Origin of the sequence: Cognatiyoonia sp. IB215446 (assembly GCF_033963825.1) — a bacterium.
Taxonomy (GTDB): domain Bacteria; phylum Pseudomonadota; class Alphaproteobacteria; order Rhodobacterales; family Rhodobacteraceae; genus Yoonia.
In genome coordinates this window covers 1,016,135-1,244,846 of sequence record NZ_JAXBMD010000002.1, presented here as the reverse complement: position 1 = coordinate 1,244,846, position 228,712 = coordinate 1,016,135, and the positions used below count along the sequence as shown (strand labels likewise).

Below are 228,712 nucleotides of genomic sequence, written 5' to 3'. Positions count from 1 at the left end.
GCTTTTCCTTCAGGATCGGGAACAAGTCATAGACCTGTGCCATCGTGTCGCTGAAATCGTCGCGTCGGATGAAGGCACCCATTTCGAGGTTTTCCTCGACCGTCATCGAGGTGAAGATATTGGCCATCTGCGGCACGAACCCCATACCCTTCACAACCCGTTCCTGCGGAGAGAGGTGGGTGATATCCTCGCCATCCAGCCGCACCGCACCCTGATTGACGTTCAGCATGCCAAAAACGGCCTTCATCGCGGTGGATTTGCCTGCCCCGTTAGGGCCCACGATCACGGCAATCTCGCCCTTTTCGGCGGCAATCGTGCAGGCATGCAGGATATCAGGACCCTTGCCATAACCGCCGGTCATGGCCTCCCCGATCAGGAACGGCTCACTCACTGATTGATGTACTCCGCGAGGAACGGCGCATAGGTGGTCAGCGTGTCGCGCATCAGCGCCTGTTCGGTCGGGTCCGCGTGGTTGATATAGATGTAATACAGCGTTCCGGCGGCCCCCAGCAGGGCCCCAAATAAGACGGTGAGAAGGAATTTCATAGCGCGCTTACCTTGTCCTTGTTCTTTAATCCGGTGCCGAGATAGGCTTCGATCACCTGTTCATTGGCCTTGATCTCTTCCAAGGTCCCTTCGGCCAGCACATGCCCCTCGGCCATGACGATGACCGGGTCGCAGAGCTTGCCGATAAAGTCCATGTCATGCTCAATAACCACAAATGTATAGTTGCGTTCTTGGTTCAGGCGGATAATTGCGTCCCCGATTGTGTTCAGAAGGGTACGGTTTACGCCTGCGCCGACCTCATCAAGGAACACAATCTGGGCATCGACCATCATGGTGCGGCCCAGTTCCAGCAGCTTTTTCTGCCCACCAGAGAGGTTGCCCGCCTTTTCATCTTTGAGATGTTCGATAGTGAGGAACTCTATCACCTCGTCGGCTTTCGCTCTCAGCGCGCGTTCTTCCTGCGCGATGCGGCGGCGCCCGAACCAGGCGTTCCAGAGGCGCTCACCCGATTGGTCGCCCGGGACCATCATCAGGTTTTCGCGCACGGTCATCGACGAAAATTCGTGCGCGATCTGGAAAGTGCGGAGGAGGCCCTTGTGGAAAAGCTCATGCGGCGGCAGACCGGTGATGTCCTCGCCGCGCAGGGTTACGCGACCAGAAGTTGGCTCAAGAGCGCCTGCTATCACGTTAAAAAGCGTGGTTTTTCCTGCGCCATTTGGGCCGATCAACCCGGTGATTGTGCCTTCATTGATCGTCAGAGACGCGCCATCGACGGCACGAAAGCCGCCAAAGGTTTTAACCAGGTCTTCGACAACGATCATTGATGTTTCCTGCATGCCACGCCCCGTGGCCGCTTTTGCAAAACGGCGCGAGGGCGATACCCCCGCGCCGCTTGAAGATCAAGTGCCCGGTTTAGCGGAATTTGATCGTGGAGTAGACACCATCGGAAAACTCGATTTCCTGATAGTTGCCTGCTGACTCGCCGGGGCCGATCAGTTCGACGGCAGAGGCACCGACATAGTCGATGTCTTCACCAGCCGCGATCAGTTCAAGCCCACGAGCCAGTTCGCCGGGCATGATCTCGATACCGGGGGCGTTGGCCACGTCAAAGACGTGATCCTTGAATTCTGCCGGATCGGTGGAGCCCGCCTTTTGCATGGCCAGCATGATCAGTGCTGCGGCGTCGTAGGATTCGGGTGCGAAGGCGCTGGTGCCGTCAAAGCCCGCACCTTCAGCCATTTCGACGAATTTGCCCGCACCGGCGTTATCTGTGCCGGGATAGGCACCGAAAGAGCCGTTGAGTTCTTCACCGAAATTGTCGTTCAGTACAGAACCCACCATGCCGTCGGGCAGATAGAAGGTGTCGAAGGCCCCGGTATCAAGAGCGGAGCGGATGATGCCGGAACCGCCCTGATCGACATAGCCCGCAACCACGAGCACTTCACCACCAGCAGAGGCGAGGGCGCCAACTTCAGCAGAATAGTCGGCCTTGCCGTCTTCATGCGCGGCAGAGATGGTGACGGAGCCACCAGCAGCCTCAAACGCAGCCTGGAACGCATCTGCTAGACCTTTGCCGTAGTCGTTGTTGGTGTAGGTCAGGGCAACTTCGCTCACGCCGCGATCTTGCAGGATCTCGGTGATGATCACGCCCTGGCGCGCGTCGGACGGGGCGGTGCGGAAGAAGAGGCCGTCATCTTCGGCAGTGGAGAGGCCAGGGGATGTGGCCGATGGTGAAATCATTACAACGCCGTTGGGGCGTGCCACGTTCTGCAGGATCGCCCCGGTAACGCCGGAACAATCCGCGCCCATAATGGCATCGACCTCGTCAGATGTGATCAGGCGTTCAGCGGCAGCTGTCGCGGCACCCGCATCGATGCAGGTACTGTCACCGCGCACCGACGTGACGGTGGCACCGTCAAGAAGCGCACCGGACTCAGTGACCTCCTGCATCGCCAGTTCCGCGCCGGCACCCATGGCAGGGGTGATCGATTCAAGTGGTCCGGTAAAACCGAGGATCACGCCAATCTTGACATCTTCGGCATGCACAGCGCCCGCCATCATTGCGACCGCGCTGGTCGCCATGAGCAGTTTCTTCATATTTATTCTCCCTATCGGATTTCTTTATCCTGCGGCGCAGATTAGCAGGCCGTTTCCAAAAGGAAAGCGTGAACCAGAAGGGAAACCGCCCGAAATTTGAAGGTTTTGCGGGCCAATGATCCAGCGATACCCCAAGGGGCGCAGGCATTGTGCTCAGTGTCAGACGGACAGGCGCGCGCTATGGCTGCCGCGCTCACGATAGGGGGTCGTGTCGTAGTGCGAGCGGTAGCATTTGGAAAAATGCGACGGGGATGCAAAGCCGCAGGCGAGCGCCACATTGATCACGGTCATATCGGTTTGCATCAATAGGTTGCGCGCCTTTTGCAGTCGCAACTCCATGTAGTAGCGCTTGGGGCTGCGGGACAGATAACGCCGAAAGAGCCGTTCCAGCTGCCGCGTCGACATGCCCACATCGCGGGCAAGGATCGCGGGACTGATCGGCTCTTCGATATTCTGTTCCATCATCTGAATCACGCGGCTGAGTTTGGGGTGCCGGACGCCGATCCGGGTCGGGATCGACAGGCGCTGCGTGTCCTGATCGGTGCGAATGGAAGAATAGATCAGAATGTCGGCGACGGCATTCGCAAGCTCTTCCCCATGCTCATCGGCGATCAGCTTGATCATCAGATCGATCGAGGCTGTTCCGCCCGCCGTTGTAATGCGCTGACCGTCGATCACAAAGACCGATTTTGTCAGCTCAACCTCTTCGAATTCTTCGGCGAAACTATCCTGATTTTCCCAATGGATGGTGGCCTTTTTGCCGTCAAGCAGACCGGCCTTGGCCATCGTGTACCCGGCTGTGCATAGCCCGGCGATGCGCGCGCCGCGCCGGGCCTCGCGCCGCAGCCAGTTTAGCACCCGCTTCGTGGTCGCGACTTGCACGTTGATCCCACCGCAAAGCATGATCGTATCGTCACGCTCCAGCTCAATCAGATCGTCAGCAACCCGGAAAGAACAACCGTTCGAGCAAGTCGCTTCCTCACCGCCTTCGGCGATGATCTTCCATGTGTAAAGCTCTTTGCCCGCCGTCCGATTGGCGATGCGCAGGCTTTCGAGGGCGGCTGCAAAGCACAGCATCGTGAAATCATCCATCAGGACAAAGACGAAACGGCGCGGTTTGCCGCTGTGGTCAACGTCGATGATCTGGGGTTCGATCGTCATTCTGGCTTTCCGGCGAGCGCTTTTTGATGACAGACCACATCAGTTTTGGCTGTTCCCTTCAAGAGGGAAAGTCACTTGCCGGGCTGGCTTTTTGATCACATGGTGCCCGCGCATTTTGCCATTGGCGCGACTGTGTGGGCAGGCTATACGGACACCCTGATAACGCTAACCTCTCTTGGATATGGAGCAAGACAATGACCGACTGGCAAAAATCTGACTGGCGCAGCAAGCCCCGGATTCAGATGCCTGACTATACCGATGCAGCCGCCCTTCGCGCTGTTGAGGCGCGTCTTGCCGGTTATCCCCCCTTGGTCTTTGCCGGTGAGGCGCGACGTCTGAAGGCAGAGCTTGCCGCAGTCAGCCGGGGCGAGGCGTTTTTGCTGCAAGGCGGTGATTGCGCGGAAAGCTTTGCAGAGTTCTCAGCCGACGGTATTCGCGACACATTCAAAGTGATGCTGCAGATGGCCGTGGTGCTGACCTACGGCGCCAAAGTGCCTGTGGTCAAAGTGGGCCGCATGGCCGGGCAGATGGCGAAGCCCCGTTCAGCACCGACTGAGACCGTGGATGGTGTGGAACTGCCCAGCTACCGCGGTGACATCATTAACGGCTTTGACTTCACTGAAGATAGCCGTGTGCCTGATCCTGAGCGTATGTTGCAGGCCTATCTGCAAGCAGCGGCAACGCTGAACCTATTGCGCGCTTTTTCGACTGGTGGTTTTGCAAATGTGCATGAGGTCCATAAGTGGACGCTCGGCTTTACCGATGCAAACGAGGTCAAGAAATACAGCGATATGGCCGAACGGATCAGCGATACGCTTGACTTCATGGAAGCAGCCGGTCTGACGACCGAAACGAACCATGAGCTGCAGACGGTTGATTTCTACACAAGTCATGAAGCGCTGCTTCTGGAATATGAAGAGGCTTTGTGCCGGCTCGATTCCACATCCGGCAAGTGGCTCGCCGGTTCTGGCCACATGATCTGGATCGGCGACCGTACGCGCCAGCCTGACGGCGCGCATGTGGAGTTCTGCAAAGGCGTGCAGAACCCGATTGGCCTGAAATGCGGGCCCAGCATGACCAGCGGGCATCTGAAATCGCTGATGGCTTCACTGAACCCCGACAACGAGGCGGGGCGTCTGACACTGATCGCGCGCTTCGGTGCGGGATCTGTTGGTGAGCACCTGCCGCGCCTGATCAAGGCGGTTCAGGAAGAAGGCGCAAATGTTGTCTGGACCTGTGATGCGATGCACGGCAACACGATCAAGTCGTCGACTGGTTACAAGACACGGCCCTTTGAAAGCGTGCTGCGCGAGGTGAAGGAATTCTTTGCCGTCCATAATGCTGAAGGCACGGTGCCTGGCGGCGTGCATTTCGAAATGACCGGCAAGGACGTGACCGAATGCACTGGCGGCGTGCGTGCTGTGACGGATGAGGATTTGTCGGACCGGTATCACACCGCCTGCGATCCGCGCCTGAACGCCTCGCAGTCGTTGGAGCTTGCTTTCCTCGTTGCCGAGGAGCTGTCTGCCCGCCGCAATAACCTGCAGCAGGCGAAGGCGGGTTAACTACCCGTTATTGACGACCAAACGCAGGGCCGGGCGCGCAGCGCTCGGCTCTTTTTTCGTCTGGCGTGGCGCCGTTTGGACGCTGGCGAGCTGTGGGCGCAGCGGATCGTTCCGGATCGCCTTACCGGGCTGAATCTGAAAACGCCGGGGGCGGTTGCCCGGTGCATCATCGGTCACAAGCGCGCCAAGAATCCGTGTTGTTTCACCCTTTGCGTCGAGCAGCGGCAGAAGCAGCATCGTCCCCGTCAGTTCCTGGCGCAGGATCGTGCCCGGCGACAAAAGAGGGATGGCGACAATTGCAGGTGTGGTAAACGCCGTCTCGATCAGTTCGGCGATCTCCTCGCGGGCCTCTGGCAGGATCAGCGTGCTGATCGGCATACCGCGCGCATCCATTTTTAGCAGTTCGTGCAGGTTCTGCCCTGCAACCCGCATCCGGGCGACGCCGGGCGCCACGCGCTGCAGAATAAAGGCATGTGGCAGCGCATCGTCGATCTGGCGCGGTTCGATATCGTTGCGCGACGGGATCTTCTGCGCATGGCGCAAGTTCTGCCAGTACGCCTCAAGGCTATTAAGCGTTGCATTATTCGCACCCGCCTTGTCAGAGCGTCGCCGTGTCGGAATATCACTCACACTTGTCATCTTGACCTCAATTGAACCTTGGCTGCCCCTGGGGTGGAGCGATACCAGCTTTACGTTAAGAGGAATTTAACAAACCTTACCGCCTCGTTCACTTAATAAAGTGTAAAACGGTTAATGCTTGCTGAAGAGGAGCCGATGCATTGCACCTGCTCTTGCCCATCGTTGCGGTTTTCACGTAGGTGCTTGCGAAGGTTTTCAAGCACCGGGGCCGCCGATGATCAGATCTATGACCGCTTTTGCCAGCCGTGCCGGCACATCCGGGGCGACATCATGGCGTTGGGAAATGCGGGGCGTGAACGCGCGTGGTCTCGATTTGCGGCTGCGTTTGCCCGACGGGCTGACAGCGCTTGAAGCACCTTTGCGCTCCGCTTTGCAGGCGGGGTTGGCACGGGGAAATGTGACACTGAATTTACGGCTGAACCGTGAAGAGGCGTCCGAGACGCTCAGCGTGGACGAGACCCAGCTTGAGGCCGTGCTCAGCGCCCTTGACCTTGTGCAAGAACGTGCGTTTGCCATGGGTGTGACCCTGGCGCAGCCTCATGCGGCGGATGTCCTGTCACAGAAGGGCGTGCTGACTAATGCCACCGCTGAAGAGGATGACGAGGCGCTGGCTGCGGCCCTGCAAGAAGACTTTTCGCAGCTTCTGGCCGAATTCATCCACATGCGCGAAACCGAAGGGGCCGCGCTCAAGGCGCTGATCACAGGGCAACTTGATCAGATCGCGGATTTGACCGCGGCGGCAGCCAAGGCCGCGGCTGAGCGGGTGCCGCAGACGCGCGAGAACCTGAGCGCCGCTTTACGCCGCGTGGTTGACGATGTGGCTGAGATTGATCCACAGCGCATCGCGCAGGAACTGGCGCTTTTGGCGGTCAAGGCCGACGTAACCGAGGAGATCGACCGTTTGGGTGCCCATATCGCTGCAGCGCGCGATTTGCTGAACAATGACGGTCCCGCCGGGCGCAAGCTTGATTTCCTTGCACAGGAATTTAACCGCGAGGCCAATACATTGTGCTCAAAAGCGCAGTCGAAGGACCTGACGGCGATTGGCCTTGATCTGAAGGCGGTCATCGATCAGATGCGCGAACAAATTCAGAATGTGGAGTAGCGTGATGCCCCGACGCGGCCTTTTGATTATCTTGTCTTCGCCATCGGGGGCGGGCAAATCCACCCTCGCGCGGCGGCTACGTGCCTGGGACGACACATTGCGTTTCTCCGTTTCGGCCACCTCGCGGCCACCCCGTGAAGGCGAGGTGGACGGGCAAGACTACGTCTTTGTCTCGGTGTCCGGATTTCAGCAACTGGTGGCGGAGGGGCAAATGCTGGAACATGCGCAGGTGTTCGGCAATTACTACGGCTCGCCCAAGGCACCGATCCAGACCGCGATCGAGAAGGGCTGCGATGTGCTTTTCGACATCGACTGGCAGGGCGCACAGCAGATCAGCAATTCGGCCTTGCAGGAACATGTGCTGTCGATCTTCATCTTGCCGCCCTCAATCACCGAATTGCACCGCCGTCTGGTCAGCCGAGGCAAAGATGCGGATGATGTGATCGAAAAGCGGATGCAGAAAAGCTGGGACGAGATCAGCCATTGGGATGGCTATGATTACGTGCTGGTGAATGATGACCTCGACCAGACCGAGGCGGATCTGAAAACGATCATCAGTGCGGAACGGCTGCGTCGGTCACAACAACCGCAATTGGTGGACCATGTGCGCAGCTTGCAAGCGGAATTCGGAGAACGGGTATGAGCCTTTATGGATTGGGTGAGGTGCAGCCGGATGTGGCCGCGGATGCTTGGGTCGCGCCGGGCTGTTATGTGATTGGGCGCGTCACGCTGGCGGCGAAATCCTCCATCTGGTTCGGGTCCATCCTGCGGGGTGACAACGAACTGATCAGTGTTGAGGCGGGCAGTAATATTCAGGAAAACTGCGTATTGCACACAGATATGGGCTTTCCCCTTACCATTGGTGAAGGCTGCACGATTGGCCACAAGGCGATGCTGCATGGTTGCACGATTGGCCAGAACAACCTGATCGGCATGGGGGCCACGGTGCTGAACGGGGCCGTGATCGGTGAGAATTGCCTGATCGGTGCCGGGGCGTTGATCACCGAAGGAAAGACGATCCCAGATGGCTCTTTAGTGATGGGTGTACCGGGGAAAGTTGTTCGCGCGCTGGATGATGCCCAGATCAACGGGCTCCGCGCGTCGGCCCTCCATTATCAGGAAAACGCTGCCCGCTTCATGCGGGATCTGCATCAGTAAACGATGACCGGTATTGCCCTAGCCGTCATTCGCGGCGGGCGGAGGCGCGCGCAATACCAGTAATCCAAAATCAAGTTCATCCGACAAAGATTTTATTTCCCGCGTGATAAGAGGTGCGTCGACCTCCTGGTCAGTGATCGCGCGATACTTGCCGCGGTAGCTGCAGGTGATCAGCTTCAGCGCGACATCAACGGCATCGAAAGTGTCCGCGACCAGGGCAGACAAGACGATGTCCGGATTGACCCTCTTCAGAAGGTCTGCGTCGAGCGCGTCAATCTGGGCAAAGTCCACATCGCCCGCATCAGCCATGCGCCGCCCTTCAGCCGCCCAGCGTTCCAGATCACCGATCACCAGCGTGCCGCGTCCGGCAGCGTTGAGGATTTCAGAGTGCCAGTGGACGGATTCTGGCGCGTTTTGTCCCGACATTTGGTCCTCAATATTCATTTGTCGCTGACAATTCGTTATCGAAATCAGGGCGTTAGAAGCATTGCCTTCCGTGCCGTCAAAAATAATATGCGTACATCGTGTCAGCGATGTAAGAGTGAGTGGGAGCATCACTATAACGTGAGGTCGAGCCGTGACATTAGAGCAAATTGCCGCAGTCATTGATGCACTGCCGTTGCCTGTACTGATTGTTGGCCCCGACGAGCGGGTGCGCGTTGCCAACGAACCGCTTGAGGCGATTTTGGGCCCGGACTTGGTGGGCAAGCACTACATCACCGCGTTACGTCAACCTGCGATTATCGATGCGATTGCGAAGGTGCGCAGTACTGGTGGCGGCGCGGTGACACGATTCGTTGGGCGCGACGGTGATAAGGACACCACTTACCGCGTGTCCTTAGCCGAAGCGGGCGGGGATACCGTTCTGACATTTGAGGACCAGACCGCCGCCGAGGATGCCGGCAAAATGCGCCGGGAATTTGTCGCCAATGTCAGCCACGAATTGCGCACACCACTCACGGCCTTGCTAGGCTTTATCGAGACGCTCAGCGGTGCTGCGCGCGAGGATGCTGCTGCGCGCGACCGGTTTCTGGGCATCATGGCGCATGAGGCCAATCGGATGACGCGGTTGGTCGATGACCTGCTGTCGCTCAGCCGCGTAGAAGAGGATGAGCGGGTGCGCCCGCGCGAACATGTCGATCTTGGTGCGCTTTTGTCGTCGGTGATCAAGGGGCTAGAGCCGCAGGCGGAAAGCGCTGCGGTTGAAGTGAAACTTGACCTGCAAAGCAGTGACGAGATGGTGCCAGGTGATGCGGGGCAATTGGTGCAGGTTTTCACTAATCTCGTGGAAAACGGGATTAAATATGGGGCCGCCGGGAAGGAAATCCTCGTGACTCTCTATCCCAAATCCATACACAAACGTCTTCGGGGCGAGGGGGTGGAAATCCGGGTCGCTGATAAGGGCGAGGGGATCGCGTCACATCACCTTGCGCGCCTGACGGAGCGATTCTATCGCGTCGACAACCACAGGTCGCGTGAAGTGGGTGGCACGGGGCTGGGTCTGGCCATCGTCAAGCACATTGTGAATCGCCATCGGGGGCGTCTCTTGATCGAAAGCGAAGAGGGGCAGGGCACGCAAATCTCTGTTTTTCTTCCAACAAATTAGAAGCAAATTCACTGTCATAAAACTTTTACAAGACTGTCACAAAAGCATCGCGTGAGGTTCGTTAGGACCGCGCATGAAGGTTGGGCGGCGCGCGCGCGACCTTATTGTTTGACTGACAGGAGTGATTTGATGTCGATCATGAAACTGACCGCGACAACCGCGGCCATTGCCCTTACTGCTACGACAGCACTTGCACGTGACAACGTTCAGGTTGCTGGTTCTTCTACCGTGCTGCCTTACGCTTCGATCGTTGCAGAGGCATTCGGTGAGAACTTTGACTTCCCCGCACCTGTTGTTGAGTCAGGCGGTTCTTCGGCTGGTCTGAAGCGTTTCTGCGAAGGTGTTGGCGAAAACACCATCGATATCGCAAACGCATCCCGCGCGATCCGCGAGCGTGAGATCGCTGAATGCGCCGAAAACGGCGTGACAGACATCATCGAAGTGCGCATCGGCTATGACGGCATCGTCTTTGCATCGCAGACGGGTGGCCCCGCTTTCACGGCGTTTGAGCCTTCCGACATCTTCAATGCACTGGCCCCACAAGTGATGGTGGACGGAGAGTTGGTCGATAACCCTCATACAAGCTGGTCTGACTTCAACCCAGATCTGCCTGATGCAGAAATCCTGGCCTTCATCCCGGGCACCAAGCATGGCACACGCGAAGTGTTCGAAGAAAAAGTGATCGCTGCTGGTTGTGAAGCCACTGGCGCATTTGACGCCATGATGGCTGCTGGCATGTCTGAAGACGATGCAGAAGATGCATGTCTGGCTGTGCGCACCGACGGTAAATCTGTCGACATCGACGGTGACTACACAGAAACGCTGGCACGTATCGATGCAAACACAAACGGCATCGGCGTGTTTGGTCTGGCTTTCTATGAAAACAACACAGACAAGCTGAAAGTGGCGACAATGTCGGGTGTTGAGCCAACAACGGAAACCATCGCTGAAGGTGTGTACCCTGTGTCGCGCCCATTGTTCTTCTACATCAAGGCGGCTCACCTGGGTGTGATCCCAGGCCTGCAGGAATATGCTGACTTCTTCGTTTCTGACGAAGTGGCTGGCCCATCCGGCCCACTGGCTGCTTACGGTCTGGTGTCTGACCCAGAGCTGGCTGGGACGCAGGAAGCAGTCGCAAGCAACGTGACCATGAACTAATCGCCAAATGGTGATTGGTCGGCCTCGCTTTGTGTGAGGCCGACCAGATTTCTCTTAAGTCATACTGCAGCGATTTGAACTGCTTGCCCCATAAGGGCGAAAACGAAAAAGGGCCGCAGGGGGACAAGACATGTCGAATACGCTGATTTTGCTGATCATTCTTGGTCTGGGCGTTATTGGATTTTTCCTAGGCCGTACCCGCGCAATTGCTGTCGCAGATGGTGACGCGCGCAATCTGCACTCACTCCCGTCCTATTACGGCGCAAATGTGGGGCTGAACGCGATTGTTCCTGCGGCATTGGCACTGTTCGTCTGGCTGATTGTCCAGCCCTTCATCATCAACAACTCCGTTTCAGGCATGATCAGCGATCGCAGCATCGAGCGTGGCGGTTCGCTGAGCCTCGTGATGTCGGACGTGCGGCGCGTTGCTGAGGGCCTGGACACTGCCGTTGCCGAAGGTGCGATGACCGAAGAGATGGCATCAGACATTCGCGTCGAATTCACCAATGTGCGTGAACGGTTGGCGGATGTCGGTGTGGCACTTGGTTCTGACGTGACATCCGACACCTTGCGCGCCGCACAGCGGTACCGCGCAATGGCGGGCACGGGAAACATCCTGAAGACGCTGGCGATCCTGGCGATATCGATTGCTGGTCTGGCGATATCATGGCGCCTTGTGACGCCCCAGTTCCGCGCCAGAAATGTGGTCGAGAATGGCATATTGCTGGTCCTGATCGCGGCCGCGTCCATTGCCATCCTGACGACGGTTGGGATTGTGCTCTCACTGATCTTCAACACCTATGAGTTCTTCAGGCTGTATCCGATCACGGACTTCTTCTTTGGTCTCTCCTGGGCGCCGAGCTTCTCGGGCCGTGGTGGGTCATCGGAATTAGGGATCATCCCACTTCTTTGGGGGACGCTTTACATCTCGGTCATCGCGCTCTTGGTGGCCGTGCCGATTGGCCTTTTCGCGGCGATTTATCTCTCGGAATACGCGTCCAAATCTGTCCGCGCTTTCGCCAAGCCAATGCTGGAGGTGCTGGCTGGTATCCCCACCATTGTTTATGGTCTGTTTGCGCTTTTGACTGTCGGGCCGCTCCTCGTCAGCGTGTTTGGCGATGACGGTGCGTTGGGTGTGGACTGGATGGCAGGCGGCACAGCGGTGATTACCGCGGGGCTTGTGATGGGCATCATGCTGATCCCGTTTGTCAGCTCGCTTTCCGACGACATCATCAACGCGGTTCCTCAGGCGATGCGCGACGGATCGCTTGGCCTGGGCGCGACACATTCCGAAACCGTGCGTCAGGTCATCATTCCCGCTGCCTTGCCGGGGATCGTCGGGGCGGTGCTGCTTGCTGCATCGCGCGCCATTGGCGAGACGATGATCGTGGTGTTGGGGGCAGGGGCCGCGGCACGCCTCTCGCTCAACCCGTTTGACGCCATGACAACCGTGACCGCCAAGATCGTCAGCCAGTTGACCGGCGACAGTGACTTTGCCTCGCCCGAGGCTCTGGTGGCCTTCGCCTTGGGGATCAGCCTGTTCGTCGTCACCCTCGGGCTGAACATCTTCGCGCTATACATCGTGCGCAAGTACAGGGAGCAGTACGAATGACCGACGCGACATCCAGTGCACCTGCCGCGGCACCGTCTCCGGCACAACATGCATCCTTGTTATCCGAATCTCCACGGATGAAAAAGCGGAACGCGGCCGAGACCCGGTTCAAGATGTACGGGGTCATCGCGATCTCAATCGGTTTGGCGTTCCTTGTTTTTCTTGCGTATTCCATCCTGCGCAATGGCATCCCGGCATTTACGCAAACGGTGGTGAACGTCGAATTCACCCTGACGCAAGAGCAGTTCGATGATGCCGAAAGCAAGCTTCTGAAGACCGCCGCTTACACGGATATCTTTGTCGAGGGCGTTACGGCGCAGTTTCAGGAAAAGGGCCTTAACGTTGAATTTGACGGCGACACGATTGAGCGTCTTCTGGGCAAGGTCGGTGGCGATCTGCGCACATTCTACCGTGAGAACCCTGATCAGATCGGCCAGCCCGTGCAGCTGCAATTGCCTGCTGCCAGCCGCGTCGAGCGTTATCTGCAAGGGCGCCTGACCCGCGATATGGTGGTTGATGGTCGTTTCCTTGAAGTGGCCGACCTGGATGTGGTCGACGTGATGGTCGATGCGGGCATTATCGGCAGCGCGTTCGACTGGAACTTCATCACTGGCACCGATACCGGCGTGGACAATCCGGGCGGTGCGGGGATCGGCGCGTCGGTCATCGGATCGTTTTTCATGATGCTGGTGGTGCTGTTGCTGTCGCTCCCCATCGGGGTGGCCGCATCGATCTATCTTGAGGAATTTGCGCCGAAGAACAAGTTCACGGACCTCATTGAGGTCAATATTTCAAACCTCGCTGCGGTCCCGTCGATTGTATTCGGTATCCTGGGCCTTGCCGTCTTCATCCAATTCGCGCACCTGCCGCAATCCGCACCTCTCGTGGGTGGTTTGGTGCTGACGCTGATGACCTTGCCTACAATCGTGATCTCAACCCGCGCATCGTTGAAGTCGGTGCCGCCATCGATCCGCGACGCGGCGCTTGGCGTGGGTGCGTCGAAGATGCAAGCCGTGTTCCACCACGTGCTGCCATTGGCGATGCCGGGCATTCTGACGGGAACGATCATCGGGCTGGCGCAGGCCTTGGGTGAAACCGCACCGCTTTTGCTGATAGGCATGGTGGGTTATGTGGCTCGCGAATATCCGGACGGTCTGACATCCGGACTGCTTGACCCGAACTCGGCCATGCCCGCACAAATCTACACTTGGGCGGCCCGTTCGGACGAAGCATTCTTTGAGAAAGCATGGGGCGGGATTATCATCCTTTTGATCTTCCTGCTGACGATGAACATCATCGCGATCATTCTGCGCCGCCGCTTTGAACGGCGCTGGTAGGAGGGGCTGACAATGGAAGATATGATACATGTGGATCGCGCAATGAGTACGCAACAGGACATCAAAATCTCGGCCCGAAAGGTGCAGGTGTATTACGGCGATACACATGCCATCAAGGATGTCGATGTCGATATTGACGATAAGACGGTCACTGCTTTTATTGGCCCGTCAGGTTGCGGCAAGTCCACTTTTCTGCGCTGCATCAACCGGATGAACGACACAATTGATGTGGCGCGCGTGGAAGGCGATATCCTGATCGACAACGAGGACATCTACGACGCCAAGGTCGATCCGGTGCAGTTACGCGCCAAAGTCGGGATGGTGTTTCAAAAGCCCAACCCGTTCCCGAAGTCGATCTATGACAACGTAGCTTACGGGCCGAAAATCCACGGGCTCGCCCGCAACAAGGCGGAACTTGACGAGATCGTTGAACGCTCGCTGAGCAAGGCCGCTCTCTGGGACGAGGTCAAGGATCGTCTCGACGCACCGGGAACAGGTCTTTCGGGCGGTCAGCAGCAGCGCCTTTGCATTGCGCGGGCTATTGCGACAGCACCAGAGGTGCTGCTGATGGACGAACCTTGCTCTGCACTGGACCCGATTGCCACGGCACAGGTCGAGGATCTGATTGACGAGCTACGCCAAAGCTTTTCGGTGGTGATCGTCACCCACTCGATGCAGCAGGCCGCACGTGTCAGCCAGAAGACCGCATTCTTCCATTTGGGGAACCTTGTGGAGTACGACGCCACCGACAAGATCTTTACCAACCCGCAGGATCCCCGGACCGAAAGCTACATTTCCGGGCGGATCGGGTAAGGAGCAGTTTGATGAACGAACAACATATTTCATCGGCCTATGACCGCGATCTTGAGGGGATCACGACCCTCATCATGAAGATGGGCGGTCTGGTCGAAGAGGCGATATTGAAAGCGGCGAAATCGCTGGCCGAACGTGACGTGGAACTGGCCGAGGAAGTCCGTGCCGGTGACCGCGCCATTGATCAGTTGGAAGAGCAGATCAATGAAGAGGCGGCACGCACCATCGCCTTGCGTGCGCCCGTTTCTAAGGACTTGCGGTCCATTCTTACAGTGCTTCGCCTGGCCGCGTCGCTGGAACGGATCGGCGATTATGCGAAAAACATCGCCAAGCGCACCAGCGTGCTGGTCGAGATGAGCCCGGTCAGCGGGTCCGACGCCGCTTTGCGCCGGATGGCGCGTGAGGTTGAGGCGATGCTGAAAGACACGCTTGACGCTTACTTGCGCGGCGATATCGATCTGGCCGAAGACGTCCGGCAGCGCGACCACGAAGTGGACCAGATGTATAACGCGCTGTTCCGCGAGTTTCTGACTTTCATGATGGAAGATCCGCGCAACATCACCTCATGCATGCATCTGCATTTCATGGCGAAGAATATCGAACGGATGGGCGACCTGACGACCAATATGGCCGAACAGGTAATCTATCTGGTATCCGGCGAACTGCCTGACGAAGCACGCCCAAAAGGTGACAAAACGGCATACGTGACTGACCCGAGCTAAGACCAATGGCACAACAACCTCATGTTTTGATTGTGGAAGACGAAGCCGCACAACGCGAAGTGCTGGCATACAATCTCGAAGCCGAGGGGTTCCGCGTGACCCGCGCGGAAAACGGCGAAGAGGGGATGATTTGTGTTGATGAAGACACGCCGGATGTGATCGTGCTCGACTGGATGATGCCGAACCTGTCGGGGATTGAGGTATGTCGGAGGCTGAAGATCAAGCCAGAGACGCGCGCGATCCCGATCATCATGCTCTCGGCCCGGTCAGAGGAAGTGGACAAGGTACGCGGCCTTGAGACCGGTGCCGACGATTACGTCGTCAAACCGTATTCCGTGTCCGAACTGATGGCCCGTGTGCGCACGCAATTGCGCCGCGTGCGTCCGGCGACAGTGGGGCAGGTGCTGACATTTGACGACATCGTGCTTGATGCAGAAACCCACAGGGTGACGCGCAACGACAACCCACTGAAACTCGGCCCGACAGAGTTTCGCCTGCTCACCACATTCATGGAAAAACCTGGCCGCGTCTGGTCACGCGACATGTTGCTCGACCGGGTCTGGGGGCGTGACATTTATGTGGATACACGCACCGTGGATGTCCATGTGGGACGTTTGCGCAAAGTGCTGACCCAGCATGGCGGCAGCGACCCTGTAAGGACCGTGCGTGGGGCAGGGTACGCCTTAGGATAACTGAAATGGGCTGGTTCCGCGCTTGTGATCGGTCGTAAGTTCGAGGGCACACTCTTGGGCCCGATGGGCTGGTTGCGTCCACGGTGACTTGAACATAGCGTTGGTGGATGGATTTTTCGGTCGAAATCGCGACAGACCAGCAGGCTGAACAGATTTGTGCGATCTGGGAAAGTGGTTGGCACGACGCTCACAATGGAATTGTGCCTCAAAGACTATGCGAGTTGCGCACGACCAAGAGCTTCATCCAACGCACTGCTGACAATCTTGATAACACGCGTGTTGCAATAAATGCGGGTACAGTGCTCGGCTTCAGTATTGTTAAGGAAGACGAACTATATCAGATGTATGTCTCCCAAAAAGCGCGGGGTAGAGGTGTCGCCCAAGCTCTGATGAGCGATGCAGAGAACCGCATTCGGACCAATGGGCACAACAGGGCTTGGCTTGCATGCGCGGTTGGAAACCAGAGGGCAGCGCGTTTCTATGAAAAGTCGGGTTGGGTCAACGCTGGCCCGGAAGTCGTCGATCTCGACACATCGACAGGCACATTCCCGTTGGAGGTTTGGAGATTTGAAAGAAGCCTTAACCAGACCAATGTCGGCTAAGCTTGCTCAGCAAACTGCAGCCACGTTCATCCCTTTGATCCGTTACCCCAAGGCCCATGATGTCCCTCTCCACCGTCGATGCGGGCGAAGCCGTGGGCACCGAAAAAGTCCCGTTGTCCTTGGATCATGTTGGCGGCGCCGCGCGCCGTGCGCATTGCATCGAAATAGGCAAGCCCAGATGAGAGCGCGGGCATCGCGATGCCATGTAGTGCGCCTTGCGCGACGACCTGCCTGAGCGCATTATGTGTTTTCTTGATTTTTTCTGAAAATAGCGGAGCAAAAATGAGGTTCATTTTCGCATCTGCGGCAAGAGCTGTGGCCATATCGTCGAGCATCGCCGACCGGATGATGCAACCCGCGCGCCAGACCTTCGCGATCTCGGGCAGGGGCAGGGCCCAGCCAAACTCCTCGGACGCCTTGCTGATCATCTCAAAACCTTGCGCATAACACATGATCTTGCCCGCGATCAGCGCCTGTTCCAGCGTTTCGGTTGCCATCATGTCATGGGCAAGCCGGTGCGGTGCCGCGCCGAATGTCTCTTCGCCCAGCGCGCGATTGTCGCGCTGTGAAGACAGGTTGCGGGCGACAACAGCGGCCTCGATCGCAGGGATGGGCGCTGCGAGGTGCTGTGCCTCAATCACCGTCCAGCGCCCTGTACCTTTTTGGCCTGCCGCATCAACGATGACATCCAGCATCGGTTTGCCGGTTTCGGGGTCAGTGGTGTGAGCCACTTTGCCCGAAATCTCGATAAGGTAGGATTTGAGCGAACCCTTGTCCCACTTGGCAAATACATCACCCACCTCTGCCGCACTCATGCCAAGACCGTCACGCATCATCCCGTAGATCTCTGCGATCATCTGCATATCGGCATATTCGATACCGTTATGGACGGCCTTGACGAAGTGACCCGCCCCATCCTCACCCATCCAGGTGGCGCAGGGGGTGCCCTGATGCTTGGCCGAGATGGCCGTCAGGATATGTGCGACGCGATCCCAATGGGCGCGTTTCCCGCCGCCCATGATAGACGGGCCAAAGCGCGCCCCTTCCTCGCCGCCTGAAACGCCGATGCCCAGAAACGGCCCTTCGTCCGCCGCAGCGCGCCGGTTCGTGTCGTGAAAGTTCGCATTGCCCGCATCGATGATCACGTCGTCATCGTCAAGGAGCGGGCGGAGAGCCGCGATCTGATCATCAACGGCTTGTCCCGCAGGCACCATCAGAATGATGGCACGCGGTTTCTTGATGGCCTGTACCAGTTCTTCAAGTGTCTCAGTCGCGGTAATCTTTGAGGCAAGCGCACCTGCATCGTCTTTGAACCGCTTGGTTGTGGAGGTGGTCCGGTTCCAGACGGCGATGTCAAAGCCGTTATCCGCGATGTTTAGTGCCAGGGCCGCGCCCATTGTGCCAAGGCCGATCAGGCCAATTTCTGAAGTGCTCATATACGGGCAGGGTCCTTCATGTCAGTTTCGCACTTGGTATAGGCGCTGACAGTCAGGATGCAAACGGGCCGTCAGAGATTTCCGCAGTCCAGTTAGGCGATCATCTTGGGCACAAGATATTGGGCCGCCACAAAGCCGATATATGCGGTCACCATTACATAGCCTACGACCCGTGTGATCTTGCCAACCGCCAGCATCCAGACCACGAAACCCAATGTCACCGTAACCACCGCCCACATCTGAACACCTGCCAGAACCGGATCAACCTCAAGCGGTTTGACGATTGCCGTGAGGCCGATGATGGACAGGATGTTAAAGGTGTTAGAGCCGATGATGTTTCCCAGGATCAGACCGACGGAATGCTTGCGCGCAGCTGCGATGCAGGTGGAAAGCTCGGGCAGGGAGGTGCCGAAGGCCACAACGGTCAGCCCGATAATCGCATCTGGCACCCCAATGATGGTGCCTGTGACAACGGCCCCCTTCACCAGCATTTCAGAGCCAAGCGCAAGGGCGGCCAGACCACCCAAAAGGATCAAAAGCGCCATGCCTATCGTTGCGATGCCGCCCGCTGCATCGTCGTCATCGTCTTCTTCCAGCACGAGCGTGTTTGTCGCGTATTGATAGCCGACAAAAGCTACCAGAATGCCGAACATGATCAGGCCCAGCAGGAACGAGAAGATGCCGGTCATCATGCCGTAGACCAGAATGGCCGTCGCCAAGAGCATCATAACAAGGTCCTTCATGAGGTCCTTTGCCTTGCCTTCGACGTGAAAGACGATACCCGTTGCCCCCAGAACAAGCAGGATATTCGCGATATTCGATCCAAGGACATTACCCAGCGCGATACCCGGATAGCCGGTGAGGTTCGCATTCACCGAGGTGAAAAGCTCTGGCACAGATGTTCCGAACGAGATGATCGTGGCACCAATGAAAAGCGGTGACAGCCCCGTGCGTTCGGCGATAAAGACCGCCGCCTCAATCGTCCAATCCCCGCCTTTGATTAGCAGGAAAAGGCCAAACATGATGGCGCCAGCCGCCAGTACGAACAGGTCGTAGTTGGGAAGTTCCAAGAGCTTGCTTCCTGATCAGAGGGTGGATGCTGTCACGGGGTGAGTGGCCTCACCAAGAACGTGTTTGGCCATGGCGCCGTCTGGCGTCGCACTCTGCAACATGGTGATACCCCTTCCCTGATCCCGGCCGCCTCTGCGATGCGTTCTTGCCGCCTGCCAATGCCCTAACCTTTTGTCCTGCGCGGATGCAACATCCGATCCGCTTTGCCCAAACCGGCGTGCTCTTGCCGCATCAAGTTGATGCTTTTTCGCCTGTTGGCGCGAACATGATCGAGGCCTCGCCGCCATTTCGGCAAATCGTTTCATCACGCCTCTCCATCATGTTGGGTCATGGTTTTTTGAGCTCTCAGCAAGGCTAGATATGGCGCAAGGCGTCGGGAACAAGCTGGTCGGCGGTGCGCCCCACACCCGGCATACCCACCGCCTTGATCTGCCAATCGCCCGCATTGCGCGACAGGATTGCCATGACCACCCCGGTATGGGCTCCCTTGTCGCTGAGCGTATAACGGCAAAACTCCTGTCCGCTATCGGCATCCGTGACCCTGCAATAGGCATTATCGACCTCTTCGAAGGTATGCCCCTGATAGGAATTGACAAAGAAAACAAGTGTTTCTGTGGTGTCATCAAGACGGGTCAGATCCACCGCGATCACCTCATCATCGCCGTCGCCATCCCCGGTGAGGTTGTCACCCATATGCTTGATCGCCCCGTCAGGTGACTCAAGTTTGCCAAAATAGACAATGCCGGTCGGTTCTTTCTTTTGGTCAAAGGTGATGACCGAAGCGTCAAGGTCAATTTCCTTCGGTCCTGTGAGCCGGGCAATCAAACCTTTCGGAATGGCCGGATCCCATCCGACACCAACATGAAGATGATTGAGATTGTCGCTGACCTTGTTCAGGCTGATCGTTTGTCCCTTTGACAATGAAATCGCCATGAGCGGGTCCCTTATTGCCGCATGCCCTTCCGTCACATGTAGGGCGTGGTTGCAAAAGTTGTAGGCATGGCCGTCGAGTGGCGATTTTTCGCGGGTGTGCCGCTCAGAAAAGTGGCAAACGTATCAATTCACGCATGCGTCGTATTTCACGGGCGGGTGTTATGGTTTGTCCGGGCGGATTTTTCGTGCTTGTCTCTGCCCATGGACCAAGTCACCGACACCAAAGAGAAATCGACGGCATTCAGTCGCTTGCTCAAGCCTTATCTGGCGTTTCTCTACCCGGAGATTGATACCGATATTCTGGCCACAAAGGTGATTGAGGCGTTTTGGCCCGAAGGCGCGCGCCGCCGGAAGCGGGGCAGGGTGCCCGGCAATACGATGTGGTCGCAATCGGACGCGCTTTTGATCACCTACGGCAATACGTTGCGCGATGGTGTGCATAAGCCTTTGGATCTGCTCTATGATTTTCTCCTCGGAAACTTGAAGGGGGTGTTGAACGGGGTCCATATCCTGCCGTTCTTTCCCTTTACGTCCGATGACGGCTTTGCCGTGTCGGATTTCCGCGCGGTGAACCCGCAACTGGGCGATTGGACAGACATCAACCGCATTGCGGGCGAGTTTAAACTCATGTCTGATCTGGTGCTCAACCATGTTTCGAGCCAGGGGCGCTGGTTTAATGCGTACCGTCAGGGACAGACGCCTTATGATCGCTTCTTCTTCGAGGCCTCGCCTGATGATGACCTCGATATGGTTGTGCGCCCGCGTACCACGCCACTCCTGCAGGAAGTCGAGACGATCAACGGTCCGCGCCATGTCTGGTGCACGTTCAGCCATGACCAGATTGATCTGGACTTCCGCAACCCGGAGGTTTTGTTGGAATTCCTGCGGATCATCCGGCTGCATATCGACAATGGGGTGCAGATCATCCGGCTGGATGCGGTGGCTTTCCTTTGGAAAGAGGTTGGCTCGCCCTCCATCCACCTGCCACAGACCCATGCCATCGTGAAGCTCATGCGGTTGCTTTGCGATTACGCGATGGAGCCGGTTGTACTGCTGACTGAGACGAATGTGCCGAAGGCTGAAAATCTCAGCTATTTCGGCGAGCGGGACGAGGCGCATGTCATCTACAACTTCCCGCTGCCGCCCTTGATCCTGCATGCGATGATGACGGGAACGGCCAAGCATCTGGCCAAGTGGCAGCGCGCGATGCCGCCGGCCCCTTTGGGCTGCGCCTATCTCAACTTCACGGCCAGCCATGACGGGATCGGCATGCGCCCGGCGGAGGGTCTGCTGTCAGCGGATGATCAGAAGACGGTCATCGATCTGGTGCGCAAGATCGGTGGCCTTGTCTCGATGCGGGCGCTGCCTGACGGAGGCGAGGCGCCTTATGAGCTGAACACGACCTTCTTTGAGGCCATGAGCGAAACGGTTCACGGCCCTGATGACTACCACCTGGCGCGCTTTATCTGTTCACAGACCATTGTGATGTCGCTGGAAGGTATTCCAGCCTTTTACATTCACTCATTGCTGGCGACGTCCAATGATCATGCGAGCGTCGAAAAGCGCGGCATGAACCGCGCGATCAACCGGCATCGCTGGGATTACGACGACCTGCGCCAGCGCCTGGCAAATCCGGGCAGTATGCAAGCGCAAGTCATGTCGCAAATGCGGATGCGCCTGCAATTGCGCAAGGAACAGGCCGCGTTCCACCCCAATGCCACCCAGTTTACATTTCCGATGGAAGATGAGCGTGTCTTTGGCCTTTGGCGGCAAAGTCTGGATCGGCATCAGTCGATCTTTGCGCTGCACAATGTCAGCGCGGAGACGGTCACGATCCCCGACAGCGCCCTGAACCTCATCGCCGATCTGACCTGGATAGACCTATTGTCTGGGGATCATATCGGCACGGGCGATATCACACTTGCCCCCTATCAATGCCGCTGGATCAGCAATACCGGGCACTAAAGCAGCGACGCGCCGCAGGAAAACGGCGCGTCTCCAAATGGATCAGTTCGGGTCAAGGCGATGTATCTCACCTTCATCCACAGCCGCGTAGAGCGCGCCATCCGGCCCTTGGACCAGCGACCGGAAACGCCCCGGCTCCATGGGCAACGTCATCTCGGTCACGTCGAAAACGGATCGCCCATCATCGGACAGTTCGATAACATCGATCCGCTGCCCGATGGGCGTACCGCCAAAGCCAATGCCCATGATGCCAACAACCAAGTTACCGTCCCATGCACCCCAGGCCTCGCCACTCAGGAACTCGGCGGAGGACATGCCCTGTGACAATCCATTGTTGTTCCAAATGGGCGGCATCGCTTCAGGATATGTGCCGGTGTCGGTCATCGGCATGAAGGACGCGCGTTCAAAGGCGTTCATCCCATCCATCTGATTGGGCATGTAGCCGCAGTAATTGTCGGGACAGTCGCCACGATCCGCGATGTTGGGCCGGGGGTCCCAGCCGCCATTTCCCCCGGGATCAAGAACCGTGATCTCGTCGGAGTGCCAGGGCCCGTGTTCGGCCACGATGGGGATGCCCGTTTCGGGATGGAACGTGATGCCCTGAATGTTGCGATGCCCATAGGTGTAGATGCGCGGGTCAAAGCCGTCGGGCGCGTTATTGCCATCCGCCGCATTCCCATCGCTGTCAACGCGCAGCACCTTGCCGCCCAAAAGGCTCGGGCTTTGCGGCACCTCACCATTATGCGTGTCGCCGGTTGTCACATAAAGGAAACCGTCAGACGGATTGAACCGCACGCGCCCGCCATTATGCGCACCTGGACCGCCAAATGGATGATCCGTGGCAACCTCTTTGTAGGGGATGTCATCGATGATGTCGGTCCGGTCTGAGACGGATGCGAAATCTTCGCTTAACGTCAGGCGCATCACACGGTTGCTGGGTGGGGATGACAGGTTGGATGTCGAATAGACATAGATCAGCCGGTTTTCGTCAAATGCAGGATCAAAGGCCACGCCATTCATTCCCGCCTGTCCTTCACAAAAAAGGTCATCAGCGGTCTCGGCGTATCCGGTGCTATTGGTCATGCCCAAAAGGGCGTTCACCGACCCGTCCGGCAGGCGCACGGACAGGCCCTGACATTTTTCAGTAAACAGCATGGTGCCATCCGGCAGAAAGGCCATGTCCCACGGGTCCGACAAACCTTCGAGCACGATAGAGTGCTGCAGGCTGCTGGTATTGGGGCTTGTATCTGCGGTGACGGCTGACGCAAAGGTCGCTGCCGAGGCAATCATCGCAAAAACTGATGCGGATTGTCCTCTGGGTAAACGCATACTCATAATAGCTCCTCCCTTGGATATATGTGACAAACTGCTCGTGATTTCGTGCTGGTATTCTCCTCCTCTGGTGTCCTTTAGGTAGCACAGGGGGCGGCTTTCACCAATTCTGGGAAAAGCGGGCGCCCTTTTGACATGAAGGCGGTGATCTCTAGGACTCAGATGGTACCAGTCGGCGCGAATTCTTTTGCATCCGCAGCGACCGCATCATGCATCTCGCGCAGGAAATCGGGATCAGCCGCATGCACGCGGTTCCAACTTGGGATGAAAGGCGTTTCATGCGGGCGGTCGAGGAAGATCTGGCCAGCACGCATGATGCTTTCGGCGAAAAGCTCAATCGCCGCTTCTTCGGCGTGCCGGTCAAGGCGCAGGCCGTTCATTTTCGCGTCCGTATAGTATGCCTCAAGCAGGTCCAGCGCGATGCGATAATAGGTGGCCTTGAGCGTGCGGAACGTGTTCTGCGTGAAGACTGTGCCGTCTGCCGCGAGTTTACGGAACACCGCCTTGCAGATATCCGCAGACATCCGGTTGAGACCGGCATCCGTATCGTCGGGGCTCACCGTCTGGTGTTTGTGGTCATAGCTGTCGGCGATCTCGACCTGGCAGACGGCTTTGGGGGCAAGGTTGCGCCACGCTTCCGACAGAACACCAATCTCCAACCCCCAATCGGAGGGGATGCGCAAATCCGGCAGGATATTCGTGCGCATCGCAAACTCGCCCGACAGCGGATAACGGAAACTGCGCAAGTAATCGATGTAGTCACGATCACCGATCACCCGTTTGAGCGCGATCAGGAGCGGGCTGACCAAAAGCCGCGTCACCCTCCCGTTCAGCTTGTCATTGCCGATCCGCGCGTAATAACCCTTAGCCACCTGATAGGGAAAGCCGGGATTGGCGACCGGATAAACCAGCCGCGCCAGGAGTTCGTTGGTATATGTCGTGATGTCGCAATCATGGATCGCCATGACGGCGCTGTCCTGACACCCGATCAGATAACCCATGGACGTCCAGACATTCTTGCCCTTGCCACTTTCGGCGGGGGCGAGGCCGATTTTGTCCAACCGCGCCTCCAGCGCTTTCATACGCGGGCTGTCGTTCCAGATGACGGTGTGGTTCTGGTTGAGTGCGGCAAAGAACTGGCGGGCATGCCGAAACTGTGCCTCATCCGCGCGGTCAAGGCCGATGACGATACGGTGCAGGTATTTGACCTCAGCCAGTTCCGATAGGATGCGAGGCATCGCCTCGGTCTCAAGCTCGGAATAGAGACAAGGTAAAACCAGCGAGATTTTCCGCGTGGGAGCGAAAACCTCCAGCTCATGCGTGAGATCGGCGAGCGTCCGGGTCCGCAGATTGTGTAGGGTTGCGATATTCCCGTTCTGGTGAAAATCAACCAATGTGTCAGCCTTTCATCGGTACTGCGTGACGGTCGAGAAACGCGTTGATCGCGGTGTTCCAGCCTGCGGGTCCGGGCTCATCCGTGCGTGTGATCTCGCCGGTTTCTTCGCCAGAGAGAGCGGGCAGGGGGGCGTGATGACGGTTGGCCACGATCACACCGAAATCCGCACTTTCCAGCATCTCGATATCGTTAGCGGCATCGCCCAGTGCGATAGATCGCGGATGACGAAACTGCCGCATGACATCCCGCATGCCGTCCATCTTTGTCTTTCCAAATGACAGCGTCAAAAATCGTCCACCCTCGCGCGCCGTGACCCCATGTTCGGAGAGTTCGGACAAAAACGCATCCTTGTCCGCCGCGCTACCGGACCACAGGCCGGGTTCGGAGAAGTCGCGGCTTTTGGCACGTGACGCGGCCTCAGGCGAGAGGCCGGTGATCTGTGCGACCTCTTCGACAGACATATCTCCAAAACCCACAAATGAAGTGCGCAATTGGGCTGGACTTCCATCAACTATGGCGCATAGCGTTTTGTATTCATGTGCATTCCGCGAGGTAACGCCGTCGAGACCCGCAATACCCGCACCGTTTTCCACAATCGCCGGATAACGGGTTAAGCCCATCTCTTGTTGCAGCAAGGTGGTTTCAGCTGCCGTCTTGCTTGTTGCCAGAATGACCGGGATGTCCAATCGTGCCAGCCGCTCCAGCGCCGATCTTGCGGCGTCCCAACTGTAAGTCGTGTGATCAAGCAGGGTGCCGTCAAGATCAGAGAAGACAAGGAACGAGGGGCGAGGCTGCATACGATCAGTGTGTTTCACCAAGTCGGTGTCTGCAAGGCCAAGTTCGGCTTACAACCACTTATCTGCCTTTCCATTTGGCGGGGATCATAGGGCGCGCCTTGACCCAGAGTCGGGGCACGACACAGTGATGGCAATCACGATGCTTCGCTGGCCGCGGGGTGGTGCTGCAGAAAACTGCGCAAATCGTTGATCTGTTTTGCGCGGAGAGAGACATAGACAAAGCCCATGTTCGTCCGCTCCGTCACCATATCGCCAGGATAGGGTAGATAAGACAGTTCCTGCGACCCAAACGAGGGAGAGGCAGTCCCCACCTGCCATTCGGTGGTCAGTTGGACATCAACCAGCTTCATGGTCGGTCCACCATCAGGCGCGTCAATCTGCAACGGAACCCCGGCGAGACGCAGGTAAGACATCTTATCTTTCGCCGCGACAAAGCCGTCGATGAACTGCGTGGTCAGCACCTGCAATTCCTCGGCCTTATCTGCATCGGGCATGTGGCTGTGCAGGTGGTCGCCATGGCTGTGGTTGTGGCCGATATGGCCGTTCACGATATCATGGGGCATCTTTTTCCTCTTCTTCGGCAAACACCTCAAGCGCGGCGTTCAGCCCGTTGATGGCTGCGGGAAACCCGCCATAAAGCGCCATCTGCCAGATCACCTCACCAATCTCCTGCTGGCTCAGGCCCGCTTTCCGGCCCCCGGCGATGTTCACTTTCAGCTGTGGTGCAGTCTGGCCGCCAAGTGCCGTTAGTGCGGCAATGGTCGCAAGATAGCGGTCGCGCAGCGGCAGGCCGGGGCGGGCGTATTGGCGGCCGTAGGCGAAATCCACCACGCCTTCCGCCATGCCGGGCACCAGATGGCCATAGCGCGCCTCAATTGCTGCTTCCATGCCGGGGTTCAGCTCTTCGGATAGTGTGCGACCCCTAGCGGTCGTATCGTCACTTGGCATTGGACCAGCGTTTTCCTTCAAATTCGCCGTGCGGGATCTCGACCGGTTTGTCGATGTGCTGCTTGTGGGCGCCAAGCTTGCCGGACGCAACAAGAGACCCGAGCACATCCACAATCACACGTGTCCCCATCAGGGCTGTGATTTCGGATTGATCATAAGGCGGGGCGACTTCGACGAGTTCCATGCCGCAGATCCCCTCGGCCGCGACCATGGAGGCAAGTTTCAAAGCCTCGCGTGGCAGGAACCCGCCCGGTTCGGGCCAGCCGGTACCGGGGACAAATCCGCAATCAATGCTGTCGATGTCAAATGACATATAGACCATGTCGACCCCGTCCCAGGCCATTTCCAGCGCCATTTCGGCGGTCTTCTCGACGCCCATCTTCTCCATGTCTGACATGGTGATGATGTTGGTTTCGCGATCCCGCGCGACCTTGACCGCGTCGCGCGGAACCTGCCAGCCGCCGATGCCGACCTGCACGAGGTTTTTGGCAGGGACATTCGGCAAGTTTGTCGAATGGAACCATGGCGTGGTGTGCATCCGTTCATCCAGATCCTTCTCCTGAATATCGGCATGGCGGTCGAAATGCACGATGCCGATCTTCTTCGACGTACATTCCGCGATGCCACGTACACAAGGAAACCCGATAGAATGGTCGCCGCCAATCATGATGGGTAGAGAACCTGATGATGCAACGTGGCTGACCGCGCGGCTGATCTGGTCGAACGTCTTTTCGATGTTGGCGGGGATCGTGAACACATCTCCCGCATCGCAAAGCGTCATCTGCTCGCGCAGATCAATCGCCATTTCGTAGTTGTAGGGCGTATAAAGCGCCGAAATCTTGCGTACGCCCTGAGGTCCAAACCGCGTGCCCGCGCGGTATGTCGTGCCGCCGTCAAATGGGATGCCGAGAACGGTGGCATCGTAATCCTTCACCTCGGTGACATCTTCGGCATAGGGTGCCTTCAGGAAGGTGTTGATGCCTGCGTAATGCGGCAGCTCACCGCGCGCGAATGTGGGGATCGACTTGTCTTCAATCGAATCCGCGCCGGTCAGCCCCATGCGCAACGCCCATTGCCGCTCTTGCGCCCAACCGCTGCCGGGGATCTCTTTCTCGGCCTGCAGCGCCTTCCAGCCCTGCAGCTTGGTCAGGTCCGGGTGGTGATGGCGCCGCTCATCCCGGTGCAAATCGGCGGGGTGATGAGATCGCGTGCGGTGATGGGGCAAGACGGGCATCGGGTGCTCCTTAGATATCTTTTGCGGTTTTGGTGAGGTCGGGCGTCGCGGTTTCGGCTGCGACCCATGCGGCGAAAGCCGGCTGGCAATCGCAGGGGTGAAAGACAAGTCCGGGCAAATCGTATGGGTGACTTTCGATCAGATGATCGGCCACATCCTGGGCGAGAGGCCTCTGCGTTTTTACCGTCAGGCGCCATTCGGGTTCGATCTGGATCGCGTCGTCCCAGCGGAACACGCTCTCAACCGGCCCTGCGATATGGACACAGGCCGCGAGGCGACGTGTGACCAAATCTCTGGCTGCATCTCTGGCAACGTCTGCTTCGTGATAGGTGATGGTGATTTCGATGATCTCTGCCATTCAAAGGCCCTCCGCAATGGTCATGCCTGTTTCTCGCAATCGCTGAAACGGAATACCACCATCACGTGCATCAAAATCATAGGTGATCGTCGCGCCATAGGCGTTCGGATCATGCGGATCCCAGCGAGGCTTGTCGAAGACAAGGACTCGGTCGCCGAGCTTGAACGCTTCTTCCAGATCATGGGTGACCATAAAGACGGTCATGCCGGTTTCCGTCCGGAGGTCCTGCAGAAATTCATGCATCGACAGGCGCGTTCCGGGGTCCAGCGCCCCAAAGGGTTCATCGAGCAGCAGTATGCGGGGCTTAGCGGCAAGTGCCTGCCCGATAGCAAGGCGCTGCTGCATCCCGCCTGACAAGGTGGCGGGGTATTGTTCGGCCACATGATCGAGCCCGCAGCGGTCCAGAGTCTCATCGGCGCGCGCGCGAGCCGCCTTGCGTTCTGCCCCAAAGAACCGCCCCCATGGTTTGCGAAAGCATTCGCCAGCAACAACGTTTTCGCGGACCGTCATGTGCGGGAAGACTGAGTACCTTTGGAACACAATGCCGCGTTCCAAACCCGGTTCCTGAGCGGGAGGCGCGCCGTCAATGCGGATTTCCCCGCGCAAGGGCCGTTCCTGCGCCAGTAGCAGCCGCAGGAATGTGGATTTGCCGCAACCCGACGCCCCGACGATGGAGATGAACTCACCCTCATCGACCGCGACATTGATCCGCTCGATAATCGGACGCTGGCCATAGCTTTGGAAGACATCAGTGACGGCAACAAAGCTCATAGCCCATCCTCCGCCCAAGGGAAGAACCGGCGCGAGGTCCAGCGCAGAAGCCAATCCATCAGGAAGGCGAGGATCGTGATCCAGATCACGTAGGTCAGGATCACATCCATGGCGAGGAAGCGGCGGACGAGGAAGATGCGGTAACCAAGCCCCAAATCGGAGGCGATGGCCTCTGCCGCGATCAGGAAAAGCCATGCGGGACCCAGCGACAGGCGCACCGCTTGGATGAGGCGCGGCATCACTTGCGGCAGCGCGACGCGGATCGCGATGACCCATGTTGAGGCGCCAAGTGTCTGCGCTTTGACCAGCAATTCCTGCGGGACTTCCAGCACACGTTGGCTCAGGTCGCGGATGATGAAGGGCAGGGTGCCCACCACGATCAGCACAACCTTGGACAACTCGCCAAGGCCGAAGATGATGAAGAGGATCGGCAGCAGTGCCAAAGGCGGGATCATCGACAGCACCGCAACGAATTGTGCCATAAAGCTGCGCACAACCGGCAAGAGCCCGATGAGTAACCCCACGACCAGACCGATCAAGGCAGATATTCCGATCCCCAGACCCAGCCGTTTCAGACTGGCCCATGTGTCATGCCAGAACAGCACCCGTCCGCTGCGGCGGTCAGGCTCCGTCATCAGCCGCCATGCGGTCTCGCCAATCGTGGACGGCGCGGGCAAGAGCTTGTCTGACGGGTTGGCCGCAAGCCGGATTTCGGACCCGATCGCATATGCGATGAACACCGCCGCGAAAGGAAGCAGAGCCAAAAAAACGGCCAGCGGACGGCCCGGTTTGATGTTGATCAGGCGCATGGGGCAAGGGCCCCGGATCAGGTCCGGGGCTGCGTTGCTTTGTCAGAGGCTGCCATCGGCGGCCATTTGCATATAGGTCGTGACATAGCGGAACATCACATTGTTCGGATCGCCGGTGATCGTCCCGTCAGGATAGGCAACGCCCACAAAATCCGCCGATGGCGCGCCTTCGCCCAGGATCCCCTTGTCGAAGAGGAACTCCGCCACGCTGACCATAGTCGCAGGCAATTCGGGGCTTGCGGTGAAGGCCACGGCCTCCGCCGGATCATAGAACATTTCGGTCGAGGCAAGCTGTGCCTGATAACCGGCGAGGTCAGTGCCTGACGCTTCGGCCATGGCGCTTAGAACCTCTTCATCGCCTGCCGCCATAAGTCCCATGACCTCGTACCATGCGCCGACCAGTGCCTTGCCGAAATCCGGGTTAGCAGCGAGCGTCTCGGTATTCACCACCATCAGGTCGATGATCTCACCGGGGATATCGGCGCTGTCAAAGAGTTTGGTGGCGGTGGGGTCTTCCAGAATGGTTGACACAAGCGGGTTCCATGTGACCACCGCCTCAACCTCATCCGTTGAAAAGGCCGCGATCATGTCCGCGTCGGAGGTGTTGATTACACCGTCGAGGTCAGCCTCTGACAGGCCCACACTGTCCAGCCCGCGCGCCAGCAAATAGTGCGAGACCGACAACTCCACGAGGTTCACGGGCTTGCCCGCCAAACTGCTCAAGTCCCCGTCGCCTTTGATAATGACTGCATCATTGCCGTTGGAATAGTCGCCGACGATCAGGGCCGTGGTATCAACGCCGCCACCCGCGGGGATCGACAGCGTGTCCATGTTGGTCGCCGACACACCGTCAAACTGGCCCGCCGTGTACTGATTGATCGACTCGACATAATCGTTGATCTGCACGATCTCGACATCGATGCCATAGCGGTCGGCCCACTTATCCATGATCCCGCTGTCTTCCAGATACCCCCATGGCATCCAGCCCACATAGATCGACCATGCGACCCGGAACTCAGTCTTCTCTTGCGCAGAAGCGCCGGTTGCCAGGCAGAATGCGATTGCCGTTGTCGTGATAAACGTCTTCATTTTCGGTCCCCATTCAATTTTCACCAATGGTTGACCGCGAGGAGGGCGTCGTCGGAGCGCGGGTCAAACCAGCGCAGTAGCCTCCCGGGATTTTGCCCCGCCGTGTACTGCCCGGTCTGTTGACGGACAGCGACATCTCTCGGACCAGTCACACGTCAAACCGCGTCGGAACCCTAGATGTCCTGCGTTTTCGAGGGAAACGGACCACTTCGCAGCGATCAAGGTTTGGTTCCGTGAGGTGCGGGGCCAGCCGCGCATTCGCCCAATGTTTTTGCGACCTGCATCAAAAATGATCATTTCAACGCCACTCTCTTATTGAAAGCGCAACCTGTTGGTTCCGAATTACAACAGATTCTGCCTTCCCTTGCGGAAACGCCAAAAGACAAACGTTGACTCACAAGAACTGACACCGCATGCGTATCGCATAACCAGTTGCCGGTTGTAGAATATCCCTTTCCAATGCGCCCTTCGAGTGTTGAAGCATGTCTGCTTCAGCCCCAAATTTCGTTTTGTTGAGGAAACAACCATGACGTTAACGTAAGCGTCGTGTACCTGTTAAGATTGTGTAAACCAATTCACGCGACCATGCCGCCATGGCGCATGCAGGAGATAACTGAATGAGAAGAAGCTCGCTGCTGAAGGTACTTGCTTTGATGAGCATGGGTGTCATGCCGCAAGGCACATTTGCCGATGGCACCACCGTAGGCGCCGAAGAGGCTGTGCTGCGCGTCAACATCGCCGGGCGTCAACGGATGCTGAGCCAGCGGATGGTGAAAGCGGCATGCCTGATGGCATTAGACATCGACACAACCTCCGCCTTTGACCAACTCACGCAATCGTATGATCTGTTTGTCGGATCATCGCGGGCCTTGCGCGATGGCGATGCTGCGCTTGGGCTTTCGCCGGAGACGTACACGCCTGTCTTAGAGGTGCAAAGGCAGGCAGACCGGCCTTGGTCGATCTACCGGCTCGTCATCGAAAACGGCATCGACAATGCTGAAATCACCACTGCAGAGCTTGCCGCGTTGGATGATGCTGCGCTTGATCTGTTGCGGGAGCTGAACCACGCCGTCTTTGTGACAGCACAATCACATGCTGCAGCGGCCCCGAAAGTGTCGCTGGGCCTTGCGGTCACCGTTGACGTCGCTGGTCGGCAACGCATGCTCAGCCAACGTGCCGTGAAAGAGGCATGTCTGATGCAGGTTGCGGCAGCACCTGAACAACAGGCAGAGCGGCTTTACGACACAATCGATCTGTTTGAACGCTCGCTCAATGCCCTGCGTGAAGGGCATCCAACGGCCGGCATCATTGCCCCGCCAAACCCCGAAGTTGCTCGCAAACTGGCAGAGGTTGCCGACCTTTGGCGACCCATCAAGGCAAGACTGACCGATGCCGCGAAAACCGGCACCCTGTCGACGCAGGACCTGGGCCGTCTTGCCATTGATGTCGAGCCTTTGCTGCGCACCATGAACGAGGCGGTCGGGCTTTATGGCGCCTGAACTGCCTTACAGATTTGAACAAACGCACTGTGCCGTCGTCGGTACAGGAACGAAACGGAGAACACCCATGTTAAGAACCCTCATCAGCGCAGGATTGCTGAGCACAGCCTTGTTGACCCCGGCGGTCGCATCTGCGCAGAGCGCGGCGGTCTCCTCTGACGATCCGTCGGTCCGCATTAACGTCGCCGGGCGCCAGCGCATGTTGTCGCAGCGGATGACCAAAGCCGCATGTTTGATGGCTCAGGATATTGATGCGACCGCTGCTTATGATCAGTTGACGCAGGCCTACGAACTGTTCACCCGCACAGATGTAGCTTTGCGTGATGGTGATCCGAGCATGCGGCTCGGGCCAGAGACGCATTCTGACGTAATCAGCGCGCTTCAACGTGTTGACCCACATTGGGCCACCTACATGATCATCGCGGAAAAAGGGATCGATGAGGCGTATGTGGAATACGCTGATCTTGCGGTGATGGACGAAACCGGCCTCGACGTTCTGAAGTTCATGAACATAGCTGTCTACAAGACGGCCCGGGCGTGGGCTGAGGGCTCAGAAAACCTGGACCTTGGTCTTGCAATCACCATCGATATTGCTGGTCGGCAACGCATGCTTACACAGCTGGCTGTGAAAAACGTTTGCTTGATGCGAGAAGCAGAAGACCCAACCGTTTACGCAGATAGTCTGGCCAACGCGGTTGAGCTGTTCGATTCCTCCTTGCTGGCACTCCAGGACGGTTTTGGCGACATTGGTGTGATTGCCCCACCAACAACTGAAATCTCGCAAACCCTGCGCGAAGTGTCAGAGCTTTGGCAACCAATTCGCGTGGTCATGGACCGGGCCGCAGACGGTGACCCGATCTCGGATCGGGAACTCTCAAGCCTCGCGCGCGACACTGAGCTTTTGCTGCAAAAGATGAATGAGGCGGTCGGTCTTTACGCCGCATCAACCTCGGCAAGTTAGTGCTGGGGAAGCATGGCCCGGATGTTCCGGGGCATGCGCCGGCGATGTGACGACGCATGGCCACCAAGAGTACGACGTTGTGAGTAAATCCGGTTCATCTGCCACATATCACCTTACGAGGGACACGCGATGCACTCTTCCGTCAAAAATGCCCATGCGCCGAACCAGGCGCACCCGATCCGTTATGCCGCTGCTTTTTGTCTGGCATCATTCGCTGGCGCTCCGTTGGCGTTTGCGGAAGGCGACAAAAGCGTTGTTTTGACGGCGCGGGATGGAACGGTCGAAATCCATGGCATAATGATGCGGTACGAGGACGAGGTTTATGTGATCTCGACCGCGTTCCAGAGCGAGTTGTTCATCGATGCAAGCCTGGTGGAATGTTCCGGCGCGGGCTGCCCCAGCCTCGAAAAGGACGAAGTTACGGAAGACCGGTCCATTCGCTTGGTCGGGATTGACGAGGACTACACGCTTCAAGGTGAGCTGATCGCGTTCTCCGGCAATCGCTACATCATCGAAACCGATCTTGGGCAATTGCAGATCAACGGCCAGCAATTCCGCTGCGAAGGTACGGCATGCCCCGAGGTGGATATTTACGATCCAACCTTCAGCGTCTTTGCCAACGACAATACAGCCCGCTTCCTGATGCCCGAACTTTTGCGCGGATATGCCCGCGCGCATGATCTCAAGTATCAGTTTGGTCCGGAATCGGATGAGGGTCAGTTGATCAAGTTGATCGACAGCGACACTGGCCTGGTCACCGCAGAGATTTCCCTTTTTGCGACGAATGCAATTCCAGCCTCCGAGATGTGGAGCGGTGGTTTCGGCATCGTCAATCAGCCATTGGGTGAAGATAGCTTTGATGGTTTCGCAGGGCGCATCGATACAGTGCTGCAGATGGCCTATGACGCCAATGTCATGATCGTGGGTGACGACAATCCGATCCGCGATCTCAGCAATGCAGAGATGGCCGAGATTTGGTCTGGCGGCATGACCACTTGGGAGACATTGGGTGGTGGCACCCGGCAAATCGCACGACACCTTGTGTCGGAGACAGGCAATCTGCCCGATACACCCCTGTTCGGGCAAGGGCCGACCCGAATTGCCTCGGGTGGTGGCAGTGACATTGTTCTTCACAAGAGCATTGAGGACATGATCAGCGCAGTCCGCAACGACCCGGCTGCGGTTGGTTTTGTTGACCGGGCTCACGCGATCCGCGGCGGGGCGGAAATGGTTGCATCGCGCAAGGTGTGTGGCTTGATCGCGCAACCAACCGATTTTGATATTCGCATCCAAAACTATCCGTTCGCCAACCCGGTGATTGCGTATGCTGACAGCGACACGCTGCATCCCGTGGCGAACGATATCCTTGCTTGGTCGCAGACAAATGCAGCACAGATCAGCATCTCTGATGCCGGGTTCGCCAGCGCGCAATTGCAACGCATGCGAATCCAGGACCTTGGGGTAGCGCTCATCCACAATGCGGTTGTCGAACCCGATTTCAGGGGCGGCCAGTTCTCACAGATGTTGCGCGAATTGCGCTATGCTGATCGGCTGTCAACAACGTTCCGGTTTGCCTATGGGTCAAGCGTGTTGGATACGGAGTCGGTAGAAAACATCAAGGACATGGTGTTGCGACTGCGCGACAATCAGTTTGAAGGTCTTGAGGTATTGCTCGTCGGATTTGCTGACAACATTGGCGACCCTGCGCAAAACACGGCCCTCGCGCAAAGGCGGGCTGAGACCGTTCAAGCGGTTCTCGAGGCCGAACTTGCAGGCAAAACCTATGATGTCCCACGTATTCGATCCCTGAGCTTCGGTGAACAAATGCCCCTTGATTGCAACGACACCGAAGAGGGACGTGCGAGCAATCGCCGGGTCGAGGTGTGGGTTAGAGTACCTGCTGGAGAGAGCCGACTGTAGTCATTGGTCATGCGGACGGAGGTGTTGCTCCTGCTCTGACCCAAGCCGGGTTCAAACGGAGTCAGTGAACTGCTGGAGGAATTAGCCTGACACACCGCATGCCCAACGCAGGATGTTTCCAGCGGTAGGTCGGTCGGGTCGCTGTCGGCTGTGAAGTTGGAGGATGCTTGGGTAGTGGGTCCTGAGGTTTGCCCGCAAGCTTACGGACTGGTCGATGTAAGCAGCGCAATGAAGATGGACCCGGTTATAGCTGTCTTGACCTGTCAGCATCTGAACGCTCGCATTATCGCGAGATCGGTTACTCTCTCGTGGTGATGCTGAACGACAAAAGTGACAGGTTCGTCGATGAGGCTGAAAACTACCGAGAGTACACTTACGCACATGTCGGTAAGGCAGTTCTTCGTCAGCTCAGCCACTTCGTTTGTAGATCTTTGCACAATGTTAAGATGTCGATCGAAATGCGGCTTGCGAGATGGCCGGCCGCGCTTTCTTCCAAGGCTGTTCTGGCGGGTCTGATCTGGCGTCCGGAGTCGTATTCGGCAGTATGCCAAGATGCAACCAAACACGGCAAGACGGTGATTTGTGGGAGCGCTACGGTGCTGCCAAACGTTGCGCAGTGCATCAGGATACGTTTACGACTGGCGTACTCAAAGAAACCCGTCAAACATGACAAGCGCTCTCAAAAACAGGTAACCGTTGTCAAAGGTTTTTTCAGTCAGCAATCGCCCCTAGGGCCATTGTCGTTGCGAGTTGTGATATCTTAGGCTGAGATGGCACGTAAGAATATGGAGTTTTGATTGCCATGCCTTCAAACACGCCCCTACCATACAAAACCGCCAAAAACTCGTGATGCGAGTTCAGCAACATGAGCGTGCTACCCAACAAGAGGCGGCCAACTCATTTGAGAATCATTCCCGATTGCCCAGACAGCGGGTGCGTTAACGCTTCCTCAGCTTGGCGGGCAAAACGCGCCAAACCTTGCCTGAGGCCAATCTCAATACTGACTTGCTTGCGGCACTGGTTTCTGTGATGTACCGCTGCCACCAATACTCGCCACGCGGTTGGTGTGATAGAGAGTGCTGACAAGCTGAACAGGTCTCTGATCATAGTCGGCCTTCCCTTTGTCGTTGTACGGCGCGATCTGGCGGTGTGAAGCGTTTTTCGAGCCCAAATTTGACTATTTGTGGTAAGCTGGGGTGAAATTAACCGGCACGTTTGACCATACCAAAAAGGTCGCGCGGGTCGTCAGGGTCAGCGATCAGGTCGAAGTCGATGTAGAAGGGTGTGTCCTTGATTTTTTCATGGACGTAACGCAGGGCGCTGAAATCCTCGATGGCGAAACCGACGCCGTCGAAAAGTGTGATTGCGGCGCCGTTGGTACGTCCTTGCGCGGCGCCCGTGATCACTTCCCAAAGTTCGGTGACCGGGTGGTCTGGGGCCATCTGCTGGATCTCGCCTTCGATGCGGGTCTGCGGGGTGTATTCGGTGAAGACCGCCGAACGGGCCACGATGTCGCGGTGGAGCTCCGTTTTGCCGGGGCAGTCGCCGCCGATGGCGTTGATGTGGACCCCGCTGCCCACCATGTTGTCGGTCAGGATCGTCTGCATGTCTTTGTCAGCGGTTGCTGTGGTGATGATGCCGGCGCCTTCGATGGCATCTTCGGGTGTGGCGCAGGGGATCAGGGTCAGTCCCGCCGCATCAAGGTTCTTTGCGCATTTTTCGGTGGCTGCGGGGTCGATGTCGTAAAGGCGGATCGTGTCGACACCATTGACGGCCTTTTGCGCGATGCACTGGAATTCGGACTGCGCACCATTGCCGATCATCGCCATGACCTTGGCGTCTGGATTGGCGAGGTGCCTGGTGGCGACGGCGGACATGGCGGCGGTGCGCAGGGCGGTCAGCACGGTCATTTCCGAGAAGAGGATTGGGTAGCCGGTATCGACCTCAGAGAGCACGCCGAAGGCGGTGACGGTTTGCAGGCCTTCTTTCGTGTTCTTCGGATGGCCGTTCACGTATTTGAACCCGTAGAGCGTGCCATCAGAGGTGGGCATGAGTTCGATGACGCCGACATCGGAATGGCTGCCGACACGGGGGGTTTTGTCGAACAGCTCCCAGCGGGCGAAGTCCACTTCGATCTCGTGGGCGAGGTCGGCCATGAATTGCTCCATCCCGATATGGTGGACGAGCCGCATCATGTTGTCGACGCTGACAAAGGGCACCATGGCCAGTTCAGAGGCTTTGAGGCTCATAGTTTGCTCCGCGTCGGGCGGTCAAAGACACGGCGGCCCATGAGCGATGCGGTGAGGTCCACCATCAGGTTCGCGGTTTTGCCGCGGTCGTCAAGGAATGGGTTGAGTTCGACAAGGTCAAGCGAGGTGACGAGGCCAGAATCCGACAGCATCTCCATCACCAGATGCCCTTCACGGACGGTTGCGCCACCGGGCACGGTCGTGCCAACAGCGGGGGCAATGGACGGGTCGAGGAAATCGACGTCGAGCGAGACATGTAGCATCCCATTCACGTCATCGACCTTTTCGAGGAAAGTCTGCAGCGGCGCGCTGATCCCTTCTTCATCAATGCGGCGCATATCCACGAGCATCACATCGCCGCCTGCAAGAACCTTGCGCTCGGCCTCATCCACGGAGCGCAAGCCGATCATGCAGATATTGGCGGGGTCGACGCGCGCGGGTAGGGGCGGGTAGGCGTCAAAACCGGCGCGGCCGGTGACATAGCCCACAGGTGTGCCGTGCAGGTTGCCGGTATCGGTCGTCTCGGGCGTGTGGATGTCGCTATGGGCATCCAGCCAGAGTGCGAAGAAGGGGCGGTTTTCGCGGGCGGCATGGGCGGCCATGCCTGCAACGCTGCCTGCAGCGAGCGCATGATCGCCGCCCATGAAGATGGGAAGACCCTTTGGGGCAGCATTCAGTGCCGCGTCAATCAGCGTGTGGGCCCAGCCGACATTCTCGGCCAGGGCATGGACCTTGGGGTTCGGCGGCTCAGGTACATCGACCGGTTTTGGGGTGAGATTGCCGATATCTTCAACCGTGTGGCCAAGGGCGGTGAGGGCTTCAGCGATACCGGCTGTGCGATAGGCGTCGGGGCCCATCAGGCAGCCACGGCGGCGCTTGCCGCAATCGACGGGCGCGCCGATGAGGATGCAGTGTTTTTGTGTCATGGCGCGAGTTTTGCGCAGATTTGCGGGTGGGATAAGCGGCCAAATTGTGCAAAATGGGGTTAGATTATGCGTTTTGAGTAGTACAAATGGACGAATTGGATAGTCGCCTGATTGCGGCGTTGAAGCTGAATGCGCGGGCCGCCTTGTCCGATCTGGCGGCGGAGCTTGGGGTGACCCGCAGCACCGTGCGCACCCGTCTTGATCGGCTGATGGCAAGCGGAGAGATTGCCGGGTTCACGGTGTTGACCCGGTCCGATGTGCGGCCCGACGCGGTGCGCGGATTGATGATGCTGGACATTGCCGGGCGCGCGGCGGAGCGTGCGATGAAGCGTCTCACCACGATCCCGCAGGTGCGTGCGGTGCATTCTACCAATGGCACATGGGACCTGATCGCGGAGATTGGTGCGCAGACGCTGGAAGAGTTCGATCAGGTGCTGTTTGCGATCCGCCGCTTGGAGGGTGTCACGCGGTCCGAGACGAGCCTGCTGTTGTCGACCCGACGCTGAGGCGCCCGGCAATGATCCAGAGGATCATCAGCGCGAGCGAGGCAAGTGCGTTCCAGCTGGCCATAGAGAGCGTCAGAAACTCCCACGAGACCTGATCGCACATGACGATTTGCGGGCCTTCAACCGCCAAAAGGTCGGCCCCGCTGAGCCCCTCAAGACCGCCACCGCCAGAGCAACTGGTCGGGCCTTCCCACCAATCACGCTCCACCCCGGTGTGATAGACGCCGAGACCTGCGGTAGTGGCAGCGGCGACCGCACCAAGAGCGGGCATGACTGGTCCCGGTGTTTTCACCGCAAGAATGCCGATGATGATCGCGGCCACATGGGGCCAGCGTTGCCACAGGCACATCGCGCAAGGCGGATAGCCCAGAAGCTGGAACAGGAAAGCCCCGGCCAGCAGTGCCGCTGATCCGCCAGCGGCAAGGGTGATCATCATAGTGCGGGTCATAAAAGTCCGATCAAGGCAAAGCCGCCAATCAGCAGCACGCAAAACAGGATGAACATAAGCCCCAAACGCTTTTCGATGAAATCACGAATAGGTTCCCCGTATTTCCACAAAAGTGCGGCGACGATGAAGAACCGCAGGGCGCGGGCAAAGATCGAAGAGGCGATGAAGACGGGAAGGGACAGTCCGGTGACGCCGGATGCGATGGTGATCACTTTGAAGGGCAGGAAGGTCACGCCCGCCACAACCACAGCCCACGCGCCATATTCGTTAAAAGTCGCGGACATCTCATCAAAGCTGGCATCCTTGCCGTAGAACTCCAGGATTGGACGTCCGAAGCTCTCCATCATTGCAAATCCGATGTAGTACCCGAAAAGCCCGCCTGCGACCGAGGCGATGGTGGCGACGGTCGCGATCAGAAAGGCGCGGGACGGTTGGGCGATGATCATCGGGATCATCAGCACATCGGGTGGAATTGGGAAGAACGAGGATTCAATGAATGAGATAAAAGCCAGCGCCCACAGCGCATGGGGCGTCTGCGCCAGGGAAATCGTCCAATCATACAGCTGACGCAACATCGCAGGCTGCCCTTTCACCGTGTCCGGCGTCTTAGGCCATGCGGGATATGGGCCGTCAAGCATTTGCACGCATAACCTGACAGGAGTGGCAGAGACGTTGCATGTGCGGCGCGTTTTTCAGCCGCGCAAATGCAATTGGCCAATTGACGCGCCCAAAGTGCCGCTTTAGGAGAGGTGCACTGGCCGATGTGGCGGAATGGTAGACGCAGGGGATTCAAAATCCCCCGATGGCAACATCGTGAGAGTTCGAGTCTCTCCATCGGCACCACCTAATATTGTTTCCATTGGGAAAAATTGGATCAGACTCTGTGATCCACCAAGTTTTCTCCAACTGCTCAACAGACTTTGAGACGTTATCAGTCCGGGCCTAGGGGCAAGTAACTTGACTGTCTCGGCCTATTCCGTACCGTGACGACGTGTTCGCACTGCGGTGATCCGGTGCCCCGTTTTCAAAACAACCCAGCAGTGCGCGGATAGCGAAAACCAATGGCTTTACTGACACGACTTGCCGGAGCCCTCGCATTCGTCGCGATGGCTCAATCGGCGGAAGCGCAAACCCCTCAATCGTCTGTGATGGAGATACCACCGCGTTTCATCGCCAGCGCATATGCTGCGGCTCAAGATGGGTTTGACTCCACGGAGTACATGGACGCCATCAGCAGAACCGACATTGGAGCATTGCGTGAGCTCGTGGCGCCGACGGATTGGCCCAACATATATGACTACGCGACGTTCCGAGGCGAACTTGCTGTTCGACAGCGGATCTACAGATTTTCAGCTAGGAATCCGGATTATGTCGGTATTGATCCGAGCAGAATCGACATGCTTACGCTTTTTGGAAGTCCGAACCTTGCCCTTCAAAGTTGGAGCATGGTTGATGAAGGCAGCGCTTTGGCTGTTTTTGAAAACTCGCTTGTCAAACCAGGGCGGTCGTTGCTCGAAGACGACCTCATGGAGGTTGAGAGAGGACCAACGGGCAACCGCCATGATTTCTTCGTTAGACGAGATAGAAACAACGTGATCGCTGCCCAATCGAGATTTTTCCTAGGCGATCGCTGGCGCGAATTTACGAATGATCCGGACTACACGCATTTTTCTAATGCCTATCTCGCGATGATCGATGCTGCAGAAAAAATGGTTCCGGAGGGTGCGACAATCGTAGAATTGTCGATACGCAGTTGGGGAAACCGCACGCCCTACTTGCTTCGGGCGTCATTTCCGCAGAGTGTTACCGATCCTTTGGACGCATATAGCCAGCCGTTAACGCCGCTGTTTGGCTTTGCGGTCGTCGATTGGCGAACCTCTGAGGCCGACTATGGCGCAACGCTCGCAATCAACCATTTTGATGCATGCGATGCAGCCTCCGAATTCGCCATAGATCTCAATGAGAGATGGGATGCGCGTCCGAGCGATAGCAGCAGACGTTATGGCTACGACCTGACTTGGCAAGAACCTTTCCAGACGCTGGAGCTAATGACTACAGGAGCGAGCTACTGCAGCACCGTGGCTTCGACGACGCTGGAGAGCTACCCGCTTACTACGGAAAGTCATTCTAGGTACTTGCCTGAGAATTTTGTCTACCGAGCAGTGAACAAGCTCCTGTTTGATGAGTTCACACCAAGGGCGGGCAAGCATAGCCTATTTTCGCTGCAGTGGTAGACGGCACGTGCGATGATGAGCAAGGTTTGCAGACAAATGGCGCGTGAAATGCTGTCACTCGGGACGAAATGGAAGTAGTACATCGTTTTCAGACCTCCTATCCATCTGGGTTTTTGACATTTGCAGGTTGCCGGGAGGATCAGGTAGAGGAATTTCAGCGACATGAACTGTATCTAGAGTGCGGCCAACTGAACTAGGAACAACCAACGCAAAAGAGACTTGTTATTGGCGTGCAATCGGACGCTATCCAACAAGCCCGACATGGCGGTTGGATGCGCGCTATCGGCACCAGCACCCTCATAAATCGCCTCATTTACGCTACGTTTTGCAGCGTTAACGACGAAATCCTGCCTTCTTGTAACCATGTTGCAGCATTAGGCTTGCAAAAGTTAACGCGCAGCGGAAAAAGCAAGCAATTCAAGTGAATGATGGCTGCGATTAATTGGGCATTCACGTGGATCTTGTAGGGTCGCCGATGGGCGCCAAAAGTGAATGAGTGATAAGGCCGAACAAGACTGGCCAGGCAGAGCAAGTATTCGATGGCAGGAACCAGCCGCAAATGACAATCCTGACGCTTGATTGGTCGACAATCGACATCGACGGCAGCAATACCGTGTCCGGTTCCGGCGCGAGTATTGACATTGATGTCGCGACTCCCACCAACAATGGGACGGCCTGGGCGTTGGGCACCATCGCAGGTGAGCAGGTTCTGGTCGCCTCGCAGGTGGATGAGCCTGTCACGCTGGATGTCGCTTTTGATGACCCGGTCGAGAATGTGCAGTTTGAGCTTCTGGATGTCGATGCAGGCACCTGGGATGATCAGATCACAGTCATCGCGCTTGATGCCAATGGCGATGCGGTGCCCGTCAGTTTTACCGATCTTGCGTTTCACCACAGCGTCGCCGGAAACACGCTCAGTTCCGATGGCAATGTCTCGCCAGGGATCGAAGGGTCCGGTGCGCCGGACAGCGTGACTGTTACTATTCCTGGGCCGATTGTAAGCCTGCAGGTTATCTACGACAACGGTCCAGACGCGGCGCAATCAGGTGTCGTAGGTGTCGGCGATATCACGTTCAGTACCGTGGAACTCGACGGCTATGTCGAAGGCACCTCTGGCGCTGACACGATCAACACCGGTTATCCGGATGACCCGGATGGTGACCGTATCAATGCCAACGACGCAGTCTTGCCCGGCGAGGGCGGCAACGACGATATCGTCATCGCCGGTGGCGGAGCCGATTTCGTTTCGTCGGGCGGTGGCGCGGATACCATCTTTGGCGGTGAGGGTGCGGATGACCTGCGCGGCGGCAATGGCGCCGACATCATCTATGGCGATGCACCGGACTTCGATGGCCCGCTCGACCTCGATCAGTTGAGCGTGGGCGACGTCGTCGATCAGCAGTTCATTACGGACGGCGTGCGCATCTCCAGCGTAAATCCCGACAACCCGGTGATGATCTTTGATTCCGCCAATCCTACTGGCGGTGATTTCGACCTTTCGGTGCCCGGCGTGGGCAACATTCTGATCCTTTCGGAGGATGGTGACACTTCCGACCCTGACGACAACCTGACTGGCGGAACCTTTGTTTTCGAATTTGCGGGTCCCGCCACCGTCAATAGCCTTGATGTCATTGATACGTCGAGCGGCGGTGAAATCCGCCTTTACGATGAAGACGGCACGCTGATCGCTGAGATTGACCTGCCGGTGGGTGACGACAACACACTGCTGTCACAGGCGATTGACACATCCGGTGTCACACGCATGGAAGTGGAGCTTTTTGGCACCGGCGCGCTGACCAATATCGACTATACGATCGTCAATGACGCGACTGGCAATAATGATGATATCCGGGGTGGGGGTGGGTCCGACACTCTATTCGGGCAGGCGGGTGATGACACGATCCGCGGCGGGTCAGGGAATGACACGATCACTGGCGGCGCGGGTGCCGATACGCTGCTTGGGAATGCGGGTTCTGATACGTTTCTTGGCGGTACCGGTGGGGATGTCGTCACGGGCGGTGAAGATGCCGATGGCACTGATGTCGATATCCTTGACCTGACGGGCGCTGACGTCGACTTCATTACCTATGACCCGCTGGACCCGGAAGCGGGGGTGGTCACCTTCATCGATGGGTCCACAATGACGTTTTCGCAGATCGAGAATGTCATTCCTTGTTTCACGCCGGGGACGATGGTTGCCACGCCAAAAGGCGAACAACCTGTCGAAACGCTTAAGGCGGGCGATCGCGTTTTGACCCGCGATAATGGCATCCAGCACATCACATGGGCGGGCAAGAAAGAGCTGAAACTCGATGATCTGAAGCTCAGCCCCAACCTAATGCCCATCATCATCCGGAAGGGCGCTTTGGGGGACGATCTGCCGGAACGTGACATGATCGTCTCACCCAATCATCGTGTGCTGATCGTGTCGGATATGGCCAAGCTTTATTTTGGAGAAAGTGAAGTGCTGATGACGGCCAAACACATGACAAGGATGGAAGGCGTCGAGGTGATGAACGCACCGCAAGCCACCTACATCCATTTCATGTGCCAAAATCACGAGATTGTTCTGTCGGACGGTGCGTGGACGGAAAGCTTTCAACCTGGTGACTACTCGCTGCAGGGCGTCGATGCAGACCAGCGAAAAGAACTTTTCTTGCTGTTCCCGGAACTTGCCACCAAAGAAGGTTTGCGCAACTACCGCGCCGCGCGGCGCACGGTCAAAAAGAAAGAGTCGCGTCTATTTTTCCGCAAGTGACGCGCGCCAGGCGGCCCATTCCTCTGGCGTATCAAGGTCTAACCGGGCGCGGTCATCTTCAAAACGCACGAGAAAGGTCTGTGCTCGGAGCGGGTTGACCAGTGCCTCACCGCCAGTATCACCGGTCAGTTTTGCAAAATTCGCGCGCAGCGATGCATCAAATATGATGGGATGGCCGGGTTTGCCGGTCGCCGTTGCCCCGCGCCAGATCAGCTGATCGGGCTCATCTTCTCGCGCTTTGAAAACGCGTTCCAGATCCTCTGTTTCCAATGCGACCAGATCGCCTAGAAACATCATGAAAGCCCCGGCTTCCGGCAGTTTTGCAACCGCACCCCGCATCGTGCCTGACATGCCTTCGGTTGCTTCGGGGATCGTCAGCAGCATAACATCCAGATCAGCGATTGCAGCCGCACGGGCATCGCTGGCCGGGGCAAGGGCGACGTAGACCGGATGGCCGGTGCGAAGTGCGCGTTGTGCCTGTAACCGCAAAAGCGGTTCGCCCCGGACCTCTTCCAACAATTTGTCCCCGCCGCGCATCCGGCTGGATGTGCCTGCGGCGAGGATCAGGATCGGGATCACCCGCGCATGGCCGTCATGTCAGGGTCAAAGAGGTGGGTCGTGACACGGGTGGCCTTGTGCCGTTTGCCCATGATCTCAATCTCTGCCACCAGATCGTCGCTGGCGTGTTCACGCGGGACAAGCGCCATGGCGATGGATTTGTCCGCATGGTGCGAATAGCCGCCTGAGGTGCAGAAGCCCGCGACCTGATCATTGATGAAGACCGGTTCATAGGCCACGACATCGGCGTCATCCGCATCAACCTCAAAACTGACCAGCGTGCGGGCAGGGGGATTGACCCGCTCTTCCTCTGCCGCCGCGCGCCCGATGAAATCGGTGTTTTTCTTGAAGCTGATAAAGCGGTCCATGCCGGTCTCAGCCGCAGTGTAATCGGGCGAGAATTCCGACAGCCAGGAGCCAAAGAAGCGATCAAGCCGCAGTGACATCATCGCACGCATCCCGAAAGGCGTGATGCCCATGGGTTGGCCGGCCTCCCACAGTGTCTGCCAGAGTTGGCGTTGATCCATCGGGTCGCAGAAGATCTCGAAGCCCAGATCGCCAGTGTAGCTCACGCGCTGGACGATGCAGGCGACCTGACCGACGGTCATGCGGCGGACATCGAGGAATTTCATGGAGGCGACATCATCCCGCGTGCAGGCGGCCAGGAGGTCGCGCGCCTTGGGTCCCGCGATCTGGAAACCGTTGCGTTTGTCCGAGATGTTTTCGACACGCGCATCATCCGCCGCGTTCTGGAGGAACCAGCGGTGGTGGATTTCCTGCGCGCCATAGCTGGCGGTGAGCTGGAACTCGGTTTCTGAGAGGCAAGAGACGGTGAAATCGCCCCAAAGCCGTCCTTTGGGGGATAGCATTGGGGTCAGCGACATGCGGCCCGGTTGTGGGATGCGGCCTGCCATGATCCGGTCAAGCCAGGCGCGGGCGCCGGAACCGGTCACGCTGAATTTGCCGAAATTCTGGACCTCGTTGATGCCGACCCCAGCGCGGACCGCCTGCACCTCACGCCGCGTGGCGTTCCAGGCGTCGGATCTGCGGAAGGTTGGCGTTTCGTAGGTCGGGTCGCCATCTTTGGCGAAGTAGTTGGGCACTTCCAGCCCGAATTGGTGCCCCCATACAGCACCCAACCCGGTGAAGATGTCATACATCGGCGTCGTGCGATGGGGCCTTGCGGCGGGCAGTTCTTCATTGGGATAGCTGACCGAGAAACGGGTTTGATAGTTCTCGATCACCTTGGGCCGTGTATAGCCGGGCGTGATCCACTTGCCGTAGCGGGCGACGTCGAGTGCTGTCACGTCCCGTTCGCATTCGCCTTCGATCATCCATTGCGCCAGCATGAGCCCGACGCCGCCACCCTGGCTGAACCCGGCCATGACACCGCAGGCCGACCAGTAGTTCTGGACGCCGGGTACAGGGCCGACGAGCGGGTTGCCGTCGGGCGCGAAGGTGAAGGGGCCGTGGATCACGGATTTCACGCCAGCGCTTTCCAGCACGGGGAAGCGGTTATAGGCGAAGGCGATTGAGTCCTCGATCTTGTCGTAGTCATCGGGCAAAAGCTCATGCCCGAAATCCCAAGGTGTCCCGTCGACAGCCCAGGGGCGGCAGGGCTTCTCGTAGAAGCCGATGCACAGGCCGCGCCCCTCTTGTCGAAGATAGCTTTCCCCACCGGGGTCGATCACATGGGGGTGTTCGCTATCGCGGTTGTAGATCTCGGGGATGTCATCGGTGACGAGATACTGATGCTCCATCGGGTGCAGCGGCACATAGATGCCTGCCATCGCCGCCACTTCGCGGGCCCAGAGGCCGCCGGCATTCACCACATGCTCGGCATGGATCGTCCCTTTTTCGGTCACAACATCCCAAGTGCCATCGGGGCGCTGATTGGTCTCGGTCACTTTGCAATGGGTCTCAATCGTCGCGCCGCCCATCCGCGCGGCCTTGGCATAGGCATGCGTGGTTCCGGACGGATCAAGATGGCCATCAAGCGGGTCGTAAAGCGCGCCGACGATACCGTCGAGATTGGTGATCGGTGCCAGTTTCGCAATCTCGTCCGGGCCAAGGATTTCGGTATCAAGGCCCATATAGCGATGCTTGGCCCGCTCAGCGACGAGCATGTCAAACCGGTCCTGATTATCCGCAAGCGTCACACCACCTGAATGGTGCAGGCCGCAGGACATGCCTGTGATCTCTTCGAGCTCTTTATAGAGCTTGATGGTGTAGCCCTGCAAAGCGGCCATATTGGTGTCGCCGTTGAGCGTATGAAAGCCGCCCGCGGCGTGCCAGGTTGAGCCAGATGTCAGCTCCGATCGCTCAACCAGCATGACGTCCGACCAGCCGAGCTTGGTCAGATGATAAAGAACTGAGGCGCCGACAACGCCTCCGCCAATGACGGCAACACGGGTGGTGGTCTGCATGAAATCTACTCCGGCTTCTCACGCGCTAGAATGCCGTGCAGAGACCCTGTTGCACCGCCACCGCGCGACATTTGATGTCGCAAATGCACGCGGCAGCAGATGTCCTTAAGGAATAATCCGGGTGTACTTCGTACCTTCCACCGTTGCGCCCAGCCGCAGCCCGGTTTGTCCAAAGACGACGGCGATCACTGGCGACAGAGATGTCGTTGTGTCGGCCCGTAACATCTCACTTTGGTTATTTGCCGCATATTCGATATCGGCCCCCGCTACCCAGCCGGGCGATTGACGGAACTCAAGCAAGGCTTCCGGCGTCATAAAAAACAGAACATGGCTGAACTGTTGCGCCCCGATCTGCAGGCCCGCGCTGCCGGAGGTGGCAGAGTAATAATCGACCGTCGAAGGCCCGACACGCAATGCGCCGCGCCCATAAGAGCCGCCAAGGCCAAGGCCTACCTCGGTCACCAGCGGCATCACGAGCATGCCAGCCGCGCGGTTCGTTAGATCGCGGGTGCCGGGATACTGCTCGTACATCCCATCCAGAGTGCTGTCGACACGCGCGTCAATTGTCGCGGCCCCGCTGCCGCCAATGCCGTTGCCACATGCCGCAAGTGTCGATGCAGCAAGCGCACCAAGCGCGAAACCGCGCCGTGAGAAATTATTCATAATGTACCGCCTTATAGCCTGTCATGAAGACGTTTGCCGTCTTTTATGTGCCTAGTATATGCCAACAAACAAAGGGTGTCACGCGGAAGGTTGGACCAAATCGCGGGTTGCCCCGTGGAATTTGGAAACGATCGGACAGTACCGTGCTACCTCATCCGCGCTGGGAGATCACCGAGGGTTCAAACTGTGGGATTGCGAGACGGCGATCAATCTTCGCTCAGCGTCATCATTATTGTATCAACGATCTTTTGCCCGCCCTGCGACGAAGGCTCGATTGGCGACATTTCGGAAAAGTCTCCCTCCTCGGTACATGCCAAGTCCAATCGGATCACCGGCACGTTTCGAGCCCTTGCTAGTCGCTGGATTAGCGAATTGAAGGCTCCGATAGCTGATGGCGCATAGTCTCGCATTTCCGGCTCAGTGAAGGGTATGCTCGTGTAAATCGTGCAGGCACTTATCGGAAGACCGCGCGCCGAAACTTCATCAAGCATCCAGCCATAAGCAATTTCAAAATCAGCAAGTGGCGCCGCAATGAGGTCTTGCAGTTTTGCCCCTAGTGCGACCTGGGCAATAAGGTGACGGAATTTCATGAGATCATTGCCGCCAATGCTCACGATTATGTCCGTGACGTGCGTTGGCACTCTTTCAAGCTGGTTGGGAATATCCTCAATACAGTCACCATCGACAGCGACCTTGAAGGCAGACCATGTTGCTGGAATGGATCGACGCAGTTGTTCAATAACCCCCGGTTCGCCGGGAACATAAGCGTCATTATCAAAGATTGAATCACCCATCAGGCAAATATGCTTATCAGTCATTGATTGTTCTCTGCTTTGAACTCGCGGTGTCGCCAGTTATTTGATGATCGAAAACACTTCAGTATTTGTCTTGATAGTGGGCCAAAATATCTTCTTTATGAACCAGACCGAGCGTGATCTTTCCCGATTTGCGTGGTCCGCTGCTAGCCATCTAGTAACTTGGCCATTTCAGGTGCGAAATAAGTAAGGATTCCGTCACAACCCGCGCGTTTGAAGGCGAGCAGGCTTTCCATCATGACCTTTTCGCCATCGAGCCAGCCATTGGCGGCCGCCGCCTGTAGCATCGCGTATTCACCACTGACCTGATAGGCGTAGGTTGGCACACCGAAGGTTTCTTTCACGCGCCTGCAGATATCAAGGTAAGGCATGCCTGGTTTGACCATGATCATATCGGCTCCTTCGTTCAGGTCGCGTTCAACAAGACGCAGCGCCTCGTCCGAATTGCCGGGATCCATCTGGTAGGTTTTCTTGTCTCCGGTCAGAGCGGTGGATGCGCCCACCGCGTCGCGGAACGGCCCATAAAAGGCCGAGGCGTATTTGGCCGTGTAGCTGAGGATCGTGACGTTTTGATGCCCTTCGGCCTCAAGAGAATTGCGGATCGCTCCGATCCTGCCGTCCATCATGTCGGAGGGGCCAAGTATGTCCGCGCCCGCCTCGGCCTGCGCCAGGGCCATTTTGACAAGCGCCGCCACGGTACGGTCGTTTACGATCTCGCCGTCTTCGACAAAACCGTCATGGCCGTTGATATTGTAGGGGTCGAGCGCGATGTCGGTCATCACGGCAATATCGGGGGCGGCATCCTTGATCGCGCGGATCGCCTGATTGCTCAGGTTTTCGGGATCCCAGGCCATTGCACAATCCTCAGTCCGTGCGTCCATTCCCGTGTAAGGGAAGATGCAAATGGCCGGGATGCCGAGGTTCTGCGCCTCAACTGCCGCCTTTGCGACTCGATCTACCGTGCGCCGCACCACACCCGGCATTGATGGCACCGGCGTTTCATCGTCGCGACCTTCCATGACGAAGACCGGCCAAATCAAATCATCCACTGTCAAGGTATGCTGGCGAGACAACGCACGCAGAGCAGGGGTCGCGCGCATCCGCCGCAGGCGTGTTGCAGGGAAGGGAGCCAGGGTCGGTTTCATCTTATCGTCACCTTTTTGCGTCGGCTTCTTGCTGGCATGGATTTTGCAGCATCACAAGTCTGGGCAAGGCAGGTGCGGAACGTTAGTGTCCGCCAAATCCCGAGAACGACACGAGAAACACATTGCCCGTGACAGATTCCATCCTTGCGATCCTGGACCTGCATACTTTCTCCAACATCTGGTACTGGCTGGCGGTGGCGGTCACCTGGGCCGTGGTCAGCCATTGGGTTCTGGGCATCCCCTTTGATCTGATCATTCGCGCGCGACGCTCTATGCCGGGGGCGGTTGATGATCTGCAAACACTCTTCGATTTTCACGTACGCCGCTTCATCATGATTGAGGACATGGCTGGTATTCCGATCATAGCGCTTTCGACATTTGTCCTGACCGGATTGGCGATGACCGGTTTTTATTATGAGGTCGAGATGGCGCAGGGCATCTTCCTGATTGGTTTTCCGCTCACTATCGTCGGTGCGATCTGTCAGCATGCCTGTAGGCGTTACGAGCAGCACCCCCCAGCACCTGAAGATCTCGTGAAGGAACTGTTACGCCTACGCATCATTATTCAGGTCGTCGCCATGATCGCGATCTTTTTCACGGCCATCTACGGGATGTATTACAACCTCTCGGTCCCAGATGATTTCCTGAATGGTTGACACCGGCAGCGCGCATTGTAGGTGAGCGCGCATGTCCCCTACCAACCATATCACCGTCAGCGGCGCGCCCGAGGGCTATGACGCGCAACTGATTCTGCGCGAGCTTGCGAAGGGTGCGCCCGTCCTGCATGTCGCGCGCGATGACAAACGTCTTGCCGCGATGCAGGCCGCTTTACGGTTTTTTGCACCCGACGTCCCGGTATTTGTCTTTCCCGCGTGGGATTGTCTGCCTTATGACCGGGTGTCGCCCAATGCGGACATCTCGGCTGCGCGGATGGCGACGCTCGCTGCTTTGGTGCATGGCATGCCAGAGCATTTTATTCTGCTGACGTCCTTATCGGCAGCAACCCAGCGTGTACCAGAACGGGCGCTGCTGCGCGAAGCTGCCTTTCGCGCCAGGGTCGGCAATCGTATCGACGAGGAAGCGCTGCGCAACTTCCTCGTCCGCATGGGCTTCACCCAAAGCCCCACGGTGATGGAGCCTGGGGATTATGCTGTCCGCGGTGGGATCATCGATATCTTCCCACCCGGCGAAAGCGGGCCGGTCCGGCTGGATCTTTTTGGTGACGTGCTCGACGGCGCGCGGCGGTTTGATCCGGCAACGCAGCGGACGACCGAGAAGCTCTCTGACATTGAGCTGGCGCCGGTATCCGAAGTGGTCCTCGATGAGGCTGCGATCACCCGATTTCGACAGAATTACCGGATCGAGTTTGGCGCGGCGGGCACCGACGATCCGCTTTATGAGGCGGTGAGTGCGGGGCGTAAGCATGCGGGCATCGAACACTGGCTGGGCTTCTTTCAGGACGATCTGGAGACGCTTTTTGACTACCTGCCAAATGCGACGGTGACGCTGGACGATCAGACCGGCCCATCGCGCATTGCGCGGTGGGACAGTATCACCGACCAATACGAAACCCGGATGCATGCGCTGGAACAAAAGGGGCGGATGGATACCGTCTATAAGCCCGCGCCGCCGCAGCTTTTGTATCTGGATGATGATGCCTGGAATGCGGCGGTAGCGGGCCACCGGGTTCTGCAATTTGCACCACTCAAACAGGCGACCGGGCCGGGTGTGACGGATGCTGGTGGCCGGATTGGCCGCGATTTTGCGCCGGAGCGCCAGCAGGAACAGATCAGCCTTTTCAAAAGTTTGGTGGATCATGTGAAAGTGCGGCTGGCCGATGGGCCGGTGGTGATCGCGTCCTATTCGGAAGGTGCGCGGGAGCGGCTGGAAGGGCTGATCGCTGATGAGGGGATCGCGGAGGCGATTGCCGTGCCCGATTTTACCCGCGTCGGCAAACGCGGCTTGCATCTTGCCGTCTGGCCCCTGGATCATGGGTTTGAGGCTCCCGGCCTCACGGTGATTTCCGAGCAGGACGTTCTGGGCGACCGGTTGATCCGGCAGACCAAGCGCAAACGCCGCGCCGAGAATTTCCTGAGCGAGGCCAATAGTTTGGCCCCCGGTGATCTGGTTGTGCACGTCGATCACGGCGTCGGCCGGTTCAAGGGGATGGAGGTTGTGACGGCTCTGGGTGCGGCGCATGAATGCCTGCTCTTGGAATATGCGGAGGACGCGAAGCTCTATCTGCCCGTTGAGAATATCGAGCTTTTGTCGAAGTTTGGGCATGAGACGGGGTTGCTGGACCGGTTGGGCGGTGGGGCCTGGCAGGCGAAGAAGGCGAAGCTGAAGGAGCGGATCCGACAGATCGCCGAAAGGTTGATCCGGGTTGCGGCAGAGCGGGAGTTGCGCACGGCGCCTGCACTCGATCCGCCGGACGGGATGTGGGACCAGTTCCTCGCGCGCTTTCCTTATGCTGAGACAGATGACCAGCTTGCGGCGATTGAGGATGTGCTAACGGATATGGCTGCAGGCAAGCCGATGGACCGGTTGATCTGCGGTGATGTGGGCTTTGGCAAGACCGAAGTGGCCATCCGCGCGGCCTTTGTCGCCGCTTTGTCAGGCGTGCAGGTGGCGATTATCGCGCCAACGACTTTGCTGGCGCGGCAACACTACCAGAATTTCGCGGAGCGATTTCGGGGGTTTCCAGTGAATGTGCGGCCCTTGTCGCGGTTTGTGTCTTCCGGTGAGGCCACGAAAACGCGCGAAGGGCTGGCGAAGGGTGACGTTGATATTGTTGTGGGCACCCATGCGCTGCTCGCGAAGGGCGTGCGGTTCAAGAACCTTGGCCTGTTAGTGATTGATGAGGAACAGAAATTCGGCGTTCAGCACAAGGAACGGCTGAAGCAGCTTCGCACCGATGTGCATGTGCTGACACTGACCGCAACGCCGATTCCGCGCACGCTGCAACTCTCGCTCTCCGGTGTCCGGGACCTGTCGATCATCGGCACGCCGCCCATCGACCGGCTCGCGATCCGCACCTATGTGAGCGAGTTCGACACGATCACTGTGCGCGAAGCGCTCCTGCGTGAACATTATCGCGGCGGGCAGTCCTTCCTTGTCGTGCCCCGCATCGCCGATATGCCGGAGATGGAGGCGTTCCTACGCGATCAGGTGCCGGAGGTGACTTACATCACCGCAACGGGCCAGATGGCGGCGGGGGAACTGGATGACCGGATGAATGCCTTCTATGATGGCAAGTACGATGTTTTGCTGGCCACGACGATTGTGGAAAGTGGCCTCGATATCCCCACCGCGAATACGATGATCGTGTGGCGCGCGGATATGTTCGGCCTCAGCCAGCTTTACCAGATCCGGGGCCGGGTCGGGCGGTCGAAGACGCGCGCTTATGCCTATTTGACGACGAAACCACGCCAGAAACTCACTGATACCGCGCAGAAGCGCCTTCGCGTATTGGGCTCGATCGATACGCTGGGGGCTGGCTTCACGCTTGCCTCCCAAGACCTCGACATTCGTGGTGCGGGGAACCTTTTGGGCGAAGAACAATCGGGGCAGATGCGTGAGGTTGGCTATGAGCTTTACCAGCAGATGCTGGAAGAGCAGATTGCCGCGATCAAATCGGGTGCCGCTGAGGGCATTATCGATGATGGGCAATGGGCGCCGCAGATCAATCTGGGTGTGCCAGTCCTGATCCCCGAAGACTACGTGCCCGATCTGGATGTGCGGCTGGGGCTCTACCGGCGGCTCTCGGAACTGACAACCAAAGTCGAGTTGGAGGGTTTTGCCGCCGAGTTGATCGACCGTTTCGGTAAACTGCCGAAAGAGGTCAACACCTTGATGCTCGTCGTGCGCATCAAGGCGATGTGCAAGCGGGCCGGGATCGCGAAACTGGATGCCGGGCCAAAGGGGGCGACGATCCAGTTCCACAACGACAAATTCGCCTCGCCCAAGGGCCTCGTGGAGTTCATCGAGGCGCAAAAGGGCCTGGCCAAGGTCAAGGACAACAAGATCGTTGTGCGCCGCGACTGGGGCAAGGAACGCGACAAGATCCAGGGCGCGTTCAACATCGCGCGGGACCTGGCCCAGAAATTGGCCGAGGAGAAGAAGGCAAAGGTAGGCTAGGGCGCGTCGCCGGGTCGTCTGATCTGGGATGTCAGCCACCAGGCAAGGCTCGCTGAGATGAGTATGCCAATGGCCATCGGCATCGGTGTGCCGTCAAACATGATGGCAATCGGTGCCGCCAGCAGCACACCGCCGATTGTCGCGACCGCTGCGATGATCGAGGCCGCGAGACCCGCGATATGCCCCATCTCTTCCATCGCGAGGGCGTTGAGGTTGCCGATGGTGAGGCCAGCCTGAAAGAAGTTACCGGTCACCCAGATCACGTAGGTCCCAAAAGCAAGCCAATAAGGGCCGTTTGCGGCGGTGATCACAATCATCAACAAGGTCAGCATGACCTGAACAGCAAACATCGCCTTGATGATTGCCCGCATACCGAGGCGCACAACAATCCGCGCATTCAGCACGCTGGCCGATGCTGAGACAATGGCGATACCGCCAAACCAAAGATGAAAGCGCGCGCCTTGATCAAATGTGATGTCAAAAACCTGCTGGGTGGAAGACAGGACCGTGAACAGCATCCCGAATGTCAGCGTCTGTACGAAGATCGACAGTCGCGCAGTGCGGTGGGCAAACATCTCATAGGTGGCGGCCGTCAACGCGCGGATGCTGAGCGGGCGGCGATTTGCGGGGAGCAGCGTCTCCGGTTGACGGATCATCAGCCAGAGCAGGGTCGCAAAGGAAAACAGTATGAAGGCCGCGAAAATCGCGCGCCATCCGAACCCGAGCATGATGTAGTGCCCAATGGTCGGGGCAAGCGCCGGGATCAGCGCGAAGACCATCATCACGAATGACAGGATGCGCGCCATCTGGGGCCCGCCGTAAAGGTCGCGGATCAGGGCCATCGCCACCACTCTTGGTCCTGCCGCACCCAGACCCTGCACGACGCGCGCAGCCAGCATCACTTCAAGTGTCGATGACGCCCAAGCGACCGCGCAGGCTGCGATGTAGACGATGGCACCACCAACCATCACGGGTTTGCGGCCAAATGCATCTGACAGGGGGCCGGTAAAGAATGTGCCCACGCCCATCCCCAGCACGAAGCTGGTGATGATGAGCTGTGCGTTGTTGAGGTTGTCGGGTGACAGCGCCTCTCCAATTTCGGGCAAGGCGGGCAGCATCGCGTCGATGGAGAACGCCACCGTCGCCGCCAGCATCGCCATCAGGGCAATGAATTCGGTCTGGGGCAGGCGTCTGATCTGTGCTGTTTCGGCGGGGATATCCGTCATTCCGCCGCCGCGATCTGGTCCTTGATCTCGTTGATCACGCCGACCCACATCTCTGGCGGTTGCGCGCCGGGGACGGCATGTTTGCCCGCCACGATGAAAGTCGGCACGGACCCCACACCCATTTTGCGGCTATGGGCATCGCGGGCGCGGATGTCGTTGGTGTCGGCGTCAGAGGCGAGGAGTTTGGCGACCATGGCAGCATCCATCTCGGCCGTGTCAGCAATGTCGGCGAGCACCTCGTGCTCGCCGATATCACGGCCATCGACGAAATAGGCTTTGAAGAGCAGATCGACCACCAGCGATTGGCGCTGCTCAATCCCGGCCCAGTGGATCAGGCGGTGGGCATCGATTGTGTTGGGCGTCTTTTTGATGGCGTCGAAATTGATGTGGGCGCCGGATTTCTCGGCATGTTCAACGACCGGGGCGTAGGCGCGCACGGCGCCTTCCTTGCCGCCGAACTTGCCCTCAAGATACGCTTTGCGGTCCATGCCACCGGCGGGCATGTCGGGGTTCAGCTGGAACGGGTGCCATTCGATGGTGAAGGGGTGATCGGGGATCTCGGCCAGCGCCTTGTCCAGATTGGTCTTGCCGATATAGCACCAGGGGCAGATCGGGTCGGAGATGATATCAAGCTTGACCATGTGCAGTCTCCCATTCCTGACGCAGGACGCGCCTGAGCAGTTTGTTGTTGGCCCCGCGTGGCAGGGCCTCTTTGGCGACGTAGATGCGCGGACATTTGTAACCGGCAAGCTGCCCGCGCATGAAGGCGTCCAACCTGTCCTCGTCTATCACGTCTGACGCCACATAAAAGGCCGCGATGAGCGTGGTATCTGCGCGCAATTGCACAGCGCAGGCTGCGGCTTGGGTGATTGCGGGATGGGCGGTCAGTGCGTCTTCGACCTCCACCGGGCTGACACGGTAACCGCCTGCATTCATCATGTCATCCGCGCGGCCCGCATAGGTGATCGCCCCGTCATCGGCCATGATGCCGATATCGCCCGTCATGAACCAATCGCCCTGAAACCGCGCCGCAGTCTCGTCGGGGGCTTTGTGATAGCCCAGCATCAGGCCGGGATCATCGCGGTGGATGGCAATGGTGCCGGGCGTCCCGCGTGGCACGGGGCCGTCTTCGCCGATCAGCGCCACTTTGCGCCCGTCCTGCGGATAGCCTGTGGCGCCCTTTGGTGCGGGGCGGGCAGGGGCGCCGGAGATGAAGGTGGAGCATTCCGACATCCCGAACGCCTCATAAACCGGTGTGCCGGTCTTTTCGGTCCATTCGGCGGCGAGAACAGAGGCCAGTTTCTCGCCCGCTGACAATCCGTGGCGCAGATGCGGGAGCTCTTGGAAGGGGTGCTTGAGGAGTCGCCGGTAAACACCTGGTGCGGCAGCGAAAAGCGTGGCTTTCTCTGTCGCTAGCAGGTCACTTAAGGCTTCGATCTCGGTGCCTTCGGATGGGATCAGAGCGGTGGCGCCAACCGACCACGGGTCCATCAGGCCGGTGCCGAGCGTATAGGTCCAGTTGAACGCCCCTGCATGGAGCAGGCGATCATCTGCGCGCAGGCCGTACCAGCCGTCCCACATCATCTGGCGCGCCGAGATTGCGCGATGAGCATGCATAACTGCTCTCGGCTGGCCGGATGTCCCGGACGTGAAGACGATATAGGCGGGTCGGTTTGGGTCGCCCATCACGTACTCTGCTGGGGGCAGGTGCCAGAACTGTCGCAACGCCTCTGCGTCTAGCGTTCGGCCCGGAGCAGCGGGCATGTCAGCGGCGCGGATGGTTAGGGTTGGTCCGATCATCGCGCTGATCCGGGCGATTTCTGGTGCCGTCAATTGCGCTGAGACGGGCACAGGGATGATGCCAACGGCTATTGCACCGAGATAGGTAATGGGGAATTCGGGGCGGTTTCCTAGTTGCATCAGGAGGAAATCGCCGGGGCGCAGGCCTTGTTGCAACAGCCCTGTTGCCGTGCCCAAGACGGCTGATTTTATCTGCGTATAAGTGAAGTCTTGCGCGTTTTCGCCGATGATCCGCAATGCCGTCTTTGCACCCAAACGATCCGCGTGCTGTAGTACATAGGTCGCCATATTGAAGGCGGGCGGCGGCGGTGGAAAGGGGGTGGGATCGGTGACGGAAAGCATGGCCCTCCGCTATGCTGCCGGGCGCGAAGTTGCAAGATTGCGAAGGGCCGCGTATGAGGTCGCTCATGGCTGAAAGTGACCCCAAGAACCTGATCCGCATCGCCCACGAGAATGGGAGTAGCGGCGTGGCCCAGCCCATTGATCTGGGCGCACGCGTGCGTGAGTTGCGCAAGGCCCGCGACTGGACGCTGGAACAGGCGGCCCAGCAGGCGGGGCTGGCCCGGTCGACCTTGTCCAAGATCGAAAATGGGCAGATGTCGCCGACCTATGACGCGCTGAAAAAGCTTGCCGTGGGGCTGGAGATTTCGGTGCCACAGCTTTTTACGCCACCCTCGAAGGGGCAGGTGAATGGCCGCATGGCGGTGACGAAATCGGGCGAGGCGACCCAGCAGATCACAACAACCTATGAGCATGACCTGCTGGCAAGTGCGCTGACCGCCAAGAAGATGCTCCCTTATCGCACCCGGGTCCGCGCCCGGACACTCGAGGATTTCGACGGCTGGGTGCGCCATGACGGTGAGGAGTTTCTGTTCGTGCTGACGGGCCGTGTGCGGCTTTATACCGAGTTCTATGAGCCGGTCGAACTGGGCCGTGGTGACAGCGCCTATTACGATGCCGCGATGGGCCACAATGTGGTGTCCATCAGTCAGGAAGACGCGACGATCCTGTGGGTGACGTCGCTGGTTTGAGCATGGGCCAGGGTTTCTTCAGACTGCTGAACTGGAATTTGCCGCTGAGCGCTTCGTTTATTTTTGTTGCGACGTCGAGTGATGCAGAGCGCCTGCATCCCTGTCATCTCTTTAAAACTGGGACAGAGTTTGTCACGCAGACGCTGTATATGCCGCTCGAGGATGTGCGGCATACGTTGACCATCCCCGAGGTTTACTTCGAGGATGCTTTTGATCGGGTCGATGGCTCAGAGCATCGCGCGCAACTTTTTCGGGTCATGATCGACGATTTTACGCCTGTGACACGGCGGGATACGGCGAAACTAATAAAGTCACCTCAGCCCAATTATTTTGATTTCGTTCTGCAAGACGTCATTGCTCTGCCTCATTCTCTTCGCGTCGCGGCAGAAAGCATGGCGACAGGCGACGGGCGCGACATGTCGGCGTACAAGGAAGAAAGGACAGACTTCGGGCTTTTAGCACTGCTACCACGTTCCGGACAAGAACGGTTTAGAGAAGTATTCGTCGCCAGAGAAGAAAGCGGTGAACTTATTGCTGTCTTTAATTGCTCTAACAACCCCACTTTCGTGAACCAAGGTTGTAATCAAAGCTTCCGTTCAAACGGAGTTGACGTGCAAATGACCTATCGGCGGATTCATCTGGATAACTGGCGCGAGCTTCAAGACTCAGTTTCAGATTTCCTTTTCTGCGCTCTCACGCAGTAGCTCAAGTGGTGGCCCCAACTCCCTAAGCACCCTTCGGAAAGAGCCGTGGAAGCACCAGCGTTGCCACCCCGACACCGACAATCTGCATCACGATGAACATCGGGATATGCGCCGGGTTGATGCCGGCAAATGTGTCGCTGAACCCGCGCGCGATGGTGACGGCGGGGTTGGCGAAGCTGGTGGAGGATGTGAACCAATAAGCGCCGGTGATGTAGAGCGCGACGAGGGTCGGGACCGCGTCGGGCTTGTTCTTGATCCCGCCGAAAATCACGAAAAGCAGGCCGAATGTGGCGAGGATTTCGGAGAACCATTGCGCCACGCCAGTGCGATCTGTGGTTGAGGCCTGCAGGAATTGGAGGTCGAACATGATATGGCAGGCCCAGACGCCAAGGATGCCGCCGATGATCTGGACGGGGATATAGGCTGCGGCCTCGCCGGGAGTGATATCTTTGCGGATCAGAAAGGCGAGTGTGACGGCAGGGTTGAAATGCGCGCCGGAGATGGGGCCGAGCGTTGTGATGATGAAATAGAGCGTGCAGCCTGTGGCAATCGCGTTGGCGAGGAGAGCAATGGCGACGTTGCCGCCTGCCAGCGCCTCGCCCATGATGCCCGATCCCACGACACCGATCAGCAGGAATGCGGTCCCAATACCCTCTGCCAGCAGCTTTTGCATCAGGATTGTCCGATCTTGTTCAAAGCGGCCTGCAATTCAGCCTGCGCCATATCTTCGAATGGCAGGGCCAAAAGTGCCTGCGCCCGCGCGCCGAGTAACCGATAGGCCTCGGCAAAAGCTTCTGGTTGATCGTCGGGTGCCGCCGCTGCCGGGTCCTCAACACCCCAATGGGCGCGCACGGGCGCGCCGGGCCAGTAGGGGCATTTTTCCGCCGCAGCAGAACCGCAGACGGTGATCACGGCGTCCATGACGGGTGCATCGGGTTTGGCGTAATCATCCCAGCTTTGTGAGGTCAGGCCATCTGTCGGAAAACCTTCCTTGGTGAGCAACTTGATGGATTGGGGATGCACTTGCCCTGCTGGTTTCGACCCTGCCGACCAAGCCTTGATCCGGCCGTCAGAGCGATGTGTCAGGATCGATTCAAGCAGGATAGAGCGGGCCGAATTGCCGGTACACAAAACAAGGATATTCATCGGGGCCTTCCAGACTTTCAGATCCGCCTAGGCCCGCAATGTAACAAAACGATGACAGGCCACATCATTCCGCGTACCACCAGACATCCGGCTGCCAGCCCGGCCAGTCCCCGAAAATCGGAATGTAATCAGGGTATTGCAGCTCCTTGGCATGGGCGACGCGGCTGATATTCCACTGATAAATCGGGATGACATAGCGGCCCGTTGTCAGGATTCTGTCGAGCGCTTTGACAGACGCCACAAAGTCATCCTGGCTTTCGGACGTCAGAAGCTGCCCAATCATCGCGTCCACGGCAGGTGACTTGACGCCCATCAGGTTGCGCCCGCCAATCTGGTCGGCATTTTCCGACCCGTAATACCCGTACTGCTCGTTCCCGGGCGACAGCGACACGCCACGACGGTAGTAGGTCATGTCGAAATCGTAGGCATCGGTGCGTTCCTTGAACTGGGCGCTGTCGGCGACGCTCACCAGTGGAGTCACGCCAATCCGTGCGAGCGATTCCACGAACATGTCGATGATCGCCTGATTTTCGGAGCTTCCTTGCGGCAGCAGGATCTCGAACGTGAAAGCGGTCCCATTGGCGTCGCGCATCACGCCATCCTGCACAGTCCACCCGGCGGCCTCCATCTGTTCAAGTGCTGCAGCGGTGCCGGCGCGGTTTCGCTCGGACCCGTCAGCGACCGGCAGGCTGTAGCCCTCAAGCGCACCGGGCAGCAGATCGGCCGTGAAGGGTTCCAGAAACTCCCGCACGCGGCCCTCTGCCGGGCCGTTGGACATGCCAAGGGGCGAGTTTGACCAGTAGGAGGTGATGCGCGGCTGCGCGCTGCCGGTCATTGCCTCATTGATGAATTCGAAGTTGAAGACATGCATCATCGCGTCACGCACGCGCCAATCGCTGAACTGATCACGGCGGGTGTTCATCACAAACCCGGTCATTCCAGAGGGGCGCTCATGCGGCAGGATCGACAGGACTACATCGCCGTCCTGCACGGCGGGGAAGTTGTACTGGCTTTCCCAGCGGGCCACGTTGAATTCGCGGTTGGAATTCACTTCGCCGACCTTGAAGGCCTCAAACGCGGCCGTTTCATCGCCGAAGAACTCAAGGCGGACTTCGTCGATGTTATGCGTCCCGCGCCGGAACGGCACATCCTCGCCCCAATAGTCGGGGTTGCGGCGCAGGGAGACAAAGCGCCCGGGCTCAAAATCCTCGATCACGTAAGGGGCAGAGGTGATGGGCACGATCTCGGTCGTGCTTTCGGCGAAATCCACGCCGTCCCACTGTGCTTTTTTCAGGATCGGGCGCATTCCCGCGAGCAGTGCTAGTTCGCGGTCTGCGGTGTTGAAGGTAAAGCGCACCGTGCGCTCACCCACCTGTTCCAGGCTTTCGATTTTCGACCAGAAACCAAGGTAGCGTGGATGCCCGACGGTGCCCAAAGTCTCGTATGACCACATCACATCCTCGACCGTCACAGGGCTGCCATCCGAGAAGGCGGCACCCTCGCGTAGTGTGAATTCCACCCATTGGCGGTTAGGGCCGGTTTCGACCGATTCGGCCAAAACACCATAGAGCGAAAAGGGTTCGTCCAGTGACCGGCCCATGAAGCTTTCGCCGAGGAAAAAACGGAGCTGCCATGGCACCGAGCCTTTGCGGATGAAAGGGTTCAGACTGTCAAAGCTGCCAACCTCAGCCGTGACGATCTGCCCGCCTGTTGGCGCATCCGGGTTGGCATAGGGCAGAGACACAAAATCCGGTGGAAGGGCGGGGTCGCCATACATAGCTATGCCATGCTGTGGTTCTGCTACCGTGATCTTACCTGCCATGCCAATCGCAACGGCCAATGCGGCCCTGCGCGCGATTTTGCCGAAATTCATGCCCATTTTTTGGCGCCCCCATTGTTTGTTAATTGGTTAACACCGGATCGTAGTGAGGGATTTCAACCTTTTCAAACTTTTAGCTTGGACGCGCGCAAGTGATTGCTTATAAAGATGTCACTGCTCGATAGGTTTCTTGCCTGTATGAAACCTGCCTCAATAACTTTACGCCCGCCTTGTGCGGGCGTTTTTTTATTGCGCATCGGGCTTCCGGGTGGCGTTCGCATCTGCAGCATATAGACTGAGTCGCGAGTGTGCAGAATCGGAGCCAAATCATGTCGCTTGCAGGAAAAACCGCCGTCATCACCGGATCAAATTCAGGCATTGGCCTTGGTGTAGCCAAAGAAATGGCGAAGGCGGGGGCGGATGTCGTCCTGAACTCGTTTACCGACCGCGAAGAAGACCACGCACTGGCGGCTGAAATCGCGCAGGAGACGGGCGTTAGCGCAAAATATGTGCAGGCGGATATGTCGAAGGCCGAGGATTGTCGGCAGCTGATCGTCGATGCGGGTGGTTGCGATATCCTGATCAACAATGCCGGTGTCCAGCATGTGTCCCCGATCCAGGATTTTCCGACCGAAAAGTGGGACGCGATCATTGCGATCAACCTGACGTCGGCCTTTCACACGATTGCCGCTGCAGTGACGGGCATGCGTGAGAAGGGCTACGGCCGGATCATCAATATCGCCTCGGCCCATGGCCTAACTGCGTCGCCCTACAAATCGGCTTATGTGGCTGCAAAGCATGGGATTGTGGGGCTGACCAAGACAATCGGTCTGGAAACGGCGCAAGAGCCGATCACCTGCAACGCGATCTGCCCGGGTTACGTGCTGACCCCGTTGGTTGAGGCGCAGATCCCTGACACGATGAAAGAATACAACATGTCGCGTGAGGATGTGATCAAGAACGTGATGTTGGAGCGCCAGCCCTCAAAGGAGTTTGCGACTGTCGAGCAATTGGGTGGTACGGCGGTTTATCTTTGTTCTGATGCCGCCGCACAGGTGACCGGGACGACAATCAGCGTTGACGGGGGTTGGACCGCGCTCTGATCGCAAAAGGGGCTGACGATGATGAAAAAGATCAATCTCGCCTTGCAAGGTGGCGGCGCGCACGGGGCGTTTACCTGGGGCGTTCTCTGTCGGCTTCTTCATGAAGAAGACATCGAAATCACAGCTATTTCAGGCACTTCGGCGGGGGCGTTAAACGCTGCAGCGCTGAAATCCGGCTGGGTCGCGAATGGCCGCGAGGGCGCGCTGGAAAACCTCGAATGGCTTTGGGCGCAGGTTGGGGCCATCACAGATGAGCGGTTGTCCGAATGGGTGTCATCACTCGCGCCCACAGCCCATGTTTGGGCGCAGGCGATGAAGTATTCGCCCGCCTATAATGTCTTTGACATGACGTCGCGGATGTTTTCGCCTTATGTCTACGGCCCCACGATGCGTAATCCGCTGGAGCGGATTGTGTCGGAGTTTCATTATGACGCGGTTTGCGCAAACTACGGACCCCGTCTGAATATCTGTGCGACCAATGTGCGCAGCGGCAAGATCCGGGTCTTTAGCGGGGATGAGATTTCGCCAGATGTGATTCTCGCTTCGGCCTGTCTGCCGAGCCTTTTTCAGGCGGTGGAGTTCACGGACCCGAAAACGGGACAGACGGAGGCGTTCTGGGACGGTGGATATACCGGAAACCCGGCACTTTTCCCTTTGTTTCACAATGATTTACCGGACGACATTCTGATTGTAAATATCAACCCGCTGCACCGTGATGAGCTGCCGACGGACAGCCAATCGATCCAGAACCGGATCAATGAGATCAGCTTTAACTCATCGCTGTTCCGCGAATTGCGGGCGATTGAGTTTGTGAAGCGCTTGCTGAGCGACGGATCGATCAAGCGCGGGACGATGAAGGATGTGCTCGTCCATATGATCGCCGATGATGGTCTGATGAATGAATTGAACGTGGCGACCAAGACGATCCCCAATGCGGTTGTGCTCGCCCGGCTGAAAGAGGCGGGAGAGGCGGCAGCGGATGCTTTCCTGAAGTCTCACAAGAAAGACATCGGCAAGCGCAGTTCCGTCAACCTGACAGAGATGTTCAACTAGGTGCTACTCTGCCGCCGTGGGCAGTGCCTCGACCTCTTTGCCATTCCCGTTGGGATAGACGAGCCCGGCAGAGATGACGAGTTTCGCCGCATCCTCGACACTCATATCAAGCGGTTTGATATCGCGTAGCGGTAGGAACAATAGAAAGCCGGATGTTGGGTTGGGTGTTGTTGGCAGAAACACGGTGACCACAGGCTCTCCATCGGACAGCTTTGCATCAATCTCACCCTTGGCATTGGTTGATATGAACGCAATCGCCCAGATCCCCTTGCGCGGATATTCGACAAGGCAAGCCGTATCGAACGACGTATCGCGCTGCGAAAAGACGGTTTCGGCGATCTGTTTGGCTGCGTTATAAACCGACCGGACAACGGGCGTGCGATCCACCAGACGCTCCCCGATACCAAGAAATGACCGCCCAATGATGCCTTTGCCGATCCAGCCCACGATAATGGTGAATAGAAGGAAGATGACAACACCGACGCCGCGCACATTGACGGTGATACGATCTTCGCCCTCTAGCCCCAGGATACGATTGACCAATTCACCGGGTTGATAGGCATCCGGCACAAAGGGCCAGACCCAGCTATCTACCCAGCCTACAACTGTCCAGATCAGCCAGAGTGTCAGGCCAATTGGCGCAACGATGATGACACCTGCAATGAAATTCCCGCGCAGTCGCGCCAGAATACCTGGCCGCGCGCGGCGTTTGATCTCGTCTTGGCTTGGATTACTCATACGTTCTTCGGCCCTGATTGTTAACGCACATCTAGGCGCTGCACCTTGCGGTCACAAGCGTAAGCGTCAGTGCGTCACAGCGATTTGCATAAGGCGATGGCGATTTGTGCAGCAAGCCGCGCATTGTTGCGCACAAGGGCGATATTCGCCTTCAGCGACCGACCTTCGGTGAGGTCAAAGATACGACCCAACAGGAACGGCGTGACTTCCTTCGCTGTTATCTCTTGCGCCTCTGCCTCGCCAAGGGCCTGGTCGATGATCGGAGCAAGCGTTGCCATCGGGATCTCGTCGGCAACGGGAATCGGGTTTGTCACCAACTGTCCACCTTTGAGGCCCATGGCTGCACGCATCTGATGCGCTTTGGCGATGTCCGTTGCGTGATCCATGCGCAGCGGCGCGGCCATGTCTGATTTTGCGGACCAAAATGCCGGGAGAACGTCCTGCCCGTAAGTGATGACGGGCACGCCGAGCGTTTCGAGCACTTCAAAGGTTTTGGGCAGATCGAGAATCGCCTTCGCCCCTGCAGCCACCACCGTCACGGGCGTTTGTGCCAGTTCCCGCAGGTCGGCTGAGATATCAAAGCTTTGTTCCGCCCCGCGATGCACCCCGCCAATGCCCCCGGTGGCAAAAACCGCGATGCCTGCCAGATGCGCTGAAATCATCGTGGCGGCCACAGTTGTTGCCCCGGTGCCGCCGGTTGCAATGCAGGCCGCGAGATCGGCGCGCGAGAGTTTGGCCACATCCTGTGCCTGTCCAAGGGCGTCTAGCTCTGACGCTTCCAACCCCACATGCAATTGGCCCGCGATGACGGCGATAGTGGCCGGTGTTGCACCTGCCGCACGAATATCGGCCTCAACCAGCCGCGCGGTTTCGACATTTTGCGGAAAGGGCATGCCGTGGGTGATGATCGTGCTTTCGAGTGCGACAATCGGTGCGCCCGTGTCTCGCGCCGCGGCGACCTCTGCACTAAAGGTGATGGGGATCATAAAGGGTTCTCTCCGGAGACGTAGGTTGCGGCGGCGTCAAGCGCCCGGGTGAGTGCGGCCGCACGGTCCATCTCTTGGGCTTCCGAGGCGATATGGGCGGCCATGAAGGTGTCGCCCGCGCCAGTCACGCGGGTGACCATGACGGCAGGTGGGGTTTGCGTGATGATGTCGCCTTCGGTGCCTTCGGCGGCAGCATTGCCACCATCGGTGACCAGAACGCGATAGGCCCCGCGCGCGATCAGGCCTGCCGCGCCGCTTGTGGCGTCATTGAAGGTTGTCTGGCATAGCAGCCCCGCCTCTTCGAGATTCACGTAAAGCGTGGCGGAGGGGTGGTTGATCAGTGCAAGCAAGCGTTCCGCCTTGCCCGGAGAGGCTGGAGCGACCCGCAGGTCTGCGGCGGCGAAGAGGGGGGAGGTCGCGATTGTCTGCAAGAGTTCCTCGGTCAGGTTACCGTCAAGCGCCACGGGGCCGGCAAAAGGTTGCTCCACACAGCCAAGCGCGCCGTTTTCGAGTGCGCGGAGGATTTTTGCGCCTGCCGCCTCCAGTGAGTGGGCATCGGCAATCGCGGCGATCAGGCCATTTGCGCCCTCGACCGCCATGTAGACATCCGTCGGCAGGTCTTCGGAGCGGTAGACGTGATCGCAGATCATGCCCATACGCTTGGCTTCGGCAATCAGCTCATTGCCCTCGGCGTCCTTACCAATGGCGCTGAGCAGGGCAGGGGTCATGCCGAAACGGCGCAAGGTCATCGCGATATTCATCGCCACACCGCCCGGCAGCCGCGTGATACGTCCCGGCACGTCCGACCCCACACGCATATGACTCGCCGACCGCCCGATCACATCCCAAAGGACCGAGCCGATGCAGAGTATATCAGGCGTCTTTGTCATGACCGCCTTGTGCTGCAGCCGCAGCCTAGGTGCAAGCTACTCCGGCACGGCAAATGTCAGATTGGCCCAAAGCGTTTGCCAGACTGCGCCCGTCCGTTCAGCCACGTCCGTGCTTGGCGCGCGCAGAACGACCGCGTCCACCATATAAGCGTGGCCCGGCATTACCGGAAAAGTGGCAACGCCATTTGCATCGGTGCGGTAGAGCGTGATGTCGACAGCGCCGCCAGGAGCCCTCGCAAACACCTCAACCTGTTCGTTGGCGCGGACGTCATTGAGATAATGAAGCTGGACCCTAAACCCATCTGACAGATCGTCCGTGTAGGGGTTTGTGAGTGCCACGATCTCGGTCTCAAGCCCAACGCGGCGGTCAGCACCCGCGCCATCTCCGACGCCGATCAGGGATTTGGAGTAGCGCGAGTAGACTTCCGTAAAATCCGTGATCGGTAAGTCGCGCGCATCGTGTTGTTCGCGGACATTGCCCAAATCCTTGTGGTCGACAAACCGTTGAAACTTCCGCCAGTTTTCGTAATCCACCGTTGCGTTGCGGGCCTGGTATGCGACGACATGCAGACCATCCGTCAACGGATCTTGATTAAGCGCAGGAATATCACCGCGCCGACCTTGCACGCGGGCCCCATCCGCGCCAGCGAAGAGGACGAAATTGACGAAATTACCCGGCAGATAAGGAATGGTGACACCCCTAAACTCTTCGCCATTGACAAGATCAGCCTCAAGTTTACCGTCCGCGGGAATCTGGTAGGCCTTGGGCTCAATCCAGAATTCATGGGCCATCAGGGGCTGGCAGATCAGACATAAGATGAATGCAAGAACGCGCATGAGTACTCCCTATTTTGATCGGATCAGAGTGGCCTTCCTTCGCCTGTTGTCAAGCGTGATGGCGATCTGGATCACGACGCTGTCAGCGGCACAGGCGCATGAGGTCCTGCCATCCATCGCGGATATGCGTGTGGTGGGTGACCGTGTGGTTTTCGAGGTGCGCGCGAATGTCGAGAGCTTTGTTGCAGGGGTGGATCTGGCCGAAGCCGCAAACACCAATGACGCTGCCCAGGCCGAAATGTATGATGCCTTGCGCGCTTTGGAGCCGGGTGAGTTGCAAGCCAAGTTTGAGGCGTTTTGGCCGGAAATGGCCGAACGGATCACATTGTCTGCGGATGGGATCACCCTCTTGCCGGTGCTTGACCGCATCATCGTCGAACCGGTCGGGAATGTGGAGCTTGTGCGCAGTTCCGTGCTTCAGTTCAGTGCCGAATTACCGGACGGTGCGATCAGTGTGCAGATGGGCTGGGCTCCGGAATTTGGTGTTCTCGTGTTGCGTCAGATGGATGTGCCTGCGCCTTATGACGGCTATCTGGTGCCCGGTGCTATCTCTGACCCAATCCTCCTGGCGGGCAGTGGTCAGACGAGCGGGTGGGGCACTTTTGTGGACTACATCCCGGTTGGATTTGACCACATCCTGCCCAAAGGCCTTGATCACGTTCTGTTTGTGCTGGGGCTGTTCTTTCTGTCGACGCAACTGCGTCCGCTGGTGATCCAGATCTCGCTCTTCACGCTGGCGCATACGATCACGCTGGCACTTGCCGCATTGGGCTATGTCAATGTCCCGGCCAACATCGTCGAGCCACTGATCGCCGCGTCAATCGTATTTGTCGCGGTCGAGAATATCTGGGCGAAGGGGATCAGCCGCTGGCGGCCTTATATCATCTTTGCATTCGGCCTGCTGCATGGCCTTGGCTTTGCATCCGTCCTGCAGGAATTCGGCCTGCCGGGGCCAACTTTTGTCGCGGCACTCATTGGCTTCAACATTGGTGTCGAGATCGGCCAGCTTGCCGTCATCGCGATCATGTTCCTGTGTGTCTGGCAGGCCTTGCGGATCGATGAAGGTGAGAATGAAGTCAATCAGGGCTTTGCGCTTTACGCGGTGCTTCTGGTGATTGCAATTGCACTGGCCGTTCTGAACCCAACTGGCTTGCAGGCCGCGCTGGAAGGGCCGGTCTGGCTTTTTGCGGTGCCGCTTGCGCTGATCTTCGCGCTTTCCATCATGTCGATCCAATTCCGCGATCAGGTCGATGCCTATCGCCGGTTCGTGGCCATTCCCTGTTCGCTGGCCATCGCCTTTATAGGGGCCTATTGGGTTATTGAGCGGGTTTTCCTTTAACCCCCTTGCCAGCGGACCAAACCCCCGCTATAGCGCGCGCACTTAATCCCGCAGGCGGGGGCGGGCCCAATGGGGAGACATCCCAAAGGGTCCACCGGTTGGCAAAACGCTGATCCCCCGCTGAGGCTTGAAACCGGAAAAGGAAAACGGACATGGCTCTTCCCGAGTTCACCATGCGTCAGTTGTTGGAAGCTGGCGTTCATTTTGGTCACCAGACCGCCCGCTGGAACCCCAAGATGTCGCAATACATCTACGGTTCGCGCAACGGCATCCACATCATGGACCTGACACAGACTGTGCCCCTGCTTGATCAGGCGCTGCAGGTCATTCGCGACACTGTTGCCAAAGGCGGTCGCGTGCTCTTTGTCGGCACCAAGCGTCAGGCGTCAAAGCCGATCATGGAAGCGGCAGAGAAATCCGCGCAGTTCTACATGAACCACCGCTGGCTGGGCGGCACGCTGACCAACTGGCAGACTGTTTCGCAGTCGATCAACCGCCTGAAGGCCATTGACGAAGCGGCTGAGACAGGCTTTGGCGGTCTTACCAAGAAAGAACGTCTTGGCATGGAGCGTGAGCAGGGCAAATTGCAAGCCTCGCTGGGTGGTATCCGCGAGATGGGTGGCGTGCCTGATCTTTTGTTCGTCATCGACGTGAACAAGGAAGACCTCGCCATCGCAGAAGCCAAAAAGCTGGGCATTCCTGTTGTCGCCGTGGTTGACACCAATTGCTCGCCCGAAGGTGTGGATTACATCATCCCCGGCAATGACGACGCGGCCCGCGCGATTGCGCTTTACACAGACCTGGCAGCCCGCGCGGCGCTGGACGGTATGACCGCACAACTGGGTGCGGCTGGCGTCGATATGGGTGCGATGGAAGAACTGGCCGAGGAAGTGATCGCCGAAGAGGCACCTGCCGCGCCAGAAGCCGAAGAAGCGACCGCTTCTTAAGCGCTGTCACAAAACAGTCGGGTGGGCGCGTTACGCCCCACCCGCTACAAGACGAAATTCCGCTTCAAGGAGAAGTAAAATGGCAATCACCGCTGCATTGGTGAAAGAGCTGCGCGACAGCACAGGCGCAGGCATGATGGATGCCAAAAAGGCATTGACCGAAAGCAATGGCGATATGGAAGCGGCCGTGGACTGGTTGCGGACAAAGGGCCTTGCGAAAGCGGCCAAGAAATCGGGCCGCACGGCTGCTGAAGGTCTGGTCGCTGTTGCTGTTGACGGCGGCAAGGGTGTCGCTGTTGAGGTGAACTCTGAAACCGACTTTGTTGCCAAGAATGCTGATTTCCAAAAGATGGTCTCCGGCATTGCGCAGACGGCGCTGGGTGTTGGCGATGTCGATGCGCTCAAAGCGGCTGACATGGGTGGCAAAACGGTTGAGCAGACTGTGACCGATGCCGTTGCCGTGATCGGGGAAAACATGTCGGTCCGCCGGATGGCTGGGATCGAAGGCGACAGCGTGGTGAACTACGTCCACAACGCTGCTGCCGATGGCATGGGCAATATCGGCGTGCTGGTGGCAATGAAGGGCGACAATGCCGGTTTTGGCCGTCAGGTTGCGATGCATATCGCCGCGGCCAACCCTGCGTCGCTGTCCGAAGCGGATCTCGACCCAGCGGTTGTCGAAAAAGAAAAGCAGGTCCAAATGGACATTGCACGTGAAAGCGGCAAGCCCGAAGCGGTCATCGAAAAGATGATCATCGGTCGAATGAAGAAATATATGGCCGAAGTGACGCTCTTGAATCAGCAATTCGTCGTGAACCCTGATCTGACCGTTGCCAAGGCCGCCGAAGAGGCAGGCGTCGAGATCACCGGTTACGTGCGTCTGGCCGTGGGTGAAGGCATCGAAAAGGTCGAAGAAGACTTCGCCGCAGAGGTCGCCAAACTGGGCGGCTGATCGCCCGCCACATGATCAAAAGTCAAAGGCCGCCGTCGGGACAGACAGGCGGCCTTTTTCTTGAGGAGAAGCGACACCATGCCCGGAAGACTGCATGGTGCCGCGATGCCAAATATGCCGCCCCAATTTCGGGACGAGGGCACGGCATATGGACATGGTGCTGACACCTCAAGTCAAACCCAAAGTGCCAGCGTCCGGTTACCCGGTGCGCCATCAGAGCCTTGTAATCGCAAGGATTAATGAGCGCTGTTCCCAGGCCTAAGGCCACCACTCACGGAACATGTGCAAAGTGCCATTTAACCCTACGTTAAGAAAGTCAGGGAAACCTGACCTTCGCGCAACCATGTGATTTTTGCCGTAAGGTCAAAGGTAACAAGATTGCGTCAAAGGTCGGCATCCACCACGAACATCTGGTTGTAAAACGCTGCTTTCAGCACCGCCTGCGCGGTGGTTTCGACATCCAAAGCCTCGCGTGCCAGACGCAGGTGTTTCTCCACCGTTGCGGGGGTCAGCTCCAACAGAACGGCGATGTCCTGTGTCGTCTTGCCGTCACCGACCCATTGCAGGACTTCGCGCTGGCGCTTGGTCAGATGCCGCTCACCGGAATAGGGCAGGGTAAGCAGTTTCAGATGCATCACGTTGTTCATCACGATGATCGCGTCACCGTGCTTGGCCCATGTCTGCTCAACCTGATCCTGGGTCACGCCCGCACGTGCTGTCAGCGCAATCGCGCCCTTCGTCCGCTCTGAGATCGAGCGAAAGCTGATCGTATAGCCCGCGGTGACGTCCATCTCGCGATTGAAATCCATCACCCGCTTTTCGCTTTGTGTCAGATTATCGATGCGGTTCATGTCCATCATCCAGCGCCAGGAACAGGCGCCGTCATTGGCCAGTGCCCAGTTCAACATCGGTGCGTGGAAATAAAGACCTTCGTCAAAAAAGACCTTCATATATTCCTGGCTCTGCGTGGACAGAAGCACCCAATCTTGTGGATCGCCCAGCGAACTTGACGTGCGATAACGCGTGAAGCCATACATCAGGCGATCAAAGCCATACTGGCTCATCTGCTTGGTGTGTACGTCCCACAATTCCTCAACGCTGCGCGCGTTTGTCAGCCGATCAAGCTGTGTAATCAATTCGGTCATCAACCTTCCCCCAGATAGGTCAACAAGGCATCCATGGCCAATGGATAGCCGGCTGCCCCAAAACCGCAAATCTGCCCAATCGCAACAGGGGCGATATATGATTTATGGCGAAAGTCTTCGCGCGCGTGAATGTTGGACAGATGCAACTCAACCACCGGCACCATCGCCGAAGAAATCGCATCCATCAAGGCAATCGATGTGTGTGTGAAGGCGCCTGCGTTCAGGATAATGCCCGCATACTTGCCGCGTGCCGCATGGATGGCGTCGATCAGTGCACCTTCGTGATTGCTTTGTTCAAAGGCAAGCGTCACGCCAAGGGCTTCGGCACGTTTGACACACATCTCCTCAATGTCAGCCAGCGTTGTCGGGCCATAGACTTCCGGTTGGCGCGTGCCTAACAGGTTCAGGTTAGGCCCATTCAGGATCAGTATCGCATGTGTCATGCTGTCCCTCTAACATCTTTGACTATTTGATCAAAATGGAATTGTCGGCTCATTCCTTTGAGCGGGTCACCGCCAGTTCGCGTTCAAAAGGGTGCTGAAAAAGCTGCGCGCTGTTTCAGCGATAGATACTTGCGCGGCCGGTGTAATGATGGCTTCTTCGGCATCGAACCCGAGGTGACGGCAAAGCTCTGATGCGTCTTGTTGCGATCACAACTATGCGGAACGAAGCGCCCTTCATCCTTGAATGGCTGGCCTATCATCAAGAAATCGGCGTCACGGATTTCCTGATCTTCAGCAATGATTGTGATGATGGGACTGACCAGATGCTGGATCGGTTGACGGCTCTGGGCCACGTCCATCACGAGCGCAACCGCGCGGGGGGTAAGAAATCCGTCCAGTGGCGGGCGTTGAACAAGGCCAAGAACCACGCGGTCGTCAAAGCTGCGGAATGGATCTATGTCACGGATGTCGATGAGTTTCTGTGCATTCATGCCGGGGACGGGCGCATCGCTGACCTGATTGCCGCTTGCCCAAAGGCGGACGGCTTTGCCTTGCCCTGGCGGATGTTTGGCAATGCCGGTATCCGCGATTTTATGGATGCACCGATCCTGACGCAGTTTACCCAGGCCGCGCCGGACCGGTTGCTCTGGCCATGGCGCGCGGTGCAGTTTAAATCGCTTTACCGCGCGGATGCGCGTTATGACCGGCTGGGTGTGCATCGGCCCAAACTGACTGAAGATGCGGATTGGGGGCATTGGGTGGACGGCAATGGCCGTCGTCTGCCTGACATACCCGGCACGGTGCAGCTGACGACCGCGCCGCGCTATGGGCTGGCGCAGATTAACCATTATGCGCTGGGATCGATGGAGAGTTTTTTGGTCAAAGTGGCCCGTGGAAAACCCAACCACGAAAGCGATCCGATCGACTTGGCCTATTGGTCAGACCGCAACCTGAATAGTGTGGAAGACAGACGCATCCTGCGCCATCAAAAGGCGGTCGCGGCGCGTGTTGAGGCCCTGAAATCGGACCCCGAAATTGCGGAGTTGCATGAAGAAGGGGTGGCGTGGCGAAAGGCGCGGATCGCCGAACTGATGACCCATTCGGACAGCTTCTATCTTTTTTCGAGGCTTCAACAGATGCCGGACACGCGTGTCCTGCCCATGTCGCAGCAACGGGCACTACTACAGGGGCTGGGTGTCATGCGCACAGCAGAAAAGGCGCGCAGAGAAGAGTGCTAATGCGCCGTCTCGCCGGCCAGTTCGACGGTAAAAAACCAGTCTTCCTCGGGGTTTCGGGCGAGCACTTCATCCGGGATTACGTCTGGGCCGGAGAGAAAGACATTCGCGCCGAAATGGCTGTGCAGGCGCGACAAAGTTCGTAAGCGCTCAGCCGTCAAAGTCTCATAGAGTTGGGCGTAATCGGGCTGCTTCTTGAGTTCTTCGATGCGCCCGCGATGCCAGGCGACCGCCTCATGATGTGCCGCGGTAATGTCGGGGTCCGCCATCAGCCGCGCCAATTCCGCCTGCATCATCGGTAGGCGCTTCTGGATCGACTGATCCTCCTCGGCATTGTTGTTCATCCGAAACCAATAGGCGAGGCCCTGATCGCGATCCACGTGGTTCACGCGGCCACGGTCGCGCTTGACCAGAAAACTCTCGGCTGAGCGGACGGCATAGTGGTTCAGTTGGACGAGATCGTAACCATACGTCTCGGTCGTCGAACGCCAGCCGTTACGATACATGCCACGGGGCAGGGACCGACCCGACCCGTTGACCCAGTTGATCATCTCCCAAAGCTGCGGGTTGAGCCCCTTGGGCCGGTGCACGCCCAGCTTCTTAAAGATGCCGTTATTCTCAAACAGCGTCTTAAAGCCCCAGGCCTGATGCGGTTTTCGAGCAAGCTCTGGCGCGCAACGGGTGAATTGTTCGGTGACGGGTCTGTCTGCGTAGGCGTGCCGATCCGCATTGCCAAAAAGGCGCCACGTCATCGCGATCATGTTGGCATCGGGCACCGCATCAAAAAGCGCCCGCAGCGTGCCGTTGCCGGTCTTGATATTCACAAACTCATCGACATCGATGCAGATGACCCATTTCGCATCGCGGATCAGCGGCTCATCTTCGGCAGCCTGAAGGGCGGCATGCTGTGGTCTAAGGTCCATTTGCCGGTAGGGATTCTCGCGATGCTGCACCAGACCCTTTTGCATCAGCATTCGCAGCATCGTGTCGGTGCCGTCGCTGCAATCATTGGTGTAGACCAGAAAGTCGTCGAACCCGATGGCGCGATGATAAGCCAGCCATTCAAGGATGAACGGCCCTTCATTCTTCATCGTGGTCACAATTGCGCTGCGATCGTTTTGTACTTCCAATGGCGCGACTTCAGGCACGCGGACCGGGTCGTGTTTGAAGTAATCCTTTGCCTGCACCAAAAGGACGTCATCTTCGACTAGTGACGTCTTCGGCACGATCTTTGAGATACTGTCGGTCGGGTGGCGCAGCGCCATATGCCGATAGAAGCCTGTCCGTTGGGCACGATCAGGTACCGCATTGCCGACCCGCACCATGCGCCAGACAGCCGCTTCAGGAGCTTTGGCTGGTGCGATACACCAGCGCATGCGTCCACTGCGTGCATCAAATTGTACGCAGATATGATCGGCAAAGCGCGTAGGCTGGTTTGAACGCACACGCCAAGGGTAGCAATGGCGCCCGGACAGGGTGATCAAGCCGCCGTTGGCGGCAACGGCAAGATCAAAAACCGATGTCTCAGAGGCGGTGATCAGATCATGCACGTCGATATTGGCAACGGCCCGCGCTTGGGCCAGAAACCGCATCCGTGCGATCTCATACCAGGTTAGCGCGCCGAGCGGTGCGCTCCACGGATCGGGGGCAGGGACCTGCATGCGGTCCTTTCCTGGTGCTTCCGGGACGCAGAAAGGATGCGCCTCTGGCGGGAAGCCGGGCTTGCCAAGCGCTAGGTTGCTAGTGAACAGTACGACGGGAAGATCTGGCAGATCCCGTTTCAGATCTGCAGCGAAACTGGGATCGCTGCCGGGTGCCGCACGATCCAATAGGACCGCACCGGCAAGGTCGTGGTGCTCTGCGTGATAATGCAGCCACTCCAAAACGGTTGCCGCATCCTCGCCATTGCGTTCGGCCAAGATGGCGTTGCGGCCTTCAAAAAGCGGGAGTTCGGTTTCAGCGGCGGTTAAGGTAACGCTTTCGCCATCAATAAGAAAACGCGGCGGATCAGAGCCTTCCATTGCGAAAGTGAGAACGGGCGCGCCAACGACTGACCTAACATCCGTAGGTGTTGCGTTGATCGGAGCGATGAGACTGGGGTCCGTACCTGCATCGCAAAATAAAGTGACGTGTCGATCATCACCAACATGCTCAACCACGTCGATGATGCGCACCCGACCAATCTCTCGACCGGCGAGCCTGCGTTGGATCAGCTTGCCTGGCAATAGAGCCCCCTCGGCTTGCAAGTGGCGCTGAGACGCGTCTGCATCGATCCGACGGTCATCTTGCCTCCTTCGTCATTGGCACATACGGTTGCGCGAAGGCGGCCATATGATGCGTGTTTGTGCTTGCACGGGCAGTTTAAGTGGTCAAGACCGCGAATGCACATCGCGAAGGCATGCAGGTCAACGGTTTGCGCGGGCAGGGCGTGGCGACAAGGGAAATCGAATGACGCGGATGCGCGAAGTCGGCACACTTTGGATCGGGGGTCCGCTGAGCTGGATGGAGCAGCTTTGCCTGAAATCCTTTGTCGATCAGGGCCAGAAAACCACACTCTTTTCCTTTGAGGATATCCCAAATGTGCCCGCCGGTGTCATACGTCGGGACGGGCGCGAGATCATCGATACAGATGACTTCATCAAGTATGAGCAAAAGAACAGCTACGCGCTATTTGCGGACCTTTTTCGCCTGCACATGATCCACAAAAATCCGGGGATGATCTGGATCGACACGGATGTCTATTGTCATCGGCCAATGGACTACGAGAGCGACTACGTTTTCGGCTACGAATTGCCCGGATCGCACCGCGTCAATAATGCGGTGCTGGGCCTGCCTGCAGATAGCGTGCTTCTGGCAGAGATGCTGGAATTCACCTCCGACCGCTATGCGATTGCGCCATTCTTGCCGAAGAAACGGCAAGAGAACATGCGCAAGGCCGCTGAGAAGGGCGCGCCGGTTCATGTCACGCAGCAGCCATGGGGTGTGTGGGGCCCCTTGATGGTCACGCATTACGTCCATGAACTCGGCCTTGCCGATCATGTCCAACCGCTCAACGCGTTCTATCCGATTACCTTTCGCGATCGGCTGAAGTTTCTGCGCCGCGCAAGGATCGCCGAAGGGCTGATCACGGATGAGACAACAGCCTTGCATCTTTGGGCCTCGAATAAGCGGCAATTAGGCAATCTTCACAATGGGTTGCCGCCGCATGGGAGTTACCTCGACAAACTGGTGAAAGCCCATGGGATCAACCCGCACCTGGCGCCAATCAAGGGGCGTGGGAACACAACTTTCGATGGCGCGCTTATTGACGAACTCGACATCGACGAAGTGACAGTAGCCGCTGATCTTTCTGGTGGCGCACGTACTTTCATGCTGGCCTTGCATCATAAATTTGACTGCGAGCTGCAGCTCATCAACACCAACAGGCACGGCAAGTTGACTGATGAAGAGCAGCCTTGGATCGCTGATTACAAGGCCTTCCTGATTGATCACGATGTTGATCCCGGCGCCATCAAGGTCATCCGGAGCGCCAAGGATTTGCGGAAAGTCGACGTGTTGTGCAATCTCACAGGCTTTGGAGATCGTTACAAACCGGGCTTTCTTGCGCCATTTCTGGATGCCTGTTTGCATGCCGACAGCCGTCTGTTCATGGATATCCGCAAGGGCTCTGGTGCGTTTCCGTTCCTGCGCGATTACGGCGCAGCCACGCAGCTGTCGACGCGCGAGGAAGACGGCAAAAGCATCACCCGCGTCAGCGTGACGCCCAAGCCGCCGGCTGAGGCCGACAATGCCGACGATTGGGGGCAGATCGCTACCACCCTAGCGGGGTCAGAGGGGTGGTATCGCGAGGGGACGAACGGCCACAGCCTTTTGTTCACCCCACGCAGTCGCGACACGCTTGTGGTCACGTTTGACAATCTCGACATCACTATGACCAAGCGGACCGACAGGCGTCCTTGGGGCTATAACTTCATTAAGGAACAGGGCTGGTCGATGCTGGGCGTCTTGGCGGGCGGCTGGACTTGGTATCGTGAGCCCTGGGTTTATGACCAGTTTGATGAGCTAAAGGAAAGCGGATTTTTCAAAGGGTTTCAGCGTGTTGTGTTTTATGGTGCATCCATGGGCGGCTACGCCGCATGCGCGTTTTCGCCCGCTGCACCGGGCTGCGATGTTGTCGCGATTTCCCCGCAATCAACCGTCGATAAATCCGTGGTACCCTGGGAGACGCGCTACAAAACCGTTTGGGATCGTGATTTTTCCGGCAGATATGGTGATGCGGCTCAGGTCAGCCACGGGGCGCGCAAGGTTTCAATCCTGTATGACCCATATGAGCCGCTTGATGCGCAGCATGCCGCCCGTTTCAAGCATCTCAACGTCGTGCATTTGCGTGCGCCTCTTCTGGGGCATCGGTTGGGCAGTTCGCTGAACCAGATGGGCATCCTGTCGCCGATCATTCTGGGTGCCCTGGATGGTACATTGACGGAACAGGACTATTACCGGCTGCTCCGCGCCCGACGCGCCTCGCCGCGTTATCAGCGTGAGCTTTTTCAGCGCACCTTGGCACGCGGACATCGGACACTCGCACGGTCCCTCGGTCAGTTCATTCTGTCAAAGAACCCTAATCGAGCCGTCAGACGCGGCTTGCAGGGTCTCTGATGCAACGATCAAAGGCACCAATCACGTGACAACGTATGCTCAGCGACTTTGCTCGGAAAACAATGTCCGCTTCTCGCAGACCTTTCGCTATCAATACATTGTCGGCGCCAGCAAAACAGACTTGCCGGGTTTTACGTCCACAGCTGTAGGACGGTATTGGGTTGGGTCGGGTGAGGGGCTTCGGTGCAGGACGCTCACAGACAGTGCTGGGGTCGCATTTGGGCTATGTCTGGGCATTGCAATTGATCATGATGGGAAAACACCTGAAGAGGTCTTTAGTGCAGGTTTCGACAGCGCATCAGCCGATGCCTTGCGAAAACTCGAGCAGTATCTGGAGTGTCTCGCCGGGCGCTACGCCATTATCTCGCATCTCAACGGTAAGACCTATTTTCACTGCGATCCAGTTGGAATGATTGGCGCTGTTTATGCGCCAGAGACGGGTCGCATCGCATCAAGTACCTTTCTCTGCATCGACCGCCCGCCGATTTGGCATCCGCTCTACAACCGCGATGAGATTGAGGCGGGCGAGGGCACTTATGGTCTGAACCACACATCCGACGCCCATGTGTTTCGCCTGAATGCAAGCCATAGAATGGAGCTTGATACGTTTCGGACCGAACGTTTCTGGCCGCCCAAGCAAGCTGCGTTTGTAGCTGATGATGCGCATTACGGCGCAATCTACGATGAAATGATCATTGCGACGCGCAGGATCATGACGCGTATGACTACACTTGGTGAAACCTCGCTACCGCTATCTGGCGGCAATGACAGCCGGCTGCTTATGGCGCAGGCCGATGACGATACCTTGCGCGATATCACTCAGGTTTTTTCCCATATCAACACATATGCTAATCGTCGTGATGCGCATGTGGCAGCGATCTTGTGCAGGGCAAAGAACCGCCCTTTCGAAGTCCATGACCGAAAGAAAGTATCTGTGCCGCGGTATGTTCGGCGCCTGGCCGAACGGCGCTATCGGATCGGATCAGGCACTATGGCCGTTGTTCCCAAAGAGATCGAAAACGGATTGTTCCTAAGTGTCCGCGAGAACGCCATCGTGATGCGTGGACACCAGACCAACATCATGCGTGGTCAGTACCTTGTCACCGCGGACCCGCAGGAATGGCGCAAGCCACGTTGGCAGATCAGGATGATGCAGCTTGTTGGCAAGGGCAAATTCAACGGGGAAGTTGCAGCGAGGTTTATGCCCGATTTTCAACGCTGTTACGATGATCTGCCGGAAAACGCTCTCGTGCGATCAGCTGATTTTATCTTCTTTGAAACGCTCGTTCCGGCTGCGCTTGGCACGCTTTTCCCCGGACAGGACCACGCGTTCTATCTATCGCCATTCAACAGCCGCCGTCTGGTCCAGTTGTCGATGCAACCGGATACGCAATACCGCATGCGCAACGCGCCGACAACAGATGTCCTGCTGCGCGCCGACCCGGTTCTTGCCGCATTGTCATTTGCCTACGAATTGCCGGCGGACCTTAAAGAGACGCAAGAGACGTTCGAAAGACGCCGCAAGCGGGTCCAGGCCGGATTGCGGCGGTATGCTGAGATCTTTGGCGAAAGAGCGCCGGAAGAGGAGGCGATGGTATTGCCGTTATCCGAAAGTGCAGAGGATGAGTAACCTTTGTGGGGGATTGCTGCGGCGTATTATGTCGCGTAGGACGCTCAGAACACTTTAGACAGGACCTACAACGAATGAAGATCGCTGTTGCCGGGTTGGGCTATGTCGGTTTGTCGAACGCCATCTTGCTGGCGCAACACAACGAAGTCATCGCCATTGATATCGATGAAAGCCGCGTGAAGGCCGTCAATGATCGCCAGTTGCCTATCGAAGACGCCCTAATGAGCGAGTTTTTCGCGACACGCACCCTCGATCTGCGGGCCACAACCGACCCTGCGGAGGCTTATGCGGGCGCAGATTTTGTTATTGTGGCCACACCCACGAATTACGACCCGAAGACCAACCTCTTTGACACGCGTAGCGTTGAGGCAGTGATCGCCGAAACACGCAAGCGGGCCCCTGAGGCCTGCATCATCATCAAATCAACAACGCCGGTTGGCTTTACATCCAACCTCAAGGCCGAGCTTGGTTATGATCAGATCATCTTCTCTCCTGAATTTCTACGTGAAGGCAAAGCCTTAGAAGACAACCTTCACCCATCCCGGATCATCGTCGGCGCGCATACCGATAATGGACGTGCGTTTGCTGATTTGCTGGTGCAAGGTGCCGTCAAGAAAGACATGCCGGTCCTTTTCACCAAATCGATCGAGGCTGAAGCGATCAAGCTTTTCTCGAACACGTATCTTGCGATGCGTGTGGCATATTTCAACGAGCTCGACAGCTACGCCATCGCGCATAACCTCGATGCGCGTGAGGTGATCGATGGCGTGAGTCTCGACCCTCGGATCGGGTCGCATTACAACAACCCGTCTTTCGGCTACGGTGGCTACTGCCTGCCCAAGGACACCAAGCAGCTTCTGTCGAATTACGAGCAGGTGCCGCAGAACCTGATCGCGGCAATCGTTCAGTCCAATCGGACTCGTAAGGACTTTATCGCGGATCAGATCATCGCAAAAAACCCAAAAGTTGTAGGCGTTTATCGGCTTGTCATGAAAGCAGGCTCCGACAATTTCCGCGACAGTTCCGTGCAGGGGATCATGAAACGGATCAAAGCCAAGGGGATCACTTGTATCGTCTACGAACCTGTTCTGGAAGACGAACACTTCTTTCACAGCCGCGTGGAGCGCGATCTTGAAGCCTTCAAGGCCGAGGCAGACCTGATCCTCGCTAACCGGTTGACCGATGAGATCAACGATGTCGCCGCAAAGGTCTATACGCGCGATCTCTTCGAGGTGGATTGATGGAAGATAAAGCAATACTTGTGACCGGCGCCGCAGGCTTCATTGGCTTTCACCTGAGCCAGATGTTGCTGGGGCAGGGGGGGCGTGTGATCGGACTTGATAATCACAATGATTACTATGATCCCGCGCTGAAGGCTGCGCGTGAGGCGCAGCTGATCTCGGACGAAAATTATGTCAGCATCAAAGGCGGCGTCGAAGATCCGGGCCTGTTAATGGGCCTTTTCGAGACGTACCGACCCGACTATGTCATCCACCTGGCTGGCCAGGCAGGCGTCCGCTACTCCATCGAAAATCCAAGAAGTTACACGCAAGCCAATCTCGTAGGCTCGTTTGAATTGCTAGAAGCTGCCCGCGCTTTTCCTCCCGCGCATCTGCTGATGGCATCAACCAGTTCTGTCTACGGCGCCAACACACAGATGCCGTATCGTGAGACTGATAAGGTCGATCTGCCGATGTCGTATTACGCAGCCACGAAAAAGGCGACTGAGGCGATGTCGCATAGCTATGCCCATCTTTTCGACATCCCAATCACAATGTTCCGCTTCTTCACCGTTTACGGGCCGTGGGGACGCCCAGACATGGCGCCACATCTGTTCACGCAAGCCATCCTGGATGGCAAACCTATCAAGGTGTTCAACAACGGTGATATGATGCGTGATTTTACGTACGTGACCGACCTTGTCCGCGCCATCGTGATGCTTTGCCACGCGGTCCCTGAAGCTACAGCAAAAGAAAGCAGAGACGCTTCCCAATCGCCGGTTGCGCCATGGCGCGTGGTCAATATCGGAAATGGCGCGCCTGTACAGCTTATGGCCTTCATCAACGCCATTGAGCAAGCCTGTGGCAAGACTGCAGAAAAGACGATGCTTCCTATGCAGCCAGGAGACGTGCCAGCTACATGGGCGGACACGTCGTTACTGCAAGATCTGACAGGCTATGCACCAAAAACTGACGTCAATGAAGGCGTTGAGTCCTATGTCGCTTGGCATCGCGCATATTATGACGGTTACAACGACCTATCCTCTAATTGGCGCGGTATTTGACATAATACTGATTATGCGCCTAATCTAGAGTTTAGTTTCCAAATGTCGGAGTCCGCAAATGATGGGACTGAATTAACGGGATTGGATTTGCCTGTTTTTCAACGACTTAGCTTTGAGGCTAATCACGCTTGAAAACGGTCAACGAAATCGTTCTAAGCCACTGCCTTGGACGGCAACTCATCCCAAGTTCGACCATCAAGCATTCGACCAGTCTTCTTTTTGTTTACGCCGCCCCATTGCTTAAAATGGAAGGCAACACAGCTCTCAACGCATTGATCTCGAATTGAGCGCACCCAAGCCGGGTCCATGTATCTTGCACCCGGCCCGCTCTCTCCACCGGCAATAGCCCAGTCGATACTCGTCAGGTTCATCTCCCCCACATCACCAACAAGAGGCTCCAGAGACAGAAACTTCACTTGGGCACCAGATGAACGCAGGTTATCAATTCTGTAGGTGTAATCGGAGTTGCCGAAAATTGCTGCAACTACAAATCTTGGATTGCATCGAACGCGCTATTGGCGCACAAAGCGAGCCTTCGCTGCAAACGCGCCAATATCCGCTATCGTGGGCCATAGTCGGCTGTAGTTCCGCCGTCTTTCAGCCGTCGGCCTTTGTTCCCCGCCTGAACCATAGAAGTGCCAGTGCCGTAGCCGCAACGATGGGCAGAGAAGCGAGCGTAAGCGTTACCCATCCAAAGCCCGCAACAACAGCGCCCGAGGCGAAGGCCGCTACGGCAGACGCGAGCGCGATGGCGGTATCGTTGATGCCCTGCACGGCGGCGCGTTCCTCAGGTGCGAGTGCATCGGACAGCATACTAGTTGCGCCAATGAAACCAAAGTTCCAACCGACGCCCAGGACAATGAGCGAGACGTAAAAGTGACCGAGCGTCAGACCCGACGCCGCGATTACCGCTGCGACGGCGAGCAAAGCCAGCCCCAGATAGATTATGGCCGATGCGCCGAACCGCTTGATGAGAAAGCCCGTCACGAAGCTCGGCGCGAACATGGCAACGACGTGCCAGCCAACGACCTGCGCACCAGTGGTTGCGTCGAAGCCGCAGCCAACCATGACGATTGGCGTGGGCACCATCAGCAGCACCATGACCCCCTGCGAGATCGCGCCCGCGAAGATGGGGACGGCGACCGTTCGGCGGCGCAGGACTGCAAGCACGTCCAGCCTGTCTGACGAGCCAGACGCAGAGGCGGGCGCTGCACCCAGCCCACGGAGGAACAACAGCGGCAATACCCCAAGGATGGCGAGACCGATGATCGCGCCATAAGCTCCAGCGAAGGGGATCGGCACGAGCGCGTCTTGCGCACGGGCGAAGACCTCCGGTCCGACCAACGCAGCAATCAAACCCGACGTGAGCATCAGCGAGATAGCCACTGATCGCCACCGTTCAGGTACAACCTCGGCGGCGGCGAAGCGGAAGAACTGGAAGCAGGCGAGCGCCGCGCCCAAAAGGAAATGCCCTACCAACAGCAGCACGAAGTTGCCCTGCACCATTGCCCAGAGCCCCGCCGCCCCACCGACGGCGGCGGAGAAGGCGCCGAGGACGAAGCCCGCCTGCCGTCCGTAGCGCCCCATGAAAAGCGAGAACGGTGCGGCGGCGAAGAGTCCGGCGAGCGTCGAGACGGAGGTCGGAAGCGTGGCGAGGCTTTCGGCGGGTGCGAGGATTAACCCCGCCAGCCCACCGAGAACGATCATCATCGGTAGTGCAGTTCCGAGGACCGCGTTGGCCCCCAGCAGCAAACCGAAGTTGACAAAGCCCGGCTCTGTCTCCCGCTCCACAATCGTCATTCGTCGCCCCTCTCATATGTCAGCGTCGGTGCGCTAAGATTCGAGGAACATTTAGCTCACATGACGTCCATTTCTCCTGAGCATACCTTTGTTAGTGTCTAGCGACTTGGAACGTGCGAAGGAAACCAGCCAACCGCTGCAAAGACGTCCTATCTGCGCTGCGGAGCATGCCGATTGCAGTCCTGGTGCCTTAGCGTCCAACCAATCCCGGAAAATGACGTCCTTCGGAAGTCAGGACCTTGATGAAGACACATTCTTTTTCGTCCGCAATCTGCGTAAGGATGAAGCCAAACACTTGTCCTAAGAGTTCCTCTGTTGTTCTTTCGAAGGTTGCGCCATGCGCGCCGATGCTGTCCATGGTCGCCGCAAGGCGACTTTCGGCTGCCTCCAAATACTGTTTCCTTCGAGTCAAAGCAGCAATAAATGGTCCCCTTCGCGATGTCGGCCACGGCAGCAATGTCGTCAAGCGGTGTCGCTGCAAAGCCCTTCTCGATTCAGAGCGATGTAGCTGCGTCCGTAATTTCGCCAGGACGCGCGTCTTTCCGCCGTCGGCGCTTTTTCTTCTGCCGAGGAACACTCTCACCTTGCATCACATCTCTGGTAGCACATATTAATGACCGAATAGTCATTAATCGCGGCTTCTTTCTACCTAAAAGGGGAACGCAACAGATGAGTAAGGACAGCACCTTAGAACGGAAAATCAGCGGCGCCGGGCATGTTGGGCGATTGGCCGGGTGCTTGGCGATTGCATCGCTATGCGCCCCATCCATCGCGGCTCAGGAAGCGAGAATGCTCGCCGATGGCACCGACTGGACAACGACCAGCGAAAAAGAGCCGAGCTGTGAAGTTGTGGTGTTTCCCGATGGCAGCGGTCGGATGAATGCATGCGGCCTGTCGCTTGGAATGTCCTGGACCCCTCAGGGCGGTAAACTTTGCATCACGGCGCGCTTCCGACGCACACAATGCGCTGATCTCGTCAAGACCGCCCAGGGTATTCGCGCCGAGCGAGATGGCGGAACCATCTTTACGCTCTCCCGATGATTGAGGTGATTGATGACGAACTCTCTTGAGAGCACAGACGCACAGGTTGTCGACCTTCCTCTCGAAGATGCAGGTACGAGGCAGAAGAAACCCACTCACGAGACTGCCTCAGCCCCCGACCGTCCGGTGTCCCCCTCGCCGGTGGTCGGGGGTTCAGTTATCGGTGTCTTCCGTCGCATCGTGCCACTTCTCCTCGCGTTTCTGATCGGGGCTATTGTCGGGCTTTACTTCCAACCCCCCGGTCTTCAGGCCTTCTTTCGCCTTACCGGGTTGGAGCCTGGCGGTGGAACGGACACACCAATCGCCCAGGCGATCGACACCGTTCGGGAACAGTCAGAGGTATCCGTTGTGTCAGAGGGCGATGTCGTGGCCCTTGGGCGGATCATTCCGCGCGACGATATTGTCACGCTTGCCTTGCCCTTCGGGGCTGGGGACGCGCGTATTCAGGAATTGCGCGCACGACCCGGCGACACTGTTTCCCAAGGCGAGGTCGTGGCAGTGCTAGACAACCTTTCAACGCTGGAAAGTGCCGTGGCGTCCGCACGAGTTTCTCTCGAAGTTCAGAACGCCGCACTCAACCAGGCCCGTGTGTCCATCGCGGCAAGCCGAGAGGAAGCGCGGGCCGAGTTGGAGCGCGCCGAAGCAACTGCGCGAGAGGCGCAATCCGCGCTGACCAGAACGCGGGGACTGTTTGACCGGGGCGTCACGACAAGCAGCGTCCTTGAAGAAGCCGATACACGCGCTGCTCAAACCGCTCGCGATGTTGAACGTGCGCGCGTGACACTGTCGCGCTTTGCCGGCGATATCGAGGATCAGGTGGATGTCGCGCTTGCGCGGGCGAACGTGCGTGCAGCCGAAGCCGAAGTGACTCGCGCCGAGCGCGACGTTGACCGCGCTTCTGTCCGCGCACCGATTGCGGGCACCGTTCTGGATGTGAACGTGAGCATAGGCGAACGGCCAGGCAGCGACGGCATCCTTGATCTTGGGAATACGGACGTCATGACCGTCGAGGCGGAGGTCTATCAGACACTGATTGGGCGCGTCGCCATCGGTGACCCCGTGACCGTTTTTGCCGATGCCTTCGAGCAGGAACTGACAGGCACAGTGACAGCCATTGGTCTTGAAATCGGACGGCAATCCATCACCTCGGACGACCCGGCGGCCAACACGGATGCGCGCGTGGTGGATGTGCTTGTGACGCTGGATGACGAAAGCACCGCTGCCGCGCGGCGCTATACCAACCTTGAAGTGTTGGTCAGGATTGATGCGGGGCGGCAGGAATGATTGCTGCCCCGACTCGCCTGATTTCGGCCCTGACCGGGCGGTTGCCGATTGGCTGGCTTCAACTGAGCCACAGCCGCGGCAAGATGATTGCAGCCATCTCGGGCGTTGCTTTCGCCGACATCCTCGTTTTCGTGCAGTTGGGCATTCTCGGCGCTCTCAACCAATCGACCATCGCGCCGTACGATCTGTTTCGCGCGGATATCATAATTTCATCGGCGGACGCGAACACGCTGACCGACGGCTCCAACGTGGCACGGTCGCGCATGTTTCAAGCACTTGGCGTGCCCGGAGTTAAGGACGCCACACCGCTCTATCTCGCGAACCTCGAATGGCAGCGTGAGGACGGCGACTCGTCGACACTCCAGACCTTCGGCATATCCCCGGACAAACCGGAGTTTACCGCTCCTGATGTGGCAGACCAGATTGCGGAGTTGCGACTCGAAGATCGTGTGCTACTGGACCGACAAACACGAGGCCTGCCCGCTGGCGCCCTCGACCATGTCTCAAGCCAGACACCATATTCTCTAGAATTGAATGGCACGTCCGTCTGGGCGGTCGGAACGCTTGAAGTCGGCGGTGGTTTCTCGGCGGACGGCACGCTTTATGTTTCAGACCAGACGTTCCTTGAACTCTTCGGCAACCGCGCGTCAGGCGCACCGAACCACATTCTTGTGTCGGTCGACGACGGCATCGACCCGGCGGTTGTGGTTGAACGCCTCCGCGAGGCCCTTCCGACGGAATCCGTCAAGGTAGCGCAGAAGGCAGAAGCGGCCGCCGCCGATCTGGCCTATCAGACCACCGAACGTCCGACCGGCGTGATCTTCGGCTTCGGCGTCGCCATTGGAATCGTGGTGGGGCTGGTCATCGTCTACCAGGTCCTCAGCACCGACGTTGCAGACCACCTGCGCGAGTACGCGACGTTCAAGGCGATCGGCTATCCGCAGCGCTTTTTTCTCGGCATCGTGCTGGAAGAAGCCGTCATTCTAGCGCTGTTCGGTTTCATTCCAGCCGTCGCAATCGCCGTGGGCCTCTACGCAGCCATGTCGGCGGCGACGGGACTTCCGTTGTCGATGGATGTGGCGCGCGCGATGTCGGTCCTCATCGGCACATTGGCCGCATGCGCCTTGTCGGGGGCGCTGGCAACGCGGCGGCTGGCCTCGGCTGATCCGGCAGACCTGTTCTAATGCCATGGGATAACACGGCAACCGTGTCAGAAGCCCCCATCGTCGCTGAGGGCCTCAACCACTGGTTCGGCACCGGCGAAGCGCGCAAGCAGGCGATCTTCGATGTCTCGATGGAAGTAGCGAAAGGCAGCCTAACGATCCTCATGGGGCCATCCGGATCCGGCAAAACGACGGTGCTGACCCTGATGGGATGTTTGCGCAATGTACAGCACGGATCGGTCAGGCTGCTTGGGTCGGAGCTAAACGGCGCATCCGAGGCCCACCAGGTACAACTGCGCCAGAGGCTTGGGTTCATTTTCCAGGCGCACAATTTGCATGAAAGCCTCACGGCAGAGCAGAATGTGCTGATGGGCCTTCAGGTGCATGGCCGGGGCGACCCGACGCGCCAAAGGATGGCCGCACAGCACATGTTGCGCCTGGTGGGGCTGGAGGACCGCGTGAGCTATCTTCCGGGCAACCTCTCCGGTGGGCAGAAACAGCGTGTGGCAGTCGCGCGTGCCCTCGTGTCAAATCCCGCCATCGTCTTCGCCGACGAACCGACGGCTGCACTAGACAAGGAGTCCGGTGCCAATGTCGTGCGAATGCTCAAGGAGCTGGGACACCAGCGTGGCACAACGACCGTCATGGTAACCCACGACAATCGTATCCTCGATATGGCGGACCGGATCGTGACTTTGGAGGAAGGCCGGATCGTGTCAGACCGTAAAGGAAACGGGTGACGCGGGCCGGCCCCATCTTGCTGGCGATACTTGTCTTTATCTCTGCCATCGCACTCTTAGCCGTCGTCATACACTGGTGATGAACCTTGACCCCAGTCTATGCGCATCATTGTCGTCTTGTCGTCCTTAGGCAGTAGTCGAATTCAGTATTCAACGAAGTTGCAAATCAAGGACAGTAAGCTCCCCGGTGATAGATTCGTCTCACAAAAGGAAACAGTAAATCTCTTCGGCGAATTATCGCAAGCCGCTTGGGCATGCTTTCGCCTGATAATGTATACGCCGTTGATTACGTTAGGCCGGTTTTGTAGGCGTGAAGTTAGGACTTCAAATTTCATGTGACTCACACGGCTGAACAACTCCTCAGACCTGTGTGAATCCACGTCGACGATTACGCCCGAGCCCGCCATTGGCGGAAAACGAGGAACGATGGAGAAGCATAATATGTATATGGACAGCGCGAACGGGGGCATGGGCACAGATAGTGTTCTTGCAGGTGGCCAGACCTATGCCGTCGGCTCTATGGAGATAATCACGGGCTTTGATCCGTCAAAGGACGTGTTCGACCTCGGCACGGATTCAATCCACAACCAGATCGGCGTCGATACAGCCGACGGTTTTGCCATGATCCACATGTTCGACAGCAGCAAATCAACGCTGCTTGAGGGCGTGTATCTCAAGGACCTGACGGCAGGCAACTTCGCTCCGATCGCGGACGCGCATCTGCAGCAGGACCTTAGTGCGTCCCTGGCCTTTGAAAACGGCACGGGCCTTGTGCGCGAGAACACGGTCTATGTCCGCTCGCACGAAGCGGGTCTGGTTGAGACCGTTGATTTCAACCCCGCCACTGACAAGATCAGCATGTTCTACCTAAGCGTCCGTGGGGATCAGGGGCTGAACTTTGTGGCCGAAGATACGGCAGAAGGCGCGCGCTTCTACAGCCCGATCACGGGTCAAAGCCTGACCTTGCGCAACGTGTCGATGAGCGAACTGACGAGCGACCATTTCGAATGGCGCGCCAACCAGATCGAGGACAATGTGGCCGGACGGATGGGTCTGACGGACCAGATCGACGGGTTCACCTACGAAAACATCTATAGCGGCAAGAGCGTCCCGATGGCCGGTCTGGTCGATCGGGCACCTTATCACAGCCAGCCGGACTACACAGGCACGCCAATCGGCCAGGGTAACGGTAACGACAGCGGCGGTGGCGATATGGGTGGTGGAGATAACGGCGGCGATACGGGCGATGGGGACGCCGGCGCCCCGATCAACGTCACAGTGACAGGTGGTTCGGTGACCGAGGGTGATCCGGGCATGCCCCATATGCATGGCGATGGAACATCCCATGTGCATGATGATGGCCACAAATACATTGTCTTCAGTGTCTCGCTTGATGCGCCCGCCACATCCGCAATCTCTCTGAACTACACGACCGCTGACGGCCTGGCGGTAGCTGACACTACCAACAGCACCGCCTGGGACTATCATGAAACCAAGGGTACGCTGGTCTTCGCACCCGGCGAGCAGACGAAATCTGTTCCGGTTGCCGTCCATCCCGACACGCTTGTCGAGTTGACTGAAACCTTCACTTTCCAGATATCTGGCGACAATATCACCGGCGATCTGGTCGCAACAGGGATCATCTTCGACAACGACACCGCAGATTCCGGCGGCGGTGACATGGGAGGTGGCGATATGGGCGATGGCGCAAGCGCCGTTGCGTTCGACACCAGCAATCAGTGGGATGGTGGGTTCGTTGCCGCAGGGACATTCACACCGGATGCAGCCACTAATGGGTGGACAATCACCTTCACATCCACGGCAGAGATTACAAATATCTGGAACGCTGAGATCGTGAGCAAGGAAGGCAATGTCTACACGATCCAGAACGTTGATTATAACGCTAGCGTTGCTGCGGGTCAGGAAATCTCATTCGGGTTCCAGGCCGCAGGCAATGACGCCACCATCGCAGATGTGACAGTCAACGGAGAGGCTGTTGACACAGGCGGTGATATGGGCGGTGGCGATATGGGGGGTGATACCGGCGGCGACATGGGCGGCGACACTGGCGGCGGCTATGACGGTGGCGGCGACACTGGGGGTGGCAACACCGGCGGCGGCAATACTGGCGGTGGCAATACCGGTGGTGTTACAGTTGGCGGTGGCCAGACTTATGCCGTCGGCTCAACCGATGTGATCACCGGCTTTGATCCGTCAAAGGACGTGTTCGACCTCGGCACGGATTCAATCCACAACCAGATCGGCGTCGATACAGCCGACGGTTTTGCCATGATCCACATGTTCGACAGCAGCAAATCAACGCTGCTTGAGGGCGTGTATCTCAAGGACCTGACGGCAGGCAACTTCGCTCCGATCGCGGACGCGCATCTGCAGCAGGACCTTAGTGCGTCCCTGGCCTTTGAAAACGGCACGGGCCTTGTGCGCGAGAACACGGTCTATGTCCGCTCGCACGAAGCGGGTCTGGTTGAGACCGTTGATTTCAACCCCGCCACTGACAAGATCAGCATGTTCTACCTAAGCGTCCGTGGGGATCAGGGGCTGAACTTTGTGGCCGAAGATACGGCAGAAGGCGCGCGCTTCTACAGCCCGATCACGGGTCAAAGCCTGACCTTGCGCAACGTGTCGATGAGCGAACTGACGAGCGACCATTTCGAATGGCGCGCCAACCAGATCGAGGACAATGTGGCCGGACGGATGGGTCTGACGGACCAGATCGACGGGTTCACCTACGAAAACATCTATAGCGGCAAGAGCGTCCCGATGGCCGGTCTGGTCGATCGGGCACCTTATCACAGCCAGCCGGACTACACAGGCACGCCAATCGGCCAGGGTAACGGTAACGACAGCGGCGGTGGCGATATGGGTGGTGGAGATAACGGCGGCGATACGGGCGATGGGGACGCCGGCGCCCCGATCAACGTCACAGTGACAGGTGGTTCGGTGACCGAGGGTGATCCGGGCATGCCCCATATGCATGGCGATGGAACATCCCATGTGCATGATGATGGCCACAAATACATTGTCTTCAGTGTCTCGCTTGATGCCCCGGCATCAGAAGAGGTGACGCTGACCTATGCGACAGCCGATGGCACCGCAGTGGCCGATACCACTAACATAACGGCTTGGGATTATCACGAAGCAAGCGGAACACTGGTTTTTGCGCCGGGCGAACAGACCAAGACAGTGACGGTGGCCGTGCATCCGGATACCCTGGTGGAGGGGGATGAAACCTTCACGCTGACTGTGGCGGGTGACAATATCACAGGTAGCCTGACCGCAACTGGTACAATCATCGACAACGATACCGCAGATACCGGCGGTGACGGTGGCATGGATGGCGGCGGCGACATGGGTGGTGGCGATATGGGCGGTTCAAGCGACACCGTCGCCTTTGATACCAGCAACCAATGGAATGGTGGTTTTGTGGCCGAGGCGACCTTTACACCCGACGCGGCCACAAACGGCTGGACCATCACCTTCACCTCAACCGCAGAGATCACCAATATCTGGAATGCAGAGATTGTAAGCAAAGACGGCGATGTCTACACGGTCAAGAACGCGTCCTATAATGCTGATGTTGCCGCTGGTCAGGAAATCTCGTTTGGTTTCCAGGCGGCAGGTAACGACGCGACAATCTCAGGCGTCACCGTCAATGGTCAGCCCGTTGATACCGGTGGTGACACTGGTGGCGATACGGGCAGTGACACTGGCGGAGATACGGGTGGCGACGCAGGTGGTGACACAGGCGGAGACGCTGGGGGTGGGAACACCGGTGGTGACACTGGCGGTGGCAATACTGGTGGCGGCAACACGCCCGGTGGCGGTGACGTCCTAAATGGACCGCTGTCAACCGTTGGCACTGACATCGTGGATGCGGACGGCTTGAAGGTCGACCTCAAAGGTGTCAACTGGTTCGGCTTTGAAACTGATATCAGCATGCTGCACGGCCTCTGGGCTCGCAACATGGAAGAGATGCTGGATGATATTGAGGCCTTTGGCTTTAACATGATCCGGCTGCCTTTCGCGGGTGAACTCGCACTGACCGACGCCACACCAACCGGTATCAACACCGGCGAAAACCCGGCATTGGCCGGCATGTCATCGCTCGATGTGATGGCTGAATTCCTCGATGCCGCAGCAGAGCGTGGTATCGGTGTCTTGCTTGACATGCACCGTCAGACACCCGGCAACGGGCCTGAAGGTGGCGGGCGCCTTGTCGATGTTGATGCCTTTATGGCGCAATGGGCCGCAATGGCCGAAAAATTCGGTGATCATCCAGCCGTCATTGGCTTTGACCTGCTGAACGAACCGCACGGGTATAGCTGGGACGAATGGGCACCTATCGCCGAGCAAGTCGGGAACATGCTGCTGGAAAGCAACCCCGATGAGTTGATCATCGTCGAAGGTGTCGAAACCTATCAAGGTGAAAGCCACTGGTGGGGCGGTAATCTTAAAGGCGTGGCTGATCGTCCGATTGAGCTCAACGCGGACAACAAGCTCGTCTATTCACCGCATGAATATGCGACATCGGTGTTTGAACAGCCTTACTTCACCGAAGCAGGCTATGACGCGGAAACGACTCTCCCGCAAATCTTCAGCGAAAACTGGGGCTTTATCGAAGAACAGGGCATTGCACCGGTGCTTTTGGGTGAATTTGGGTCGAAGTTTGAAAACCAGACAGACAAAGACTGGGGTCCGGTTCTCGCCGAATATCTGTTGGAAAACGATATCGACTGGGCCATGTGGTCATGGAATCCGAATTCCGGTGACACTGGCGGGGTGGTCAAGGACGATTGGGAAACACCGCGGGAAGAGGCATTCACCTACCTTCTGGACATGCTCTTGGGCGAGGGTAACGAAGCGATGCCTGCTCAAAGGGTTGTTTTTGATCCCATGGCTGATCCGGCTGCCGATATCATGAATGACATGCTGATGGTGCCCGAGGACATGATGGGCTTCTAGGGTCAGGGTTCGTCACCAATACATGACGTGGCTGCAGGTGCGATTGCAGAGAGAAAGGCCTTTGGCAGGCTGTCGAGCAACGCCCGCCCGCCGATGTCATCGCTGACCTGCCCGGTGGTGACGAAGAAATAGCAATGTCCGCCTTGGGCGCCCCTGCCCTTCACCACGCTGTCAATGAGTGTCGGCATTCAGGACTTTCGGACTGGAACACGTCGGGCAAGTGAGCCTTAAAAGCGTAATTTACCAAGACACTGAATTCCTGGCCAAGACAGTCCCATTAATCAGACGATCCGACAGATTTTGTTGGCGTTCGCAAATGATGAGACTGAATTGATGGAATACGACGCGCCTCTTGCAAAGGCATAATCAGGTGATCGCTGCAGCGCATGAGGGCGCCTTTGCTTAACGGTACACGCTAGGTACTACGCAGCCGCTCTTAGCCTGTGATCCCTTCGATCTGCGGAAGTGGATTTGGTGACGTCACATTCTCAGGTCGCCGCTTTTCATAGAAAGCATTTCCACCCGTCGTTAGGACGTAGTGAATGTTGTTGAAGTCAGCATCATACCACGCAGCGTGAAAGAACTTTGCGTCCGCGATATTTGGGTGCTTTTCGCCGCCAAGCACAGCAATCGCCGAGGCTTCCGCCAAGGCTTGGCCCGAGCCGTTCATTGCCTTGGTCATCACACCCGGCGCAAACTGGTTTCTCTGGCTGACGACATCACAAACTGTGTTCGGGAAATCATCGGATTGCACCCGGTTCATTACGACACTGCCGACAGCGATCATGCCATCGCGGCTTGAGCGGTTCGACTCGAAATACATGGCGCGGGCCATACAATCGATGTCTGCCGCAGAGGCAAGCCCCCTACCCGACTGCGACTGACGTGTGCAACCGGTAAGGCTACAGGCGAACACCAACATCAAGGTCATGAGCTGCTTTGACGTAAAATACTGCATCTGTAATCAAGTTTCTTGATTGTTCTCTAAGATCAGTCTGTAGCGCGAGGCTGCGGTGAGCAAGGCAAACTATGATCTCATTCGTGCTTTTGCCTATGTTGCCCGGCGTTGCAGGTCTCGCCCACCCTATACCTCAAGGCCGGTTTCGAGCTCGAATCCTGTACAAAACAACGTCCAGTGATTTGAAAATGTTAAGTTGTTGTTTTCGCTACTGTCGGTAATCTCATCAATAGGAAGAACCGCCAAATTGGCTCCACCACTGCCCCCTGCCTTTGGTCATATTTCTGTTCTGGCCCGTGCTGGTAACATTGCGCCAGCTAGGGAGGCCTCAATGACATTCATCAAATCCATCAGCGCCGCAGCAATTGCGGTTTGTGTCGCAACCGTCGGTCTGGCCGATACGCCAACGCTGGGTATTGCAGTCTTGAAGTTCGGAACCGTGAACTGGGAACTCAACACCATCCAACATCATGAACTGGATGCTGCGAATGGGTTCGATCTGGAAGTCCAGGGTGTGGCGGGTGGATCGGCTGCCAAGGTCGCCTTTCAAGGTGGCGAAGCTGATGTCATTGTCTCGGATTGGCTATGGGTCGCGAGGCAGCGCGCGGCGGGCCGGGACTATGTTTTCATCCCCTACTCCAAGGCTGTGGGTGGCATTATGGTGCCTGAAGACAGTCCGGCGCAGCATATCTCAGACCTTGCCGGTACGCAGATCGGTATCGCCGGTGGCCCCTTGGACAAGAGCTGGCTGATCCTGCAGGCTTATGCTGAAAAGAACCACAACATGGACCTGGCTTCAGAAACGGAACAGGTTTTTGGCGCCCCGCCATTGATCTTTGGTTCTGCCATGTCCGGAGAAGTGGGTGCCGCGATCAATTTCTGGCATTTCGGGGCCAAGATGAATGCAGCTGGGATGCGAACGCTGATTGACGTGTCAGAGGCTGCATCTGATTTGGGACTTGATCCCGAAACGCCACTTTTGGGCTATGTCGTGAGGGGCGAGTTGATGCGAGACAATCCTGAACTGGTCAATGGATTTGCCGCAGCTTCCCGCGCGGCCAAGGATTTGCTGGCCGTGGACGATGCCGAATGGGATCGCTTGCGCCCTAACATGAATGCGGACACCGATGCGCAATTTGCAGCTCTCGTCGCGGGCTTCCGCGCGGGCATTCCGGCAGACGGACCTATCGATGAAGCAGCGGCTGGCCGTATGCTGGAGTTGATGTATAGCCTCGGCGGCGCAGAGCTGCTCGGCGACGCGACCGCGTTGCCGGAGGGAACATTCCTGCAAAACGGAAGCTAGCGTGGCGCTAATCGACACGGTTCAGATGACGCATCAGGAAGCCGGTCGACAACCCCCGGTTCTTGATCTGCAGCTTGCGTCATTGGCCTACGAAGATGAGGTTGTTCTGCATGATATCAGCCTGACAGTCCCGCGTGGCCAAACGCTTGCCCTCGTCGGGCCGTCCGGTATCGGAAAGTCTTCGTTATTGCGCATTTTTGCCGGGCTGGAACAATCCTTTGCGGGACACTGCCGGATCGATGGCAAAGTCGCGATGGTCTTTCAGGAACCAACATTGCTGCCCTGGCGCAGCGTACGTGACAACGTCACGATCCCGACTGGTGTTTCTGGCACCGCCGCGGACGCTCTACTGGCGGACGTTGGCTTGGCTGATCGCGCCGACACGTTTCCCAATAGGCTGTCACTGGGCCAGCAGCGGCGGCTGGCATTGGCGAGAGCATTTGCCGTCCATCCGGATCTTTTGTTGCTTGATGAACCCTTCGTATCACTTGACCCTGCCCTCACGAACGACATGATGACGTTGTTCGCGCGACTGCGTGACACCTACCCCGTCACAACCATTCTGGTGACGCATGTCGAAGAAGAGGCGCGCAAGTTGGCGGATCGTATCGTCGCGCTCTCGGGTGCACCGGCACGCATTACCAGCGACTTCATGAACAATGCCTAGAAGACCGGAGCGTATTTCCAGTTGTCCGCATCGGGGGTGACTTCATCCAGATCGTAATCTGCAGCCTCCAGCCGACGGGCGATGGGTAGCCCCTCTTGTGCGGCCTCGGCTACAAGTTGGCGACCGCGCGCTTCGTCCTTTTCGACCCCATGACCGCGCAGCAGATCAAGACCGTAGTTGAACTTGCCGACCGGATCACCCAGCGCTGCTGCACGGCGGTCCCATTCTGCGGCGGCATCAGGGTCGTATTCTGCGCCTAGCCCATTATTGTCGAGCTGGCTCATCCAGGTCATCGCCCCGGTATAGCCGTCCTCGGCACAGTTCAAAAACAGGGTTCGTGCGGCATCGTGGTCGCCGGATTTTGTCAACGCATACCCCATTGAGCACAGCACCATGCCCGTCTCGCCGTCTTCGGCGCGTTCAACGAAGCGTTGCCATGTCATCTCATCGGGGTTTGTCGTCCCATATTGGGACGGATCGTCGGCAAATGCGGGCGTGGCCAAAAGGGCGATTAGTGGTGCAATGTATCTCATGAAGCATGCTTAGCACAGCGTCAGTGCAAAATCAGCCGATCAATGGTCATAGAAAAGGTCAGCCTTTGCGACGTATTCCCGTGCCTTCCGGGCTGTATCCCCAAAGTGCAGCCGTTGTGAACACACATGCGGCCAGAACAGTCCAGCCGAGTGCCGGTCCGTTAAACTGGAGATAGAGCGCGAAACGGATCAACTCCACAGCATGCGTAAACGGATTGAGAGCGCAGATATCGTGAAGCAGCTCTGACGATTCAGCCATTTTCCAGAGTGGGTAAAGCGCGGATGACATGAAGAACATGGGGAAGATCACGAAGTTCATCACACCTGCGAAGTTCTCCAACTGTTTGATAAAGCTGGACAAGAGCAAGCCAAGCGCCCCCAGCATCAGCCCGGCCACTGCCAAAGCGGGCAACGCAGCGACATAGCCGAGGGCGGGCATGGCGATGCCGAACGCGGCAGCAATGGCGAGAAATGCATAAACCTGGAGGATCGAGATGGCAGTGGCCCCAAGGAGCTTGCACATCAAGAGCCACCAGCGGGGCAAGGGACTAGTCAAAAGTAGCTTCATTGAACCCATTTCACGGTCGTAGATGAGGCTGAGTGACGATTGCATGCCGTTAAACAGCAAGATCATCCCGCAGAGACCGGGGACGATGTAGGTCTCGTAGGTGACGTAGGTCTGGTAGGGTGGGATGATTGAGAGGCCAAGTGCCGCGCGGAACCCGGCGGCGAAGACCAAGAGCCAGACAAGCGGGCGAACCAGTGCTGCCACAAACCGTTCGCGTTGATGGATGAACCGCAACGCCTCGCGTGTGACGATGGCGATCAAGGCGGGGAGGTAGCCGTTCATGCGGCCTCGGATGTCATGGCGAGGAATGCCTCTTGCAAGGAGGTGTCTCCGCTCACGTCGTGCGCCAGCCCGTCTGCCAGTACCTTGGCCCGATGCAGGATCACGAGCCGGTCATCGGGCCGCACCTCATCCGCCAGATGCGTGGCCCACAGGATCGTGGTGCCGTCGTCGGCCAGGCCATGCACATGATCTGTGATGGCCGCGCGAGAGGCGGCATCGAGACCCACTGTTGGCTCATCCAGCAACAGCACCGCCGGATCATGCAGCAAAGCGCGCGCAATCTCGGTACGTCGGCGGTGACCGCCATTCAGGGTGCGTGCCTTTTCGCGCGCCCGGTCCGCGATATGCAGCCGCTCCAGCACCTGATCGATCCGCTGCGCGCGGTTGCGTCCCGAAAGTCCGTGCAGGGCGGCAAAGTAGCTCAGGTTCTGGCGCACGGTCAGATCAAGGTCGAGAGTGGGTTGTTGAAAGACGATCCCTAACTTGGCGAGCGCGGCCCTCGGTGCTCTGGCCAGATCATGGCCCGCAATCTCAATCCGCCCGCGCGGAGCGACGAATAATCGTGTCAGCAGGTTAAAGAGCGTTGATTTACCGGCACCATTTGGGCCGAGCAGAGCACAGAACGCGCCCGGTGCCACATCAAAGCTCACCCCATCCAATGCCATTTTCGCGCCGTAGCTGTAAGTCAGATCTGCGACGCGAATGCCGGTCATTCGATAGTGATCTCAAGCCGTTGAGTCTCGCCTGTCGTGCCGGGAATTTTGATGTAGTAGGCTCCGGGTTTGATCGCGATAAACCCGATCTCCATCTCGCCCGCTTCGTCAAATTCGACGCTATCGAGGCCAAGGGGGCGGATTTCGAGGCCTTCGACGACGATCTCATCGATCCAGATCGCACGGAAGAATTCGGGGCCGACAAGGGCAAGTTCTTGACTGCCATCGCCCTGAATTTCGAACTCATAGTAGGTGCCGGATTTCAGCTCCCAAGGCGCGCCGGAAAGCGGTTCCCCGGCAGACAGAATGATGGGCGGCAAGTCTTCCTTGTTTCCGCCCGAGAGAAGGCCAGCCGCGCCAAAGCCGGTATCGTCATCATCCGCCAGAAGTGGTGTCGCCGCGAGGGCGAGCATTGCGGCAATTGCTGTGATTTTCATGTCTTTTCCTTACTCTGTCGGACGATAGGCGGCGCCCCAGGGGAAGCGGCCAACCTTGATTGTTTTAATGGGCGTGCGGGAGGCGACATCGATCACGGTCACATCGCCTGACACACCATTGGTGGTGAAAAGCTGCGTTTTGTCGCCGTTGAAATCCATGTGCCAGACACGACGCCCAACGAGGATGTAGTCTTCGACCTCAAAGGTTTCGGTATTCACAGCGGCGATATGATTGGACGGGCCAAGCGCCACAAAGGCGGTCTTTTCGTCCGCTGTCAGCTCAAACCCCACGGGCTGCACCCGGTCGGGATGCACGCCCTGCACATTAAAGTCGATCTTCGCGATCTCGGACTGATCTGCGACATTGAAGACCGTGATGGTCCCGCCGATCTCGGAACTGACCCAAAGCTGTGTGCCGCCTGCCACGAATTCGGCGTGGCGCGGACGGCTGTCAACGAGTGTATTGGCGAACAGCTCCTGCGTTTCGGTGTCGATCCAATGGGCCATATTGGTCGTCTCGGACGTCGTGATGGCGATCGTGCCATCGGGGGAGACGGCCATGCCTTCCGGCTCAATCCCCACGTCAATCTGCGCGATCACACGGCGGGTTTCGGTGTCGACGACCGTGGTGATCGCGTCATCCTCGTTGGCGATGTAAAGGTGCCGGTCGTTGGGGTGCAGGACGAATTGCTCCGGGTCCTCGCCCGATGGCAGGTCATGCAGGATTTCGCCCGTATCCGGGTCCATCACTTGCACCGCGTTGCTGTCAGACGCGCAGATGTAAAGCACGCTGTAATCCTTGGAAAACGTGATCCCGCGCGGGCGTTCACCGGTCGGATAGGTCTGGATCACCTCCAGCGTTTCGGTCGAGATGACCGAGACGGTGTCGTCCTTTTCATTGGTCACCCAAATCTCACCCGCGAGTGCCGGGGATGCCAATAGTGTCGTTGCAAGCAGAGCGGTGCGGATCATTGAAAAGCCTCACAATTGCTTTCGGGCCGGTCGAGCCCGAGGGTGTCGAGTTCGTTGGTCTGGTGCAGAAACCCCTCAAGCGGGGCTTGCGCGACCAATGCGCGGGGATGGGCGATAGCGATGGGCTGGCGAAGCTGCCCGTTCCAGTCGCGATAGGTCAGCGGACGCCCCTTGAATCCGGCGAGTTCAAATTCACCCGACAGGATGTAATCGCGCAAGGTCGCGAGATCGGCGGCATTGGTGCGCGTCACGGCCTCACCCAACGATCGGACTGCTGCCCAGGCCGCATAATCCTGACTGGTCATGTTGCGGCCATGCGCCTCTTCAAACCGGTTTTGCAGTTGCGCGGCACCCCATTGTTCGATGACTGATGACCAGGTGATGGCCGTCAGCCCTTCGGACCCCGCAACGGGGCGGGCCTGCCACGTATTGTAAAGAATATAGCGTCCGAAATCCTGTAGCTCATCGGCGACGACCAACACATCGTAGTCACCAAAGTCTTGCGTAAAGAGCGGCACCTCTTGCGCGGCGGCCCGGCGCATATCTGCGTCAAAGGCCCAGGTTTTCTCGGCGTCGAGTTCCAGGCCGAACTTCGTAAGGCTTGCCCGCAGTGCATCGGCATAAGCCAGGTCCCTTGGATGCGTGCCTGCGATCATGACCAGATCGCCCCAGCGCTTTTTGACAAACATCTGCGCCAATGCATCGGTGCGCATCGCGTCAGAGGGCAGCGTGTGCAGCACATTCGCGCGGCAAGCCTCATTGCGCAGTGCAGCATCGCCAGCAGCCGCATTAAAAAGCAGCGCATCTTGCGCTTCTGGCAGATCGGCAATCGCCAAAAGCGTGTCGGCAGGCGCATCCAGAATGACAAAGGATGTCTGGGACAACAGATCAGCGGCGGCGGCAAGCGGGTCATCCCCCTCCTCCAGAATCACCTCGCTGATCGCGTAAGTATGACCCAGAAAACGACCGGTTGTGGTATTGTCTTCAAGGCCCGTCAACGCACCGGCGAGCCCGATATCTTCGGGCTCTGGATCAAGGTTGGACAGCGTGGGCGGTTGCTGCTCAAACACCGACAAGTAGCCGATATTCAACGCAACGTCGGCCCGCGCGGTCGTCCCGAAGCACGCCACAAACGCGGTCGTTATTAGAAAATTCCTCCCCATAGATAAGAGGTTAACAAGGGCTTAACCGGGAGTTGAATACGACCTTGGTCTTGGTTTGCGGGCATACACAACCAAGGTCCAATATCACCGGCGCGCGCCGCCTGTCTAAGATATTGTAAACAAGGAATTGACCCGTTTGGAGACTGGACCGATGACCACACCAACCCTGCGACATGGCCTGACGATTGCCGCCCTTCTGGCGACGGCAACCTTTGTAAATGCCCATGGTGATGTGGCCCCGCAAGCCGTGGATACGAGCGGTTTGCCGGAAACGGGTGATGAATGGCTGTTCGAAAACCCCTACCGTGCAGAGACTGCGGGGGAAGAGGTATGGCTGCGCGCGCTTGAAATTGGCGCGTCTGGTTACAACCAGAATTGCGCAAGATGTCATGGGCTAGAGGTCGTCTCAGGCGGGCTCGCCCCTGATCTGCGGCTCTTGCAGGCTGCCGACTATGACGATGAATGGTATCTGGAGCGGTATCGGAACGGCTTTACCCAGAACGGTATCACCAAAATGCCGGCCTTCGGTGATCTGCTTGGCCAGGATGCTGCCTGGGCCATTCGCACTTATATCGAAACCCGCCCCGACGATGAGGTCATGAGCCAGTTCACCGGCGAGCTTGCCAGTTTGCGTGACCAGCTTGAGATGTATGCCAAAGACGCGTCCGGTGCGGACGCCGAGGCGCTGAAAGCCCGGCTGAGCGAAATTGCTTCGGAAATTCCCACGATCTCTGGCGCGCCGGTGGCTGACAGTGTGGCTTTCCGCGCGGCAAATCTGATCGATGGCACGCCGGCGGCCTATGCGGCTGCGGCGGAGACGCTGACGATTGGCCTTTCCGCAGCGCAATAGGGGGCAGCATTGATCCTACGGTCGTTGTGTTTGACGCTGGCCCTTTTCTCAGCCGGTAAGGCCCATGCCGATGATCCCTGCGCGGACTATACCCCACAACAGCGACCGCAGAATGTGGGCCGCGATATTGTTGGGCAGGAGTTGGACAAGATCCAGGATCAGGGCCACATGCTCTTTGCTGTTTACGAAGACTTCCCGCCTTATTCGTGGGAGGAAGGTGGCCAGCCTCGCGGCGTGGATATTGAGATTGCCCGGATCATTGCCGAGGATCTGGGTGTTGAAGCGCGTTTCAACTTCGTCGATGCGGGCGAAAACCTGGAAGCCGACCTGCGGAATAACATCTGGAAAGGGCCGCTGATTAGCGGGCGCGTCGCAAATGTGATGATGCGCGTGCCTTACGATTCCAGTTTTAAGTGCAGAGTCGAACAGGTGGTCTTTACCGGTCAATACGCCGCCGAGTCCATCGCCATCGCTTATGACAAGGCCAGCTATCCCGAGGAAAAGCCCGTCCCGGCCTATTTCCGCTTTGACACTGTCGCAGTGGAAAACGATTCCATCGCCGACTTCTATTTGTCGTCGTTCGCGGGTGGGCAGATGGCGGGCAATATCCAGCACTATACGACAATGGCGGATGCCATGACGGCGCTGAACAGCGGCGAGGTGATGGCCGCCATGGGCCCACTGAGCCAGATTGAATATGGCCTCTCGGATAGCAGCGACGTGCATCAGCCACCGCTCGCGGGCTTCGCGGTCAGCAAATGGACGCTGGGTGTTGCGGTGAACTTTCGTTACCGCCCCCTGTCCTACGCAGTCGACGACGCGATCAATTATGCCCTACAGGACGGACGCATTGCTGCAATCTACGCCGATTATGGGCTGAGTTTTCAAGAGCCTGAAAGATAGCAAAGACTAAGCCCTTGGTCGCATATCGCGATCCATCGCAGACACCTAGTCTGCTTAAGGAAATGAAACGGACAAAGCCATGAACCTGACTGGAAGCCGCACCATAAACGCCGATATCGCCACCGTTTGGGACGGTCTTTTGGACCCCGAAGTGCTCAAGGAATGTGTGCCTGGATGTACCGAAATGACGGGGTCATCCAAGGACGGGTTTGAAGCGGTCGTGACGCAAAAGGTTGGACCGGTGAAGGCGACCTTCAAAGGTGCCGTGCAGCTGAGCGATCAGGTGGAACATCAAAGCCTGACCATTACCGGCGAGGGCAAAGGTGGTCCGGCAGGTTTTGCCAAAGGAGGGGCCGATGTGCGGCTGACAGCACAAGGCGACACGACAGTGCTTGAATATGATGTCGAGGCAAAGGTGGGCGGCAAACTTGCTCAGCTTGGTTCGCGCATCATCGACGGCTTTGCCAAGAAGATGGCCGATCAGTTCTTCGCCAACTTTCAGGAGGCCGTTGAGCCACCCGGTGAGGATGATGAAGCAGACACTGAAGAGACCAAGAAAAAAGGGTGGTTCAGCAAGCTGAGACGCGCCTGAACCGCCAATCAGTTTATCCAAAGGGAGGAAGGGATGACGAAAGTAACAATGACCGTAAACGGCAAGGCTGTTTCCGGTGAGGTTGAGGGGCGCACGCTGTTGTCGACCTTCCTGCGGGAAGACCTGCGTCTGACCGGCACACATATCGGCTGCGACACCTCGCAATGCGGCGCCTGCGTGGTGCATGTAAATGGTCAGGCCGTGAAGGCCTGCGCGATGTTCGCGATTGAGGCCGATGGCACCGATGTGGGGACTATTGAGGGACAGGCGAATGCCGATGGCTCGCTCAATGTGATCCAGCAGGCCTTTCAGGATCATCATGGTCTGCAATGCGGATTTTGCACGCCCGGCATGGTCATGTCGGCGGCCGCCCTGCTGAAGGACAATCCCAAGCCGAGTGAGGGCGAAATTCGCGAATACCTCGAAGGCAATATCTGTCGCTGCACGGGCTACCACAACATCGTGAAGGCCATCATGGCGGCATCCGGTCAGGATGTTTCCGCCATTGCCGCCGAGTAACCAAATTTTTCAAAAAATTTGGGGCCAATTTTTCGATGAAAAATTGCCGTCCCAAGAGGGAGAAGCATAAATGCCCAAAGACACCGGAATTGGCGCGGCCACCACGCGCCGCGAAGATGTCCGCTTTCTGACCGGCCGCGGCCAGTATACGGACGACATTCAGACGCAAGGCGAATGCGCTGCGGTCTTCGCCAGATCAACCATTGCCAATGGTCGGATTAAATCTGTTGATACGTCCGTCGCCGCCGCAATGCCGGGCGTGCTCGCTATTTTCACCGGCGAAGACTTCGCCGAGGTGGGAGGTAACCCTGCCGGCTGGCTCATCAACAGCCGCGACGGCACGCCAATGCATGAGCCCAAGCGCCCAGTGCTGGCGCATGGCAAGGTCCGCCATGTGGGCGACGCTTATGCCGCAGTCATCGCTGAAACCGTTGCACAAGCGCGTGACGCGGTTGAGGCGATTGAGGCTGATATCGAGGAACTACCCGCTATCGTGGATATGAAAGACGCGCTGGTTAGCGATAACTATGTGCATGATGAAATCGGCACAAACCAATGCTTCGATTGGGGGTGGATCGAAGACAACCGCGCCGCCACCGATGAGGCGATCAAGAACGCGCATCACGTCACCACGCTGGAATTGGTGAATAACCGTCTGGTTCCTAACGCGATGGAGCCGCGCTGCTCGATTGGCCATTACAACCCCGGCACGGATGAATACACGCTGCACACAACCAGTCAGAACCCGCACCTCACGCGGCTTTTGATTAGTGCCTTTGTGATGGGGATCCCGGAGAACAAACTGACGGTGATTGCGCCCGATGTGGGTGGTGGTTTCGGTTCCAAAATCTACCATTACGGGGAAGAGGCGCTGGTGCTGGCTGCGGCCAAGAAACTAGGCCGCACCGTCAAATGGACCGCCGACCGAACCGAGGCCTTCCTAACCGACGCCCATGGCCGCGACCACGTGACCAAGATCGAATTGGCGCTGGATGCCGAAGGTAATTTCCTCGCCTTCCGGACCGAGACCATGGCGAATGTGGGGGCCTATCTGTCGAACTTCTCGACTGCCACACCCACCTTCCTGCATGGCACGCTGATGGCCGGGAACTACACCGTGCCGCTGGTCTACGTGAATGTGAAGGCGGTCTTCACCAACACCGCCCCCGTCGACGCCTATCGCGGCGCGGGTCGGCCGGAGGCCACATTCTCGCTCGAACGGGTCATCGACAAGGCCGCGCGTGAAATCGGGATGGATCCGATCGAACTGCGTCGGAAGAACTTTGTGAAGCCGGACCAGTATCCTTTCGCCTCTGCTGCGGGTCTTGAATATGACAGCGGCAACTATGACGCCCTGATGGACCAGATGGAGAAGGTGGCCGACAAGGCGGGCTTTGAAGCGCGGCGCAAGGAATCCGAGGCCAAGGGCCTGCTGCGCGGCTTTGGTGTGAATGCGTATATCGAGGCTTGCGGCATTGCCCCGTCGAACCTTGTGGGTGTGCTCGGCTCACGCGTGGGCCTTTACGATGCAGCGACGGTACGTGTGAACGCCACCGGCAACCTGTCAGTGATGGTCGGCGCACACAGCCATGGGCAGGGCCACGAGACGGTCTTCCCACAGGTCGTGGCAGAGATGCTGGGGATTGATGCCGAAAGCGTCGATATTGTGCACGGCGACACGTCCAAGATCCCCTTCGGCATGGGCACCTACGGCTCCCGCTCGCTGGCAGTCTGCGGCTCTGCCGTGGTGCGAGCGACTGAGAAGATCATCAACAAGGCCAAGAAGATCGCCGCCCATATGCTGGAAGCGTCCGACGAGGATATCACCCTCAACGATGGTGTCTTTAGCGTTGCGGGTACGGACAAGTCGGTCAGCTTCGGTGAGGTCGCTTTGAAAGCCTACATCCCCCACGAATTCCCGCTTGAAGATATCGAGCCGGGGCTGGAAGAGACGGCATTCTACGATCCGGCGAACTTCACTTACCCGTCGGGGGCCTATTGCTGCGAAGTTGAAGTAGATCCCGAAACCGGCAAGGTCCGCGTGGACCGGATGACCGCCGTTGATGATTTCGGCAATGTGATCAACCCGATGGTGGTGACCGGTCAGGTCCATGGCGGGCTTGGTCAGGGGATCGGCCAGGCGCTGGTCGAGAACACGACTTACGACGAAAACGGACAGCTCCTGTCGGCCAGCTACATGGATTACACCATGCCACGCGCAGACGATCTGCCTTTCTACATCGTTGATCACAGCAAGGGAAATCCCTGCACGCACAATCCCTTGGGTGTGAAAGGCTGTGGCGAGGCGGGGGCCATCGGCTCACCACCTACCGTGGTCAACGCCGTAATCGACGCCCTGCAATCGGGCGGCAAAAACGTCACCCATATCGACATGCCGATGACCTCGCACCGCGTGTGGTCGGCCATGAACAACGCTTAAGAAAGGAGAGCGGACATGTATGCATTTGACATTGAACGCCCGGCCTCTGTGGCCGATGCCGTTGCCGCTTTGGGAGCCGAGGACGCGCAGGCATTGGGAGGTGGGCAAACGCTGATCCCCACTTTGAAACAACGGTTGGCGGCACCTTCGAAACTCGTTTCGCTCGGCGCAGTGAGCGAGATGCACGGCGTCACCTCTGAAGGGGGCAACATTCGCATCGGCGGGGCGACGACCCATGCCACAGTGGCCGCACAGGTTGGAGGCACATACCCTGCCCTCGCCGACCTCGCAGCCAATATCGGCGATCCTGCGGTGCGCAATCGCGGGACCATCGGAGGCTCACTGGCCAATAACGACCCAGCTGCTTGCTATCCGGCGGCAGCGCTAGGATCGGGTGCGACGGTCATCACCAACACGCGGCAAATCGCGGCGGATGACTATTTCCAGGGCATGTTTACCACGGCGCTGGACGAAGGTGAGATCATCACCGCCGTCTCCTTCCCCGTACCCGAAAAGGCGAATTATCAGAAATTCGTTCAGCCTGCTTCGCGCTTTGCGCTCGTCGGCGTCTTTGTTGCGAAGTACAGCGATGGCGTCCGAGTCGCGGTCACGGGTGCTTCGAATGACGGCGTATTTCGCTGGACGGCCGCGGAAGAGGCGCTTTCAAGCGACTTCACCGCAAATGCAATCGCGGGGCTGAGCGTGCCAGCCGATAACCTGATCAGCGATCTGCATGGCAGCGCCGAATACCGGGCGCATCTGGGCAAGGTGATGACAGGTCGCGCAGTGACGGCAGCATCATAACAAGACGGGGCGTCGCGATCCGCGGCGCCCCTTGATTGACCACCAGTACTTCGCGATTAGAGGCTGGTCAGATTTCCCTCAAAATCCACAAGTGTAATCCGCTTCACACGTGGTGTTGTGCGGACCTGTTCGATCATTTGACGCGGCGCGAGACACAAGGCCGTTGAGAGGCAGTCGGCGAGCGTCGCGTTATCGGCTTCGACCGAGACGGTTGACCAGTGCGGATGTGCTTTAGGATGTAGGATATGCCCCTCGTCACCGAGCGCCATTGCGGACGGGCTGGACGTCGCAATCGCGCCACGGCGCAGTGTACGCATACCCAACTGGCCATGTTGCGGATCGCTGATCCCCAGCCGCCACGTCCCGCCAATGGCACGATATTCGCCGATATTGACGAGCACGTCAGTGAGACCCGAGGCCGACAGATGCTCTGTCACCAAATCCGTCGCAAAACCCTGGGCAATGCCGTTGAAGGTCAGCGCCTGACCTGCACCAAGCTGGATGCGGCTCGCATCCCATTGCACCCTATTCCAACCGACTAGAGAACGTGCCGGTGCGACGTCTCCGTCACCGGCCAATGCACGCCATAACGGCTGCACGCTAGGATCAAACAGCCCGTCTGTCAGGTCATGGGCGCGGTCTGCGTCAGCTAGAAGCGCTGTAAACCGCTCTGGGGGATTGTCCAGAACTCCCTCGTTGTTCAGCCGAACCACTGCCGAAGAGGGGTCGTAGAGGCTGAACAATTGCTCAACTTCACTCAGCAGTGCGCGCATCTGTGCAAGGACCGCCACCGAAGCACCGCGCGCGCCTCTGATCTTCAGGCTCACATCTGCCCCCAGGGCGCGGCCTTGCCAAGAATGCACCCCTGCCCAGGCCGGCGTGGCCAGCATAGCAGCACTGATTGAGAGAAAACGTCGACGATTCATGCGCATCACGCGACCGCTTTCTGCAAGGTGCGTCCATTCTTGCTGGCAAGGATCAGTGGCACGCATTGCTTAGCGCTATCGTGGATCGTCACGCAATCAAGACACTGGAAGCATTCGGAATACTGGATTTCGCCCGTTTTCTTGATCGCGCCATAGCTGCATTTGACATTGCATAGTTGGCAAGGTGATCCGCATTCCGCGCGCCGCGCGATCCAGTCGCGCCCACGGAGAAGCCCCCCAATCGCCATCACGGCGCCCAATGGGCAGACATAGCGACAGAAGCCTTTGAAGAGGACCATCGACAATAAGAGCAGGCCCACGGCATAGGCCAAATAATACCACTCGCGAATAAAGAAGGTGGTAATGGCGGTCTTGAACGGTTCCACCTCGATTGCTTTGTCGAGACGTGCCGGCGCGGTGAAAACCAGTATGACCAGCGCAGCAAGCACAACATATTTCAGCAATTTCAAGCGATTGTCCCAGGCCGCAGACGGTTCAATCTGCGGCAAACGCAGGAAACGACCAATATGATGTGTGAATTCCTGTAAGGCACCAAACGGACAGAGCCAGCCGCAAAAGAGGCCCCTGCCCCACAGCACGAAACCGACGATTGTGACAGCCCAAAGGAGGAGCGAGAATGGATCGTATAGAAGAAACGCAAAACTGCCCCCTTCAAACGCGGTGCGGATCACCGCCAATGGCGTCGCAATCGACAGCTGCCCTTGTCCCCACCAACCAATAAAGCCGGTCACAAAAGCAAGGACCAAAAGCCGGATCGGCGTAAAGTGTTTATGTCCGGCAAGTCGGTTCAATCGCAGGCCGAGCAGTGCAATCAGACCAATAAGAAAGGCACCCAGGATCGCCAGATCCGTCAAACGGTTCAATAACGCATCCAGCCATGCGGGCCTTGGTGCGACCAATTCTGGGCGCATGAAGAACCGTGGGTCCGTTGCAAGCGTGGTGCCAATGGTCACCGATCCGATCTGCGGCTGAAACATCCCATGCTCGCGGAGCGCGGCGACATTCAACGACCACTCCGCTGTCGGATCAAACCCCAACCGGCGATCCGTCCGCAGGATCATCGCTGAGCCATAATGAAGCGTATCCGGCAAGTCAGGATGCAGCTGGATAAAGATATCCGCATCCCGCAGCGCAATCGGAAATCCCCCCTGTTCTGCACTGATAAGATCGGGTGACGTGTTGCGGACAAAGTCATCTGTCACGAGCCCATGCCGCGCAGTTTCAATGACCAGCACAGGTTCGTCCGTCGTCGCAATCGCCATGAAATCCTGCAGCTCTGCGAATGTCGACGGGGACAAGACCGCCTGCGCAATCGCAGGTGGGCCGATATCAACAACCCAGAGGTCAAGATATGTCCCATCGGGATCGGCTTGCGCTTCCGGGTCGTCAAATTCCCAGAGCGTTCCGGCAAACTCTGCATCGATCTCGGCATTTGTTACGGCACGGTGCGCAACCAACCCCTGTTCGACCAGATCAGCCCAGGACAAATCCTCGCGATAATCCATATCAGGAAAGGCTGGCGGGCCTGTGGCAACACCGCTCATCTTCTCACGGGCGACTTTCAGCGTTGCGGCCAGAATGCTTTCGTGAGCGATGCGGACCGAGGCCGTGGCCTTGGTCACGCCATCCAGATAGACCAAAGATGATCCGTCGCTCCCGCTGCCATAGGGCGTGCCGACCACCAGATTGTCAGAAATCGAGTGTCCGCGATACTGCTCAAAGAACTTGTGAAACGGCGCCTCGCCCAGGCCGGAGACAAATATCGGTTCATTGTGGGAAATCAGCTTCACATCCAGAAAGCGACCATCAAGATCGAGCACAACAAGCATGTTGATCGCAGCACCCGAAAACCCCGGTAACGGGGCCATCGGTTCAGTTTCGAAGACAAAGCCAGCCTCTGCGCCACCTGAATTCAAAAGCTGCCAGACACCTTCATCGTTGAGCCGTTCACCCAACGACATTGGCGGCACGATGAAGGGTGCCAATGCGTCACGATCCAACGGCGCAGCAAGGCTTGCCGCGGCGTGAACGACCAGCAGAACAAAACCCAAGCAAACTTTGAGTACGCGCATGGTGTAACTCTATGCGGGGGTCGCACCTTGTCCTATGCGACTTAGGTATGAGACGGGTGATTTGGCGTTGGGGTCGCAAAAGATTTCATGACAGGATGTCGTCATGACGTCCACCACGCCCCAATTGAACGGTGTTATCACCACGATCTCCCTGATCGGATTGATCGTTTTCTGGACCGTCCTAGCTTGGCTCAAGGCCGATCCAACCGTATTACCAACGCCTTTGGAGGTCTGGCACATCGCCCGGGCAGAAGCCGCATCTGGTGAATTGGCGCGCCACATGATCGCAACGATCTGGCGTGTGGCGGCGGCATTTGGGTTGGCGATGACACTGGGCCTGATCATCGGTTTTGCGATGGGACGCAACAAGACACTGGATCGCTGGTTCGGGGCGTGGCTGGTCGTGTTTCTGAACATCCCGGCGCTTGTTGTGATTGTCTTGTGCTATCTTTGGATCGGGTTGAACGAGACGGCTGCTATCGTAGCTGTAGCACTCAACAAGACGGCGATGGTTGCAGTTACGATCCGGGAAGGCACCCGCGCCCTAGATCCACAGCTTGAAGATATGGCCCATTCATTTGGAATGAAACGCGGCACGCATTTTCGGCACGTGGTTTTGCCGCAGCTTTGGCCCTTCATCGCATCAAGCACTCGAAACGGGCTGGCAATTATCTGGAAAATCGTTCTGGTGGTCGAGTTTCTGGGGCGCAGTGACGGGATTGGCTTTCAGATCCATCTTTACTTTCAGCTCTTCGAGATTGGCTATGTCATGGCCTATGCGTTCAGCTTTGTCCTGTTCATCCTCGCCCTGGAATGGACAGTCATCAATCTGTTTGAAAAACGCGCCACGAAATGGCGCCTCGCCCCTGGACAGATCTGAGCAGCGGTTATTGCCCAGCCAAAACGGTGTAGGGCCCTTCCAAACACCGCACGCTGGACAGAAAGCGAAGCAGTTTTTCCTTGTCGACGGGCTTGGTCAACAAACGCAAGGACATATCTCCGCACGCTTGCTGTAACTCCCTGCTGCGGTCAGCTGAAATCACAGCCGCAGGGACTTCCCCGTAACGCATGAACAGCTCTCGATAAAGGTCTATGCCCGACGGCCCCGGTCCCAGCTGATAATCCAAGAGCAAAACATCGGGGACCAATTGTATCTCACCCAGCAAATCCAGCGCGTCGCTTGCACTCTGCGCCATAAGCACTTCGGCACCATGGCTTTCGATCATCATGCTTATCGCGTTCGCAAGCGGCATATCGTTTTCGACCAGCAGAACGATCATGCCGTCCAATGCGTTACCCCAGTCCGCGCTGACTTTAGGCAATGGTCGGCCATCAGGTTGTTTTGCCGAGGCCAGCGGCATATTCAGCGAAAAGCAACTGCCATGACCAACGCGGGACCAGAGGCTCAGGTCATGCCCCAGCCCTTTTGCAGCACGTTCCACGATTGCCAGCCCGAGCCCAAGGCCGTCATTGCTTTTGTGCTGATCCAGTCGTGCGAATTCCTGAAAAATCGTGGCACGGTCATTGTCTGCAATGCCGGGTCCGGTATCCCAAACCTCAACCCGTGCAGAGCCACCATTGCGACGGACGCCGACGATCACGCGACCTGTGGGCGTATACTTTACAGCGTTCCCAATCAGATTCTGCAAAATCCGGCGCAGGTAGCCGGGGTCGCTGACCACATGCAGGCTGCTATCCACGATTGTCAGATCCAAACCTTTGGCCCGGGCCACCGGCGTCAACTCATCCCGCAAAGGTGACAGCACCGCGGCAAGCGGGACGGCACGCATATCGAAAACGGCCTTGCCAGCATCAAGTTTCGAGATATCGAGTAGCGCTTCGATAATGTTCTCCACACCCAAAAGGGCATTTTGGGCCTTGCCGAGAACGGCCAATGCTCCGTCATCCTGCAACTGATCCGACAGCGACGACATAAAGAGTTTTGCTGCCGATAGCGGCTGCAACAAATCATGGCTGGCTGCTGCAACAAAACGGGATTTGGACGCATTGGCGCGTTCCGCCTCGGCCAGAGCCTCGCCAAGCTCTTCGGTGCGTTCGATCACGCCACGCTCAAGCGTCTCGTTCATCTTTGAGAGCGCCCGTGCCGCTTCCCGTTCTGACGTCACATCTGTGAAGCTGATAACAAAGCCACGATCCGGCATCTCTTGTCCGAAGATACTGAGTGTCTGGAAATCACCACGGGTGACTTCGAAAGCGATCCGGCCCCGGCGTGTACGCCGATTTGCCCATTTCAAAAGACGATCAGGATCAAAATCACCATGAAAGGTCAGATCGCTCTCAATCCTCTGAAGCAAATCGGAAAACGGAAGCCCGTGGATCGACGGTTTCGGAGACAATGACAGGATCTTGTTCATTGTCTTGTTCCAGCCGACCAAACGGTTGTTGTGATCGAAGATACAGACCCCCTGATTGAGGTGATCCAGTGTTGCCTGCAGGATCCTCGCCTGCTGATCGAGCATCTTGTCGCGTTCTTCGCGCTCGGAACGCATCATCTCGGTTACATCGGTCTGCAGGATGACGGTTCCACCGCGAGCGGTACGATGCTCACTGATTTGCAACCAGCGGTTCCACATCAATCTGACATTAAAGACAACGTGATCCAGACTGTGGCGCGACAACCGTCGTTTGGCCCAGTCCGCTTGGGTTTCGCCTTCGGGGATCGCCAGATGATCGCTCTGCGACACAAGCTCCACATAGTTGGCAAAGGTGAGGCCTTCGACCAGGTGGTCCTTGATGTCAGAGATGTCGCGACAGAAACGGCTATTGAAAAGCACCAGCTTTTCATCCGGGTCAAAGAGCGCAAAGCCTTCGTCAATCGTTTCGATGGCTTCAGTCAGATTAGACCTTGTACGTTCCGTTTCGGCATTGGCCTGTTCCAGCTGCGCGTTGGATTCCTGCAAGAGATCCAATGTGCGTTCCAGCTCTTTGGTGCGTTCCCTGACTTGGGTCTCGAGCAAAGCGGCTCGTTCGAATTGCTGGTAGGCCAGGCCGGATTGATCGTTCTTTTGTTCGACGCGCCGCATCAGAGATTGTGTGATCTGCAGCAGTTTTTCATTCTGCCGCTCGATCGTGTCATTCTCGTTGATGATCGACATAAGCCTAGCCTGCATCCTTCCGATAGAACGCGACGCCCGTCATTGTCTGGTTCACATGTAACGGACCTATCTGTTCACCATAAGTCGAAAACCCGGTCACGTTGTAGCGTGACATAACGTCCGACAATTCGCGCGTCATTTGCATCTGCTCGGCCTCGATCCGCCGCAGAATGCAGTCGCAGGCAATGATGTCGCTGAAGCTGGCCCTTTGCGCCAATCGTTCCATCTGATCGCGCAAATGGGTGGCCATATTGGCAGGCTCCGCAATGGTCAGCACCATGCCTTCATCAATGGCCGAAAAGAATACGAGCTCGCCTGCTTCGTTGACTTGCTGGATCGCGCGCACGTGGTGGTCGCCGCCAATCCGCACGACAACGGGATGCGAGGCAAATATGAATCTGTCGAGCTGATCGGGATCCTTGCCAACAAGCCGCGCGTATTCGCGTGCAGCTGGTTCGGCATTGATCGATTTGACGATCCGCCGTTCAGGATCGGCATCCGTGACAACCATCTGCGTTTCTGTCGGCACCAGATGATCAAGGCTAAAGACCTCGGTCTCATGAACGCTGCGGATCAGGTTCAGAACAGCCCCGTTCGTCATGATCCGGCCATTCAGTGAGACCATTGTCGTCCGAAAATCTGTGCCATCGCCCGCTGATGCCCCAAAAAGCGGCATATTGCGCAGCGCAGGTGAAATCGTTGTCGTCAGCGTGTCTTCGCGCAGGGAAAGCCCGTCGACGATCAGGAATGCAAAACCATTCTCCATCTCCGGGCTGCGTTCTTGTAATGCGACACGCTCTTGCGCGACCCGATCCATTTCCAATTCTGGCTGAAACTGATCGAGGTCACTGATTGCCAGCGAGGTTGATGCGAATTCGGAGCGGAGAAATCCAACCGCGACGATCAAACCTTCATCATAGCCTAAAGCACCGATTTCACCGGCGGTCGTACAAGCTACCACATCCGTATCAGGATAGAGTTTTTCGGCCTCTGCAACCACGGCCCTGAAGTCTGCTTGTGGTGTAACAAACAGAAAAAGCAGCACCAGCGCGTCTGTCCCGAGCTGTGCACGCAAAGCCGAAATGGGCGCAGTTGTCCCGCACCGCACCTGCCCCTTACAAAGCAGGCCAATCGGCGACGTTACCGTCGTCCTCATCCCGATATTTCCTCCCACCGCGAGAGGATAGGATGGCTAGTTTGAATTTGGCAAGGTGTTAAAATAGCGCGCCTCTTGCGCGACTAAAACCGCCTGCGTGCGACGCTGGACACCCAGCTTGCGCATGATAGCGGTGACATGCGCCTTGACCGTTCCTTCGGCAATCGAAAGGTCATAGGCGATCTGCTTGTTCAGCTTGCCTTCGCAGATCAATTCCAGAATGCGCCCCTGCTGATTTGTGAGCGAAGAAAGCCGTGCCATGATCTGTGCATGGTCGTCATCATTCTCTGCCTCCACGAAACCAGAAGGTTTGTAGACGCCTTCATTTGCAATCTCGGCCAGCGCTTCTTTGAACACGGCCCTTCCGGAATGCTTGGGGACAAAACCCGATGCGCCAGCAGCAATAGCACCGTTGATAATTGCATTATCCGTTACGGAAGAGACGATCAGAACGGGTGACTTGTCGGCACAGCGTTTGATACGGATCAGACCGTCAAGGCCGCTCACATCTGGCAGGTTCAGGTCCAACAAGATCAAGGCTGGCGCCGACGCGCCGTCAAGGATGCGCAGCCCGGCTTCCATGCAATCCGCCGTCTTAACATCACTGAATTCGCCCAAGGCTCGCAGTGTCAATTCAAGCGCATCGCAAAAGAGCGGGTGATCGTCGATGATCAGGGCCCAGCCCATTGATTGCTTGGCTAGTTGTACTTCTGCTGGCCGGTGTTCAACGGTGTCCATGCTCTGACCATAGCCATCGCGTGCCCATGCGCCAATTCGCCAAAAGTCTTATATGCGAAAAAGACGCATCCCCTTTCGGAGATGCGCCTATTGGCCGTCTATCGGGAGAACTCAGTTCGCGGCCAGTTGTTGCGGCAGGCGGAAAGTCCAGAGCAGACCACCCTGATTGAGATAGTTGACCGCACTTGCGACCTCACCACCCCAAAGCGGGACGGCACCACCCCAACCTGAAATCACAGACACATATTGCTCGCCATCCTGTTCCCAGGTGATGGGCTGTCCGACGATGCCGGAGCCGGTCTGGAAGGACCAAAGCACCTCGCCCGTCATGTCATCAAAAGCGATGAACTCACCCTCTGGCGTGCCCGTGAAGACAAGGCCGCCTGCCGTGGTCATCACGCCACCCCAAAGCGGTGCGGGGTTCTGATGTTCCCAGACGACCTCGCCCGTGTCGGGATCAATCGCTTTAAGGCTGCCGATATGATCTTCGTAGTTTGGCTTGATCGTGAAGCCGGAGCCCAGATAGGCCGCACCTTGCTTGTAGGTGATGGGCTCATTCCAGATATCCATGCCCCATTCATTCGAGGGAACATAGAACAGGCCCGTATCTGGCGAATGGGCCATCGGCATCCAGTTCTTGCCGCCGAGGAAGGATGGTGAAGAGAACACCACTTCACCTCGGTTGCCATCAGCAGCTTCGGCCGGGTCGCCGGGGCGATTATCCTCGACAAAGATCGGGCGCCCGTTTTCATCGATGCCCTCGGCCCAGCTGATGTCTTTGACGAAGGGATATGCATTCACAAATGCGCCGTCCTCACGGTTAAGCACGTAGAAGAACCCATTCCGGTCCGCCGTGGCAAAGCGGTCATTGCCTTCGCGGTCGGTATACGCGACGACCTCATTCACACCGTCATAGTCCCACCCTTCGCGCGGGGTGGTCTGGAAGTGCCACTTGATTTCACCATTGGCGGGATCGATCCCGAGGCGCGATGCTGCATAAAGGTTGTCGCCCGCATTGTCATCAACCGGTTGGCCCGCATTGCGCAAATGGCTGTTCCAAGGGGCGGGGTTGCCGGTGCCGAAGACAAGGGTGTCGGTGTCAGCATCATAAGAGCCGCCGAGCCAGGTGGCACCACCGCCGGTTTTCCACATATCGCCCGGCCAGGTCGCATTCAGTGTGCCGGTCATAGTGCTTTCTTCGCCGTTCAGCGTGCCCATATGCCCTTCGATCACGGGGCGGGTCCAAACAAGGTCGCCGGTTTCAGCGTCACGTGCCTGCACTTCACCGACAATCCCGAACTCACCGCCTGAATTGCCAGTGACGACCAACCCGTTCACGATAAGCGGCGCCGCAGTGTAACTATAGCCCGCACGATAATCCGCGATCCGCTTGTTCCAGACCACATCGCCAGTATCCTTGTTCAGCGCCACAATCCGGGCATCGAGCGTGCCGAAATAGACGTTGTCACCAAAGATGGCGGCACCGCGGTTCACCACATCACAGCAGGGCAGGATACCTTCAGGCAGGCGTGCATCATATTGCCAGATCTCGCGGCCCGTTTTCACATCTATCGCGAAAAGGCGGCTGTAAGAGCCGGTGATATACATGACCCCTTCATGAACAAGCGGTTGCGTTTCCTGCCCGCGCTGTTTCTCACCGCCCAGCGAAAAGGCCCAGGCCGGAACCAGATTTTGGACATTGTCGCGGTTCAGCGTGTCCAGCGGTGAATAGCGCTGCAGATGACGTCCCATCCCGTTCGTCAAAACGTCCCCGGTCGAGGCCGTGTCGTTCAACAGCATCTCTTCTGTGACCTGCGCCTGCGCAACAGGTGCCGCAGCGATCGCGGCAGCCACGGCTAATGCGAACCCTCTCATATCTGGTTCCTCCCATTTCCCAATTAAGATCGTGTGCGCCCACGCAGCCGCATGGACTGATCCGGCTACAGTATTCGCGAAAAAGCTTGGGTCGTGATATTGAACCTTCGTCGTACGACTATGTTTGACTTGACGAATGTCAGGAAATCGCGTGATCGATAGCCTCCCGCAAATGACAAACGACGCCCTGGTCCCAAGCCGCCGCTCCGTCGGATCAGATCGAAATCTGGCCTGCAATGCGACGGAGAAACAAACTCCGTCTTGCGTGCCACGTGTCAGAGGCGGCTCTCGCCCACCGGAACTCTGACCCACACCTCGACCCTGCGATTGCTCGCACGTCCCTCTTCGGTCTCGTTGCAGTCGAGGGGCATCTGTTCGCCAAAGCTGGGGGATCGAATACCTGGAACATCATAGGATTTGCCGGAAAGCTCGCTCTCAGGAACCGTTTGGACGGTGTCCACCGCCATTTCTGTTGGCTACTTTCCGGAAGTGGCAGGCGCAAATTTAGGGCCTTATGGGACCGAAATTGATGATGATCTGGGCCCATTTTGTTGGGTGGACCCATGCGGCGTTGAGTACCGTCGTAGCACTTGTTGTCGACGTTCTCTGACGGCGATCTTGGCTGGCTTGATCCCTACCTTTCTCAGCTAATCCTGCAGTGCTGCCGCGACGAACTCTGAGCTATTATCCGAGCGGACGCAGTGGGCTTCCTGTGGCGCAACAGTGAAGGATACTCCAGGGACGGATGCAATGAGTAGTTCTACCAGCACCATCCCGAACGTCACGTCGTTGCATGCCGCGTGGCTACCGCGGACACAAACGCGTGTATATCAGCGCGCCGAGTTCGGCCACTGGGAGAGAGACCTGGTGATGTTCCGCAAAGAGCATGGAAAGGTGAACGTCACGTCTCTGGTCGAGCGCGTCAGCCCGTACGCCATCGTTCGGCGCGATGAAGATCGCCAGTCCAAACCCATCATGGAAGCGCTGATCCAGGGTCTGGCTCCCCTACCCCCTACGGACGGCAATCCATCACCTTTGATTGAGGCACCGAGTTCTCCGCCTGGAAGCATCTCAAAGCTGGAGTTGAAGCGGACGCGTGGTTCTGTGATCCACAAGCGCCGTATCAAAAAACGCACCGTAGAGAATACGAAAACAGGCTGCGGAAGCTTATGCCTCTATCAACCGAACCGATTGCGCTGATAAATCGACATTTGAGGTCGATTTTCCATCGCCTCAATTCCACTCCGCGCAGACGCCTATGCTATCACATCTCCGCCGAGGTCTTTGAGTCGAAGCTGTTGGAAATCCAGAACCCATTGGGATGCAACGACATATAAGAATTACACTTCAGCGTGCGTTCGCAAGGCTCCAACGTTGTTGGATTGCCAAAATGTTCGGACCAATTGTATGGGACTCGTATCTCCACACTCCCGACCTTTCGTGGGATAGATTCTTCTTAGTCGGTGGTGGTTTGTGATATTGAGGACATTCGCGGTGCTCAACTTTTTGTACTATTCGATGATTGTGGCTTTCTTTACGCATGAACTCGATGCCGTGAAACGTCACGAGTAGCGTGTTTTGCCATTGCTGCACGCATTGCCCGAAAGGTTGGCCAAACACGTCTTCATCTGGCTTCATGTCCCGCGATTTGCCATGCTTTTTTGGGGAGGCGACGGCGATCACGACAGCGCGACACGGGTGGGACCTGTTGTGTTCAGCATTATTCACGTGGTGCTTCATTTTGTTTTTTGCAGGCATCCAGCGTATGAGTTCAACAACCCTCGTTCGCGGGTTCTCATCTTACTGACCGGTATTTTGGGCGCGATCTATCTTATCGTCCTATGTCCTAAGCATTGCTTAAACACATCTGTTGTTAGCCAGCGACTGGAAAACCGACATTGTTGCGCGCTGAATCATCCGTCATTGTCGCGCAGAGATGAAGTTGGCCATCAGACGGAAGGCGCCAGGAACAAGATTTTCCATCTGGTGATGGAGGATCAAGGAAGTGTGGATGTGCCGACCCTTGCCGATATCAGCGACAAGGAGTGCGCCTGTCAGGGGGTCTTCCCCAGGATCTGACATCGACAGGAGCGGTGTATAGGCCGGGTCCCAGCTGTTGGCGAAGTAGAGGCCACGCTCCTTCACCCAACCGTCCCAGTCGGCGGCGCCAATGAGATTTGGCGCGGACAGAATCGGGTGATCTTTCAGTTGCGTGACGGTCGCTGTTTCATCTGTGACGCGCCACCGCAGAGAGGGTTGACCAATCTCCAGCCGTTTGGGCGGCACGGTGTCCGGGTCCCAGTTGTCCCAAGGCCTATGGTAAAGCGTGACCAGTGTTCCGCCGGCTTCGGTCCAGCGGTGTAGTGCGGGAACTGCATCGATCAGCCCCGGGCGGAACCGCATCGCGAATATGCCGATGACGATAGCGTCATATGTGGCAAGCGTTGCTTCGCTGGCCAGATCGTCGTCGGTGAGCGGTGTCACATCCACACCCATGGCGCCGAGCCACTCACCAACCCGGTCATTGCCTGCGCCGACATAGCCGACCCTGCCTGCTGGCAACGCAACATCAAAGACGCCAATGGTGACCTCGGCGCGTTGCGTGCAGGCTGTCTGGGCAACGTGATCATGTTCGATCAGGCGGACGGTCTCTGCTGGTTTGCCGTTGACGCGGGCTTCGACGCGGTACAACCCCGCCTCAACGTCTTCTGGCACGGTTATGGCGAAGCCCGCCGCGTTTCGCTCCGCCGCCCATCCCGAAGGAAGCGCCAGATCGATGGTCGCGTCCGCTGGTGAGAGGTCTGAAACGGCGAGCATGATGGTGCGGTTCGGCGCGTTGATGTTCAGGATGCTGGCTGACGGGGTTAGCGACACGCGTTCGCGCGGAATGACAACAAGCTCATTCTCACATGCGACCGGGACCGTGATCTTGGTGCCGTGATGCGCAATGGTGACATCCAGGTGCGGGGCGGCCGGAGCAATTGGATCGTAGAACGTGCGATACGGATTGCTGACAGGCGTCTCAGCACCAAGAACGATCTCGTCACCTATCGACGTCCAGCCATCCGGAAGGTTGAGGGTCGTTTCGACCGTGTCTGCCGTGCCGGGATCAATCTCGGTTGTCAGCTTAACCGCGCTCCCAGCCTCAGCAAAAGCAGCGCTTGTGCGCGCCCGCGCCTCGACGCCCAGTGCAAGGCGTATGACTTGCGCCAATTGGATCAGCTTGGCCTCTAGTCGGTGACTGATCTCTTGCGAAAGTGCGACGGGGCACGCCGCATGGGCTGTGCGGACATGGGTGACCGCTTCGGCAGCGTAGTCCACCACACGCGAAAAATGAGGGAAGCTTTCAACAGCAGCATCTATTGCCGATTGCGCGCCGTGGAGCGCGTCGGTGATGGGTTCGGCCCCCGGAAGTGCGGCCAGATCGCCGACTGCGCGCGGGATCCCGGTCCAGATGGCTTCGTCCGGACCATCCACATGACTTTCCGCCAAATGCAGCGGCCAGTCATGGCCCGGCCCGGCAGATTTCCAACGGCCCATGCCTTGTGTTCGGTGATATGCGCGCGATTGCTCTCCAATCCGGTTCCAGCTCCACCCTGTCATGAGTTCGCGATCTTGTCCGGGGATCGTCATCGTCGCAGGTGGTGGCGGAAGGTCGTCGTCATAGGATTGTCCGGCCCCTGACCAGGCAGGCAGATACAGCTTTTTGACCTGCCAGATTGGCAAGTTCGTGGGGTACGCTGGGTCGGCAGCCGCAGCCATGACGGCGTGGGCCGCCTCTGTCATAGCGCGGTGATGGCCGTGCTGGCCCGGTACGTCGAGGAAGGTAGGACAGATGATGTCCGGTTTCTCCGTCCGGACGATCTCGACAAACCGCTGGATCGTGCGGTCGCGCCCCCATCGACCCAGTGTTTCTTGTCCACTTTTTGAGAATCCAAAGTCGGTGATCGTGTCGTCAGGATGGGTCGAATGCCAATACATCCGCATGCCGAGGATACCGCACGCACGCTCCATCTCGCGCGTGCGGAGTGCACCAAGGTTGCTACCAGCCTCGGTGCCGATATCGTTCTGGCCACCTTCACCGCGCGTCGAGCAGGCGTAGGAGATGTTGATGCCGTCCCGGAATGCCAGGGCAGCAAGCATGCCCGATATTTCGTCATCGGGGTGCGCGCCGGTCTGCATGAAGCGCACGACCGAGGTCAGCGGGCGGAGCGCCCACCAGAGTTCCATCAGCCGGGGCCGGGCACGGTCGTGCGCAATGAGGGTCTGGTCGGCGGTCTGCATGAGCGGTGTCCTCTATCGGGCGACGGCAGCGATGCGCGGGGTGAATGCGCGGTTGATGACTAATGCGCCAGCGCCAAGCGTGCCCGTCATGCGGCCTGAAGCACCGCGCAGAAGACGGTCGGTCATTCGTCCGGGTCGGTTCGAGACCGAGCGTTCAGCCAGCTTCACCGAACCGATCAGGTGATCAAAGATTGCGTCCGGCATTGCACCGCCGAGGATCACGGCGTCGGGGTCAAACATGTTCTCGATGATCGTAATTGCGTGAGAGAGTGGTTCGGCGGCAGCGTCCAGCCACGTCATCAAAGCGGCGTTGCGCGCGGCATAGGCTTCGGCCAGCCCGTCGCTGCTCGTGATGTCGAAACCCGCACTTGCGAGGTGCTTTTGCACTGCCAATCGACTGAGCGCCGCCTCTAGCGGGACGGCCCGACCGTTCGAAGTCACGGGAATGTGGCCGATCTCACCGGCATTGCCAAACGCGCCTCTCACCAGGCGCCCCTCTTGAATAAGGCCGAGGCCGAGACCATTGCCAAAATAAAGACATGCAAAGGTGTCAAACCCGCGGGCCACGCCAGCAACCAGTTCGGCAACAGCGGCAGCGTTAGCGTCATTTTCGACAACGACAGGGGTGCTCAGGGCCTCGGTGAACCAGTCGGTGGGTGAGACGTCGTGGAAAATCGAAAGTTCGGAACCCGTACCACTCAAACCCGTTCGTCCGAACGGACCCGGCATAACAATACCCACCCCGAGAACCTTGGATGCGGGGAGGTCGGCCTCTTCTATTATGGCCGATTTGGCTGCAACCACGGCTTCGGTGACGCCGTCCAGGTCGTGTGCGGCTAAGGTTCGGCGCAGCGAGGCCGCGGGCGTGCCGCAGAGATCGAGAACGGTCGCGAAGATTGCGTCGGGGCGAATTTCGATGCCGATGGCGTACCCGCCAACGGGATTTAAGCCATATTGGACAGGGGGTTGGCCGCGTGTCGTTGCCTTGCGACCCTGTTCGGAAATCAACCCATCAGACAAAAGGTCCGATATAATATTGGACACGGCTTGCGTCGAAAGCCCGGAGCCCCGCGCGATCTCGGCCCGCCCGATCTGTCCTGCTTGCCGGACTCGATCCAGTACCATCTGTCGGTTGTGGCTGCGTGCACGCTCTGCATTGGCACCAACGGTTTCGGTCGAGATGGACATGATTGGCAATTAACTCAACTTACTTGATGATTCAACACCGCTGGGCTAGCGTTGGGGTATTCGCGGCTCGTCTCCGCGTAAGTCTGGCGTCAGGCCAGCAATAAAAACCAGGGAGTCCCGACATGAAATTCACTAGTTTGAAGGCGATGGCATTTGCGACGGCAACCAGTGCGTTGGCGCTTGTGTCATCTGCGGCCAATGCCGAGGTTGAGATTGAATACTGGCAGTATTTCTTTGATGCCCGCGTGGAAGCGATGGAACAGCTGATCGAAAACTTCGAAGCTGAGAACCCGGACATAACGGTCACGATGACCCATTTCCCCTACGCCGACTATCGCACCAAGGTCGCTGCGGCGATCCCGGCAGGCGAAGGCCCGGACGTGGTACAGCTCTTTTACGGCTGGCTGAATGATTACAAGGCTGCGAGCCTGATCCAGCCGCTCCCGGCGGATGCGTTCCCGGCAGACCAGATCGATTCAGAGTTCTTCCCGATGGTCTCGGCCATGCGCGAAGGTGACAATTACTGGGCGCTACCGACTGCCGTGCGCTCGCTCGCGCTTTTCTACAATACGCGTCTTTTTGAAGAAGCCGGGATCGACGGCCCGCCAGAGACGTTGGACGAAATGCTTGAGATCGGTGCGCAACTGACCGAGAGGGATGGCGCCGGCAATATCACGCTGGCTGGCCTGACTATGGGTATGACCGCGCAGGATCACCACTGGTTCCGTGAAGGTTTGGTCCGCCAGTTCGGCGGTGAGCCTTACCTGGATGACTATCGGACGGTGAACTACAATACACCCGAAGGCATTGAGGCAATGGAATTCTACGTTGGGCTCGGCGAAGAGGGCGGAATTGGCGCCATCGGGTTCATGGAAGAACCCCAAGCGGCGTTCAAAGCTGGCCGTGCAGGCATGCATATTGACGGATCTTTCAGGATCGGGTCGCTCAACAACACGCGGGGTCTTGAATGGGGCGTGACCGAGCTGCCAGCAACAGCGGACGGCATGCGGTCGAACTATTCGTCCTATTGGGTCAATGCGATCACGACAAAAGCTGAAGATGAAAAATACGAAGCGGCCGTGAAGTTCATGCAATACATTACATCGGATGAGGCCATGCAGATCTGGCTTGATGTGGTAGGTGAGCTTCCGGCAAAGCCTTCTGTTGGTTTAACCGAAGCCAATGCAAGCAACGAAACCTTCGGCCCGTTCATCCGCGGTTTGGAATATGCCAATACGACGAAGTTCGTGAACGAAAGTGCACAGCGCCAGTTTCTAATCGACGCAGTTGAGCGTGTGAAGCTTGAAGGCATGTCGGTGGCCGATTCAGTCGCCATTGCTGCAGAGGCAGAGCAGGAACTGCTCGACGATTTCTACGCGTCTAACTGATAGATCGGGGCGTGGACATCCGCGCCCCTTCTCCCTGGCAGGGCTGATGTACCGTAACCTTACCATTCGACAAAAGCAGATTGTCTGGGCATGGGCATTCCTTGCTGTGCCCGTCATCTTCTATGCGGTGATCCGGTTCTATCCGACCGCTAATGCGATGGTGATCTCGTTTCAGGACTGGAACCTTCTGGGCACCCGCGAATGGGCAGGTTGGGAAAATTACATCAAGCTCTGGAACGATCCGGACTTCTGGCAGGTTTTTCGAAATACATTCGTCTACCTGATCCTTGGCACGCCGATCAGCCTCGTGATTTCGTTCCTTATCGCTTACCATCTCGATAAGACGCGCTTCATGCATGGCTTTATTCGGATGCTCTATTTCCTGCCATTTATGACAAGCGCGGTGGCGATGGCCTGGGTCTGGCGGTGGTTTTACCAGCCGGTGCCCACCGGGCTCTTCAATAATTTCCTGGCGCAGTTCGGCATTCCGCAGATTGAATTCCTGCGCTCCACGACAAATGCACTCCCTTCAATTCTGGCGCCTGCCGTATGGGCCGGGCTCGGTTTTCAGATCATCATCTTCATGGCCGGGTTACGTGCCATTCCGCAGAGCTACTATGAGGCTGCACGCATCGATGGGGTGTCAAAAACGGCAACACTTTTCGAGATCACGATCCCCCTTCTGAAACCGACGATCGTTTTTCTGGTAGTCTTCTCATCCATCGGATTTCTCAGGATTTTCGATCAAGTCTTCAACATGACAACCAATGATCCCGGCGGACCGCTCAACTCGACGAAACCGCTGGTCCTCGCCATCTATCAGAGCGCGTTCACGGATTTTGACATGGGATATGCGGCGGCGCAGACCGTCGTCCTGTTCCTGATCCTGCTCCTCGTCTCGCTCTTCCAACTGTGGCTAATGAAGGATCGCTGATGGCCGCTGTTGACGATATCCGCGCTTCCTCGGAAACACTTGTCGCCGCGCGGACGATCCGCACGAAGGGCAATTGGGGCCAGTTTATCCGTTGGCTCCTTCTTTTCCTTGGCGGCATCGCGATGGTCATGCCAATCGTCTATATGCTGTCGACGTCGATGAAGTGGCCGCACGAAATCTATGACGTCACGCTCATCCCAAACGAGCCGCATTTTGAGAACTACACTTACGTCCTGGAGGACGGGCGCTTTTACGGCTGGTTCCTCAATTCGCTTATCATCGCCATCATCACAACGGTTTCGGCAGTGCTGTTTGACAGCCTGATCGGGTACACGCTTTGTAAGTTCCGCTTCCCGGGTCGCTATATCGTTTTCATCGCAATCCTCTCGACCTTGATGATCCCGACAGAAATGCTGGTGATCCCTTGGTATCTGATGAGCCAGCAGTTCGGGTGGCTCGACACGTATTGGGGCATCATGTTTCCTGGGCTCATGACAGCCTTCGGTACGTTCCTGATGAAGCAGTTCTTCGAAACCGTGCCAGATGACTTCATCGAAGCCGCCCGGATCGACGGGCTGAATGAGCTTCAAATCTGGTGGACTGTGGCGATGCCGCTCGTGAAGCCCGCGTTGGCGGCACTGGCCATTTTCGTCTTCCTGGGCAACTGGACCGCCTTCATCTGGCCACTGATCGTGACCAACAGTTGGGAGATGTACACCCTTCCAGTTGGCCTTTCGACCTTTGCAGATGAAGCCGATGTGCAATGGGAGCTTGTGATGACAGGAGCTGCGATCTCGACCATTCCAACGCTGATCGTCTTCCTGATCTTCCAGCGCTTTATTATCCGAGGTGTCGTGATGGCGGGGCTCAAAGGATGACCTCTATGGTTGAGATATCTGCCCTAGATCACGTTCACCTTTACGTGGCCGATCCTGAGGCAGCAGCAGCGTGGTATTGTCGGGTCCTCGGCCTTCAGGTTCTGCCAAGCTCCAAGCGCCTGAATGGCGGAAAGTACATGGCCACACCGCGCGGGCAGTATTGCGCCACGATATTCTCAGGCAAACCACCATCGGACGGCGATCACACCACCGCGTTCCGGGTGATGGGCCGTGTTTTCATGGATTTTGGGGAACAGCTTCCCCACGCCGATGTGTCCGGACGCTCCGGCGAGCTTCTTCAGGCGACCGACGCGGCGGACCATGATCTGGCGTTTTCCTACTATTTCCAGGACCCCGACGGAAACCATCTTGAACTGACGACCTATGATCATGGGCCCGTCCGGACGTGGCTGAAATCCAAGGGGCGGCACCAAGCATGACGGACAAGTCTGTATTTCCCGATCCGGTCTACCGGGACACGGTTCTGGCACCACTCTTCGAAGGGGTGAAGGCGAACTACGCGGCAGGCATGGCATCGATCAATAGGGCGCATTTGGTGATGCTGGCCGAGACGGGCATCTTGCCGCCGACAGATGCCGCAAAACTGGCCAAGACACTTGCGGCCATTGAGGCCGATGTTGATATCGAGGCCCTGACCTATACCGGCGAACACGAAGATTACTTCTTCCTTGTCGAAGCGGAGCTTCGCGCGCGGTTAGGCGATCTTGGGGGTTCGCTCCACACCGCACGATCCCGCAACGACATGGATCACACGCTCTTCAAACTAGCCCTCCGTCAGCGCGTTGCTGCTTTAATTGACGAACTGCATGCCCTCGCCGATGCGCTCATCCAAAAGGCGCGCAAGGAAGCCGACACGCTGATCGTAGCGTATACCCACGGCCAGCCTGCACAGCCGACGACCTTCGGGCACTATCTGGGCGCAATCATCGAAGTCATCCTCCGCGACGCTCAGCGTCTGGATGCAGAGGCCAATGGCCTTGAGCACTGCCCAATGGGGGCCGCGGCCATTACGACCTCTGGCTTCCCGATTGATCGTCAGCGCGTCGCTGACCTGCTCGGCTTCGAAGAACCGCTTTTGAATTCTTACGGCTGTATCGCTTCGGTCGACTACGTCACCGGCCTTTATTCATCGATCAAGCTGATCTTCATCCACCTTGGCCGCTTGATCCAGGACCTGCAATTCTGGTCTGCTTTCGAAGTGGGCCAGATTTACGTCCCCAACAGCCTGGTCCAGATCAGCTCGATCATGCCGCAAAAGCGCAACCCTGTGCCCATCGAGCATCTGCGCCACATGGCCTCGGTTACCGTCGGGCGCTGCGACATGGTTGTTGGTACAATGCACAACACCCCCTTCACAGACATGAATGACAGCGAAGGTGAAGTGCAGCAGGCGGGTTATGCTGCCTTTGAGAGCGGCAGTCGCGTGCTCCGACTTCTGACGAAATTCCTGCCGGCCTGCCGGATCAATGCAGAGCGCGTCTCTCGCACTACAGATGCGGCGTGCATCACCATTACGGAACTTGCGGACACGCTGGTGCGTGATGAAGGCTTGAGCTTTCGACAGGCCCACGAAATTGCGGCCACCGTAGCCAAGGCAGTGATCAAAGAAGAAGTGCCGCTTGGTTCTGTCTCTGGCTACAGCGCCTTTCAAGCGGCGTTCGCAGATGCCACCGGGCGCACGCCAACAATGGATGAGGCGGCATTCAAGGCGACCGTCGCCGCAAATACTTTCGTTGCGCGGCGTGACCGACCCGGAGGGCCAGCCAAGGCGGCACTTCTTCCAGCGCTCGACGGTTACGCAGCGACGCTCGCCGACCTTGTCGCCCGGCAAAACGCACGCAAGACACGGCATGCGACGGCAGAGAAGAAACTGAACGCGGCCTTCGCGGACGTGATGGGGACCTGAAGATGTCGAACCTCAAGCTCAGCAAATTGGTCAAAACCTACGGCCAGACCGAGGTGCTCCACAGGATCGACCTCGATATTCAGGATGGGGAATTCGTCGTGCTTGTTGGTCCGTCGGGCTGTGGCAAATCCACGACACTCCGCCTGATTGCGGGGCTCGAAGAGGTGACCAGCGGCTCGATCGAGATTGGTGGCAAAGTGGTCAACAACCTCGAGCCCAAGGAACGCGACATCGCGATGGTGTTCCAGAACTACGCCATCTATCCGCATATGACGGTACGCAAGAACATCGGTTTCGGGCTGCGTTCCTCAAAGCTGCCCCGCGCAGAGAAGGAAAAGCGCATCGATGAGATCGCTGAGATCCTTGGCATGACCGACCTTCTTGACCGGAAACCCGGCCAATTGTCGGGTGGCCAGCGGCAGCGGGTCGCCATTGGCCGCGCCATGGTCCGCGACCCGGCCGTCTTCCTCTTTGATGAGCCGCTCTCCAACCTGGACGCACAGTTGCGCACCCAGATGCGACTGGAGATAAAGAAACTCCACCAACGCGTCGGCGCAACCATCGTTTTTGTCACCCATGACCAGGTCGAGGCCATGACGATGGCTGACCGGATCGTCATCATGAAAGACGGCTACATCCAGCAGATTGGCACCCCCTCAGAGGTTTATCACGCGCCTGCCAATACCTTCGTTGCAGGCTTTATCGGGTCGCCAGCGATGAACATGATCCCGGCCACCGTATCGGGTGGCGCCATCCAGATTGATGGCGGGTCACGGATCGATCTCGGCACGCAGATCAGCGACCACCGCAAGGTTATGCTGGGCATCCGACCGGAGGACCTCGCGCCCGTCGACGGTCCGGCCTTCATAACCGGCTCCGTCAATGTCCGCGAACCGCTCGGACACGAGACGCTGATCCATGTCGGCACGTCCCATGGCGACATTATAGCGAAGGCCGATGGCCGCACGCCACCCGAACTTGGCAATACCGTCAATCTGGGTGCCGAGACGCAAAACATACACATCTTTGATCCCGATAGCGGGGCGGCGCTTCGGTGAGCATGAGCCACGAAAACCCACCAGTATTGTCGGTCGGTCGCCTGTATTGCGACTTGATCTTTACCGGGCTGCCCAGAATGCCGACCCTCGGCACCGAAGTGTTCACCGATGGGTTTGGCGCCCATGCTGGTGGCGGGGCCTTCATTACGGCTGCACATCTGGCACAACTCGGACACAGGTCGTCACTTGCTGCGATGCTGCCGGCGTCGCCTTTTGGTGAACTTATGCGACCTGACCTAACCGCGTCCCAGATTGATCTGTCCCTATGCGCCCCACTACCGGCCAGCGAAGGCCCCCAGATCACCATCGCCATGGCCAAGGGCGAGGATCGGTCTTTTCTCACCCGCCGGGCTGGGGGCGCTTTCCCTAAGATACGCGTCGACGATATTGCCAAGTACCGCTTCAAACACATCCATATCGGCGAAATCACCAGCCTGATCGCTGATCCGGAAATACTGAAAGTGGCCCGATCACTTGATGCGACCGTTTCGGCCGATTGTGGTTGGGACGACGACTTTACAGCCGACGCGCTTCAGCCATTCGTCGGCATGCTGGATGTGTTTCTTCCTAACGAGGCTGAAATGAAGGTCCTTCAAAGCTCGGGCCTGAGTGATCGGATGGGCGCCATTACAGTCGTCAAACGCGGCTCTGCAGGGGCGACATTGCTCTCGTCAGACCAGACGCTGACCGCACCGGCCATCAAAGTGGATGTCGAAGACACAACCGGCGCAGGGGACGCTTTCAACGCGGGCTTCTTGTCGCGATGGCTGAATGGCGCTTCACTCCAAACCTGTCTTGAGGCGGGCAATGAACGCGGTGCCGTCGCCGTCACGACGCGGGGTGGCTTCTCTGCAGTGGCCACGCCGGTCTCCGAGTTGGATATCGCCCGAGAATGACCCAAAGTGCCACGACCCAAATGGCCCGGGAGATCGATGAGATGCCCGACGCAGCGCGACGCCTCGCCACGCCCCAGGCCAGATCAAAAAGCCAAGAAATCGCCGCAGCACTGCGCGAACTCAAACCCAATACTGTTATTACGGTCGCGCGCGGTTCGTCCGATCACGCAGCCAACTATCTGAGCTACGCGATCCAATCGGTTCTGGGCCTTCCGGTTGCCTCAATCGGCCCCTCAATCCATTCGGTTTATGGCAAAGAGCTGAAGATGAAGGGGCTTGCAGCACTCGCCATTAGCCAATCTGGCGGGAGCGAAGATATCGCGGCGCTTTGCCGGTCGCTAGCCAGGAACGGCGGGCATGTGGTCACCCTAACAAATACGCCGAAGAGCCCGCTGGCGTTGGCCGCACAAGACGTGATCGATATTCTTGCGGGGTCTGAGCACGCTGTTGCTGCGACGAAGAGCTTCTTCAACTCCACTATTGCTGGTCTTTGGCTGATTGCTGATTGGGCCGACGACCATGACCTTGCCGCGGCGCTTTACCGGCTTCCCGATTGCATGAAGGAAGACATCGAAATACCTGCTCTGGACGAGGTGCAGCAGGCACTGCGCGAAACTCAACAAACAACGATCATCGCGCGGGGTGCGGCTCTGGGATTGGCGCACGAATTCGCTTTGAAGCTGGTCGAGACATGCGAAATTCATGCAGCCTCTTACAGTGGCGCCGAGGTCTTGCATGGGCCAAGTGCTGTGCTGCGCGACGGCTATCCAGTCATCGCCTTGTCTACACCGGATGAGAAGGGCATAGAGCAGGTCTTGGAACGTCTGCCGGTGCAGGGCGCGCGAGTCATAACCCTAACGACACCTCCCGCTACCGGTCATTGGCTCGTTGACCCGCTTTTCAGCGTCCAGCCATTCTATCGTCTTGCAGAGAGGCTTTCGGTGAGCCTCGGCCTCGATCCTGATAATCCCCCACATCTGCGCAAGGTAACCAAGACACTCTAGATGATGGGTTGTGGTGACCCAAGTCGAGATGATGCAGTCGGTTCACTATTGAGAAACTTGGCTTTCTTGCTCTCAAGAGAAATCTCATAGGCCCCTCGGTTCTTACGCGTCGGTGAATGCTAACCCGTAGCAAAAAAATCCTTTTTTATATGGGCTTACAGGCCGCTTCATAGTCTAATCAGACCATGTAGCGCAGTAGTAAATGTGTGTCTATATTTGCCGTCTAGGAACACGAACGAGACGGGCGTTGGTTGTTTATCAACATCCAGCGCTTCAACAACAGAGCAGATCCTCAAAATATGCAATTGTTAGGCCTCGCCTGTTATCCGTTCAATCTGTGGCGGTGGGTTTGGCGATGTCACATTCTCAGGTCTCCGTTTTTCGTGAACGGCATTTCCACCAGCCGTCAGCAAGTAATGGATGTTGTTCAAGTCGGCATCATATCAAACCGCATGAAATAACGTCACCCCGCGATATTCGGGTGCCTTTCACCGGCCAACACTGCGATGGCCGAGGCTTACCACAAATATTCAGGATGACGGCATCGATATCACCGACAATTTCACAGCGGCGGTGATTTTGATGCCGTGTGCACTCGCGGCGAAAAACCCGAATTCGCTGATCGGGCTCTGGCATCGTTTGCCATTAATACTCCTAACAGAATTACTTCGAAAGCTTAGATAAGATTCTGATCGTTCACAAAGACACCAAAGCTAGCGACCAATAACCAGCTCAGCCATGAGCCCACCAAGCTTCGCGCTTTGTCCAAGCCGCAGGACACCGCCATGGGTCCGCGCGACATCCGCCACGATCGAAAGACCCAGGCCGACACCGCTTCCTTTGTCCTGATTGCGGGCCGGATCTAGGCGCACAAATGGGCTGATCGCGTCTTCACGTTGTTCGGGCGGGATACCGGGCCCATCATCCTCGACCCAGAACCGTACCGCACGGTCCGTCACGCTAAGTCCGATCTCGGCCTTTGTCCCGTAGCGCAATGCGTTGTTGATCAAGTTGTCAAGCGCCCTTCTTAGTGCCAAGGGACGCATGCGTATTGGGTCATGAGATCCCTCGACCCCACCACAGGTCACGTCTTGCCCAGTGCGGCGTGCATCCTCCAAAACTGCGGTCACCAGATCAGCGGGTACGATGGTTTCCAACCCATCGCTTGCATCACTACGCGCAAAATCAAGGAACCCGTCAAGCAGACGCTGCATGTCATCGACATCGCGGATCATCGGGGCGACATCCGCGTCCTCCATCATTGACAAGCCGAGCCGCAAACGCGTCAGAGGCGTGCGCAGATCATGACTAACGCCTGAAAGCATTAGCGTGCGGCTCTGCGCCTGCCGTTCGAGCCGGTTACGCATATCCAGAAACGCCATGCCAGCAGCACGCACCTCGACTGCGCCCGTCGGCGTAAACTGGGTGATCCGGCCTTTCCCGTAATCCGCCGCCGCGGTCGCAAGGCGCTTGATCGGGCGTAACTGGTTTCGTAGGAACACATAAGCCACAGCCGTCATGAGTGCGCCAAGAACTACCATGATAACCAACAATTGGTGCGGGTTGGAGGCAGATACGCGTCTGCGCGAAAAGTCCATCTTAAAAGGACCGTGCCGCGTGTCGACCCAGACAACCACGCGCCTGCGGTCCTCGAGCGAGATCGCTAGGATATTCGCGATTCCGGAGCGCATGTTGCTAATAACTCCATTGCCGGTCAGATCGACAAACGGCTTGATATCAACAGGTGAAACATCATTGGCCGGCAAATCGGTCAGAATTTCCAGCGGTGCGTCAATCCTTGAGATTGCGTCCCTGGCCTCTTGCAAATCACGTGCATCATTCGCTGTGTCGATCAGGAAGCGCAGCTCAATATTGACAGCGCTTGTCATCAGCCGTGTCACCCCGTCAAAGTGGCGCTGAATAAACACAACCGAGACCAGCAATTGCAAAAAGATCACCGGCAATATGAGGATCAGCGCAGCCCGCGCATAGATCCCCCGCGGCATCGTGTTTTTGAGCCAGCGAAAAAACATGGCCCCACGCTAACGGGCCGCGCTGAAAACAGGAAGCCACTATCATGATCGATCCGGCGCCCTACCCGGTTGGCGTGCCAATACATTTGGCGTGCAATCTTCATTGCGTGTTGGCCCCCAATCCATCACCGATGACGCATTGGGGAACCAATACGTATCTCGTCGGCGAAACGGCACTTGTCATCATCGACCCTGGTCCGGAAGATATGCGGCATCTGGATGCCTTGCTGGCCGCTATTGCAGGCCGTTCGGTCACCCACATTCTCGTCACGCATAGTCATTTGGACCATTCACCACTTGCCCACCATCTGGCTGACGCCGTTCAAGCACCGGTTCTGGCTTTTGGCGATGCGAAGGCCGGACGCAGCGATGTCATGTCGCGCCTTGCCGCCTCGGATCTTATCGGTGGCGGCGAGGGAATTGACACGAGATTTGTGCCAGATCATCCACTGCCGGATCAGGCGATTATCCGTGGGCCATGGGGCGCGATTCGAGCGCTACATACGCCGGGTCATATTGGCAATCACCTTTGCTTCCAATGGGGGCAGTTCGTCTTCACCGGTGACCACGTGATGGGATGGGCGAGTTCCCTGGTGTCGCCTCCAGACGGTGATCTGACCGATTTTATGCAGTCCTGCGAAAAGCTTAGCGCCATTGATGCGACAACCTATTTCCCAGCGCATGGCCCCGCAATCACCGAACCCAAAGAACGATTGGCCTGGCTTGTGAGGCATCGTTTGGCCCGGCAGGCGCAGATCCTTGATCAACTCGGGTCTAACGACCTGACAGTCAGTGCACTGACCCGGCGGATTTATGCGGACGTGGCACCCACCTTGCTTCCTGCCGCCGAAAGGAATGTCTTCGCGCATTTGGTTGACCTGACCGAACGGGGCATCATTGCAGCTCATCCGGCCCTTGCAATCACAGCGACATATTATCGTCTTGGAAGGCCATGACGGAAAGCGGAAATTCTCGCTCAAACCCTCTGGACGGCGCGGATTCACATTGCTATACGCCCGTCATATTCCGGCGTAGCTCAGCGGTAGAGCAGTTGACTGTTAATCAATTGGTCGTAGGTTCGATCCCTACCGCCGGAGCCAAAATCTTCTAGAGATAACAAAACGATCAAGGTCTCTTATGCGAACGGCTTCTGTCGTTTCGAGCAGGCTCTACAACAATCCGAGCTGCGAAAGGTCAAAAACAGACGCCCGCGTTTGTCTTAGCGAAGGCCAAAACCAGGACTTCCCCGTTATACATTCGGTCAGCAAAGAGTGGTTGTGATGACATACTCCGACACAATCTAAAAGGCGCATGTTCCGGTCGCTTTCGACCGGTGGCGACGGGAACCGTCACAGACCTTCATGCAATACTTTCGCTAACTTGGGACAGACACCGAAATCATGGCTACCGAAAACCTAGAGCCTATGGGGCACTCACTAAAAGCGAAGCAAATCGGCCAACTGGTTTGCTGGCAGGTTGCGCGCACGGGTAACCCATCGGAACGAGAACTGCTGGCCTGAGCTATGGCTGGTGCAATCAATAGTGATTGATTAACTTAACCATCACATAAACCGACCGAAGAACGCGGAGGCCCAGATAGTGGTCAGAGTTTGGTTTGCTTAGCTAGGGAAGCAAGATGAAAGTCGTTCTGCACGTCGGTATGACGAAAACAGGATCCACGTCGATCCAACATGTGCTCGCTGAGAATCGCGAAGCACTGAAAGCCAAACGGGTCTCCTTTACACAGACTATGGGAGTCAAGGGCAGCCAATTCCATCTTTACATGCGGAACTGCTTTGAAAAACCCGACATGCTTAAGGTTGTGCCGGAGCGCTATCATCGCTGGGGGCCGCACGACGCCCTTGCTGCGCGCGAGTTTGATCAGCGGTTTGCAAATGAGATTGAGGGCACCGACACGACGATCATCTCGTCAGAGGTATTGTGGGAGTGGTGCAACTCAGACGTCGCCGTTCAAAGCATTGTCGGTTATCTCCGGAAGTGGTTCGATCAAGTCAACGTTGTAGTTTACCTTAGGCGCCAAGATCTTCACTTGACCAGCATGTGGACACAAGTCATTCGAACTGGACAAAGCCTTAGTTTTGACTCTTTCGAGGAAAGGGAAACGCTAAGCGGTTACCACAACTACAGTGATCGCCTCGGTCTGTGGGCCAACGCTATAGGTAGTGCCAGCATAACCGTTTGCCCGTTCGAGAGAGGTCAGTTGTTTGAAAGCGACGTCGTTCGTGACTTTTTGAAACGAACGGAGATCAAGCTTGAAGGGCGTGATCACTTTGAGAAACGGAATCAACGCGTGAGCGCGGAAGTCGCTGCTTATCTACGAGACTTGAATGAGGCAGCGCAGCACATTGACGCGGAAGGTAGCCTGACGCGGATTCGTAAGCGACAAATGCACATCATGCAGGCTTTTTCTAAGAACTGCCCGGTCGTGGCGCTATCGGAACGTCGGGCAAGAACCATTATCGAACGCTACGAGCAACAAAACCAACATGTCGCTCGCGAATATCTTGGAAGAGATGACGGTGTTCTGTTTCGTGATCCTATTGACACCAATCTGACAGACTTTTTCGGATCCATTGAGCCCAAACGCGCTGCTGAATTGGCCTGTTTGTTGATGGTCGGTACTGAGGAGTTAACTCAGCAAGAAAAGCAGAAGCTGGCCAAACTTGCTGCAGATAGAAAGAAGCTAAAGGCTCGTGTGGCGGACTTACAATATCAGCTTAAGGACATCAGACAGGTAAATCAAAATCTCCGAGCGAAGTTGGCTAGCTTGGCAGAGAAGGACTGCTGAACTGCATGATCTTTTTATGGCGTGCTGCCTGCTTCGTAGAAGGCAAGTTAATCCTCTTTTAGCTCGCGCTTCGGAGACCATGGGGCTTAGACGATTTAGAGCCCATATCTGGCATGTGCTCGAGTGCATATGAAAGCCAGCTTTGCAGATGACGGCGCGGGGAGCCTCGTATGACCTATAGACCAGACGGTAACTCAAAGGTTCGGTATTATCCGCTGCAAATAAAGATCATCAGACTGACCCTTGTAGACCAGATCTCTACGTCTCCAAAACAAGGCTTCGAATGCCAAAAGCACCTTACCATTCAATGCATCAGAGGGGTTTCACGGTCAAATCAGTGAAGTGGCGGACACTGGGGGAGAAAGTTCGAACCCCTCAGACACGCTATTTGAGACATTAGCAGAATGGGAAGAACAACTCAAACATATTGATAAGAAAGAGTTTTCCGATGGTCCGGAGGTGGGGCCATGAGTGAGTTCAAGGATATTGCAACGCAAGGGATACTGCGACTTACACCCGAATTGCGTACTGCAACGCAGCAAAGTGCAACGCAGCAAAAGAAAGCTCCGGCACCCTTTTCTATCCGTTTTGCGTTCGAAGAACGTGCCAAGCTTGAGAAAGCAGCGGCGGGTATGCCTCTTGGGAAATACATTCGGCAAAAGCTCTTCGACGGCGAACTGACACCGCGCCGTGTGCGTGGTCACAAACCTATCAAAGACCATACAGAACTAGCGCGCGTGCTTGGAGCCTTGGGCCAGTCGCGCCTTTCTAGCAATCTCAACCAGATCGCGAAAGCCGCAAACCTTGGCGCGTTGCCTGTCACGCCTGAGCTGGAGGAAGAACTGATTGAGGCCTGCCAAGCAATCCGTTCTATGCGGTCCGACTTAATGCGGGCTTTAGGATTCCCTTCGGCCAGCCTTTGTTGAGTTCGTGGGTCATCACTCAGCAGCTGGTCAATTTCGTCTGCTATCTCTTCGGCTGTCTTCCTACCGCGAGACAACGCTTGCTGCTTTGAAATGAACCCTGTTGGGTCCTCACCCATCCGCAGGGAAATCACTTTGATGGCTTTCCCAACTGCAAAACCTATCTCCTGCGGCGTCCAAAAGCTCTTTGAAAATCCAGACGTATGTATCGAGACAAATGCGTCCATCGTGTGCAGCGCCCGCTCGATCTCGTTTTGCCATTCCAGAGTTGGATGAATATCTTCATGAGCGACAAAGCCAGATATGCCGTACTTGGCAAGACAGTCTTTCAATCTGGTCGCCTTCAGTTTTTCCGCCGCTACATGGCTAATGAACAAACGGAATTCTTGTGTCTTTTGCCAGTTTCTCGGAGGCTCAAAATGTTGGCCTGTACTAGTGATCTCAAGCAAATCTAACTCGCCTGCAATCTTGATGATCAACTCGTCATCCAATCCAGACAACACATTTTTTGAGTATACCCATTTGCTGTTCCGCTCCGCGTTTTCCGGTCGAGTAATCTGAAACTCAGCAAGGAATGCGTCAATTTCGCTGAAAGTGAACCTGCTTTGGAGCTCACGTCCAATCTTGTCTAACAGTGCCAGCTTGTCCGATACCCGCATAGAGCCTCACCTTCCCGTCACGGTAGTTATGCGCTGCACCACATCCGTGGCCAATTTGGCCTGACCTTCACCATTGTTCAGATAGGTGATGCATCGCAACGCCCTTAAGTCGAACGGCACGTCATCCATTGACTGTGTAATTAGGATGACTTCCTTGCCCAAAGTATGTGCGATCCCGGCTTCATAGAATACGTTTGGATTTTTGCCTGATAGGTCACAAACGACCACTTGAGATGTACAAATCAACTCAACGATATCTTGCATGATGTGGCTGTGTTGCCAAAAGTTGTCGGCTCGGCGGCATTCGAAACCCGCGCTCTCAATGGCTTTCCTAAGTGCCTGATGCACCCCATCGAAACCACCAAACGGCATCATCAAAGAAACAAGGCGGGGATTGACGGGGCTTTCACTGAGGTTAAACACCGTTGGTGCGGGCACGCTGTCAAACCGGTTCTTGAGCAAAGTATATCCGAGATCGGCATTCTTGATTGCCCAATGATTTCTTGAGAATTCCCAATCTGCCATTTGCAGTTCTGCAGACAGCTCATAAATTTCGGCGTTGGTCAGAGGCGGCACATCAGGATCAAAAGCGTACTGAAAACGCAGTTCTCTCCCTACCAAATCAACTCTGGATAGCCATCCCAAACGCGCAACCTCATCCCCTATGCCCTCCTCCATAAAAAGAGTCGGGAGGCGACACAGACGAGTGAAGTCGATATTACCATTTGGTCGAAACTCATCTCGAATCCAGTCTTCTGTGTATTCAAATATCCGGCTCGCAGCGAGGACGTCTTGGCGGTTGTGTCGCGTTCCTCCAGCAACAATCAGGTTGAACATTTTTACCTTAATCCCCTGGCGGATACATCTGTGATGTGTGCAACACGCGGTCAATGCCGATGTGATGCTCCTTATACAAGACTACAAATCGTATGGCGGCAATGCCAACATCTTGAGGTAAGGACCGCATATTGCATTCTTCGTCATATGTGGCTGAGCGAAAACGACTGAAAGACGCATAAGCCCTTGCATGTAAGTTTCACTTCTCTGACCAGAATGACTGTCCGCTTTGGGCTGGGCACTGGTCAACCGACCAAATCCTTCGGAAGCCCATGCAGAACCCAAATCACGTCCGCGGCGCATCGCAGGATTGTCCGAGCTAGGATCGCATCTCAAGCTTTTCTAGCTATTTAACAGGTCTCAGGCATGCAGATGATCCTTTGGCAGCGGTCGACGCAGTTTTGTTTGCACCTACGATCGTCGTCTGCGCACCCAGTTATGCATGCTCGATAGCACCCAATGTCTACTTCCACCTTGAGTACTGAGGTCCCGGATGCATCCAGAAAGTCCGACAACAAATCGGAACAACTCCCCATCTCTCCGTCTAACACTGCAACGCATTGCATAGTTTCAAATTTGTTTTCTTCCGCTGTTTGGGCCTGCAAGCCGGTAGTCTGGCTTATGAATACGAGGATTAATGAAATCCGCTTGATAAAGTTTGTCATGGCGCTTCTCAATTGCTGCAAAGATGGTCATTCCAATGCACGTTCGGCGTCCCCATTATGACATCTTTTCAGCGTTCTCGCGAGTCTTTGTGACGATGGGGATGGTGGAGTAACTCTCGAGATGCGTCGCACCACGCCCGAAAGCGGAACTTCGGTCTAGTTAACCGGCGTCAGCTCCATCCGCCGATCACGCCACCAGTCTGGCCAATCGAAAGTCTGGTTTGGGCTGCACCCGGGCATCCGACCAAGTCCGTCAGATGTCAGGAGCGAGCCCTACATGTCGAATGCTGCGCAAGGTACCAAAGGCAACTTTCATGGTGTAACTGAGCTTTGGATGAGACATCTTAAATGAAGACTGGATAGAGCTATGGATTGGAATACCCTACCTGATGACGTAATCGAATGGGTTCGTCTCATTATGCGAGCATGCAATGATGACGTTACCGAGCGTGTGGTCAACCAGCCCAACATTCGTGAACCGTCTCTCGATGATGCCTTCATTAACAAGGTGTCTCAGTTTGCAGCTCCAAAGGCACTGCCTTCTGGGGCAGTTGTAATGCTTGAAATCCACAATATTGGTGGTCTTCGTCAATTTGATAAGTGGGAGCTGGCGGACATTGCGTTTGTCGTTCACGTGTCAATGTTTGGGAAACTATTGGATCAAAAGATCGGCCTCTTACAGTCTAAGCGCCTTTACCCAGAAAATTGCGATGTCGACGATGATGATCCAGTTTCTTTTCGTTTGGGCCTTAATGGGCTTATCGAGCCGCGATCTGGTAACGCTTTGTCTAAGCTGCAGAGAAAATACGAATTTCTTGAGGACTCCAGATACCAAGCAATTCGCAACCCGGACAAACAGCTACAGCGGATCAAGCACTTTCACGAACAGTTTAAAGAGGCAATCTTTTATCTTCTATACAATCCAAGTGAAGTTCCCTTCCAGACAAGCCTACCAGCCTCAACTTACCAATCCGTCAGCTTTCCCCCTGTGGGGGCAAGAGTCGTAAGAAGTTCTGCAATCGACGACGCGTTAACCGCCGACGCGGACGACACGAAAGGTCCGTCTATCAGCTCAGTCAAGAAGGCTTCTGGAACAGAATATTGGCGTCTGGAGCATTGGGTCGCTGATTTATTGATGCGCTGTAAGGTTGGTCGTCGTTACACACAAGAGGACACAGACTTGATTGATCGTTTAATTCGTCGACGTTCAGGGCCGATAGGAGCCGCGATCCGCGTTAATATTGATCTGCCAGAAGGCTAGGGAAAACATAGCGACATATTTTGCGGACATTCAAATGCTCATGGTCAACGGCATGTTGCCCGCTATTCGACCAGTGCAGCCCGTAGATCCTATGTCCGGTTTGGGCTGGCCCCCGTCATCCGATCAAAACAGTCAGTTGTTGGCAGCGAGCCCAAGTTGACCGATCTTCACTCGAACACCGAGTTTTTCAACACAATCAGCCCAAAGCAGACACGATTGCCACATCTTGATCCAAGTCGTAATTTATACCTTGGTATTGTGTCACTCAGCACAACCTGTGAAGCAACCTTGGAGCTCGGCATGTTTAACTATTTGTTAAAATCTGCTGTTAGGTCGGCAATTCGGGCTGCTGAGCGAAGCTACAACACTCCGGAGCGAAAAGGTGCCAGAGGCGAGCGCCAGGTGCACAATGCGCTCTCCTCTATTCTAGATGAAGATGAGTATCGGGTCTTGTCTGACTTGATCCTGCCAATCGCAAGCGGAACGACCCAACTGGATCACCTTATACTATCGCGCTTCGGGATTTTCGTGATCGAGACCAAGAATATGTCTGGTTGGATTTTTGGTGGTGCTGACCAGCAGAAATGGACGCAAGTGCAGAAAGGTGGCAAACGCCGTAGCTTCCAAAACCCACTACGGCAGAACTATGCTCACGTTAAAGCCGTGCAAAGCATCTTGGACATCGACCTAACGTCGCTGCACAATTTTGTTGTCTTTACTGGCACTGCCGAACCTAAGACCGAAATGCCAGAAAACGTCGCTTGGGGACTGCGCGCGCTCGGAAAGCTTATCTCAGCTCGAAGACAGCTCGTCTTCTCGGACTTCCAATTGAACGCTTTTGCCGAAAAGCTGCTAGGTGAGGCACTGGAGAGCAACAGAGCCAGTCGCGCACAGCACTTGCAAAATCTTGAAAAGAAAACTGCGGCCAAAAACGTCGCACATTCGTCAGTGAACTCAAACCCAAAAAGCCAAACCCTATGTCCGAAATGTGGAGGCGAAATGGTACAACGCGCAAACCGCAAGACGGGCGACACTTTTTGGGGATGTACGAAGTTCCCTAAGTGCCGTGGTACGCGAAAGGTAACCTGATATTCTACCTGCCCCAGAGAGCTCATCTTGTGCGATAAGCGAGCATCGACCAAATTTGGCGCGCTGTCATTGTTGTCTGTGTCGCAGATGGTGCGTTGCGTATGCGACCGCACCATCGTGTTGGTTAGTCCGCTGACCTTCCGAACGCACTCGGAATGCAACGCCCGCAAAGGGCTGGCATGGGTCATCCGAGCAAAGGCGTCGGATGTCGGCAGCGAGCCCATTTTGACAGGTGCTGCGCTGCCCACCAACGCAGGTGATGCGCAGAAAGCGGACTTTGCAAAGTTGAATGGACTGGCACAAGTTGCAGTTCTTGAGGCCGGTAAAACAGGAACTCTGGACGATACGAGTTAGATGAAGGAGGAGTTTTACAAATTACATTTGGCCCTCAAGAAGGTTGAGAGTGATGCAACCGCTTGGCGCGATGTCTGCGATGCAGTTTCAGATTGTTTTGGCGCTGTGGGTACAATCATCATGGGGCACGACCCTGATTTCAGAGGCGTGTGGTTGTTTCAGTCGAAAACCCTGGAGACTGTGACTAACGCATATGTCGCCAACGGGTGGCAATATAGGGACCTGCGACAGAAGCTGATCCCTAAACTGCGGGTAGATTACTTCGCATGCGATGATGATCTTGGTGATCGCCGGTCGCTAATGAAGCTCCCCTACTTCCGTGATTTTCTTGGTTCCAGAGGACTTGGGTACGGAGCAATAATAGGCCTGAAGATTCAAGACAACATCTTCGGACTGTCGATGCAGTTTCAGCCTGATCGACATTCGATCACGGCCAAAGAGAAACAACTCGCTTCTGAGGTCCGACAGATGGTTGCCGCAACCGCTGAACTACTTGCTAGCAAGGCCGAACATCAGTTTCTTAGCTTGATCGAGATGATGTCACAAACAGTTGATGAACTCGCCGTCTTTAATGTGACGGGTCGCGCGACTTTTTCCTCAAAGGTGCCCTTAGATCAGTTCGATCCGTCTGCATGGCCCATGGATGAGATCAAGGCTGCATGTTCGGCTAATCCTGCTTCATATGGGCCGAAACATGTTGTGATGGAGCAATCTGGCCTGACGCGCCGCTTCAACATCCTGCAGCTACCATCGTCACTTCGTCACTTCTTTACGGAGGACAAGGTGATCGTTCTTGCCATTGACACAGCAGCGACTTCTGAAAGTAGGCGGAGCCAACTCAGTGCCCTGTATCAACTTACGGAATCTGAATTAGCATGCACCGAACTTCTCGCCGCAGGGAACTCTGCTGATGAAATTGCCAGTACTTTGGGTTTAAGGACTTCAACCATTCGGCAGCGGCTGAAAGGCATTCTGAGCAAAACTGGTACATCTTCACAGGCAAAACTAGTCTCGCTCTTTTTTCAACTATGAAACTACCATTTGGTAGTTGGCAATACGTATCAAACCTCAAATTATCTCAGGCGGGGCGTCAGTGAAAGTTTGATGCGGTATGATTTCGATACTCCTGCGATGAGTAAGAGAGGCTCGCGTGCATAGGCAACCGAATTATTGGTATACTTTTAACGACCGAAAGGTGCAAAATGACCCGTGATATCATAGTAGCTGTCGTTTCATCTGTATCGACGGCGATAATTCTTTTCTCAGGCGGTCAGGCTTTCGATCTTTTCAAGGTCGAACTCGATGACGCGATAGCGGTTGAGGTAGGACAACAGATATTGACAGACCCACTTCTGTCGCGAAGACTTGTCACAACGCTTCGAACGGAAGAGGCTTTCATCGGACCAGAAGGGAGACAAGGACCGGCTGGACCACCGTGGTTTCCACGCGGCGCGATAGTTCCTTATGAACGAAATGCTCAATGCCCTGATGGCAGCTCACGTATTGCTAACGTCAACCTTCAACTTCGACGTAACCAACCAGGCTATGATGATGCCGTGGCACTATCTATTGAAAATAGTCGCGACGATATCGGTGGAAGTTGGGATGCTCGTGTCTACAAGTTCTGCTATTTTCAATGACTTCCAAGAAAGGTCCAGAATGATCGAAGTCGCTTTGAATTCTGCTGTTGTGGCGTTCGGAGCAAGGTCCGCTTCGGGCTGACGAGGATCATCCGACCAAAACCGTCAGATGTCAGCACCGAGCCCAAAGTGCATGATGCTGCGCTGTGCGTGAATGTCCGATCAGAGTGTTTGAGCGCAACCTATCGCACTGAAAGTCAGTTGTATCTAGCGCTTGGCACTTGTTTGTGTAACCGTAATACTGGACCAGAGGGTCGATTGGTTTGTGTGAACTGGAGAACAATGTGTTTGGATGGCTCCGCCGAAAGAAAAGTGATTTGCCCGACCCAAGACAAATCGAAGAGCCGAAAGACTTCGGCGAATTTCTTCTCTTTGCTCAGTACAATATCGAAAGCTATCTGCAGGATTTTCTTAAGGGCACGATGAACAAGCACAGCTCTGAGATCAACTCGACCGCCGTGAAAATTTATTCCCTGGCCGTTGTAGGGTGCGGATGTGCTCGTTCGGCAACAAGCGAGAAGCAAAGAGAGTTCGAAAAGTTTAGAGGTTTGATACTTGGGACAGTAGATGCAGGTCCGCACGCGTCTGAGCGAGACGCCGTCCTTGAACAGAACTTTCAGGAGTGCCTTGCCCAATACACTGACTATGCAAGAAGGTTTCCTAGAGACGGTGACGAGAACATTTCACAGAGCCTTGTTGACCACTTTGCTAGGTTCGTTACGGGCGAAAGAGTCAGCCCATTCGACATGCTAATGGCCTCTATGGAGTTTTGTCGGGTGCTCGACATGACCATTGCTGCTGAAAACATGGCGCGGGATCTACCTCTAAAGGGCCAAAAGTGAAGCAAGTGGATCAGTCCTTTGCATTAGACAGTCTGGAATTGAATTCTTCATCAGACTCCCAAAATGTCTTGATCGGCATGGTTCTTGGGTTCAGTCTGTCGTGCAGTTCGTAGTACTCACGCCGCTGCTTTCCTTGCTCTAGCCCAGACCATTGTTCTTCTCGAACAAAGGCATTCTCATTTTCACTGTAGTGAAGATTGTCCAACTCTTTTGCGGTCTGCTTTAGATCTAATGGGAAGCTAGAAAAGGACATGATCGAGAGATTTAACATCGAAGGTTTGAAAGCTATCGAAGTCAAGGGGCGCTCAACGACATCCTTTTCTATCGGGGGCGGATTGTTTTTATCAAGAATAATCAAAGGATAGAGTTTTCCGATATCTGTATCTACATCTTCGAGTGTCCGCCGAATGGTCCAATCGAACCCAAGCACTCGACTGCAAACTTGCGCCGCATGTGGTTCAAGCGAGGGGGCAACGGTTTGTAAGAGAAAGAAATATTCATTCTTGATGTTTTCTAAGCTGGTCCAGAAGTTCCGTTGGATGGTCTTCAAGTCATCGATATCTTCGTAGCTCAATTCTTGATTCTCACGGATAGCATTGGTCTTTTCGTCCATGTGTTTGATGTATTCTTGCGCATGAAGATGCAGCATGCTGCCGTATCTTAGAGTGGACTCGTAAAACAGTATCTTGAATGGACTCCACGTCATACGATCTTTTGTCTGGTCACGCTTCCTAAGCCAACGAGTGAGAAAAAAGACTTCGATGACAGTGATAACCACTGCGACAAAGACTGGATAAACATATGCTGTAAACATCGAAGTAATCCCCAAATTTCGCTGGCGCTATATTGCTCGGACGCAATCTGTATACAAAGCTTGAAATTGACAAATTCAGATTGAGGCTTGCAGGGCCTAGTCGCTCCAACCAGCGAAAAATCCGCTTGTGCTGCAACCACCCGGAAGCTGACTTTGGCGCAGGTGCAGCGAAAGCTCACCAAGTCCCGCTGATCGTTCGATCAAGCCGCAACAGGCAAGGGTCCGCTTCGGGGCTACCCGGCATCTGAACAAGTCACCCGTCTAGCAGCGAGCACATCGAGGGCTGCTGATTTCGGACAATACAAAAAGAATGGGCAGATTAACTGCTTCAGCTCCAGGCCGGGTCAGGCACCGCAATTGGTTCGCTAGGATGTATCTTTCCCAGCTAAGTTGTTCAGGTGCTCTATGAAGCCTTGGTCAATCTGCGGCGCATCCCACTTATCGGTAGATGCATCGTAGGCAGCGAGTAGCTTGATGAACCCGGGCTCTTCCGTGCGCATGAGGCAGGTATAGAGCCGATCTACGACGCATTTCATGAGGCGCTTCATTTCTTCGTCGCTGATGCGTGAGACATCGATCCAGGGGACTTCGGTGCCTTCGGCATCAATCACCCGCACATCTGAGAAGTCGCCTGATTTCGTCTTCGGCACTCGCCCGGAATGGTAGTCCTCGAGAACAGTATTGCGCACGCAGTTAATGGCCAGCCGCTTTGCGAACTGGGCCATCGCTCCGTCTGTTGAAGTGTCTTTCATGCCTATACCCTTCCCTAAGCATATAATATCATGAAGTAATCTTATGCCGTAGTCGTTTCTTGGCGTTACTACTGCTCGCGCTTGATTGCGCGCGTGAGTGACCAAGGTGCCATGTCAAATGCGGCTGCGACTTTGTTAACCGGTGTTCCACTTCCAATTCGTGCAATGGCATCATCAAGCTGCGCGGTTGAAAGCTTCGGCGGGCGCCCGACATGCTTGCCGCGCGCCTTGGCTGCTGCCATGCCTTCTTTCGTGCGAGAGGACAGCATACGTCTCTCAAACTCTGCTAAGGCGGAAACAACTGTATAGATCAACATACCGCCCGGGGTATTGGTATCGATGTTGAGATTGACAATCTCCAAGTGGATACCACGCTCTTTTAGCTTCTCGACTTCGATGAGCGCATCCACAACCGAACGAAAGGCACGGTCCAGGTCCCAAACCACCAGACCATCACCAGGATTGAGGCGTGCAATCACCTCTTCATACACCGGACGCTTGGTGTTTGCGGCTGAGGCATATTCAACAAACAGTTCATCACAAACAAACCTCAAACCATCAATCTGTCTGTCTGGCTTCTGGTCGGCGGTCGAGACCCGCAAGTATCCCAGCTTTTTCATTTGATGTCTTTCTGCACATCCGTGGTTCAACCAAAGGAACCCCTTTCGTGCGTTGGTCCGGACTCAGAGATCGTGCTCTGTCCAAGAGCCGCAATTCCATGTTTTCCGGGTAATGACTCATTGTAGCAGATCGCAACCTGCGATACAAATTTATTCAACAAAAACCGTCCCTTATGTTGAAGGTGAACAGGTTTGTTATGCGGCGCACTCAGACGCTCAAGGCGGGCGTTCTGGGCTTTGCGCTGGGTTTTGGCGGCGGTGCTGCAGCCCAGGATTTTACCGCCGGGAAAGTCGCGCTCGAGATGGAAGCGGGAGAACAATTCAGCTTCGTCGCGGGGATGATCGAAGGCATGGCCCATGCTCGTTTGCGAGCCGATGGCAATGCATCCGATGGTATGGCCTGTATCTATGCGTGGTTCTATGAAGATGAGAGCGCCTACGACAACATCCTTGCCGCCTTTGTAAGGTTTGAAGATCGCACACCGGGTGCGGTGCTTGACGCCCTCATTCAACGGAGATGCGGGGCATGATGGCAGATTTTGACACAGCAGTTTATGTGGCCGAACAGGCCGAAGCAGTCAGAGAGGCAAAGCTGGAAGAAGCAGCTTTCCGGCGGGTGGATGAGCGGATCGCGAAAAAAGAAGAAGACCGGGAAGAGGCCCGCGCCGATGCAGATCGGTTGCTGGGCGTCATTGTCGCGACCCAGAGCCTAGATCAAGTGGAACGCAGGCGACGTCTTGAAGACCGCCTCGACGCTCATCAGAGCGCCGTTGTCGATGCCTTGCTGGATAACCAACGCCGTCTTGATGAGATGAATGAGCGGTTGGATGTCCTGCTCGAAGAGGCATATGAACTGCCTGATGGACGCAAGGTGTTCAAATCCGAGGATGGGATTTCGGTTTATGACGCAGATGGCAATCAGATCGACGACGCTGAGATCGATCCAGATGTCATTCCCGAGGGCCATCCGTCATGGGAGACATACAGGGCAGCGCGGGAAGAACGCATTACGCTGGAAGAAGAACGCGCCGAATTGACGGATTATCAAGAGAAGCTTGATGAGGCTGACGCCCTGATCCGGCGCGGCGACCTCGCCGAAGATGACTTCGCAGAACTGGACAGCCTGCTGAACGATGACGTGCCGGACGCGCTACGCCCAACACTGCTCGAATCTGACCCAAGTTATCGTTCAGCCGTGATATCGTCTGAGTATGATGTATCGCTTGATGTCAGCGATTTTGTTGTCCCCGCGACCAGCATGAAAAACGGAATGTAAATAAGGCAGTTCTGCAACTCGGACAAGCTGAGTTCTACGGGCAGCGACTCCGCTGTAGTAGCTGTCAAACCGCCGTCAGGTCATTCAGAAGATGAAGGCGCGTGTTGAGAAAGGCTACTACGTCTGGAACGTGCCGCCACGCGGCTACTGGTATGAAACCAAGCGCGGCGAAGGACGGGTTCTAGTACGGGATGAACCGTTGGCCTCAATCATTCAGGAGGCTCTAGAGGGCTTTGCGACTGGGCGGTTTGAGACCCAGGTCGAAGTGAAGCGGTTTTTGGAAAGCAAGCCTGATTATCCAAAGTGCCGATCAAACGGACATGTCCGCAATCAGCACGTCAATGATATGCTCACGAACGTCACCTATGCGGGATATGTCGAGGCCAAGTGCTGGGATGTTCCCCTGCGAGAGGGACAGCACGAAGGCCTGATCTCGCTTGCAACCTTCGAGAAAATCCAGGAACGCCTCAAAGCGAAAGCCAAGGCCCCAGCGCGGAAAGATATCAGCGAAGACTTTCCGCTGCGCGGCTTTATCCTTTGCGATGACTGTGATCATCCGCTGACAGCCTGCTGGTCGAAATCCAAAACTGGCAAACGCCACCCTTATTACATGTGCGCTCAAAAGGGGTGCGAGAGTTATCGTAAGTCTATACGTCGTGATCAGCTGGAAGGTGACTTTGAGGCTTTGCTGCAAAATCTAACGCCAGCAAAAGGCGTTTTCGAGATCGCCAAGGCGATGTTTGCCGATGCCTGGAACCAACGCCTTGAACATTTGAACCAAGCTGCTGAAACACTACAGCGGAGGCTCAGCGAGATTGAAACGAAGATCGGGAGCCTGCTGGAGCGCATTCTGGATGCGTCGAACTCGCGTGTTATCTCGGCCTATGAAGAGAAGATCAGCGAGCTGGAACGGCAGAAGCTGCTAACGCAGGATCAGGTCGAACAAAGCAACGCTCAAAAGTACCCATTCGAGGAGTCGTTCGAACTCGCCTGTAAGCTCTTGGCAAATCCCTATAAGCTTTGGAAAAACAATGACTTAGGCAGCATCATCACAAAGCGCGTGGTGCTTCGCCTAGTGTTTTTGGAGGGTTTGGCGTATTCCAGAAAAGAGGGCGTTCGAACCCCGCAAGTATCTGAACCATTTAGGTTTTTTCAGGATTTTAGCCAAAATGGCGAAATGGCGGACAGACAGGGATTCGAACCCTGGAGACGGTCTCCCGCCTACACACTTTCCAGGCGTGCGCCTTCGACCACTCGGCCACCTGTCCGTGCCGGGCGGTTTAGCGCGCCCTGCCCCCATTTTGCAAGACCCCAACATATGTTTGTGACTGTGGTTTACGCCGCACGTGCAGCACCCGTATAACAGGCTTATCCTGTCAAAGAGCAATTCGCGCCATGCTGCATGATCCACCCAAGGCCAATAGCCCCGAACGTCGCTCTGACGTGGCCCGGTTGCAGACCGGCGCGTTGGTCATCATTGCCTTTGCGGTGGTCTTGTTTTTGCTGGTGCAGGCACGCTTCATTCTGATCTCGCTGGCCACGGCAATCATCCTTTTCAGCCTGACAAGTGACGTGATCAGCTTTATTGCCCGCCAGCGGATTGGCCCGTTTCGTATTCCCAATACCCTGGCAAGTATCGCCGCAATGGTGCTGATTTCAGCGGCGCTTTTGACGCTCACGTCGATATTGCTGGCGCAGGTCAACACTGTCCTCGTGACCACCCTGTCCTACACCGAACAAGCCCCATCGGCCATTGCGTCGCTGTTTACCTGGCTGGGCCCGGACAGCGAGCAAGCCATATTCAATGCAATGCGCTCCTTTGATGTGTCGAGCTATCTACGCACGGCTGCCGGACAAGCCAGCGGGATGACGCAGGCCACCGTGCTGATCATCCTCTTTGTCGGTTTTCTCTTTGCGGAGCGGATCTGGTTCGAGACCAAGTTGCAGAACTTTGTCGGCGACCCCGAACAAGCCAAACGCATCGGTAAGATCATCCAATCGATCATCCACCGCGTGAACTACTACCTGCTGGTCAAGACCGTGATCAGCCTGGTCACCGGGGCGATGATCTATGTCGTCGCGCGCTTCTTCGAATTGGAGCTGGCCGCGGCTATCGGGATCATCACCTTTGTGCTGAACTTCATCCCCAATATCGGTTCAATTGTTGCAACGGCTTTGATCGCGCTAATCGCGCATGTGCAATTGGGTGATCCTGCGACGACCGCGATGATCTTTACCATTGCCGGCATCATTCAGTTTGTGAATGGCAGTGTCATTGATCCGATGCTGATGGGCCGCGCCTTACGGCTGTCGTCATTCGGCATTATTCTGTCCCTGGCTTTCTGGGGGGCAGTCTGGGGCATTCCCGGCATGTTCCTGTCGGTGCCGATCATGGTGATGCTGCTGGTGGTCTGCAGCCATGTTCCCGGCTTGCGCCCCTTCGCGATCCTTTTATCACGCGAGGGACTGCCAGAGTCCGAGCGGATGCTGGACCAGGCGCCTCGCGATCTCTTAATGCAGGATCAGTACAAGGACTAGTCCGTCGCCGGTTTGCCGGCCAAGGGCTGACGCGCGTAGTACGTCACGTCTTCGGTAAAATACTGATAGCTATCCGCGTTCTCGATCGCGCGGCGCGGGTAATCCACGGCCATCTGGCTGCATTCGCTGCGGGAATAGCAGTGATCCCACGTATCTGCGACTTCGAGGAAATGAGAGATTTCATGCACCATCGTGCCTTCGCGCGTGCCATTGTCGCTGCGCCGTTCGCCGGGTCGCAATGCCGTCAGTGGCGGCAATTGAAAGAATGGCGGGCAGACATGGACCTCGAACGGGCGATGCGGATAGACCCAGGCGTATTCGCCCGCGCTACAGCTGGGATCGGTGGCGCGATGGCACTCCGTTGTGACACCACCGCTACGGATCGCGGTGATGACGGATTTGAGTGTGGCACGCACAACCTCGGCATTAGCGTCCGAATAGTCACCAAACCACCGGCGATATTCAGGCGTGTCCCCGACCCGCGCTGCTGCAACGAGCGTGAGGTCCTTGGCATTGCGCAGCGCATCGTTGACGATGCGCGCCTCATCCTTACCGCAATCGATAAGGGATTGCGCCATTGCGGGCCGTGCCAGCCCAAGCATCAAGATCACAAGAAGACCGAACCGTACCATCGCCCTACTCCAAATGCAGATAGACGCGCCGGTTCTGGCGGCCTTTCTTTTCGATCTTGCCAAGTCGGATCTGACCAATCTCATCGGTGTTTGCCACATGCGTGCCGCCGCAGGGCTGCAGGTCAGCGGTTTCAGCGCCTACGCCAATACGGATCAGGCGGATTTTTCCGCTGCCCCGTGGCGGCTGCACCGACATCGTTTTCACGAGGTCCGGCTGCGCATCCAGCTCTGCATCCGTGATCCATTCTTCGCGCACATCCATGTTGCAGGCGATCAGCCGGTTAAGATCGGCGGCAAGCACCTCTTTATCCTCGGGCGCATCGGGCATGTCAAAATCGAGCCTGCCTTTTTCGGTGCTGATCGCCCCGCCCGATACCGGCAGCGGGATCACCACCGACAGAAGATGCAGCGCGGTATGAACGCGCATATGCCTGTAGCGCCGGTCCCAGTTCAGCTTTTGGGTGACCTCAGCACCAATAGGCGGCAAGGGCGATGGTGTGGCAGGCAGATGCACCACGTCGTCCCCCTCGCCTTTCACGGTTGTGGCGATTTCCAGTGTTCCGCCATCCCACGACAATGTCCCGCTATCGCCCGGCTGCCCGCCGGAGGTCGGATAAAACAGCGTCTGATCCAGGATAACGCCCCCTTCCGAGGTGATCGCGGTGACTGTCGCTGGCGCCTCTCGCAGATAGGCATCTTGCCGGAACAAGAGTTCGGTCACGCGGTTTCTCCTTTCAGGGCTTCGGGGTTGCGCAGCCAAATATCACGCTGGGCAAAGGGAATCTCAATGCCCGCAGCGGCGAATTCTTTGGCAATGGCGTGATTCATTTCCGACTTCACGGTGAGTACATAGTTCACATCGCGCAAGATCGCGCGGATTTCGAAATCGAGCGAATCCGCGCCAAATCCCTGAAACAGAACCGCTGGCGGCGGGGTCATGACCACTTGCGGATGCGCCTCGGCAATGCCACGCAAAATCTCGGTGACCTTGTCCACGTCAGAGCCATAGGCGACACCTACCGGCACGATCACGCGCCCTACCAGATTGCCCCGGGTCCAGTTAGTCACCTGCCCGCTGACAAGATCCGCATTGGGGACAATCACATCAGTCCGATCAAAGGTCTCAATCCGCGTGGACCGGACTGAGATTGCGCGCACATAGCCCATCTGCCCGCCCACCTCGATCCAATCGCCTTCGCTGACCGGGCGTTCGATCAACAGGATGATGCCAGAGACGAAGTTCGAGACGATGTTTTGTAGACCAAAGCCGATCCCGACGGACAATGCACCGGCGACAAGAGCAATGTTTGACAGATCAATCCCCGCACTAGTGATCGCGATGATCGCCGCAAGGATAATCCCGACATAGCCAAAGCCTGCCACGATGGCGTTCTGTCCGCCGATATCAAGACGCGTGCGCGGCATCACGGAGCGGCGCAATGTCCCTTGAATGAACCGCGTCAGCAGATAACCAATGGCAAAAACGAGGATGAACGCCAGGAAATCTGTCGGCGAAATGCGCGTCTCACCCAAGGCAAAGCCTTCGCGAAAGCGTGTCCAGATCTCGATGAGGTCGTCAACCCGGACACCCCAGATCAGCGCGAAAACAGGTAAGCTGATCAAGTAGATCACAAAACTCAGAAAGACGGGCAGAAGTGCAGCAAAACCCTTGGCCGCTTCGTCCGTGGCACGTGGCGTTGTCACATCCTGCAGTACTCGCTGGACCAGCAACACCACGCCCGCCAACCCAAGCGACGACAGCGCCGGGATCAGCAAAGCCGCCCCCGCAGCACCAAAGCCAAAGGCAGCGGCAACAGGCGCTGCAACTGCAGCAATCGTGCAAAACCGCCCTATCAGCCCACGCACACGGCCTTCTGAGACGATTTCGCCCGGAATAGGTTCAGGCTTTGTCCGTAGCACAGAACCAAAGCGCCACAACAGAACACCCATGATTACCATCAACGGCCAATCAATGGCTGCGCGTGGGCCCGGATCGATATCCATCGTTTGCAGCGCGTTCGACATCAGTGCCCAAAGGGCAAGCATCCATCCGAGGGCCAATGAATAGCGCCGTCCAGATGCGCGCGTGCGGATGTCATGACCTAAGTAACCCGCATCCGCCCCGACGGGGAAAATCAACCGGCTCAACCACCAGGCAAAGAGCACGACGAACCCTGCCTCAGGCAGTGCCTCGACCACATCATCTCCTCGCAGACCAAAGATGTCGAGCGTGGTCAAAGCCTCCGACAACGCCACAAGCCCAATGGTGGGGATGAGCAATTGGGCCAAAGACAGGATGAAGAGCCAGACAGGCGCAAACCGGCGATTGTCCCGGCGCACCTGCTGGCGCCATGCAGTCAGACGCCGTCGAAACAGGCCTAGACAGGCAAGGGCCACCAGAAAGAGAAGGATCGCCCTTGGCAATCCCGCGATCAGGCGGCCCGCGCCCCATTGCTGTTCGGTACGTGCGCTGGTTTCGACACCGATCACCTGCACCAGATCCCACAACGCCGCTACAGCCCCCGCCGCATGCGCGGGGTTTAGTGGTGTTGGCCCACGCTCGGTGAGAGCCGCTGTCTGACGTTGCAAAAGTTGTGCATCGAACTCGCCGATCAGCCCGTTCGCACGCGCATAGGCTTCCTCGGCCAGAAGGCGTGGCGCGATCAGTTCCTGCAGCTGCGCCTCCAACGCCGCACGGCGCTGCCCGATCAGCTCGGACTCCTCACCACTATCCGGCACCGCACCCAAAGCGGCCAGTTGCGCCTCAACCGTCGCAATGCGGCCCGCATTAATCGACGTGCGCGCGAGGAAGATGTCGCGCCAGGAAACCAGTTCAGCTCGCAAACGATTGAGTGCAAATTCCGAGGCGTCGTCGCGCGCGGCGAGTTGCTCGGCACGCTGGGCGATGCGTTCCCAACTCGCCTCCTCCTCCGCGGTTTCAACGCCAGGTTCCGTTGCTGTTTGCGCAGCGACGCCAACAGGTGCAAGACATAGCAACCACGAGGCTACCAGCGCTGCGAAAACGCGCAGGATCATACGTTTTCAAAAACCGTGGGCACGTCTTTGTCCGCCTCTAACCACGCAGGCACGGGCAAGCCTTTAGAGCGCAGAAAGTCAGGGTTGTAGACCTTTGACTGATACCGGGTGCCATAATCGCATAGGATCGTCACAATCGTATGGCCCGGCCCCATGTCACGGGCGAGCCTGATGGCACCCGCGATGTTGATGCCGGTGGAGCCCCCCATGCAAAGCCCTTCATCAGCCAGCAGGTCAAAGACAATCAGCAGCGCCTCGGCATCCGGAATCTTGTAGGCAAAATCAGGTGTGAAACCTTCGAGATTTGCTGTGATCCGCCCCTGCCCGATCCCCTCGCTGATCGAGTCTCCGGCTGGCGGCACCTCATTGGTGAAAAGCTTGTAAAGGCCCGACCCGTCCGGGTCAGACAGGGCGACCTTCACACCCTTGGGCTGCAGAACAGTCGCCACCCCCGCAAGCGTCCCGCCAGAACCACACGCACACGTAAAGCCGTCAACCTTCCCATCCGTCTGCTCCCAAATCTCAGGACCGGTCGTTTCGATATGTGCCTGTCTGTTCGCGACATTGTCGAACTGATTGGCCCAGACCGCGCCATTCGGTTCGGTTTTGTTGAGCTCTGCCGCCAAGCGGGCGGAGTATTTGACGTAATTGTTGGGGTTTGCGTAAGGGACGGCGGGAACTTCAACCAGATGTGCGCCGGCAACACGCAGCATGTCTTTCTTCTCCTGACTCTGCGTCTCCGGGATCACGATCACCGTCTTGAAACCCATGGAGGCTCCAACCAACGTGAGGCCGATGCCGGTGTTGCCCGCTGTGCCCTCAACAATCGTCCCGCCCGGTTTCAGATCACCGCGTTCAATCGCATCCTTGATCATAAAAAGCGCTGCACGATCCTTGACCGATTGGCCGGGGTTCAGGAACTCTGCTTTACCCAGAATAGTGCAACCCGTCGCCTCGGACGCGGCGCGCAGTTTGATCAGGGGGGTATTGCCAACAGCGTCGACAAGGTCTTGTCGGATAGTCATCTGCGCGCCTTTCATTGTCTGGTCTTCTGTGTAGGACCGGACCAGAGCGACATCAAGTCAGGCTGCGCAAACGGTCGCGATGACGCGCGAGCCAGTAGAGCAGATAGAAGAGCGGGCCGGTGCCGATCTCGCCGGTATCAAGCAGGTCCATCGCGGCATCGAATGACATCGGATGCACACGTATGTCCTCGTGTTCGCCCGGTATGCCGCCAAAGTAAGGCTGGTCCATCGGCAGATCGCAGAGACCGACATAGGTGTAGTAGTAATCCGTGCTGGCCCCCGGCGAGGGGTAGAACGATCCCGTATGTTCCACATGAGTTAGCGTCACGCCCGCCTCTTCGACCGCTTCACGGCGCGCGGCATCCTCTGGGGTTTCGCGCGCATCAACAATCCCCGCCACGGGTTCGAGCATCCAGGGGTTTGGATCATGCCGCATAACTGGTCCCATGCGCAATTGCTCGACCATTATCACACGGTCGCGGACCGGGTCGTAGGGGAGCAGGACCGCCGCATCGACGCCCATGAAGATCTCACGCGACAACAACGGGCTTTGTCCGCCTTGAAACTGCTTGTGGGTCACCTCAAAGGGTTGGTAGCGAAAAAAGGTACCATTTGGCGGGTACATATGCGCGATACTGATGTCACCATCTTCCGGGGTGTATCGATGTGTCGCCGGCCCGGCAGTTGCACGGTGTTTGGACCATGCCCGGTTCTCAATCATTGGCCACATGGCGCGCAACGTGATTTGGTCCGGCAGTGGATTGTGGGAAAAAAGCTCTCTTGCAGCTAGAACCGTAGGAGCCTCATGCTGAGCGCACCAACCAGTGAAGGACCAGTCCCCATCGCTCTCTAGCGCCGCATCCGGCATGTAGCAGGCAACATTCCGCTGTCCCTCTTCGGTGGTCACGATTACGGAACACCTGTGATAGCCAAAGGCCCCTTCAAAAAGATCAAGCCGCGCAATTTGATTAGCACTCAGCCCGGCAAAGACGACGCCCTTGGCGGCGGCGCCCTTTAGCGGACGGATCAAAGGCACGACGTGATCTTGCAGGCGAAAGACGCCGTAATCGGCCAGTTGCGCCGGCTCTGTTGCTGGAACGGAGCCGCCTGCCACCGCCTGCATCAGCGTGGTTGATTGCAGGGTTCCGTAGATGAATAAATCCATCTGCGTCAGGGATACTTTTTGCCGAAATACTCTGCGACGAGTGCACAGATGATACCGCCGAAAATCAGCGTCGCAAGAAAGGTTACATCAAGGAATTGCACCGCATGTTCGATCATCAACTCAAACATCCCTACCAGCGCGTCCATCGGGCCATCATACCGGTTGCGCAAAGCGTTTGAAATCATCTGATTGCCGCCGAGGGCAAACACCACGCAAAATGAAAACGCGCCGATTGTGGTCAGGCCATTACTGACGGCATTGACATATCCCTTACCCGTCCGGCTGCCACAGACCGTCCAACCGATAAACAATCCAAAGGCAGCACACATCGGCAAAAGATATGCAGGCGGCCGTTCTTCGGGAAAGAACGGGGCCATGATGCCGCCAATATACCAGCCGAACAGGGCAAAGATGACAGCACCTGCAAGACGTCCGGCGGTGGGCATAAGGTCAGTCCTTGTCTCGGGTCCGTGGACGGCGTGTCAGGTGCCGCGGCTCACGGTGATCTGCGTTACATCGCAGTTTCGGCTATCAAATGTCGCCGCACAAGAGGTCAGATAAAAATCCCACATGCGCTTGAAGCGTTCATCAAAGCCCAAGGCCGCCACCTGATCCCACTTTTCATTGAACGTGTCGTACCAACGGCGCAGGGTCAGGCCGTAGCTGGAGCCAAATTCGACAGAGCCTGCGACATTTAATCCAGCCTTTTCAATCTCTTGGCGCAGGATGGCAGGACCGGGCAGCATCCCGCCGGGGAAGATGTATTTCTGGATGAAATCGACACCCTTGCGATATCCTTCCCAGCGTTCATCTTTGACCGTGATGATCTGGAGTGTTGCGTTCTTGCCCGGTTTCAGGCATTCCCGCACGGTTTTGAAATAGGTTGGCCAGTACTTCTCGCCCACAGCCTCGAACATCTCGATACTGGCAATGCCGTCATAGCGGCCCTTCTCATCCCGGTAGTCCTGCATCTTGATCTCAACCATATCGGACAGCCCCGCGCGGGCAATGCGTTCAATGGCATAGTCGTGCTGTTCCCGGCTGATTGTCAGGCCGGTCACCTTGATCCCGCGCTCTTTGGCGGCGTATTCTGCAAAGCCGCCCCAGCCGCAGCCGATCTCAAGCACATGATCACCGGGCTTTGCGCCCATCTGGTCAACCATACTGGCATATTTTGCCTTTTGTGCGGCTTCGGTGCTTTCCTGACCAGTCTCAAAGATGGCCGAAGAGTAGGTCATCGTGTCGTCCAGCCACAGACCGTAGAACTCATTGCCCAGATCGTAATGGTAGCTGATGTTTTTCTTCGCCTGCTTTTTGGAGTTGCGCTGCATCCAGAAGCGCAGTCGCTCATAGGCGCGGACCAATCGCTGCGCCGGAAAACCGTCATAGATGTGGTCGGCATCGTCGTGGATAAAGTCCATGACGGCCATCAGATCAGGCGTGGTCCACCAGCCATCAAGATAAGCCTCGGAAAAACCCATATCTCCTTCGCGGATCGTACGCGCGAATAGGTCATCGTTATGCACATGCACTTCGGCGACATGGCCCGGCTTTGGCCCCTCCGCGCGGAATTTGCGCCCATCGGGCAGCACCAGGTCCACGCGCCCCTTGTTAAGGTGTTTGATCTGCTCAAACACCTGCGCAAAGTAACGTGGCAGGGCCGTTTGCCCTTCAGTACTGGTCAAGATCATGTGTGTTCCTGTCGTCATATCGTTCTTATGCGGGGTTGACCCGCTTTGTTCATGTTGAGGTTACCTATAGATACGGCGAAGTCACGGAAAACGTTCAAATTTTATTTGATCACTCCGTGAAGCCTTAGAAATCACGGGCTTCGTAAGCTGCAAGCGCACGCTTGCGGCCCACATCAGCAGCGACAACCGGATCAGGATAGCGGTCGTCCGGCGTCATGCCCCAATGCCGAGGGATCATCTGAAAATAGGATAACGCCGGATCAGACGGTGTTCTGGTCCCTTCCGCGATCCAGCGTTTAACATAAGCCCGGTCCTTGTCGAACTTGTCGAGCTGCGTGACCGGATTGAACACCCGGAAATATGGCGTCGCATCTGGGCCAGAGCCTGCTGACCATTGCCAGCCCATTGCATTGCTGCAGGGATCCCAATCGATGAGGCAATCTGCGAACCAGTCCATCCCGATCTTCCAATGGCTGAGCAGATGTTTGGTGAGGTATGATGCGACAATCATCCGTCCGCGATTATGCATCGTGCCTGTCACATACATCTCGCGCATTGCAGCATCGACAAAGCGGATGCCTGTTCGTCCGCGCTTCCAAGCAGTGACCTCCGGCGTCTCATCAGTATTCCACGGGAAGGCATCCCAATCCTCTTTCCAGTTGTCGCTAACGATCCGGGGTGTGAAATGCGCGAGGTGATAGGCGAACTCGCGCCAGACCAGTTCCTTGAGGAACACTTCCGCATCCGTCTTGCCCTCATGCAGCGCACGCATCCCCGCATGCCAGCAGACACGCGGGCTGATCTCGCCATAGGTCAGATTTTCAGAAAGACGGGATGTGCCAGACACCGCCGGTAAATCCCGGTTCTTGACATAGGAGTGGACATTCCTTGCGATAAAGGCGTCGAGCCGCGCGGTTGCCGCATTTTCACCCACCCTGCAGTGGCGCATCAGATGCTCGGCACCGCGCTGCATCGCGGCGCCCATGTGCCAATCCGTCAGATCGTCCGAAGCTGGCCAGCCTTCAGGTGCGGGGATGCGACCGGGTGTGGGCAAGGCCGGTGCCACCTCCCTGCCCCGCACGGCGTTCCACATGGGCGTGTAGACCTTGTAGAAGCCACCCGTTTTCGTCTGCACCGTCCAAGGTTCAAAAAGCAGATGACCGGCAAAGCTTTGCACATCCAGTCCATCCGCTTTTAGCGCCGCCTTGACGTCGACATCGCGCGCCTTGCTCGCAGGATCATATAGCCGCGACCAATAGACCGCTCCGGCACCGGTTTCCTTGACCAATGCACGCAAGGTGGCAAGTGCAGTCCCCTTCCGGAGGACGAGCTTGCTTCCCTGCTCGCCCAGCACCTTTTGCAGATGCGCGACGGCCAAGCCGAGCCGCATCTTCGGCGCACCCCCCAAGTCAGCCACTTGATCATCGTGAATGAAAACCGGGATGACGGGCCGCCCTGTCGCGCAGGCAGCGGTTAGTGCCTCATGATCGCTCATTCGCAGGTCGCGCCGGAACCACAGGATGATCGGGGAATTGCTCATCAGACCTCCATACGGAGACGTCATGCCCCGCTTACCGCCCAGCACCTAGCGCGCCGATCCACGCGTCAAGAAAGTAGTGCAAAAGCAAAGGCCCCGCCGCTTGCGCGAACGGGGCCGTTGTTTGTTAGTGACGCCCTACTCAGCAGGCGTTGCGACCGCATCCACGGTCACCGAAGGCACACCTGCCGCAGCGCGGCGACCATCGTTCCAGATGGCCTTGATCAATGCCAAACACATCAGCGCCATCACGATGGAGAATGGCAAGGCCCCGATCACCATCGCGGTCTGGATCGCCCCCGTGCCGCCCGAGAGCAGCAAGCCCCCGACCACAAGTGCCAAGGCCGCACCCCAGAACATGATGTGAGGCCGTGCCTTTGGCCCTTCATCACCGGCCGCATTGATCGTGTTCACGATCAGGACAGCCGAGTCAGCCGAAGTGACTAGGAACGTCATCAACAAGACCACGATCATCACGGCCATACCCCATGCCAGCCATTCGCTGATCGGGGCCAGCATGAATTCGGTCATGGCAAAGATCTTGTCGCCATTGCCCGCATTCAGGATCACGCCATTCGCGTCTCCGTTCAGTTCCAGATCCACGGCTGTGCCACCTGCCCAGGCAAACCAGACAAAGCACATCAGGGCCGGTACGATCATTGCGCCGAGCACAAACTCACGGATCGTCCGCCCACGCGAAATCCGCGCAAGGAACAGGCCCACAAAGGGTGCGAAAGCGATCCACCAGGCCCAGTAGAACACCGGCCACCAGCCCTGCCAAGTGGTCAGGCGGTTCTCCAACGTGCCGTCGAATACGGCAGCGATGTCCGCTTCGGACACGGCAATACCATTCTCTGTCATCGAGGCGGTCACGCCCTCAACCGATGCACCAGGGCTAGAGAGCGCTGACAGAACCGATTGCGCATCAGCGGCTGGCAGGTTCTGGATCGCAGCGGGTGCGGTGGCAACAAAGGCATCAAGCCCCACACCGGAATAGACCTGGAATGACAGGCCCGGGAACGCGACCAGGTAATCCCAGATGCCCACAAAGAACGCGGACGCCCCGAACCATGTCGCCCCGAACATGATGAAGAAACCAAGCAATATGATCGAGAGGACCATGTTGATGTTGGACAACCATTTGATGCCCTTGCCCACACCAGAAAGGGCAGACAGCGTCGACGCCCCCATGATAACAAGCAAGGCCACAACGATGCCAAGCGTATTCACAGTGCCGCCGATGTTGGCTCCGGCGGCATCCACCGCTCCAGCAGGATGGACCAGTCCGCCAATGCCGATCCGTGTCAGGCCTGCAACAAATTGATCAACACCAAAGCCCAGCGTCTGCGCGACGCCAAGGATCGTTGCAACCACCGCCACGATATCAATGATGTTACCCAATGTGCCCGACAAAGCCTTGCCAAAAAGCGGTGTCAGCGATGACCGGATGGTCAGAGGCAGACCACGGCGGTAGCTGAAAAACGCCAGTGCAAGACCGGCAATGGCGTAGCAGGCCCAGGCACCCAAACCCCAATGCATGTAGGACCAAATATAGGCGGTCCGCACGTTGTCCTCTCCAAGCGGCGTCGTGATACCCGCAATCGTCGATGGGTTCTGCCCGAAATGCGCAACCGGCTCTGCCACCGCCCATGTCAGCATCCCCACGCCAATCCCTGCGCCAAACATCATTGAGAACCAGGAAAAGTTCGAAAACTCCGGCTCTTCCCCGTCCGCGCCAAGTTTCAGTTTGCCACCCGCGGGCCAAAGGGCAAGGCCCAGACAAACCACGACGAATGCCGCGACGACCCAGATATACCACGCCGCAAACTGCGCCAGAATGGCGGAGTTCCAGTCACCGAGGATCCGCCCCGCTTGAAGCGGCCAAAAGATGCACCAGACCACCAGAACACTGATGATAATCTTACTGACGACCGTCACATTTACGCTGAACCCACGATAAAAGCCGCTATCTGCGGTCCTTATCGGCAGATCCGATAGAGGAGGTTGAATGGCCATAATTGTTTCCCTGTTGGCTGTTTTATGACAGAACTATAACAGGAAGACGCGACAAAATAACCCGGATTTGCGCCGCGTTTGTCGCATGAAACGACGCTGCAACTGCACGATTTCTTTTGCAATCGCAGCATTTTGGCACTGTGAGAGGAGCACATTTTACACCTGCTTTCAAATGCGCAGGCGCCTCTTCAGAATACGCAAACTGGAAACAATTCCGCGCTACGCGTTCACGTCAACGACAACGCGGCCTTTGACCTGACCCTTCAGAATACCACGCCCAAGGTCGGGCAAATCTCCCAAAGTCGCGGGATGGATCATAGCGTCGAGCTTGTCCATCGGCAGGTCCTGGGCGATCCGCTCCCACGCACGGACACGGTTCTCATAGGGTTGCATCACACTGTCGATGCCCAGCAGGTTCACGCCCCTTAGAAGGAACGGTATGACGGTTGCGGGCAAGCCTGCGCCACCGGCAAGGCCCACCGCCGCGACAGAGGCACCATACTGCATCTGGCCCAACAGGCGCGCGAGCATCTCGCCGCCCACGGCATCCACGCAGCCGCCCCACGTCTCCGCCTCAAGCGGGCGTTTTGTGGTTTCATTAAGCTCTTCACGCGCGACGATCTGCGTCGCTCCGAGTGATGTCAGATAATCGGCAGTTTCCGGGCGTCCTGTCACAGCGGCAACTTGATGGCCCAGCTTGGACAGGATCGCAGTCGCCACCGATCCAACACCACCCGCCGCACCCGTAACGAGCACCGGCCCATCCTTGATGCCATGGTCTTCCAGCGCCATCACCGCCAGCATCGCGGTAAAGCCCGCCGTACCCACCGCCATGGCGTGCCGTGTATCCAGACCGGCAGGCAGCGGCACCAACCAGTCGGCCTTTACCCGCGCCTTTTGGGCGTAACCACCCCAATGAACCTCACCTACGCGCCAGCCAGTCAACACCACCTTGTCGCCGGGCTTGTAGCGGTCATCGTCAGACGCCTCGACCGTTCCAGCAAAGTCGATCCCCGGCACATGGGGATAATTGCGGACAAGACCACCGCCCGGACCGATGCATAGCCCATCCTTGTAATTCACGGTGGAATACTCCACAGCCACGGTCACATCCCCTGCAGGCAATTGATCCAATCCAATTTCCTGCACCGCAGCGCTGGTTTTTCCGTCTTCGTTCTTTTCAACGACGAGTGCCTTGAACATCTTGTTCTCCTTGGTGGTCCACCACCTTCTTGGTTTTAAGCGTGCGTCCGCCGGATGTTCCGGAGCGGTCGATTGGGACTAGTGCCAGAAATTATCGTATACCGTTGCGCTGTTGACTCCGTCTTGGGTATGGACGTCCAGAACGGTCCCCTCGTCCCAATGGGTCATACGCACCATCCCGATCGCGACATTTGTGTTGTAATCCGGGGATTTCGCGGCAGAGGTCACCTGCCCCACGCGCTTGCCCTTGGCCATCAGCGGCCAGACGCGGTCACAAGGCGGAAGATCGCCATCAATCGCGATAGCACGGACCTGCTGCGTCGGGCCTTCCTTGGCCACACGCAACAGCGCATCGCGGCCCACGCAACCAATGGCCGTCTGCGTCGAGCAAAACCGCCCCAGCCCGCATTCATGCGGCGTGTTTTCGCGGGTCATATCATTGCCGTAGGAGAGAAGCCCGGCCTCAATCCGCTCAATCAGGTTGGGGCAGCCCGCATGAACATCCAGATCCCTCCCTGCTTCAAAGAGCGCGTTCCAGAGCGGCATCCCATTTTTGGTTCCATCCACATAAATCTCGAACCCGCCTTGCTTGGAATAGCCAGACCGCGCAATCGCCATGCTGACACCCTGAAAGTCGAACCAGCCAAAACGGAAAAACTTGGTCGCCCGAACTGCGTCGCCAAAAACACGCGACATCAGTTCATCCGCCTTTGGCCCTTGTACAGCGAGAGGTGAGATATCCGGCTCATCCACCAGCACGTCGAGACGATAGCCATAGGCCAACGCCTTGACCCACAACAGCAAATCACTATCGGCAATGGAAATCCACCACCGGTCCTCGGACAGCTTCAAGCCCACCGGATCATTGAGCATGCCGCCCGTTTCGTCAACAATCGGCACGTAAAAGCACTGCCCCGGCAGCATGCCGCGCAGATCGCGGGGCGTGAGCATTTGCATCAGGCGCGCCGCCTCCGGGCCGCGCAATTCTACCTGTCGCTCGACCGCGACATCCCAGACCTGCACCGCAGATTTCAGATGGTGATAATCTTCTTCCACACTGCGAAAAACCGTGGGCAACAACATGTGGTTATAGACGGTGTAGCCCTTGACGCCGGCGGCTTCGACACCTTCGGTGAACGGGGTGCGCCGGATGCGGCGGGATGGCGCGATGGTCGCCATCAGGCATCCTCCGGCATGAAGGGGATGTCAGTATCATTGGGCTTTTGCCCCGCCGCCGTGAGCATGGCGTGGACCTGACCGCGATGATGGGTCTGGTGGTTGAAAAGCTGCATGATGCAAATCGCTTTCGGCTTTGACATCTGCTTTTTCATCGCCCCCGAGTACCATTCCATATCACCAACCAGATCGACCGCATGCAGGCTTTGCGACCATAGTGTGATCCGCGCATCCATGCGAAACCGGTCTGCCGCCCAAACGGCAGGCGTCGGCGCCATCTCAAAACTGTCTTCGATGCTCATGGAGGGATCCGGGGCTTCGCCACCGTCGAAGCGGCTCATCCACAACATGTCGCCCCACAAGAGATGATTGAGCGTCCGCATGATCGAGCCGAAGAACGCCCCGCGATCGACATAGAGATCGTCATGGCTCATTTCCGGGATCATCTTGCGCAACCCATCATTCTGCCAGGCATTATAGCGCGCCATGGTCTGACAATACTCAGGCGTAATCATGGCTTGGGGCCTTTCCAGTCGATGGGGCAAATCTCGGCTGATTTGCCGCCGAAATCCCAGACGCGCCCATAGTCGCGCACGCGGGACTTTGTGCCTTGTGCTGCGATGATATCGGGACCCATCCAGTATTTGGAATTGGTGACCATGACCGGATGATCGGGGCTTGCACCCTTCATGGTCTCAATCTCGCCCTGGATCTTCCGCCCGATATAGATGCCGCGCTTGTCGCCATCGCGCACAATCTCGACCTTTTCGCGCTCCGCGCCGATGATCTCAGAGACCAGCATCGTGAAAAGACCGGTCGTGCCGCCTGCCACGCCGCTGAAAATCTTCAGGATGCCGTTATACGCCTTCTGTGTGCTACGCTCGTCCACATAAGCCGCAACCTTCCAGTTGCCCTCCGCCATGCGGCCCGGAATATCGACGAGCAGGCCCACATTCAGCCCATCGAGCGGCTCCCCCTCAAAATGCCCTTCATCAATGGCGATGGCCATCCAGGCATGGCAATGCCCTTCAGTCGGGGGATGCGCGCCAAGGCTGACGACGCAAGGACAGAAGACGGTGCAGGAACAATTCAGGAACAGCTCGCCCTTGATCGCCCATTCGGTCGGCTTCATCTTGCGGCGCAGCGGGTTGCTGTCCATCCGCTGATCAATCCGTTGCGAGATCGGCAATCGGTCACTGGGTGCGCGTGTCTTCTCTGCCATATCTCGTTCCTTTCTTCAGAAAACCGCCAACGCGACGCCAGCGCCGATCAGCGCGACCCCGGTTGGCTTGATGATCTTGTGCCCGATATCAGGCAACTTTTCGAACACCATCAGGAGCGTGGCGAGGCCCATCCACAAAAGGCTCATCACACCGCCGACAAATCCGAGCGCCATAAAGCCCCAGCAACAGACCACACAAAAAGCGCCCAAGCCCAGCCCCATGCGCAAGCCACCATAGAAACCCGTCTTCCAGTGGCCGAGGAAATAGGTCATGGGCGCATGGCACACGCCGTGGCAAACTTCCTTCACGCGAGTGAATTGGAAGGCTCCGACCGCGATCAACAGCGCCGCCGACAGCCAGGTTGGCCCAATGCCCAGCATGTTGATCACACCGCCGAAAAGCAGCGCGAGTTGCACGCCCGTGATCGCTGCGGCAAACGCAACCCAGACGATGAAATATCCCAGCAGCACGCCCAGCCAACCGGCCCGCGTGCCATCCGCACTGACCATCAACCGCTCATATGTCGTCAGGGTCGGCACCAGCGTCGGCAGCATCATCGCCGCCATCATGATCGCCCACATCGCAAACAAGGGACCGAACCGCGCCATGGGCATGTCCATTGGCATGCGCGGGTCCATATCCGCCATCGCCTGCCCCATCGGCCCCGGACGCCCGATCCAGTCCAGATCCATGTCCATCGCCATGACATACATCATCCACCACGCGGCCAGGATCGCGCCGAAAAACGCCAGCCAGAGCGATGAGCGGATCAAATGCGGCACCGGCGTCCTCCCAAACGCGACTCGAGACTTGCGCAATCATATGTCAGACGTTTAATTGTCTGACAAATGAAAATTGACCCCGCTAATCCTGCCGATCTGTCGGCACAAATCGCCAAGGCGATCCGCGATGCGATCATCTCTGGCGCCTTGCCCGTAGATGAGCGTTTGCCCTCCGAGGCGGAACTGGCCGAGCAATTTGACGTCTCGCGCCCCACCGTGCGCGAGGCGCTCAAACGTCTGGCCGCGCAATCGCTGATCCGCACGCAGCGCGGTGCTACCGGTGGCGCCTTCGTAAACCGGCTGCGGTTCGAGGATGCATACGGACAGCAAATCACGACCTCGACCCTGCTTTTGTCGATGAACGATGTGAGCTTTGCGACGGCATGCGAGGCGCGCTACGCGCTCGAACGGGCCTGTGCCCCGCTTTCAGCCGCGCGACGCACCGCCGACCATCTCGCCACCATGCGGGCCGAAGCGCATCGGCAGTCGCAGCCGGGCTTGACGGATGAAGCCTTCTGCGCCTCTGACGTGGCCTTTCACCGCGCGCTGGTGGATGCTGCTGGCAACCCGGTTCTATCTTACCAACTGGCGGGTGCTGTTGAGGCCATGCAGCCCTTGATGAACATGATCACCTTCAGCGCCCGTGATCGCGAACGCATCATCGCGCTTCACACCGCCATCGCCGACGCGATTGAGGCGCAGGACAGTGCGCAAGCTGATGAAAATCTCGCCAATCTGGCCGCATATACCCAGGAATTGGCTCAGGATGTCATCGCAAAGCGCGCGGCGAAAGCACGCGAGAAATGACCCTTGCCGTTGCCCCGGCCCGCCCCTAATTTTCGCTGCAAAGTTCAATCGGGAGAACCAGCCATGAAATTCACCACGCTTTTGGGCGCTGCCTCAGCCACGGCGCTTGCCACAGCCGCGGCGGCACAGGACGCAGAGCTGCTCGTCTTTGATTATTCGGGTTTCGAAGACCCCGCCTTTCATCAGGATTACGTCGAAAAGCACGGGGACAGCCCGACTTTTGCATTCTTCGGGGATGAGGATGAGGCGTTTCAGAAAATCCGCGCGGGATTTGAGGCCGATGTTGCCCATATCTGCGCGGGGTCCGTCACACGCTGGACCGATAGCGGGATTATTGAGCCGTGGGATACTTCCCGCATCCCGGCCTATGGTGACCTCGACAGCAATCTGACGGGGGAAGATATCGGCGGCGGTGCCACCTACTTCATCCCCGTCGATTTTGGCTCGACCGCGATTGCTTACAATCCTGACGAGGTCCCAGCCGAGGACGTAGCCACGCTCGACGTCTTCAAGAACCCCGTCTATGCGGGCCGCCTCACGCTGCCTGACAATGTCGATGACGCCTATGCGCTCGCCTATCTCGCAACAGGAGTGGACAACTGGGCGACCGCGACCGATGCGGAGTTTGAAGCCGCCTCCAACTGGCTGCGCGAGGTACATCCGAACCTGCGCACATACTGGACCGACCCGGCTGAACTGGCGCAGCTGATGTCTTCAGGCGAAATCCTGGTCAGCTGGGCCTGGAACGAGACTTATCCGACCATGAAGGATGAGGGTCGCCCCATCGGATTCCAACGCGAAGCAGCGGAAGGATCATCGCTATGGCTCTGTGGTTATGTGAACCTCGTCGATGGTCAGGGGGTTGAGGACAAGGCCTATGATTACATCAACGCGATGCTCGCCGAATCTTCGGTCGTGCCGTTGCTTGAGGCAGGCTATGGCTCTTCCAACGCCGCAGCCCTGACAGGCGTGCTGACCGAGGAAGACCTGGAAGCCGCCGGTTTGGGCGTCATCGACGTGCCGGTCCTCGCGCAGTTGCCGATGAGTAATGAGATGCGTGAGCGGCAGGCCGAGACGTTCGAGCTGATCAAAGCCGGGTTCTAAGCATTCCGCGATACAGATTGACCGGGCGGTGTCTTTCACCGCCCGTTTTCTTTGTGACGTCCGATTTGGCCCTGTCATCGCAACCAACTGATCTGCATCAAAGCGACGCAGGGATGCTGCACTACTCTCCGCTTGAATAACAGGAGAACATGATGCCAGCTGCCACGAACAAAACCGATCTTCGCGCCGTCACCGAAAAGGATTTTGCGAAACTTGCCAAATTGTTAGAGGGCATTGATGAGGCGACCGCCTATATCCCTCATGACGATACCACCATCAAGGATGTGGTCGGTCACAGGGCCCATTGGACCGAGATTTTCTTTGACTGGTACAATGACGGAAAGGCCGGAAAACCGGTGTACATGCCCGCCAAAGGGTATAAATGGAACGAGTTGAAACGCTACAACGCGGATCTGCGGAAACGCCAAGCCGATCTGTCCTGGGAAGACGTGCAAAAGATGCTGCATGACAGCCACAAGAAGCTGATCGATTTCATCGACACGCACAGCGATGCGGAGCTCTATGGCGGGCCGATGCCAGGCGGCGGCAATAACAAATGGACAACGGGCCGCTTCGCCGAGGCATCCGGGCCCAGCCATTACCGCTCTGCCGCGAAATACATCCGCGCCGTGATCCGGGCCAACACATGATACTCCGCGGGATCATCACAACGATCCTGCTTGTGGCGCTGACGCTTGTCAGTTTCGGCCACCAGACCCTGTCGCCGCAGACCGAGGCGCAAGTCGATGCCTACATTCTGGCGGGCGGCGATTGGTCGGATTTGTGCGGTGAAGGCGAAGACCCCCTCGCCCATGCGAGCAAATGCATGGCCTGCCTTATCGCACAGGCCTGCGCGCTGCCCGCACCTGCTGCGAACGCTACACAACTCTCGGCCAGTACGCCTGTGCGCTGGACACTTGCCGTGGAAACGGCCGTTCTGGCCGCTCCGCCTTCCTCCCATCCAGCACGGGCGCCGCCTTTCGTCTGATCTGAACGCACATCAAAATATCAGATCATCGCCGCAGCTCCGCCTGCGCGCAAAGCGAAAGACAAACCTATGAAAATGACGAAACTGGCCGCACTGGCCTTCCTCACCGCAATCGGAACCGCCGCTTCTGCTGACATGCAAATCGCCGATATCCGCGCCTTTGAAACTGCTCCAACAGCAATGGCAGGCGGCGGCTTCATGCAGATTACCAATACCGGCACCACCGATGATCGCCTTGTGGCGGTTGAGGCTGACTTTCCCCGCGTGGAACTTCATTCCCATGACTTCGACAGCGAAGGTATCGCACGCATGATCCACCTTGAAGACGGGATCGCAGTACCCGCCGGTGAGACCGTGACGTTGGAGCCCGGCGGCCTTCACGTGATGTTCATGGGGCTGCGCGGCAGCCCCCTTGTTGCTGGTGAAACTGTCGACGCCACGTTGATCTTTGAAGAAGCGGGGCCTGTCCCAGTGACCTTCGACATCGTGAAGCGCGACATGCAGCATGGGCATGGCCACAGCGAAGGCCACAATCACTAATTCACAAGGAGGCGGCATCAGCCCCCCTCGACACACCAAGGAGATTGCCGATGAAATCTGTTATCTTTGGCACCACAACACTGGCCGTCGCCGCGGGCCTCGGCATTTACGTCTGGCAGGCCCAGAACGCGACTGCGCACCCCTGCGGCGACACTGCCGTCGCCGGTGGCGCGATTGGTGGCCCGTTTGAGCTGATCTCGGAAACCGGCGAGACGGTGACCGATGCCGATGTTATCACCAAGCCCACACTGATCTATTTCGGCTATACGTTCTGCCCGGATGTCTGCCCGCTGGACACGATGCGCAACGCGCAAGCCGCTTATATGCTCGAAGACCAGGGGCTTGATATCGGGACCGTTTTTATCTCGGTCGATCCACCACGTGACACGGTTGAGGTCGTGCGTGACTTCACCGACAACTTCCACGAGGACATGATCGGGCTGACGGGCACACCGGAACAGGTCAAGGCTGCTTCACAGGCCTACAAGACCTATTACCGCGCGCAGGAAGGTGATCCGGAGTTCTATCTCGTCGATCATTCGACGCAAACCTACTTAGTGTTCCCCGAAACAGGCTTTGCGACCTTCTTTCGCCGTGACAACAGCCCTGAACAGGTGGCCGAAACCACGGCGTGTTTCATCGACCAGCTCGCCTAGCCTGAAGTGGCATGGCGTGATGCGCGATTTGTTGACCTAGATCAACTTGGCGGTTCTGGCATTCTGTCAAAACAGGCCAATGGATCATCTGACAAATCTTCGCAGACTCGGGCTGTTTGACGCCCGGGTCCCGCGCTACACCAGCTACCCGCCTGCCACAGCTTTTGACGCTCAGATCGGGGAAGAGTTTCAAAAGGATTGCCTGAAGCAACTCGACCCCGCGGAGCCTGTCTCTGTCTATATCCACATACCGTTTTGCGAACGGCTTTGTTGGTTCTGCGCCTGTCGCACCCAAGGAACCAGCACGCTGAAGCCCGTGGCGCATTACACGGAAGTCGTGAAGCAAGAACTGGCAATGCTGCGCGCCACGCTGCCCGATGGCGTTCGCATGGGGCAGATGCATTGGGGCGGCGGCACCCCCACAATCCTGCCGCCAGAAATGATCAAAGACCTCGCGGCGGCCGTGAAAGAGACGATCCCGCCTGCGGAGGATTTCAGCTTTTCGGTCGAGATCGACCCCACCCTCGTCGATCAGGTCAAGATCGACATGCTGGCAGCCATGGGCATGACACGGGCGAGCATCGGCATTCAGGACTTTGATCCAGAGGTACAAAGCGCCATCGGTCGCGAGCAGAGCTTCGCCGGCACACTGTCTTGCGTCGAGAGCCTGCGCGTAGCCGGGATACATTCGCTGAACACCGATCTGGTCTATGGCCTGCCCCATCAGACGGCGGAGCGGTTTGACGCAACCCTGGATCAGGTGCACCAGCTTGATCCTGACCGCGTGGCCCTCTTCGGCTACGCCCATGTGCCGACATTTTCAAAACGGCAAAAGCTGATCCCGAATGACGCCCTGCCTGATGAAGAGGCCCGCTATGCCCTCGCCCAACAGGCCGCGAAGCGCTTCAGCGAAGCCGGGTATCAGGCCATCGGGATCGATCATTTCGGCAAACCATCCGATGGCCTGACTAAGGCCGCAAATGCGGGGCATCTACGCCGCAATTTCCAGGGCTACACCGATGATACCTGCCCGGCGCTGATTGGCATCGGCGCATCCTCGATCTCGCAATTTGCGCAAGGCTATGTGCAGAACGCCGCAGCAACTGCCGCCTATAGCGCGCGGATTGAGGCGGGTAAACTGGCGGGGCATCGCGGCTATGCATTGACCCCCGCTGACCTTTTGCGTGCAGATGCGATCAATATGCTGATGTGCGATTTCGAGATCGACCTTTCCAAGCTCGGCGCTCATCCAAACGCCGAAGATCTTGTTGATGTGCATGCCAGCGTCGTAGGCGATTTCAAGGGCTACGTTGTCCAGGAATGGGACAAAATCCGCATTACCGAGGCAGGCCGCCCGCTCACACGGATCATCGCGCAGCGTTACGACAGCTTCAGCGATATCGTGGCGCAATACTCACAGGCTTCATAAGCACCATTGAACTCGGCGCGGATCGCCCCATGTCGCAGGCGGCAGAACGAAGGGCCGCCTTATGGACATCATCAATATCATCTTTGCCTTGCTCAGCATCGGCCTCGGCTGCTTCGGCTGGCTCGCCCCGCGCTACACGATGGGCGCACTTGACCTGACGATGGGCGAGACGACAATGGGTGCCTCAGAAGTGCGCGCCTCCGTCGGGTGCCTTTTTGTGGGCATGGGGATCGGCGCGCTGATCCTCGGCAGTCCAGAGGCTTATGTGATGCTCGGCTTTTGCTGGAGCGGGGCGGCTTTTGGGCGGCTGACCTCGATTGTTCTGGACGGCAATTCGCAAAAAAAACTCGTCTATTTCCTGGTCGAAGCGGCAGTTGGCATTCCGGCAATCTGGCTCAATCTCTAGGCGGTTTGCGTAACGCAACCTTGCGAGGGCGCCGAACCTCGCTTATATCCAAAGGGTCCTTCGGGACTATGGACATAAACGCGCTCGTAATAAGCGGATCGGACCCGGGGGCGGTACCCGGCGGCTCCACCAACATCCTTCGTTTGAGGATCATGGGGCCGAAACAGGATCGACGAACGTCTAAAGGGGTTTGCTTTGTCTCGGTGAGATACCACCGTTATCGGTTCAAATAAGCTAGTTGCAAACGACAACAGAGCTCCAGTTGCCCTCGCTGCTTAAGCAGTGCGGAATACTGAAATCTAACTCCTCAGGTTTAGCGACCTGAGGCGGGGTTCGCAGGTACCTGGCAACAGAAACCTGCATTTTCTTTACATTGTTGCGCGATACACGGCCTATGGCAGACCATATTTTAAGCGCTTGCCATGTTGTGACTTGCAAACGTAAAGGTCCCTGCGCACCATGCGGTGATGAGGCTTTGTTGGTTCGCATTTTGTGTTGGTCTGGCCACGCTCCCCACCGTGGCGCGGGCCTGTGATACCGCCCTTGTCCTGACAATCGATGTCTCCAATTCCATTGATACGGCTGAATACCGGCTGCAGACCGACGGTCTGGCCGACGCGCTTGAAGACCCTGAAATCGTTGACACAATGGTCAGCGGCGGTGCCATGATCACCGTGGTGCAATGGTCGGGCGTCGACAAGCAGACGGTTTCCATTCCTTGGACGCAAGTGAACACCGCCCTTGATGCCCAATCGCTGGCCCGTCAGGCCCGGTTGATGGAGCGTGCATTTGTCCTCTCCGACACTGCTCCGGCTGAAGCAATCTACTATTCCTTGCGGCTTTTCGATCAAGTGCCGGAATGTCAGCGCCGAGTAATCGATGTCTCAGGCGATGGGACGCCCAATGGCGGCTCTGACGTGCGCACGGCCCGCAATGCCGCAGAGCGCGCCGGCGTCACGATCAACGGGATTGCAATTGAATCCATGGGGCTTGCCATCACGAACTTTTACCGTGGCGCCGTGATCACGCGCGACGGCTTCGTGATGACCGCCCGCACCCATCGCGAATACCCCACCACGATCCGCGCCAAGATCCTGCGTGAGCTGAGCCGGATATTTGGTTAGACTTGACCCCGGTTTCATGGTGGCCCATCAAGATGCCATGGGGTTTGCGACCGCCCCGTGAGGCTGGTGCCAAAGCATCGCATCCACTGAAAATTTCAGAAAGGATGCACCATGCCTGCATTTAACGAGATCACGCCAACCCAATTGATGCGCCTGATCGGCACACCGCAATGCCCGGTGATTGTTAACGTTTGCATCGATGAAGATTTTGAGGCCGATCCCTTCCTGATCCCAACCGCCTTTCGCCACCCGCACACGGATATTGCGGCCCTTTTGGATCTGCCTATGGATACCAAGATCGTCTGTGTCTGCCAGAAAGGCCGAAAACTGTCGCACGGTGTCGCGGCGCATTTGCGGACGCGCGGATATGAGGCGGAGGTGCTAGAAGGCGGCAATGAGGCGTGGCGGCGCACCGGGTTTCCGCGCATCCCCGCCCAAGCGATACCGGGTGACGTCTGGGTGACCCGCCACCGGCCAAAGATCGACCGTATCGCCTGCCCCTGGCTGATCCGGCGTTTTGTCGATGCCAAAGCCACGTTTCTTTTTGTGCCACCCGAAACCGTCCTCGATGTGGCCGACCGTTTTGGTGCGACCGCATTTGATGTCGGTGGCAGCGACTGGACCCATCAAGGTGAGAATTGCAGCTTTGACACCATGGTTCAGACATTCGCGCTGAGCCATCCGGCACTAGACGCTGTTGCCACGATTGTGCGCGGCGCAGATACCAACCGGCATGACCTTGCGCCCCAAGCCGCTGGTTTGCTTGCGATTTCTGTTGGGCTGTCACGAATGTTTCGTGAAGATGCCGCACAACTCGACGCAGGGATGGTGGTTTATGACGCGTTGTATCGGTGGGCCCGCGATGGGCAGAACGAAGGCCATGATTGGCCGGTGGGGCATGTCTGATGCATGCTGAACTGATCCGCGTTTTTGGGCGCATCGGGCTTATGTCCTTTGGCGGCCCTGCGGCTCAAATTGCCCTGATGCACAAAGAACTGGTCGAAAAGCGCGACTGGCTGACCGAAGAGCAGTACTTGCGCGCCCTCTCGTTCTGCATGTTGCTGCCGGGGCCGGAGGCGATGCAATTGGCCACCTACGCAGGCTGGAAAAAGGGCGGCATCTGGGGCGGGCTGATCGGCGGTGGCTTGTTTGTCTTGCCGGGGGCCATTGTGATCGCGGCACTTGCGCTCGCCTACGGTGCTTATGGCAACTTGCCTGTGGCCCAGGCTTTGTTTCTAGGGGTCAAGGCAACTGTTGTCTTCATCGTCATCGAGGCGTTGTTGAAAATCTCTAAACGCGCGCTGAAAACCAGCGCACATATCGCGTTGGCCGTCGGCGCCTTCATCGCGCTCTTTTTCTTTGCCCTACCCTTTCCGCTGGTCATTCTGGTCGGCGCTTTGATCGGTGCCTCCATGCAAAGCGGCGATGCCTCTGCCTCCTCCGGGCCGGGCGTCAGCTTGCGCGGCACGCTCCTGACCCTGGCCATTGGCGTGGCAATCTGGGCCGCGCCTTTTCTGTTCATCGCAACCAGCGGCAGCACGTTTCTGCGTGATATCGGCCTCTTTTTCTCGCTCCTCGCGGTCGTGACCTTTGGCGGCGCCTACGCGGTGCTTGCCTATATGACACAAGAGGTTGTCGTGTCCTATCAATGGCTGACAACCCCGCAGATGATGGATGCGCTGGGACTGGCCGAGACCACGCCCGGCCCGCTGATCCTCGTGACGCAATTCGTCGGCATGATCGCGGGCATGGCCCAGGGCGGGGTTGGTCTGGCGCTGATCGCAGGGGCACTGACCCTTTGGGTGACGTTCATCCCGTGCTTCATCTGGATCTTCGCCGGTGCCCCGCTGATCGACTGGCTCGACGGCAAACCGCGCCTGCGCGGCGCACTAGCGGGCATTACTGCCGCCGTGGTCGGCGTGATCGCCAATCTGTCACTTTGGTTCGCCGCCCATGTGTTCTTTGGCGAGGTTCGGACCATCGATACCGGCATTTTTCAGACGATCTGGCCCGCACTCAGCAGCATTCAGCCTCTTGCCGTCCTTCTCGCCATCATCTCAGGCATCCTGTTGCTGTGGCGTCACTGGCCGCTCCCCCTGGTACTGATCATTTCAGCGGCACTGAGCCTGCTGATTTCCTCCGCTCTGACGCTCAACTAACACCGGCCCTTTTCACCGGGGCCGAATCCCCTATGCTGTGAGTTGTGGGATTTGGGAAAGGACGACCGTGACCACCAGCACCATCGACTACGGAAACCTGATGCACCGTGCGATGCGCGGGCTCATCCAAGAGGTGCTGACACGGATCGAAAAAGACGGGCTGCCGGGCGCGCACCACTTTTTCATCACCTTTGATACAATGCACCCCGATGTGGAAATCGCCGATTGGCTCTCTGACCGTTATCCGGGCGAGATGACAGTCGTCATCCAGCACTGGTTCGACAATCTGAATGTTACCGATGAGGGGTTCACAATCACGCTGAATTTCGGCGACAATCCCGAAACGCTCTATATTCCTTACGATGCGATCAAGACATTCGTTGACCCATCGGTCGAGTTCGGCTTGCGGTTCGAGACGCAGGAAGATGAAGACGCCGCCATTGTCGAAATCGAAGAAGCGCCGATGGAAGAGATGGTCGAACCCGAGGAAACGCCACCCGAGGAACGCAAAGAGGCTGACGTGGTCAGCCTTGATCAATTCCGTAAGTAGGGTTTCCAGAGATCCTTACCATGACTGAGCCGGTTTATCTTTCTGTACGCCTACCCCTCAAGATCGGACCTATGGAGCGTTTTGAATTCTGGGAAGAGCCGCTGACAGAAATCCTGAAGGCAGAGGAATTGGGCGAGATCACCGGCGGTGGGACGATGATGGATCCCGAAGGTGACATCCTCTACTGCGATCTTGAGGTGGAATTGTCTGATCTTACCGATAAAACATTGGACAAGCTGCAAGACGCCATGACGCGCTTGAACGCGCCAAAATCGACGTCGTTCGTCACAGATGGCGGAACCGTTCTGCGCGAATTTGGCAGTATCTCGGTCGTGGGTATCGGGCTAAACGGTGCCGACCTACCCGACAGCGCCTATGAAGGTTTTGACCCCGACGATTTCAACGATGAAGTCGTCTCCAGCCTTGGTGAAGGATACGCGTATGGCGGTAGTCATGCCGGGGAGAAGTACACTTTCTTTTATTACCATGGCAGCGATGCCGATCACATGAAGACTCGGCTCACCGATATTGCGGCCCATAAACCGATTGGTGAAGGCGCGCAAATCACGCAGCTTGCCTGATATCTGACAGTCCAAGTGCGGGTGGATCGCCAAAAGCTGCTCTATTGCGGTTCACCCCGCCGCTGCCTATAGGTTTGGCACAACATGCCAAGGGGAGCGCAGATGACCGACACGCGTACAGAGACCGACAGTTTTGGCCCGCTTGAGGTGCAGGCAGACCGGTATTGGGGCGCGCAGACGCAACGGTCGATCATGAACTTCCCGATTGGATGGGAAAAACAGCCTGTTGCTATTGTCCGCGCGCTTGGCGTGATCAAACAGGCCTGTGCGATGGCCAACAAGGACCGTGGCAAGCTGGATGCGAAGCTGGCAGATGCGATGATTGAGGCGGCCGCGGAAGTTGTCGCGGGCAAGCTCGACGATCATTTCCCGCTGGTCGTCTGGCAAACCGGCTCTGGCACGCAATCGAACATGAACGCCAATGAGGTGATCAGCAACCGCGCCATTGAAATTCTGGGTGGCACCATCGGCTCGAAAGACCCAATTCACCCCAATGATCATTGCAATATGGGACAATCGTCCAACGACACGTTCCCCACCGCCATGCATATCGCCGTGGCAACCACGGCGCATGATGTCTTGCTGCCTGGACTCGCGAAACTGCACGCCGCGCTGGAGCAGAAACAGCAGGAATTCGACAAGATCATCAAGATCGGGCGCACCCACACCATGGACGCCACGCCACTGACGCTGGGTCAGGAATTCTCCGGCTACGTCCATCAGGTCGCCATGGGCATCCGCCGGATCAAAGCCGCCCTGCCCGCCATCTACGAACTCGCCCAAGGCGGCACCGCCGTCGGCACCGGGCTGAACACGCCCAAAGGATGGGGGGAAACCGTCGCGGAAAACATGGCCGAAATCACCGGCCTGCCCTTTGTCACCGCTCCCAACAAATTCGAAGCGCTCGCCGCCCACGACGCCCTCGTCGAAATGTCCGGCGCGCTCAAAACCGTCGCCGCATCGCTCTACAAAATCGCCGCTGACATCCGCATGCTCGGCTCCGGCCCGCGCTGCGGCCTGGGTGAACTGATGCTGCCGGAAAACGAACCCGGGTCGTCGATCATGCCGGGCAAAGTGAACCCCACCCAGGTCGAGGCGATCACGCAAGTCTGCGCCCATGTCATGGGCAACGACGCCGCCGTTGGGTTCGCCGGCAGCCAGGGACACTTCGAACTGAACGTCATGAAGCCGATGATGGCCTATAACGTCCTGCAATCCATGCAGTTGATCGGCGACGCGGCCAGCGCCTTTACCGACAATTGCGTGGTCGGGATCAAAGCCAATGAGGACCGGATCGAAAAGTTGATGCGGGAATCGCTGATGCTCGTCACCGCCCTGGCCCCGACCATCGGCTATGACAACGCGACAACGGTTGCCAAGACGGCGCATAAGAACGGCACGACGTTGAAAGAAGAGGCGATCAATCTCGGCTTTGTGGACGAGGAAACCTTTGAAAAGGTCGTTCGCCCCGAAGACATGATCGGACCGAAGTGAAGCCGATCAACCTCAACCAGGCGCGCAAGGCCCGTGCAAAGATGCGGGCAAAGGCACAAGCGGACCAGAACGCGATCCGCTTTGGACGCAGCAAGGCCGAAAAACAGCGCGACAAGGCTGAGGTGGAAAGGGCCAACAAGCGTCTTGATCTGCTGAAACGTGATGAGTGATCATCGGCGTCCGGTCAAACGGTCACTCACCATCCGCGGTCACCGGACCAGCGTGTCGCTTGAAGACATATTCTGGGATTCATTCCGCGCGATTGCCGCAAAAGACGGGAAAACGATCAACGGTCTTGCAGCCGAGATCGACGAAAGTCGCGGAGATATAGGTCTAGCGTCTGCCGTGCGGATTTACGTGTTCGAGAGAACGATCCGCGATCAGTCCTGAGAATAAAGCGCACCACGCAGGTTCGACAAACGCTCACGATCCTGCTTTTCGGTGTCATTCAGCTTTGCGGGCTTGACGGGCTTCGCCTCTGCCGCACGGCTTTTCTTGTCAAAGAGGCGCGCAACTTCATGACCTTCCAGTTTCTTCTTAGGCTGCACCTGCGTGCCAGCCTCGGCCTTCTTGCGACCAAAAAGGCCCGAAAGACTACGTTTCGAAGATCCAGGCAGTGAAATTGTCATTGGTTGCCCCCAACACGTCGTTCATGCAGCGATGGTATTTTGTGGCACAAAAAAGGCCACCTCGCAATCACGACCCCGTGTAAAGGGCGGCGGAAACCCGCGTAAGCACCCCATTTTTATGGCGTATTTGAGACAACCCTACCCAAAAGGGCAATTTTTCGCGTCACAATTGTATCATGATCGGTTTCTCAAATTGCTCTAAAAATGGGCGGTTAGGTCGATTGGCCTTTTCAAGGCGACATTCGCGGTATGATTCGGAGCCAGATGCCTTCACGCGACCGTACTGTCAGGTGTGCAACCGGTACGGGAGCGGGCCGTTCCGACAGCGAAAACTGAAAATGACGGAGGAGTGCGGCGAGCAGCACAACCCCTTCGATCATTGCAAATCCTGCGCCTGTGCAGACCCGCGGACCGGCGGAAAACGGAATAAAGGCGTGGCGGGCGCAGTCCCGACCATTGGCGGTCGTCCAACGCGTTGGGTCAAACGCATCGGGATTGTCCCAAAGACGGTTTTGCCGATGCAGGTGCCAGGGCGACAGCACAATCTGCGCCCCGCGCCGGATGGCACGATTGCGAAAATGCTCTGCCTTTGTCGCTTCGCGTACCATCATCGGGACAGGCGGGTAAAGGCGAAGCGTTTCGCGAAACACGTCGCGTGTCAGCGACAGCTTTGAAAGATCGGCAAAATCACCACCGAAGGCAATGGCCTCTTCCGCCAGTTTCTCCTGCCACTCGGGATAAAGCGCCAGAAGATAGAGCGCCCATGCCAGTGCGGATGCGCTTGTCTCATGCCCCGCCAAAAAGAAGATCGCAATCTGATCGACCATTTCATCCTGGCTGAAGGTCTCACCCGTCTCCGGGTCCTTCGTCGTCAGGATCTTCGTCGCCAAGTCATCCGGGGCCGCCACTTTGGCGATCAACGCTAGCCGCTCCTCCGTCAGCGTCGTGATCAGCGCCCGGATACTACGCGCCGTGGCGACCGTACCGGGCCGGAGAAAGCGCGGCATCCAGCGTGGACCGGGAATGAAAGCGGCGAGGTTCAGGATCGGCTGGCTACGCTGATAGCGCTTGAATTCAGCAAAGACCTTTGTGGCGGTTGCATCCTCAATCGGGATCGAAAAGAGTGTCCTAAAGATGACGTCGGCGGCGATATGGCTGGTCAGCGCCTCAATCTCTTGCGGAGTTTCTCCAGGGGCGATCCGTTCTACAGCCGCCTGCCCCGCCGCGACCATGCCCGGAAACGTATCCCGCAGCCGCCCACGTTCAAAAGCCGGATCGATGATCCGCCGCTGTCTTTCCCAAACCGCACCATTGGTCAGAAACACGCTGTTGCCCAGCAAAGGGCGCAACCCCGCGCCGATCCGGTCTGACTTTGGAAAGTCGGCCGGGCGGTCCTTGAGCACCGTTTTTATCAGATCCGTGTCGTTGATCAGATAACTGCGAAAGAACGGCGTGCGAAACTCGGCCATCCAGGCGCGGTAAAGCCGCGCTGGCTGTGCCGACAGGATGTCTTGGCGAAAAAGCCGCATGTAGCGCCAGAGCGAAACCTGATCCGGGCGCGATGCCGGTTTTGGCGGCAAAGGCGGCGTCACGGAATGATCGAGGTGTATTTGGACACAGCAATATCAATCCGAGAGGCCGACGGCTTTCTGCCCCGATATCGGTCAGCCAGCGTTTTGGGGCCTGCCGTGACTTGGAAATAGTCATAATCCTTGGGCTGGTCGAAGGCACACAGATACTGAAAATGTCGCCGAAAGAACCGCCAGCGGAGTGCCCGCCACCGCGCAGGCGACAGGCTTTGCGTGAAGGCGGCAGAGATCACCAGCGGCCATTTCTTGCCCGGCGGTGTCACACCCGTCACCGCCACCGGATCACAAAGCGCAAAACAGGCACCGTCGCCGGGAGCTGAGACATCGACCCAGGTCAGCGCCTCTTGCGTGGCGAGAAAGGCCAAATCAGTGCGCAGCCTGCGTGCCCTGGGCAGGAAAGACATCATCGGCACCACTTGCCCCAGTGACAAAAACGCAAGGCGCGGCCCTTCCTCCGGCACGCGGCCTTCACGGATGAGATCGGCGATGATTGAGATGGCCAGATGTGCGCCAGAGGAATGGCCGACGACCAGCACCTCATCGACATTGCCTTTCAACGCCTCGGCAATCTCATCCCCAAAGACTTTCATCCGAGCCTCTAGCTCGGAAGGGTTCGACCCCCAGAGCCGCGCCGAGAACGCGTAATCATGCATCAGGTAATATGCGAAAAGCTTGTTATCTCTTGCCTTGAACCAGCGCAAAAGCACAACGGCGACCGCTGCCCAGATGACATAGCTGAGGATCGTCGCGAACGTGCTGACGATGTTGAAAAGCAGCCCCCCGGTCAGACCGGTCAGCGCCAAGAGCCACATGAGCGCCGCTTCCACCCAACCGCCCAGCGTTGCACCCAGCCATAAGGCAAAGACAAGCTGCAGGGTCAGCATCGCGACTGGGTAAAGTGCGGCAATCACGGGCCCCTTGCGCATCCACATCAGCCGCCTGAGCGCACCGGTGACGGTGTAAATCCAAGCGGTCTGGATCAGTTGCCAATAGGTCGCCGGGATCGATTGCGCCATGCTGTCGCGCACGATGTCCGACCATACCAGCACATCTATGCGGGCGATGACCTCTTGCCCATCGATCCGCGCCTTTACCGCCCAGTAGAACTTGTCCTCAGCAGGGCCTGCATGCACCGAGATGTCATAGCCGCTGATCTCTGCCTGCGCGGCACTTTCCTTGCGATAAAGTTCGCGATAGCGCCGCGGGTGGATCGGGTCATAGCCGGGAATGTGGAACACCCGGCGCTGCTGCACCGGCATCGCATCATTGCTCATCGTCCCGTCCTACCCGATGTTCCCTTTGCGGCAGGTTAACCCAAAGCAATCAGGAGTTTAAGCGACAAGAGGCGGATTGCTCCGGGTGGCGTGACCTAGCCGATATAGGCGAGGGCCGGAAACTGCTCCAGCAGCCAGAAGCTGAACGCGGTGAATTGCCCGGTGACCATCATCAGGCCGACGGTCCAGAGAAGAAGACCCGAAGCACGCTCAATCCGGCTCAGATGCCGTTTCATCCAGGCCATCGGGCCTTTCATGCGCGGAAAGAATGCCGCGACCAGTAGAAACGGTATGCCCAGCCCAAGGGCGTAGACCGACATCAACACGGTGCCGCGCGCCACATCACCCTCGGAAAGAGCAAGGCTTAGAATGGCCGCGAGGATAGGACCCAGGCAAGGCGTCCAGCCGAAGGCAAAGGCGAGGCCGAGGATATAGGCGCCGAAAGCGGACCCGCCGCGATCGCCAGTCTCCATCCGCACCTCACGGTCCAGAAAACCGATGCGAAACACACCAATAAAATGCGCGCCAAAGATCATCACAACGATCCCGGCAATGGGCACGAACCACCCTTGCGCCTGCAACAGCACGCGACCCATGGTCGAGGCGGCGAGGCCCAGCAGCACGAAAATCGTGGATAGTCCCAGCACAAAGAAAAGTGCCGTGACTAAGACGCGACGACGGGCCGTTGCCGCCTCGTCCATCTCACTCACGGACACGCCGCCCATATAAGCCAGATAGGGCGGCACAATCGGCAGCACGCAGGGGCTCAGGAATGACAGGATGCCGGCCAGCACCGCGATCATCATCGCGGGCAGCAAAGTGGCATCAAGTATCAGGGCTGAATCCAGCATCGCGACTCCTTCGCACCTAACTAGGGGAGTTGGGTTAAGAGGTCACCCGCCATCTTGTCACAACTTGGTGGACAATCTGAAACATGGCCTCTACGTCCAAATCCATGACCTATGACGCCGAACTCGATGCCAAGGGCCTGCTCTGTCCCCTGCCCGTCCTCAAGGCCCGCAAGCGCTTGCAGGCGCTGCAATCTGGTCAGGTGTTGCGGATGGAGGCTGATGATCCGGCAGCCATTGTCGATGTGCCGCATTTCTGCACAGAAGCGGGCCATGAATTGATGGACATCGCCGATGCCGACACGGGCCAAGTCTATTTCATTCGCAAGGCCTGATCGAGGATCGCGTCAAACGCCGCATCCCCTCCGAAGCCAAGCGCAAGGGCGCGCGCGGTGTCAAAGTGGCTGGGCCACGTTTCCACGATGGCAGCGATCCGTTCATCAGGTTCAAAAGTGACAAGGTCCGCCACGGCATCCCCTGCTCTCGCTCGTAAGGCCGCCACCATGTCCTGCACCTTGATCTGCAGGCCCGGCGCGTTGAGCGCTCCAAAGCTGGGCCAATCCGCTTTGGCGACTTGAGCGGCGTGATGCAGAGCGTTTACCGCCACTTCGGGTGAAGCAATCCACATCTTGAGCGCCGGATTGACCGGGCAAATCGCGGTATCTCCGCCAAGCGGTTCGCGAATAATCGAGGAGACAAAGGACGATGCCGCCGCATTCGGTCTGCCGGGTCGCACAGTGATAGTTGGCAACCGCAAGGTGCGCGCGTCACACCAATCACGACGGCGATAATCGGCCATGACAAGTTCCACCATCGCCTTGGTCACGCCGTAGGTGCTACGGGGCTGCACAGGGCTCGCTTCGGTCAGCGGTTCTGTGACACCGTGCCCATAGACCGCGAGCGACGATGTCCCGATGACAAGCGTGTCCGGCCCAACGGCGCGGGCGGCAGCCAGAACGGCCTTTGTCCCGCCCAGATTCACGCGCATGGCCAGATCAAAATCCGCCTCGGACTGACTGCTGACAATCGCGGCGAGGTGGTAAATGACGGCGGTATCAGCGGGCATAGCCGCGAGAACGGCCTTTTCGTCGGCAATATCGACCGGCTGAAAGATGGCGCCTGGGATGTCTGGCACCGGCGCGCCAGACAGGTCCCACAGATGCAATGCCGGGTCCGTCAGATGCCGCCCATCGGGCAAGGTCAAACCGTCGTCCGCGATCTTGCGCGCGAGTGCGGCGCCCAGAAAGCCGCCCCCACCTGTGATGATGACAGAAGCCATTAGCGGCCTAGCGACCACCACCCTTTCCGTTTCGGCTTTGCCGGCTCCGCTTCAGCGGCCACAGGCTCCGGCGCGGGCTCTGCCGCGACAGGCGCTGCCTCTACCACCGCAACCTCTGCCGGTTCAGCAGGTGGTGCTTCAGGTGCCGATGCTTCAGGCTCCACAGCCGTATCTTTCGGCTTCGCACGGCTGCGGCGCTTGGGCTTGGGTTTCTCTTCTGCCGGGGCCGCCTCTGGCGTTTCTGCGGTTTCTTCAGCTACTTCGTCGACCTTCGGCTCCGCCTTCTTGCGGCTGCGTGTCCGCTTTTTGGGGGCCGGTTTATCTTCAGCAGGTTCCGCCGCAATCTCTGCAGTTTCGGTCGCGTCTTCTGTCTCAACTTCCGCCGCCACAGGTTCGGCTTTCTTGCGCCGAGTACGGGTGCGCTTCGGCTTTTCCTCTGGCGCTGGCGCATCGGTTTCTGGCTCGGCATCGGCGCTTACCGCCTCTGCCTCAGCCTCTTTCACCTGCTCGTCCTGGTTCTGATCGGCGGTCTCAACCTGCTGGTTTTCACCATTATTGCTACCACCCCGGCGGCGACGGCGACGGCGGCGTTTGCGCTTGGGCCGGTCCTCTTGCGCGGTATCGTCGTCAGTCACCTCGGCTGCGATCACATCGTCATCATCGTCGTCCATAGCAACGATTGAGGTCACAACGGGCGCGGCATCAGGTATGATCCGTGTCGCAGTCTTGAACTTTTCAATCGCGAAATCAGGCGAGACAAGCGTCGGATCGCATTCGATCCGGATCGACATGCCGTAGCGCCCTTCAATCTCGGCAATATGCTCACGCTTTCCGTTCATCAGGAAATTGGCAATGCCGATGGGGGCCTTGACCAGCACCTCTTTGGAGCGTCCGCGCACGCCTTCTTCCTCCAGGGAGCGCAGGATGGACAGGGCAACGTTGTCGTCCGAGCGCAATAGACCAGTCCCATGACAATGCGGGCACATCTGCGTCGTGGCTTCAAGCATGCCCGGACGCAGACGCTGGCGCGACATCTCCAAGAGACCAAAGCCTGAAATCCGGCCCACCTGAATGCGGGCGCGATCTGTTTTCAGCTTGTCCTTAAAGCGCTTTTCAACCGCGTTGTTGTTCTTACGCTCATCCATATCGATGAAGTCGATGACGATCAGACCCGCAAGGTCGCGTAAGCGCAATTGGCGCGCCACTTCGTCGGCGGCTTCCAAGTTCGTCTTCAGTGCCGTCTGCTCAATCGAGCCTTCCTTGGTCGCACGGCCAGAGTTCACGTCGATGGCCACCAAAGCCTCGGTGATGCCGATCACGATGTAACCGCCTGATGGAAGCTGGACCGTCGGGTTGAACATCGCCGAGAGATACCCCTCAACCTGATAACGAGCGTATAGCGGAAGCTGTTCGCTATAGAATTTCACGTTCTTGGCATGGGACGGCATGATCATTTTCATGAAGTCCTTGGCCGTCCGGTAGCCCTCTTCACCCGCGACGATCACCTCGTCGATCTCTTTGGAATAGAGATCGCGGATGGAGCGTTTGATCAGGTCACCCTCTTCGTAAATCTTCGCAGGTGCGATGGATTTGAGGGTCAGTTCGCGAATCTGTTCCCACATCCGCTGCAGGTATTCATAATCGCGCTTGATTTCGGCCTTTGTGCGCTGTGCGCCGGCCGTGCGAATGATCAGGCCCGCGCCATCGGGCACCGTCATGGCCGCCGCAATCTCTTTGAGCTTCTTGCGATCAGCCGCATTGGTGATCTTGCGGCTGATCCCGCCACCGCGCGCGGTGTTCGGCATCAGGACGCAATAGCGCCCGGCAAGCGACAGATAGGTCGTGAGGGCCGCGCCTTTGTTGCCGCGCTCTTCCTTGACGACCTGGATCAACAGGATCTGGCGAACCTTGATAACTTCTTGAATTTTATACCGTTTCGGGCGCGGCTTGCGGACGGGGCGTACCTCGTCAGTGTCGTCTTCTTCCGCGACGCTTTCGATATCGTCATCTTTGGCGTCGTCGCTGTCTTCAGCTTCGGCCTCAACCTCAGGCTGCTCGGCCTCATCAGCTGCAGGTTCATCCTCTGACACATCTTCATCAGCCGCAGGCGTTTCGACGGGCGTTTCCGCGACCAACTCCATGGGGGAGCTACCTTCGATCTCATCATCGAGATCGATGGTTTCCATCCCGGCAATGTCGCCTGATGTTTCCTCTTCCGGCGTTTCCACCTCTTCGGTGATGACCGCATCATCCGCCGTTGCGTCGGCCGCCTTCGTGCGGCTGCGACGGCGGCGCTTGGGCTTGGCCTTTTCCTCTTCCGCCTCGGCCTCGGCTTTCAGCGCCTCGGCATAGGCCTTTTCCTCGGCGATCAGCGCTTCGCGATCCGCCACGGGGATCTGATAGTAGTCGGGATGGATTTCCGAGAAGGCGAGAAAGCCATGGCGGTTGCCACCATAGTCCACAAAAGCAGCCTGAAGCGAGGGTTCGACCCGCGTCACCTTGGCCAGATAGATGTTCCCAGCAAGCTGTCGCTTGAACTGGCTTTCGAAATCAAATTCTTCGACTTTGTTCCCGTCGACCACAACAACGCGGGTTTCTTCCGCGTGGGTGGCATCGATTAGCATTTTCTTTGGCATGTTGTCCGTTCGCACATAAGCGCCGTCGCGCCCCTGGGGGCGCTGTGCTGCGCGTTATGTGTCTGATTAAGGCGATCTGCGCGTGGGCAAAGACGGGGCCCCTTGGGGCCGCAACGACTGTGCCTGTATCATGCGCGCTTTGCATCGCGTTTCTTCTCCGACCCCTCTTGAGGGGCCCATTCAAAGCCCGGTCGCTGCAAACACCTGCGACCAGAGCGTTCCACTGACCCTTGCGGGGTCAAATCAGCTGTTCAGTAGGATCAGTCATCGCTGACCGACAAAACAGAGAATCTCGATCGGATGTCATCGCACAACCAACGCACGAGCATCCGTATCACCTACATAAGGGAGGATGCCCCCCCGACACAAGTGGTCGTTTCTGGGGAGGCAAATCTTCGGATAACGGCTTGATCAAAGATAGTCGGACCGCTGCAATCCGTATTTCGCCATCTTTTCGTTCAACGTCCGGCGCGGCAGACAGAGTTCTTCCATCACAGACACGATAGAGCCTTTGTGCCGCCGCATCGTGTTGTCAATCAGCATACGCTCAAAAGCCTCAACAAACTCTTTCAATGGTTTGCCTTCGGTGGTCATGGCCGGTTTGGTTTCTTCGGTATCGGCCATCAGAAGCGACGCGATAGAGCCTGTGCCGCGACGGTTCTGCAAAACGGCACGTTCGGCCACATTAATCAGCTGGCGCACGTTGCCCGGCCACGGGGCCTGCAGCAATTGTGCCGCCTCTTGCGCGCTGACCTCTGGCGCGTCGCAGCCGTATTCGTCGGCAAATTGCTCGCTGAGCCGTGTGAAGAGCATCAGGATGTCCTCGCCACGTTGCCGTAACGGCGGAACGGTGATCCGCAAGGCCGCGAGGCGGTAGAACAGATCGGGGCGCAATACGCTTTCACAGGTTTTGTTCTGTTCCTGCAGGTTACAGATCGCGACGATGCGCGTCTCCGCCGGTGTTCCCTGATCGTTGATCGCCGTCAGAAGGCGGGCTTGCAGCGGATGGCTCAGCGCCTCAATATCTTCGAGCACCAGCGTCCCACCGCGCGCCTCTTCCATCGCAGGGATCGGTTCATCTTCTTTCGCTGGGCCAAAGATATGGCGTGCCAACGTTTCTTCGTCATAGGCAGAGCAGCTGAGCAGCACGAACTTCTTGTTAGCGCGCGCACCCACGGCGTGAAGTGCATGGGCAACCAGTGTCTTGCCAGTCCCGGTTTCACCCTCGACCAGCACATGGCCATCCGCCTGCCCCAGATCCAAGATATCTTCTTTCAGCCGCTCCATCGGGGCGGATTGGCCAATCAGCTTGCCCATCAACGCCGAACCGTCTGAGAGTTCCTTGCGTAGCGCACGATTATCAAGCGTCAAACGCCGCGCCTGCGTGGCCTTTTTGGCCAGTTCCGTCATGCGATCCGGGTTGAACGGTTTTTCAAGGAAATCGTAGGCACCAACCCTCATCGCCTCGACGGCCATGGGCACATCGCCGTGACCGGTGATCATGATCACGGGAAGCGAACTGTCGACACCTTTCAATTTCTTCAGAAACTGCATCCCGTCCATGCCGGGCATTTTGATGTCGCTGACCACGATACCGGGAAAGTCACTCCCCAAGCCCTTCAGCGCATCCTCCGCCGATGCATATGTTTCTGTGTCGAACCCAGACAACGCCAACCACTGACTGATCGATTGACGCATATCTTTTTCGTCATCGACAATTGCAATTTTCATTGCCTTGTTCATGGTCTTTTCCTCATTCTGCCGCGGCGACGTCCTGCCGCATCGTGGGCAGCTGCACCTCAAATATAGCCCCGCCATCAACCGCGTTACGCGCGGTCAGGCGCCCACCCAAATCGTTGACGATGCCAGAGGAGATGGCAAGCCCCAACCCGACGCCATCGCCAGGAGCCTTTGTGGTGTAGAAAGGCTCAAAAAGCTCGTTGAGATTTTCGATCCCCTCGCCATTGTCCCTGATCTGCAGGCTGACCGTGTCGCCCGCTGCCAGTAGGATCTCGACCGTCGGATTGTTGGCCCCTTTTGTGGCATCCAGGGCGTTCCGCAGGAGGTTGATAATCACCTGCTCCAGCCGTAGGCGATCGCCGAGGATCATCACCGGTTCATTGGGCAAGCTGCGAATAATATTCACCGACCGGGTCTTCAGCTGCGGCTCCATCATCGCAAGCGCGGTGGATACGGCGGCCCTAGTATCAACGGGTTCAAACGCATCTGCACCCTTGCGAGCGTAGGATTTCAACTGCCGCGTGATCGCCCCCATCCGCTCCAGCAGGTCATCGATCCGCTGAAAGGATGACAAGGCTTCATCGGGCCGCTGGCGCTGCAGCAAGAGCCGCGCGCCGGCAAGGTAGGTTTTCATGGCAGCCAGCGGCTGGTTCAATTCATGGCTCACAGCCGCCGACATCTCGCCCAAAGCGGCCAGTTTGGATGACTGCGCGATGGTCTGTTCGGCCACTTGGAGGGTCTTTTCAACCTTCTCGCGTTCGGCAATTTCCCGCTGCAGCCTGCGATTCAATGCGCGAAGCTCTGCTGACTCGCGCTGAAAGAAGACCAGACGCGAGGCTGTCTTGCGCGACGTAAACCAGAACAGACCCGCGAGCACGATGGCGAATCCCATCACCTCCAGCGCGAGGATGCCGTTCACCTGCTGCCGAACGGACGCGTAGGTTGTGAAACTTACCATCCGCCAGCCCTGATGCGGCACCCGCACCTCGCGCCGCAACACGGCTTCACCTTGCAGATAGGCATCCGCTGGCAACGCGGCCCAGCCTTGCGTCAGACGCAACGCGCGCTGAATGGCCGAGGGTGCCGATTGTCGGGCCAGCGCCTCTTCCTCGCCCAGGCCGCGCCAGCGCGGTTCGGTCGACATGATGATCGTGCCTTCGCTGTCCATCACAAAGACAGCATCCGACACGCCAGCCCAGCCGCGTTCCATCCGCGGCACATCGACCTCAACCATGATCACACCGCGAAACTCACCGTTCACCTCAACCCGGCGCGAATAGATAAAGCCGTAGCCACCATCTTCCTTACGGAAAGTGTTGTAAACGGTCTGATTGTTCCGCTGCGCATCGACGAAATACGGCGCATTGCGGTGCATCGCCCCAAGTTGATTGCGGTCTGTCGCTGCGACAGCACGGCCATCGCGATCAAGCAGTGTCAGCGATGCCGCACCAATCTCATCAACAAAGGACAAAAGGCGTGCCGTCGACAGCGAGTAATCATTGCTTTCCAGCGCATTCATCAGTTCCGGATCGCGCGATAGAAGCTGAGGAACGACCGAATTGCGCTGCAACTCACTCATCAAACCAGTCACATAAAGGGCAAGGCGCACCTCGGACCGGTTGCTGATGGTCTCAGTAAAGCGCTTGGTCAGAAGCTGGTTTGAGACGTAGATGACGATGACTGCAAACAGGCAAATGACGAGGATCGAGAGGCGCAGATACCAGCGCCCTTTTCCCCGTCGCAAACTGTATTTACCCAACTCTACCATGCACGCAGTCTAAGGCGTGGCCTGCATTGCAGCAAGAACGCAGATTATGCTTGGGCAAACTGTCCCAAAAGTCCGCGGAAAAGCGCCTGACCGTCGGTGCCGCCATGACCCGCATCCACCGCGCGTTCGGGATGGGGCATCAGGCCCAAAACCCGGCGGTTTTCAGACAGAAGGCCCGCGATATCGGCAAGCGATCCGTTTGGATTGTCCGTGTAGCGGAAAGCGATACGGTCCTCACCTTCAAGCGTGGCGAGCGTTTCTGCGTCAGCGGTGTAGTTCCCGTCATGGTGTGCCACCGGGAAGCCCACAATATCGCCCGCATTATATCCTTCGGTAAAGGCGCTTACCGAGGTTTCGACTTTTAAATCAACAGTTTTGCAGATGAACTTCAGACCCGCATTGCGCATCAGCGCACCCGGCAGCAAGCCCGTTTCTGTCAACACCTGAAATCCGTTGCAAACGCCGAGCGCATATCCCCCCCGCTCCACATGCGCCACTAGCGCCTTGCAGATCGGAGATTGCGCCGCAATCGCGCCGCAGCGCAGGTAATCGCCAAAGGAGAAACCTCCGGGCACGGCAACAAGGTCAACATTGTCCGACAAGGCCGCATCCTTGTGCCACACCATCGTGACATCGGCCCCAGCGGCTTTCAGCGCCACTGCCATGTCGCGGTCACAGTTCGAACCCGGAAAGACGATGACAGCCGCGCGCATCAGAGCATCTCCACCTGGTAGCTTTCGATGACCGTATTGGCGAGCAGCTTTTCACACATGTCCTTGACGGTGTCCTCTGTTGTCCCGTCCGCAAGGTCCAACTCAATCACCTTGCCTTGGCGCACACCAGAAACGCCCTCAAACCCTAGCGTGCCAAGCGCATGGCGCACAGCCTCCCCCTGCGGATCGAGCACACCGTTCTTCAGCATCACATGCACACGGGCTTTCATTTGCGGCATCCTTATTCAGTTGATGAGTGTGGGCTTTGCGGGCCGATGCGTGACATTTGACGGCATTACTCCCAGACGGCGGGCCACTTCGGTGTAGGCGTCGGATAGGCTGCCCAGATCACGGCGGAACACGTCCTTGTCGAGCTTTTGTCCCGTTTCGATATCCCACAAACGGCAGCTATCCGGGCTGATCTCGTCGGCTAGGATCAGGCGGGGAAACTCGTTGTCCCAGACGCGACCGACCTCGATCTTGAAATCAATGAGCTTGATGCCAACGCCAAACATCACACCTGACATCCAGTCATTCACGCGCAAGGCGAGGCTGACGATATCATCCAGATCCTGCTGGCTCGCCCAGCCGAAGGCGATGATATATTCTTCGGGCACCAACGGGTCGCCCAAACTGTCATCCTTGTAGGAAAACTCGACAATCGGACGTGGCAAAGCTGTGCCCTCTTCCATCCCCATCCGCTTGGCCATCGAACCGGCCGCGACATTGCGCACGATTACCTCCAGCGGGATGATCTCGACCTGGCGGATCAATTGTTCACGCATGTTCAGACGCTTGATGAAATGGGTTGGGATACCGATATTCGTGAGGCCGGTCATGAAGAACTCAGACAGGCGGTTGTTCAGCACACCCTTGCCTTCGATCACCGCCTTCTTTTCGGCGTTGTAGGCGGTGGCATCATCCTTGAAATACTGGACCAGAGTGCCCGGTTCGGGACCTTCGTAAAGAATCTTTGCCTTGCCTTCGTAAATCTTCTTGCGGCGTGCCATCACAACCCCTTAACCGATACGCAGGCCCGGTTTGGGTCGCGTCATGTGCGCGTCATAGTGCAAGCCCCCCTTGCGGGCAAGCACCAGCAGGGGCATATCAAAGATGACGTTTCTGCCAAAGAAGAGGGCTCCATGAACACCTTTGACGATCGCGAACATGCCTTTGAGGCGAAATTCGCCCATGATGCTGAAATGCAGTTCAAAGCCGAGGCCCGGCGCAACAAATTATTAGGCCTTTGGGCTGCAGGATTGCTGGGAAAATCGGGGGATGACGCCGATTCCTATGCGAAAGAGGTAATCAAGGCCGACTTTGAAGAAGCCGGGCATGAAGATGTTTATCGCAAGGTCGCTGGCGATCTTGGCGACAAGGCCGACGAGGCGACGATCCGCGCCAAGATGGCGGAGTTTCTTGTCGAAGCGAAAGAGCAATTGCTCAACGAACTCTAGATCTGCGCCCAACATCGTAAACCGGTTTGTGTTGCCGCAAGGTTTTCTTGCAGGCGGCTCATAATCGTCATGCATGCTTTGCCGTTGCAGCCAAGCGGCAGACATGCAAACGACCCCCCTACAATTGACCGGAGCAGACAGACCATGACCAACGCCCTTTCCGAACTTCTCAAAACACGCGATTGGTTGATGGCGGATGGTGCGACAGGTACGAACCTGTTCAATATGGGTCTGATGTCGGGCGACGCGCCAGAGCTTTGGAATGTCGATCATCCAGAGAAGATCCGCGCGCTCTACAAGGGTGCGGCTGATGCGGGCAGCGACATCTTTCTGACCAACAGTTTTGGCGCAAATGCATCGCGCCTGAAACTGCATGGTGCTGAGGGCCGTGTTTTCGAGCTCAATAAGGTTGCCGCCGAACTCGGGCGCGAGGTGGCTGATGCAGCCGGTCGGCCTATCGTCGTGGCCGGTTCGGTCGGCCCGACGGGCGAAATCATGGCGCCCATGGGTAGCCTGACACATGAACGCGCTGTTGAGATGTTTCACGAACAGGCCGAGGGGCTAAAAGCGGGCGGCGCCGATGTCCTGTGGGTTGAAACCATCAGCGCGGCCGAAGAATTTGTTGCCGCTGCCGAGGCCTTTGCCCTTGCCGGCATGCCCTGGTGCGGCACGATGAGCTTTGACACTGCAGGGCGGACGATGATGGGACTGACATCGGCGGATATGGTCAAAAAGATTGGGAAGATCACCCACCAACCCCTTGCTTTTGGCGCGAATTGTGGTGTTGGCGCATCGGACCTGTTGCGGACCGTTCTGGGCTTCACTGCCGCAGGGCCGGGCCTGCCAATCATCGCGAAAGGCAATGCAGGCATCCCCAAATACCACGACGGGCACATCCACTACGATGGCACACCTGAGCTGATGGCGGATTATGCGGTTCTTGCCCGCGACAGCGGTGCGACGATTATTGGCGGCTGCTGCGGGACAACGCCAGACCACCTGCGCGCGATGCGCGAGGCGCTGGAGACCCGTCCCAGAAGTCATGCGCCAACGCTTGATGTCATTGCCGCAGCACTGGGTGATTTTTCGTCTGCGTCGGACGGCACTGACGGGGCAGGCCCGGTAGCGACCCCACGGCGAGGACGCAGGCGGCGCGCCTGAAACAGCCGCCTGAGGGGGCGCTGCCCCCGCTGCCTACGGCAGCCCCCCGAGGTATTTTTGAACATGAGAAGCTCATGTTTACCCGCGCTTAACCAAAACACATCAGCCTGATCGGGCGGTACAGGCTGAGGAGCCGATGACCGCAACGTGAGAAGCCCCCGCGCAGGCCTTGCAGGCCAGTGTGGGGGTCATCTGTTTCTCATGTTCAACAAATACCTCCGCCGGAGGCTCCAGTTCTCTCAGCGGGCTCTGCGTTCAGAACAGCGAAAGCTGATCGCCCGGCTGCGGTGGTACGGCGAAGAGATTGGTTCGCAGGGGTGGCAAGGACCGGTCCAGTCCCAGCTTCCGCGCTGCCCGCTTGAAGCGCTGTTGCATCATCGCGGCCCATTGCCCCTGCCCGACCATCCGTGTCCCAAAACTGGGATCGTAGTCCTTGCCGCCATGCAATTCTCGCACGCGTCCCATTACGCGGGCGGCGCGATCAGGGTAGTGCTCGGTCAACCAATCGCGGAACAAAGTGGCCACTTCGCGCGGAAGTCGCAGGATGATCGAGGATGCCGCAACCGCGCCTCCCTCTGCCGCTGCTTCAAGTATCGCTTCCAGTTCATGATCTGTCAGCGCAGGTACGACGGGTGAAACCATCACGCGCACCGGAATGCCCGCATCCGTCAGACGCCGGATCGTCCGCAAGCGCGCGGCGGGTAGCGGCACGCGTGGCTCCATCACGCGGGAGGTCTTGGGATCGAGCGTTGTGACAGAGATACCAACACGAGTCAGGTCCTTGGCCGCCATCTCTGCCAGAATATCGATGTCCCGCTCGATCAAAGTCCCCTTTGTGACAATGCCGACGGGGTGATTGAAGTCGCGCAACACTTCGAGGATCTCGCGCATGATTTTACGCTCTTTCTCAATGGGTTGGTAAGGGTCGGTATTGGTGCCGATCCCGATCATTGCGGGTTTGTAACGCGGGTTGGACAACTCCGCCCGCAACCGCTCTGCCGCGTTCGGGCGCGCAATCAGCTTCGTCTCAAAATCGAGGCCCGGCGAATAGCCCAAAAAAGCGTGGCTTGGGCGCGCAAAGCAATAGATGCAGCCATGCTCACAACCGCGATAGGGATTGATCGAGCGGTCAAAGGACAGGTCAGGAGAGGTGTTGCGCGAAATGACCTTGCGCGCCTGCTCATCCCGGACTTCGGTCCGCAGGACTGGCAACTCCTCATCTTGCGCCCAACCGTCATCAACAGCCTCTACGCTGATCTGATCAAATCGGTTATGCGGGTTCGAACCAGCGGCCCGCCCAGGGGTGCGATGCGACTTTTGAACCGAATGTTCAGACATAATGTTTATTAGAACATTTCATGAACAAACACAATGCAAGTCGGTCGCGCATATGCGAATGTCGCTATTGTGCAGGTCGAAAGATGCAATCGGGCGCACTACTGTAAAAACAGCCGATTAATGAGGGTTTCCATGTCTGACGAAGAAGATGACATCATCCTGTCCGAACTGAACGACGAGGATCTCGTCGCGCAGATGTTCGACGACCTTTATGATGGCATGAAGGAAGAGATCGAGGAAGGGGTGAACATCCTGCTCGAACGCGGGTGGGAGCCTTACCGGATTCTGACAGAGGCTCTGGTCGGCGGTATGACAATTGTGGGTCATGACTTCCGCGACGGTATACTGTTCGTGCCCGAAGTGCTGCTCGCCGCGAATGCGATGAAGGGCGGCATGGCGATCCTCAAACCGCTGCTGGCTGAAACCGGTGCACCGCGTGTCGGCAAGATGGTGATCGGCACGGTCAAGGGTGACATCCACGATATCGGCAAAAACCTCGTGTCCATGATGATGGAAGGCGCGGGCTTTGAGGTTGTGGACCTCGGCATCAACAACGCTGTTGAGGCCTATCTGGAGGCGCTGGAGGCGGAGCAGCCGGATATCCTTGGCATGTCAGCCCTGCTCACAACCACGATGCCCTACATGAAGGTCGTGATTGATACGATGGTCGAGAAAGGGCTACGCGACGACTATGTCGTGCTGGTAGGTGGTGCGCCTTTGAATGAGGAATTTGGCAAAGCCATTGGGGCTGATGCTTATTGCCGCGACGCTGCTGTCGCCGTGGAGACGGCAAAGACATTCATGGCGCGCAAGCACAATCAGGGTGCGGCCATGGCCTGATATCTTCCAATGCGGGTCATTCATGCATATCTGATCTGCGAAGGAGACCAGCATGCCGCTCGACCGACTTGTCCTCATTATCGTTTGCGTTTTAGCCGCTGCCGGCATCACCGTCTATGGCGGTGTTCTGATTTTTGCGAGCACGCAGATGCCGCCACTGATCGGATTGGGCTTGCTGAGCGTCGTGGCGCTGGTCGCCTATATCGGCTGGCGCGTGGTGTCAGAGCGTTTGGGCAACAAAGAAGACGACCATTATGACCGGTTCAAAAACTAGTTTCTTGATCTGCACAACCGACACGGTGCCCGGGCGCGAAATCACACAAGTCATCGGTCTGGTGCGCGGATCAACGGTGCGGGCCAAGCATATCGGGACCGACATCGTCGCACGGTTGAAAACGGTCGTGGGCGGTGAAGTGTCGGGGTATTCCTCTCTCATGGCAGGCGCGCGAGAGCAGGCGCTCGACCGAATGGTCGCCGATGCGACAGCGATGGGCGCCAATGCCATCGTTGGCTGCCGCATGGAGACATCGGCCATCATGGAAGGCGCATCCGAGATCGTCGCCTACGGCACAGCCGTGAAACTGGTGTGATCAGCGACGCGGCACTAACGAAAGAAGGCCTCGCCCCTGATGGCCAAGGCCGGGTTTTGCTCATCGCCTGCGGGGCGCTGGCGCGCGAAATACTGGCGATCAAGGCAGCAAATGGGTGGGATCATCTGGACCTGCAATGCCTGCCCGCCATCCTGCATAATCACCCCGAACGGATCGTGCCTGCTGTACGCGAAGCCGTCACAGCCCACCGGAATGATTATGCGTCAGTGTTTGTCGTTTATGCCGATTGCGGCACGGGCGGATTGCTGCAAGCTGCTTGCGAAGAGATGGGCGTGGAGATGGTACCGGGACCGCACTGCTATTCATTCTTCGAAGGCAATGAGACCTTTGCCGCCCGGGACGAGATGACGGCCTTCTACCTCACCGATTTCCTTGTCCGTCAGTTTGACGCTTTCGTCTGGAAACCATTGGGCCTCGACCGGCACCCGGACCTGCGCGAGATGTATTTTGGCAACTATGATAAGCTCGTCTATCAGGCTCAGACCGAGGATGCCGCGCTGACTGAAAAGGCGGAGGAATGCGCGGAAAGGCTCGGTCTGGCGTTTGAACGCAGGTTTACCGGATACGGTGACCTGCCAGAGTCGCTAGCTAAGCTTTAAGCCGCAGCTGCCGTCTCGCGAATGCGTTCGACCATCGCCCGCAATCCGTTTGAGCGTTGGGCAGACAGGTGATCGTTCAGGCCCAGCCGGCCCAATTCCGCGGCGGCGTCTGTTTTGACCACCTCCGCCACAGGTTGTTCATTGTAAAGCGCGATCAGAACCGCAATCAGCCCGCGCACGATCATGGCGTCGCTTTCGCCGCGAAAGGTGAAAATACCATCCTTGATCTGCGGAACGAGCCAGACCTGGCTGGCGCAGCCATCCACCTTGGCCGCAGGCACGCGCAGTGCATCTTCCAAGGGCGGCATGGCCTTGCCCATGTCGATCACATGGCGATAACGGTCTTCCCAATCATCCAGGAATTCAAACGTGTCGACCAGTTCTTCAAAATCGGGGTTTGCCATCCGCGCCTCTTTGCCTTTGGCGGTGATGTAGGCGCATACCCGCCGCGCGTCCAGATTAAAGGGTGACGGTGACGACTTTCTGCCCTTTGACGGCGAGCCCCACCTGCCCTTCACAAAGCCGGATCGCATCCTGACCAAAGACCTCGCGCCGCCAGCCCTTCAGCGCGGGGACATCCCGGTCGCCGGCGGCAAGCGCATCGAGATCAGCGGAAGACGCAATTAGCTTTTGCGCCACGCCCTCATCATCGGTTTTGGATTTGAGAAGCACGCGCAGCATGTCGGCCAAGGCGGGGTTGACCTGCAGCTTGGCGCGGCTTTGGTCGGCTTGCGGCATATCCTCCGGGGCGACGGCGAGGCCCGCCTTGATACTGGCGATGATCCCCTCGGCAATGTCGCCTTTTCGGGCCTCGCGCAGCAAAAGGCGAGACCGGCCCAGATCCTGTTCGGTCTGCGGCTTGGTCGACGCAAGTTCGACCAGCGCATCATCCTTGAAAACCCGATTGCGGGGGATGTTCCGCTCTTGCGCATATGCCTCGCGAAAGCGCGCCAATTCGCGCACGATGGCCAGAAAGCGGCCCGACGTCGTGCGGGTCTTGATCCGGCGCCATGCCTCATCCGGGTCGGATTGATAGGTGGCGGGGTCCTTCAGCAGCGCCATTTCCTCGGCCACCCATTTCTTGCGCCCCGACTTCTGCAATCTGTCTGACAGATACTCGTAGATGTCGCGCAAGTGAGTCACGTCGGCCAAAGCGTATTTCGCCTGCGCCTCGGTCAGCGGACGTCGTGACCAATCGGTGAAACGCGAGGATTTGTCCAAACTGGATTTTGCGATCTTGCGCACAAGCGTCTCGTAACCCACCTGCTCTCCGAAACCGCAGACCATGGCGGCGACCTGCGTGTCAAAAAGAGGCTCCGGGATCACGCCTGCATCGACAAAGAAAATCTCAAGATCCTGACGCGCCGCATGAAACACCTTGACCACACCGACATCGCGAAAAAGGTCATAAAGCGGGGCGAGCGACAGCCCCTCCTCCAGCGGATCAACCAGAACCGCGTCTTCCCCCGTCTCATCCTGATAGGCCAGCTGGACAAGGCAGAGCTTTGAATAATAAGTCCGCTCGCGCAAAAACTCTGTATCGACAGTGACATAGGGACGTTTTGCAGCTTCAGCACAGAATGCGGCCAGCGCATCAGTCGTCGTGACTTTTTTCATTCTTGTTCCGTGACGCGTAGGGACCCCCGCCCAACCGTTAACGGTGGTTTAAGTGAAATTGCAGTGGAATAAAAGCCGGTCAGCGCGGAACGTCGCTTAGTGGCCGAGCAAGACCGGCGTTTTGTCCTCTGCTGCGAAGCGGCGCAGGACAGCAGGGTAAAGCTGATGCTCCAAAGGCAAGAGCCGTGCTGCAAGCGTTTCGGCCGTATCATCCGGGCGGATGTCAATCCGGGCCTGCCCCAGAATAGGACCATCATCGAGGGCGGCGGTGGCCTCGTGCACGGTGCATCCGTGGATCTTATCGCCTGCCGCCAGTGCGCGCGCGTGGGTTTCCAGCCCTTTGTATTTCGGCAAGAGCGACGGATGGATGTTGAGCATGCACCCTTCCCATTTGCTGACGAAATCCGCCGTGAGGATGCGCATAAAGCCGGCAAGACAGATGATATCGACTTTGGCAGTGACCAGAGCTTGATGCAGCGCGCCCTCAAATGCAGCGCGATCCTTCCCGAAGGGTTTGTGATCAATAGCAAACGTGGGGATATGCAAAGCCCGGGCCTTTGCCAGCCCCCCGGCCTGAGGATCATTGGAGATGACAAGTACGGGCCGGGCCGGATGATCGCCCGTCATCGATTGGGCGAGTGCAACCATGTTCGACCCGCTGCCCGAGATCAGGATCGCGACGCGTTTCGTCACAAAAGTGCGCCGTGATAGCGGATGTCGTCCCCTGCGCTCACGCGCCCGATCTCAAACACCTCTTCGCCTGATGCTTTGAAGGCGTCCATTGCTGCTGACTTCGCCTCTGGCGCGCAGATTATGGCGAACCCGACCCCGCAATTGAACGTTTTCAGCATCTCAGGCTCGGCAATACCGCCGGTTTTGGCAAGCCACGCAAAGATCGGCGGTAAGGTCCAGGCGTTCAGATCGATCTCTGCGGTCAGCCCTTCTGGCAAGATCCGCGGGAGATTTTCAGTAAGGCCACCGCCGGTGATGTGGGCGTAGGCGTGCACGGCTTGTGCATGATGCGCGGCGCTTGCAGGGCGGACGTAGATGCGGGTCGGTTGCAAGAGGGCTGCGCCCAGCGTTCCCGCACCCCAAGGACAATCGTCTTCCCAGCCTAAGCCCGACATTTCGACAATCCGGCGCACCAAGGAATAGCCGTTTGAATGGATGCCGTCCGATGCAACGCCAAGGATCACATCACCTTCCTGCACCTCTTTCGGCAGATGATTGCCCCGCTCCATCGCGCCGACGGCAAAGCCAGCGAGGTCAAAGTCGCCCGACTGATACATGCCGGGCATCTCGGCTGTTTCACCACCGATCAGGGCGCATTCAGCTTTCTCGCAACCCGCCGCGATGCCCTTGATCACCGCCTCGGCACTATCCAGATCCAATTTGCCAGTCGCAAAATAATCAAGGAAAAACAAGGGTTCCGCGCCCTGACAGATCAGGTCGTTGACACACATCGCCACCAGATCAATGCCAATACCGTCGACATTTCCGGTCTCAATCGCGATCCGCAGTTTCGTGCCAACACCGTCAGTCGCCGCCACAAGAACGGGATCGACATAGCCCGCCGCTTTTAGATCAAAAAGGCCACCAAAGCCCCCCAACCCCGCCATGACTCCCGACCGCTCTGTCCGCTTGGCGGCCGGTTTGATCCGCTCAACCAGCGCATTGCCTGCATCGATGTCCACGCCCGCGTCGGAATAGGTCAGGCCGTTTTTGGTCATGGGGCGTCTCCCGTCAGATTTGCGCCGGTCGTTACCGCATCGCTGTGGCAAAGGGAACAAGGATTTGCAGCCCCGACCGAATGCATATTCTGGCTTGACCACCCTGCAGCTTCTGACTACGCCAAGTGCCGGAGGGCCTGTAGCTCAATTGGTTAGAGCAGAGCGCTCATAACGCTTTGGTTGCGGGTTCAAGTCCTGCCGGGCCTACCACCTCCGTTTTTCGTATACAAATGCATACAGAAGACTTTTCGTACGCATTCCTTTACGCTATTGCAGCAAAAGGATCACCAGCGAGTGCGGAGCGCGGATATGTCGAAGATCAAGGTCGAAAACCCTATTGTTGAACTCGACGGGGACGAAATGACCCGCATCATGTGGGATTTCATCAAGCAAAAGCTGATCTTACCTTATCTGGATATCGACCTGCTCTATTATGACCTCGCGATGGAAGTGCGTGACGAGACGAACGACCAGATCACCATCGACGCGGCCGAAAAGATCAAAGAAGTCGGTGTGGGCGTCAAATGCGCGACGATTACGCCGGATGAGGCGCGGGTTGAGGAGTTTGGCCTCAAGAAGATGTGGCGCTCTCCAAACGGAACGATCCGCAACATTCTGGGCGGCGTGGTGTTCCGTGCACCCATCATATGCAAGAACGTTCCCCGGTTGGTTCCCGGATGGACCGACCCGATTGTGATTGGCCGCCACGCCTTTGGGGATCAGTACAAGGCGACCGACTTTCTGATGCCCGGTCCCGGCAAACTGACCATGAAGTTCGAAGGCGAAGACGGCACGATCATCGAAAAAGAGGTCTTTGACAGCCCGTCTGCCGGTGTTGCGATGGGGATGTATAACCTTGATGCCTCCATCATCGACTTCGCCCGTGCTTCCTTCAATTACGGCCTGAATCTGGGCTGGCCGGTTTATCTTTCGACCAAGAACACAATCCTCAAAGCCTATGACGGACGCTTCAAGGACCTGTTTGAGAAAGTGTTTGAGGAGGAATTCAAAGAGAAATTCGATGAATTGGGGATTGAGTACCAGCATCGCCTGATCGACGACATGGTCGCCTCGGCCATGAAATGGTCGGGCAAGTTTGTCTGGGCCTGCAAGAATTACGACGGCGACGTCCAATCAGACACGGTCGCCCAAGGCTTTGGGTCTTTGGGTCTGATGACGTCGCAGCTCATGACACCCGATGGCAAAATTGTTGAAGCTGAAGCCGCCCACGGCACCGTCACCCGTCACTATCGTCAGCATCAGGCAGGTCAGGCAACATCAACGAACTCCATCGCGTCCATCTTTGCATGGACCGGCGGGCTGAAGCATCGCGCTAAGCTCGACGACAACGCACAGCTCCAAGCCTTTGCCGAGACCTTGGAAAAGGTGATCGTCGACACGGTGGAAAGCGGTTTCATGACCAAGGATCTGGCCCTTCTTGTGGGCCCGGACCAAGGTTGGCTCACCACCGAAGGCTTCCTAGAGAAGATCGACGAAAACCTGAACGCTGCGATGTAAGGCTGAGTGGGCGGGGACCACCTTAATCGCCCTCGCCGCAGGCACCCTTCCTTAGGGTTCCTGATCAATCACGAATGTGCCAACGCCATCAAAGCTGTCAGCGCCGACATTAACATCGATATCGAGCACACCACCAAGCTCAACGGCATTTGGCCCATAAAAGGTTGCATCAATTGATGATCCGCCACCAGAACATCCGGTATCGCAGCTCAGAGACCCGTCAAAACCGTTCTCTGAAATGGCCAAGTTGTCAGCGGACAAATCGACATCCGTCGCCCCGTTCAATCGCCCATCCAGGTCTACGTCTGCATTTCCTGAGCCGGTAAAATCTACAACGACCGTGATCTGGCCTTCATAGTCGGTTTGCGTGTTCGACGACCCGTTCAGCGATCCGAAGGCGAGAAAATCACCGCTATATGTTGCTGTGCCACTTGTCCGGGCCGCAATTTGAGAGGGGTTCGTCTCAAACCCAAACACATAGGCCTGCTCGCCGTCAATACTGCCCGTACCGGCTGACACCTGAACTTCCAGTGCTGCAGCATATGTACCAGCACGGTCGGGTTCAAAGACGACCACTACGTTTTCACCTGTCGGCAGGGTCCCCGCGCCATTTGTAATGTCGACGCTTTGCCCAAAAATCTCAATACGACCATCAATATTGGCCGTACCACCATTAAAGAAGCCAGCGTCCAAGGTGATTGTCGCATCTTCAATACTGGGGCCATTGCCAGCCTGAAAACTGGCAGAGCGCATGGTTACGTCTGCACCTTCTGCGTCAGAGAGTTCTTGCCCGTTGGCACCGAAGTCTAAACCATTCGTACCGCTCGAAGAGCCACCGCCGCCGCCACTGCCACCGCCGCTGGATGAGCTGCCACCACCCCCCCCGCAGGCCGCGAGCGCAAGCATTCCAACCAGAACAACGGCTGACCTCAACAAGCTGATCTTCATCTAGACTTCCTATGGCTTCATTTTCATCGGTACCGGTATTGCAACTTTAGGGCCAAATGTTGACACGACGATAATGCGAGGCGCCGAACCGGTGATTTCTTGCCTGTCCCTGATGCCAGTTGAATACTCGTTTTGACCTACCGCCTTTAGGGGCTGGCCTTTGCTGCAATTGCACGCTATCCGCGCCGCAACTTACCCAAAAGGCTGCAGGCAATGGATATCCGCAATATCGCGATCATCGCGCATGTTGACCACGGCAAGACGACGCTGGTTGATGAACTCCTCAAACAATCGGGCGTTTTCCGCGACAATGAGGCGATCACCGAACGCGCGATGGACAGCAACGATATTGAACGTGAGCGGGGCATCACGATCCTTGCCAAATGCACATCAGTCGAATGGAAAGGGACCCGGATCAATATCGTCGACACGCCCGGCCACGCCGATTTCGGCGGCGAAGTGGAACGGATTCTGTCGATGGTGGATGGTGTCGTCCTGCTCGTCGATGCCGCGGAAGGTCCGATGCCGCAGACGAAATTTGTGACGTCAAAGGCGCTCGCTTTGGGTCTGCGCCCCATCGTTGTCGTCAACAAGGTCGACAAGCCGGATGGAGAGCCGGATAAGGCTATTGATGCGGTGTTTGACCTATTCGCCGCGTTGGATGCAACGGATGAGCAACTGGATTTCCCGGCGATGTATGCGTCCGGACGGTCAGGCTGGTGTGATGCGGAGCTTGATGGTCCGCGCGAGAACCTTGATGCGCTCTTTGATCTGATCGTCGACCATGTGCCGACACCGGCCCAGATTAGCCGCAAGGATGAACCGTTTCAGATGCTCGCGACGACCCTCTCGGCCGATCCGTTCATCGGGCGCATTCTGACGGGCCGGGTTGAGGCAGGCACGCTCAAGGCTGGCGATACGGTAAAGGCCCTGTCGCGCGAGGGCGACAAGATCGAGCAGTTCCGCGTCTCGAAAGTGCTCGCTTTCCGTGGATTAGCACAGCAACCGATTGATCTGGCCGAGGCAGGCGACATCGTCACTATCGCGGGCATGACCAAGGCAACGGTGGCCGACACCCTCTGCGATGTCAGTATCAATACACCGATCCCCGCGCAGCCGATTGACCCGCCAACCATCACAGTCACCTTTGGCATCAATGACAGCCCGCTGGCCGGTCGTGACGGCAAAAAGGTGCAATCCCGCGTCATCCGTGAGCGGTTGCTGAAAGAGGCTGAAGTCAACGTGGCCATCAAGATCGCCGATACGCCCGGCGGCGACGCGTTTGAGGTGTCGGGCCGTGGAGAGCTCCAGATGGGCGTGCTCATCGAAAACATGCGTCGGGAAGGCTTTGAGCTGTCGATTTCGCGCCCGCAGGTGATCTTTACCGAAGAAGCGGGTGAGCGCATGGAACCGGTCGAAGAGGTGACGATTGATGTGGACGACGAATATACCGGTGTTGTCGTCGAAAAACTGACCGGGCCCCGCAAGGGCGATCTGGTTGAGATGAAACCCGCCGGTGCAGGCAAAACGCGCATCATCGCGCATGTTCCGTCACGCGGGCTGATTGGCTATCACGGCGAGTTTCTGACGGATACGCGCGGCTCTGGCGTGCTGAACCGGCTCTTCCACGGCATGACGCCCTACAAGGGCAAGATCGACGGGCGTCGGCAAGGTGTGTTGATTTCGATGGAAAACGGCACTTCTGTCGCCTTTGCGCTTTGGAACCTTGAAGAGCGCGGCAAGATGTTCATTGGCGCGCAAGAGGCCGTGTATACCGGTATGATCATCGGGGAACATAGCCGCGAAAACGATCTTGAGGTGAACCCGCTGAAGGGCAAGAAGCTCACCAATATCCGCGCATCCGGCAGTGATGAAGCCGTGCGGCTCACCCCTCCCACAATCATGTCACTGGAGCAGGCGATTGCCTACATTGACAATGACGAACTGGTCGAAGTGACGCCCAACGCCGTGAGGCTGCGCAAACGCTATCTCGACCCGCATGAACGCAAGCGGCAAGCACGCGCTGGTTGAGCCAGGCAAAGTTTCATCGAAACTTTGGCAACAGACTTTCTGCGAAAGTCTGCCTACGCGGGCTTAACGACAGCGTCGGTGCTGATCCGTGCTGGCGTGATCACCGATGCATACCAACCGCCATGTCCGCGCATGGCATTATAGCCGCCCGATCCCAGTTCCGTTTCCATCCGGGAACAGGGCGGACATGGGCCTTGTAGGTCAATGATGGCATCGCCGATCTGCAGAGGTCCTTTGCGGATCGCAAGAAGGTTCAGCCCGGAAACGACGAGATTGCGTCGTAACTGTTCAGGTGCGATACGCGCATGTCCGGACAAGGCGGCGATGACTGGCAGATATTCTGCCTGAATCAGGGTCACGGCTCGTTTGCCTGCACGACCATGATCACCGACCAAACCAGCCTCCGTCAGCTCCGCTTCACTGACGATATTGAGCGGAGCGTGTCGCGCAGCGCGCAGACCAATCCATTCGAGGCGCCCCGGCACCGCGTGTCGCGCCATCATCTCGGCCAGCTGGCCTTTCACGCAAGCTCTTCGACGATACTCAATTCGCGCTGACTGGCCCCTTTGGCAAAACTCAGCGCCTCCTGATAAGCGTCCGAATAGTAGCAATCATGCGCCGCCTGCAAGCTGGAAAAGCGCGCAACCACATTACGGGGGCGATCTGGACCCTCCAACTGCTCATAAGCGCCGCCGCGTGCCAGAAAGACACCGCCATGATCGGCAATCGCGCCCGTCGCGCGTTTGGCATACTCGCCATAGGCCGCCTCGTCCGTGACCTTCACATGGGCAATCCAGAGTGCGCTCATGACAATTCCTCCAAGACTTTCTTTGCCGCAGCGAAAGCGCCCTCGGCGTTTTCCGCAGACGCTCCACCACCCTGCGCCATATCCGGGCGGCCCCCACCGCCCTTTCCGCCTAATTCCGGGGTCGCCGCACGCAAAATATCCACCGCCGATACCCGGCCCGTCATGTCGTCGGTTACGCCGACAGCCACTGCCGCCTTGCCGCCCGTATCGGCGATCAGCATCACAGCCCCGCTACCCATCTGCGCCTTGATCTCGTCAATGAGCGACGGCAGATCCTTGCCCGTCACGCCGCTGAGAACCTGCGCCTGAAACGCGACGCCATTGATGACCTCGGACGGTGTAGCCGCTTTCGCGCCGCCGCCCATCGCCATCTCACGACGTAACTGCGCAACCTCATTGGCGAGTGACCTGCGTTCTTCGAGAAGCGCCTTCACCCGGTCAGCAACTTCGGCAGCAGGCGCCTTGAGCGCTAGAGCCGCTTGTGACAGCCGGTGATCCTGCTGGCGCAGGTAGTCCAACGCCGCCTGCCCGGTCAGCGCCTCGATCCGGCGCACCCCTGCGCTGGAGGCACTGTCGCCCAGGGTCACAAAGGTGCCGATTTCACCCAATTGCCTGACATGCGTGCCACCGCAAAGCTCAAGCGAATAGGTGTGCCCGTCCGTGCCCTTACCCGACCCCTCCTTGCGGCCCATGGAGACGACGCGCACCTCATCACCATATTTCTCGCCAAAAAGCGCCTGCGCGCCCATTGCGCGCGCATCATCCGGTGTCATGATCCGTGTCTCGACGCTGCCGTTCTGGCGAATGACGGCATTTACGTCACGCTCGATCTGTTCAAGCTCTTCCAGCGATACGGCCTTGTTATGGCTGAAATCAAACCGCAACCGATCCGGCGCATTGAGCGACCCGCGCTGCACCACATGATCGCCCAGGGTTTCGCGCAATGCCTCGTTCAACAGATGGGTGGCAGAATGGTTCGCCTGAATCTGACTGCGCCGCTGGGGATCGACCCGCAAAGCAGCGCCCTGCCCTTTGCTGAGCGCCCCTTGCGTGACCTTGGCGAAATGCACATAGACATCAGTCACCTTCTTTGTGTCCGTGATCTCAGCGGTCCCGGTTTCGGTCGTCAGGATACCTGCATCGCCGACCTGACCGCCCGCCTCTGCATAAAACGGCGTCTGGTTCAGAACAATCTGTACGTCAGCCGCAGCCTCGTCAGTCAAAGCACCATCCACGACCAAAGCGACGATCTGACCCTCAGCCTCTAACGTGTCGTATCCCAGAAAGTCGGTGCTACCGCTGGCATCCGCGACATCAAACCAGATAGCGCTATCAGCAGCCTCGCCCGTACCGGACCATGCGGCGCGCGCCTTCGCTTTCTGCGCCGCCATCGCTGCGTCAAAACCATCAGTGTCGACAGCGCGCCCCTTTTCACGCAATGCATCCTGTGTCAGGTCGAGGGGGAAGCCATATGTGTCATAAAGCTTAAACGCCGCTTCGCCCGGCAAAGCCGCATCTTCGAGCAAGCCCGACAACTCATCTTCAAGCAGTTTCAGCCCACGGTCGAGCGTCTGCTTGAACCGCACCTCTTCGTTCAAGAGCGTCTCTTCGATCAGCTTCTGGCCCTGCCCCAGCTCCGGGTAAGCCGCGCCCATCTTCTGCACCAGCGCAGGGACGAGCCGATGCATCACCGGGTCCTTGCTGCCCAAAAGATGCGCATGCCGCATCGCGCGCCGCATGATCCGGCGCAGGACGTAGCCGCGCCCTTCATTGGACGGCAGCACGCCCTCAGCGATCAGGAAAGAGGTGGAGCGTAGATGGTCCGCGATCACCCGATGGTGGGTGTTGCCGTCGCCATCAGGATCGGTGGATGTCGCATCCGCAGACGCCTCAATCAGGGCGCGCATCAGGTCCGTGTCGTAATTGTCGTGCTTTCCCTGCAGCAATGCACCAATCCGCTCCAACCCCATGCCCGTATCAATCGACTGCATCGGGAGTGGCGTCATCGAGCCGTTGTCGAACTGCTCATCCTGCATGAACACGAGGTTCCAGATCTCGATGAACCTGTCACCGTCTTCCTCAGCTGATCCCGGAGGACCGCCCCAGATATGATCGCCGTGATCATAGAAAATCTCGGTGCAGGGTCCGCAAGGTCCCGTCGGCCCCATGCGCCAGAAGTTGTCATCTGTCGCGATGCGGATGATCCGGTCTTCTGGCACACCGATTTTCTTCCAAAGATCAAAGGCTTCGTCATCCGTGTGATAAACGGTCGTCAGCAAACGCGACGCATCAATTTCGAAATCTTTGGTGAGGAGCTCCCAAGCAAAAGGGATCGCTTCGGACTTGAAGTAGTCACCAAAGCTGAAATTCCCCAGCATTTCGAAAAACGTATGATGCCGGGCCGTGTAACCCACATTGTCGAGGTCATTGTGCTTGCCGCCAGCCCGCACACATTTCTGGCTTGTGGTCGCACGCTTGTAGTCGCGCGTCTCAACCCCGGTGAATAGGTTCTTGAACTGCACCATCCCTGAATTGGCGAACATCAGCGTCGGGTCGTTGCGCGGCACCAGCGGGCTGGAGGCCACGACCGCATGACCCTGCTTTTCAAAGTAGGACAGAAAGGTCGATCGGATGTCAGCAAGGCTGGTCATGGCAGGCTTTCGATGCGTTGTGTTTCACTGGCTGCGAGAAATAGCCTCGGCCCAAGGTGCTGTCCACAGCGCCTGACGAAAAAGGGTGCCGCGATTGCGACACCCCTTCCCAGGTATTCTATCACCATGTAGCGATGCAGTCGTTTCAGACAGCACCCAATGCGTATGTTCAGACCTCGACCAGATCATCATCGCCATCATCATGGCTGCCTTCGGGCAGGTCAAAATCGAGCCCGTGGGCCGCTCGGATTTTGTCCTCAATCTCCAAAGCCACCGACGGATTTTCTTTCAGGAACAGCTTGGAATTCTCACGCCCTTGTCCAATCCGCTCATCGCCGTAAGAGAACCAGGCGCCGGATTTCTCGACCACCCCGGCCTTGACGCCAAGGTCCAGAAGTTCGCCCATCTTCGAGATGCCTTCGCCATACATGATGTCGAATTCGACCTGCTTGAAGGGCGGTGCGACCTTGTTTTTCACCACTTTCACACGGGTTGCGTTTCCCACAACCTCGTCGCGATCCTTCAACGCACCGATACGGCGAATATCAAGGCGGACAGAGGCGTAGAATTTTAATGCATTACCGCCCGTTGTTGTCTCAGGCGAGCCAAACATGACGCCGATTTTCATCCGGATCTGGTTGATAAAGATCACCATGCAGCCGGAGCGGTTGATGGAGCCGGTAAGCTTGCGCATCGCCTGGCTCATCAGGCGGGCATGCACACCGACGCTGCTGTCGCCCATGTCACCTTCAAGCTCGGACTTCGGCGTCAATGCCGCAACTGAGTCGACGATCACCATGTTCACAGCACCGGAGCGGACCAGCGTATCGACAATCTCAAGCGCCTGCTCACCGGTGTCTGGCTGCGAAATCAGCAGTTCGTCCAGATTGACGCCCAGTTTCTTGGCGTAGGCCGGGTCCAGCGCGTGTTCCGCATCCACAAAAGCGCAGACACCGCCCTTTTTCTGCTCTTCGGCAATGGCATGCAGCGTCAGCGTGGTCTTTCCTGACGATTCTGGCCCGTAAATCTCAATAATCCGGCCCTTGGGCAGCCCACCAATCCCAAGCGCGATGTCCAGACCGAGCGAGCCGGTCGACGTCGCCTCGATATCCGCCTGCGGGTTATTCGCCCCCAGCTTCATGATCGAGCCTTTGCCGAATTGCCGCTCAATCTGCGCCAGCGCCGATTCCAGCGCCTTTTCCTTATCCGCAGTCTTCTTGTTATCCATTTTGAGGAGTTCTGCCGTTGCCATCTTTCCTGTCCTTATTTCATGCAGCCCGGCGGGCGGCAATCACTGCTTTGTTCTCATTGTGTTCTCAAACCTTAATGAGATCAAAACCAGAACATTGCAACATAAATTTTACACATTCACCTTCAGGCAAAACTGGTTAAAGATTGGTTTATCGGCGCGAAGCCGAACAGACAAAGACGAAGGGCACGCCATAAATGCTTGTTTTCTGGAAGGAAAATCTTGTCCTTTTGGCCGTGCCGAAAACAGGCTCAACGGCGCTTGAAGGCGCTTTGGCCCCCCGCGCCTCCATGGTCCTGCGCGACCCGCCGCATCTCAAACACGCGCCCTGCTATCGCTACAAACGATTCCTCAAGCCGTTTTTCGTGCAGGCGGGCGGGCAGAAACCGGAACTGATGGCCGTGGTGCGCAACCCGATTGACTGGCTCGGCAGTTGGTACCGCTACCGCACACGCCCCGATCTGATCGGCCATGAGAACTCCACGCGCGATGTTAGCTTTGATGAATTCTGCCTTGAATACTGCAAGGGCTCCCCCGCCCCCTTCGCCAATGTCGGATCACAGAACAAGTTCCTGCGGATCAACGACGGCGAAATCGGCGCGCAGCACCTTTTCCAATACGAGCAATGGGACAAGGTCATCGGCTATCTGGAAGAGCGTTTGGACCTAACGATCACGCTAAAGCAGAAGAACGTGTCGCCGAAGATGGAAATCGATATCTCGCCCGGAGTCGAAGCGAAACTGAGAGACAAGCGCGCTGCCGAGTTTGAAATCTGGGAAATGGGTCGACGATAGGCTTTCTCACATATTCAACACAGTTGGCCACCGCGCAAAGCCAGCAAAACGAGGCAATCATGACAATCCAAAGAATAAATGCCAGCGATGGAGCAACGCCATTTGGCGCTTATGCGCAGGCACTCGAAGTCGCAAATACGAGCCGGCGGGTCTATGTGAGCGGCCAAGCGCCCGTCACACCAGACGGTCATCTACCCGACACTTTCAAAGGCCAAGCAGAAGCAGTTTGGGACAACATCCTTGCGCAGCTACGTGCCGCAGGTATGGAAGCTGAGAACATTGTCAAAGCAACGACCTATTTGGCTGACCGGCAGTACAGAGACGAGAATCGAGATGTACGCATGGCCAAACTGAATGGACATACCTTTGCACTGACCGTCGTTCTCGCTGGCATGTTTGAGGAAGGGTGGCTGCTGGAAATAGACGCAATCGCGGAGAAATAAGGTCTCCTGCAAAGCATTGAAACAGACCGCAACCGATCAAAAACTTTACGTGTTTCGCCCATCAGATCACCGCAGTTTCAAGAAATTGCGCCGGAAATAACGTCTGACTTCGTTGTAAATGCAGAACCAACTCAACGGAGATGATCATGCAAAAGGCACTCACCCGTAACTTCACCGCAAGCGCGTTGATCGTGATGCTCCCCCTCTTGGCGCATGCACAAGACCGTACGCAGCCAATTCGCGACATCACTAAGATCAGTATTGACGAGCAGGCGCTGCGCAGCGCCGTGACCTCGCGAACCCTAACATGGCTGACGGGTACGCCGGCCAACAATGACCACATCTCGGTCGGTCGAGTTGCCAATTTCTTCGGTTTTGTAGGTATGCGCGTTGCGAGTGGTCACAGCCTGACCCGCAGCGCCGTTGCACGCGATGCATTGATCGTTCTGGATGACACGCAGCGCGCGGTCCTGTTTTCCTTGCTCGAAGCTGATGACGACGCCCTTCAACAAACGGCCCTTGCACGTATTGAAATGAATCGTGCCTTGGAAGGGCTGCTGAACAACCAAACAATCACACAAGAAGCTTTTCTTGAGCTCGGCCGCGCCTATGGCGAAAGCGAAGCTGAACTTGGGCGCGTCATCGGACAAGCCTTCGGTGATATTGCGCAAACACTCACACCAAGTCAGCAAGAGGCATTTCTTGCGATCCGTGCGGCACATGTATCTGGTCAGGCGGATCAGATAACCCCGCTGCGGATGCAGACCGGGCTTTCTCGCGATGAACGGCAGGACCTCGCAAACCTCGCCTCTCGCCTGCTCAGCTGGACAACTGGAACCACTGAATACAATGACTTTTTGGTGGTCGGAAAGCCAAGCCAGCACTTTGGGTTCGTGAGCTTACGGTCGACTTCGACGCATGGTATTAGCAGAGGCGAAGTGGCCAAAGATGTGTGGAACATCCTTACAACCGAACAGCAGAACATGCTTGATGCGGCTGTCGCCCACAACCTTGAAGCATTTGATGATCTACGGATTGTCAGATCTCAGCTTATGCGCGCGCTGGAGGCTGCTTTAGACGGCGATGTTATCCCAGCCAGTGAAGTCCGCCGTCTTGGAGCAGAGATGGGAATGATTGAGGCGCGCATGACATGGGCGCAAGCAAACGCAATTCTGCAAGTTCGCGACCACATGTCAGAAGCACAATTTGCCCAACTCAGCGCCCTACGTCCAAGTTAAGCCGCAGATCCCTGATCGTTATCGCGTCAGCGTCCTCTGCACCGCATCCTGCCAGCCTGCATAGCGACGCTCTCGCGTTCTTTCATCCATCTGTGGCTCAAATCGCCGATCAAGCGCCCAGCTCGTCCCGAAACCGGCTTGATCCGGATAGAGTCCAGCCTTCATTCCGGCGAGCCAGGCAGCGCCAAGTGCCGTGGTCTCCAGCACTTTGGGCCGATCCACGGGCGCGCCGATGATGTCGGAGAGGAACTGCATGGACCAGTCAGAGGCGCTCATCCCACCGTCGACCCGCAAGACGCCATCGGTATCAGAGCTTTGCCAGTCGCTTTTCATCGCCTCAAGCAGGTCGCGAGTCTGGAAACCGACGCTTTCGAGTGCGGCACGTGCGAACTCGGCGGGGCCGGAATTGCGGGTCAGGCCGTAGATGGCGCCGCGCGCCTCCGCATCCCAGTAGGGTGCACCTAGGCCGGTGAAGGCTGGAACCATGTAAAGCTCCTGCCCCGTATCCGCTGTTTCAGCGAGCGGTTGAGTTTCTTTCGCTTCGCGAATGATTTTCAGCCCGTCCCGCAGCCACTGCACCACGGCGCCCGCGATGAAAATGGACCCTTCGAGCGCGTAAGTCGGCTTGCCATCGAACTGGTAGGCGATGGTGCCAAGCAGGCGTTTCTGGCTTTCGACCAGCGTGTCGCCGGTGTTGAGCAGCGCGAAGCAGCCCGTGCCATAGGTGGATTTCAACATACCCGGTTGAAAGCAGGCTTGACCGATGGTGGCCGCCTGCTGATCCCCTGCCACACCCAGAATTGGGAGTTCCTTACCGAAGAGATCGGCGCGCGTGGTGCCGAAGTCAGCGGCACAATCGCGCACCTCCGGCAGCATCGCCATGGGGATGCCGAAACGCTCGCAAATCGTGGTGCTCCACTGCCCCTTGCGGATGTCATAAAGCATCGTGCGGGCGGCGTTGGTGGCATCGGTCGCATGCACCTTCCCGCCGGTCAGCTTCCAGATCAGGTAGCAATCGACGGTGCCAAAGATCAGATCGCCCGCCTCCGCCCGGGCCCTGGCACCTTCCACATTATTGAGGATGTAGTGCACTTTGGTGCCGGAAAAATATGGGTCTGCCAGCAGCCCGGTTTTCTTGGTGATCGTCGCCTCAAACCCTTGCTTGCGCAGTTCTTCGCAAAAGGGAGCGGTGCGCCGGTCTTGCCAGACGATGGCGTTGTGGATCGGCTCGCCCGTGGTCTTGTCCCAGACCAGCGTGGTTTCGCGCTGATTGGTGATGCCGATGGCGGCCACATCTGCGGCAGTGATCCCGGCCTTTTCGATGGCCCCACGGCAGGTGGAGGCAACCGAGGACCAGATGTCAGACGGGTCATGCTCCACCCAGCCTGATTGCGGAAAATGCTGTGTGAATTCTTCTTGCGCGATGGCCTTCACCTGCATCTTTTCGTCAAAGATGATCGCCCGGCTGGATGTGGTGCCCTGATCAATTGCCAGAATATGCGTCATGTCTCCCCCACTTTTTTGCTTTTGTTTCAAGCGGCCATGTGGGCGTCAAGGGCCGCGATCTGATCGGTGGTAAGGCGCAGGCCAAGTTTGGAGCGCCGCCAGACGATGTCTTCTGCGGTCCGTGCATATTCTTTCTCTATCAGCCATGTCACCTCGGCTTCCGTCAGCGTTGCGCCGAAATCCTCTCCCAGATCGGCGACGGACTTGGCTGTGCCGAGGATACTTGCCGCGTCCGTCCCATACCCATTGATCAGACGCTGCGCCCAGGCCTCAGTCAAAAACGGGTAAGCCGCTTGCAGATCGCGGACCAGACGGTCACGCTGACTGACAGGAAAATCGCCACCCGGCAGCGGCGCACGGTCCGTCCAGGGTGCTTCGCCCCCGATCAGAGGTGTCAGCTTCTTTAACGCGTTTTCCGCAAGTTTGCGATACGTTGTGATCTTGCCGCCAAAGATATTCAGCAGCGGCGCGCCATTCTCGTCGAGCGACAGCACATAGTCACGTGTCGCCGCCGTCGCTGATTTCGCGCCATCATCGTAAAGCGGGCGCACGCCGGAATAGGTCCACACTACATCATCGCGCGTGACAGGCTTGTCGAAATATTGCGAGGCGAAGGCGCAAAGATAATCCTGCTCTTCCTCGGTCGCGATGGGTTTCTCCTGCAGGTTCTCATGCTCGGCATCCGTGGTCCCGATCAGTGTGAAATCCGTCTCATACGGAATAGCAAAGATGATCCGCCCGTCTTCGCCCTGAAAGAAATAGCTTTTGTCGTGATCGAAAAGCTTCTTGGTCACGATATGACTGCCACGCACCAAACGGACGCTTTCGGACGTGTTGAGGCGGGCAACCTCGCGCACCACGTTTTCAACCCACGGGCCGCCCGCATTGACCAGCGCACGGGCCGTATAGGTCGTCTGGTCACCGCCTGCCTCTGTCACAATCTCCCAATGATCACTGGCACGGGTCGCGCCGACCACCTTGGTGCGGGTCATGATCTTGGCACCCCGTTCCTCCGCGTCGCGGGCGTTGAGGACGACAAGTCGTGAGTCCTCGATCCAGCAATCGGAGTATTCATAGGCGCGGCGGAACTTGTTCTTCAGCGGTTTGCCCACCGGTTTTGTCGTCAAATCAACGGTCCAGGTTCCGGGCAGGATCTGCCGCCCGCCCAAATTGTCGTAGAGAAACAGACCCAAACGGATCAACCAGGCGGGCCGACGCCCCTTCATCCAGGGCATCACTTTAGTCAGCAGTTTCGAGGTTGGCGTGTCATTCTCAAACCGCATATTCGGGTGATACGGCAGCACAAACCGCATCGGCCACGAGATGTGGGGCATGTTCCGCAACAGCACCTCGCGTTCGATCAGTGCCTTGCGGACAAGGCCGAACTCAAAGAACTCAAGATAGCGCAGGCCACCATGAAAGAGCTTGGTCGAGGCAGAAGACGTGGCCCAAGCCAGATCATTCATCTCGGCCAGCCCGACCTTCAGCCCCCTGCCCGCCGCATCCCGCGCGATCCCGCAGCCATTAATGCCGCCGCCGATAACAAAAACATCAAAATCCGTTTTCATGGCCATCCTCTTAGATTTGACGCCGTCTTACGCCCCTTCAATATTGCTGCAAGCCTTTCTGATTATGATGTTCGCATTTTCGAAAGCGAACGCTAACCGAATGCCTTCGCATCAATGAAGCAATGCACGGAGACTTGCCCAGTGTTCGCTTTGATAATAAAGCGAACACATGCAGACAAGCGAACGCCACCAACGCATCCGGATCCGGGCGCAGACAGACGGTAAGGTGCTGGCCACAACCCTTGCAAACGAACTTGGGGTGGCGGTGCAGACGATCCGCCGCGATCTGCGCCAGCTTTGCGCGACAGGCGTATTGGAGCGCGTGCATGGCGGCGCGGTTCTGCCCTCTGGCGTGCGCAACATTGGCTATGGCGACAGGCGCGCCTCCAACCGTGACGTGAAGGCCAGGATCGCCCGACGCGCGGCGCAACTGATCCCTGACAACGCCTCGCTTTTTCTGAACATCGGCACAACGACAGAGGCTGTGGCACAAGCGCTTCACGGACATCGCAATCTGATGGTGGTGACCAACAACCTCAACGTGGCAAACATTCTGGCGGGCAATCCCACTTGTGATGTTGTTGTCGCGGGTGGGTCTTTACGTCGCTCTGACGGTGGATTGGTTGGCGACCTGGCTGCACTGGCTATTGACCGGTTCAAAGTGGATTTCGCCGTGATCGGCACGTCAGCGATTGATTTGGGCGGTGACCTTTTGGACTTCGACCCCGAAGAGGTGCGAGTCAGTCAGCAAGTGATCAAAGCGGCGCGGGCGACGGTGCTGGTGGCTGACAGCACCAAGTTCACCCGCAAAGCGCCAGTCAAGATTGCCTCGCTCGCGCAGGTCGATCACTTCGTAACTGACAGGGTGCCTTCAGAGGCGTTGATCAACGCATGCGCCGATTGGAGCACGCGGATCGCCCTCGTCTAACGGACTTCGCCCGCTTGCTTGAGTCTTTTGCTCACTGACGTGGCGAGACCCGCTTTTACCAAACCGGTCTCGCCCATTCCCGCTCATGCGACGGGAAGCGCATCGGACGTGTATTGACCAGCAAAATCGCCAACAGGCGGGATTGGCTTGATCACGTCGATCAGAACGCCATTCGGGTCCTGCGTGATGAAATGGCGTTGGCCAAAGGCCTCATCGGTGAGCGTTTTCAGGATCGGCAGACTGGCATCTTTCAGGCGTGCAAACTCCGCATCGACATCCTCGACCTCGAAATTCAGGATGAGGCCGCTGCTCGTACCTCGCCCCACTTCAGGGATCGTCTCGTGGTCACCTTTCAGGATGGCGACGTTGACTTTCGGGTCCTCGCTTGATTGCAGATGGCAATACCAATCAGCCTCAAAACTGACATTGAAGCGGAAGTTGTCGACATAGAAGGCTTTGGTGGCCGCCACGTCGTCGGTCTGGATCACAGGGTAATACTGAGTCGATTTCATCTTGCTTCTCCCTTCTGGCTACATACATTCTGTTTGTATCTTATTCATAAACATACAGGCTGTATGTATGCAAGAAGAAAAGCGCACCCGCTCTAACAAATCGCGCACGGACGCAACACGCGCCGCGTTGATGAAGGCCGCAAGGGATTTGTTTTCTCAGAAGGGCTACGCCGAAACGTCAACACCGGAAGTGGTTAAGGCCGCGGGGGTGACGCGCGGCGCGCTTTACCACCACTTCGAAGACAAGGTGGATCTGTTCCGCGCAATCGTGACGGAGGAATATCAGAAGGTCGCCGCCGAGATCACCGCCTCGGCGAAGGATGATCCGAAAGATGCCATCGACGCGTTGCGCCAGGGCAGCCGGGGTTTTCTTGCGGCGATGAAGGATCACGGCCGCGTGCGGATCATGCTGCTGGATGGCCCGGCGGTGCTGGGACGTGCCGAGATTGACCGGATTGACCGGGAAACATCGGCAGATGCGTTGCGGCTGGGGCTAGAGGACGCCATGGAGGCCAAGCAGATGAAGACGCTCCCCGTTCAAGCGTTGACCGTGCAGCTTTCTGCACTGTTTGATCGTTCGGCACTTGCGATTTCTGAAGGTGAAGACCGGGACGCGCATCTGGAGATTCTGGATGCGATCTTTGAAACCCTAGCTTGAGTGCTAAGCGCCGCGAACGCAAAAGTCTTGGAAGACTTTTACCAAGATGATTCCAATAGTCGTGGTCAGCCCATGATCACTCTGTCGCACTTTTGAATCCAGTCGCCACCACAAATTTTTCCGAACTGTCCGCGCGTGACGCTGGCGGCTTCACATTGGCAACTTTCGCAAAGCGCTGTTTCAGAAGCTTCTGCAACTCCCCCTCGGCCCCGCCCGCAAGGACCTTGGCGACAAAGGTGCCGCCGTCTGTCAGAACGTCAAAGGCAAAATAAGCCGCCGCCTCACACAACCCGATGATGCGCAAATGATCGGTTTGTTTGTGACCTGACGAGGCTGCGGCCATGTCCGACATGACCACATCCGCATTGCCGCCCAGCCATGCCCGCACTTGCGCATCCGCGTCATCTTCCATGAAATCAAGCTGATGGATTTCCGCCCCCGCAATCGGCTCCACCTCTTGCAGATCGATCCCAAGCACAAAGCCCTGCGCCTTGCTCGTCCGTTCGCCCAACGCATTCACGCGTTTCACTGCGACCTGGCACCAGCCACCGGGCGCACAGCCAAGGTCGACCACACGGGCACCCGGCACCAGAAACCGGTACTTGTCGTCGAGTTCCAAGATCTTATAGGCCGCCCTGCCCCGATAGCCATCGGCCCGCGCACGCTTAACATATGGATCGTTCAACTGGCGCTGTAACCATTTGGTCGAACTCAGCTTGCGACCGCGCGCGGTGCGCACCTTCACGGTCAAGTCCCTTTGCCCTCGGCCAGATGTATTCTTCGATTTCCGTGCCATGCAAAGCCCCTAAAACGGCCTGTCTTCCAGCACACCATCCGCCGACATCTGCGCGTAAAGCAACCCTTCCCGCAGACCACGATCTGCCACAGACAGACGGTCGGTGGGCCAAAGCCGCATCAAGGCCTGCAGAATTGCTGAGCCTGACATGATCAGCGCCTGTCGGTCCTTGCCAATCCTTGGGTCATTTCGGCGGCCCGCAGGACCCAGCGCCAGATAGTCGCGAATGACGGTGTCAATCTGATCAGACGTCATCCGCAGCCCGTCCACCTTGGTCCGGTCGTAACGTTTGAGCCCCAGAAAGCTCGCCGCGACCGTTGTGACGGTGCCGCTTGTGCCGATGATCTGAAACCCTTCGCGTGCCTGTTCGGCGGCGTAAGGCGAGAATTCCTCAAGGTTCTCCTCAAAAAACCAACTCATCAGGGCAAAGCGGGCGGCGTCATCCTCCACATCCGAGAACTGATCACGCAACGTCGCCACGCCCAAGGGCACCGAAATCCAGTCCACCACCTTGGCCGCTGCAAAGGGCCCAGGGTCAGACTTGAACCCCGCATGCAGTCGCATGATCGCGCGCGGACGCTCGCGTTTCGGCACATTGGTCAGATCAATCCATACAAGCTCTGTCGAGCCACCGCCGATATCGACGACCAAGAGTTGCTCGGTATTCACGCTGACAAGAGGCGCGCAGGAAATCACGGCAAGCCGCGCCTCTTCCTCGGGCTTAATGATCTCAAGCTCCAGCCCCGTCTCGCGGCGAACCTGCGCTACGAAATTGTCGCCGTTCAGCGCGCGCCTGCAGGCCTCGGTCGCGACGAGACGCATGCGTTTCACCTTGTGGCGCTTCAGCTTCTCTCTGCAAATCCGCATAGCCGAGATGGTCCGGTTCATCGACGCCCGCGACAATTTACCCGTACTTTCAAGGCCATGGCCCAGCTGTACGGATTTCGAGAAGCTGTCCACCACATGAAACTGACTGCCCTTCGGCTGGGCAATCAACATCCGACAGCTATTTGTGCCCAGATCCAGTGCCGCATAAAGCTGCGCCGGATCGGGCGAGGTTGGCGCGAGGGTCTCAACCGCTTTGGGAAACGCGCCCGCACCTTTGGGACGCTTGGGCGCCATCTTTACGCCCTCCATTTCAAGTTAACTCTAAGCTAGGCTGCCAAGCGCCGACGCACAAGCCTTGTGCAAGCGGATTTGAAATCCCCACATATATGACATGAAGATTTTGCCGCCCGCAGCCTATAGCCGCTGGCCTGTAAGATCGGATAGCAAAGGCCCGTCGCGGATCGCATCTGCGATGTCGAAAACCGGCATAATGCGGCACATATCAGTGTTAGAACGGACGCTACAAAGCGCGAGAGGAATCAGATGCCCGAAGTTACAATCGTATATTGGCGCGACATCCCGGCGCAGGTGATCGTCGGGCGCGGCCGTCGCGGCACCAAACGCCCCCTGCCCGAGAGATTTGAACAGGCGATTGACCGGGCGGCAATGAAATCCGGCGCCGCTGAGTCCGATGATTACATGGCGGGCTTTCGCAAGGCTGAACCCATTGCAGTCGACGGTACGGAAACCGAGGCGGCTGACACGACAGTGATCCGGCTTGATAGCGAGTATGACCCGGACCGGATCAAGACCCTGATTGCCAATGATGGCTGGGCTTGAAGCCGCCCACCCTATTCCCTGCCCGCCTGACGGAGGCCTTTATGTCACTACTCTCATTCCGCAAAACCAAGGAAACACCCGACACAACGGTCAACCCGGAAGTCGAGGCGTTCTTGCAGGATTACTCGATTGAGGTGATGCCGCGCACGGCAGAGAAAGTGGACAGCTTTCGCGATCTCCTGCCCGAAGGCACCCGCGTCTACATCGCGCATATTGAGGGCACATCGATCGACGACATGGTCGCTACAGCCAAGCGTCTGGCGGCAGACGGCTATCAGGTGATGCCGCATTTTCCCGCACGCATCATCAAGGACAAGGCGACCCTCGCCGAGTGGATTGCGCAGTATCAGGGTGAGGCGGGCGTTGAGCAGGCACTGCTTTTGGCCGGTGGTGTGGCCAAACCGCACGGTGATTTCGACAGCTCCATGCAGCTTCTGGAAACCGGCCTTTTCGATCAGGCCGGGTTCAAACGTTTGCACGTCGCAGGCCACCCGGAAGGCAACAAGGACATCGACAAGGATGGCAGCGACACGAATGTGATGGCCGCCTTGCGCTGGAAACAGGCCTTTGCCGACAAAACCGATGCCGACATGGCCATCGTGACGCAATTTGCCTTTGATCCAGAGCCGCTGATCGCCTGGGCCGATGCGCTGCGCACGGCGGGTATCACAATCCCGGTCCATATCGGCATTGCTGGGCCCGCAAAGCTGCAAACGCTGATCAAATTTGCCATTGCCTGCGGCGTTGGCCCGTCGCTGAAGGTTTTGCAAAAGCGGGCGATGGACGTCTCAAAGCTGCTGCTGCCTTACGAGCCGAATGATGTGATCACAGCACTCGCCGCGCATAAAGCGGCACATCCCGACTTCAACATCAGCAATGTGCACTTCTTCCCGCTTGGCGGGATCAAGACCAATGCCAACTGGGCCATCGCCAATGGCGGTGCTGCCGCCGTTGCAGCCTCGCAAACCTGAAAGCCCCCTATATGACACGCACGATTGTCGAATCCAAAACCAAGACCGCGATCATCGGATTCGATGAGCCATTTTGTGTGATCGGGGAAAGGATCAACCCAACGGGCCGCAAGATCCTTGCCGCCGAGCTTGAACAGGGTGATTTCAGCCGGGTCGAGGCCGATGCTCTGGCGCAAGTTGCGGCCGGTGCCAATGTGCTTGATATCAATTCCGGTGCCGTCTTTTCAAACAAGATGGCCGAAGACCCGCGCTATGCGGATAACAACTTTGTTGAGCCGCCCTTGATGAAGGAAATGGTCGAGCGGGTGCAAGCTGTCACCGATATCCCCCTCTGCATCGACAGTTCCGTGCCCGGCGCGCTTGAGAATGGGCTGGAGGCTGCAGAAGGGCGCCCTTTGTTGAACTCAGTGACGGGCGAGGAAGAGCGGCTCGAACTGGTGTTGCCGTTGGTGAAGAAATACAACGTGCCGGTGGTTGCAATCTCAAACGACGATACCGGGATCAGCGAAGACCCTGATATACGCTTTGCCGTAGCGAAGAAGATCGTGGAGCGCGCAGCGGATTTCGGCATCCCGGCGCATGACATTGTGGTCGATCCACTGGTGATGCCAATCGGCGCGATGGACACTGCAGGTCAGCAGGTCTTTACCCTCGTCCGGCGCCTACGGGAGGAATTAGGCGTGAACACAACATGCGGCGCGTCGAATATCAGCTTTGGCTTGCCCAACCGTCACGGGATCAACAATGCTTTCCTGCCCATGGCGATGACAGCTGGCATGACAAGCGCGATCATGAACCCGATCGCCTTACCGATTGGCCTCAAGAAGATTGCCGAGAAGAAAGCCGAAATCGCCGCGGCGGGTGTGATTCTTCCTGATGGGATGGATGACGAGACATTCGTGACCCTCTTCGGTATGGGCTCGACCAAAGCGCGCGCGGGCAGCGAGATGGAGGCCATTCGCGCAGCCAATTATCTGACGAACAACGATGAGGGCGGCAGCGAATGGATCAAGTTCAACCGTGCGCCTGCCAAGGAAGGCGAAGGCCGCGAACGGCGCGGGCGCAGGCGGCGCGCGTAACCAGACTTTTTAGAAATATCTGCCCAAATTCGTTATCAAGGAATCTGCTAGGAAACCCGTCCGGCCAAACCGCGCAAAGCGCTGTTCAGAATCGCCAGATCGCCACCAACACCTAAGAATGTCACGCCTTTCTTGGCGTATTCCGCAAAGCGTCTCTCATCAAAGGTGATGATACCAGCGATTTTGCCTGCCTTAGTAGTACGCGCGATCAGATGATCAATCGCCTTTTCGACCTCTGGATGATCGGGCTGACCGGGATATCCCATATCGGCGGACAGGTCGGCAGGCCCGACGAACACCCCGTCAACACCGTCTACCGCTGCAATCGCGTCAATGTTTTCAACCGCCTTCGCGCTTTCCGCCTGAACAAGCAGGCACATCTGCGCATTCGCCGCATGTGGATAATCGGCAATTGACCCGAACCCGGATGCCCGCGCCAAGACGGCCCCCATACCACGGATGCCGTCCGGGGGATATCGCATCGCCCGCGCCATTTCTTCCGCTTTGGCTGCATCATCGACCATCGGGACAAGCACTGTCTGGCACCCCAAATCCAGCACCTGCTTGACCATCCAGACATCCGCATTGGTGATCCGGACAACCGCTTGTGTCCCGGTCAGTGCCAGCGCCTGCAATTGCGGCAGCATCTCGGTCAGGGTGTTTGGACCGTGTTCGCCGTCAATCAGGCACCAGTCGAAACCCGCCTGCCCTGCAATCTCGGCCAGGACCGCTGAGCCGGAGGTGAGCCACAGACCATGCTGTACCCTGCCGCTCTTCAAAGCAGTTTTGAGCGTGTTTTCCGCGACCTGCATAGCTCTATCGGTAATAAAGCGAATGACCGTTGTGGAAAATCTGCACCTTCGCAGGGTCTGCAGTGAATTTCAGGGTTTTGCCCCGGATATCCCGATGGATGCCTGCCAACTTCGCGATGACTGTATCCGTGTCGTGATCGCTGCTGGGCGGTTCAAAATAGATCTGCGTCACTTCACCCAGCGCTTCCACGATGCTGACCTTATCCGAGAACAGATAATCGTCACTTTCTGTCAGGATCATATCCTCGGGCCGGACCCCGATATTGACCTTGAGACCCACGTCAGACGCCTGCGTCGGCACCGCCGAATGCGCCACCGCGCCGCCTTCCAGTTTCACCGTCGTCTGTTCACCGGTCTCGACAATCTCACCGGCCAGCAGGTTCATCGCCGGGGAGCCGATAAACTGTGCGACAAATTCGTTCTCCGGCCGCTCATAAAGCTCCAGCGGCGTGCCCACCTGCGCGATGCCTTTGTTGGCCAATACCACAATCCGACTGGCCAGCGTCATCGCCTCCACCTGATCGTGCGTGACATAGATCATTGTGCTTTCAGGCATCGATTCCTTCAGCTGCGCAATCTCGATCCGGGTCGCGACGCGCAAAGCGGCATCGAGGTTCGAGAGCGGCTCATCGAAAAGATAAACCTTGGGGTCACGCACAATGGAGCGGCCAATCGCAACACGCTGCCGCTGCCCGCCCGAGAGCGCCTTGGGCAGGCGATCAAGATACTGATCCAATTGCAAAATCCTGGCGGCCTTGCTGACAGCTTCATCAATCTCGGCCTGGGATTTCTTTGCCAGTTTCAGCGCAAATGACATGTTATCGCGGACGGTCATATGGGGGTATAGCGCGTAGGACTGGAACACCATCGCAATACCGCGCTGTGCAGGCGGTACGTCATTGACCAAGTCCCCATCGATTTCTAGCGTCCCGCCCGTGATCTTTTCCAGCCCCGCAATCATCCGCAAAAGCGTCGATTTCCCGCAACCCGACGGCCCAACAAAGACGATCAGCTCACCCTGTTTGATGTCCAGATTGATGTTTTTCAGGACATCAACCGTGCCGCCATAGGTCTTGGCGACGTCCGTTAGTTTCAGATCAGCCATGTCTCACTCCCCTGATATTCATGACTTGAGCGCGAGGCAAACCTGCCAAGGCCCAAGATGCAGTCTCCCGTCTGCAGATGTATGTGCGCTGCCCAGTTCGGCGCCAATAGGCGTCCAAGTCCCCGCGGGCAGATCGAAATCCGATGGTGTTTCGCTCACGTTAAAGGCGCAGAAAATCGTCTGACTGCCTTCGGTTCGCGTGAAGTAGACGACATCGCCCTCGGCCTTCACGCCGTCATGGGCGCCGATGCTGACCGCCGGATGTGTGTGGCGAAAGGCGATGGCCTTGCGATAATGGTGCAAAAGCGCGCCCGGCTCATCCTCTTGTGCTGCGACCGACAAATGCAGATGTTCGGAGGCGACGGGCAGCCAGGGCTTGGTCGCTGAGAAACCGCCATTCTGGTTGCTGGGCTCCCACACCATTGGCGTGCGGCAGCCGTCGCGGCCCTTGAACTCCGGCCAGAATTCGATGCCGTAAGGATCTTGAAGGTCTTCAAAAGCCACATCGGCCTCTGGCAGCCCCAGCTCCTCACCCTGATAAATGCAGACCGAGCCGCGCAAGCACATGATCAGCGTGGCGAACATGCGTTGGGCTGCGGGGGGCAGGTCCCAGCGGCTCGCATGGCGGATCACGTCATGGTTCGAAAACGCCCAGCAGGCCCAGCCGTCGGCGGCCACTTCATCAACGCGGTTCATGACATGCACGATCCGTTCAGCGGTGGGTTGATCCTTGGCCAGAAACTCGAACGCGTAGCACATCTGCACCAGATCATCGCCGGCCGTGTATTCGCCCATAATTTCCAGCCCCAATTGGGCGTCACCCACCTCGCCCACGGCGGCGGCGCCATAAGGTTCCATCACCGCGCGCAGACGCGCAAGGAACTTCGTATTGTCGGGATGGTTCTTATCGTAGAGGTGCTCCTGGTGATTGTAGGGGTTCACCGATGGCGCGATGGTCGCGTTGCGACGCTCCGGCGGCAAGGCCGGGTTATCACGCAGCGCTGCGTCATGCATGTAGAAGTTGATCGTATCGAGGCGGAAACCGTCGCAACCCCGGTTCAGCCAAAAACGAGCGACGTCCAACAGCGCGTCCTGCACGGCGGGCTCATGGAAGTTCAGGTCCGGCTGCGAGACGAGGAAGTTGTGCAGATAGTATTGCTCCCGCCGCGTGTCCCACTGCCAGGCTGAGCCGCCAAAGATTGACAGCCAGTTGTTAGGCGGCGTGCCATCGGGCTTTGGGTCCGCCCAGACATACCAATTGGCTTTGTCGTTGGTGCGGTTCGCCCGGCTTTCTGCGAACCACAGATGCTGATCGCTGGTATGGCTGAGCACCAGATCGATCATCACTCGGATGCCCAACCGGTGGGCCGTTTCGACGACTGCATCGAAATCAGCCAGCGAGCCGAACATCGGATCGACATCGCAATAATCGCTCACGTCATAGCCGAAATCCTTCATCGGCGACATGAAGAAGGGTGAAATCCAGATCGCATCCACCCCAAGCGAGGCGATGTAAGGCAGGCGCTGCACGATGCCAAGCAGATCGCCCACCCCGTCGCCGTTGCTGTCCTGGAAGCTGCGCGGATAGATCTGATAGATCACCGCGCCGCGCCACCAATCCTTGTCGATGGCCGTCTCTGCAGTCGTGGCAAGATTGGCGTTCATGGCCGTTGTTCCTGTCTCATCGCAGTCTCGGACATGATCCGGGACCTCCGGTTGAGGTTGAGGTCCCGGGTCGTTGCCCGGGACTGCGTTTCACTTACTTCACCGAACCGGCCAAGAGGCCACGTACCAGATACTTTTGCATTGCAAAGAAGACCAGAAGCGGCACCGCGATCGACACGAAAGCGGAGGTCGCCAAGATCTCCCAATCGCCGCCGCGCGTGCCCAAAAGCTCCACAATCTGCTTGGTCATCACTGTCGTCTGACCCGACGCGTCGATGAGGAACACGAGCGCGACAAGCAGGTCATTCCAAGTCCACAGGAACTGGAAGATCGCGAAGGAGGCCAGTGCCGGGAAGCTGAGCGGCAGAATGATCTTCGTGAAGATCTGGAAATCCGTCGCCCCGTCCACCTTCGCGTTCTCGATAATGTCGCGCGGTAGCCCCACCATGTAGTTCCGCAACAGATAGATCGCGAGCGGCAGGCCAAAGCCCGTATGAGCAAGCCAGACCCCCAGATACCCTTTCCCGATGCCAATCGCGTTATGCAGCGACAAGAGCGGGATGAGCGCGAGTTGCAGTGGCACAACCAGCAGACCAACCACCGCCGCAATCAGCAATGCCCGCCCCGGGAAATCCATCCATGCCAGCGCATAGGCCGCAAATGCCGCGATCAGAATAGGGATGATTGTCGCCGGGATCACCACGGTCAGCGTGTTAAAGAACGCCTTGGCCATGCCTTCGGAATTATCCTCGTCAAACAGCACGAAGTTGTAGTTATCGAGCGTGAAATCAGGCGGCGTGGTCGCGTCGATAAAGACACGCTGCGCCCGGCCGCTGATCTGATCGTCATTGCCCTGCCAGACGTAAGTCCCATCGGCGTTCAGCGTGAAGCTTTCTCCGTCTCCCATGTCATACGTGTCACCGGGTGTGTTCTCCCCCAAACGGCGGCTTGATGTGGACCAACCGCTGATCTCACCTGCGAATGCTTCGTCGCCAAAGATATTCCCTCGGACAGCAAAGACACCGTTGCCCAGATCAACTCGGTTGTCATCCGGGTCAGCGGCCCGGATCTGCAGGGTTTGCTCCGCCGGGAACATCGCCGACCACCAGCCCGACGCGGTGATCTGATCCCCCGTCCGGAAGGACGACACAAAAAGACCCAGCGTCGGAAACAGCCACAGAAGAACCAGCAACACAACCGAGATATTCAGCGCCCATACCACAATGGGCTTTTGTCCAGCCATCGCATCCATCAGCGCATCTCCTTCCGGGCGTTGTAGACGTTCCAGACCAGGATGGGCGTCACCATCAGCATGATGATCATGGCCGCAGCCGACCCCATGCCCCAGTCATTCGCGCGGAACAATTTGTCGTACATGTAATTTGCCAGCACCTGCGTCTCCCACTGGCCGTTGGTCATCGCGAAGACGATGTCGAACACCTTCAGCGTGGCAATTGTAATCGTGGTCCAGACCACAACGATGGTCGACATGATCTGGGGGATTTTGATCTTGAAGAAGATCTGGAACGGGTTGGCGCCGTCAATGATCGCAGCCTCAACCGTCTCTTCCGGGATACCGCGCAAGGCGGCAGACAGGATCACCATGGCAAAACCGGTCTGGATCCAGATCAATACAATCATCAGGAAAAAGTTGTTCCAGAACGGGATCTGCAACCATTGCTGCGGCTCTGCCCCACCGAATGTCAGGTAAAGGTGGTTCAGAATACCGATCTGAGCCACATCTTCTGGCCGGGCTTCATAGACCAGTTTGAAGATCACAGCCGCACCCACAAACGAGATCGCCATCGGCATAAAGACGATGGATTTCGCGATGTTCCCCCAACTCAACCGGTCCGTCAGCTGCGCGGCGAGCAGCCCGAAACCTGTCGCCGCCGCAGGCACCACAATCAGCCACAAGACGTTGTTCCACATCGCCTCGACAAATTTTGGCTCGGCAAACATCTGCGTGTAATTCTCAAGCCCGACAAACGCGTATTCATTGCCCGGCAAACGCTCCAGAAAGCTCAGGCGCAATGTGGCGAACACCGGGTAGGCCAGATACAATCCCAAGGCGAAAATCGCAGGAAACAGAAAGATCCACGGTCGGATCATATTGGCGCGGTTGATGTTCCGCCCCGCATTCGGCCCTTTGGCCGGAAACAGCACTTTGTCCAGGAATAGGTTGGCGCCGTAAAAGTACCCGACGCAGCCACCGACACCCACAATAATCGTGACCAGTCCAAGCAATGCAGGATGCATGGTCTCCTCCCCGTGGCGATGAATTGCGGTTGAAACCGCTTATTGGCACGGACGATTGTCCGTCCGTGCCGTTGTCAAATCAAGCTCTTTGACTTGATTTCATCCGCTTACTTCAGCGCGTCCCAGCTGTTCTGAATCGCAGTCGTCACGGTTTCGGCGTCAGCACCGCCGACATAGTCAACCATGCCCGTCCAGAACGTGCCGGCACCAACAGCGCCCGGCATCAGGTCGGATGCGTCGAAGCGGAAAGTCGTTGCGTTCAGCAGGATTTCCCCCTGGCCCCGCAGGATTTCATCCTTGTACGTGTCAAGGTTCACGCCGGAATGCGGTGTCAGGAAACCCGTCTGCGCCATCATCACCTCGTGGGCGAGCGGCAGTTGCAGATACTCCATGAACTCCATCGTCGCATCGGACGCATTGGTCACAGCCATCAATGTGCCGCCACCCAGAACCGGGTTACCAAGGTCTTTTTCTGCGAAGGATGGGAAGTAAAAGAAATCTGCATCCTCGCCAGGCACAACATCGTCAGGGAAGAACGCAGTGGCGAAAGAGGCCTGGCGGTGCATGTAGCATTGTGGTGGCGACGAGAAGAGACCGGTTGGGCTGTCGCGGAAGTCAGTCGACCCGACAGCGGCAGAACCACCTGCAACCATGTCGTCATTCTTAGCGAACATGCCGAAGGTTTCGACAGCCTCAATAACCTTTGGATCGTTGAATGGGATGTCGTTGGTCACCCACTGATCATAGGTTTCGGGCGTCTGTGTGCGCAGCATGATGTCTTCGACCCAGTCAGTCGCAGGCCACCCCGTTGCAGGGCCGGAACCCAGACCGATGCACCAAGGCGTCTCACCATCTGCGATGATCTGTTCAGACAACGCGATCAGGTCCTCCATGCTCTCTGGCACTTCGTAATCGGCGTCCTCGAAATTCTCGGGGCTGTACCAGACCAGCGATTTGACGTTCACGTTGTAAAAGAAGCCATAGAACTGGTCATCACCGCTGGCATCCGCATAAGTGCCCAGATCCACCCAGGACTGACCGGCGGCGTAGTTGTCGGCGACCCAGGATGCCATGTCGTCACCCAATGGCGTCAGCAGACCTTGCGCGGCCATCGTCGCCGCCAGACCCGGTTGGGGGAAGACAGCTACGTTGGGGGCTGAACCGGCTTCGGCATCAATCACGATCTGCTGCTCGAACCCGTCTGAGCCGGTATAGGTGACGTTGGCACCGGTCGCATCAGCAAAATAGGCGATAGCCGACCGAAAGAAATCATCCTCGGGCGACAACCACGGGCCAAAGACCGTGACGGATTGCCCGCTGAGGTCAGGTGCGTTTGCAGCCCATTCATTGTAGCTGTCCCAGCTAAAATCGCCCTCTCCCGGCGCATAGACCAAATGGCCGTCCGCCTGAACGGTGCTCGCCATCAGACCAACCGCTGCCACGCTGGCATACAGTTTCGTTTTCATTGATCGTCCTCCCAATCGCACCCTTGCGGTATGCGTGACTTTATTTCTGCACGCTTCGCGCGCGGTTTGCCCATCTGGCGCAAAGGAATCATGTTCAAAGCGCTTTGGATGACGTTACAGTTGAGCATGTTGTCGGCCCTGTCAACACGCCAGTGCTTGGGAAAAAAGGCTTGGATTTTTCAAATCTGCGGTTTACTGAAACGATTACGGGGCCGAACTACAGCGGATTTGAGCCAAACCAGGCGGCAGAAAATGAAAGCGCTTTGAACGACTTTACGACAAGATGAACCTCAAAGAACTCTCGCAAAATCTGGGACTTAGCCAAACGACCGTGAGCCGTGCGCTTAACGGCTATCCCGAAGTGAGCCCAGCCACGCGCGCCCGTGTCGAAGAAGCCGCGAGAGCGTTCAACTACCGCCCAAGCAATCGCGCGAAAGGGTTGGCAACCGGCAAAGCGCTGGCCATCGGCCATGTCATACCGGTTTCAAACAAGCACGAGATGGTGAACCCGGTTTTTGGCGATTTCATCGCCGGTGCGGGCGAGACCTATTCGCGGCACGGCTATGAGATGATCCTCTCCATTGTTGACGATGAGGACGAAGAACAGGTCTATCGCGGTTTGAAATCACGCCGCGCGGTTGACGGGGTGATCGTGCATGGGCCGCGGATGGATGACCCCCGGATCGGCTTATTGCACGACCTGGGGCTGCCGTTTGCGGTGCATGGGCGCGCCTCGGGTGTCGGCCAGCCTTACACTTGGCTTGACGTGAATAATCGCAGCGCTTTTGCGCGTGCCACGGCCTTTCTCTACGATCTAGGCCACCGGCGCATTGCCCTGATCAACGGGCTTGAAATGATGGATTTCGCTCATCGGCGCCGTGACGGCTATGCGCATGCGCTGATCGAACGTGATCTGCCACTTGATCCGATGCTCATGCGTTCGGGCGAAATGACAGAGGATTTCGGTTACCGCTCGACCGCTGCAATGCTTGACGGTGGCGGCCCGCCCACAGCGATCTTGTGTTCGTCATTGATCAGTGCCCTTGGCGTGCGCCGGGCGATTGAGGAGCGCGGTTTGCGCATGGGTGTTGACGTCTCAGTCGTCACCCATGACGACGTGCTGTCTTATCTGCAAAATGGCGGCGACGTGCCGATCTTCACTGCAACGCGGTCGTCCGTACGCGAGGCGGGTCGACGCCTCGCCGCAATGCTGCTTGATCACGTGGCCAACCCGCTTTTGGCGCCGCAAAACCAGCTTCTCGAAGCCGAATTGATGGTCGGCCAATCCACGGGCCCTGCCCCAAGCTAAGGATCAACATGAACTTTCAACGCTCGGATTTCCCGGCTGGCTTTGTGTTCGGGGCGGCCACCGCTGCTTACCAGATCGAAGGGCATCAGTTTGGCGGCGCGGGCCCAACACATTGGGACACATTCGCCGCAGGTCCCGGCAATGTCGTGCGCGCAGAAGACGGTGCG

At 57.4% G+C, this 228,712-nt stretch carries 216 protein-coding genes, 4 tRNA genes, 1 other RNA gene, 2 pseudogenes and 1 riboswitch (2 of these 224 cut by a window edge); of the genes and pseudogenes, 108 read left to right on the top strand and 115 right to left on the bottom strand.

Translation table 11 applies throughout. The annotated features are described in order from the left end of the window. From SLH49_RS13640 to SLH49_RS13620, 5 genes are all read right to left on the bottom strand, one after another. Positions 1-391, bottom strand: the 5' portion of a protein-coding gene (locus tag SLH49_RS13640) for an ABC transporter ATP-binding protein (RefSeq protein WP_320269678.1). Its footprint begins 323 nt before the window's first position; 391 of the gene's 714 nt are visible here — the first part of the coding sequence; the start codon lies at positions 389-391; its stop codon lies off the left edge, out of view. After that, entirely contained in the window at positions 388-546 is a 159-nt protein-coding gene (locus tag SLH49_RS13635; RefSeq protein WP_320269677.1) for a hypothetical protein, read from the bottom strand. Before SLH49_RS13635 ends, SLH49_RS13640 begins: the two co-directional genes overlap by 4 nt. Then, positions 543-1,328 carry an ABC transporter ATP-binding protein gene (locus SLH49_RS13630; RefSeq protein WP_320269806.1) on the bottom strand — a complete coding sequence of 262 codons (786 nt, stop codon included), beginning with the start codon at positions 1,326-1,328 and terminating at the stop codon, positions 543-545. Before SLH49_RS13630 ends, SLH49_RS13635 begins: the two co-directional genes overlap by 4 nt. A gap of 91 nt (positions 1,329-1,419) precedes the next feature. After that, positions 1,420-2,604, bottom strand: a complete 1,185-nt coding sequence (locus SLH49_RS13625) for an ABC transporter substrate-binding protein (RefSeq protein ID WP_320269676.1) — start codon at positions 2,602-2,604, stop codon at positions 1,420-1,422. Between the two features lie 159 nt (positions 2,605-2,763). Continuing rightward, entirely contained in the window at positions 2,764-3,765 is a 1,002-nt protein-coding gene (locus SLH49_RS13620; RefSeq protein ID WP_320269675.1) for a GlxA family transcriptional regulator, read from the bottom strand. A gap of 194 nt (positions 3,766-3,959) precedes the next feature. On the opposite strand from SLH49_RS13620, the gene SLH49_RS13615 reads away from it, so the two are divergent. After that, on the top strand, positions 3,960-5,330 hold the full coding sequence (locus SLH49_RS13615; RefSeq protein ID WP_320269674.1) for a class II 3-deoxy-7-phosphoheptulonate synthase: 1,371 nt from the start codon (positions 3,960-3,962) through the stop codon (positions 5,328-5,330). Here SLH49_RS13615 and SLH49_RS13610 read toward each other — a convergent pair whose 3' ends face one another. After that, positions 5,331-5,969, bottom strand: coding sequence for a PAS domain-containing protein (locus tag SLH49_RS13610; protein ID WP_320269673.1), 639 nt, complete (start codon positions 5,967-5,969; stop codon positions 5,331-5,333). It abuts the gene before it with no gap. 214 nt (positions 5,970-6,183) lie between these two features. Here SLH49_RS13610 and SLH49_RS13605 point away from each other — a divergent pair, with 214 nt between their 5' ends. Genes SLH49_RS13605 through SLH49_RS13595 form a run of 3 tightly spaced genes read left to right on the top strand, consistent with a single transcriptional unit; the run spans position 6,184 to position 8,232 of the window. Further along, positions 6,184-7,074 (top strand): YicC/YloC family endoribonuclease, encoded by an 891-nt coding sequence (locus SLH49_RS13605; protein WP_320269672.1) that lies wholly within the window; start codon positions 6,184-6,186, stop codon positions 7,072-7,074. Positions 7,075-7,078: 4 nt separating this feature from the next. Then, positions 7,079-7,717: a guanylate kinase gene (gmk, locus tag SLH49_RS13600; RefSeq protein ID WP_320269671.1), complete on the top strand. Its 639-nt coding sequence runs from the start codon at positions 7,079-7,081 to the stop codon at positions 7,715-7,717. Further along, on the top strand, positions 7,714-8,232 hold the full coding sequence (locus tag SLH49_RS13595; RefSeq protein ID WP_320269670.1) for a gamma carbonic anhydrase family protein: 519 nt from the start codon (positions 7,714-7,716) through the stop codon (positions 8,230-8,232). Before gmk ends, SLH49_RS13595 begins: the two co-directional genes overlap by 4 nt. Positions 8,233-8,250: 18 nt before the next feature. On the opposite strand, the gene SLH49_RS13590 is transcribed toward SLH49_RS13595, so the two are convergent. Then, positions 8,251-8,658 carry a hypothetical protein gene (locus SLH49_RS13590; RefSeq protein WP_320269669.1) on the bottom strand — a complete coding sequence of 136 codons (408 nt, stop codon included), beginning with the start codon at positions 8,656-8,658 and terminating at the stop codon, positions 8,251-8,253. Between the two features lie 151 nt (positions 8,659-8,809). Between SLH49_RS13590 and SLH49_RS13585 the strand changes: the two genes are divergently transcribed. The 8 genes from SLH49_RS13585 (at position 8,810) to SLH49_RS13550 (ending at position 16,774) form a co-directional block, all read left to right on the top strand. After that, positions 8,810-9,838, top strand: a complete 1,029-nt coding sequence (locus SLH49_RS13585; RefSeq protein WP_320269668.1) for a sensor histidine kinase — start codon at positions 8,810-8,812, stop codon at positions 9,836-9,838. A 129-nt stretch (positions 9,839-9,967) separates the two neighbouring features. Further along, a complete protein-coding gene (locus SLH49_RS13580) occupies positions 9,968-10,996 on the top strand; it encodes a substrate-binding domain-containing protein (RefSeq protein ID WP_320269667.1) in 1,029 nt (342 codons plus the stop codon). Between the two features lie 130 nt (positions 10,997-11,126). Then, the gene (gene pstC / locus SLH49_RS13575) at positions 11,127-12,608 is read left to right on the top strand and encodes a phosphate ABC transporter permease subunit PstC (RefSeq protein WP_320269666.1); all 1,482 of its coding nucleotides are present in this window, start codon (positions 11,127-11,129) and stop codon (positions 12,606-12,608) included. Then, positions 12,605-13,945, top strand: coding sequence for a phosphate ABC transporter permease PstA (gene pstA / locus SLH49_RS13570; RefSeq protein ID WP_320269665.1), 1,341 nt, complete (start codon positions 12,605-12,607; stop codon positions 13,943-13,945). Before pstC ends, pstA begins: the two co-directional genes overlap by 4 nt. Positions 13,946-13,957: 12 nt before the next feature. Continuing rightward, positions 13,958-14,758: a phosphate ABC transporter ATP-binding protein PstB gene (gene pstB / locus SLH49_RS13565; protein ID WP_320269664.1), complete on the top strand. Its 801-nt coding sequence runs from the start codon at positions 13,958-13,960 to the stop codon at positions 14,756-14,758. 11 nt (positions 14,759-14,769) lie between these two features. Continuing rightward, positions 14,770-15,480, top strand: a complete 711-nt coding sequence (gene phoU, locus SLH49_RS13560; protein ID WP_320269663.1) for a phosphate signaling complex protein PhoU — start codon at positions 14,770-14,772, stop codon at positions 15,478-15,480. Positions 15,481-15,485: 5 nt separating this feature from the next. Next, positions 15,486-16,172, top strand: coding sequence for a phosphate regulon transcriptional regulator PhoB (phoB, locus tag SLH49_RS13555; protein ID WP_320269662.1), 687 nt, complete (start codon positions 15,486-15,488; stop codon positions 16,170-16,172). Between the two features lie 107 nt (positions 16,173-16,279). Next, positions 16,280-16,774: a GNAT family N-acetyltransferase gene (locus SLH49_RS13550; protein WP_320269661.1), complete on the top strand. Its 495-nt coding sequence runs from the start codon at positions 16,280-16,282 to the stop codon at positions 16,772-16,774. 26 nt (positions 16,775-16,800) lie between these two features. Here the strand turns inward: SLH49_RS13550 and gndA are convergent, their stop codons facing one another. The 3 genes from gndA to SLH49_RS13535 all read right to left on the bottom strand — a co-directional run bounded on the left by gndA (position 16,801) and on the right by SLH49_RS13535 (position 20,214). Next, positions 16,801-18,210: an NADP-dependent phosphogluconate dehydrogenase gene (gene gndA, locus SLH49_RS13545; protein WP_320269660.1), complete on the bottom strand. Its 1,410-nt coding sequence runs from the start codon at positions 18,208-18,210 to the stop codon at positions 16,801-16,803. Positions 18,211-18,302: 92 nt separating this feature from the next. After that, positions 18,303-19,280 (bottom strand): calcium/sodium antiporter, encoded by a 978-nt coding sequence (locus tag SLH49_RS13540; protein ID WP_320269659.1) that lies wholly within the window; start codon positions 19,278-19,280, stop codon positions 18,303-18,305. 355 nt (positions 19,281-19,635) lie between these two features. Then, entirely contained in the window at positions 19,636-20,214 is a 579-nt protein-coding gene (locus SLH49_RS13535) for a TerD family protein (protein ID WP_320269658.1), read from the bottom strand. 201 nt (positions 20,215-20,415) lie between these two features. Between SLH49_RS13535 and SLH49_RS13530 the strand changes: the two genes are divergently transcribed. Beyond that, the gene (locus tag SLH49_RS13530) at positions 20,416-22,179 is read left to right on the top strand and encodes a sugar phosphorylase (protein WP_320269657.1); all 1,764 of its coding nucleotides are present in this window, start codon (positions 20,416-20,418) and stop codon (positions 22,177-22,179) included. Positions 22,180-22,221: 42 nt separating this feature from the next. Here the strand turns inward: SLH49_RS13530 and SLH49_RS13525 are convergent, their stop codons facing one another. The 10 genes from SLH49_RS13525 to SLH49_RS13480 all read right to left on the bottom strand — a co-directional run bounded on the left by SLH49_RS13525 (position 22,222) and on the right by SLH49_RS13480 (position 30,913). Further along, entirely contained in the window at positions 22,222-23,514 is a 1,293-nt protein-coding gene (locus tag SLH49_RS13525) for a PQQ-dependent sugar dehydrogenase (protein WP_320269656.1), read from the bottom strand. A 155-nt stretch (positions 23,515-23,669) separates the two neighbouring features. Then, a complete protein-coding gene (locus tag SLH49_RS13520; protein WP_320269655.1) occupies positions 23,670-24,905 on the bottom strand; it encodes a glycosyl transferase in 1,236 nt (411 codons plus the stop codon). 4 nt (positions 24,906-24,909) lie between these two features. After that, on the bottom strand, positions 24,910-25,704 hold the full coding sequence (locus SLH49_RS13515; RefSeq protein ID WP_320269654.1) for an HAD-IIB family hydrolase: 795 nt from the start codon (positions 25,702-25,704) through the stop codon (positions 24,910-24,912). A gap of 134 nt (positions 25,705-25,838) precedes the next feature. Next, positions 25,839-26,267: a hypothetical protein gene (locus tag SLH49_RS13510; RefSeq protein ID WP_320269653.1), complete on the bottom strand. Its 429-nt coding sequence runs from the start codon at positions 26,265-26,267 to the stop codon at positions 25,839-25,841. Beyond that, entirely contained in the window at positions 26,257-26,652 is a 396-nt protein-coding gene (locus tag SLH49_RS13505) for a carboxymuconolactone decarboxylase family protein (RefSeq protein WP_320269652.1), read from the bottom strand. The genes SLH49_RS13510 and SLH49_RS13505 overlap by 11 nt, the downstream gene beginning before the upstream one ends. After that, entirely contained in the window at positions 26,642-27,886 is a 1,245-nt protein-coding gene (locus SLH49_RS13500) for an agmatinase family protein (protein ID WP_320269651.1), read from the bottom strand. Before SLH49_RS13500 ends, SLH49_RS13505 begins: the two co-directional genes overlap by 11 nt. A gap of 10 nt (positions 27,887-27,896) precedes the next feature. Beyond that, positions 27,897-28,244 (bottom strand): divalent-cation tolerance protein CutA, encoded by a 348-nt coding sequence (gene cutA / locus SLH49_RS13495; protein WP_320269650.1) that lies wholly within the window; start codon positions 28,242-28,244, stop codon positions 27,897-27,899. Further along, entirely contained in the window at positions 28,245-29,015 is a 771-nt protein-coding gene (locus tag SLH49_RS13490) for an ATP-binding cassette domain-containing protein (protein WP_320269649.1), read from the bottom strand. Then, positions 29,012-29,824, bottom strand: a complete 813-nt coding sequence (locus SLH49_RS13485) for an ABC transporter permease (RefSeq protein ID WP_320269648.1) — start codon at positions 29,822-29,824, stop codon at positions 29,012-29,014. The genes SLH49_RS13490 and SLH49_RS13485 overlap by 4 nt, the downstream gene beginning before the upstream one ends. Positions 29,825-29,866: 42 nt before the next feature. Then, entirely contained in the window at positions 29,867-30,913 is a 1,047-nt protein-coding gene (locus SLH49_RS13480; RefSeq protein WP_320269647.1) for a putative urea ABC transporter substrate-binding protein, read from the bottom strand. Between the two features lie 79 nt (positions 30,914-30,992). Continuing rightward, positions 30,993-31,101, bottom strand: a riboswitch (guanidine-I (ykkC/yxkD leader). A gap of 429 nt (positions 31,102-31,530) precedes the next feature. On the opposite strand from SLH49_RS13480, the gene SLH49_RS13475 reads away from it, so the two are divergent. The 3 genes from SLH49_RS13475 to SLH49_RS13465 all read left to right on the top strand — a co-directional run bounded on the left by SLH49_RS13475 (position 31,531) and on the right by SLH49_RS13465 (position 35,293). Continuing rightward, on the top strand, positions 31,531-32,412 hold the full coding sequence (locus SLH49_RS13475; protein WP_320269646.1) for a type IV pili methyl-accepting chemotaxis transducer N-terminal domain-containing protein: 882 nt from the start codon (positions 31,531-31,533) through the stop codon (positions 32,410-32,412). Between the two features lie 67 nt (positions 32,413-32,479). Further along, complete coding sequence (locus SLH49_RS13470; protein WP_320269645.1) at positions 32,480-33,373, top strand: type IV pili methyl-accepting chemotaxis transducer N-terminal domain-containing protein; 894 nt, start codon at positions 32,480-32,482, stop codon at positions 33,371-33,373. A gap of 129 nt (positions 33,374-33,502) precedes the next feature. Then, positions 33,503-35,293 (top strand): phosphate ABC transporter substrate-binding/OmpA family protein, encoded by a 1,791-nt coding sequence (locus tag SLH49_RS13465; protein ID WP_320269644.1) that lies wholly within the window; start codon positions 33,503-33,505, stop codon positions 35,291-35,293. A 1,202-nt stretch (positions 35,294-36,495) separates the two neighbouring features. On the opposite strand, the gene SLH49_RS13460 is transcribed toward SLH49_RS13465, so the two are convergent. Then, on the bottom strand, positions 36,496-37,542 hold the full coding sequence (locus SLH49_RS13460; protein WP_320269643.1) for an ornithine cyclodeaminase: 1,047 nt from the start codon (positions 37,540-37,542) through the stop codon (positions 36,496-36,498). Then, positions 37,539-38,468 carry an arginase gene (rocF, locus tag SLH49_RS13455; RefSeq protein WP_320269642.1) on the bottom strand — a complete coding sequence of 310 codons (930 nt, stop codon included), beginning with the start codon at positions 38,466-38,468 and terminating at the stop codon, positions 37,539-37,541. Before rocF ends, SLH49_RS13460 begins: the two co-directional genes overlap by 4 nt. An 86-nt stretch (positions 38,469-38,554) precedes the next feature. Here rocF and SLH49_RS13450 point away from each other — a divergent pair, with 86 nt between their 5' ends. Then, entirely contained in the window at positions 38,555-38,974 is a 420-nt protein-coding gene (locus SLH49_RS13450; protein WP_320269641.1) for an Lrp/AsnC family transcriptional regulator, read from the top strand. Here the strand turns inward: SLH49_RS13450 and SLH49_RS13445 are convergent. Then, positions 38,931-39,422, bottom strand: coding sequence for a disulfide bond formation protein B (locus SLH49_RS13445; protein WP_320269640.1), 492 nt, complete (start codon positions 39,420-39,422; stop codon positions 38,931-38,933). The genes SLH49_RS13450 and SLH49_RS13445 overlap by 44 nt on opposite strands. Beyond that, a complete protein-coding gene (locus SLH49_RS13440; protein WP_320269639.1) occupies positions 39,419-39,997 on the bottom strand; it encodes a YqaA family protein in 579 nt (192 codons plus the stop codon). The genes SLH49_RS13445 and SLH49_RS13440 overlap by 4 nt, the downstream gene beginning before the upstream one ends. Before the next feature lie 182 nt (positions 39,998-40,179). Here SLH49_RS13440 and SLH49_RS13435 point away from each other — a divergent pair. The 3 genes from SLH49_RS13435 to SLH49_RS13425 all read left to right on the top strand — a co-directional run bounded on the left by SLH49_RS13435 (position 40,180) and on the right by SLH49_RS13425 (position 44,414). Next, positions 40,180-40,265: transfer RNA gene (locus SLH49_RS13435), tRNA-Leu, on the top strand. Between the two features lie 218 nt (positions 40,266-40,483). Further along, the gene (locus tag SLH49_RS13430; protein ID WP_320269638.1) at positions 40,484-41,656 is read left to right on the top strand and encodes a hypothetical protein; all 1,173 of its coding nucleotides are present in this window, start codon (positions 40,484-40,486) and stop codon (positions 41,654-41,656) included. 559 nt (positions 41,657-42,215) lie between these two features. Beyond that, complete coding sequence (locus tag SLH49_RS13425) at positions 42,216-44,414, top strand: Hint domain-containing protein (RefSeq protein WP_320269637.1); 2,199 nt, start codon at positions 42,216-42,218, stop codon at positions 44,412-44,414. On the opposite strand, the gene SLH49_RS13420 is transcribed toward SLH49_RS13425, so the two are convergent. The 5 genes from SLH49_RS13420 to hemB all read right to left on the bottom strand — a co-directional run bounded on the left by SLH49_RS13420 (position 44,397) and on the right by hemB (position 50,021). Beyond that, positions 44,397-44,993: a nucleotidyltransferase family protein gene (locus SLH49_RS13420; RefSeq protein ID WP_320269636.1), complete on the bottom strand. Its 597-nt coding sequence runs from the start codon at positions 44,991-44,993 to the stop codon at positions 44,397-44,399. The genes SLH49_RS13425 and SLH49_RS13420 overlap by 18 nt on opposite strands. Beyond that, positions 44,990-47,398 (bottom strand): FAD-dependent oxidoreductase, encoded by a 2,409-nt coding sequence (locus SLH49_RS13415; protein WP_320269635.1) that lies wholly within the window; start codon positions 47,396-47,398, stop codon positions 44,990-44,992. The genes SLH49_RS13420 and SLH49_RS13415 overlap by 4 nt, the downstream gene beginning before the upstream one ends. A gap of 105 nt (positions 47,399-47,503) precedes the next feature. Continuing rightward, positions 47,504-48,061, bottom strand: a complete 558-nt coding sequence (locus SLH49_RS13410; protein WP_320269634.1) for a YSC84-related protein — start codon at positions 48,059-48,061, stop codon at positions 47,504-47,506. A gap of 206 nt (positions 48,062-48,267) precedes the next feature. Next, on the bottom strand, positions 48,268-48,879 hold the full coding sequence (locus tag SLH49_RS13405; protein ID WP_320269633.1) for an SGNH/GDSL hydrolase family protein: 612 nt from the start codon (positions 48,877-48,879) through the stop codon (positions 48,268-48,270). Between the two features lie 143 nt (positions 48,880-49,022). Beyond that, positions 49,023-50,021, bottom strand: a complete 999-nt coding sequence (gene hemB, locus SLH49_RS13400; protein WP_320269632.1) for a porphobilinogen synthase — start codon at positions 50,019-50,021, stop codon at positions 49,023-49,025. 128 nt (positions 50,022-50,149) lie between these two features. Here hemB and SLH49_RS13395 point away from each other — a divergent pair, with 128 nt between their 5' ends. Both SLH49_RS13395 and mfd read left to right on the top strand, forming a co-directional pair. Further along, positions 50,150-50,677 (top strand): hypothetical protein, encoded by a 528-nt coding sequence (locus SLH49_RS13395; RefSeq protein ID WP_320269631.1) that lies wholly within the window; start codon positions 50,150-50,152, stop codon positions 50,675-50,677. A gap of 31 nt (positions 50,678-50,708) precedes the next feature. Further along, on the top strand, positions 50,709-54,158 hold the full coding sequence (gene mfd, locus SLH49_RS13390; protein WP_320269630.1) for a transcription-repair coupling factor: 3,450 nt from the start codon (positions 50,709-50,711) through the stop codon (positions 54,156-54,158). Here the strand turns inward: mfd and SLH49_RS13385 are convergent. From SLH49_RS13385 to SLH49_RS13375, 3 genes are read right to left on the bottom strand one after another with little or no spacing between them, the layout of a single operon-like run. Continuing rightward, a complete protein-coding gene (locus SLH49_RS13385) occupies positions 54,155-55,384 on the bottom strand; it encodes a multidrug effflux MFS transporter (RefSeq protein ID WP_320269629.1) in 1,230 nt (409 codons plus the stop codon). The two genes, mfd and SLH49_RS13385, sit on opposite strands and share 4 nt — an antisense overlap. Next, positions 55,381-56,025, bottom strand: coding sequence for a DsbA family oxidoreductase (locus SLH49_RS13380; protein WP_320269628.1), 645 nt, complete (start codon positions 56,023-56,025; stop codon positions 55,381-55,383). Before SLH49_RS13380 ends, SLH49_RS13385 begins: the two co-directional genes overlap by 4 nt. Next, positions 56,012-57,526: a class I adenylate-forming enzyme family protein gene (locus tag SLH49_RS13375; RefSeq protein ID WP_320269627.1), complete on the bottom strand. Its 1,515-nt coding sequence runs from the start codon at positions 57,524-57,526 to the stop codon at positions 56,012-56,014. The genes SLH49_RS13380 and SLH49_RS13375 overlap by 14 nt, the downstream gene beginning before the upstream one ends. 65 nt (positions 57,527-57,591) lie before the next feature. Here SLH49_RS13375 and SLH49_RS13370 point away from each other — a divergent pair, with 65 nt between their 5' ends. Together SLH49_RS13370 and SLH49_RS13365 are read left to right on the top strand one after the other, a co-directional pair. Then, the gene (locus SLH49_RS13370; RefSeq protein ID WP_320240327.1) at positions 57,592-58,215 is read left to right on the top strand and encodes an XRE family transcriptional regulator; all 624 of its coding nucleotides are present in this window, start codon (positions 57,592-57,594) and stop codon (positions 58,213-58,215) included. Beyond that, positions 58,194-58,919, top strand: coding sequence for a hypothetical protein (locus SLH49_RS13365; protein WP_320269626.1), 726 nt, complete (start codon positions 58,194-58,196; stop codon positions 58,917-58,919). Before SLH49_RS13370 ends, SLH49_RS13365 begins: the two co-directional genes overlap by 22 nt. Before the next feature lie 22 nt (positions 58,920-58,941). Here SLH49_RS13365 and SLH49_RS13360 read toward each other — a convergent pair whose 3' ends face one another. The 3 genes from SLH49_RS13360 to SLH49_RS13350 form a co-directional block, all read right to left on the bottom strand. After that, positions 58,942-59,592, bottom strand: a complete 651-nt coding sequence (locus tag SLH49_RS13360; protein ID WP_413785287.1) for an aquaporin — start codon at positions 59,590-59,592, stop codon at positions 58,942-58,944. Beyond that, the gene (locus SLH49_RS13355; RefSeq protein ID WP_320269625.1) at positions 59,592-60,065 is read right to left on the bottom strand and encodes an arsenate reductase ArsC; all 474 of its coding nucleotides are present in this window, start codon (positions 60,063-60,065) and stop codon (positions 59,592-59,594) included. The genes SLH49_RS13360 and SLH49_RS13355 overlap by 1 nt, the downstream gene beginning before the upstream one ends. Before the next feature lie 64 nt (positions 60,066-60,129). Further along, positions 60,130-61,944, bottom strand: a complete 1,815-nt coding sequence (locus SLH49_RS13350) for an extracellular solute-binding protein (RefSeq protein WP_413785286.1) — start codon at positions 61,942-61,944, stop codon at positions 60,130-60,132. Positions 61,945-62,213: 269 nt separating this feature from the next. Here SLH49_RS13350 and SLH49_RS13345 point away from each other — a divergent pair, with 269 nt between their 5' ends. Together SLH49_RS13345 and SLH49_RS13340 are read left to right on the top strand one after the other, a co-directional pair. Continuing rightward, positions 62,214-62,987, top strand: a complete 774-nt coding sequence (locus SLH49_RS13345) for a 3-hydroxybutyrate dehydrogenase (protein WP_320269624.1) — start codon at positions 62,214-62,216, stop codon at positions 62,985-62,987. A 21-nt stretch (positions 62,988-63,008) separates the two neighbouring features. Then, positions 63,009-64,040: a patatin-like phospholipase family protein gene (locus SLH49_RS13340; RefSeq protein ID WP_320269803.1), complete on the top strand. Its 1,032-nt coding sequence runs from the start codon at positions 63,009-63,011 to the stop codon at positions 64,038-64,040. 3 nt (positions 64,041-64,043) lie between these two features. Here SLH49_RS13340 and SLH49_RS13335 read toward each other — a convergent pair whose 3' ends face one another. The 4 genes from SLH49_RS13335 to SLH49_RS13320 form a co-directional block, all read right to left on the bottom strand. After that, entirely contained in the window at positions 64,044-64,778 is a 735-nt protein-coding gene (locus SLH49_RS13335) for a DUF502 domain-containing protein (RefSeq protein WP_320269623.1), read from the bottom strand. A gap of 74 nt (positions 64,779-64,852) precedes the next feature. Continuing rightward, positions 64,853-65,764 carry a pseudouridine-5'-phosphate glycosidase gene (locus SLH49_RS13330; protein WP_320269622.1) on the bottom strand — a complete coding sequence of 304 codons (912 nt, stop codon included), beginning with the start codon at positions 65,762-65,764 and terminating at the stop codon, positions 64,853-64,855. Beyond that, entirely contained in the window at positions 65,761-66,654 is an 894-nt protein-coding gene (locus SLH49_RS13325; protein WP_320269621.1) for a PfkB family carbohydrate kinase, read from the bottom strand. The genes SLH49_RS13330 and SLH49_RS13325 overlap by 4 nt, the downstream gene beginning before the upstream one ends. Positions 66,655-66,690: 36 nt before the next feature. Further along, positions 66,691-67,491 (bottom strand): DUF4198 domain-containing protein, encoded by an 801-nt coding sequence (locus SLH49_RS13320; protein ID WP_320269620.1) that lies wholly within the window; start codon positions 67,489-67,491, stop codon positions 66,691-66,693. Here SLH49_RS13320 and SLH49_RS13315 point away from each other — a divergent pair. The 3 genes from SLH49_RS13315 (at position 67,490) to tsf (ending at position 70,729) form a co-directional block, all read left to right on the top strand. Next, positions 67,490-68,830 carry a HupE/UreJ family protein gene (locus SLH49_RS13315; RefSeq protein ID WP_320269619.1) on the top strand — a complete coding sequence of 447 codons (1,341 nt, stop codon included), beginning with the start codon at positions 67,490-67,492 and terminating at the stop codon, positions 68,828-68,830. The two genes, SLH49_RS13320 and SLH49_RS13315, sit on opposite strands and share 2 nt — an antisense overlap. 152 nt (positions 68,831-68,982) lie before the next feature. After that, positions 68,983-69,777: a 30S ribosomal protein S2 gene (gene rpsB, locus SLH49_RS13310; RefSeq protein ID WP_320240338.1), complete on the top strand. Its 795-nt coding sequence runs from the start codon at positions 68,983-68,985 to the stop codon at positions 69,775-69,777. 79 nt (positions 69,778-69,856) lie between these two features. Beyond that, entirely contained in the window at positions 69,857-70,729 is an 873-nt protein-coding gene (tsf, locus tag SLH49_RS13305) for a translation elongation factor Ts (RefSeq protein WP_320269618.1), read from the top strand. A gap of 383 nt (positions 70,730-71,112) precedes the next feature. Here the strand turns inward: tsf and SLH49_RS13300 are convergent, their stop codons facing one another. Together SLH49_RS13300 and aroQ are read right to left on the bottom strand one after the other, a co-directional pair. Then, on the bottom strand, positions 71,113-71,874 hold the full coding sequence (locus tag SLH49_RS13300) for a LuxR family transcriptional regulator (protein WP_320269617.1): 762 nt from the start codon (positions 71,872-71,874) through the stop codon (positions 71,113-71,115). Beyond that, complete coding sequence (aroQ, locus tag SLH49_RS13295) at positions 71,874-72,317, bottom strand: type II 3-dehydroquinate dehydratase (protein ID WP_320269616.1); 444 nt, start codon at positions 72,315-72,317, stop codon at positions 71,874-71,876. Before aroQ ends, SLH49_RS13300 begins: the two co-directional genes overlap by 1 nt. A 191-nt stretch (positions 72,318-72,508) precedes the next feature. Here aroQ and SLH49_RS13290 point away from each other — a divergent pair, with 191 nt between their 5' ends. Further along, a complete protein-coding gene (locus SLH49_RS13290) occupies positions 72,509-73,555 on the top strand; it encodes a glycosyltransferase family 2 protein (RefSeq protein WP_320269615.1) in 1,047 nt (348 codons plus the stop codon). On the opposite strand, the gene SLH49_RS13285 is transcribed toward SLH49_RS13290, so the two are convergent. After that, entirely contained in the window at positions 73,552-75,777 is a 2,226-nt protein-coding gene (locus tag SLH49_RS13285) for a glycosyltransferase family 2 protein (protein WP_320269614.1), read from the bottom strand. The genes SLH49_RS13290 and SLH49_RS13285 overlap by 4 nt on opposite strands. A 223-nt stretch (positions 75,778-76,000) precedes the next feature. Between SLH49_RS13285 and SLH49_RS13280 the strand changes: the two genes are divergently transcribed. From SLH49_RS13280 to SLH49_RS13265, 4 genes are all read left to right on the top strand, one after another. Next, positions 76,001-78,208, top strand: a complete 2,208-nt coding sequence (locus tag SLH49_RS13280) for a hypothetical protein (RefSeq protein WP_320269613.1) — start codon at positions 76,001-76,003, stop codon at positions 78,206-78,208. A gap of 25 nt (positions 78,209-78,233) precedes the next feature. Beyond that, positions 78,234-79,838 (top strand): hypothetical protein, encoded by a 1,605-nt coding sequence (locus tag SLH49_RS13275; protein ID WP_320269612.1) that lies wholly within the window; start codon positions 78,234-78,236, stop codon positions 79,836-79,838. A 74-nt stretch (positions 79,839-79,912) separates the two neighbouring features. After that, on the top strand, positions 79,913-81,079 hold the full coding sequence (locus tag SLH49_RS13270) for a nucleotide sugar dehydrogenase (protein ID WP_320269611.1): 1,167 nt from the start codon (positions 79,913-79,915) through the stop codon (positions 81,077-81,079). After that, positions 81,079-82,122 carry a GDP-mannose 4,6-dehydratase gene (locus tag SLH49_RS13265; RefSeq protein ID WP_320269610.1) on the top strand — a complete coding sequence of 348 codons (1,044 nt, stop codon included), beginning with the start codon at positions 81,079-81,081 and terminating at the stop codon, positions 82,120-82,122. Before SLH49_RS13270 ends, SLH49_RS13265 begins: the two co-directional genes overlap by 1 nt. A gap of 152 nt (positions 82,123-82,274) precedes the next feature. Here SLH49_RS13265 and SLH49_RS13260 read toward each other — a convergent pair whose 3' ends face one another. The 3 genes from SLH49_RS13260 to SLH49_RS13250 all read right to left on the bottom strand — a co-directional run bounded on the left by SLH49_RS13260 (position 82,275) and on the right by SLH49_RS13250 (position 84,313). Beyond that, positions 82,275-82,598, bottom strand: a complete 324-nt coding sequence (locus SLH49_RS13260) for a DUF5131 family protein (RefSeq protein WP_320269802.1) — start codon at positions 82,596-82,598, stop codon at positions 82,275-82,277. A gap of 121 nt (positions 82,599-82,719) precedes the next feature. Next, a complete protein-coding gene (locus SLH49_RS13255) occupies positions 82,720-83,922 on the bottom strand; it encodes an MFS transporter (protein WP_320269609.1) in 1,203 nt (400 codons plus the stop codon). A gap of 190 nt (positions 83,923-84,112) precedes the next feature. Continuing rightward, positions 84,113-84,313, bottom strand: coding sequence for a hypothetical protein (locus tag SLH49_RS13250; protein WP_320269608.1), 201 nt, complete (start codon positions 84,311-84,313; stop codon positions 84,113-84,115). Between the two features lie 398 nt (positions 84,314-84,711). On the opposite strand from SLH49_RS13250, the gene SLH49_RS13245 reads away from it, so the two are divergent. From SLH49_RS13245 to SLH49_RS13225, 5 genes are all read left to right on the top strand, one after another. After that, positions 84,712-84,963, top strand: a complete 252-nt coding sequence (locus SLH49_RS13245) for a hypothetical protein (protein WP_320269607.1) — start codon at positions 84,712-84,714, stop codon at positions 84,961-84,963. A gap of 12 nt (positions 84,964-84,975) precedes the next feature. Continuing rightward, positions 84,976-86,247, top strand: coding sequence for an HlyD family efflux transporter periplasmic adaptor subunit (locus tag SLH49_RS13240; RefSeq protein ID WP_320269606.1), 1,272 nt, complete (start codon positions 84,976-84,978; stop codon positions 86,245-86,247). Beyond that, positions 86,244-87,431 (top strand): ABC transporter permease DevC, encoded by a 1,188-nt coding sequence (devC, locus tag SLH49_RS13235; protein ID WP_320269605.1) that lies wholly within the window; start codon positions 86,244-86,246, stop codon positions 87,429-87,431. Before SLH49_RS13240 ends, devC begins: the two co-directional genes overlap by 4 nt. Beyond that, positions 87,431-88,150, top strand: a complete 720-nt coding sequence (locus SLH49_RS13230; protein ID WP_320269604.1) for an ATP-binding cassette domain-containing protein — start codon at positions 87,431-87,433, stop codon at positions 88,148-88,150. The genes devC and SLH49_RS13230 overlap by 1 nt, the downstream gene beginning before the upstream one ends. Positions 88,151-88,576: 426 nt before the next feature. Then, the gene (locus tag SLH49_RS13225) at positions 88,577-93,133 is read left to right on the top strand and encodes a cellulase family glycosylhydrolase (RefSeq protein ID WP_320269603.1); all 4,557 of its coding nucleotides are present in this window, start codon (positions 88,577-88,579) and stop codon (positions 93,131-93,133) included. A 2-nt stretch (positions 93,134-93,135) separates the two neighbouring features. Here the strand turns inward: SLH49_RS13225 and SLH49_RS13220 are convergent, their stop codons facing one another. Together SLH49_RS13220 and SLH49_RS13215 are read right to left on the bottom strand one after the other, a co-directional pair. Then, positions 93,136-93,321 carry a hypothetical protein gene (locus tag SLH49_RS13220; RefSeq protein WP_320269602.1) on the bottom strand — a complete coding sequence of 62 codons (186 nt, stop codon included), beginning with the start codon at positions 93,319-93,321 and terminating at the stop codon, positions 93,136-93,138. Between the two features lie 248 nt (positions 93,322-93,569). Then, positions 93,570-94,064: a cell wall hydrolase gene (locus SLH49_RS13215; protein ID WP_320269601.1), complete on the bottom strand. Its 495-nt coding sequence runs from the start codon at positions 94,062-94,064 to the stop codon at positions 93,570-93,572. A gap of 358 nt (positions 94,065-94,422) precedes the next feature. Here SLH49_RS13215 and SLH49_RS13210 point away from each other — a divergent pair, with 358 nt between their 5' ends. Beyond that, on the top strand, positions 94,423-95,394 hold the full coding sequence (locus SLH49_RS13210; RefSeq protein WP_320269600.1) for an ABC transporter substrate-binding protein: 972 nt from the start codon (positions 94,423-94,425) through the stop codon (positions 95,392-95,394). A 1-nt stretch (position 95,395) separates the two neighbouring features. Then, the gene (locus tag SLH49_RS13205) at positions 95,396-96,061 is read left to right on the top strand and encodes an ABC transporter ATP-binding protein (protein WP_320269599.1); all 666 of its coding nucleotides are present in this window, start codon (positions 95,396-95,398) and stop codon (positions 96,059-96,061) included. On the opposite strand, the gene SLH49_RS13200 is transcribed toward SLH49_RS13205, so the two are convergent. From SLH49_RS13200 to SLH49_RS13175, 6 genes are read right to left on the bottom strand one after another with little or no spacing between them, the layout of a single operon-like run. Beyond that, complete coding sequence (locus SLH49_RS13200) at positions 96,058-96,594, bottom strand: sel1 repeat family protein (protein WP_320269598.1); 537 nt, start codon at positions 96,592-96,594, stop codon at positions 96,058-96,060. The genes SLH49_RS13205 and SLH49_RS13200 overlap by 4 nt on opposite strands. 58 nt (positions 96,595-96,652) lie before the next feature. Beyond that, positions 96,653-97,444 carry an ABC transporter permease gene (locus tag SLH49_RS13195; RefSeq protein ID WP_320269597.1) on the bottom strand — a complete coding sequence of 264 codons (792 nt, stop codon included), beginning with the start codon at positions 97,442-97,444 and terminating at the stop codon, positions 96,653-96,655. Continuing rightward, on the bottom strand, positions 97,441-98,157 hold the full coding sequence (locus SLH49_RS13190) for an ABC transporter ATP-binding protein (RefSeq protein WP_320269596.1): 717 nt from the start codon (positions 98,155-98,157) through the stop codon (positions 97,441-97,443). Before SLH49_RS13190 ends, SLH49_RS13195 begins: the two co-directional genes overlap by 4 nt. Next, positions 98,154-98,594: a hypothetical protein gene (locus SLH49_RS13185; RefSeq protein ID WP_320269595.1), complete on the bottom strand. Its 441-nt coding sequence runs from the start codon at positions 98,592-98,594 to the stop codon at positions 98,154-98,156. Before SLH49_RS13185 ends, SLH49_RS13190 begins: the two co-directional genes overlap by 4 nt. Before the next feature lie 9 nt (positions 98,595-98,603). After that, positions 98,604-99,566 carry a YVTN family beta-propeller repeat protein gene (locus tag SLH49_RS13180; protein ID WP_320269594.1) on the bottom strand — a complete coding sequence of 321 codons (963 nt, stop codon included), beginning with the start codon at positions 99,564-99,566 and terminating at the stop codon, positions 98,604-98,606. Beyond that, positions 99,563-100,729: an ABC transporter substrate-binding protein gene (locus SLH49_RS13175; protein ID WP_413785285.1), complete on the bottom strand. Its 1,167-nt coding sequence runs from the start codon at positions 100,727-100,729 to the stop codon at positions 99,563-99,565. Before SLH49_RS13175 ends, SLH49_RS13180 begins: the two co-directional genes overlap by 4 nt. 151 nt (positions 100,730-100,880) lie before the next feature. On the opposite strand from SLH49_RS13175, the gene pedF reads away from it, so the two are divergent. The 6 genes from pedF to SLH49_RS13145 all read left to right on the top strand — a co-directional run bounded on the left by pedF (position 100,881) and on the right by SLH49_RS13145 (position 106,837). After that, entirely contained in the window at positions 100,881-101,579 is a 699-nt protein-coding gene (pedF, locus tag SLH49_RS13170; protein ID WP_320269592.1) for a cytochrome c-550 PedF, read from the top strand. A gap of 24 nt (positions 101,580-101,603) precedes the next feature. Beyond that, positions 101,604-102,482: a substrate-binding periplasmic protein gene (locus SLH49_RS13165; protein WP_413785295.1), complete on the top strand. Its 879-nt coding sequence runs from the start codon at positions 101,604-101,606 to the stop codon at positions 102,480-102,482. A gap of 79 nt (positions 102,483-102,561) precedes the next feature. Beyond that, positions 102,562-103,074, top strand: a complete 513-nt coding sequence (locus SLH49_RS13160) for a carbon monoxide dehydrogenase subunit G (RefSeq protein WP_320269590.1) — start codon at positions 102,562-102,564, stop codon at positions 103,072-103,074. Between the two features lie 33 nt (positions 103,075-103,107). Further along, the gene (locus SLH49_RS13155) at positions 103,108-103,593 is read left to right on the top strand and encodes a (2Fe-2S)-binding protein (protein WP_320269589.1); all 486 of its coding nucleotides are present in this window, start codon (positions 103,108-103,110) and stop codon (positions 103,591-103,593) included. Positions 103,594-103,663: 70 nt separating this feature from the next. Then, positions 103,664-106,033, top strand: coding sequence for a xanthine dehydrogenase family protein molybdopterin-binding subunit (locus SLH49_RS13150; protein ID WP_320269588.1), 2,370 nt, complete (start codon positions 103,664-103,666; stop codon positions 106,031-106,033). A 15-nt stretch (positions 106,034-106,048) separates the two neighbouring features. After that, positions 106,049-106,837 (top strand): xanthine dehydrogenase family protein subunit M, encoded by a 789-nt coding sequence (locus SLH49_RS13145; RefSeq protein ID WP_320269587.1) that lies wholly within the window; start codon positions 106,049-106,051, stop codon positions 106,835-106,837. A 56-nt stretch (positions 106,838-106,893) separates the two neighbouring features. On the opposite strand, the gene SLH49_RS13140 is transcribed toward SLH49_RS13145, so the two are convergent. Continuing rightward, a complete protein-coding gene (locus SLH49_RS13140; protein ID WP_320269586.1) occupies positions 106,894-107,769 on the bottom strand; it encodes an FAD:protein FMN transferase in 876 nt (291 codons plus the stop codon). Then, positions 107,769-109,856 carry a 4Fe-4S binding protein gene (locus SLH49_RS13135; RefSeq protein ID WP_320269585.1) on the bottom strand — a complete coding sequence of 696 codons (2,088 nt, stop codon included), beginning with the start codon at positions 109,854-109,856 and terminating at the stop codon, positions 107,769-107,771. The genes SLH49_RS13140 and SLH49_RS13135 overlap by 1 nt, the downstream gene beginning before the upstream one ends. A 103-nt stretch (positions 109,857-109,959) precedes the next feature. On the opposite strand from SLH49_RS13135, the gene SLH49_RS13130 reads away from it, so the two are divergent. Next, positions 109,960-110,736 carry an ABC transporter permease gene (locus SLH49_RS13130; RefSeq protein WP_320269584.1) on the top strand — a complete coding sequence of 259 codons (777 nt, stop codon included), beginning with the start codon at positions 109,960-109,962 and terminating at the stop codon, positions 110,734-110,736. Positions 110,737-110,743: 7 nt separating this feature from the next. Here the strand turns inward: SLH49_RS13130 and SLH49_RS13125 are convergent, their stop codons facing one another. The 4 genes from SLH49_RS13125 to SLH49_RS13110 form a co-directional block, all read right to left on the bottom strand. Further along, on the bottom strand, positions 110,744-112,972 hold the full coding sequence (locus SLH49_RS13125; RefSeq protein ID WP_320269583.1) for a PAS-domain containing protein: 2,229 nt from the start codon (positions 112,970-112,972) through the stop codon (positions 110,744-110,746). 4 nt (positions 112,973-112,976) lie between these two features. Continuing rightward, complete coding sequence (locus tag SLH49_RS13120) at positions 112,977-114,128, bottom strand: FIST N-terminal domain-containing protein (RefSeq protein ID WP_320269582.1); 1,152 nt, start codon at positions 114,126-114,128, stop codon at positions 112,977-112,979. Positions 114,129-114,164: 36 nt separating this feature from the next. Beyond that, positions 114,165-114,866: a response regulator transcription factor gene (locus SLH49_RS13115; protein ID WP_320269581.1), complete on the bottom strand. Its 702-nt coding sequence runs from the start codon at positions 114,864-114,866 to the stop codon at positions 114,165-114,167. A gap of 111 nt (positions 114,867-114,977) precedes the next feature. Continuing rightward, the gene (locus SLH49_RS13110; protein WP_320269580.1) at positions 114,978-116,741 is read right to left on the bottom strand and encodes a PQQ-dependent methanol/ethanol family dehydrogenase; all 1,764 of its coding nucleotides are present in this window, start codon (positions 116,739-116,741) and stop codon (positions 114,978-114,980) included. A gap of 750 nt (positions 116,742-117,491) precedes the next feature. Between SLH49_RS13110 and SLH49_RS13105 the strand changes: the two genes are divergently transcribed. Both SLH49_RS13105 and SLH49_RS22375 read left to right on the top strand, forming a co-directional pair. Further along, a complete protein-coding gene (locus SLH49_RS13105) occupies positions 117,492-117,941 on the top strand; it encodes a hypothetical protein (protein WP_320269579.1) in 450 nt (149 codons plus the stop codon). Positions 117,942-118,319: 378 nt separating this feature from the next. Continuing rightward, a pseudogene (locus SLH49_RS22375) lies at positions 118,320-118,571 on the top strand (DUF6713 family protein); the annotation flags it as partial. A 90-nt stretch (positions 118,572-118,661) separates the two neighbouring features. Here the strand turns inward: SLH49_RS22375 and SLH49_RS13100 are convergent. Together SLH49_RS13100 and SLH49_RS13095 are read right to left on the bottom strand one after the other, a co-directional pair. Next, the gene (locus SLH49_RS13100; protein WP_320269578.1) at positions 118,662-121,025 is read right to left on the bottom strand and encodes a PIG-L family deacetylase; all 2,364 of its coding nucleotides are present in this window, start codon (positions 121,023-121,025) and stop codon (positions 118,662-118,664) included. Positions 121,026-121,037: 12 nt separating this feature from the next. Then, a complete protein-coding gene (locus SLH49_RS13095) occupies positions 121,038-122,213 on the bottom strand; it encodes an ROK family transcriptional regulator (protein WP_320269577.1) in 1,176 nt (391 codons plus the stop codon). A gap of 122 nt (positions 122,214-122,335) precedes the next feature. Here SLH49_RS13095 and SLH49_RS13090 point away from each other — a divergent pair, with 122 nt between their 5' ends. From SLH49_RS13090 to SLH49_RS13055, 8 genes are read left to right on the top strand one after another with little or no spacing between them, the layout of a single operon-like run. Next, a complete protein-coding gene (locus SLH49_RS13090; RefSeq protein ID WP_320269576.1) occupies positions 122,336-123,601 on the top strand; it encodes an extracellular solute-binding protein in 1,266 nt (421 codons plus the stop codon). Positions 123,602-123,647: 46 nt separating this feature from the next. Further along, positions 123,648-124,535, top strand: a complete 888-nt coding sequence (locus SLH49_RS13085; RefSeq protein WP_320269575.1) for a sugar ABC transporter permease — start codon at positions 123,648-123,650, stop codon at positions 124,533-124,535. Next, on the top strand, positions 124,535-125,413 hold the full coding sequence (locus SLH49_RS13080) for a carbohydrate ABC transporter permease (RefSeq protein ID WP_320269574.1): 879 nt from the start codon (positions 124,535-124,537) through the stop codon (positions 125,411-125,413). The genes SLH49_RS13085 and SLH49_RS13080 overlap by 1 nt, the downstream gene beginning before the upstream one ends. 5 nt (positions 125,414-125,418) lie before the next feature. Continuing rightward, positions 125,419-125,853 carry a VOC family protein gene (locus tag SLH49_RS13075; protein ID WP_320269573.1) on the top strand — a complete coding sequence of 145 codons (435 nt, stop codon included), beginning with the start codon at positions 125,419-125,421 and terminating at the stop codon, positions 125,851-125,853. After that, positions 125,850-127,340: an argininosuccinate lyase gene (argH, locus tag SLH49_RS13070; protein ID WP_320269572.1), complete on the top strand. Its 1,491-nt coding sequence runs from the start codon at positions 125,850-125,852 to the stop codon at positions 127,338-127,340. The genes SLH49_RS13075 and argH overlap by 4 nt, the downstream gene beginning before the upstream one ends. Positions 127,341-127,342: 2 nt before the next feature. Next, positions 127,343-128,398 carry a sn-glycerol-3-phosphate ABC transporter ATP-binding protein UgpC gene (locus SLH49_RS13065; RefSeq protein ID WP_320269571.1) on the top strand — a complete coding sequence of 352 codons (1,056 nt, stop codon included), beginning with the start codon at positions 127,343-127,345 and terminating at the stop codon, positions 128,396-128,398. A 2-nt stretch (positions 128,399-128,400) separates the two neighbouring features. Beyond that, positions 128,401-129,294 (top strand): carbohydrate kinase family protein, encoded by an 894-nt coding sequence (locus SLH49_RS13060; protein WP_320269570.1) that lies wholly within the window; start codon positions 128,401-128,403, stop codon positions 129,292-129,294. Beyond that, positions 129,291-130,298: an SIS domain-containing protein gene (locus tag SLH49_RS13055; protein ID WP_320269569.1), complete on the top strand. Its 1,008-nt coding sequence runs from the start codon at positions 129,291-129,293 to the stop codon at positions 130,296-130,298. The genes SLH49_RS13060 and SLH49_RS13055 overlap by 4 nt, the downstream gene beginning before the upstream one ends. Positions 130,299-131,011: 713 nt before the next feature. On the opposite strand, the gene SLH49_RS13050 is transcribed toward SLH49_RS13055, so the two are convergent. Then, positions 131,012-132,331, bottom strand: a complete 1,320-nt coding sequence (locus tag SLH49_RS13050) for an ATP-binding protein (RefSeq protein ID WP_320269568.1) — start codon at positions 132,329-132,331, stop codon at positions 131,012-131,014. 131 nt (positions 132,332-132,462) lie between these two features. Here SLH49_RS13050 and SLH49_RS13045 point away from each other — a divergent pair, with 131 nt between their 5' ends. From SLH49_RS13045 to SLH49_RS13035, 3 genes are all read left to right on the top strand, one after another. Next, positions 132,463-133,287, top strand: coding sequence for an MBL fold metallo-hydrolase (locus tag SLH49_RS13045; RefSeq protein ID WP_320269567.1), 825 nt, complete (start codon positions 132,463-132,465; stop codon positions 133,285-133,287). A 69-nt stretch (positions 133,288-133,356) separates the two neighbouring features. Next, positions 133,357-133,431, top strand: a tRNA-Asn gene (locus SLH49_RS13040). Positions 133,432-133,967: 536 nt separating this feature from the next. Further along, positions 133,968-135,140: a hypothetical protein gene (locus SLH49_RS13035; protein WP_320269566.1), complete on the top strand. Its 1,173-nt coding sequence runs from the start codon at positions 133,968-133,970 to the stop codon at positions 135,138-135,140. Positions 135,141-135,840: 700 nt separating this feature from the next. Here the strand turns inward: SLH49_RS13035 and SLH49_RS13030 are convergent. The 3 genes from SLH49_RS13030 to SLH49_RS13020 form a co-directional block, all read right to left on the bottom strand. Continuing rightward, complete coding sequence (locus tag SLH49_RS13030) at positions 135,841-136,722, bottom strand: toll/interleukin-1 receptor domain-containing protein (protein WP_320269565.1); 882 nt, start codon at positions 136,720-136,722, stop codon at positions 135,841-135,843. A 6-nt stretch (positions 136,723-136,728) separates the two neighbouring features. Next, the gene (locus SLH49_RS13025; RefSeq protein ID WP_320269564.1) at positions 136,729-137,559 is read right to left on the bottom strand and encodes a hypothetical protein; all 831 of its coding nucleotides are present in this window, start codon (positions 137,557-137,559) and stop codon (positions 136,729-136,731) included. Positions 137,560-138,129: 570 nt separating this feature from the next. After that, positions 138,130-138,255 (bottom strand): hypothetical protein, encoded by a 126-nt coding sequence (locus tag SLH49_RS13020; RefSeq protein WP_320269563.1) that lies wholly within the window; start codon positions 138,253-138,255, stop codon positions 138,130-138,132. 336 nt (positions 138,256-138,591) lie between these two features. On the opposite strand from SLH49_RS13020, the gene SLH49_RS13015 reads away from it, so the two are divergent. The 6 genes from SLH49_RS13015 to SLH49_RS12990 all read left to right on the top strand — a co-directional run bounded on the left by SLH49_RS13015 (position 138,592) and on the right by SLH49_RS12990 (position 143,410). Beyond that, the gene (locus SLH49_RS13015; RefSeq protein ID WP_320269562.1) at positions 138,592-139,485 is read left to right on the top strand and encodes a hypothetical protein; all 894 of its coding nucleotides are present in this window, start codon (positions 138,592-138,594) and stop codon (positions 139,483-139,485) included. A 156-nt stretch (positions 139,486-139,641) separates the two neighbouring features. Further along, complete coding sequence (locus tag SLH49_RS13010) at positions 139,642-140,574, top strand: nuclease-related domain-containing protein (protein ID WP_320269561.1); 933 nt, start codon at positions 139,642-139,644, stop codon at positions 140,572-140,574. A gap of 27 nt (positions 140,575-140,601) precedes the next feature. Then, positions 140,602-140,928, top strand: coding sequence for a hypothetical protein (locus tag SLH49_RS13005; protein WP_320269560.1), 327 nt, complete (start codon positions 140,602-140,604; stop codon positions 140,926-140,928). Further along, complete coding sequence (locus SLH49_RS13000) at positions 140,929-141,960, top strand: LuxR C-terminal-related transcriptional regulator (RefSeq protein ID WP_320269559.1); 1,032 nt, start codon at positions 140,929-140,931, stop codon at positions 141,958-141,960. A gap of 170 nt (positions 141,961-142,130) precedes the next feature. Beyond that, a complete protein-coding gene (locus tag SLH49_RS12995) occupies positions 142,131-142,568 on the top strand; it encodes a hypothetical protein (protein ID WP_320269558.1) in 438 nt (145 codons plus the stop codon). 284 nt (positions 142,569-142,852) lie between these two features. Beyond that, the gene (locus SLH49_RS12990; protein WP_320269557.1) at positions 142,853-143,410 is read left to right on the top strand and encodes a hypothetical protein; all 558 of its coding nucleotides are present in this window, start codon (positions 142,853-142,855) and stop codon (positions 143,408-143,410) included. A gap of 10 nt (positions 143,411-143,420) precedes the next feature. Here SLH49_RS12990 and SLH49_RS12985 read toward each other — a convergent pair whose 3' ends face one another. The 3 genes from SLH49_RS12985 to SLH49_RS12975 all read right to left on the bottom strand — a co-directional run bounded on the left by SLH49_RS12985 (position 143,421) and on the right by SLH49_RS12975 (position 145,596). Beyond that, positions 143,421-144,224, bottom strand: a complete 804-nt coding sequence (locus tag SLH49_RS12985; protein ID WP_320269556.1) for a hypothetical protein — start codon at positions 144,222-144,224, stop codon at positions 143,421-143,423. A 365-nt stretch (positions 144,225-144,589) separates the two neighbouring features. Next, the gene (locus tag SLH49_RS12980) at positions 144,590-144,976 is read right to left on the bottom strand and encodes a hypothetical protein (RefSeq protein ID WP_320269555.1); all 387 of its coding nucleotides are present in this window, start codon (positions 144,974-144,976) and stop codon (positions 144,590-144,592) included. Positions 144,977-145,044: 68 nt separating this feature from the next. Then, positions 145,045-145,596, bottom strand: a complete 552-nt coding sequence (locus SLH49_RS12975) for a recombinase family protein (RefSeq protein WP_320269554.1) — start codon at positions 145,594-145,596, stop codon at positions 145,045-145,047. 197 nt (positions 145,597-145,793) lie between these two features. On the opposite strand from SLH49_RS12975, the gene SLH49_RS12970 reads away from it, so the two are divergent. The 3 genes and pseudogenes from SLH49_RS12970 to SLH49_RS22370 form a co-directional block, all read left to right on the top strand. Then, entirely contained in the window at positions 145,794-146,126 is a 333-nt protein-coding gene (locus SLH49_RS12970; protein ID WP_320269553.1) for a hypothetical protein, read from the top strand. Next, complete coding sequence (locus tag SLH49_RS12965) at positions 146,123-146,872, top strand: hypothetical protein (RefSeq protein ID WP_320269552.1); 750 nt, start codon at positions 146,123-146,125, stop codon at positions 146,870-146,872. Before SLH49_RS12970 ends, SLH49_RS12965 begins: the two co-directional genes overlap by 4 nt. A 91-nt stretch (positions 146,873-146,963) precedes the next feature. After that, positions 146,964-147,503: pseudogene (locus tag SLH49_RS22370) on the top strand (recombinase family protein); the annotation flags it as partial. Between the two features lie 547 nt (positions 147,504-148,050). Here SLH49_RS22370 and SLH49_RS12955 read toward each other — a convergent pair. Further along, a tRNA-Ser gene (locus SLH49_RS12955) sits at positions 148,051-148,140 on the bottom strand. A gap of 127 nt (positions 148,141-148,267) precedes the next feature. On the opposite strand from SLH49_RS12955, the gene SLH49_RS12950 reads away from it, so the two are divergent. Further along, positions 148,268-149,410, top strand: a complete 1,143-nt coding sequence (locus tag SLH49_RS12950; RefSeq protein WP_320269550.1) for an AI-2E family transporter — start codon at positions 148,268-148,270, stop codon at positions 149,408-149,410. Here SLH49_RS12950 and SLH49_RS12945 read toward each other — a convergent pair. The 14 genes from SLH49_RS12945 to SLH49_RS12880 all read right to left on the bottom strand — a co-directional run bounded on the left by SLH49_RS12945 (position 149,407) and on the right by SLH49_RS12880 (position 164,896). After that, positions 149,407-150,042 carry a M35 family metallo-endopeptidase gene (locus tag SLH49_RS12945; RefSeq protein WP_320269549.1) on the bottom strand — a complete coding sequence of 212 codons (636 nt, stop codon included), beginning with the start codon at positions 150,040-150,042 and terminating at the stop codon, positions 149,407-149,409. The two genes, SLH49_RS12950 and SLH49_RS12945, sit on opposite strands and share 4 nt — an antisense overlap. 4 nt (positions 150,043-150,046) lie before the next feature. Beyond that, positions 150,047-150,763 carry an alanyl-tRNA editing protein gene (locus tag SLH49_RS12940; RefSeq protein WP_320269548.1) on the bottom strand — a complete coding sequence of 239 codons (717 nt, stop codon included), beginning with the start codon at positions 150,761-150,763 and terminating at the stop codon, positions 150,047-150,049. Then, positions 150,760-153,078, bottom strand: coding sequence for a DUF3772 domain-containing protein (locus SLH49_RS12935; RefSeq protein ID WP_320269547.1), 2,319 nt, complete (start codon positions 153,076-153,078; stop codon positions 150,760-150,762). The genes SLH49_RS12940 and SLH49_RS12935 overlap by 4 nt, the downstream gene beginning before the upstream one ends. Next, complete coding sequence (locus SLH49_RS12930) at positions 153,075-154,103, bottom strand: cysteine synthase A (RefSeq protein WP_320269546.1); 1,029 nt, start codon at positions 154,101-154,103, stop codon at positions 153,075-153,077. The genes SLH49_RS12935 and SLH49_RS12930 overlap by 4 nt, the downstream gene beginning before the upstream one ends. A 52-nt stretch (positions 154,104-154,155) precedes the next feature. Next, the gene (locus SLH49_RS12925; RefSeq protein WP_320269545.1) at positions 154,156-155,268 is read right to left on the bottom strand and encodes a gamma-glutamylcyclotransferase; all 1,113 of its coding nucleotides are present in this window, start codon (positions 155,266-155,268) and stop codon (positions 154,156-154,158) included. A gap of 5 nt (positions 155,269-155,273) precedes the next feature. Further along, positions 155,274-155,714 carry a TrgA family protein gene (locus SLH49_RS12920; RefSeq protein ID WP_320269544.1) on the bottom strand — a complete coding sequence of 147 codons (441 nt, stop codon included), beginning with the start codon at positions 155,712-155,714 and terminating at the stop codon, positions 155,274-155,276. A gap of 36 nt (positions 155,715-155,750) precedes the next feature. Further along, positions 155,751-156,959, bottom strand: coding sequence for a cyclopropane-fatty-acyl-phospholipid synthase family protein (locus SLH49_RS12915; protein ID WP_320269543.1), 1,209 nt, complete (start codon positions 156,957-156,959; stop codon positions 155,751-155,753). A 124-nt stretch (positions 156,960-157,083) separates the two neighbouring features. Then, positions 157,084-158,499, bottom strand: a complete 1,416-nt coding sequence (locus SLH49_RS12910; protein ID WP_320269542.1) for a deoxyribodipyrimidine photo-lyase — start codon at positions 158,497-158,499, stop codon at positions 157,084-157,086. A 135-nt stretch (positions 158,500-158,634) separates the two neighbouring features. After that, positions 158,635-160,512, bottom strand: a complete 1,878-nt coding sequence (locus SLH49_RS12905) for a BCCT family transporter (protein ID WP_320269541.1) — start codon at positions 160,510-160,512, stop codon at positions 158,635-158,637. A gap of 219 nt (positions 160,513-160,731) precedes the next feature. Continuing rightward, the gene (gene acuI / locus SLH49_RS12900) at positions 160,732-161,715 is read right to left on the bottom strand and encodes an acryloyl-CoA reductase (protein WP_320269540.1); all 984 of its coding nucleotides are present in this window, start codon (positions 161,713-161,715) and stop codon (positions 160,732-160,734) included. A 78-nt stretch (positions 161,716-161,793) separates the two neighbouring features. Beyond that, positions 161,794-162,894 (bottom strand): dimethylsulfoniopropionate demethylase, encoded by a 1,101-nt coding sequence (locus SLH49_RS12895; protein ID WP_320269539.1) that lies wholly within the window; start codon positions 162,892-162,894, stop codon positions 161,794-161,796. Then, positions 162,894-163,406 (bottom strand): DinB family protein, encoded by a 513-nt coding sequence (locus tag SLH49_RS12890; RefSeq protein ID WP_320269538.1) that lies wholly within the window; start codon positions 163,404-163,406, stop codon positions 162,894-162,896. The genes SLH49_RS12895 and SLH49_RS12890 overlap by 1 nt, the downstream gene beginning before the upstream one ends. Further along, positions 163,403-164,113, bottom strand: a complete 711-nt coding sequence (locus SLH49_RS12885; protein WP_320240227.1) for a DUF1326 domain-containing protein — start codon at positions 164,111-164,113, stop codon at positions 163,403-163,405. Before SLH49_RS12885 ends, SLH49_RS12890 begins: the two co-directional genes overlap by 4 nt. Positions 164,114-164,128: 15 nt before the next feature. Next, complete coding sequence (locus tag SLH49_RS12880) at positions 164,129-164,896, bottom strand: DUF2182 domain-containing protein (RefSeq protein ID WP_320269537.1); 768 nt, start codon at positions 164,894-164,896, stop codon at positions 164,129-164,131. Positions 164,897-164,962: 66 nt separating this feature from the next. Between SLH49_RS12880 and SLH49_RS12875 the strand changes: the two genes are divergently transcribed. The 17 genes from SLH49_RS12875 (at position 164,963) to SLH49_RS12795 (ending at position 177,124) form a co-directional block, all read left to right on the top strand. Further along, positions 164,963-165,703: a FadR/GntR family transcriptional regulator gene (locus tag SLH49_RS12875; protein WP_320269536.1), complete on the top strand. Its 741-nt coding sequence runs from the start codon at positions 164,963-164,965 to the stop codon at positions 165,701-165,703. A gap of 63 nt (positions 165,704-165,766) precedes the next feature. Next, positions 165,767-166,807: an ABC transporter substrate-binding protein gene (locus SLH49_RS12870; RefSeq protein WP_320269535.1), complete on the top strand. Its 1,041-nt coding sequence runs from the start codon at positions 165,767-165,769 to the stop codon at positions 166,805-166,807. 149 nt (positions 166,808-166,956) lie between these two features. Continuing rightward, positions 166,957-167,457 carry a ClbS/DfsB family four-helix bundle protein gene (locus SLH49_RS12865; RefSeq protein WP_320269534.1) on the top strand — a complete coding sequence of 167 codons (501 nt, stop codon included), beginning with the start codon at positions 166,957-166,959 and terminating at the stop codon, positions 167,455-167,457. Further along, entirely contained in the window at positions 167,454-167,795 is a 342-nt protein-coding gene (locus SLH49_RS12860; protein WP_320269533.1) for a hypothetical protein, read from the top strand. The genes SLH49_RS12865 and SLH49_RS12860 overlap by 4 nt, the downstream gene beginning before the upstream one ends. 69 nt (positions 167,796-167,864) lie before the next feature. Next, the gene (locus tag SLH49_RS12855; protein WP_320269532.1) at positions 167,865-168,335 is read left to right on the top strand and encodes a copper chaperone PCu(A)C; all 471 of its coding nucleotides are present in this window, start codon (positions 167,865-167,867) and stop codon (positions 168,333-168,335) included. A gap of 50 nt (positions 168,336-168,385) precedes the next feature. After that, positions 168,386-168,991: an SCO family protein gene (locus tag SLH49_RS12850; protein WP_320269531.1), complete on the top strand. Its 606-nt coding sequence runs from the start codon at positions 168,386-168,388 to the stop codon at positions 168,989-168,991. 79 nt (positions 168,992-169,070) lie between these two features. Further along, the gene (gene hemN, locus SLH49_RS12845; RefSeq protein ID WP_320269530.1) at positions 169,071-170,420 is read left to right on the top strand and encodes an oxygen-independent coproporphyrinogen III oxidase; all 1,350 of its coding nucleotides are present in this window, start codon (positions 169,071-169,073) and stop codon (positions 170,418-170,420) included. Between the two features lie 61 nt (positions 170,421-170,481). Then, positions 170,482-170,826 carry a DUF4345 family protein gene (locus SLH49_RS12840; protein WP_320269529.1) on the top strand — a complete coding sequence of 115 codons (345 nt, stop codon included), beginning with the start codon at positions 170,482-170,484 and terminating at the stop codon, positions 170,824-170,826. 16 nt (positions 170,827-170,842) lie between these two features. After that, positions 170,843-171,190: a transfer-messenger RNA gene (gene ssrA / locus SLH49_RS12835) on the top strand. Between the two features lie 103 nt (positions 171,191-171,293). Beyond that, entirely contained in the window at positions 171,294-171,950 is a 657-nt protein-coding gene (locus SLH49_RS12830; protein WP_320269528.1) for a DUF1194 domain-containing protein, read from the top strand. A gap of 111 nt (positions 171,951-172,061) precedes the next feature. Further along, complete coding sequence (locus SLH49_RS12825) at positions 172,062-172,856, top strand: sulfurtransferase/chromate resistance protein (protein ID WP_320269527.1); 795 nt, start codon at positions 172,062-172,064, stop codon at positions 172,854-172,856. After that, positions 172,856-174,109: a chromate efflux transporter gene (chrA, locus tag SLH49_RS12820; RefSeq protein ID WP_320269526.1), complete on the top strand. Its 1,254-nt coding sequence runs from the start codon at positions 172,856-172,858 to the stop codon at positions 174,107-174,109. The genes SLH49_RS12825 and chrA overlap by 1 nt, the downstream gene beginning before the upstream one ends. 100 nt (positions 174,110-174,209) lie before the next feature. Further along, the gene (locus SLH49_RS12815; RefSeq protein WP_320269801.1) at positions 174,210-174,659 is read left to right on the top strand and encodes an SspB family protein; all 450 of its coding nucleotides are present in this window, start codon (positions 174,210-174,212) and stop codon (positions 174,657-174,659) included. A gap of 20 nt (positions 174,660-174,679) precedes the next feature. Then, complete coding sequence (locus tag SLH49_RS12810; protein ID WP_320269525.1) at positions 174,680-175,240, top strand: hypothetical protein; 561 nt, start codon at positions 174,680-174,682, stop codon at positions 175,238-175,240. Positions 175,241-175,342: 102 nt separating this feature from the next. Next, positions 175,343-176,734, top strand: coding sequence for a class II fumarate hydratase (gene fumC, locus SLH49_RS12805; RefSeq protein WP_320269524.1), 1,392 nt, complete (start codon positions 175,343-175,345; stop codon positions 176,732-176,734). Then, positions 176,731-176,904, top strand: coding sequence for a DUF4169 family protein (locus SLH49_RS12800; protein WP_320269523.1), 174 nt, complete (start codon positions 176,731-176,733; stop codon positions 176,902-176,904). The genes fumC and SLH49_RS12800 overlap by 4 nt, the downstream gene beginning before the upstream one ends. Beyond that, a complete protein-coding gene (locus SLH49_RS12795) occupies positions 176,897-177,124 on the top strand; it encodes a ribbon-helix-helix domain-containing protein (protein WP_320269522.1) in 228 nt (75 codons plus the stop codon). The genes SLH49_RS12800 and SLH49_RS12795 overlap by 8 nt, the downstream gene beginning before the upstream one ends. Here SLH49_RS12795 and SLH49_RS12790 read toward each other — a convergent pair. From SLH49_RS12790 to SLH49_RS12775, 4 genes are all read right to left on the bottom strand, one after another. Beyond that, positions 177,115-177,363, bottom strand: coding sequence for a hypothetical protein (locus tag SLH49_RS12790; RefSeq protein ID WP_320269521.1), 249 nt, complete (start codon positions 177,361-177,363; stop codon positions 177,115-177,117). The genes SLH49_RS12795 and SLH49_RS12790 overlap by 10 nt on opposite strands. A gap of 230 nt (positions 177,364-177,593) precedes the next feature. Next, entirely contained in the window at positions 177,594-178,892 is a 1,299-nt protein-coding gene (locus tag SLH49_RS12785) for a cytochrome P450 (RefSeq protein WP_320269800.1), read from the bottom strand. Between the two features lie 59 nt (positions 178,893-178,951). After that, entirely contained in the window at positions 178,952-180,226 is a 1,275-nt protein-coding gene (locus SLH49_RS12780) for a hypothetical protein (RefSeq protein WP_320269520.1), read from the bottom strand. 95 nt (positions 180,227-180,321) lie between these two features. Beyond that, positions 180,322-181,077 carry a cytochrome c biogenesis protein CcdA gene (locus tag SLH49_RS12775; RefSeq protein WP_320269519.1) on the bottom strand — a complete coding sequence of 252 codons (756 nt, stop codon included), beginning with the start codon at positions 181,075-181,077 and terminating at the stop codon, positions 180,322-180,324. A 104-nt stretch (positions 181,078-181,181) separates the two neighbouring features. On the opposite strand from SLH49_RS12775, the gene SLH49_RS12770 reads away from it, so the two are divergent. Next, positions 181,182-181,409 (top strand): sulfurtransferase TusA family protein, encoded by a 228-nt coding sequence (locus tag SLH49_RS12770; RefSeq protein ID WP_320269799.1) that lies wholly within the window; start codon positions 181,182-181,184, stop codon positions 181,407-181,409. On the opposite strand, the gene denD is transcribed toward SLH49_RS12770, so the two are convergent. The 7 genes from denD to purC all read right to left on the bottom strand — a co-directional run bounded on the left by denD (position 181,388) and on the right by purC (position 190,220). Then, positions 181,388-182,353 (bottom strand): D-erythronate dehydrogenase, encoded by a 966-nt coding sequence (gene denD / locus SLH49_RS12765; RefSeq protein ID WP_320269518.1) that lies wholly within the window; start codon positions 182,351-182,353, stop codon positions 181,388-181,390. The genes SLH49_RS12770 and denD overlap by 22 nt on opposite strands. After that, positions 182,353-184,989, bottom strand: coding sequence for an Rne/Rng family ribonuclease (locus SLH49_RS12760; protein ID WP_320269517.1), 2,637 nt, complete (start codon positions 184,987-184,989; stop codon positions 182,353-182,355). The genes denD and SLH49_RS12760 overlap by 1 nt, the downstream gene beginning before the upstream one ends. Positions 184,990-185,400: 411 nt before the next feature. Next, positions 185,401-186,732 (bottom strand): sigma-54 dependent transcriptional regulator, encoded by a 1,332-nt coding sequence (locus SLH49_RS12755; RefSeq protein WP_320240204.1) that lies wholly within the window; start codon positions 186,730-186,732, stop codon positions 185,401-185,403. A gap of 10 nt (positions 186,733-186,742) precedes the next feature. Next, the gene (locus tag SLH49_RS12750) at positions 186,743-188,497 is read right to left on the bottom strand and encodes a sensor histidine kinase (protein WP_320269516.1); all 1,755 of its coding nucleotides are present in this window, start codon (positions 188,495-188,497) and stop codon (positions 186,743-186,745) included. Between the two features lie 44 nt (positions 188,498-188,541). Further along, entirely contained in the window at positions 188,542-189,210 is a 669-nt protein-coding gene (purQ, locus tag SLH49_RS12745) for a phosphoribosylformylglycinamidine synthase subunit PurQ (RefSeq protein WP_320269515.1), read from the bottom strand. Beyond that, complete coding sequence (purS, locus tag SLH49_RS12740; protein WP_320269514.1) at positions 189,210-189,440, bottom strand: phosphoribosylformylglycinamidine synthase subunit PurS; 231 nt, start codon at positions 189,438-189,440, stop codon at positions 189,210-189,212. The genes purQ and purS overlap by 1 nt, the downstream gene beginning before the upstream one ends. A gap of 15 nt (positions 189,441-189,455) precedes the next feature. Beyond that, positions 189,456-190,220: a phosphoribosylaminoimidazolesuccinocarboxamide synthase gene (gene purC / locus SLH49_RS12735; RefSeq protein WP_320269513.1), complete on the bottom strand. Its 765-nt coding sequence runs from the start codon at positions 190,218-190,220 to the stop codon at positions 189,456-189,458. A 132-nt stretch (positions 190,221-190,352) separates the two neighbouring features. On the opposite strand from purC, the gene SLH49_RS12730 reads away from it, so the two are divergent. Both SLH49_RS12730 and bmt read left to right on the top strand, forming a co-directional pair. Next, on the top strand, positions 190,353-190,667 hold the full coding sequence (locus SLH49_RS12730) for a DUF1476 domain-containing protein (protein WP_320240199.1): 315 nt from the start codon (positions 190,353-190,355) through the stop codon (positions 190,665-190,667). Between the two features lie 144 nt (positions 190,668-190,811). Beyond that, positions 190,812-191,828: a betaine--homocysteine S-methyltransferase gene (bmt, locus tag SLH49_RS12725; RefSeq protein ID WP_320269512.1), complete on the top strand. Its 1,017-nt coding sequence runs from the start codon at positions 190,812-190,814 to the stop codon at positions 191,826-191,828. 255 nt (positions 191,829-192,083) lie between these two features. Here bmt and SLH49_RS12720 read toward each other — a convergent pair whose 3' ends face one another. Next, complete coding sequence (locus SLH49_RS12720; protein ID WP_320269511.1) at positions 192,084-193,166, bottom strand: PA0069 family radical SAM protein; 1,083 nt, start codon at positions 193,164-193,166, stop codon at positions 192,084-192,086. A 132-nt stretch (positions 193,167-193,298) separates the two neighbouring features. On the opposite strand from SLH49_RS12720, the gene SLH49_RS12715 reads away from it, so the two are divergent. The 4 genes from SLH49_RS12715 to SLH49_RS12700 are packed head-to-tail and all read left to right on the top strand — an operon-like array spanning position 193,299 to position 195,216. After that, positions 193,299-194,006 carry a B12-binding domain-containing protein gene (locus SLH49_RS12715; protein WP_320269510.1) on the top strand — a complete coding sequence of 236 codons (708 nt, stop codon included), beginning with the start codon at positions 193,299-193,301 and terminating at the stop codon, positions 194,004-194,006. Positions 194,007-194,058: 52 nt separating this feature from the next. Then, positions 194,059-194,280 (top strand): hypothetical protein, encoded by a 222-nt coding sequence (locus SLH49_RS12710; protein WP_320269509.1) that lies wholly within the window; start codon positions 194,059-194,061, stop codon positions 194,278-194,280. After that, entirely contained in the window at positions 194,261-194,596 is a 336-nt protein-coding gene (locus SLH49_RS12705; protein ID WP_320240194.1) for a YbjQ family protein, read from the top strand. The genes SLH49_RS12710 and SLH49_RS12705 overlap by 20 nt, the downstream gene beginning before the upstream one ends. Continuing rightward, positions 194,593-195,216, top strand: coding sequence for a DUF1638 domain-containing protein (locus SLH49_RS12700; protein WP_320269508.1), 624 nt, complete (start codon positions 194,593-194,595; stop codon positions 195,214-195,216). The genes SLH49_RS12705 and SLH49_RS12700 overlap by 4 nt, the downstream gene beginning before the upstream one ends. Here the strand turns inward: SLH49_RS12700 and SLH49_RS12695 are convergent. The 4 genes from SLH49_RS12695 to purM all read right to left on the bottom strand — a co-directional run bounded on the left by SLH49_RS12695 (position 195,213) and on the right by purM (position 198,563). Then, on the bottom strand, positions 195,213-195,620 hold the full coding sequence (locus SLH49_RS12695) for a SufE family protein (RefSeq protein ID WP_320269507.1): 408 nt from the start codon (positions 195,618-195,620) through the stop codon (positions 195,213-195,215). The two genes, SLH49_RS12700 and SLH49_RS12695, sit on opposite strands and share 4 nt — an antisense overlap. 55 nt (positions 195,621-195,675) lie before the next feature. Beyond that, on the bottom strand, positions 195,676-196,833 hold the full coding sequence (gene rnd, locus SLH49_RS12690) for a ribonuclease D (RefSeq protein WP_320269506.1): 1,158 nt from the start codon (positions 196,831-196,833) through the stop codon (positions 195,676-195,678). Between the two features lie 96 nt (positions 196,834-196,929). Further along, a complete protein-coding gene (purN, locus tag SLH49_RS12685) occupies positions 196,930-197,526 on the bottom strand; it encodes a phosphoribosylglycinamide formyltransferase (protein WP_320269505.1) in 597 nt (198 codons plus the stop codon). Beyond that, positions 197,523-198,563 carry a phosphoribosylformylglycinamidine cyclo-ligase gene (gene purM / locus SLH49_RS12680; protein WP_320269504.1) on the bottom strand — a complete coding sequence of 347 codons (1,041 nt, stop codon included), beginning with the start codon at positions 198,561-198,563 and terminating at the stop codon, positions 197,523-197,525. The genes purN and purM overlap by 4 nt, the downstream gene beginning before the upstream one ends. A gap of 133 nt (positions 198,564-198,696) precedes the next feature. Between purM and SLH49_RS12675 the strand changes: the two genes are divergently transcribed. Together SLH49_RS12675 and SLH49_RS12670 are read left to right on the top strand one after the other, a co-directional pair. After that, positions 198,697-198,773, top strand: a tRNA-Ile gene (locus SLH49_RS12675). Positions 198,774-198,872: 99 nt separating this feature from the next. Continuing rightward, entirely contained in the window at positions 198,873-200,081 is a 1,209-nt protein-coding gene (locus tag SLH49_RS12670) for an NADP-dependent isocitrate dehydrogenase (RefSeq protein WP_320269503.1), read from the top strand. Between the two features lie 51 nt (positions 200,082-200,132). Here the strand turns inward: SLH49_RS12670 and SLH49_RS12665 are convergent, their stop codons facing one another. After that, entirely contained in the window at positions 200,133-201,029 is an 897-nt protein-coding gene (locus SLH49_RS12665) for a transferrin-binding protein-like solute binding protein (RefSeq protein WP_320269502.1), read from the bottom strand. A 213-nt stretch (positions 201,030-201,242) separates the two neighbouring features. Between SLH49_RS12665 and typA the strand changes: the two genes are divergently transcribed. Continuing rightward, entirely contained in the window at positions 201,243-203,060 is a 1,818-nt protein-coding gene (gene typA, locus SLH49_RS12660; protein ID WP_320269501.1) for a translational GTPase TypA, read from the top strand. Between the two features lie 53 nt (positions 203,061-203,113). On the opposite strand, the gene SLH49_RS12655 is transcribed toward typA, so the two are convergent. From SLH49_RS12655 to recA, 4 genes are all read right to left on the bottom strand, one after another. Further along, entirely contained in the window at positions 203,114-203,584 is a 471-nt protein-coding gene (locus tag SLH49_RS12655) for an MOSC domain-containing protein (protein WP_320269500.1), read from the bottom strand. Further along, the gene (locus tag SLH49_RS12650; RefSeq protein WP_320269499.1) at positions 203,581-203,868 is read right to left on the bottom strand and encodes a DUF1330 domain-containing protein; all 288 of its coding nucleotides are present in this window, start codon (positions 203,866-203,868) and stop codon (positions 203,581-203,583) included. The genes SLH49_RS12655 and SLH49_RS12650 overlap by 4 nt, the downstream gene beginning before the upstream one ends. Next, the gene (gene alaS, locus SLH49_RS12645; protein ID WP_320269498.1) at positions 203,865-206,519 is read right to left on the bottom strand and encodes an alanine--tRNA ligase; all 2,655 of its coding nucleotides are present in this window, start codon (positions 206,517-206,519) and stop codon (positions 203,865-203,867) included. Before alaS ends, SLH49_RS12650 begins: the two co-directional genes overlap by 4 nt. Before the next feature lie 169 nt (positions 206,520-206,688). Continuing rightward, positions 206,689-207,771 (bottom strand): recombinase RecA, encoded by a 1,083-nt coding sequence (gene recA / locus SLH49_RS12640; protein WP_320269497.1) that lies wholly within the window; start codon positions 207,769-207,771, stop codon positions 206,689-206,691. A gap of 194 nt (positions 207,772-207,965) precedes the next feature. Between recA and SLH49_RS12635 the strand changes: the two genes are divergently transcribed. The 3 genes from SLH49_RS12635 to SLH49_RS12625 all read left to right on the top strand — a co-directional run bounded on the left by SLH49_RS12635 (position 207,966) and on the right by SLH49_RS12625 (position 210,243). Beyond that, positions 207,966-208,562, top strand: a complete 597-nt coding sequence (locus SLH49_RS12635; RefSeq protein WP_320269496.1) for a gamma-glutamyl kinase — start codon at positions 207,966-207,968, stop codon at positions 208,560-208,562. 59 nt (positions 208,563-208,621) lie between these two features. After that, positions 208,622-209,005: a RidA family protein gene (locus tag SLH49_RS12630; protein WP_320269495.1), complete on the top strand. Its 384-nt coding sequence runs from the start codon at positions 208,622-208,624 to the stop codon at positions 209,003-209,005. A 206-nt stretch (positions 209,006-209,211) separates the two neighbouring features. Then, on the top strand, positions 209,212-210,243 hold the full coding sequence (locus SLH49_RS12625) for a hypothetical protein (RefSeq protein WP_320269494.1): 1,032 nt from the start codon (positions 209,212-209,214) through the stop codon (positions 210,241-210,243). 18 nt (positions 210,244-210,261) lie between these two features. Here the strand turns inward: SLH49_RS12625 and glpK are convergent, their stop codons facing one another. Both glpK and glpD read right to left on the bottom strand, forming a co-directional pair. Then, entirely contained in the window at positions 210,262-211,749 is a 1,488-nt protein-coding gene (gene glpK, locus SLH49_RS12620) for a glycerol kinase GlpK (protein ID WP_320269493.1), read from the bottom strand. Positions 211,750-211,775: 26 nt separating this feature from the next. Continuing rightward, positions 211,776-213,317, bottom strand: a complete 1,542-nt coding sequence (glpD, locus tag SLH49_RS12615) for a glycerol-3-phosphate dehydrogenase (RefSeq protein ID WP_320269492.1) — start codon at positions 213,315-213,317, stop codon at positions 211,776-211,778. 169 nt (positions 213,318-213,486) lie between these two features. Here glpD and SLH49_RS12610 point away from each other — a divergent pair, with 169 nt between their 5' ends. After that, complete coding sequence (locus SLH49_RS12610) at positions 213,487-214,245, top strand: DeoR/GlpR family DNA-binding transcription regulator (protein WP_320269491.1); 759 nt, start codon at positions 213,487-213,489, stop codon at positions 214,243-214,245. Between the two features lie 83 nt (positions 214,246-214,328). On the opposite strand, the gene SLH49_RS12605 is transcribed toward SLH49_RS12610, so the two are convergent. After that, positions 214,329-214,757 carry a VOC family protein gene (locus SLH49_RS12605; RefSeq protein ID WP_320269489.1) on the bottom strand — a complete coding sequence of 143 codons (429 nt, stop codon included), beginning with the start codon at positions 214,755-214,757 and terminating at the stop codon, positions 214,329-214,331. Between the two features lie 67 nt (positions 214,758-214,824). Here SLH49_RS12605 and SLH49_RS12600 point away from each other — a divergent pair, with 67 nt between their 5' ends. After that, a complete protein-coding gene (locus tag SLH49_RS12600) occupies positions 214,825-215,415 on the top strand; it encodes a helix-turn-helix domain-containing protein (protein ID WP_320269487.1) in 591 nt (196 codons plus the stop codon). 76 nt (positions 215,416-215,491) lie between these two features. Here the strand turns inward: SLH49_RS12600 and SLH49_RS12595 are convergent, their stop codons facing one another. Further along, on the bottom strand, positions 215,492-216,211 hold the full coding sequence (locus SLH49_RS12595; RefSeq protein ID WP_320269486.1) for an RlmE family RNA methyltransferase: 720 nt from the start codon (positions 216,209-216,211) through the stop codon (positions 215,492-215,494). A gap of 9 nt (positions 216,212-216,220) precedes the next feature. Further along, positions 216,221-217,333, bottom strand: a complete 1,113-nt coding sequence (locus SLH49_RS12590) for a Ppx/GppA phosphatase family protein (protein WP_320269485.1) — start codon at positions 217,331-217,333, stop codon at positions 216,221-216,223. Between the two features lie 249 nt (positions 217,334-217,582). On the opposite strand from SLH49_RS12590, the gene SLH49_RS12585 reads away from it, so the two are divergent. Genes SLH49_RS12585 through SLH49_RS12575 form a run of 3 tightly spaced genes read left to right on the top strand, consistent with a single transcriptional unit; the run spans position 217,583 to position 219,929 of the window. After that, positions 217,583-217,879, top strand: coding sequence for a virulence factor (locus SLH49_RS12585; RefSeq protein WP_320269484.1), 297 nt, complete (start codon positions 217,583-217,585; stop codon positions 217,877-217,879). Between the two features lie 41 nt (positions 217,880-217,920). Further along, a complete protein-coding gene (locus SLH49_RS12580; RefSeq protein WP_320269483.1) occupies positions 217,921-218,850 on the top strand; it encodes a methylenetetrahydrofolate reductase in 930 nt (309 codons plus the stop codon). An 11-nt stretch (positions 218,851-218,861) separates the two neighbouring features. After that, positions 218,862-219,929: a methyltetrahydrofolate cobalamin methyltransferase gene (locus tag SLH49_RS12575; RefSeq protein WP_320269482.1), complete on the top strand. Its 1,068-nt coding sequence runs from the start codon at positions 218,862-218,864 to the stop codon at positions 219,927-219,929. 47 nt (positions 219,930-219,976) lie between these two features. Here the strand turns inward: SLH49_RS12575 and SLH49_RS12570 are convergent, their stop codons facing one another. The 6 genes from SLH49_RS12570 to SLH49_RS12545 form a co-directional block, all read right to left on the bottom strand. After that, positions 219,977-220,741 (bottom strand): HpcH/HpaI aldolase/citrate lyase family protein, encoded by a 765-nt coding sequence (locus SLH49_RS12570; protein ID WP_320269481.1) that lies wholly within the window; start codon positions 220,739-220,741, stop codon positions 219,977-219,979. Positions 220,742-220,745: 4 nt separating this feature from the next. Then, a complete protein-coding gene (locus tag SLH49_RS12565) occupies positions 220,746-221,846 on the bottom strand; it encodes a sn-glycerol-3-phosphate ABC transporter ATP-binding protein UgpC (RefSeq protein ID WP_320269480.1) in 1,101 nt (366 codons plus the stop codon). Positions 221,847-221,864: 18 nt separating this feature from the next. Next, positions 221,865-223,511, bottom strand: a complete 1,647-nt coding sequence (locus SLH49_RS12560) for an alpha-amylase family glycosyl hydrolase (RefSeq protein ID WP_320269479.1) — start codon at positions 223,509-223,511, stop codon at positions 221,865-221,867. Between the two features lie 94 nt (positions 223,512-223,605). Further along, a complete protein-coding gene (locus SLH49_RS12555) occupies positions 223,606-224,763 on the bottom strand; it encodes a carbohydrate ABC transporter permease (protein WP_320269478.1) in 1,158 nt (385 codons plus the stop codon). Further along, positions 224,763-225,770, bottom strand: coding sequence for a sugar ABC transporter permease (locus SLH49_RS12550; protein WP_320269477.1), 1,008 nt, complete (start codon positions 225,768-225,770; stop codon positions 224,763-224,765). The genes SLH49_RS12555 and SLH49_RS12550 overlap by 1 nt, the downstream gene beginning before the upstream one ends. 107 nt (positions 225,771-225,877) lie before the next feature. Further along, positions 225,878-227,236 carry an ABC transporter substrate-binding protein gene (locus tag SLH49_RS12545; protein WP_320269476.1) on the bottom strand — a complete coding sequence of 453 codons (1,359 nt, stop codon included), beginning with the start codon at positions 227,234-227,236 and terminating at the stop codon, positions 225,878-225,880. Positions 227,237-227,519: 283 nt separating this feature from the next. On the opposite strand from SLH49_RS12545, the gene SLH49_RS12540 reads away from it, so the two are divergent. Both SLH49_RS12540 and SLH49_RS12535 read left to right on the top strand, forming a co-directional pair. Beyond that, positions 227,520-228,545 (top strand): substrate-binding domain-containing protein, encoded by a 1,026-nt coding sequence (locus SLH49_RS12540; RefSeq protein ID WP_320269475.1) that lies wholly within the window; start codon positions 227,520-227,522, stop codon positions 228,543-228,545. An 8-nt stretch (positions 228,546-228,553) separates the two neighbouring features. Beyond that, positions 228,554-228,712: the start of a GH1 family beta-glucosidase gene (locus SLH49_RS12535; protein ID WP_320269474.1), read on the top strand. The gene runs 1,164 nt beyond the window's last position; the window shows 159 of its 1,323 coding nt (coding positions 1-159); the start codon lies at positions 228,554-228,556; its stop codon lies beyond the right edge, outside the window.

What these genes read in the sequence shown, in the direction of transcription:
- SLH49_RS13635 (WP_320269677.1), bottom strand. Translation starts at nt 546, where the DNA reads ATGAAATTCCTTCTCACCGTCTTATTTGGGGCCCTGCTGGGGGCCGCC.
- SLH49_RS13630 (WP_320269806.1), bottom strand. Translation starts at nt 1,328, where the DNA reads ATGATCGTTGTCGAAGACCTGGTTAAAACCTTTGGCGGCTTTCGTGCC.
- SLH49_RS13625 (WP_320269676.1), bottom strand. Translation starts at nt 2,604, where the DNA reads ATGAAGAAACTGCTCATGGCGACCAGCGCGGTCGCAATGATGGCGGGC.
- SLH49_RS13620 (WP_320269675.1), bottom strand. Translation starts at nt 3,765, where the DNA reads ATGACGATCGAACCCCAGATCATCGACGTTGACCACAGCGGCAAACCG.
- SLH49_RS13615 (WP_320269674.1), top strand. Translation starts at nt 3,960, where the DNA reads ATGACCGACTGGCAAAAATCTGACTGGCGCAGCAAGCCCCGGATTCAG.
- SLH49_RS13610 (WP_320269673.1), bottom strand. Translation starts at nt 5,969, where the DNA reads ATGACAAGTGTGAGTGATATTCCGACACGGCGACGCTCTGACAAGGCG.
- SLH49_RS13605 (WP_320269672.1), top strand. Translation starts at nt 6,184, where the DNA reads ATGATCAGATCTATGACCGCTTTTGCCAGCCGTGCCGGCACATCCGGG.
- gmk (WP_320269671.1), top strand. Translation starts at nt 7,079, where the DNA reads ATGCCCCGACGCGGCCTTTTGATTATCTTGTCTTCGCCATCGGGGGCG.
- SLH49_RS13595 (WP_320269670.1), top strand. Translation starts at nt 7,714, where the DNA reads ATGAGCCTTTATGGATTGGGTGAGGTGCAGCCGGATGTGGCCGCGGAT.
- SLH49_RS13590 (WP_320269669.1), bottom strand. Translation starts at nt 8,658, where the DNA reads ATGTCGGGACAAAACGCGCCAGAATCCGTCCACTGGCACTCTGAAATC.
- SLH49_RS13580 (WP_320269667.1), top strand. Translation starts at nt 9,968, where the DNA reads ATGTCGATCATGAAACTGACCGCGACAACCGCGGCCATTGCCCTTACT.
- pstC (WP_320269666.1), top strand. Translation starts at nt 11,127, where the DNA reads ATGTCGAATACGCTGATTTTGCTGATCATTCTTGGTCTGGGCGTTATT.
- pstA (WP_320269665.1), top strand. Translation starts at nt 12,605, where the DNA reads ATGACCGACGCGACATCCAGTGCACCTGCCGCGGCACCGTCTCCGGCA.
- pstB (WP_320269664.1), top strand. Translation starts at nt 13,958, where the DNA reads ATGGAAGATATGATACATGTGGATCGCGCAATGAGTACGCAACAGGAC.
- phoU (WP_320269663.1), top strand. Translation starts at nt 14,770, where the DNA reads ATGAACGAACAACATATTTCATCGGCCTATGACCGCGATCTTGAGGGG.
- phoB (WP_320269662.1), top strand. Translation starts at nt 15,486, where the DNA reads ATGGCACAACAACCTCATGTTTTGATTGTGGAAGACGAAGCCGCACAA.
- SLH49_RS13550 (WP_320269661.1), top strand. Translation starts at nt 16,280, where the DNA reads ATGGATTTTTCGGTCGAAATCGCGACAGACCAGCAGGCTGAACAGATT.
- gndA (WP_320269660.1), bottom strand. Translation starts at nt 18,210, where the DNA reads ATGAGCACTTCAGAAATTGGCCTGATCGGCCTTGGCACAATGGGCGCG.
- SLH49_RS13535 (WP_320269658.1), bottom strand. Translation starts at nt 20,214, where the DNA reads ATGGCGATTTCATTGTCAAAGGGACAAACGATCAGCCTGAACAAGGTC.
- SLH49_RS13530 (WP_320269657.1), top strand. Translation starts at nt 20,416, where the DNA reads ATGGACCAAGTCACCGACACCAAAGAGAAATCGACGGCATTCAGTCGC.
- SLH49_RS13525 (WP_320269656.1), bottom strand. Translation starts at nt 23,514, where the DNA reads ATGAGTATGCGTTTACCCAGAGGACAATCCGCATCAGTTTTTGCGATG.
- SLH49_RS13515 (WP_320269654.1), bottom strand. Translation starts at nt 25,704, where the DNA reads ATGCAGCCTCGCCCCTCGTTCCTTGTCTTCTCTGATCTTGACGGCACC.
- SLH49_RS13510 (WP_320269653.1), bottom strand. Translation starts at nt 26,267, where the DNA reads ATGCCCCATGATATCGTGAACGGCCATATCGGCCACAACCACAGCCAT.
- SLH49_RS13505 (WP_320269652.1), bottom strand. Translation starts at nt 26,652, where the DNA reads ATGCCAAGTGACGATACGACCGCTAGGGGTCGCACACTATCCGAAGAG.
- SLH49_RS13500 (WP_320269651.1), bottom strand. Translation starts at nt 27,886, where the DNA reads ATGCCCGTCTTGCCCCATCACCGCACGCGATCTCATCACCCCGCCGAT.
- cutA (WP_320269650.1), bottom strand. Translation starts at nt 28,244, where the DNA reads ATGGCAGAGATCATCGAAATCACCATCACCTATCACGAAGCAGACGTT.
- SLH49_RS13490 (WP_320269649.1), bottom strand. Translation starts at nt 29,015, where the DNA reads ATGAGCTTTGTTGCCGTCACTGATGTCTTCCAAAGCTATGGCCAGCGT.
- SLH49_RS13485 (WP_320269648.1), bottom strand. Translation starts at nt 29,824, where the DNA reads ATGCGCCTGATCAACATCAAACCGGGCCGTCCGCTGGCCGTTTTTTTG.
- SLH49_RS13480 (WP_320269647.1), bottom strand. Translation starts at nt 30,913, where the DNA reads ATGAAGACGTTTATCACGACAACGGCAATCGCATTCTGCCTGGCAACC.
- SLH49_RS13475 (WP_320269646.1), top strand. Translation starts at nt 31,531, where the DNA reads ATGAGAAGAAGCTCGCTGCTGAAGGTACTTGCTTTGATGAGCATGGGT.
- SLH49_RS13470 (WP_320269645.1), top strand. Translation starts at nt 32,480, where the DNA reads ATGTTAAGAACCCTCATCAGCGCAGGATTGCTGAGCACAGCCTTGTTG.
- SLH49_RS13465 (WP_320269644.1), top strand. Translation starts at nt 33,503, where the DNA reads ATGCACTCTTCCGTCAAAAATGCCCATGCGCCGAACCAGGCGCACCCG.
- SLH49_RS13460 (WP_320269643.1), bottom strand. Translation starts at nt 37,542, where the DNA reads ATGAGCCTCAAAGCCTCTGAACTGGCCATGGTGCCCTTTGTCAGCGTC.
- rocF (WP_320269642.1), bottom strand. Translation starts at nt 38,468, where the DNA reads ATGACACAAAAACACTGCATCCTCATCGGCGCGCCCGTCGATTGCGGC.
- SLH49_RS13450 (WP_320269641.1), top strand. Translation starts at nt 38,555, where the DNA reads ATGGACGAATTGGATAGTCGCCTGATTGCGGCGTTGAAGCTGAATGCG.
- SLH49_RS13445 (WP_320269640.1), bottom strand. Translation starts at nt 39,422, where the DNA reads ATGACCCGCACTATGATGATCACCCTTGCCGCTGGCGGATCAGCGGCA.
- SLH49_RS13440 (WP_320269639.1), bottom strand. Translation starts at nt 39,997, where the DNA reads ATGTTGCGTCAGCTGTATGATTGGACGATTTCCCTGGCGCAGACGCCC.
- SLH49_RS13430 (WP_320269638.1), top strand. Translation starts at nt 40,484, where the DNA reads ATGGCTTTACTGACACGACTTGCCGGAGCCCTCGCATTCGTCGCGATG.
- SLH49_RS13425 (WP_320269637.1), top strand. Translation starts at nt 42,216, where the DNA reads ATGACAATCCTGACGCTTGATTGGTCGACAATCGACATCGACGGCAGC.
- SLH49_RS13415 (WP_320269635.1), bottom strand. Translation starts at nt 47,398, where the DNA reads ATGCAGACCACCACCCGTGTTGCCGTCATTGGCGGAGGCGTTGTCGGC.
- SLH49_RS13410 (WP_320269634.1), bottom strand. Translation starts at nt 48,061, where the DNA reads ATGAATAATTTCTCACGGCGCGGTTTCGCGCTTGGTGCGCTTGCTGCA.
- SLH49_RS13405 (WP_320269633.1), bottom strand. Translation starts at nt 48,879, where the DNA reads ATGACTGATAAGCATATTTGCCTGATGGGTGATTCAATCTTTGATAAT.
- hemB (WP_320269632.1), bottom strand. Translation starts at nt 50,021, where the DNA reads ATGAAACCGACCCTGGCTCCCTTCCCTGCAACACGCCTGCGGCGGATG.
- mfd (WP_320269630.1), top strand. Translation starts at nt 50,709, where the DNA reads ATGTCCCCTACCAACCATATCACCGTCAGCGGCGCGCCCGAGGGCTAT.
- SLH49_RS13385 (WP_320269629.1), bottom strand. Translation starts at nt 55,384, where the DNA reads ATGACGGATATCCCCGCCGAAACAGCACAGATCAGACGCCTGCCCCAG.
- SLH49_RS13380 (WP_320269628.1), bottom strand. Translation starts at nt 56,025, where the DNA reads ATGGTCAAGCTTGATATCATCTCCGACCCGATCTGCCCCTGGTGCTAT.
- SLH49_RS13375 (WP_320269627.1), bottom strand. Translation starts at nt 57,526, where the DNA reads ATGCTTTCCGTCACCGATCCCACCCCCTTTCCACCGCCGCCGCCCGCC.
- SLH49_RS13370 (WP_320240327.1), top strand. Translation starts at nt 57,592, where the DNA reads ATGGCTGAAAGTGACCCCAAGAACCTGATCCGCATCGCCCACGAGAAT.
- SLH49_RS13360 (WP_413785287.1), bottom strand. Translation starts at nt 59,592, where the DNA reads ATGCAAAAGCTGCTGGCAGAGGGTATTGGGACCGCATTCCTGCTGATC.
- SLH49_RS13355 (WP_320269625.1), bottom strand. Translation starts at nt 60,065, where the DNA reads ATGAATATCCTTGTTTTGTGTACCGGCAATTCGGCCCGCTCTATCCTG.
- SLH49_RS13350 (WP_413785286.1), bottom strand. Translation starts at nt 61,944, where the DNA reads ATGGGCATGAATTTCGGCAAAATCGCGCGCAGGGCCGCATTGGCCGTT.
- SLH49_RS13345 (WP_320269624.1), top strand. Translation starts at nt 62,214, where the DNA reads ATGTCGCTTGCAGGAAAAACCGCCGTCATCACCGGATCAAATTCAGGC.
- SLH49_RS13340 (WP_320269803.1), top strand. Translation starts at nt 63,009, where the DNA reads ATGAAAAAGATCAATCTCGCCTTGCAAGGTGGCGGCGCGCACGGGGCG.
- SLH49_RS13335 (WP_320269623.1), bottom strand. Translation starts at nt 64,778, where the DNA reads ATGAGTAATCCAAGCCAAGACGAGATCAAACGCCGCGCGCGGCCAGGT.
- SLH49_RS13330 (WP_320269622.1), bottom strand. Translation starts at nt 65,764, where the DNA reads ATGATCCCCATCACCTTTAGTGCAGAGGTCGCCGCGGCGCGAGACACG.
- SLH49_RS13325 (WP_320269621.1), bottom strand. Translation starts at nt 66,654, where the DNA reads ATGACAAAGACGCCTGATATACTCTGCATCGGCTCGGTCCTTTGGGAT.
- SLH49_RS13315 (WP_320269619.1), top strand. Translation starts at nt 67,490, where the DNA reads ATGAGTACTCCCTATTTTGATCGGATCAGAGTGGCCTTCCTTCGCCTG.
- SLH49_RS13320 (WP_320269620.1), bottom strand. Translation starts at nt 67,491, where the DNA reads ATGCGCGTTCTTGCATTCATCTTATGTCTGATCTGCCAGCCCCTGATG.
- rpsB (WP_320240338.1), top strand. Translation starts at nt 68,983, where the DNA reads ATGGCTCTTCCCGAGTTCACCATGCGTCAGTTGTTGGAAGCTGGCGTT.
- tsf (WP_320269618.1), top strand. Translation starts at nt 69,857, where the DNA reads ATGGCAATCACCGCTGCATTGGTGAAAGAGCTGCGCGACAGCACAGGC.
- SLH49_RS13300 (WP_320269617.1), bottom strand. Translation starts at nt 71,874, where the DNA reads ATGACCGAATTGATTACACAGCTTGATCGGCTGACAAACGCGCGCAGC.
- aroQ (WP_320269616.1), bottom strand. Translation starts at nt 72,317, where the DNA reads ATGACACATGCGATACTGATCCTGAATGGGCCTAACCTGAACCTGTTA.
- SLH49_RS13290 (WP_320269615.1), top strand. Translation starts at nt 72,509, where the DNA reads ATGCGTCTTGTTGCGATCACAACTATGCGGAACGAAGCGCCCTTCATC.
- SLH49_RS13280 (WP_320269613.1), top strand. Translation starts at nt 76,001, where the DNA reads ATGACGCGGATGCGCGAAGTCGGCACACTTTGGATCGGGGGTCCGCTG.
- SLH49_RS13270 (WP_320269611.1), top strand. Translation starts at nt 79,913, where the DNA reads ATGAAGATCGCTGTTGCCGGGTTGGGCTATGTCGGTTTGTCGAACGCC.
- SLH49_RS13265 (WP_320269610.1), top strand. Translation starts at nt 81,079, where the DNA reads ATGGAAGATAAAGCAATACTTGTGACCGGCGCCGCAGGCTTCATTGGC.
- SLH49_RS13255 (WP_320269609.1), bottom strand. Translation starts at nt 83,922, where the DNA reads ATGACGATTGTGGAGCGGGAGACAGAGCCGGGCTTTGTCAACTTCGGT.
- SLH49_RS13245 (WP_320269607.1), top strand. Translation starts at nt 84,712, where the DNA reads ATGCTCGCCGATGGCACCGACTGGACAACGACCAGCGAAAAAGAGCCG.
- SLH49_RS13240 (WP_320269606.1), top strand. Translation starts at nt 84,976, where the DNA reads ATGACGAACTCTCTTGAGAGCACAGACGCACAGGTTGTCGACCTTCCT.
- devC (WP_320269605.1), top strand. Translation starts at nt 86,244, where the DNA reads ATGATTGCTGCCCCGACTCGCCTGATTTCGGCCCTGACCGGGCGGTTG.
- SLH49_RS13230 (WP_320269604.1), top strand. Translation starts at nt 87,431, where the DNA reads ATGCCATGGGATAACACGGCAACCGTGTCAGAAGCCCCCATCGTCGCT.
- SLH49_RS13225 (WP_320269603.1), top strand. Translation starts at nt 88,577, where the DNA reads ATGGAGAAGCATAATATGTATATGGACAGCGCGAACGGGGGCATGGGC.
- SLH49_RS13220 (WP_320269602.1), bottom strand. Translation starts at nt 93,321, where the DNA reads ATGCCGACACTCATTGACAGCGTGGTGAAGGGCAGGGGCGCCCAAGGC.
- SLH49_RS13215 (WP_320269601.1), bottom strand. Translation starts at nt 94,064, where the DNA reads ATGACCTTGATGTTGGTGTTCGCCTGTAGCCTTACCGGTTGCACACGT.
- SLH49_RS13210 (WP_320269600.1), top strand. Translation starts at nt 94,423, where the DNA reads ATGACATTCATCAAATCCATCAGCGCCGCAGCAATTGCGGTTTGTGTC.
- SLH49_RS13200 (WP_320269598.1), bottom strand. Translation starts at nt 96,594, where the DNA reads ATGAGATACATTGCACCACTAATCGCCCTTTTGGCCACGCCCGCATTT.
- SLH49_RS13195 (WP_320269597.1), bottom strand. Translation starts at nt 97,444, where the DNA reads ATGAACGGCTACCTCCCCGCCTTGATCGCCATCGTCACACGCGAGGCG.
- SLH49_RS13190 (WP_320269596.1), bottom strand. Translation starts at nt 98,157, where the DNA reads ATGACCGGCATTCGCGTCGCAGATCTGACTTACAGCTACGGCGCGAAA.
- SLH49_RS13185 (WP_320269595.1), bottom strand. Translation starts at nt 98,594, where the DNA reads ATGAAAATCACAGCAATTGCCGCAATGCTCGCCCTCGCGGCGACACCA.
- SLH49_RS13180 (WP_320269594.1), bottom strand. Translation starts at nt 99,566, where the DNA reads ATGATCCGCACCGCTCTGCTTGCAACGACACTATTGGCATCCCCGGCA.
- SLH49_RS13175 (WP_413785285.1), bottom strand. Translation starts at nt 100,729, where the DNA reads ATGGGGAGGAATTTTCTAATAACGACCGCGTTTGTGGCGTGCTTCGGG.
- pedF (WP_320269592.1), top strand. Translation starts at nt 100,881, where the DNA reads ATGACCACACCAACCCTGCGACATGGCCTGACGATTGCCGCCCTTCTG.
- SLH49_RS13160 (WP_320269590.1), top strand. Translation starts at nt 102,562, where the DNA reads ATGAACCTGACTGGAAGCCGCACCATAAACGCCGATATCGCCACCGTT.
- SLH49_RS13155 (WP_320269589.1), top strand. Translation starts at nt 103,108, where the DNA reads ATGACGAAAGTAACAATGACCGTAAACGGCAAGGCTGTTTCCGGTGAG.
- SLH49_RS13150 (WP_320269588.1), top strand. Translation starts at nt 103,664, where the DNA reads ATGCCCAAAGACACCGGAATTGGCGCGGCCACCACGCGCCGCGAAGAT.
- SLH49_RS13145 (WP_320269587.1), top strand. Translation starts at nt 106,049, where the DNA reads ATGTATGCATTTGACATTGAACGCCCGGCCTCTGTGGCCGATGCCGTT.
- SLH49_RS13140 (WP_320269586.1), bottom strand. Translation starts at nt 107,769, where the DNA reads ATGCGCATGAATCGTCGACGTTTTCTCTCAATCAGTGCTGCTATGCTG.
- SLH49_RS13135 (WP_320269585.1), bottom strand. Translation starts at nt 109,856, where the DNA reads ATGCGCGTACTCAAAGTTTGCTTGGGTTTTGTTCTGCTGGTCGTTCAC.
- SLH49_RS13130 (WP_320269584.1), top strand. Translation starts at nt 109,960, where the DNA reads ATGACGTCCACCACGCCCCAATTGAACGGTGTTATCACCACGATCTCC.
- SLH49_RS13125 (WP_320269583.1), bottom strand. Translation starts at nt 112,972, where the DNA reads ATGTCGATCATCAACGAGAATGACACGATCGAGCGGCAGAATGAAAAA.
- SLH49_RS13120 (WP_320269582.1), bottom strand. Translation starts at nt 114,128, where the DNA reads ATGAGGACGACGGTAACGTCGCCGATTGGCCTGCTTTGTAAGGGGCAG.
- SLH49_RS13115 (WP_320269581.1), bottom strand. Translation starts at nt 114,866, where the DNA reads ATGGACACCGTTGAACACCGGCCAGCAGAAGTACAACTAGCCAAGCAA.
- SLH49_RS13110 (WP_320269580.1), bottom strand. Translation starts at nt 116,741, where the DNA reads ATGAGAGGGTTCGCATTAGCCGTGGCTGCCGCGATCGCTGCGGCACCT.
- SLH49_RS13105 (WP_320269579.1), top strand. Translation starts at nt 117,492, where the DNA reads ATGAGTAGTTCTACCAGCACCATCCCGAACGTCACGTCGTTGCATGCC.
- SLH49_RS13100 (WP_320269578.1), bottom strand. Translation starts at nt 121,025, where the DNA reads ATGCAGACCGCCGACCAGACCCTCATTGCGCACGACCGTGCCCGGCCC.
- SLH49_RS13095 (WP_320269577.1), bottom strand. Translation starts at nt 122,213, where the DNA reads ATGTCCATCTCGACCGAAACCGTTGGTGCCAATGCAGAGCGTGCACGC.
- SLH49_RS13090 (WP_320269576.1), top strand. Translation starts at nt 122,336, where the DNA reads ATGAAATTCACTAGTTTGAAGGCGATGGCATTTGCGACGGCAACCAGT.
- SLH49_RS13085 (WP_320269575.1), top strand. Translation starts at nt 123,648, where the DNA reads ATGTACCGTAACCTTACCATTCGACAAAAGCAGATTGTCTGGGCATGG.
- SLH49_RS13080 (WP_320269574.1), top strand. Translation starts at nt 124,535, where the DNA reads ATGGCCGCTGTTGACGATATCCGCGCTTCCTCGGAAACACTTGTCGCC.
- SLH49_RS13075 (WP_320269573.1), top strand. Translation starts at nt 125,419, where the DNA reads ATGGTTGAGATATCTGCCCTAGATCACGTTCACCTTTACGTGGCCGAT.
- argH (WP_320269572.1), top strand. Translation starts at nt 125,850, where the DNA reads ATGACGGACAAGTCTGTATTTCCCGATCCGGTCTACCGGGACACGGTT.
- SLH49_RS13065 (WP_320269571.1), top strand. Translation starts at nt 127,343, where the DNA reads ATGTCGAACCTCAAGCTCAGCAAATTGGTCAAAACCTACGGCCAGACC.
- SLH49_RS13060 (WP_320269570.1), top strand. Translation starts at nt 128,401, where the DNA reads ATGAGCCACGAAAACCCACCAGTATTGTCGGTCGGTCGCCTGTATTGC.
- SLH49_RS13055 (WP_320269569.1), top strand. Translation starts at nt 129,291, where the DNA reads ATGACCCAAAGTGCCACGACCCAAATGGCCCGGGAGATCGATGAGATG.
- SLH49_RS13050 (WP_320269568.1), bottom strand. Translation starts at nt 132,331, where the DNA reads ATGTTTTTTCGCTGGCTCAAAAACACGATGCCGCGGGGGATCTATGCG.
- SLH49_RS13045 (WP_320269567.1), top strand. Translation starts at nt 132,463, where the DNA reads ATGACGCATTGGGGAACCAATACGTATCTCGTCGGCGAAACGGCACTT.
- SLH49_RS13035 (WP_320269566.1), top strand. Translation starts at nt 133,968, where the DNA reads ATGAAAGTCGTTCTGCACGTCGGTATGACGAAAACAGGATCCACGTCG.
- SLH49_RS13030 (WP_320269565.1), bottom strand. Translation starts at nt 136,722, where the DNA reads ATGCGGGTATCGGACAAGCTGGCACTGTTAGACAAGATTGGACGTGAG.
- SLH49_RS13025 (WP_320269564.1), bottom strand. Translation starts at nt 137,559, where the DNA reads ATGTTCAACCTGATTGTTGCTGGAGGAACGCGACACAACCGCCAAGAC.
- SLH49_RS13020 (WP_320269563.1), bottom strand. Translation starts at nt 138,255, where the DNA reads ATGACCATCTTTGCAGCAATTGAGAAGCGCCATGACAAACTTTATCAA.
- SLH49_RS13015 (WP_320269562.1), top strand. Translation starts at nt 138,592, where the DNA reads ATGGATTGGAATACCCTACCTGATGACGTAATCGAATGGGTTCGTCTC.
- SLH49_RS13000 (WP_320269559.1), top strand. Translation starts at nt 140,929, where the DNA reads ATGAAGGAGGAGTTTTACAAATTACATTTGGCCCTCAAGAAGGTTGAG.
- SLH49_RS12995 (WP_320269558.1), top strand. Translation starts at nt 142,131, where the DNA reads ATGACCCGTGATATCATAGTAGCTGTCGTTTCATCTGTATCGACGGCG.
- SLH49_RS12985 (WP_320269556.1), bottom strand. Translation starts at nt 144,224, where the DNA reads ATGTTTACAGCATATGTTTATCCAGTCTTTGTCGCAGTGGTTATCACT.
- SLH49_RS12980 (WP_320269555.1), bottom strand. Translation starts at nt 144,976, where the DNA reads ATGAAAGACACTTCAACAGACGGAGCGATGGCCCAGTTCGCAAAGCGG.
- SLH49_RS12975 (WP_320269554.1), bottom strand. Translation starts at nt 145,596, where the DNA reads ATGAAAAAGCTGGGATACTTGCGGGTCTCGACCGCCGACCAGAAGCCA.
- SLH49_RS12970 (WP_320269553.1), top strand. Translation starts at nt 145,794, where the DNA reads ATGCGGCGCACTCAGACGCTCAAGGCGGGCGTTCTGGGCTTTGCGCTG.
- SLH49_RS12965 (WP_320269552.1), top strand. Translation starts at nt 146,123, where the DNA reads ATGATGGCAGATTTTGACACAGCAGTTTATGTGGCCGAACAGGCCGAA.
- SLH49_RS12950 (WP_320269550.1), top strand. Translation starts at nt 148,268, where the DNA reads ATGCTGCATGATCCACCCAAGGCCAATAGCCCCGAACGTCGCTCTGAC.
- SLH49_RS12945 (WP_320269549.1), bottom strand. Translation starts at nt 150,042, where the DNA reads ATGGTACGGTTCGGTCTTCTTGTGATCTTGATGCTTGGGCTGGCACGG.
- SLH49_RS12935 (WP_320269547.1), bottom strand. Translation starts at nt 153,078, where the DNA reads ATGATCCTGCGCGTTTTCGCAGCGCTGGTAGCCTCGTGGTTGCTATGT.
- SLH49_RS12930 (WP_320269546.1), bottom strand. Translation starts at nt 154,103, where the DNA reads ATGACTATCCGACAAGACCTTGTCGACGCTGTTGGCAATACCCCCCTG.
- SLH49_RS12925 (WP_320269545.1), bottom strand. Translation starts at nt 155,268, where the DNA reads ATGGATTTATTCATCTACGGAACCCTGCAATCAACCACGCTGATGCAG.
- SLH49_RS12920 (WP_320269544.1), bottom strand. Translation starts at nt 155,714, where the DNA reads ATGCCCACCGCCGGACGTCTTGCAGGTGCTGTCATCTTTGCCCTGTTC.
- SLH49_RS12915 (WP_320269543.1), bottom strand. Translation starts at nt 156,959, where the DNA reads ATGATCTTGACCAGTACTGAAGGGCAAACGGCCCTGCCACGTTACTTT.
- SLH49_RS12910 (WP_320269542.1), bottom strand. Translation starts at nt 158,499, where the DNA reads ATGAGCAATTCCCCGATCATCCTGTGGTTCCGGCGCGACCTGCGAATG.
- SLH49_RS12905 (WP_320269541.1), bottom strand. Translation starts at nt 160,512, where the DNA reads ATGGCCATTCAACCTCCTCTATCGGATCTGCCGATAAGGACCGCAGAT.
- acuI (WP_320269540.1), bottom strand. Translation starts at nt 161,715, where the DNA reads ATGTTCAAGGCACTCGTCGTTGAAAAGAACGAAGACGGAAAAACCAGC.
- SLH49_RS12895 (WP_320269539.1), bottom strand. Translation starts at nt 162,894, where the DNA reads ATGGCGACCATCGCGCCATCCCGCCGCATCCGGCGCACCCCGTTCACC.
- SLH49_RS12890 (WP_320269538.1), bottom strand. Translation starts at nt 163,406, where the DNA reads ATGATTACGCCTGAGTATTGTCAGACCATGGCGCGCTATAATGCCTGG.
- SLH49_RS12885 (WP_320240227.1), bottom strand. Translation starts at nt 164,113, where the DNA reads ATGGCAGAGAAGACACGCGCACCCAGTGACCGATTGCCGATCTCGCAA.
- SLH49_RS12875 (WP_320269536.1), top strand. Translation starts at nt 164,963, where the DNA reads ATGAAAATTGACCCCGCTAATCCTGCCGATCTGTCGGCACAAATCGCC.
- SLH49_RS12870 (WP_320269535.1), top strand. Translation starts at nt 165,767, where the DNA reads ATGAAATTCACCACGCTTTTGGGCGCTGCCTCAGCCACGGCGCTTGCC.
- SLH49_RS12865 (WP_320269534.1), top strand. Translation starts at nt 166,957, where the DNA reads ATGATGCCAGCTGCCACGAACAAAACCGATCTTCGCGCCGTCACCGAA.
- SLH49_RS12860 (WP_320269533.1), top strand. Translation starts at nt 167,454, where the DNA reads ATGATACTCCGCGGGATCATCACAACGATCCTGCTTGTGGCGCTGACG.
- SLH49_RS12855 (WP_320269532.1), top strand. Translation starts at nt 167,865, where the DNA reads ATGAAAATGACGAAACTGGCCGCACTGGCCTTCCTCACCGCAATCGGA.
- SLH49_RS12850 (WP_320269531.1), top strand. Translation starts at nt 168,386, where the DNA reads ATGAAATCTGTTATCTTTGGCACCACAACACTGGCCGTCGCCGCGGGC.
- hemN (WP_320269530.1), top strand. Translation starts at nt 169,071, where the DNA reads ATGGATCATCTGACAAATCTTCGCAGACTCGGGCTGTTTGACGCCCGG.
- SLH49_RS12840 (WP_320269529.1), top strand. Translation starts at nt 170,482, where the DNA reads ATGGACATCATCAATATCATCTTTGCCTTGCTCAGCATCGGCCTCGGC.
- SLH49_RS12830 (WP_320269528.1), top strand. Translation starts at nt 171,294, where the DNA reads ATGAGGCTTTGTTGGTTCGCATTTTGTGTTGGTCTGGCCACGCTCCCC.
- SLH49_RS12825 (WP_320269527.1), top strand. Translation starts at nt 172,062, where the DNA reads ATGCCTGCATTTAACGAGATCACGCCAACCCAATTGATGCGCCTGATC.
- chrA (WP_320269526.1), top strand. Translation starts at nt 172,856, where the DNA reads ATGCATGCTGAACTGATCCGCGTTTTTGGGCGCATCGGGCTTATGTCC.
- SLH49_RS12815 (WP_320269801.1), top strand. Translation starts at nt 174,210, where the DNA reads ATGCACCGTGCGATGCGCGGGCTCATCCAAGAGGTGCTGACACGGATC.
- SLH49_RS12810 (WP_320269525.1), top strand. Translation starts at nt 174,680, where the DNA reads ATGACTGAGCCGGTTTATCTTTCTGTACGCCTACCCCTCAAGATCGGA.
- fumC (WP_320269524.1), top strand. Translation starts at nt 175,343, where the DNA reads ATGACCGACACGCGTACAGAGACCGACAGTTTTGGCCCGCTTGAGGTG.
- SLH49_RS12795 (WP_320269522.1), top strand. Translation starts at nt 176,897, where the DNA reads ATGAGTGATCATCGGCGTCCGGTCAAACGGTCACTCACCATCCGCGGT.
- SLH49_RS12790 (WP_320269521.1), bottom strand. Translation starts at nt 177,363, where the DNA reads ATGACAATTTCACTGCCTGGATCTTCGAAACGTAGTCTTTCGGGCCTT.
- SLH49_RS12785 (WP_320269800.1), bottom strand. Translation starts at nt 178,892, where the DNA reads ATGCGGCTTTTTCGCCAAGACATCCTGTCGGCACAGCCAGCGCGGCTT.
- SLH49_RS12780 (WP_320269520.1), bottom strand. Translation starts at nt 180,226, where the DNA reads ATGAGCAATGATGCGATGCCGGTGCAGCAGCGCCGGGTGTTCCACATT.
- SLH49_RS12775 (WP_320269519.1), bottom strand. Translation starts at nt 181,077, where the DNA reads ATGCTGGATTCAGCCCTGATACTTGATGCCACTTTGCTGCCCGCGATG.
- SLH49_RS12770 (WP_320269799.1), top strand. Translation starts at nt 181,182, where the DNA reads ATGACCTATGACGCCGAACTCGATGCCAAGGGCCTGCTCTGTCCCCTG.
- denD (WP_320269518.1), bottom strand. Translation starts at nt 182,353, where the DNA reads ATGGCTTCTGTCATCATCACAGGTGGGGGCGGCTTTCTGGGCGCCGCA.
- SLH49_RS12760 (WP_320269517.1), bottom strand. Translation starts at nt 184,989, where the DNA reads ATGCCAAAGAAAATGCTAATCGATGCCACCCACGCGGAAGAAACCCGC.
- SLH49_RS12755 (WP_320240204.1), bottom strand. Translation starts at nt 186,732, where the DNA reads ATGAACAAGGCAATGAAAATTGCAATTGTCGATGACGAAAAAGATATG.
- SLH49_RS12750 (WP_320269516.1), bottom strand. Translation starts at nt 188,497, where the DNA reads ATGGTAGAGTTGGGTAAATACAGTTTGCGACGGGGAAAAGGGCGCTGG.
- purQ (WP_320269515.1), bottom strand. Translation starts at nt 189,210, where the DNA reads ATGCGCGCGGCTGTCATCGTCTTTCCGGGTTCGAACTGTGACCGCGAC.
- purS (WP_320269514.1), bottom strand. Translation starts at nt 189,440, where the DNA reads ATGAAAGCCCGTGTGCATGTGATGCTGAAGAACGGTGTGCTCGATCCG.
- purC (WP_320269513.1), bottom strand. Translation starts at nt 190,220, where the DNA reads ATGGCACGCCGCAAGAAGATTTACGAAGGCAAGGCAAAGATTCTTTAC.
- SLH49_RS12730 (WP_320240199.1), top strand. Translation starts at nt 190,353, where the DNA reads ATGAACACCTTTGACGATCGCGAACATGCCTTTGAGGCGAAATTCGCC.
- bmt (WP_320269512.1), top strand. Translation starts at nt 190,812, where the DNA reads ATGACCAACGCCCTTTCCGAACTTCTCAAAACACGCGATTGGTTGATG.
- SLH49_RS12720 (WP_320269511.1), bottom strand. Translation starts at nt 193,166, where the DNA reads ATGTCTGAACATTCGGTTCAAAAGTCGCATCGCACCCCTGGGCGGGCC.
- SLH49_RS12715 (WP_320269510.1), top strand. Translation starts at nt 193,299, where the DNA reads ATGTCTGACGAAGAAGATGACATCATCCTGTCCGAACTGAACGACGAG.
- SLH49_RS12710 (WP_320269509.1), top strand. Translation starts at nt 194,059, where the DNA reads ATGCCGCTCGACCGACTTGTCCTCATTATCGTTTGCGTTTTAGCCGCT.
- SLH49_RS12705 (WP_320240194.1), top strand. Translation starts at nt 194,261, where the DNA reads ATGACCGGTTCAAAAACTAGTTTCTTGATCTGCACAACCGACACGGTG.
- SLH49_RS12695 (WP_320269507.1), bottom strand. Translation starts at nt 195,620, where the DNA reads ATGGCAAACCCCGATTTTGAAGAACTGGTCGACACGTTTGAATTCCTG.
- rnd (WP_320269506.1), bottom strand. Translation starts at nt 196,833, where the DNA reads ATGAAAAAAGTCACGACGACTGATGCGCTGGCCGCATTCTGTGCTGAA.
- purM (WP_320269504.1), bottom strand. Translation starts at nt 198,563, where the DNA reads ATGACCAAAAACGGCCTGACCTATTCCGACGCGGGCGTGGACATCGAT.
- SLH49_RS12670 (WP_320269503.1), top strand. Translation starts at nt 198,873, where the DNA reads ATGTCGAAGATCAAGGTCGAAAACCCTATTGTTGAACTCGACGGGGAC.
- SLH49_RS12665 (WP_320269502.1), bottom strand. Translation starts at nt 201,029, where the DNA reads ATGAAGATCAGCTTGTTGAGGTCAGCCGTTGTTCTGGTTGGAATGCTT.
- typA (WP_320269501.1), top strand. Translation starts at nt 201,243, where the DNA reads ATGGATATCCGCAATATCGCGATCATCGCGCATGTTGACCACGGCAAG.
- SLH49_RS12650 (WP_320269499.1), bottom strand. Translation starts at nt 203,868, where the DNA reads ATGAGCGCACTCTGGATTGCCCATGTGAAGGTCACGGACGAGGCGGCC.
- alaS (WP_320269498.1), bottom strand. Translation starts at nt 206,519, where the DNA reads ATGACCAGCCTTGCTGACATCCGATCGACCTTTCTGTCCTACTTTGAA.
- recA (WP_320269497.1), bottom strand. Translation starts at nt 207,771, where the DNA reads ATGGCAACGGCAGAACTCCTCAAAATGGATAACAAGAAGACTGCGGAT.
- SLH49_RS12635 (WP_320269496.1), top strand. Translation starts at nt 207,966, where the DNA reads ATGCTTGTTTTCTGGAAGGAAAATCTTGTCCTTTTGGCCGTGCCGAAA.
- SLH49_RS12630 (WP_320269495.1), top strand. Translation starts at nt 208,622, where the DNA reads ATGACAATCCAAAGAATAAATGCCAGCGATGGAGCAACGCCATTTGGC.
- glpK (WP_320269493.1), bottom strand. Translation starts at nt 211,749, where the DNA reads ATGACGCATATTCTGGCAATTGATCAGGGCACCACATCCAGCCGGGCG.
- glpD (WP_320269492.1), bottom strand. Translation starts at nt 213,317, where the DNA reads ATGAAAACGGATTTTGATGTTTTTGTTATCGGCGGCGGCATTAATGGC.
- SLH49_RS12610 (WP_320269491.1), top strand. Translation starts at nt 213,487, where the DNA reads ATGCAGACAAGCGAACGCCACCAACGCATCCGGATCCGGGCGCAGACA.
- SLH49_RS12605 (WP_320269489.1), bottom strand. Translation starts at nt 214,757, where the DNA reads ATGAAATCGACTCAGTATTACCCTGTGATCCAGACCGACGACGTGGCG.
- SLH49_RS12600 (WP_320269487.1), top strand. Translation starts at nt 214,825, where the DNA reads ATGCAAGAAGAAAAGCGCACCCGCTCTAACAAATCGCGCACGGACGCA.
- SLH49_RS12595 (WP_320269486.1), bottom strand. Translation starts at nt 216,211, where the DNA reads ATGGCACGGAAATCGAAGAATACATCTGGCCGAGGGCAAAGGGACTTG.
- SLH49_RS12590 (WP_320269485.1), bottom strand. Translation starts at nt 217,333, where the DNA reads ATGGCGCCCAAGCGTCCCAAAGGTGCGGGCGCGTTTCCCAAAGCGGTT.
- SLH49_RS12585 (WP_320269484.1), top strand. Translation starts at nt 217,583, where the DNA reads ATGCCCGAAGTTACAATCGTATATTGGCGCGACATCCCGGCGCAGGTG.
- SLH49_RS12580 (WP_320269483.1), top strand. Translation starts at nt 217,921, where the DNA reads ATGTCACTACTCTCATTCCGCAAAACCAAGGAAACACCCGACACAACG.
- SLH49_RS12575 (WP_320269482.1), top strand. Translation starts at nt 218,862, where the DNA reads ATGACACGCACGATTGTCGAATCCAAAACCAAGACCGCGATCATCGGA.
- SLH49_RS12570 (WP_320269481.1), bottom strand. Translation starts at nt 220,741, where the DNA reads ATGCAGGTCGCGGAAAACACGCTCAAAACTGCTTTGAAGAGCGGCAGG.
- SLH49_RS12565 (WP_320269480.1), bottom strand. Translation starts at nt 221,846, where the DNA reads ATGGCTGATCTGAAACTAACGGACGTCGCCAAGACCTATGGCGGCACG.
- SLH49_RS12560 (WP_320269479.1), bottom strand. Translation starts at nt 223,511, where the DNA reads ATGAACGCCAATCTTGCCACGACTGCAGAGACGGCCATCGACAAGGAT.
- SLH49_RS12555 (WP_320269478.1), bottom strand. Translation starts at nt 224,763, where the DNA reads ATGGATGCGATGGCTGGACAAAAGCCCATTGTGGTATGGGCGCTGAAT.
- SLH49_RS12550 (WP_320269477.1), bottom strand. Translation starts at nt 225,770, where the DNA reads ATGCATCCTGCATTGCTTGGACTGGTCACGATTATTGTGGGTGTCGGT.
- SLH49_RS12545 (WP_320269476.1), bottom strand. Translation starts at nt 227,236, where the DNA reads ATGAAAACGAAACTGTATGCCAGCGTGGCAGCGGTTGGTCTGATGGCG.
- SLH49_RS12540 (WP_320269475.1), top strand. Translation starts at nt 227,520, where the DNA reads ATGAACCTCAAAGAACTCTCGCAAAATCTGGGACTTAGCCAAACGACC.